Annotated in this window: 207 protein-coding genes, 4 tRNA genes, 6 pseudogenes and 2 riboswitches (2 of these 219 only partly in view); of the genes and pseudogenes, 129 read left to right on the plus strand and 88 right to left on the minus strand. The window is 58.2% G+C overall.

Going from position 1 to position 228,257, the window contains the following annotated elements:
- Nucleotides 1–558: the 5' portion of a LysR family transcriptional regulator gene (locus JFU37_RS24410; RefSeq protein ID WP_201119618.1), read on the minus strand. It extends 366 nt beyond the left edge of the window; 558 of the gene's 924 nt are visible here — the first part of the coding sequence; it begins with the start codon at nt 556–558; its stop codon lies off the left edge, out of view.
- A 127-nt stretch (nt 559–685) separates the two neighbouring features.
- Here JFU37_RS24410 and JFU37_RS24415 point away from each other — a divergent pair, with 127 nt between their 5' ends.
- From JFU37_RS24415 to JFU37_RS24455, 9 genes are all read left to right on the plus strand, one after another.
- Nucleotides 686–1,834, plus strand: a complete 1,149-nt coding sequence (locus JFU37_RS24415; RefSeq protein ID WP_201119619.1) for a muconate cycloisomerase family protein — start codon at nt 686–688, stop codon at nt 1,832–1,834.
- A gap of 10 nt (nt 1,835–1,844) precedes the next feature.
- Nucleotides 1,845–2,135, plus strand: a complete 291-nt coding sequence (catC, locus tag JFU37_RS24420; RefSeq protein WP_157713037.1) for a muconolactone Delta-isomerase — start codon at nt 1,845–1,847, stop codon at nt 2,133–2,135.
- A 51-nt stretch (nt 2,136–2,186) separates the two neighbouring features.
- Nucleotides 2,187–3,116: a catechol 1,2-dioxygenase gene (gene catA, locus JFU37_RS24425; protein WP_201119620.1), complete on the plus strand. Its 930-nt coding sequence runs from the start codon at nt 2,187–2,189 to the stop codon at nt 3,114–3,116.
- A 448-nt stretch (nt 3,117–3,564) separates the two neighbouring features.
- The gene (locus JFU37_RS24430; protein ID WP_274609959.1) at nt 3,565–4,524 is read left to right on the plus strand and encodes an AraC family transcriptional regulator; all 960 of its coding nucleotides are present in this window, start codon (nt 3,565–3,567) and stop codon (nt 4,522–4,524) included.
- Nucleotides 4,525–4,759: 235 nt separating this feature from the next.
- On the plus strand, nt 4,760–6,124 hold the full coding sequence (gene benA / locus JFU37_RS24435; RefSeq protein WP_201119621.1) for a benzoate 1,2-dioxygenase large subunit: 1,365 nt from the start codon (nt 4,760–4,762) through the stop codon (nt 6,122–6,124).
- Nucleotides 6,121–6,609, plus strand: coding sequence for a benzoate 1,2-dioxygenase small subunit (benB, locus tag JFU37_RS24440; RefSeq protein ID WP_201119622.1), 489 nt, complete (start codon nt 6,121–6,123; stop codon nt 6,607–6,609). The genes benA and benB overlap by 4 nt, the downstream gene beginning before the upstream one ends.
- Before the next feature lie 10 nt (nt 6,610–6,619).
- A complete protein-coding gene (gene benC / locus JFU37_RS24445; protein ID WP_201119623.1) occupies nt 6,620–7,633 on the plus strand; it encodes a benzoate 1,2-dioxygenase electron transfer component BenC in 1,014 nt (337 codons plus the stop codon).
- A 156-nt stretch (nt 7,634–7,789) separates the two neighbouring features.
- Nucleotides 7,790–8,563: a 1,6-dihydroxycyclohexa-2,4-diene-1-carboxylate dehydrogenase gene (locus JFU37_RS24450; RefSeq protein ID WP_201119624.1), complete on the plus strand. Its 774-nt coding sequence runs from the start codon at nt 7,790–7,792 to the stop codon at nt 8,561–8,563.
- A gap of 29 nt (nt 8,564–8,592) precedes the next feature.
- Nucleotides 8,593–9,291, plus strand: a complete 699-nt coding sequence (locus JFU37_RS24455) for an alpha/beta hydrolase (RefSeq protein ID WP_201119625.1) — start codon at nt 8,593–8,595, stop codon at nt 9,289–9,291.
- 6 nt (nt 9,292–9,297) lie between these two features.
- Here the strand turns inward: JFU37_RS24455 and JFU37_RS24460 are convergent, their stop codons facing one another.
- Nucleotides 9,298–9,660 carry an NUDIX hydrolase gene (locus tag JFU37_RS24460; RefSeq protein ID WP_201119626.1) on the minus strand — a complete coding sequence of 121 codons (363 nt, stop codon included), beginning with the start codon at nt 9,658–9,660 and terminating at the stop codon, nt 9,298–9,300.
- 209 nt (nt 9,661–9,869) lie between these two features.
- Between JFU37_RS24460 and JFU37_RS24465 the strand changes: the two genes are divergently transcribed.
- Nucleotides 9,870–10,067: an SPOR domain-containing protein gene (locus tag JFU37_RS24465; RefSeq protein ID WP_201119627.1), complete on the plus strand. Its 198-nt coding sequence runs from the start codon at nt 9,870–9,872 to the stop codon at nt 10,065–10,067.
- A gap of 100 nt (nt 10,068–10,167) precedes the next feature.
- Here JFU37_RS24465 and osmE read toward each other — a convergent pair whose 3' ends face one another.
- Nucleotides 10,168–10,521 carry an osmotically-inducible lipoprotein OsmE gene (osmE, locus tag JFU37_RS24470; RefSeq protein ID WP_201119628.1) on the minus strand — a complete coding sequence of 118 codons (354 nt, stop codon included), beginning with the start codon at nt 10,519–10,521 and terminating at the stop codon, nt 10,168–10,170.
- A gap of 13 nt (nt 10,522–10,534) precedes the next feature.
- Nucleotides 10,535–10,774 (minus strand): hypothetical protein, encoded by a 240-nt coding sequence (locus JFU37_RS24475; protein WP_201119629.1) that lies wholly within the window; start codon nt 10,772–10,774, stop codon nt 10,535–10,537.
- Between the two features lie 169 nt (nt 10,775–10,943).
- Between JFU37_RS24475 and JFU37_RS24480 the strand changes: the two genes are divergently transcribed.
- The 3 genes from JFU37_RS24480 (at nt 10,944) to JFU37_RS30815 (ending at nt 12,601) form a co-directional block, all read left to right on the plus strand.
- Nucleotides 10,944–11,162: a hypothetical protein gene (locus tag JFU37_RS24480; protein WP_201119630.1), complete on the plus strand. Its 219-nt coding sequence runs from the start codon at nt 10,944–10,946 to the stop codon at nt 11,160–11,162.
- Between the two features lie 70 nt (nt 11,163–11,232).
- The gene (locus JFU37_RS24485; RefSeq protein ID WP_201119631.1) at nt 11,233–11,568 is read left to right on the plus strand and encodes a hypothetical protein; all 336 of its coding nucleotides are present in this window, start codon (nt 11,233–11,235) and stop codon (nt 11,566–11,568) included.
- Nucleotides 11,569–12,091: 523 nt separating this feature from the next.
- Complete coding sequence (locus JFU37_RS30815; RefSeq protein ID WP_242485815.1) at nt 12,092–12,601, plus strand: hypothetical protein; 510 nt, start codon at nt 12,092–12,094, stop codon at nt 12,599–12,601.
- Between the two features lie 167 nt (nt 12,602–12,768).
- On the opposite strand, the gene JFU37_RS24495 is transcribed toward JFU37_RS30815, so the two are convergent.
- The gene (locus tag JFU37_RS24495) at nt 12,769–13,416 is read right to left on the minus strand and encodes a helix-turn-helix domain-containing protein (protein ID WP_342214978.1); all 648 of its coding nucleotides are present in this window, start codon (nt 13,414–13,416) and stop codon (nt 12,769–12,771) included.
- A complete protein-coding gene (locus tag JFU37_RS24500) occupies nt 13,413–13,571 on the minus strand; it encodes a hypothetical protein (protein WP_201119633.1) in 159 nt (52 codons plus the stop codon). Before JFU37_RS24500 ends, JFU37_RS24495 begins: the two co-directional genes overlap by 4 nt.
- A 112-nt stretch (nt 13,572–13,683) precedes the next feature.
- Between JFU37_RS24500 and JFU37_RS24505 the strand changes: the two are divergent.
- Nucleotides 13,684–13,860 (plus strand): annotated as a pseudogene (locus JFU37_RS24505) (ABC transporter substrate-binding protein); the annotation flags it as partial.
- Between the two features lie 10 nt (nt 13,861–13,870).
- Here JFU37_RS24505 and JFU37_RS24510 read toward each other — a convergent pair.
- Nucleotides 13,871–14,731, minus strand: a complete 861-nt coding sequence (locus tag JFU37_RS24510) for a LysR substrate-binding domain-containing protein (RefSeq protein WP_201119634.1) — start codon at nt 14,729–14,731, stop codon at nt 13,871–13,873.
- A 251-nt stretch (nt 14,732–14,982) separates the two neighbouring features.
- On the opposite strand from JFU37_RS24510, the gene JFU37_RS24515 reads away from it, so the two are divergent.
- The 10 genes from JFU37_RS24515 to metC all read left to right on the plus strand — a co-directional run bounded on the left by JFU37_RS24515 (nt 14,983) and on the right by metC (nt 25,773).
- The gene (locus JFU37_RS24515; protein WP_201119635.1) at nt 14,983–15,825 is read left to right on the plus strand and encodes a transporter substrate-binding domain-containing protein; all 843 of its coding nucleotides are present in this window, start codon (nt 14,983–14,985) and stop codon (nt 15,823–15,825) included.
- Between the two features lie 71 nt (nt 15,826–15,896).
- Nucleotides 15,897–16,739: a transporter substrate-binding domain-containing protein gene (locus JFU37_RS24520; protein WP_201119636.1), complete on the plus strand. Its 843-nt coding sequence runs from the start codon at nt 15,897–15,899 to the stop codon at nt 16,737–16,739.
- Complete coding sequence (locus tag JFU37_RS24525) at nt 16,736–18,160, plus strand: FAD-binding oxidoreductase (RefSeq protein WP_201119637.1); 1,425 nt, start codon at nt 16,736–16,738, stop codon at nt 18,158–18,160. The genes JFU37_RS24520 and JFU37_RS24525 overlap by 4 nt, the downstream gene beginning before the upstream one ends.
- Nucleotides 18,157–19,368 (plus strand): aminotransferase class I/II-fold pyridoxal phosphate-dependent enzyme, encoded by a 1,212-nt coding sequence (locus JFU37_RS24530; protein WP_201119638.1) that lies wholly within the window; start codon nt 18,157–18,159, stop codon nt 19,366–19,368. Before JFU37_RS24525 ends, JFU37_RS24530 begins: the two co-directional genes overlap by 4 nt.
- Nucleotides 19,365–20,099, plus strand: coding sequence for an amino acid ABC transporter permease (locus tag JFU37_RS24535; RefSeq protein ID WP_201119639.1), 735 nt, complete (start codon nt 19,365–19,367; stop codon nt 20,097–20,099). Before JFU37_RS24530 ends, JFU37_RS24535 begins: the two co-directional genes overlap by 4 nt.
- Nucleotides 20,089–20,877 (plus strand): amino acid ABC transporter permease, encoded by a 789-nt coding sequence (locus tag JFU37_RS24540; RefSeq protein ID WP_201119640.1) that lies wholly within the window; start codon nt 20,089–20,091, stop codon nt 20,875–20,877. The genes JFU37_RS24535 and JFU37_RS24540 overlap by 11 nt, the downstream gene beginning before the upstream one ends.
- Nucleotides 20,864–21,700, plus strand: a complete 837-nt coding sequence (locus JFU37_RS24545; protein WP_201119641.1) for an amino acid ABC transporter ATP-binding protein — start codon at nt 20,864–20,866, stop codon at nt 21,698–21,700. Before JFU37_RS24540 ends, JFU37_RS24545 begins: the two co-directional genes overlap by 14 nt.
- Nucleotides 21,701–21,717: 17 nt before the next feature.
- Nucleotides 21,718–22,314 carry a cysteine dioxygenase family protein gene (locus tag JFU37_RS24550; protein ID WP_201119642.1) on the plus strand — a complete coding sequence of 199 codons (597 nt, stop codon included), beginning with the start codon at nt 21,718–21,720 and terminating at the stop codon, nt 22,312–22,314.
- The gene (locus JFU37_RS24555) at nt 22,311–22,967 is read left to right on the plus strand and encodes a glutathione S-transferase family protein (protein WP_201119643.1); all 657 of its coding nucleotides are present in this window, start codon (nt 22,311–22,313) and stop codon (nt 22,965–22,967) included. Before JFU37_RS24550 ends, JFU37_RS24555 begins: the two co-directional genes overlap by 4 nt.
- A 31-nt stretch (nt 22,968–22,998) precedes the next feature.
- Nucleotides 22,999–25,773, plus strand: coding sequence for a cystathionine beta-lyase (metC, locus tag JFU37_RS24560; RefSeq protein WP_201119644.1), 2,775 nt, complete (start codon nt 22,999–23,001; stop codon nt 25,771–25,773).
- 73 nt (nt 25,774–25,846) lie between these two features.
- Here metC and JFU37_RS24565 read toward each other — a convergent pair whose 3' ends face one another.
- Both JFU37_RS24565 and JFU37_RS24570 read right to left on the minus strand, forming a co-directional pair.
- Nucleotides 25,847–26,479 (minus strand): response regulator, encoded by a 633-nt coding sequence (locus tag JFU37_RS24565; RefSeq protein WP_201119645.1) that lies wholly within the window; start codon nt 26,477–26,479, stop codon nt 25,847–25,849.
- 32 nt (nt 26,480–26,511) lie between these two features.
- Nucleotides 26,512–27,879, minus strand: coding sequence for a cache domain-containing protein (locus tag JFU37_RS24570; protein WP_201119646.1), 1,368 nt, complete (start codon nt 27,877–27,879; stop codon nt 26,512–26,514).
- Between the two features lie 409 nt (nt 27,880–28,288).
- Here JFU37_RS24570 and JFU37_RS24575 point away from each other — a divergent pair, with 409 nt between their 5' ends.
- From JFU37_RS24575 to JFU37_RS24585, 3 genes are all read left to right on the plus strand, one after another.
- On the plus strand, nt 28,289–30,346 hold the full coding sequence (locus JFU37_RS24575; RefSeq protein WP_201119647.1) for a carbon starvation CstA family protein: 2,058 nt from the start codon (nt 28,289–28,291) through the stop codon (nt 30,344–30,346).
- A gap of 15 nt (nt 30,347–30,361) precedes the next feature.
- Nucleotides 30,362–30,559, plus strand: coding sequence for a YbdD/YjiX family protein (locus tag JFU37_RS24580; RefSeq protein WP_201119648.1), 198 nt, complete (start codon nt 30,362–30,364; stop codon nt 30,557–30,559).
- 238 nt (nt 30,560–30,797) lie between these two features.
- A complete protein-coding gene (locus tag JFU37_RS24585) occupies nt 30,798–31,835 on the plus strand; it encodes a GGDEF domain-containing protein (RefSeq protein WP_201119649.1) in 1,038 nt (345 codons plus the stop codon).
- Between the two features lie 119 nt (nt 31,836–31,954).
- On the opposite strand, the gene dsdC is transcribed toward JFU37_RS24585, so the two are convergent.
- The 3 genes from dsdC to JFU37_RS24600 all read right to left on the minus strand — a co-directional run bounded on the left by dsdC (nt 31,955) and on the right by JFU37_RS24600 (nt 35,824).
- Nucleotides 31,955–32,926 carry a DNA-binding transcriptional regulator DsdC gene (dsdC, locus tag JFU37_RS24590; protein WP_201119650.1) on the minus strand — a complete coding sequence of 324 codons (972 nt, stop codon included), beginning with the start codon at nt 32,924–32,926 and terminating at the stop codon, nt 31,955–31,957.
- A gap of 160 nt (nt 32,927–33,086) precedes the next feature.
- Nucleotides 33,087–34,439 carry a D-serine ammonia-lyase gene (gene dsdA / locus JFU37_RS24595; RefSeq protein ID WP_201119651.1) on the minus strand — a complete coding sequence of 451 codons (1,353 nt, stop codon included), beginning with the start codon at nt 34,437–34,439 and terminating at the stop codon, nt 33,087–33,089.
- A gap of 44 nt (nt 34,440–34,483) precedes the next feature.
- On the minus strand, nt 34,484–35,824 hold the full coding sequence (locus JFU37_RS24600) for a GntT/GntP/DsdX family permease (protein ID WP_201119652.1): 1,341 nt from the start codon (nt 35,822–35,824) through the stop codon (nt 34,484–34,486).
- Between the two features lie 141 nt (nt 35,825–35,965).
- Here JFU37_RS24600 and JFU37_RS24605 point away from each other — a divergent pair, with 141 nt between their 5' ends.
- Nucleotides 35,966–36,256, plus strand: a complete 291-nt coding sequence (locus JFU37_RS24605) for an oxidoreductase (RefSeq protein ID WP_201119653.1) — start codon at nt 35,966–35,968, stop codon at nt 36,254–36,256.
- Here the strand turns inward: JFU37_RS24605 and JFU37_RS24610 are convergent.
- On the minus strand, nt 36,227–36,451 hold the full coding sequence (locus tag JFU37_RS24610) for a winged helix-turn-helix transcriptional regulator (RefSeq protein ID WP_201119654.1): 225 nt from the start codon (nt 36,449–36,451) through the stop codon (nt 36,227–36,229). The two genes, JFU37_RS24605 and JFU37_RS24610, sit on opposite strands and share 30 nt — an antisense overlap.
- A 78-nt stretch (nt 36,452–36,529) precedes the next feature.
- Between JFU37_RS24610 and JFU37_RS24615 the strand changes: the two genes are divergently transcribed.
- Nucleotides 36,530–36,856 carry a nuclear transport factor 2 family protein gene (locus JFU37_RS24615; protein WP_201119655.1) on the plus strand — a complete coding sequence of 109 codons (327 nt, stop codon included), beginning with the start codon at nt 36,530–36,532 and terminating at the stop codon, nt 36,854–36,856.
- Nucleotides 36,857–36,974: 118 nt separating this feature from the next.
- Here JFU37_RS24615 and JFU37_RS24620 read toward each other — a convergent pair whose 3' ends face one another.
- From JFU37_RS24620 to JFU37_RS24630, 3 genes are all read right to left on the minus strand, one after another.
- A complete protein-coding gene (locus JFU37_RS24620; RefSeq protein ID WP_201119656.1) occupies nt 36,975–37,907 on the minus strand; it encodes a transporter in 933 nt (310 codons plus the stop codon).
- A gap of 92 nt (nt 37,908–37,999) precedes the next feature.
- Nucleotides 38,000–38,860 carry a serine aminopeptidase domain-containing protein gene (locus JFU37_RS24625; RefSeq protein ID WP_201119657.1) on the minus strand — a complete coding sequence of 287 codons (861 nt, stop codon included), beginning with the start codon at nt 38,858–38,860 and terminating at the stop codon, nt 38,000–38,002.
- Nucleotides 38,861–39,190: 330 nt separating this feature from the next.
- A complete protein-coding gene (locus JFU37_RS24630; RefSeq protein WP_201119658.1) occupies nt 39,191–39,502 on the minus strand; it encodes a hypothetical protein in 312 nt (103 codons plus the stop codon).
- Nucleotides 39,503–39,815: 313 nt separating this feature from the next.
- Between JFU37_RS24630 and JFU37_RS30820 the strand changes: the two are divergent.
- The 4 genes and pseudogenes from JFU37_RS30820 to JFU37_RS24645 form a co-directional block, all read left to right on the plus strand.
- Nucleotides 39,816–39,914: pseudogene (locus JFU37_RS30820) on the plus strand (lysis protein); the annotation flags it as partial.
- Nucleotides 39,915–40,078: 164 nt separating this feature from the next.
- Nucleotides 40,079–41,509 (plus strand): hypothetical protein, encoded by a 1,431-nt coding sequence (locus JFU37_RS24635; RefSeq protein WP_201119659.1) that lies wholly within the window; start codon nt 40,079–40,081, stop codon nt 41,507–41,509.
- Between the two features lie 173 nt (nt 41,510–41,682).
- A complete protein-coding gene (locus JFU37_RS24640; RefSeq protein ID WP_201119660.1) occupies nt 41,683–42,447 on the plus strand; it encodes a nucleotidyltransferase domain-containing protein in 765 nt (254 codons plus the stop codon).
- Nucleotides 42,444–43,172 carry a DUF6602 domain-containing protein gene (locus JFU37_RS24645; RefSeq protein WP_201119661.1) on the plus strand — a complete coding sequence of 243 codons (729 nt, stop codon included), beginning with the start codon at nt 42,444–42,446 and terminating at the stop codon, nt 43,170–43,172. Before JFU37_RS24640 ends, JFU37_RS24645 begins: the two co-directional genes overlap by 4 nt.
- A 303-nt stretch (nt 43,173–43,475) precedes the next feature.
- On the opposite strand, the gene JFU37_RS24650 is transcribed toward JFU37_RS24645, so the two are convergent.
- Nucleotides 43,476–43,685 (minus strand): hypothetical protein, encoded by a 210-nt coding sequence (locus JFU37_RS24650; RefSeq protein ID WP_201119662.1) that lies wholly within the window; start codon nt 43,683–43,685, stop codon nt 43,476–43,478.
- 199 nt (nt 43,686–43,884) lie between these two features.
- Between JFU37_RS24650 and JFU37_RS24655 the strand changes: the two genes are divergently transcribed.
- Nucleotides 43,885–44,706: a MinD/ParA family protein gene (locus JFU37_RS24655; protein WP_201119663.1), complete on the plus strand. Its 822-nt coding sequence runs from the start codon at nt 43,885–43,887 to the stop codon at nt 44,704–44,706.
- A 517-nt stretch (nt 44,707–45,223) separates the two neighbouring features.
- Here JFU37_RS24655 and JFU37_RS24665 read toward each other — a convergent pair.
- Nucleotides 45,224–45,311, minus strand: a tRNA-Ser gene (locus JFU37_RS24665).
- Between the two features lie 123 nt (nt 45,312–45,434).
- Between JFU37_RS24665 and JFU37_RS24670 the strand changes: the two genes are divergently transcribed.
- On the plus strand, nt 45,435–46,106 hold the full coding sequence (locus JFU37_RS24670) for a Bax inhibitor-1/YccA family protein (protein WP_201119664.1): 672 nt from the start codon (nt 45,435–45,437) through the stop codon (nt 46,104–46,106).
- Nucleotides 46,107–46,171: 65 nt separating this feature from the next.
- On the opposite strand, the gene JFU37_RS24675 is transcribed toward JFU37_RS24670, so the two are convergent.
- Nucleotides 46,172–46,609, minus strand: a complete 438-nt coding sequence (locus tag JFU37_RS24675) for an Lrp/AsnC family transcriptional regulator (RefSeq protein ID WP_201119665.1) — start codon at nt 46,607–46,609, stop codon at nt 46,172–46,174.
- A 135-nt stretch (nt 46,610–46,744) separates the two neighbouring features.
- On the opposite strand from JFU37_RS24675, the gene JFU37_RS24680 reads away from it, so the two are divergent.
- Nucleotides 46,745–47,638, plus strand: a complete 894-nt coding sequence (locus JFU37_RS24680) for a DMT family transporter (RefSeq protein WP_201119666.1) — start codon at nt 46,745–46,747, stop codon at nt 47,636–47,638.
- A gap of 89 nt (nt 47,639–47,727) precedes the next feature.
- Here the strand turns inward: JFU37_RS24680 and JFU37_RS24685 are convergent, their stop codons facing one another.
- Both JFU37_RS24685 and JFU37_RS24690 read right to left on the minus strand, forming a co-directional pair.
- A complete protein-coding gene (locus tag JFU37_RS24685) occupies nt 47,728–48,768 on the minus strand; it encodes an FUSC family protein (RefSeq protein ID WP_201119667.1) in 1,041 nt (346 codons plus the stop codon).
- A 47-nt stretch (nt 48,769–48,815) separates the two neighbouring features.
- Nucleotides 48,816–50,441 (minus strand): NADP-dependent glyceraldehyde-3-phosphate dehydrogenase, encoded by a 1,626-nt coding sequence (locus tag JFU37_RS24690; RefSeq protein ID WP_201119668.1) that lies wholly within the window; start codon nt 50,439–50,441, stop codon nt 48,816–48,818.
- Between the two features lie 187 nt (nt 50,442–50,628).
- Between JFU37_RS24690 and JFU37_RS24695 the strand changes: the two genes are divergently transcribed.
- The 13 genes from JFU37_RS24695 (at nt 50,629) to JFU37_RS24755 (ending at nt 65,057) form a co-directional block, all read left to right on the plus strand.
- Nucleotides 50,629–51,522, plus strand: a complete 894-nt coding sequence (locus tag JFU37_RS24695) for a Dyp-type peroxidase (RefSeq protein WP_201119669.1) — start codon at nt 50,629–50,631, stop codon at nt 51,520–51,522.
- A gap of 219 nt (nt 51,523–51,741) precedes the next feature.
- Nucleotides 51,742–52,494, plus strand: coding sequence for a GntR family transcriptional regulator (locus JFU37_RS24700; protein ID WP_201119670.1), 753 nt, complete (start codon nt 51,742–51,744; stop codon nt 52,492–52,494).
- 26 nt (nt 52,495–52,520) lie between these two features.
- On the plus strand, nt 52,521–54,251 hold the full coding sequence (locus tag JFU37_RS24705; RefSeq protein WP_201119671.1) for a fumarate reductase/succinate dehydrogenase flavoprotein subunit: 1,731 nt from the start codon (nt 52,521–52,523) through the stop codon (nt 54,249–54,251).
- A 26-nt stretch (nt 54,252–54,277) separates the two neighbouring features.
- Nucleotides 54,278–54,523 (plus strand): 4Fe-4S dicluster domain-containing protein, encoded by a 246-nt coding sequence (locus JFU37_RS24710; RefSeq protein ID WP_003180418.1) that lies wholly within the window; start codon nt 54,278–54,280, stop codon nt 54,521–54,523.
- 239 nt (nt 54,524–54,762) lie between these two features.
- The gene (locus tag JFU37_RS24715; RefSeq protein ID WP_201119672.1) at nt 54,763–56,169 is read left to right on the plus strand and encodes an ABC transporter substrate-binding protein; all 1,407 of its coding nucleotides are present in this window, start codon (nt 54,763–54,765) and stop codon (nt 56,167–56,169) included.
- Between the two features lie 130 nt (nt 56,170–56,299).
- Nucleotides 56,300–57,082: an ABC transporter permease subunit gene (locus JFU37_RS24720; RefSeq protein ID WP_201119673.1), complete on the plus strand. Its 783-nt coding sequence runs from the start codon at nt 56,300–56,302 to the stop codon at nt 57,080–57,082.
- Nucleotides 57,082–57,930: an ABC transporter ATP-binding protein gene (locus JFU37_RS24725; RefSeq protein ID WP_201119674.1), complete on the plus strand. Its 849-nt coding sequence runs from the start codon at nt 57,082–57,084 to the stop codon at nt 57,928–57,930. The genes JFU37_RS24720 and JFU37_RS24725 overlap by 1 nt, the downstream gene beginning before the upstream one ends.
- Complete coding sequence (locus JFU37_RS24730) at nt 57,927–58,889, plus strand: HEAT repeat domain-containing protein (RefSeq protein WP_201119675.1); 963 nt, start codon at nt 57,927–57,929, stop codon at nt 58,887–58,889. Before JFU37_RS24725 ends, JFU37_RS24730 begins: the two co-directional genes overlap by 4 nt.
- On the plus strand, nt 58,886–59,161 hold the full coding sequence (locus tag JFU37_RS24735) for a DUF971 domain-containing protein (RefSeq protein WP_201119676.1): 276 nt from the start codon (nt 58,886–58,888) through the stop codon (nt 59,159–59,161). Before JFU37_RS24730 ends, JFU37_RS24735 begins: the two co-directional genes overlap by 4 nt.
- Before the next feature lie 164 nt (nt 59,162–59,325).
- Nucleotides 59,326–59,943 carry a transcriptional repressor LexA gene (gene lexA / locus JFU37_RS24740; protein ID WP_201119677.1) on the plus strand — a complete coding sequence of 206 codons (618 nt, stop codon included), beginning with the start codon at nt 59,326–59,328 and terminating at the stop codon, nt 59,941–59,943.
- A complete protein-coding gene (gene imuA, locus JFU37_RS24745) occupies nt 59,943–60,560 on the plus strand; it encodes a translesion DNA synthesis-associated protein ImuA (protein WP_201119678.1) in 618 nt (205 codons plus the stop codon). The genes lexA and imuA overlap by 1 nt, the downstream gene beginning before the upstream one ends.
- 7 nt (nt 60,561–60,567) lie before the next feature.
- The gene (locus JFU37_RS24750) at nt 60,568–61,983 is read left to right on the plus strand and encodes a Y-family DNA polymerase (protein ID WP_201119679.1); all 1,416 of its coding nucleotides are present in this window, start codon (nt 60,568–60,570) and stop codon (nt 61,981–61,983) included.
- Entirely contained in the window at nt 61,959–65,057 is a 3,099-nt protein-coding gene (locus tag JFU37_RS24755; RefSeq protein WP_201119680.1) for an error-prone DNA polymerase, read from the plus strand. Before JFU37_RS24750 ends, JFU37_RS24755 begins: the two co-directional genes overlap by 25 nt.
- A 124-nt stretch (nt 65,058–65,181) precedes the next feature.
- Here the strand turns inward: JFU37_RS24755 and JFU37_RS30825 are convergent.
- The 7 genes and pseudogenes from JFU37_RS30825 to JFU37_RS24785 all read right to left on the minus strand — a co-directional run.
- Nucleotides 65,182–65,280 (minus strand): annotated as a pseudogene (locus JFU37_RS30825) (flavin reductase family protein); the annotation flags it as partial.
- Nucleotides 65,281–65,290: 10 nt separating this feature from the next.
- On the minus strand, nt 65,291–66,778 hold the full coding sequence (locus JFU37_RS24760; RefSeq protein ID WP_201119681.1) for a chlorohydrolase family protein: 1,488 nt from the start codon (nt 66,776–66,778) through the stop codon (nt 65,291–65,293).
- Nucleotides 66,775–67,971: an amidohydrolase family protein gene (locus JFU37_RS24765; protein WP_201119682.1), complete on the minus strand. Its 1,197-nt coding sequence runs from the start codon at nt 67,969–67,971 to the stop codon at nt 66,775–66,777. Before JFU37_RS24765 ends, JFU37_RS24760 begins: the two co-directional genes overlap by 4 nt.
- A 157-nt stretch (nt 67,972–68,128) precedes the next feature.
- Nucleotides 68,129–69,181: an extracellular solute-binding protein gene (locus tag JFU37_RS24770; protein WP_201120075.1), complete on the minus strand. Its 1,053-nt coding sequence runs from the start codon at nt 69,179–69,181 to the stop codon at nt 68,129–68,131.
- 26 nt (nt 69,182–69,207) lie between these two features.
- Entirely contained in the window at nt 69,208–69,996 is a 789-nt protein-coding gene (locus JFU37_RS24775; RefSeq protein ID WP_201119683.1) for an ABC transporter permease, read from the minus strand.
- Nucleotides 69,993–70,910: an ABC transporter permease gene (locus tag JFU37_RS24780; protein WP_201119684.1), complete on the minus strand. Its 918-nt coding sequence runs from the start codon at nt 70,908–70,910 to the stop codon at nt 69,993–69,995. The genes JFU37_RS24775 and JFU37_RS24780 overlap by 4 nt, the downstream gene beginning before the upstream one ends.
- Before the next feature lies 1 nt (nt 70,911).
- A complete protein-coding gene (locus tag JFU37_RS24785; RefSeq protein WP_201119685.1) occupies nt 70,912–71,997 on the minus strand; it encodes an ABC transporter ATP-binding protein in 1,086 nt (361 codons plus the stop codon).
- 141 nt (nt 71,998–72,138) lie between these two features.
- Between JFU37_RS24785 and JFU37_RS24790 the strand changes: the two genes are divergently transcribed.
- From JFU37_RS24790 to JFU37_RS24800, 3 genes are all read left to right on the plus strand, one after another.
- Nucleotides 72,139–72,828 carry a GntR family transcriptional regulator gene (locus tag JFU37_RS24790; protein WP_201119686.1) on the plus strand — a complete coding sequence of 230 codons (690 nt, stop codon included), beginning with the start codon at nt 72,139–72,141 and terminating at the stop codon, nt 72,826–72,828.
- Between the two features lie 216 nt (nt 72,829–73,044).
- The gene (locus JFU37_RS24795; RefSeq protein ID WP_201119687.1) at nt 73,045–75,156 is read left to right on the plus strand and encodes a hybrid sensor histidine kinase/response regulator; all 2,112 of its coding nucleotides are present in this window, start codon (nt 73,045–73,047) and stop codon (nt 75,154–75,156) included.
- A 235-nt stretch (nt 75,157–75,391) separates the two neighbouring features.
- Nucleotides 75,392–78,028: an excinuclease ABC subunit UvrA gene (locus JFU37_RS24800; protein WP_201119688.1), complete on the plus strand. Its 2,637-nt coding sequence runs from the start codon at nt 75,392–75,394 to the stop codon at nt 78,026–78,028.
- Between the two features lie 132 nt (nt 78,029–78,160).
- On the opposite strand, the gene JFU37_RS24805 is transcribed toward JFU37_RS24800, so the two are convergent.
- Nucleotides 78,161–78,682, minus strand: a complete 522-nt coding sequence (locus tag JFU37_RS24805) for a DUF4142 domain-containing protein (RefSeq protein WP_201119689.1) — start codon at nt 78,680–78,682, stop codon at nt 78,161–78,163.
- A 215-nt stretch (nt 78,683–78,897) separates the two neighbouring features.
- Between JFU37_RS24805 and JFU37_RS24810 the strand changes: the two genes are divergently transcribed.
- Both JFU37_RS24810 and JFU37_RS24815 read left to right on the plus strand, forming a co-directional pair.
- The gene (locus JFU37_RS24810) at nt 78,898–79,140 is read left to right on the plus strand and encodes a DUF465 domain-containing protein (protein WP_201119690.1); all 243 of its coding nucleotides are present in this window, start codon (nt 78,898–78,900) and stop codon (nt 79,138–79,140) included.
- 97 nt (nt 79,141–79,237) lie between these two features.
- Entirely contained in the window at nt 79,238–79,453 is a 216-nt protein-coding gene (locus JFU37_RS24815; protein WP_201119691.1) for a hypothetical protein, read from the plus strand.
- Nucleotides 79,454–79,537: 84 nt separating this feature from the next.
- On the opposite strand, the gene JFU37_RS24820 is transcribed toward JFU37_RS24815, so the two are convergent.
- Together JFU37_RS24820 and JFU37_RS24825 are read right to left on the minus strand one after the other, a co-directional pair.
- Complete coding sequence (locus tag JFU37_RS24820) at nt 79,538–80,626, minus strand: SMP-30/gluconolactonase/LRE family protein (RefSeq protein WP_201119692.1); 1,089 nt, start codon at nt 80,624–80,626, stop codon at nt 79,538–79,540.
- The gene (locus tag JFU37_RS24825) at nt 80,623–81,768 is read right to left on the minus strand and encodes an SRPBCC family protein (protein ID WP_201119693.1); all 1,146 of its coding nucleotides are present in this window, start codon (nt 81,766–81,768) and stop codon (nt 80,623–80,625) included. The genes JFU37_RS24820 and JFU37_RS24825 overlap by 4 nt, the downstream gene beginning before the upstream one ends.
- A gap of 215 nt (nt 81,769–81,983) precedes the next feature.
- Between JFU37_RS24825 and JFU37_RS24830 the strand changes: the two genes are divergently transcribed.
- Complete coding sequence (locus JFU37_RS24830) at nt 81,984–84,614, plus strand: MGH1-like glycoside hydrolase domain-containing protein (protein ID WP_201119694.1); 2,631 nt, start codon at nt 81,984–81,986, stop codon at nt 84,612–84,614.
- 159 nt (nt 84,615–84,773) lie between these two features.
- Here JFU37_RS24830 and JFU37_RS24835 read toward each other — a convergent pair whose 3' ends face one another.
- The 3 genes from JFU37_RS24835 to JFU37_RS24845 all read right to left on the minus strand — a co-directional run bounded on the left by JFU37_RS24835 (nt 84,774) and on the right by JFU37_RS24845 (nt 88,006).
- Nucleotides 84,774–86,621 (minus strand): amidohydrolase, encoded by a 1,848-nt coding sequence (locus JFU37_RS24835; protein ID WP_201120076.1) that lies wholly within the window; start codon nt 86,619–86,621, stop codon nt 84,774–84,776.
- Between the two features lie 295 nt (nt 86,622–86,916).
- On the minus strand, nt 86,917–87,231 hold the full coding sequence (locus JFU37_RS24840; protein ID WP_007976511.1) for an SCP2 sterol-binding domain-containing protein: 315 nt from the start codon (nt 87,229–87,231) through the stop codon (nt 86,917–86,919).
- Between the two features lie 64 nt (nt 87,232–87,295).
- On the minus strand, nt 87,296–88,006 hold the full coding sequence (locus tag JFU37_RS24845; protein WP_201119695.1) for a histidine phosphatase family protein: 711 nt from the start codon (nt 88,004–88,006) through the stop codon (nt 87,296–87,298).
- A 201-nt stretch (nt 88,007–88,207) separates the two neighbouring features.
- Between JFU37_RS24845 and sohB the strand changes: the two genes are divergently transcribed.
- A complete protein-coding gene (sohB, locus tag JFU37_RS24850) occupies nt 88,208–89,230 on the plus strand; it encodes a protease SohB (protein WP_201119696.1) in 1,023 nt (340 codons plus the stop codon).
- 196 nt (nt 89,231–89,426) lie between these two features.
- The gene (locus tag JFU37_RS24855) at nt 89,427–93,203 is read left to right on the plus strand and encodes a dermonecrotic toxin domain-containing protein (protein ID WP_201119697.1); all 3,777 of its coding nucleotides are present in this window, start codon (nt 89,427–89,429) and stop codon (nt 93,201–93,203) included.
- Between the two features lie 47 nt (nt 93,204–93,250).
- Here the strand turns inward: JFU37_RS24855 and JFU37_RS24860 are convergent, their stop codons facing one another.
- Nucleotides 93,251–93,745 (minus strand): DUF934 domain-containing protein, encoded by a 495-nt coding sequence (locus JFU37_RS24860; RefSeq protein WP_201119698.1) that lies wholly within the window; start codon nt 93,743–93,745, stop codon nt 93,251–93,253.
- The gene (locus tag JFU37_RS24865) at nt 93,729–95,387 is read right to left on the minus strand and encodes a nitrite/sulfite reductase (protein ID WP_201119699.1); all 1,659 of its coding nucleotides are present in this window, start codon (nt 95,385–95,387) and stop codon (nt 93,729–93,731) included. The genes JFU37_RS24860 and JFU37_RS24865 overlap by 17 nt, the downstream gene beginning before the upstream one ends.
- Nucleotides 95,388–95,911: 524 nt before the next feature.
- On the opposite strand from JFU37_RS24865, the gene JFU37_RS24870 reads away from it, so the two are divergent.
- Nucleotides 95,912–96,997: an ABC transporter substrate-binding protein gene (locus tag JFU37_RS24870; protein ID WP_201119700.1), complete on the plus strand. Its 1,086-nt coding sequence runs from the start codon at nt 95,912–95,914 to the stop codon at nt 96,995–96,997.
- Nucleotides 96,998–97,004: 7 nt separating this feature from the next.
- Here the strand turns inward: JFU37_RS24870 and JFU37_RS24875 are convergent, their stop codons facing one another.
- Both JFU37_RS24875 and metH read right to left on the minus strand, forming a co-directional pair.
- Complete coding sequence (locus JFU37_RS24875) at nt 97,005–97,223, minus strand: DUF2970 domain-containing protein (protein ID WP_201119701.1); 219 nt, start codon at nt 97,221–97,223, stop codon at nt 97,005–97,007.
- Between the two features lie 143 nt (nt 97,224–97,366).
- Nucleotides 97,367–101,077 (minus strand): methionine synthase, encoded by a 3,711-nt coding sequence (metH, locus tag JFU37_RS24880; protein ID WP_201119702.1) that lies wholly within the window; start codon nt 101,075–101,077, stop codon nt 97,367–97,369.
- A 156-nt stretch (nt 101,078–101,233) separates the two neighbouring features.
- Between metH and JFU37_RS24885 the strand changes: the two genes are divergently transcribed.
- Both JFU37_RS24885 and nfuA read left to right on the plus strand, forming a co-directional pair.
- Nucleotides 101,234–103,531 (plus strand): fatty acid cis/trans isomerase, encoded by a 2,298-nt coding sequence (locus JFU37_RS24885; protein WP_201119703.1) that lies wholly within the window; start codon nt 101,234–101,236, stop codon nt 103,529–103,531.
- 232 nt (nt 103,532–103,763) lie between these two features.
- A complete protein-coding gene (nfuA, locus tag JFU37_RS24890) occupies nt 103,764–104,348 on the plus strand; it encodes a Fe-S biogenesis protein NfuA (protein ID WP_007898222.1) in 585 nt (194 codons plus the stop codon).
- 144 nt (nt 104,349–104,492) lie between these two features.
- Here the strand turns inward: nfuA and cobM are convergent, their stop codons facing one another.
- The 4 genes from cobM to JFU37_RS24910 all read right to left on the minus strand — a co-directional run bounded on the left by cobM (nt 104,493) and on the right by JFU37_RS24910 (nt 106,640).
- Complete coding sequence (cobM, locus tag JFU37_RS24895) at nt 104,493–105,239, minus strand: precorrin-4 C(11)-methyltransferase (RefSeq protein ID WP_201119704.1); 747 nt, start codon at nt 105,237–105,239, stop codon at nt 104,493–104,495.
- 83 nt (nt 105,240–105,322) lie between these two features.
- Nucleotides 105,323–105,736 carry a cobalamin biosynthesis protein gene (locus tag JFU37_RS24900; RefSeq protein WP_201119705.1) on the minus strand — a complete coding sequence of 138 codons (414 nt, stop codon included), beginning with the start codon at nt 105,734–105,736 and terminating at the stop codon, nt 105,323–105,325.
- Nucleotides 105,733–106,437, minus strand: a complete 705-nt coding sequence (locus tag JFU37_RS24905) for a CbtA family protein (protein ID WP_201119706.1) — start codon at nt 106,435–106,437, stop codon at nt 105,733–105,735. The genes JFU37_RS24900 and JFU37_RS24905 overlap by 4 nt, the downstream gene beginning before the upstream one ends.
- 11 nt (nt 106,438–106,448) lie before the next feature.
- On the minus strand, nt 106,449–106,640 hold the full coding sequence (locus JFU37_RS24910; protein ID WP_201119707.1) for a CbtB domain-containing protein: 192 nt from the start codon (nt 106,638–106,640) through the stop codon (nt 106,449–106,451).
- 121 nt (nt 106,641–106,761) lie between these two features.
- A riboswitch (cobalamin riboswitch) is annotated at nt 106,762–106,990 on the minus strand.
- A gap of 205 nt (nt 106,991–107,195) precedes the next feature.
- A riboswitch (cobalamin riboswitch) is annotated at nt 107,196–107,410 on the plus strand.
- Nucleotides 107,411–107,511: 101 nt separating this feature from the next.
- On the opposite strand from JFU37_RS24910, the gene cobW reads away from it, so the two are divergent.
- The 4 genes and pseudogenes from cobW (at nt 107,512) to JFU37_RS24930 (ending at nt 114,261) form a co-directional block, all read left to right on the plus strand.
- Nucleotides 107,512–108,582 (plus strand): cobalamin biosynthesis protein CobW, encoded by a 1,071-nt coding sequence (gene cobW, locus JFU37_RS24915; protein WP_201119708.1) that lies wholly within the window; start codon nt 107,512–107,514, stop codon nt 108,580–108,582.
- Nucleotides 108,583–108,585: 3 nt separating this feature from the next.
- The gene (gene cobN, locus JFU37_RS24920; protein WP_201119709.1) at nt 108,586–112,446 is read left to right on the plus strand and encodes a cobaltochelatase subunit CobN; all 3,861 of its coding nucleotides are present in this window, start codon (nt 108,586–108,588) and stop codon (nt 112,444–112,446) included.
- Between the two features lie 162 nt (nt 112,447–112,608).
- Nucleotides 112,609–113,607 carry an ATP-binding protein gene (locus JFU37_RS24925; protein ID WP_201119710.1) on the plus strand — a complete coding sequence of 333 codons (999 nt, stop codon included), beginning with the start codon at nt 112,609–112,611 and terminating at the stop codon, nt 113,605–113,607.
- Between the two features lie 119 nt (nt 113,608–113,726).
- Nucleotides 113,727–114,261: pseudogene (locus JFU37_RS24930) on the plus strand (vWA domain-containing protein).
- Between the two features lie 87 nt (nt 114,262–114,348).
- Here JFU37_RS24930 and JFU37_RS24935 read toward each other — a convergent pair.
- On the minus strand, nt 114,349–115,572 hold the full coding sequence (locus JFU37_RS24935) for an NADH:flavin oxidoreductase/NADH oxidase family protein (RefSeq protein WP_201119711.1): 1,224 nt from the start codon (nt 115,570–115,572) through the stop codon (nt 114,349–114,351).
- A gap of 77 nt (nt 115,573–115,649) precedes the next feature.
- Here JFU37_RS24935 and JFU37_RS24940 point away from each other — a divergent pair, with 77 nt between their 5' ends.
- The 3 genes from JFU37_RS24940 (at nt 115,650) to JFU37_RS24950 (ending at nt 117,378) form a co-directional block, all read left to right on the plus strand.
- Nucleotides 115,650–116,054: a MerR family transcriptional regulator gene (locus JFU37_RS24940; protein WP_201119712.1), complete on the plus strand. Its 405-nt coding sequence runs from the start codon at nt 115,650–115,652 to the stop codon at nt 116,052–116,054.
- Nucleotides 116,055–116,282: 228 nt separating this feature from the next.
- Entirely contained in the window at nt 116,283–116,573 is a 291-nt protein-coding gene (locus JFU37_RS24945; protein ID WP_201119713.1) for a hypothetical protein, read from the plus strand.
- 244 nt (nt 116,574–116,817) lie between these two features.
- A complete protein-coding gene (locus JFU37_RS24950) occupies nt 116,818–117,378 on the plus strand; it encodes a magnesium transporter (protein WP_201119714.1) in 561 nt (186 codons plus the stop codon).
- Between the two features lie 32 nt (nt 117,379–117,410).
- Here JFU37_RS24950 and JFU37_RS24955 read toward each other — a convergent pair whose 3' ends face one another.
- The 5 genes from JFU37_RS24955 to JFU37_RS24975 are packed head-to-tail and all read right to left on the minus strand — an operon-like array spanning nt 117,411 to nt 122,456.
- A complete protein-coding gene (locus JFU37_RS24955) occupies nt 117,411–117,728 on the minus strand; it encodes a cytochrome C oxidase subunit IV family protein (protein ID WP_201119715.1) in 318 nt (105 codons plus the stop codon).
- Between the two features lie 18 nt (nt 117,729–117,746).
- A complete protein-coding gene (locus JFU37_RS24960) occupies nt 117,747–118,460 on the minus strand; it encodes a heme-copper oxidase subunit III family protein (RefSeq protein ID WP_201119716.1) in 714 nt (237 codons plus the stop codon).
- A 6-nt stretch (nt 118,461–118,466) separates the two neighbouring features.
- Nucleotides 118,467–119,159: a cytochrome c oxidase subunit 3 gene (locus JFU37_RS24965; RefSeq protein WP_201119717.1), complete on the minus strand. Its 693-nt coding sequence runs from the start codon at nt 119,157–119,159 to the stop codon at nt 118,467–118,469.
- Complete coding sequence (ctaD, locus tag JFU37_RS24970; protein ID WP_201120077.1) at nt 119,156–120,931, minus strand: cytochrome c oxidase subunit I; 1,776 nt, start codon at nt 120,929–120,931, stop codon at nt 119,156–119,158. The genes JFU37_RS24965 and ctaD overlap by 4 nt, the downstream gene beginning before the upstream one ends.
- Before the next feature lie 49 nt (nt 120,932–120,980).
- A complete protein-coding gene (locus JFU37_RS24975) occupies nt 120,981–122,456 on the minus strand; it encodes a cytochrome c oxidase subunit II (protein ID WP_201119718.1) in 1,476 nt (491 codons plus the stop codon).
- 489 nt (nt 122,457–122,945) lie between these two features.
- Here JFU37_RS24975 and JFU37_RS24980 point away from each other — a divergent pair, with 489 nt between their 5' ends.
- Entirely contained in the window at nt 122,946–123,281 is a 336-nt protein-coding gene (locus JFU37_RS24980) for a hypothetical protein (protein WP_201119719.1), read from the plus strand.
- A gap of 22 nt (nt 123,282–123,303) precedes the next feature.
- Here the strand turns inward: JFU37_RS24980 and JFU37_RS24985 are convergent, their stop codons facing one another.
- The 4 genes from JFU37_RS24985 to wecB are packed head-to-tail and all read right to left on the minus strand — an operon-like array spanning nt 123,304 to nt 130,680.
- A complete protein-coding gene (locus JFU37_RS24985) occupies nt 123,304–124,182 on the minus strand; it encodes a DUF4434 family protein (RefSeq protein ID WP_201119720.1) in 879 nt (292 codons plus the stop codon).
- Nucleotides 124,182–127,358 carry an NfrA family protein gene (locus JFU37_RS24990; RefSeq protein WP_201119721.1) on the minus strand — a complete coding sequence of 1,059 codons (3,177 nt, stop codon included), beginning with the start codon at nt 127,356–127,358 and terminating at the stop codon, nt 124,182–124,184. Before JFU37_RS24990 ends, JFU37_RS24985 begins: the two co-directional genes overlap by 1 nt.
- Nucleotides 127,355–129,529 carry a cyclic di-3',5'-guanylate-activated glycosyltransferase NfrB gene (gene nfrB / locus JFU37_RS24995; protein ID WP_201119722.1) on the minus strand — a complete coding sequence of 725 codons (2,175 nt, stop codon included), beginning with the start codon at nt 129,527–129,529 and terminating at the stop codon, nt 127,355–127,357. The genes JFU37_RS24990 and nfrB overlap by 4 nt, the downstream gene beginning before the upstream one ends.
- The gene (wecB, locus tag JFU37_RS25000) at nt 129,526–130,680 is read right to left on the minus strand and encodes a non-hydrolyzing UDP-N-acetylglucosamine 2-epimerase (protein ID WP_201119723.1); all 1,155 of its coding nucleotides are present in this window, start codon (nt 130,678–130,680) and stop codon (nt 129,526–129,528) included. The genes nfrB and wecB overlap by 4 nt, the downstream gene beginning before the upstream one ends.
- A 380-nt stretch (nt 130,681–131,060) precedes the next feature.
- On the opposite strand from wecB, the gene JFU37_RS25005 reads away from it, so the two are divergent.
- The 10 genes from JFU37_RS25005 to JFU37_RS25045 all read left to right on the plus strand — a co-directional run bounded on the left by JFU37_RS25005 (nt 131,061) and on the right by JFU37_RS25045 (nt 138,339).
- Complete coding sequence (locus JFU37_RS25005; RefSeq protein WP_201119724.1) at nt 131,061–131,309, plus strand: type II toxin-antitoxin system Phd/YefM family antitoxin; 249 nt, start codon at nt 131,061–131,063, stop codon at nt 131,307–131,309.
- Nucleotides 131,299–131,442 (plus strand): type II toxin-antitoxin system RelE family toxin, encoded by a 144-nt coding sequence (locus JFU37_RS30830; RefSeq protein WP_342214981.1) that lies wholly within the window; start codon nt 131,299–131,301, stop codon nt 131,440–131,442. Before JFU37_RS25005 ends, JFU37_RS30830 begins: the two co-directional genes overlap by 11 nt.
- A gap of 215 nt (nt 131,443–131,657) precedes the next feature.
- Nucleotides 131,658–132,506 carry a transporter substrate-binding domain-containing protein gene (locus JFU37_RS25010; protein ID WP_201119725.1) on the plus strand — a complete coding sequence of 283 codons (849 nt, stop codon included), beginning with the start codon at nt 131,658–131,660 and terminating at the stop codon, nt 132,504–132,506.
- Nucleotides 132,507–132,557: 51 nt separating this feature from the next.
- The gene (locus JFU37_RS25015) at nt 132,558–133,220 is read left to right on the plus strand and encodes an amino acid ABC transporter permease (RefSeq protein ID WP_109784714.1); all 663 of its coding nucleotides are present in this window, start codon (nt 132,558–132,560) and stop codon (nt 133,218–133,220) included.
- A gap of 8 nt (nt 133,221–133,228) precedes the next feature.
- A complete protein-coding gene (locus JFU37_RS25020; protein ID WP_201119726.1) occupies nt 133,229–133,891 on the plus strand; it encodes an amino acid ABC transporter permease in 663 nt (220 codons plus the stop codon).
- The gene (locus tag JFU37_RS25025) at nt 133,888–134,700 is read left to right on the plus strand and encodes an amino acid ABC transporter ATP-binding protein (protein ID WP_201119727.1); all 813 of its coding nucleotides are present in this window, start codon (nt 133,888–133,890) and stop codon (nt 134,698–134,700) included. The genes JFU37_RS25020 and JFU37_RS25025 overlap by 4 nt, the downstream gene beginning before the upstream one ends.
- A 29-nt stretch (nt 134,701–134,729) precedes the next feature.
- Nucleotides 134,730–135,119, plus strand: coding sequence for a RidA family protein (locus JFU37_RS25030; RefSeq protein WP_201119728.1), 390 nt, complete (start codon nt 134,730–134,732; stop codon nt 135,117–135,119).
- 132 nt (nt 135,120–135,251) lie between these two features.
- Nucleotides 135,252–136,016, plus strand: a complete 765-nt coding sequence (locus tag JFU37_RS25035) for an IclR family transcriptional regulator (RefSeq protein WP_201119729.1) — start codon at nt 135,252–135,254, stop codon at nt 136,014–136,016.
- A 41-nt stretch (nt 136,017–136,057) separates the two neighbouring features.
- Nucleotides 136,058–137,275 (plus strand): amino acid deaminase, encoded by a 1,218-nt coding sequence (locus JFU37_RS25040; protein ID WP_201119730.1) that lies wholly within the window; start codon nt 136,058–136,060, stop codon nt 137,273–137,275.
- A gap of 128 nt (nt 137,276–137,403) precedes the next feature.
- Nucleotides 137,404–138,339, plus strand: a complete 936-nt coding sequence (locus tag JFU37_RS25045; protein WP_201119731.1) for a sugar kinase — start codon at nt 137,404–137,406, stop codon at nt 138,337–138,339.
- 128 nt (nt 138,340–138,467) lie between these two features.
- Here the strand turns inward: JFU37_RS25045 and JFU37_RS25050 are convergent, their stop codons facing one another.
- Nucleotides 138,468–138,743: a peptidylprolyl isomerase gene (locus tag JFU37_RS25050; protein ID WP_007898282.1), complete on the minus strand. Its 276-nt coding sequence runs from the start codon at nt 138,741–138,743 to the stop codon at nt 138,468–138,470.
- A gap of 55 nt (nt 138,744–138,798) precedes the next feature.
- Nucleotides 138,799–141,336 carry a PAS domain-containing hybrid sensor histidine kinase/response regulator gene (locus JFU37_RS25055; protein WP_201119732.1) on the minus strand — a complete coding sequence of 846 codons (2,538 nt, stop codon included), beginning with the start codon at nt 141,334–141,336 and terminating at the stop codon, nt 138,799–138,801.
- Between the two features lie 224 nt (nt 141,337–141,560).
- Here JFU37_RS25055 and JFU37_RS25060 point away from each other — a divergent pair, with 224 nt between their 5' ends.
- On the plus strand, nt 141,561–142,670 hold the full coding sequence (locus tag JFU37_RS25060; RefSeq protein ID WP_201119733.1) for a PilT/PilU family type 4a pilus ATPase: 1,110 nt from the start codon (nt 141,561–141,563) through the stop codon (nt 142,668–142,670).
- A 149-nt stretch (nt 142,671–142,819) separates the two neighbouring features.
- Here the strand turns inward: JFU37_RS25060 and JFU37_RS25065 are convergent, their stop codons facing one another.
- The 11 genes from JFU37_RS25065 to JFU37_RS25115 all read right to left on the minus strand — a co-directional run bounded on the left by JFU37_RS25065 (nt 142,820) and on the right by JFU37_RS25115 (nt 157,196).
- Entirely contained in the window at nt 142,820–144,775 is a 1,956-nt protein-coding gene (locus JFU37_RS25065) for an acetoacetate--CoA ligase (RefSeq protein WP_201119734.1), read from the minus strand.
- Nucleotides 144,776–144,922: 147 nt separating this feature from the next.
- Nucleotides 144,923–145,696, minus strand: a complete 774-nt coding sequence (gene hbdH, locus JFU37_RS25070) for a 3-hydroxybutyrate dehydrogenase (protein ID WP_201119735.1) — start codon at nt 145,694–145,696, stop codon at nt 144,923–144,925.
- 7 nt (nt 145,697–145,703) lie between these two features.
- Entirely contained in the window at nt 145,704–147,095 is a 1,392-nt protein-coding gene (locus tag JFU37_RS25075; RefSeq protein WP_201119736.1) for a GntP family permease, read from the minus strand.
- 282 nt (nt 147,096–147,377) lie between these two features.
- Entirely contained in the window at nt 147,378–148,793 is a 1,416-nt protein-coding gene (locus JFU37_RS25080) for a sigma-54 interaction domain-containing protein (RefSeq protein WP_201119737.1), read from the minus strand.
- 157 nt (nt 148,794–148,950) lie between these two features.
- Entirely contained in the window at nt 148,951–150,522 is a 1,572-nt protein-coding gene (locus tag JFU37_RS25085) for an ABC transporter ATP-binding protein (RefSeq protein ID WP_242485818.1), read from the minus strand.
- 14 nt (nt 150,523–150,536) lie between these two features.
- A complete protein-coding gene (locus tag JFU37_RS25090; protein ID WP_201119739.1) occupies nt 150,537–151,559 on the minus strand; it encodes an ABC transporter permease in 1,023 nt (340 codons plus the stop codon).
- Nucleotides 151,559–152,620: a microcin C ABC transporter permease YejB gene (locus JFU37_RS25095; protein WP_201119740.1), complete on the minus strand. Its 1,062-nt coding sequence runs from the start codon at nt 152,618–152,620 to the stop codon at nt 151,559–151,561. The genes JFU37_RS25090 and JFU37_RS25095 overlap by 1 nt, the downstream gene beginning before the upstream one ends.
- Nucleotides 152,620–154,488 carry an extracellular solute-binding protein gene (locus tag JFU37_RS25100; protein ID WP_201119741.1) on the minus strand — a complete coding sequence of 623 codons (1,869 nt, stop codon included), beginning with the start codon at nt 154,486–154,488 and terminating at the stop codon, nt 152,620–152,622. The genes JFU37_RS25095 and JFU37_RS25100 overlap by 1 nt, the downstream gene beginning before the upstream one ends.
- Before the next feature lie 135 nt (nt 154,489–154,623).
- The gene (locus JFU37_RS25105) at nt 154,624–154,905 is read right to left on the minus strand and encodes a peptidylprolyl isomerase (protein WP_008150918.1); all 282 of its coding nucleotides are present in this window, start codon (nt 154,903–154,905) and stop codon (nt 154,624–154,626) included.
- A gap of 107 nt (nt 154,906–155,012) precedes the next feature.
- The gene (locus JFU37_RS25110; RefSeq protein WP_201119742.1) at nt 155,013–155,894 is read right to left on the minus strand and encodes a lipase family alpha/beta hydrolase; all 882 of its coding nucleotides are present in this window, start codon (nt 155,892–155,894) and stop codon (nt 155,013–155,015) included.
- Between the two features lie 228 nt (nt 155,895–156,122).
- Nucleotides 156,123–157,196 (minus strand): 3-deoxy-7-phosphoheptulonate synthase, encoded by a 1,074-nt coding sequence (locus JFU37_RS25115; RefSeq protein ID WP_201119743.1) that lies wholly within the window; start codon nt 157,194–157,196, stop codon nt 156,123–156,125.
- A 626-nt stretch (nt 157,197–157,822) separates the two neighbouring features.
- Between JFU37_RS25115 and JFU37_RS25120 the strand changes: the two genes are divergently transcribed.
- The 11 genes from JFU37_RS25120 (at nt 157,823) to JFU37_RS25170 (ending at nt 167,078) form a co-directional block, all read left to right on the plus strand.
- Nucleotides 157,823–158,581 (plus strand): carbon-nitrogen hydrolase family protein, encoded by a 759-nt coding sequence (locus JFU37_RS25120; protein ID WP_201119744.1) that lies wholly within the window; start codon nt 157,823–157,825, stop codon nt 158,579–158,581.
- On the plus strand, nt 158,581–159,024 hold the full coding sequence (locus tag JFU37_RS25125; protein WP_201120078.1) for a GNAT family N-acetyltransferase: 444 nt from the start codon (nt 158,581–158,583) through the stop codon (nt 159,022–159,024). Before JFU37_RS25120 ends, JFU37_RS25125 begins: the two co-directional genes overlap by 1 nt.
- A 126-nt stretch (nt 159,025–159,150) precedes the next feature.
- Complete coding sequence (gacA, locus tag JFU37_RS25130; RefSeq protein ID WP_008015884.1) at nt 159,151–159,792, plus strand: response regulator transcription factor GacA; 642 nt, start codon at nt 159,151–159,153, stop codon at nt 159,790–159,792.
- Nucleotides 159,793–159,794: 2 nt separating this feature from the next.
- Nucleotides 159,795–161,618, plus strand: a complete 1,824-nt coding sequence (gene uvrC, locus JFU37_RS25135) for an excinuclease ABC subunit UvrC (protein WP_201119745.1) — start codon at nt 159,795–159,797, stop codon at nt 161,616–161,618.
- Between the two features lie 32 nt (nt 161,619–161,650).
- Nucleotides 161,651–162,211: a CDP-diacylglycerol--glycerol-3-phosphate 3-phosphatidyltransferase gene (gene pgsA / locus JFU37_RS25140; RefSeq protein ID WP_123425996.1), complete on the plus strand. Its 561-nt coding sequence runs from the start codon at nt 161,651–161,653 to the stop codon at nt 162,209–162,211.
- 63 nt (nt 162,212–162,274) lie between these two features.
- Nucleotides 162,275–162,350: transfer RNA gene (locus tag JFU37_RS25145), tRNA-Gly, on the plus strand.
- A 46-nt stretch (nt 162,351–162,396) separates the two neighbouring features.
- Nucleotides 162,397–162,470 (plus strand) — tRNA-Cys (locus tag JFU37_RS25150).
- A 195-nt stretch (nt 162,471–162,665) separates the two neighbouring features.
- A tRNA-Leu gene (locus JFU37_RS25155) sits at nt 162,666–162,752 on the plus strand.
- Nucleotides 162,753–162,924: 172 nt separating this feature from the next.
- The gene (locus JFU37_RS25160) at nt 162,925–164,247 is read left to right on the plus strand and encodes a tyrosine-type recombinase/integrase (RefSeq protein ID WP_201119746.1); all 1,323 of its coding nucleotides are present in this window, start codon (nt 162,925–162,927) and stop codon (nt 164,245–164,247) included.
- Nucleotides 164,248–164,389: 142 nt separating this feature from the next.
- Nucleotides 164,390–165,927, plus strand: a protein-coding gene (locus tag JFU37_RS25165) for an IS3 family transposase (RefSeq protein ID WP_201119747.1) whose coding sequence is annotated in 2 segments (ribosomal slippage) — nt 164,390–165,026 and nt 165,026–165,927 — 1,539 coding nt in all. Because the reading frame shifts where the segments join, the coding sequence is not laid out codon by codon here.
- 242 nt (nt 165,928–166,169) lie between these two features.
- Nucleotides 166,170–167,078, plus strand: a complete 909-nt coding sequence (locus tag JFU37_RS25170; protein ID WP_201119748.1) for a LysR family transcriptional regulator — start codon at nt 166,170–166,172, stop codon at nt 167,076–167,078.
- 7 nt (nt 167,079–167,085) lie between these two features.
- On the opposite strand, the gene JFU37_RS25175 is transcribed toward JFU37_RS25170, so the two are convergent.
- The 3 genes from JFU37_RS25175 to JFU37_RS25185 are packed head-to-tail and all read right to left on the minus strand — an operon-like array spanning nt 167,086 to nt 169,579.
- Nucleotides 167,086–168,285, minus strand: coding sequence for an NAD(P)-dependent alcohol dehydrogenase (locus JFU37_RS25175; RefSeq protein WP_242485819.1), 1,200 nt, complete (start codon nt 168,283–168,285; stop codon nt 167,086–167,088).
- A 14-nt stretch (nt 168,286–168,299) separates the two neighbouring features.
- Nucleotides 168,300–169,091 (minus strand): carboxymuconolactone decarboxylase family protein, encoded by a 792-nt coding sequence (locus JFU37_RS25180; RefSeq protein WP_201119749.1) that lies wholly within the window; start codon nt 169,089–169,091, stop codon nt 168,300–168,302.
- Nucleotides 169,088–169,579, minus strand: a complete 492-nt coding sequence (locus JFU37_RS25185; RefSeq protein WP_201119750.1) for a (R)-mandelonitrile lyase — start codon at nt 169,577–169,579, stop codon at nt 169,088–169,090. The genes JFU37_RS25180 and JFU37_RS25185 overlap by 4 nt, the downstream gene beginning before the upstream one ends.
- Before the next feature lie 380 nt (nt 169,580–169,959).
- Here JFU37_RS25185 and JFU37_RS25190 point away from each other — a divergent pair, with 380 nt between their 5' ends.
- From JFU37_RS25190 to JFU37_RS25210, 5 genes are all read left to right on the plus strand, one after another.
- Nucleotides 169,960–171,201, plus strand: coding sequence for a Bcr/CflA family multidrug efflux MFS transporter (locus JFU37_RS25190; RefSeq protein ID WP_446739607.1), 1,242 nt, complete (start codon nt 169,960–169,962; stop codon nt 171,199–171,201).
- 34 nt (nt 171,202–171,235) lie between these two features.
- Nucleotides 171,236–172,000 (plus strand): SDR family NAD(P)-dependent oxidoreductase, encoded by a 765-nt coding sequence (locus JFU37_RS25195; RefSeq protein ID WP_201119751.1) that lies wholly within the window; start codon nt 171,236–171,238, stop codon nt 171,998–172,000.
- Between the two features lie 140 nt (nt 172,001–172,140).
- Nucleotides 172,141–174,546: a membrane-bound PQQ-dependent dehydrogenase, glucose/quinate/shikimate family gene (locus JFU37_RS25200; RefSeq protein ID WP_201119752.1), complete on the plus strand. Its 2,406-nt coding sequence runs from the start codon at nt 172,141–172,143 to the stop codon at nt 174,544–174,546.
- Between the two features lie 57 nt (nt 174,547–174,603).
- Nucleotides 174,604–175,035 (plus strand): (R)-mandelonitrile lyase, encoded by a 432-nt coding sequence (locus tag JFU37_RS25205; RefSeq protein WP_201119753.1) that lies wholly within the window; start codon nt 174,604–174,606, stop codon nt 175,033–175,035.
- Nucleotides 175,036–175,074: 39 nt separating this feature from the next.
- Nucleotides 175,075–175,836 carry a glucose 1-dehydrogenase gene (locus tag JFU37_RS25210; protein ID WP_201119754.1) on the plus strand — a complete coding sequence of 254 codons (762 nt, stop codon included), beginning with the start codon at nt 175,075–175,077 and terminating at the stop codon, nt 175,834–175,836.
- Nucleotides 175,837–175,976: 140 nt separating this feature from the next.
- Here JFU37_RS25210 and JFU37_RS25215 read toward each other — a convergent pair.
- Nucleotides 175,977–176,142, minus strand: a pseudogene (locus tag JFU37_RS25215) (IS66 family transposase); the annotation flags it as partial.
- Nucleotides 176,143–176,509: 367 nt separating this feature from the next.
- On the opposite strand from JFU37_RS25215, the gene JFU37_RS25220 reads away from it, so the two are divergent.
- Both JFU37_RS25220 and JFU37_RS25225 read left to right on the plus strand, forming a co-directional pair.
- Nucleotides 176,510–177,091, plus strand: a complete 582-nt coding sequence (locus tag JFU37_RS25220) for a TetR/AcrR family transcriptional regulator (protein ID WP_201119755.1) — start codon at nt 176,510–176,512, stop codon at nt 177,089–177,091.
- Between the two features lie 73 nt (nt 177,092–177,164).
- The gene (locus tag JFU37_RS25225; RefSeq protein WP_201119756.1) at nt 177,165–178,256 is read left to right on the plus strand and encodes an alkene reductase; all 1,092 of its coding nucleotides are present in this window, start codon (nt 177,165–177,167) and stop codon (nt 178,254–178,256) included.
- Between the two features lie 310 nt (nt 178,257–178,566).
- Here JFU37_RS25225 and JFU37_RS25230 read toward each other — a convergent pair whose 3' ends face one another.
- Entirely contained in the window at nt 178,567–179,142 is a 576-nt protein-coding gene (locus JFU37_RS25230) for a MarR family winged helix-turn-helix transcriptional regulator (RefSeq protein WP_201119757.1), read from the minus strand.
- 998 nt (nt 179,143–180,140) lie between these two features.
- On the opposite strand from JFU37_RS25230, the gene JFU37_RS25235 reads away from it, so the two are divergent.
- From JFU37_RS25235 to JFU37_RS25275, 10 genes are all read left to right on the plus strand, one after another.
- On the plus strand, nt 180,141–181,184 hold the full coding sequence (locus JFU37_RS25235; protein WP_201119758.1) for a hypothetical protein: 1,044 nt from the start codon (nt 180,141–180,143) through the stop codon (nt 181,182–181,184).
- Nucleotides 181,185–181,562: 378 nt separating this feature from the next.
- A complete protein-coding gene (locus tag JFU37_RS25240) occupies nt 181,563–183,266 on the plus strand; it encodes a DUF1302 domain-containing protein (RefSeq protein WP_242485821.1) in 1,704 nt (567 codons plus the stop codon).
- A 14-nt stretch (nt 183,267–183,280) separates the two neighbouring features.
- The gene (locus JFU37_RS25245; protein WP_201119759.1) at nt 183,281–184,642 is read left to right on the plus strand and encodes a DUF1329 domain-containing protein; all 1,362 of its coding nucleotides are present in this window, start codon (nt 183,281–183,283) and stop codon (nt 184,640–184,642) included.
- On the plus strand, nt 184,639–185,829 hold the full coding sequence (locus JFU37_RS25250; protein WP_201119760.1) for a WD40/YVTN/BNR-like repeat-containing protein: 1,191 nt from the start codon (nt 184,639–184,641) through the stop codon (nt 185,827–185,829). The genes JFU37_RS25245 and JFU37_RS25250 overlap by 4 nt, the downstream gene beginning before the upstream one ends.
- Nucleotides 185,826–188,219, plus strand: a complete 2,394-nt coding sequence (locus tag JFU37_RS25255; RefSeq protein WP_201119761.1) for an efflux RND transporter permease subunit — start codon at nt 185,826–185,828, stop codon at nt 188,217–188,219. The genes JFU37_RS25250 and JFU37_RS25255 overlap by 4 nt, the downstream gene beginning before the upstream one ends.
- A 77-nt stretch (nt 188,220–188,296) precedes the next feature.
- Nucleotides 188,297–188,419, plus strand: coding sequence for a hypothetical protein (locus JFU37_RS31060; RefSeq protein WP_274609960.1), 123 nt, complete (start codon nt 188,297–188,299; stop codon nt 188,417–188,419).
- 97 nt (nt 188,420–188,516) lie between these two features.
- Entirely contained in the window at nt 188,517–188,879 is a 363-nt protein-coding gene (locus JFU37_RS25260; RefSeq protein WP_201119762.1) for a nuclear transport factor 2 family protein, read from the plus strand.
- Nucleotides 188,880–189,023: 144 nt separating this feature from the next.
- Entirely contained in the window at nt 189,024–189,827 is an 804-nt protein-coding gene (locus JFU37_RS25265; RefSeq protein ID WP_201119763.1) for an SDR family NAD(P)-dependent oxidoreductase, read from the plus strand.
- 86 nt (nt 189,828–189,913) lie between these two features.
- Complete coding sequence (locus JFU37_RS25270; protein WP_201119764.1) at nt 189,914–190,672, plus strand: SDR family NAD(P)-dependent oxidoreductase; 759 nt, start codon at nt 189,914–189,916, stop codon at nt 190,670–190,672.
- Nucleotides 190,673–190,730: 58 nt separating this feature from the next.
- Nucleotides 190,731–191,444, plus strand: a complete 714-nt coding sequence (locus JFU37_RS25275; RefSeq protein WP_201119765.1) for an EthD domain-containing protein — start codon at nt 190,731–190,733, stop codon at nt 191,442–191,444.
- 350 nt (nt 191,445–191,794) lie between these two features.
- On the opposite strand, the gene JFU37_RS25280 is transcribed toward JFU37_RS25275, so the two are convergent.
- The 3 genes from JFU37_RS25280 to JFU37_RS25290 form a co-directional block, all read right to left on the minus strand.
- Nucleotides 191,795–193,369: a phytoene desaturase family protein gene (locus JFU37_RS25280; RefSeq protein WP_201119766.1), complete on the minus strand. Its 1,575-nt coding sequence runs from the start codon at nt 193,367–193,369 to the stop codon at nt 191,795–191,797.
- 893 nt (nt 193,370–194,262) lie between these two features.
- A complete protein-coding gene (locus JFU37_RS25285) occupies nt 194,263–195,228 on the minus strand; it encodes a 3-keto-5-aminohexanoate cleavage protein (protein WP_201119767.1) in 966 nt (321 codons plus the stop codon).
- Between the two features lie 684 nt (nt 195,229–195,912).
- Nucleotides 195,913–196,401, minus strand: a complete 489-nt coding sequence (locus tag JFU37_RS25290) for a MarR family winged helix-turn-helix transcriptional regulator (protein WP_201119768.1) — start codon at nt 196,399–196,401, stop codon at nt 195,913–195,915.
- Between the two features lie 823 nt (nt 196,402–197,224).
- Between JFU37_RS25290 and JFU37_RS25295 the strand changes: the two genes are divergently transcribed.
- From JFU37_RS25295 to JFU37_RS31360, 16 genes are all read left to right on the plus strand, one after another.
- A complete protein-coding gene (locus JFU37_RS25295) occupies nt 197,225–198,046 on the plus strand; it encodes an aldehyde dehydrogenase family protein (RefSeq protein WP_201119769.1) in 822 nt (273 codons plus the stop codon).
- A gap of 56 nt (nt 198,047–198,102) precedes the next feature.
- Complete coding sequence (gene dmpE, locus JFU37_RS25300; protein WP_201119770.1) at nt 198,103–198,888, plus strand: 2-oxopent-4-enoate hydratase; 786 nt, start codon at nt 198,103–198,105, stop codon at nt 198,886–198,888.
- A 14-nt stretch (nt 198,889–198,902) separates the two neighbouring features.
- Nucleotides 198,903–199,841 (plus strand): acetaldehyde dehydrogenase (acetylating), encoded by a 939-nt coding sequence (locus JFU37_RS25305; RefSeq protein ID WP_201119771.1) that lies wholly within the window; start codon nt 198,903–198,905, stop codon nt 199,839–199,841.
- A gap of 10 nt (nt 199,842–199,851) precedes the next feature.
- Nucleotides 199,852–200,889: a 4-hydroxy-2-oxovalerate aldolase gene (dmpG, locus tag JFU37_RS25310; protein ID WP_201119772.1), complete on the plus strand. Its 1,038-nt coding sequence runs from the start codon at nt 199,852–199,854 to the stop codon at nt 200,887–200,889.
- Nucleotides 200,886–201,746 (plus strand): 2-oxo-3-hexenedioate decarboxylase, encoded by an 861-nt coding sequence (dmpH, locus tag JFU37_RS25315; protein ID WP_201119773.1) that lies wholly within the window; start codon nt 200,886–200,888, stop codon nt 201,744–201,746. The genes dmpG and dmpH overlap by 4 nt, the downstream gene beginning before the upstream one ends.
- Nucleotides 201,747–201,891: 145 nt before the next feature.
- Nucleotides 201,892–202,722 (plus strand): alpha/beta fold hydrolase, encoded by an 831-nt coding sequence (locus tag JFU37_RS25320; RefSeq protein WP_201119774.1) that lies wholly within the window; start codon nt 201,892–201,894, stop codon nt 202,720–202,722.
- 75 nt (nt 202,723–202,797) lie between these two features.
- Nucleotides 202,798–204,099, plus strand: coding sequence for an aromatic ring-hydroxylating oxygenase subunit alpha (locus JFU37_RS25325; RefSeq protein WP_201119775.1), 1,302 nt, complete (start codon nt 202,798–202,800; stop codon nt 204,097–204,099).
- 34 nt (nt 204,100–204,133) lie between these two features.
- The gene (locus JFU37_RS25330) at nt 204,134–204,664 is read left to right on the plus strand and encodes an aromatic-ring-hydroxylating dioxygenase subunit beta (protein WP_201119776.1); all 531 of its coding nucleotides are present in this window, start codon (nt 204,134–204,136) and stop codon (nt 204,662–204,664) included.
- A gap of 423 nt (nt 204,665–205,087) precedes the next feature.
- The gene (locus tag JFU37_RS25335; protein ID WP_201119777.1) at nt 205,088–205,945 is read left to right on the plus strand and encodes a VOC family protein; all 858 of its coding nucleotides are present in this window, start codon (nt 205,088–205,090) and stop codon (nt 205,943–205,945) included.
- Between the two features lie 54 nt (nt 205,946–205,999).
- Nucleotides 206,000–206,809 carry a 1,6-dihydroxycyclohexa-2,4-diene-1-carboxylate dehydrogenase gene (locus tag JFU37_RS25340; protein ID WP_201119778.1) on the plus strand — a complete coding sequence of 270 codons (810 nt, stop codon included), beginning with the start codon at nt 206,000–206,002 and terminating at the stop codon, nt 206,807–206,809.
- A gap of 187 nt (nt 206,810–206,996) precedes the next feature.
- Entirely contained in the window at nt 206,997–207,899 is a 903-nt protein-coding gene (locus JFU37_RS25345) for a DMT family transporter (RefSeq protein ID WP_201119779.1), read from the plus strand.
- Nucleotides 207,900–207,921: 22 nt separating this feature from the next.
- The gene (locus JFU37_RS25350) at nt 207,922–208,272 is read left to right on the plus strand and encodes a non-heme iron oxygenase ferredoxin subunit (protein WP_201119780.1); all 351 of its coding nucleotides are present in this window, start codon (nt 207,922–207,924) and stop codon (nt 208,270–208,272) included.
- Nucleotides 208,273–208,299: 27 nt separating this feature from the next.
- A complete protein-coding gene (locus tag JFU37_RS25355; protein WP_242485822.1) occupies nt 208,300–209,274 on the plus strand; it encodes an amidohydrolase family protein in 975 nt (324 codons plus the stop codon).
- Between the two features lie 36 nt (nt 209,275–209,310).
- The gene (locus JFU37_RS25360; protein WP_201119782.1) at nt 209,311–210,324 is read left to right on the plus strand and encodes a 2Fe-2S iron-sulfur cluster-binding protein; all 1,014 of its coding nucleotides are present in this window, start codon (nt 209,311–209,313) and stop codon (nt 210,322–210,324) included.
- Between the two features lie 547 nt (nt 210,325–210,871).
- Nucleotides 210,872–211,738, plus strand: a complete 867-nt coding sequence (locus JFU37_RS31355) for a cache domain-containing protein (RefSeq protein ID WP_446739608.1) — start codon at nt 210,872–210,874, stop codon at nt 211,736–211,738.
- A 564-nt stretch (nt 211,739–212,302) separates the two neighbouring features.
- The gene (locus tag JFU37_RS31360) at nt 212,303–212,953 is read left to right on the plus strand and encodes a methyl-accepting chemotaxis protein (protein WP_446739611.1); all 651 of its coding nucleotides are present in this window, start codon (nt 212,303–212,305) and stop codon (nt 212,951–212,953) included.
- 321 nt (nt 212,954–213,274) lie between these two features.
- On the opposite strand, the pseudogene JFU37_RS31365 reads toward JFU37_RS31360, so the two are convergent.
- Nucleotides 213,275–213,409, minus strand: a pseudogene (locus JFU37_RS31365) (integrase); the annotation flags it as partial.
- 290 nt (nt 213,410–213,699) lie between these two features.
- Here JFU37_RS31365 and JFU37_RS25370 point away from each other — a divergent pair.
- Nucleotides 213,700–215,658 carry a methyl-accepting chemotaxis protein gene (locus JFU37_RS25370; RefSeq protein ID WP_201119783.1) on the plus strand — a complete coding sequence of 653 codons (1,959 nt, stop codon included), beginning with the start codon at nt 213,700–213,702 and terminating at the stop codon, nt 215,656–215,658.
- A gap of 326 nt (nt 215,659–215,984) precedes the next feature.
- On the opposite strand, the gene JFU37_RS25375 is transcribed toward JFU37_RS25370, so the two are convergent.
- Nucleotides 215,985–216,173 carry a hypothetical protein gene (locus JFU37_RS25375; protein WP_201119784.1) on the minus strand — a complete coding sequence of 63 codons (189 nt, stop codon included), beginning with the start codon at nt 216,171–216,173 and terminating at the stop codon, nt 215,985–215,987.
- 87 nt (nt 216,174–216,260) lie between these two features.
- Entirely contained in the window at nt 216,261–216,974 is a 714-nt protein-coding gene (locus JFU37_RS25380; protein ID WP_201119785.1) for an SOS response-associated peptidase family protein, read from the minus strand.
- A 402-nt stretch (nt 216,975–217,376) separates the two neighbouring features.
- Here JFU37_RS25380 and JFU37_RS25385 point away from each other — a divergent pair, with 402 nt between their 5' ends.
- Entirely contained in the window at nt 217,377–218,105 is a 729-nt protein-coding gene (locus tag JFU37_RS25385; protein WP_201119786.1) for a metallophosphoesterase family protein, read from the plus strand.
- 202 nt (nt 218,106–218,307) lie between these two features.
- Complete coding sequence (locus tag JFU37_RS25390; protein WP_201119787.1) at nt 218,308–218,526, plus strand: hypothetical protein; 219 nt, start codon at nt 218,308–218,310, stop codon at nt 218,524–218,526.
- 564 nt (nt 218,527–219,090) lie between these two features.
- Here the strand turns inward: JFU37_RS25390 and JFU37_RS25395 are convergent.
- Nucleotides 219,091–219,303 carry a hypothetical protein gene (locus JFU37_RS25395; protein ID WP_201119788.1) on the minus strand — a complete coding sequence of 71 codons (213 nt, stop codon included), beginning with the start codon at nt 219,301–219,303 and terminating at the stop codon, nt 219,091–219,093.
- Nucleotides 219,304–219,767: 464 nt separating this feature from the next.
- Between JFU37_RS25395 and JFU37_RS25400 the strand changes: the two genes are divergently transcribed.
- A complete protein-coding gene (locus JFU37_RS25400) occupies nt 219,768–219,971 on the plus strand; it encodes a hypothetical protein (RefSeq protein ID WP_201119789.1) in 204 nt (67 codons plus the stop codon).
- A gap of 134 nt (nt 219,972–220,105) precedes the next feature.
- On the opposite strand, the gene JFU37_RS25405 is transcribed toward JFU37_RS25400, so the two are convergent.
- Nucleotides 220,106–220,300, minus strand: a complete 195-nt coding sequence (locus JFU37_RS25405; RefSeq protein ID WP_201119790.1) for a hypothetical protein — start codon at nt 220,298–220,300, stop codon at nt 220,106–220,108.
- Between the two features lie 68 nt (nt 220,301–220,368).
- On the opposite strand from JFU37_RS25405, the gene JFU37_RS25410 reads away from it, so the two are divergent.
- Nucleotides 220,369–220,524 (plus strand): hypothetical protein, encoded by a 156-nt coding sequence (locus JFU37_RS25410; protein WP_201119791.1) that lies wholly within the window; start codon nt 220,369–220,371, stop codon nt 220,522–220,524.
- On the opposite strand, the gene JFU37_RS25415 is transcribed toward JFU37_RS25410, so the two are convergent.
- The 9 genes from JFU37_RS25415 to JFU37_RS25450 form a co-directional block, all read right to left on the minus strand.
- Nucleotides 220,521–220,805, minus strand: a complete 285-nt coding sequence (locus JFU37_RS25415) for a hypothetical protein (protein WP_201119792.1) — start codon at nt 220,803–220,805, stop codon at nt 220,521–220,523. The two genes, JFU37_RS25410 and JFU37_RS25415, sit on opposite strands and share 4 nt — an antisense overlap.
- Before the next feature lie 204 nt (nt 220,806–221,009).
- Complete coding sequence (locus tag JFU37_RS25420; RefSeq protein WP_010460746.1) at nt 221,010–221,240, minus strand: hypothetical protein; 231 nt, start codon at nt 221,238–221,240, stop codon at nt 221,010–221,012.
- Nucleotides 221,241–221,369: 129 nt separating this feature from the next.
- On the minus strand, nt 221,370–221,591 hold the full coding sequence (locus JFU37_RS30840) for a hypothetical protein (RefSeq protein WP_242485824.1): 222 nt from the start codon (nt 221,589–221,591) through the stop codon (nt 221,370–221,372).
- Nucleotides 221,592–221,660: 69 nt separating this feature from the next.
- On the minus strand, nt 221,661–222,701 hold the full coding sequence (locus JFU37_RS25425; RefSeq protein WP_201119793.1) for a DNA topoisomerase IB: 1,041 nt from the start codon (nt 222,699–222,701) through the stop codon (nt 221,661–221,663).
- 75 nt (nt 222,702–222,776) lie between these two features.
- The gene (modC, locus tag JFU37_RS25430; protein WP_201119794.1) at nt 222,777–223,856 is read right to left on the minus strand and encodes a molybdenum ABC transporter ATP-binding protein; all 1,080 of its coding nucleotides are present in this window, start codon (nt 223,854–223,856) and stop codon (nt 222,777–222,779) included.
- 3 nt (nt 223,857–223,859) lie between these two features.
- Nucleotides 223,860–224,540 carry a molybdate ABC transporter permease subunit gene (gene modB, locus JFU37_RS25435; RefSeq protein WP_201119795.1) on the minus strand — a complete coding sequence of 227 codons (681 nt, stop codon included), beginning with the start codon at nt 224,538–224,540 and terminating at the stop codon, nt 223,860–223,862.
- Entirely contained in the window at nt 224,541–225,308 is a 768-nt protein-coding gene (modA, locus tag JFU37_RS25440; RefSeq protein ID WP_201119796.1) for a molybdate ABC transporter substrate-binding protein, read from the minus strand. It lies immediately after the preceding gene.
- A gap of 239 nt (nt 225,309–225,547) precedes the next feature.
- A complete protein-coding gene (locus JFU37_RS25445; protein ID WP_201119797.1) occupies nt 225,548–226,612 on the minus strand; it encodes an NAD(P)H-dependent flavin oxidoreductase in 1,065 nt (354 codons plus the stop codon).
- Between the two features lie 104 nt (nt 226,613–226,716).
- The gene (locus tag JFU37_RS25450; protein WP_201120092.1) at nt 226,717–227,010 is read right to left on the minus strand and encodes a hypothetical protein; all 294 of its coding nucleotides are present in this window, start codon (nt 227,008–227,010) and stop codon (nt 226,717–226,719) included.
- A 60-nt stretch (nt 227,011–227,070) separates the two neighbouring features.
- On the opposite strand from JFU37_RS25450, the gene JFU37_RS25455 reads away from it, so the two are divergent.
- Complete coding sequence (locus JFU37_RS25455) at nt 227,071–227,529, plus strand: GyrI-like domain-containing protein (protein WP_201119798.1); 459 nt, start codon at nt 227,071–227,073, stop codon at nt 227,527–227,529.
- Here the strand turns inward: JFU37_RS25455 and ada are convergent.
- Nucleotides 227,526–228,257 carry the 3' portion of a bifunctional DNA-binding transcriptional regulator/O6-methylguanine-DNA methyltransferase Ada gene (ada, locus tag JFU37_RS25460; protein ID WP_201119799.1) on the minus strand. The gene runs 336 nt beyond the window's last position, so 732 of the gene's 1,068 nt are visible here — the last part of the coding sequence; the start codon falls outside the window, past its right edge; it ends in the stop codon at nt 227,526–227,528. The genes JFU37_RS25455 and ada overlap by 4 nt on opposite strands.

Genomic DNA, 228,257 nt, shown 5'->3' on the forward strand with positions numbered 1-228,257 from the left:
TGCCAGGTCACGCAGGCTGATCGGGCCGGCAAGCAAGGGGTGGCCGGCGGGCAGGGCGGCGACCAGCCGATCTTCGGTCAGGACGGTCTGGATGATCGCCGGATCTTCGATGCGGATGCGGCCGAAGCCAATGTCGATGCGTCCGGCCTTCAGCGCCTGCACCTGTTGCAGGGTGGTCATTTCCGAAAGTCCCAGCTCCAGCTCCAGCGGCTCACCGCTGCGCAAGCGGCGAATCAGTTCCGGCAGCACGCCGTAAAGCGTCGACGGTGCAAAACCGATGCCCAGCCATGTCTTTTCGCCCAGGCCGATCCGTCGCGTGTTGTCGCACACCTTGCCCAGCTGTTCGAGCAGGGCGGTGGAGTGCTCATGGAAAAACCGCCCGGCGTCGGTCAACTTTAACGGCCGCCCACGCTCCAGCAGCAGCACGCCCAGTTCGTCTTCCAGCTGCTGGATCTGCCGGCTCAAGGGCGGTTGGGCGATGTGCAGCAGTTCGGCGGCGCGGGTGAAGTTGAGGGTTTGAGCCAGCACCTGAAAATACCGCAGGTGACGCAATTCCATGGGGCCTCCAAACGTCAATTGGTTGCATACCTTTAAGGTATCAAGCCAGACCAATTCTATATTGGCTTCGGCAAAAAAGCCGTACCAGAATCGGTGCCAGAACTTTAAGAACCTGATGGGTATCGACATGCTTGCAACAGCCATTGAATCGATCGAGACGATCATCGTCGATCTGCCTACCATCCGCCCGCACAAGCTGGCGATGCACACCATGCAGAACCAGACGCTGGTCATCATTCGCGTGCGCTGCGCCGATGGCATCGAAGGGATCGGTGAGTCCACCACGATTGGTGGTCTGGCCTATGGCAACGAAAGCCCGGACAGCATCAAGACCAACATCGATAAACACTTCGCGCCGCTGTTGATCGGTGAGGACAGCGGCAATGTGAATGCCGCGATGTTGCGCCTGGAGCGCAGCATTCGCGGCAATACATTTGCCAAATCAGGTATTGAAACCGCATTGCTCGACGCCCAGGGCAAACGCCTTGGCCTGCCGGTCAGCGAACTGCTGGGCGGCCGTGTTCGCGATGCGCTGCCGGTGGCGTGGACCCTGGCCAGTGGCGACACCGCCAAGGACATTGCCGAAGCGGAAAAAATGCTCGACCTGCGCCGCCACCGGATCTTCAAGCTGAAAATCGGTGCCGGCGAAGTCAACCGCGACCTGGCCCACGTCATTGCAATCAAGAAAGCCCTGGGCGATCGCGCCAGCGTGCGGGTCGATGTCAATCAGGCCTGGGACGAAGCGGTCGCGTTGCGCGCCTGCCGGATCCTCGGCAGCAACGGCATCGATCTGATCGAACAACCGATCTCGCGCAATAACCGCTCGGGCATGGTGCGCCTGAATGCCATGAGCCCGGCGCCGATCATGGCCGACGAATCCATCGAATGTGTGGAAGATGCGTTCAATCTGGCCCGCGAAGGCGCGGCGTCGGTATTCGCCCTGAAGATCGCCAAGAATGGCGGCCCGCGAGCAGTGCTGCGAACCGCCGCCATTGCCGAAGCGGCCGGTATCGGCCTGTATGGCGGCACCATGCTGGAAGGCGGTATCGGCACACTGGCCTCGGCCCATGCCTTTGTCACCCTGAATAAACTGGCCTGGGACACCGAGTTGTTCGGCCCGTTGTTGCTGACCGAAGACATCCTCAGCGAGCCGCTGGTCTATCGCGATTTCGAGCTGCACGTTCCCAAGGCACCGGGCCTGGGCCTGAGCGTGGACGAAGAGCGTCTGGCGTTTTTCCGTCGTGACAAGACATCCACTGCCATTCATCAAGCCTGAGGAGAGCATTATGCTGTTCCACGTAAAAATGACCGTGAACCTGCCGGTCGACATGAATCCAGAAGCGGCCGCCAAGCTGAAGGCTGACGAGAAAGCGCTGGCCCAGCGCCTGCAAGAGCAGGGCAAGTGGCGTCACCTGTGGCGCATCGCCGGGCTCTATGCCAATTACAGCGTGTTCGATGTCGACAGCGTTCAAGAGCTGCACGACCTGCTGATGCAATTGCCGCTGTACCCCTACATGGCGATCGAAGTCACCGCGATGTGCCGGCATCCTTCTTCCATCCGCGAGGATGACCGCTGAACCCAGCCAGTTCAGTTCGCCACGCTAATAATTACAAGATGAGGAACCACCATGAACGTCAAGATTTCCCACACTGCCAGTGCCCAGAAATTTCTCGAAGAGGCCAGCGGCCTGCACAACGACGCCGGCAACCCACGCACCAAAGCCTTGATCTACCGCATTCTGCGTGACTCGGTGAATATCATCGAAGACCTGGCCGTGACGCCGGAAGAGTTCTGGAAAGCAGTCAACTACCTCAACGTACTGGGCGCGCGCCAGGAAGCTGGTTTGCTGGTGGCCGGGATCGGTCTGGAGCATTACCTCGACCTGCTGATGGACGCCGAAGACGAGCAGGCCGGCAAGTCCGGTGGCACACCGCGGACCATCGAAGGGCCGCTGTACGTGGCGGGCGCACCGCTGTCGAACTTCGAAGCGCGCCTCGATGACGGCGTCGATCCGGGCGTGGTGCTGTTCATGCAGGGCCAGGTCAAGAACACCGCCGGCGAACCGTTGGCCGGCGCCGTGGTGGATGTCTGGCACGCCAACACCGGGGGCACCTATTCTTACTTCGATACCACTCAATCGGAGTTCAACCTGCGTCGCCGCATCGTCACTGATGCCGACGGCCGTTACCGTTTCCGCAGCATCGTGCCGTCGGGCTATGGTTGCCCGCCGGATGGTCCGACCCAACAACTGCTCGATCAACTGGGCCGTCATGGTCAGCGACCAGCGCACGTGCACTTCTTCATTTCCGCGCCGGACCATCGCCACCTGACCACCCAGATCAACCTCGATGGCGACCAGTACCTGCACGACGATTTCGCCTACGCCACCCGTGATGAGCTGATTGCCAAAATCACCTTCAGCGATGATCAGGAACGCGCAGCGGCCCACGGCGTCAGCGGCCGTTTTGCCGAAATCGAATTCGACTTCACCTTGCAGTCGTCTGCGCAACCTGATGAACAACAGCGCCATGAGCGGGTTCGCGCACTCGAGGACTGATCCCCCTCCACAATAAACCGCACTCTCCTGTAGGAGCTGTCGAGTGCAACGAGGCTGCGATCTTTCTAAAGCCAGATCAAAAGATCGCAGCCTTCGGCAGCTCCTACAGATTCCATGTGGGAGCTGTAGGAGTTGTAGGAGCTGTCGAGTGCAACGAGGCTGCGATCTTTCTAAAGCCAGATCAAAAGATCGCAGCCTTCGGCAGCTCCTACAGATTCCATGTGGGAGCTGTAGGAGTTGTAGGAGCTGTCGAGTGCAACGAGGCTGCGATCTTTCTAAAGCCAGATCAAAAGATCGCAGCCTGCGGCAGCTCCTACAGATTCCATGTGGGAGCGGGCTTGCTCGCGAAGAGGCCAGAATGCTCCACAGGTCAGTCCACTGACACACCGCTGCAAGTACTGTCTTAGAATGGCCCGATGTAATCGCTAACTACAATGAGAGTGACCCGATGATGCACACGCAACTGTTGAGTCAGCGCAGTAGGGTGTTCGACCACGCCGACCCCTATGCGGTGTCGGGGTACGTCAATCAGCACGTCGGGAACCATTGCATTCTGATGCCCAGGACCGGTCGGCCGCTGGCCAGCCTTGATCACCGCAAGTTCGCCAGTCTTGACCTTTGCCGCATCAGTTACGGCGCCAGCGTGCGAGTGACCTCAGGCGCGCTGGAGAGCATTTATCACCTGCAGGTGTTGCTGCGCGGCAACTGCCTGTGGCGTGGCCGCGGTGAGGAACATTACTTCGCGCCGGGCGAGCTGCTGCTGATCAACCCCGACGATCCCGTGGACCTGACCTACTCCGACGATTGCGAAAAATTCATCCTCAAAGTCCCGACTCGCCTATTGGAGTCGGTGTGCGACGAGCAGCGTTGGCGGTATCCGGGGCAGGGCGTGCGGTTCCTGGAGAACCGTTATCAACTTGGTGAGCTGGAGGGCTTCGTCAATTTGCTGGCGATGATTTGCCAGGAAGCCGAGGCCACCGAGCAGATCCCCAGGGTTCAGGAGCATTACTCGCAGATCATCGTCAGCAAGATGCTCAGCCTGATGAAGACCAATGTCAGCCGGGTCTGCCTCGGTTCACCGGCGGCCACGTTCGAGTTGATCGCCGATTACATCGCACGCAATCTCAAGCAGGACATCGACAGCGAAGAATTGGCGCGTCAGGCGCGGATGAGCCTGCGCTCGCTGTACGGATTGTTCGAGCGCAACGCCGGCGCCACACCGAAAGACTACATCCGGCAGAAGCGTCTGGAGCGCATTAACGCCTGCCTGAGCGACCCGACCTGCAATGTGCGCAATGTCACAGAGGTGGCGATGGATTACGGCTTCCTGCATTTGGGAAGGTTCTCCGACAGCTACCGCAAACAGTTCGGCGAATTACCCTCCGACACCCTCAAGCGCCGGCACTGACACAGCGGATGCACCTCATCCCTGTAGGAGCGAGCTCGCTCGCGATGGACTTGAAAGCGCCGCGTTGATTCAGAATGCACGCGTTATCGTTCACGTCCATCGCGAGCAAGCTCGCTCCTACATGGGTTTGGGTGTTCTGCACAAAACGGATACAGGTCTGCACCCATCGGATAGTCCGCTCCATCCCCCCGTCCTAGCATGGCCTTGCCTGATAAAAACAATGGAGGCGGCGGCCATGTCCCTGCGACCCGAATACCTTCACTCCCTGCTTGAAGACAATCCAGAGCAGGGCATCTATCGCTGCAAACGCGAGATGTTCACCGACCCACGGTTGTTCGATCTGGAGATGGAACACATCTTCGAAGGCAACTGGCTGTACCTGGCCCACGAAAGCCAGATCCCCAATATCAATGATTTCTACACCACCACCATGGGGCGCCAGTCGGTCTTCATCGCGCGCAACAAGGACGGTGTGCTCAATGCGTTTATCAACGCCTGCAGTCACCGTGGCGCGACGCTGTGCCGGCACAAATCCGGCAACAAGAGCTCCTACACTTGCCCATTCCACGGCTGGACCTTCAACAACTCCGGCAAGCTGCTCAAGGTCAAGGACCCGGCAGCGGCCGGCTACCCGGCGAGCTTCAACTGCGAAGGCTCCCATGACCTGACCAAAGTCGCGCGCTTCGAGTCCTATCGCGGCTTCCTGTTCGGCAGCCTCAAGGCTGACGTAGTGCCGCTGGTGGAACACCTGGGCGAGTCGGCGAAGATCATCGACATGATCGTCGACCAGTCCGCCGATGGCCTGGAAGTGCTGCGCGGTTCCTCCAGCTACATCTACGAGGGTAACTGGAAACTCACCGCCGAAAACGGCGCAGACGGCTACCACGTCAGCTCGGTGCACTGGAACTACGCCGCCACCCAGAACCAGCGTAAACAACGCGAGGCCGGCGACACCAACCCGACCATGAGCGCCGGCAGCTGGGCCAAGCAGGGCGGTGGTTTTTACTCGTTCGACAAGGGCCACATGTTGCTGTGGACCCGTTGGGCCAACCCCGAGGACCGTCCGCTGTACGAACGTCGCGATGAATTGGCCCAGGACTTCGGCCAGGCTCGCGCCGACTGGATGATCGAGAACTCGCGCAACCTGTGCCTGTACCCGAACGTATACCTGATGGATCAGTTCAGCTCGCAGATTCGCATTGCGCGGCCGATCTCGGTCAACCGCACCGAAATCACCATTTATTGCATCGCCCCCAAAGGCGAAAGCGACACCGCACGGTCGAGCCGGATTCGTCAGTACGAGGACTTCTTCAACGTCAGTGGCATGGCCACCCCGGACGATCTGGAAGAGTTTCGCTCCTGCCAGACCAGCTATCAGGGCAGTGTCACGACGTGGAACGACATGTCCCGTGGTGCCGAACACTGGATCGAAGGCGCCGATGACGCGGCCAAGGAAATCGACCTGCATCCGCTGCTCAGCGGTGTACGCACCGAAGACGAAGGCCTGTTTGTGCTGCAACACAAGTATTGGCAGCAGACGATGCTCAAGGCGCTGGCCGCTGAACAGTCCGAATTGATTGCAGTGGAGGCCGTGCAATGACCATCACCTACGACAGCGTGCGCGATTTCCTCTACCGCGAAGCGCGCTACCTCGATGACCGGCAATGGGACGACTGGCTGGAGTTGTACGCCCCGGACGCGACGTTCTGGATGCCCTCCTGGGACGACAACGACGAACTGACCGAAGACCCGCAGCGCGAAATCTCGCTGATCTGGTACGGCAACCGCACCGGTCTTGAGGACCGCATCTTCCGCATCAAGACCGAACGCTCCAGCGCGAGCATTCCAGACACCCGCACCTCCCACAACATCAGCAACATCGAGCTAATTGAACAGGCCGACGGGCTGTGCAAGGTGCGCTTCAACTGGCACACCTTGAGTTTTCGCTACAAGACCGTCGACAGCTATTTCGGCAGCAGTTTCTACACCCTCGATGTGCGCGGCGAAAACCCGCTGATCAAGGCCAAGAAAGTGATCCTGAAGAACGACTATGTTCGTCAGGTTATCGATGTTTACCACCTCTGAGGCGGCCGTCATGACTCATTCCATTGCGTTCAATTTCGAAGACGGCGTCACCCGTTTCATCGACGCCAACGTGGGCGAAACCGTGGCCGATGCCGCCTATCGCCAGGGCATCAATATTCCGCTGGATTGCCGCGACGGTGCTTGCGGCACGTGCAAGTGCTTCGCCGAGGCCGGTCGTTACGATCTGGGCGAGGAGTACATCGAAGACGCTCTGACGGCCGACGAGGCCGAGCAAGGTTTTGTCCTGACCTGCCAGATGCGCGCCCAGAGCGATTGCGTGGTGCGGGTGCCGGCCTCTTCCCAGGTCTGTCGCACGCAACAGGCCAGCTATGACGCGACCATCAGTGCCGTGCGCCAGTTGTCCGACAGCACCATCGCGCTGTCAATCAAGGGTGAGGCGCTGAGCAAACTGGCGTTCCTGCCGGGGCAATACGTGAACCTGGGGATTCCCGGCAGCGAACAGACGCGCGCTTACTCGTTCAGTTCGTTGCAGCGTGATGGCGAGGTCAGCTTCCTGATTCGTAACGTGCCCGGTGGCTTGATGAGCAGTTTCCTCACCGGAATGGCCAAGGCCGGCGACAGCATGAGCCTGGCCGGGCCATTGGGCAGCTTCTATCTGCGCGACATTCGGCGACCGTTGTTGCTGCTGGCCGGTGGTACAGGGCTGGCGCCGTTTACCGCGATGCTGGAAAAAATCGCCGAACACGGCAGTGAGCACCCACTGCATTTGATCTACGGCGTGACTCACGATTTCGACCTGGTGGAGCTCGACCGACTGGAAGCGCTCGCCGCACGAATTCCGAACTTCAGCTTCAGTGCCTGCGTGGCCAGCCCCGACAGTCAGCACCCGCTCAAGGGCTACGTGACCCAGCACATCGAGCCAAAGCATTTGAACGATGGCGACGTCGACGTCTACCTGTGCGGCCCGCCGCCGATGGTCGAGGCGGTCAGCCAGTTCATTCGCGAACAAGGCATTGCACCGGCGAATTTCTACTACGAAAAGTTTGCCGCCAGCGCGGCCTAAACATCTTTTGCGTCGCTGCACGTTCCCTGTAGGAGCTGCCGCAGGCTGCGATCTTTTGATTTTTCTTTTCAACAACCAGGATCAAAAGATCGCAGCCTGCGGCAGCTCCTACAGGAGGGCGTCGCCGTGGATACGATCTTTTTGCATGAGGTATGTATGAACAGATTTCACGATAAAGTCGCGCTGATCACCGGTGCAGCGCAAGGCATCGGTCGGCGTGTGGCCGAACGCATGGCGGCTGAAGGTGCGCGACTGATCCTGGTCGACCGCTCCGATCTGGTGTTCGAGGTGCAGAAGGATTTGGGGCAGGGCAGCCAGGTGCTGGCCCTGACCGCCGACCTTGAGCAATACAGCGAATGCAACCGCGTGATGCAAACCGCTGTCGAGCGTTTCGGTCGTCTGGATGTGCTGGTCAACAACGTCGGCGGGACGATCTGGACCAAACCGTTCGAGCATTACGAGGCGCAGCAGATCGAAGCCGAAGTCCGCCGCTCGCTGTTCCCGACATTATGGTGCTGCCATGCGGCGCTGCCGTTCATGCTGGCGCAGGGCAGCGGGGCGATCGTCAACGTTTCGTCGATTGCCACGCGCAGTGTCAACCGCGTGCCATACGGCGCGGCGAAGGGCGGAGTGAATGCGCTGACGGCTTGCCTGGCGTTCGAAACTGCCGGGCGTGGGGTTCGGGTCAACGCCACCGCGCCGGGCGGTACTGAAGCGCCGCCACGGGTGATTCCTCGCAACAGCGCCGAACAAAGTGCAGAGGAAAAGGTGTGGTATCAGCAGATTGTCGACCAGACCCTCGACAGCAGTTTGATGAAACGCTACGGCACGCTGGATGAGCAGGCAGGCGCTATTCTGTTTCTGGCCAGCGACGACGCGTCTTACATCACCGGCATGGTCATGCCGGTGGGCGGCGGCGATCAGGGCTGACACCCACATCCACTGACGGAGTCCTCGTGATGAGTGACAAACCCACGATTGTGCTGGTTCATGGTTTTTGGGGCGGTGCTGCCCACTGGACCAAGGTCATCGTCGAGCTTCTGAGTAAGGGCTACACGAACATTCGCGCGGTCGAGATGCCGCTCACTTCATTGGCCGACGATGCCGAACGCACGCGCAAGATGGTCGCCCAGGTATCGGGGCCGGTGTTGTTGGTGGGGCATTCCTATGGCGGCGCGGTGATCACCGAGGCTGGCGATCAACCCAATGTCGTAGGGTTGGTGTACATCGCGGCGTTCGCTCCGGATGCGGGTGAAAGTCCAGGTGGCATCACTCAACGGCATCCACCCGTTGCAGCAGCAAACCTGGTACCCGACAGTGACGGCTATTTGTGGGTCAAACCGGCGCTTTATCACCAAAGTTTTTGCCAGGACCTACCTGCGACCGAAGGGTTAGTGATGGGGATTATCCAGAAAGCACCGCTGGCCAGCACCTTTGGCGACACCCTCAATACGGTGGCGTGGAAGAAAAAGCCGTCGTGGTATCAGGTCTCGACCGACGACCGCATGATCGCGCCGCAAAATCAGCAATGGATGGCGGGGCGGTTGAACGCCAGAGAGATCCTGACCCTGCACGCCAACCATGCATCCCTGGCGTCGATGCCGGTCGAGGTGGCGGCCTTCATCGACAAGGCCGCAACGGCGCTGGCCACGGCGTAGAAAACCTTACAGGCGACGCTGGAACGCCTTGACGATTCTGAGCGTGGCCTCGCTGGTGCTCAGGTTTTGAACGGCGTCCAGCGGATGCCAGATGCAATCGAAGATTTCATTTTGTGGCCGAAGCGCATCAAAGTTCACCACTGAAGCTTCGTAAACATGGTGTCGGGTGCCGCCGATTTCCAACTCCATCAGGTACAGCATGCTGTCAGCGCCGAGACCGGTTTCTTCCTGAAGCTCACGCATGGCGGCGCCCAGCGTGGTTTCACCGCGCTCGACTTTTCCGCCGGGCAACATCCAACGACACCGTAGCTTGCGCACCAGCAGAATATGGCGGTCCTGCTCACAAATGACGGTTGCGCGTACTTTCATGTGTTACCTGAGTGCTCGTTGTCATGAAATAGTCACAAAATGCAATATTCAGGCCGAGGTGGCTGTTTCAAGGGTTGGAGCGGGGGTGACGGCAAAAAGTGCAATTGAATGCTGGAATACTGGCGCGACATCTGGTTGGCACCTGGGTAAAGGTCGGGTGTAAGGTAGGCACGTCAATAGCGGATATCACTGCCGAAAAGGAGGTGACTATGAGCGTTCCGGTTCTGAACAAAATGCACATGAACGGTTATGACGTACTCAGCGTCAACAACGGCCCCTGGCGGGTTTGCACCAAAGGTGATCGGCTTGGCGCTTTTGCTAGCCGGGAGGAAGCGCTGGCGTATGCGGCGTCACTTCCGGCTTATCGAGCAAGGGCGCGATCGCCGGTCAACCAGAAGTCAGAATGACAGTGGGTTTGAAGGCCTGGGATGTTGGTAATGTTGTTTACTTGAGATAGTTTTGGGATGGGGGGGCACCCGAGAAAAGCTCCAGGTGAATCCCCCTCCATTAATACCCACCACCGCCAGTACTGTGGGAGGGCTCCCTTGCCTTTTGTTGTACAGCACTCCACTCCGCGCAGGTCATGAAGCTTTTATGGTCGACCTTGCCCCGGCCATCGAAACTGACATTGAAGGTCTGCTGATGTCCGGTCTGCATCAGTTTGTAGTCAAAGCACGTACCCGGCTCAACCGTGCGATCGGTTACCGACAAAGGCTGGCCGCCGATCTGCTGGACTTGCTCCTTGCTCATGCCGTTCTCGACCTTGGCGACCAGCGGCTGATCTCGATAGAGACTTGATTCACTGCTGCAACCACCCAATGCCGTCAGTACGACGACCAGCGCGCAAAGGGGCTTATTCATAGCCATACTCCCGCTAATGAGTTTTCGTTCGAGTAATGGTTTTGGCTTTGATTTCTTCGGCGTAGCCCGCCAATCGTTCTTCATCGCCCTGAAACAGCTCGCATAGCCGGGTCGCGGCCTGGGCATCAATATCATTTCCGGCCTGGCGCAACTGCTCTGCTATGCGCAAAAGCTCCACCGCCGACCACCGCAGATCCGACGCTACACCTTGCAGATCGCGTCGAAGTTCTTGTTCAGATTCGTTAAGCCACATAATGACCTCCTGCCAGTCTCTGCTACAAAATAGTAGTCCCATTTCGACGGCGGGGCGTTGTGTTCGTCTGATCCACCGAGGTTTGCCTTTGGTCGGGAATATGAAAGCGAATGAACAGACGTGCTGTCGTAGTGGGTAGTGATTCTTCGCTAGGGTGAGGCAGGCTCAAATGACGACTACCGATGATTTTAGATTTCACGCGCATGAGCTGATCGTCGATTTGGACGAAGCCACCACTGAAATGATGAAACTGATTTCCGCTCATCAGCTGAGCGGCCCGGAATGGGAGCGGGTCACTCAATGGCAGCATGAGGCGTATGAACGATGGATGACCTATCTGAACGCGCGGTCCTATCCGGATCCCGGCGACAACAACGCCGTCCCCTGAAATGTACGCAGTGGATGGATGTCTGGACGGCGACGCGCTACATTTCCATTTTTCAGGATAAGGAAGCGTCATGCGGATGTTCATGGGGGGAGTTGTGCTGGCGCTGCTGGCGGGTTGTTCATTGCCCGCGTCCCTGGTGCCAGGTGAGCCGAATGTCAGCAAGTACAGTAAAAAGTCACCCAAAGACTATGCGGCGTGCGTTCTGCCCGCCTGGCAGCAGGAAATCCCGAAAACGGCTCAAACCTCCATTTCCAACGGCTACAGAATCACCGCGCCCAGCATCATTACGGCTGATGAAATTGTCGACGTAGTGAAGTACAAGGATGGTAGCCATGTATCGCTGTATCAGGGACCGCCCTGGGCGAAATCAGCAGCGATGCGCAAGGCTGTGCGAGACTGTTTGTAGGCGCTGGTTTCAGTAGCTAACCTTAAAAATAGTGCGGATATTTAAGGGGTTAGAAAATTTAGTAACCGGATGGTGAATAAAAACATCTTGTTACAAGGCGAAATATTACGTAATATTCGCCCCGCGTTCACCACCACGGTTTATGCATTTTTAAATCCCGGGCGTCCATCAGCTGCCTGGGATTTTTTTTGCCTCTGATTTGACCATTGTCGAACCGGGTTACGTTCAGCGCGTCAGCTCTGCTGCAAAAGAACCTACGTTGTTAGAACGTTTATTTCTTCAGGTTATTTATATAGGTCTGAAGTGCATATCTATAACCGCTAAAACCGCGCTGTGGTTTTTGGCGTATCTGCGATAAAAGCCAACTCTTTGTTGCAACAGAAATCTGCGTTCTGGCCGCCTCATTAAAGCTGCCCCAACATCCACTCTCGCTGTTTGATGGGCATCTTGTCGTGCCTGTCCCTTTCCTTAGAATCCGCCCCATCAGCTTCGTCCAACTCTTCAATCCTCAGGGAGCAACACCATGATGAACGCCATGCAGATGCAAATGCCGATGAACGCCAACATGCCAATGATGCCAATGATGGGCATGCCAATGATGATGGCGACCATGAGCTGCGAAATGATGGACGACGGCATGATGTGCAAAATGATGCCGGCGGCGGGCATGGACATGGCCATGTTCAAGAACAGCGCCGAAATGATGCAGATGATGATGAACTGCGGCATGCCGATGATGATGCACTGCGGCAACATGAGCATGATGTGCGTGTCCCCGGCGAGCATGGCGATGCCGATGATGAACATGATGATGCCAATGCCGATGATGGGCATGCCGATGCCATCGATGAAGTGCGTGATGGAATGCACCATGATGGCTGACTGCATGATGTGCAAAATCATGCCAATGGCCGGCATGAACATGGACATGATGAAAAACTGCTGCGCCCTGATGATGAAAATGATGAACGACTGCAGCATGCCAATGATGATGAGCTGCAACAGCATGCCGCTGATGTGCTGCACCTGCTGATTTGTAGCCGTCGCACAAAAGCCCGGCAGGGGTTATCCCTGCCGGGCTTTTTTATATTGTAGGAGCGAGCTCGCTCGCGATGGACGTTAACGATTACGCGTGTTTTCTGAATAAACGCGCCGCCCTTGAGTTCATCGCGAGCAAGCTCGCTCCTACAGTAGTTAGTTTCAGTCCAGGCGTTCCGGGTAAGTCACCACCAGATACGCCACCGCTTCACTGTCGGCGGGGTTGCGATAGCGGTGGGGCTGGTCAGCGTAGAACAGGATCGAGTCACCCGTGGACAGTAAATAGCGCTCATCGTTGACGCTGATTTCCAGTACGCCCTGGGACACCACCAGGTTCTCCTGCACACCGGGGCCATGTCCTTCGGAGTGGTCTTCACCCAGCGGGCTCAACCGCAGTTCGTAAAATTCCGATTGGCGCGTCACGTCGTACGGGAACAACGCGCGGCTGACAAAAGCGCCGTTGGCACTGACCAGGCGTTTGCTCTGGCTGGCCGACAACACGGCCACGCCTTCGAAGGCCCGATGCTCAAGAAAGGCGGCCACCGATACCTTCAAGCCTTTGGCGATTTTGCACAGTACTTTGATGGACGGCACGCTGCGTCCGGACTCGATCTGGGCCAGCATTGCCCGGCTCACTCCGCACAACCGCGCCAGGGCGTCGAGCGAAAGATGACGCTTGCCGCGTAGACGTTGCAGGTTCTGCGCGACCCGGTCACAGGTAGAGTCTTCCTCCAGTTGTTCCAGATTATTCAAATCCAGCCCGGGTTCGTCGACGCTTGCCAGAAAGCGCGAGGGCGCTTGACCATTCACGCTTGACGCGTCTCGGTCGAATGGGACGGTACCCATTGGAATGCCTGTAAACCTGCGTGGTATGCGTACATTTCCCACATGGCCCGTGCCCGTTGCTGAGCCTGTTTGCGTTTGCGGTAGCTGGCGAAGTCGATGAGGTTATCGGTCGGATTCATGGGGCACTTCACTGTGGTGGTGAATGACGGGATGAGCTGAGACTACGCGGATTTTTTTATAACTATAAATATCAAATTTGTATTTATTAATTCGTTTTAGTTATTTTGATGGCTGGCCTTGCCGCTGGTTGAGAAAATCGTCGCTGACCCGGAAATCGACTTCACCGTCGTGCCACAACGCACCTTCATCTACGCTGAGAAGCTTCATGAGTTGGGCGTACTGCAAAATCAGGCGGCGAGTTGGAAGGACTACTTCTTCGAAGAAGCCCACAGCGGTGCGGGCAGTTGACGCTGGGCAATCAATGTCCCTGACTGCTTTTGATCAACTCATAAGCCCGACGCACCAGCGGGTTCACGGTGTTAGGGCGAATCCACAAGTGATAGGTCACGTCCGGCAGTCGTGGCAGGCCGTCGTTTTCACCGAGCACGCGCATGTCCGGGCCGAGCATTTCCATGCTTCTGGGCGTGACGCCCAGGCCTGCCCGCGTCGCGGCTTTGATACCGATCAGGTTCGAGGCCAGATAGGCCTGGCGCCAGGGAATATTGGCGCGTTCCAGGGCTTCCAGCGCATAGCGGCGATAGATGCTGGGTTCGTCCACCAGGATCAGCGGCAGCGGCTCGCCCGGGGTATGAATGTATTGCGCCGAGCAAATCCACCACACCGGGGAAGTGCGTAAGGCGAAGCCTTCAAGGATCGGGTCGGCGCGGGTGGAAATCACCATGTCGACCTTTCCCCGGTGCAGATCGTCCATCAGAAACGGACTGCGGCCGACATCGATCTCCAAGCGCAGACGCGGGGCCGAGCGAGCGATGTGGCTGAGCATTGGCGGCAGGATGGTGTCGGCGATGTCATGGGGCGAGCCGATGCGCAGCACGCCGCTCAAGTGGCTTTCACGCAGGGAATTCAAGGCATCGTCGTTGAGAGAGAGCATCTGCCGCGCATGACGCAGTAGCTGCAAGCCCGCCTCGGTGAGCTGTTTTTGCCGCCCGCGTTTTTCGAACAGGTTCACACCGACCAGATGTTCAAGGCGTTGCATGTGTTGGGTGACTGACGATTGCGTGCGGGCCAGTTGCGCGCCGGCTTCGGCGAAGCTGTGGTGATCGACCACGGCAATGAAAGTGCGCAGCAGTTCGAGATCGAGCGTGGGTGAAGTCGACATGGCGGTTCCGGTGACTGTTTTTATATCAATGTCGCAAACATAAACATTACATAACTTTATGGATTTTTGGTGAGATTTTAATGCGGATGTCATAAAAGTCAGTAAATACAGGGTTTGTTAAAAATATGCTCAATCTAAAATACACCAAGTTATAACGATATTAGATATTTGAATTTCCGTTGCTTCCACTCTGTACCTAGGATGACCACACACCAGGTCGGAGGACGCCGATCGTCCATTAGGGGAAATCCATGTTGCTTGAGCGCTCGCCCGTTAAACGATTGTTGCCTGTGATGCTGGGCGCCTTGATCTCTCTGGCTGCCAGTGCCGGTGCCCAGGCCGACGCTACCCTGGACAAGATCCAGCAGCGTCACGTGTTGGTGGTCGGCGTATTGCTGTCCGGCGGCCCATTTGGCGGGATTGACCCCGCCACCCAGAAGCCCCGCGGGTTGAACGTCGACCTCGCCGAGGAACTGGGGCGGCAACTGGGCGCCGAGGTGCAACTGGTGCCGGTATTGCCCGCCAACCGCGTGCAGTTTCTGCAGCAGGGCAAAGTCGATTTGCTGATTGCCAACATGGAATGGACCGCCGAACGCGGCGAGATCCTCGGTTTCGTGCCGACGCCGTTCTACCGCGTCGGCGGTACTGCAGCGGTGCTCAAGGACAGCAAGATCACCCGCTGGGAAGACCTGAAGAGTCAACCGGTCTGCACCTCTCAGGGCAGCAGCTACATCAAACCGCTCACAGAGCTGGGCGTCGAGATCAAGGCCTTCAAGAGTTCGTCGGAATCCTTGCTGGCGCTGCGCGGCAACAACTGCGTCGCGGCAGTGCATGACGCCACGCTGATCAACCCATTGATCGCCGACACCGCCGAATGGCAGGGCTATCGCGCGCTCACCCCGGAACTCAACCCGGCGCCTTCGGTGATCTGGACCCGACGTGGCGAGAGCGATACCCAGGCCAGGCTCGACCCGATCATCAAGGCGCTGCACCGCAGCGGCTGGCTGATCGAGGCGCAGACCCGCAACCGCATTACGCCCGCGTCGCCGGCCCTGGTGGAATTGCAAAAGCAGTTCCAGGCCAGCGGCGCCTGAGTCCGGTTCACCACCCCCATCGTTTTCAATAGACCGTCGTGTTGCGCGATGGTCGTTCAAGGTAGTCCAGCATGAACCGTTATTTTTCCGCCAAAGCCCTGTGCCTCGCCGGGTGCGCCGCATTGGTCGCAAGCCTGGCGCTGGCCGATGCCACGCTGGACAAGATCGAACAACGCCACGCCATCAGCGTAGGGGTGATCCTCAGTGGTCCGCCTTTCGGCACGATCGATCCGAAGACCGGCGAACACCTTGGTTACAACGTCGAACTGGCCAAAGGCGTCGCCAAGGCGTTGGGGGTGCAAGTCCAGACCGTCTCGGTGCTGGCGCCCAACCGTGTGCAATTCCTGCAACAGGGCAAGGTCGACATCCTGATCGCCAACATGCAGTTCACCGAAGAGCGCGGCGAGATTCTCGACTATGTGCCCACGCCTTATGAAGAAGTCGGCGGCGCCGCATTGATTCGCAAGGGCGCGGGTATCACCCAGTGGGCCGACCTCAAGGGCAAGCCGGTATGCGTATCCCAGGGCAGCAACTTCATCAAGCCGCTGCAGGAAACCTACGGCGCACAGATCAAGGCGTTCCGCAGTCAATCCGAATCGTTGTTGTCGCTGCGCGGCAACGGTTGTGTGGCGGCCGTGCATGTCAGCCCGACCATGCATGCGTTGTTGAGCGAGGCCGAGTGGTCCGGGTATGAGATCCCGCTGCCGGGGGATCTGATTCCCTCGAATTCGGTCATTTGGCTGCGCAAAGGTGAGCGCGACACCCAGGCGAAACTGGATGCCATCGTGCGTGACTGGCACCGCAGCGGCTGGTTGATCGAATTGGGCGAACGCACCGGCATGGCGCCGTCGCAGGCCCTGCGTGACCTGCACGAGCAATACCGCGATGCGCCACCGTTGGCGTCGCAACCATGAGTCGGTCTTTGTTTGAAGCGTTGCAGCAAATGCTGGGCGCCCGCCATGTGCAAAACAGCGAAGAGGCCGCGCGCTACCTGACCGACAAACAGGGCCGTTACGTGGGCCAAGTGATTGCGGCGGTGCACCCGGCCAACACCGAGGAAGTCGCGGCGGTGGTACGTGCCTGTGTGGCCTGCGACACACCCGTGGTGGTGCAGGGCGGCAACACGGGTTTGATGGGGGGCGCGACCCCCGATGCCAGCGGTCGTGCTGTTTTGCTGTTACTGGATCGCCTGAATCGGGTGCGTGCGGTGGACACCGACAACGACACCCTGACCGTCGAGGCCGGCTGCATTCTGCAAACGGTCCAAGACGTCGCCCGTGAGGCCGGTCGCCTGTTTCCCCTGAGCCTCGGCGCCGAAGGCAGTTGCACCATTGGCGGCAATCTCGGCACCAACGCGGGTGGCACTGCGGTGTTGCGCTACGGCAATACTCGCGAGCTGACCCTGGGCCTGGAAGTGGTCACCGCCCAGGGCGAAATCTGGAATGGCCTGCGCGGTTTGCGCAAGGACAACACCGGTTACGACCTGCGCGACCTTTACATCGGCAGCGAAGGAACCCTCGGGATCATCACCGCCGCGACCCTGAAACTGTTCCCGTTGCCCAAGGCTCGGGCCACGGCGCTGTTGGCCTTCGATTCGTTGTCCCAGTCGGTCGGGTTCCTGTCCCATGCCCGCGCTGGTTTCGGGGCCAGTCTGACCGCGTTCGAATTGCTCGGCGCCGATTGCCTGGCCCTCTTGCGCGAACAATTTCCCGAAGGTCCGCAACCCTTCCTCGGTGCCGCCCAGCCTTGGTTCGCGCTGCTGGAATTGTCCGATAACCACAGCGAAAGTCATGCTCGCCAGGCCTTTGAAGACGTGCTCGGCGAGGCGTTCGAAAACGGTTTGGTGGCCGATGCGCTGATCGCCGAAAGCCTCGCGCAGAGCGACGGGCTGTGGCTGTTGCGGGAAAACATGAGCGATGCGCAGAAGCGTGCCGGTCACAACATGAAGCACGACATCTCGGTGCCGATTTCCCGGATCGTCGATTTTGTCACCCACACCGACGGGTTGTTGCAGGCGCATTTTCCCGGTGTCCGTCATTTCACCTTCGGCCATTTAGGCGACGGTAACCTGCACTACAACGTCGCCCATCCGCTTGATTCAACGGTTGAGGCGCATATGGCCCATTACGCGGCGTTGAGCCTGCTGGTGCATGACAGCGCCCATGCCCATGGCGGCTCCATCAGCGCTGAACACGGTATCGGCCAGCGCAAACCGGGCCTGCTCGGACGCTATAAAAGCCCGGTGGAGCTCGACCTGATGCGCCGGATCAAACAGGCGCTGGACCCGCAGAATCTGCTGAACCCCGGCAAAGTGCTGGAGGTCATTCAATCATGACGGTTCGCCTTTCCCAGCGTGTGCAGCGCGTCTCGCTGTCGGCCAACGCCGCCGCGAAATCCCGGGCCACCGAGTTGCGTGAGAGCGGTCGCGATATCCTCGACCTGACCACCGGCGAACCGGATTTCGACACCCCCGAACACATCAAGCAGGCTGCCTGCGCTGCCATCGCTGCCGGTGCCACCAAGTACACCCCGACATCGGGTGTGAAGGCGTTGCGGGTCGCCGTGCAACGCAAGCTCCGTCAGGAAAACCGTCTGGACTACCCGCTGGAATCCATTGTGATTGCCAATGGTGCCAAACAGATCATCTTCAATGCCTTCGCTGCGACCCTCGATGATGGCGATGAAGTGGTGGTGCCGACGCCGTACTGGCCGTCTTTTCCGGACAGCGTGCGCTTCAATGGCGGTAAGCCGGTGTTTATCGAGTGCGCACTGGCTGAGGGTTGCAAGCTGTCGCCGGGCCGACTGGAGCAGCACATTGGCGAGCGCACACGCTGGTTGATTCTCAACGGTCCCGGCAACCCCAGCGGCGCGGTGTACAACGCGGCCGAGTTGCAGGTACTGGCCGAGGTGCTGCGGCGCCATCCTCGGGTTCTGATCCTGCTGGATGAGCTCTACGAACACATTCGCTTCGACGGCCAATCGGCGCAGAGCCTGCTCAATGTCGCGCCGGATTTGCAGCCGCGCTGCCTGTTGGTCGGCGGTGTGTCCAAGACGTACGCGATGACCGGCTGGCGCATCGGTTTCGGGGCCGGGCCACAGGTGCTGACCACGGCCATGACGGTGGTGCAATCGCAATCCACCTCGGGGGCTTCCTCGGTAGGACAAGCTGCCGCGCTGGCCGCTTTCGAGGGCGGGCTGGATTTCTTGCCGGCACAGGTCGCGGCGTATCAGCAACGGCGGGATCTGCTGGTGACCACGTTGAGCGACGTGGAAGGTCTCGAAGTGCTTGAACCTCAGGGCGGCTTCTTCGTGTTTGTCCGCTGCGCCGGTTTGTTGGGGCGCTTTCGCCCGGACGGTCAGCGCCTGACCTGCGATGCCGATGTCGTGGCGTATCTGCTGGAGGAGGGCGTGGCCGGTGTAGCGGGCAGCGCTTATGGCTTATCGCCGTGGTTTCGCCTGTCCATCGCGACGTCAACCGACAATGTGGCCGAAGCGGGACGGCGCATCGCGGTCGCCTGCGGGCAATTGCGGGGCGAACCATGAGCCATTGGCTGGAGCTTTTCGTGCACTGGACCGCCGGGTTCGGTCTGAATTACGGCTTTCTGCTGGACGCCTATCAACTCGGAACCCTGGAGCAGGGGGCACTGACCACCGTGTTGCTGTGCCTGTTGACCATCGTCGGCAGCCTGCTGGCCGGCGTCGGGTTGGCGGCAATGCTGACGTCGGGCAAGCCATGGCTGGCAAAACCTGCGCGAGTATTTATTGAGGTCACCCGCAACACGCCGACCCTGGTGCAGCTGTATTGCGCCTTCCTGGTCCTGAACATGTTGCTGACCCAGGCTGTCGGCGCGGCCAACCCGCTGACGCCGTTCGCCTGGGTGGTGATTGTGATCTCGCTGCACAAGGGGGCGTTCCATGCCGAAGCCTTGCGCGCTGGCATCGAGGCGGTGCCGAGCGTGACGCTGGAGGCGGCCAGCTCGCTGGCGTTCAGTAGCCGGCAGTTGTTGTGGAATGTGCAGTTGCCTCTGGCTTTGCGTTTTGCCTTGCCGTCGCTGATCAACAACCTGATCGACCTGGTGAAGATGACCGCCGTGGCCTCCGCCATTGCCGTGGGGGACATCACTTATGCGGCCATCATGATCTGGACCCAGAGCGACAACGTGCTGGAGCTGATGATTCTGATCCTGAGCTTTTTCGGCCTGCTGAGTTTTATCGTCAATTGCGTGGGGCGCTACCTTGAAGCGCGCCTGAGGATGCCCGGCTATGGCCATTGAATCGACAGTCAACGCGCCGCTGGCCTGGCCTCGGCGGCATGTCGGCAAGTTACTGGCACTGGCCTGCGTCGTACTTTGGCTAGTGTATTACGCCCCGCAAAGCCCGGTGCTCCAGGCCTTGTTGCAATGGTCGCCAGCGCTGGCCGTGGGGTTTGGCCAGAATATTCTGATCAGCCTGGTCGCCATCGCGCTGGGCTCGGTGCTGGGCTTGCTGGTAGGCGCGTTGGCCTTGTCACCTCTGCGTCTGCTGCGCTTGCCGGCGCGGCTCTGGGTGCAGGTTTTTCGTAACGCGCCCTGGCTGGTGCTGATCTATTTCACCACCTATGTGTTCCCGTTCGAGATCCACATCGGCAGTGCCTATGTCTCGTTCCCGGACTGGGTCAAGGTCACCATCGGCCTGGCGTTGCCGGCGAGTGCGAATGTCGCGGAAATCTTCCGTGGCGCCATTGCCTCGATCCCCAGCACCCAGTGGGAAGCGGCGCGTTCCCTGGCGTTCACTCGCGGGCAGATTTTCCGTTCGATCATCCTGCCGCAGTGTTTCAAACGCATGTTGCCGCCGTGGATGAACCTTTACGCGGTGATCACCATGGGCACCGCGCTGGCCTCCCTGGTGGGCGTGCATGACGTGATCGACACCGCACAGATCGCCAGCAACACCGTGAACATAACGGGTTTTACCGTGGTGATTTACCTCAGTTTGCTGGTGCTGTTTTTCGCCTATTGCTACCCGATTTCCCGACTCACCCAACGCCTGGAGCGACGTTATGCCTTCTACTGAAACCGTCGCCGAACCCTTGGTCAGCCTGCGCGATTTGCACTTGTCGTTCGGCAGCAACCCGGTCCTCAAAGGCATCGACCTCGACGTCCATCGCGGCCAGGCCGTGTCGATCATCGGCCCGTCCGGCTCCGGCAAGTCGACCATCCTGCGCTGCATCACCGGCCTGTTGCAGCCTCAGCGCGGCAACATCCGCGTCGGCACCACCGAGGTTCACACCCTGACCCAGGAAGCCCAGCGCATCGAGTTGCGCAAGCGCGTGGGGTTTGTGTTCCAGCAGTACAACCTGTTCCCGCATTTGTCGGTGCTGGAAAACCTGGTGATTGCCCCGCGCAAGGTGCTGGGGCGCAACCGGGTTGACGCCGAGAAAGACGCCCGTGCGTTGCTGGCCAAGGTACGCATGGAACACAAGGCCGATGCCTATCCAGGACAACTGTCCGGCGGTCAGCAACAGCGGGTGGCGATTGCCCGCGCTTTGGCGATGCGCCCGGAACTGATTCTGTTCGACGAGGTGACCTCGGCCCTCGACCCGGAAACCGTTGGCGAGGTGCTGACGGTGATTCGCGAGTTGACCGAAGAGGGCATGACCTGCGTGCTGGTCACCCACGAGATGCGCTTCGCCGAAGAGATCAGCGACATCGTCTACTTCACCGAGAACGGCGTGATCGTCGAGCACGGCAGCGCCGCACAGATCTTTCAGCACCCCACCAGCGATCGTACCCAGGAATTTCTGCGCCACGCGCTGGGGGATCCGGGACGTCGACCGCCCATTGCCAATGACCCGTATCTGCTGAGCAACCTGAGTCGCTACAGCCTGTCCGTCTAATACCGAGGAGCCTGTTCATGAGTACCGTTAACCGTGCCGATGTCATCGAGGATTTCCTGAAGAAAATCCGCGTCATCCATCAGCGGGGCGTAGACCGTGCCGCGCTGGAGGAAATCGTTGCCTTGCTCGAAGCCCTGGCCGAGCGCCGCGACCTATTCAATTTCAACGAGTTTCCGGCACCGGTGCCGGGGCAGGGCAGCACCGCGTTCCGCTACCGTCTCAATGACGATGGCGACACGCCGACGCTGTACCTGAATTCGCTGTTGCCGGGCAAAAGCACGATTCCCCACAACCATGAAACCTGGGCAATTATCAGCGCGGTAGAAGGCCAGGAAATCAACTATGTCTACGCCCGTGATGATCAAGGCCGCGAGCCCGGTTTCACTACCTTGCACCTGAAAAAGGAAGTAATCGTGCAGCCCGGCACCTCCATCTCGTTTCTCGGCGAAGACTTGCATGGCATCCGGGTCGAAGGCGAGCAGGCGACCCTGCATTTCCACCTTTACGGTTTGCCGCTGGAGTCGCTCAACGGCCGTTACGGTGTCGAGGCCGACGGGCGCATTCTCAACTACAACGCCTCGCAAATGGCGCCATCGATCAAGGCCTACGCATGATCGATCTGTACTACTGGCCCACGGGCAACGGATTGAAGATCGGCATCCTGCTCGAAGAGCTGGGGCTGCCGTATCGCGTCATACCGATCAACATCCGTGAAGGCGAGCAGAAGCAGGCGGCATTCCAGCGCATCAGCGCCAATGGGCGGATTCCGGCGATTGTCGACCTTGCGCCACAGGGCCTGGAGGCACCGTTGAGCCTGTTCGAGTCCGGCGCGATTCTCAATTACCTGGCCGACAAGGCCGGGCAATTCCTGCCAGCCTCCGGCAGCGCCGAACGGCAAAACGTCCAGGCGTGGCTGTTCTGGCAGGTGGGCCATATCACGCCGTACCTGAGCCAGTTGCAGCTGTTCAAGGAGAAAGCGCCGGAACCGATTCCGTTCGCCCTCGACCTGCTCAACGCGGAAGCGACGCGCTTGTACCGGGTGCTGGAAACGCGTTTGGCCGAAGTGCCCTATGTCGCGGGCGAATATTCCATCGCCGACATGGCGATTTTTCCGTGGATCCAGCCGTTGCGACAGGGGCAGGACCTGGCGGACTACCCGCATGTCCGCGCCTGGCGCGAGCGTCTCAAGGCGCGTCCGGCTGTGCAGCGTGCGTATGCGAAGGGCCGGGAAATCGCGGCCAATGAGCGCTCGCTGGCCCTTCAATAATATTGATTCTTTACCTTCAAACGGGAATCTCATGAGCCAGACCGTAACCCCAGGGCAACTGCAGCAATGGCTGTTCGACGGGCAGGAAATTGCCCTGTTTGATGTGCGCGAGCACGGCCAATATGGCGAAGCACACCTGTTTTTCGGGGTGAATCTGCCCTACAGCCGCCTGGAGTTGGAGGTTCGGCGTCTGGCGCCGAATCCGCGGGTGCGGCTGGTGATCCATGACCAGGACGGTGGGGCGGTCGCGGCGCGTTCCGCTGCGCGCCTGCATGCGTTGGGGTATACCCGCGTGCACATTCTGGAGGGCGGTGCCGACGGTTGGAAGGCCGCCGGTTTTCAGCTGTTTGCCGGGGTGCATGTACCGTCCAAGGCCTTTGGCGAGCGGGTGGAGGAGGCCAGCCATACGCCCCATGTCACCGCGCAGCAACTGGCGCAATGGCAAGCCCGGGGCGAACCGCTAGTGGTGCTCGACGGGCGGCCATTCGAGGAATACCGCAAGATGACCATCCCCGGTTCCATCTGCTGTCCGAACGGCGAACTGGGCTATCGCGTCCACGATCTGGTGCCGGACGAGCACATACCGATTGTGGTCAATTGTGCCGGCCGTACCCGTAGCATCATCGGCGCCCAGACCCTGATCGATCTGGGCCTGAAAAACCCGATTTACGCCCTGGAAAACGGCACTCAGGGCTGGTATCTGGCCGATTTGCAACTGGAGCACGGCAGCACTCGACGCTATGCCGATGAGGTGTCATCGAGTGACTTGACGACGCAACGTCTTGCCGCTGCGCGCCTGGCGGAACGGGCCGGGGTGGAAACGGTTGAGGCGGTTCGGGTCGAGCAGTGGGCCGGGGATGCCGGGCGGAGCCTGTTCTTGTGTGATGTGCGTACCTCCGAGGAGTTTTCCGCGGGCAGTCTGCCGGGGGCTCAACACACGCCGGGCGGGCAGTTGATTCAATCCACCGATCTGTACGTGGGCGTGCGTCAGGCACGGTTGGTGCTGATCGACAGCGATGGTGTGCGGGCCCCCATCGTTGCCAGTTGGCTCCGGCAGTTGGGGCATGAAGCCTATGTGCTGGCGGGCGGAGTGCACAGTCATCTGGCGCTGCCGGCACTTGAAGCCAGCGCTCACCCGGCGCTGCCATCGATCACGACACAGGCATTGGCCGATGCGCTGAAGGATGAGGCGGTCGCCCTGATTGATCTGCGTCCGAGTATGGCCTATCGCAAAGGGCATATTGCCGGGGCGCGCTGGTCGATCCGTTCGTTGTTGGCGGACGAGGTGTCGGGTGAGCAGCGGCCGCTGGTGTTGCTGGCCGATGACCCACGGCTGGCCACGCTTGCGGCACTGGAGTTGCCCGACGTTCAGCGTGCGCATGTCCGATTGCTGGACGGCGATCAGGATGCCTGGCGCGCAGCCGGTCTGGCCGTACAGGAAGGGGCCAATGCGTTGTCCGATGAACAATGCATCGATTTTCTGTTCTTTACCCATGATCGGCATACCGGCAACAAGGACGCGGCGCGGCAGTACCTGGCGTGGGAAATCGGTTTGCTGGCGCAGATGAGCGAAGACGAGATCGCCAGTCTCAAGCCGTTGCACGCACAACCTCAAACAACCCAGCCTGAGCGGGTTCGCACCCGTCTGGTCCATTCGGCGCGTACCGAAAAGGGGGGTGGCGGTCGGGCCGTCAATGTGCCCGTCACCCGCTTAAGCACCGTGCTGTTCGACAACCTCGCGCAAATGCGTGACGCCCGCTCCCGGCGTGACAGCGAAAGGGTCCTGAGCTACGGCGCCCGAGGCAATCCAACGGCGTTCGCCCTGGAAGACCTGGTTACGGAACTGGAAGGCGGTTATCGCACCCGTTTGTTCGGCACCGGGCTGGCGGCAGTCGCGCAGACGTTCCTGGCTTACCTGCGCCCCGGCGATCATGTGCTGATCACGGACGCCGTGTACTCGCCCGTGCGGCGCCTGGCCCGGGACTTTCTCGAACCTTTCGGCATTCAGGTCAGCTACTTTGCGCCGGACGGCAGTGGCCTGCGCGCGCAACTGCAAGCCAATACCAAAATGGTCTACACCGAAGTCCCGGGTTCGCTGCTGTATGAACTCTGCGATTTGCCGGCGATCTCCGCGCTCTGCAAGCCGCGCGGTATCCTGCTGGCGGTGGACAACACCTGGGGCTCGGGCTACCTGTACCGGCCACTAACCCTGGGCGCGGACATCTCGATCATGGCGTTGACCAAATACCTGTGCGGCCACAGCGATGTCGTCATGGGCAGCGTCTGTACCCGGCAAGACATCTGGCAGCCGCTGGCGTCCATGGGCGACACCTTCGGCAACACCGTCAGCCCGGACGATGCCTACCTGGTACTGCGCGGCGCACGAACCCTGGCGCCCCGCCTGGAAGTGCACGAGCGACAGGCCCTGGAAATTGCCCATTGGCTGCAGGCACGGCCTGAGGTGAAAAGGGTGTTTCATGTGGCCTTGCCCGAACATCCCGGCCACGCCCTGTGGCAACGGGACTTCACTGGCAGCAACGGCTTGGTGTCTTTCGAGCTGCGCGAGGCAGGCAGCGCGTATGTCGAGTCATTCATTGATGCGCTCCAGCTATTTGGCCTGGGCGCGTCCTGGGGGGGCTATGAAAGTCTGATCACGGTCGCCGACACCAAGGATCGCAACAGCGCCGCGGATCGCCTGTTGAATCCGGTATTGCGACTACACATCGGGCTTGAGGATGTCGGGGCACTGATTGAGGATCTGCAGCGGGGATTCTCCAACGCGGGCATTGTGTGCAGGCCAATTTAGGTCAAGGGTGGCACTGAACCTGTGGCGATGGAGCAAGCTGCCTCGCCGCAGGTGTTTGTGGGTCGCTCTGTTTCTATCGCGAAATGATCCCGTGATCGATCGCGTACTTGACCAGAGCGGCGGGTTTGTCGATGTTGAGTTTGCGGCGGATGCTCAGTCGATGGGTTTCTACCGTGCGCACGCTGATGTCCAGTTCGCGGGCCATTTCCTTGTTGTTCAACCCTTGCGCCATTTTGTACAACACCTGGCTTTCTCGAGGTGTCAGCTCGTTGTCGGCGCTTTTATCGGCAATGAGCCGCTGGGCGATTTCGGCGCTGTAGAAGGTTCCGCCGCTGGCAATGGCTTCGATCGCGGCAATGATTTCCCGCGATGGAGAGTTCTTCAATACATAGCCGCTGGCGCCCGCGCGAACGGACTCACTCACGTATTCGTTGTTGTCGTACATGCTCAGCACCAGCACCTTGAGCGACGGGTACTGGCTGCGCAACACGCGGGTCAGCTCGAGCCCGTTCATGTCCCGCAGGCTAATGTCGACCAGCAACAGATCGGGTTGGCAACGCCCGACCATCTCAATCGCATCGGCGCCATTTTCGGCTTCGCCCACCACTTCCAGAGGGGCCATGACCGCGAGCAGGGCTTTGATCCCGTCACGAACCAGGGCGTGATCGTCGACCAGGGCGACGCGGATCGGGTAGGGCAGGTTCATCGAAGGCATTCACTCTTGTTGTTGGGGGCGAATCAGCGTTTTATGCCGGGCATTTTCATCGGCAGCCAAACGTCCAGCTCACTTCTTCCCGGCGTCGAGATCAGGTCGAATCGTCCGCCAAAATGCTCGACGCGTTCACGAATATTACGCAGGCCAATGCCCGCGTGACGACGTTCGACCTGGGCGACATTAAAACCGATGCCGTCATCGACCACCGTCAGCCGTACCGATTCTTCACAGCCGTGCAAGGTAATGGCGACATTTTTCGCCTGTGCGTGCCGTTCGATGTTGGTCAGTCCTTCCTGCACGATGCGAAACAGCGAGACCGCCGCGCCATCGACCAGAAGACAGTCGAATTCATTGTCGTTGTAGGTCACGGTGAGCCCGCTGCGCTGCTCGAATTCTGCGGCGAGTTGACCGATGGCCGCCGGCAGGCCGAGGGTGTCGAGCAGTGATGATCGCAAGTCATGAGACAGGCTGCGAACCTCTCCAATCGCGTCCCCCAGACGCTCCGTGGCCTCTTTTAAAATGCCCAGGCCCTTGTCTTGTCCTTGTGCATTCTCCAGCACATGACTGGCGAGTTCGAACTGAAATTTGATCGAAACCAACACTTGGCTGATGCCGTCGTGCAACTCACGAGACACTCGCGACCGTTCTTCTTCCTGCAAGCTGACGATACGCTGGGTCAGGCGCTGCAGTTTTTTGTCGGCCAGGCGGTGTTCGCTGACGTTAAGCGTCATGCCGCTGGCGAAGACAAACAGCACGGCGACGAGGGCTACCACGGCAATCGCCATCATGGTTGTGTGGATGCCCTGAGCCACCTCGGCACGCGCCTGCTGCGTGGCACGCTCAACGTCCTCAAGGTAAATGCCGGTGCCGAGCATCCAGCCCCAACGATCCAGCATCACCACGTAGGCGAGCTTGTCGGTGACCTGGCCGGAGGAGGGTTTGTTCCAGGCGTAGCGTTGAAAGCCTTCGCCGGATTCGGCAGTTTTCAATAAGGCCTGGATCACCGGCAGGCCGTGCGGGTCCTTCATGTCCCACAGGTATTGGCCTACCAGCTCCGATTGCCGCGCGTGCATCAGGCTGCGGCCTTCGCGGTCGTAGACGAAGAAGTAGCCATTGATGCCGAAGCTGAGTTTGCGCAGCTCTTCCAGCACTTGTTGCTGGGCGTGTGCGTCACCGTGGCCGTCGTCGTACAGCGGCGCGATCAGGCTTTGCGCCATTTCCACGTAGTTTTTAAGTTCGGCGCGCTTGCTGGCCAGAATGCTGTCTTCGATCAGTTGCGCCTGTTGATCACCGAGTTGACGGTTCAGGGAGATCACCAGCGCACAAATGACCGCAATTGCCAGCACCAGCGGCAGAATTCCGAGCGCGACGATTTTGTGTTTGAGTTGCATCTGTGCTCCTGACCGGACCGAGGGAAGGCGAAGGCCCTAATGCCAGTTACTGTAGGAGCGAGCTTGCTCGCGATGGACTCAAGCGCGGCGCGTTTATTCAGAAAACACGCGTTATCGTTAACGTCCATCGCGAGCAAGCTCGCTCCTGCAAGTTCCTGGTATTAGGCGAAGGCCCGGCATCATAGGCCAAAGATACGCGCGTCCAGTAGTGGTGCCTGACGCAATGACCGGCGGAGTGAAATCCAAACCCTGTGGGAGCGTCATCTACGTAGAACTACGTAGGCGTCGCGTACGTAGTAACGCGGATTTATTTGTAGACGCCATGCGGGGATATTGGGCCAGTTCCGCACAGCGGACACAATTATAAAAATTACCGCCGCAGCCACTGGCTGTCGGCAGGAGACACGCTATGCCCCGTCTGGCTAAACACCTCGCCTGGTTTGCCGTGGCTGTCCTCGGAGCGTTTGCGCTAAGTGTCGTGGCCCTGCGCCGCGGCGAAGCGATCAACGCCCTCTGGATCGTAGTCGCAGCAGTCGCTATCTATCTGGTTGCCTACCGCTACTACAGCCTGTTCATCGCCACCAAGGTGATGCAACTGGACCCCAATCGTGCCACGCCCGCGGTCATCAATAACGATGGCCTGGACTATGTGCCGACCAACAAACATGTGCTCTTCGGTCACCACTTCGCGGCCATCGCCGGCGCGGGGCCATTGGTGGGTCCGGTATTGGCGGCGCAGATGGGTTACTTGCCCGGCACGCTGTGGCTGATTGCCGGTGTTGTTCTGGCCGGTGCGGTTCAGGACTTCATGGTCCTGTTCATGTCCACCCGCCGCAACGGCCGTTCCCTGGGCGACATGGTCCGTGAAGAAATGGGCCGCATCCCCGGCACCATTGCGCTGTTCGGCTGCTTCCTGATCATGATCATCATCCTCGCGGTGCTGGCGCTGATCGTGGTCAAGGCGTTGGCCGAAAGCCCATGGGGCATTTTCACGGTGATGGCGACCATCCCGATTGCGATGTTCATGGGCATTTACATGCGCTACATCCGCCCGGGCCGCATCGGTGAAATCTCCGTGGTCGGCGTGCTGTTGCTGCTGGGTTCGATCTGGCTGGGTGGGCAGATTGCCGCTGATCCGGTCTGGGCCAAAGCCTTTACCTTCACCGGGATTCAGATTACCTGGATGTTGATCGGCTACGGTTTCGTGGCGGCCGTGCTGCCGGTGTGGCTGATTCTGGCACCGCGCGACTACCTGTCAACCTTCCTCAAAATCGGCACCATCGTGGCGTTGGCCATCGGCATCCTGATCACCATGCCCGACCTGAAAATGCCGGCATTGACCCAGTTCATCGACGGCACCGGGCCGGTGTGGAAGGGCGGGTTGTTTCCGTTCCTGTTTATTACCATTGCCTGCGGCGCGGTATCGGGTTTCCACGCGCTGATCGCCTCCGGCACCACGCCGAAGCTGCTGGCAAGCGAAGGGCATGCCCGTTACATCGGTTACGGCGGCATGCTGATGGAGTCCTTCGTGGCCATCATGGCGATGGTTGCGGCTTCGGTGATTGAGCCAGGCGTTTACTTCGCCATGAACAGCCCGGCGGCGATCGTCGGCGCGGATGTCGTTTCGGTGGCTCAGACTGTCAGCAGTTGGGGTTTTGCAATTACCCCTGATGCGTTGCAAGCGGTGGCCAAGGACATCGGTGAAACCACGATCCTGGCCCGTGCTGGCGGCGCGCCGACCCTGGCGGTGGGTATCGCACAGATCCTGCACCACGTTCTGCCGGGTGAAAACACCATGGCCTTCTGGTACCACTTCGCGATCCTGTTCGAAGCGTTGTTCATCCTGACCGCCGTGGATGCCGGCACCCGTGCCGGGCGGTTCATGCTGCAGGACCTGCTCGGCTCTTTTGTGCCAGCGCTGCGCCGCACGGATTCCTGGACCGCCAACCTGATCGCAACCGCCGGTTGCGTGGCGATGTGGGGTTACCTGCTGTATCAAGGCGTGATCGACCCCTTGGGCGGGATCAACACCTTGTGGCCGCTGTTCGGGATTTCCAACCAGATGCTGGCCGGTATCGCGCTGATGCTGGCGACCGTCGTGCTGATCAAAATGAAACGCCAGCGCTACGTCTGGGTCACCATGCTGCCCGCCGTGTGGCTGCTGATCTGCACCGTCACGGCCGGCTTCATCAAGCTGTTCGACGCCAACCCGGCGATTGGTTTCCTGTCGCTGGCGAAGAAATACAGCGATGCGCTGGCCAACGGTCAGATCCTCGCCCCGGCCAAGGACATCACGCAGATGCAACACGTGATCTACAACGCCTACACCAACGCCACGCTGACGGCGCTGTTCCTGTTCGTGGTCTTCAGCATTCTGTTCTTTGCGCTCAAGGTCGGCATCGCTGCCTGGGGTACCAAGGAACGTACGGATAAAGAAGCGCCATTCCACGCCGTGCCAGACGCGTAATCGAGGATTGCAAGCATGTTCAATGACCTGAGTCGCCTCGGTAAATACCTCGGTCAGGCCGCGCGCCTGATGGTCGGCATGCCCGACTACGACAATTACGTCGAGCATATGCAAACCAAACACCCGGACAAACCGGTGATGAGCTACGAAATGTTCTTTCGCGAACGCCAGGAAGCTCGTTACGGGAGTAAGGCAGGGCCTAAGTGCTGTTGATCTTGTAGGAGCGAGCTTGCTCGCGATAAACACAAGGACAACGCGTGCTTTCAGAAAGCACGCGTTATTGTTGACGTCCATCGCGAGCAAGCTCGCTCCTACAGTCGACTTCGTTGCAGCGCTGGGAGGCGGTTAAGGTTTGGGATGAACAATCGCAAGTAAATGGCTGTTTGTATTGGGTAAGACTATGCTCTACTTATGTTCGTTTACCCCCTGATCAAATAACCATAGTGATCGCATGAACCCATCAGTGAAGCGTGCAACGGCCTTAGCGTTATATCCCGAGGATTCCCGTGAAGCGGCTGCGTTACTCAAGCAGGCTGTGCCGCTGATGGTTCGTCACAATATTCCGCCGAATCCGGTGCACTACGCCCTCTGGTACACCTACAGCAAAGGCGCGGACCCCGAACTTAATCGTCACCTTGATCGAGTGGTGAGGGACTTTGACAGTTTCCCGCCTGAGTCGGCCACCAAGCTGTTTCGCGAGTACATCATTCGCGACGAGCTGGAAGATGCCCGGGTAGGGCAACAGCAAGCGATCAATCTGGTCGACGGCATGGAGCGGGATGTCTCGCGTAGCGTAAATGGCAGTCTCAACTACCAGAACAGCCTGGGGCATTGCCTCGAAATGCTGGATGCTCCGGTTGAGAAGAGCCTTCCAAATATCCTCAATGAGCTGCAACAAAGCACGCAACTGATGCAGGATCAGCAAGCGCTGTTTCTGTTCCAGCTGCGTGCCGCTCAAAATGAGATTAAAACCCTGCGCGAAAAACTGGAGCAGACCAGCCTGGCAGCAACGCTGGACGGCCTGACCCAACTGCTGAACAGAAATACCTTCAACCGCGTGTTGGAGCAGGCAATAAGCAAAGCGCCGAAAAAAGTGGCGCTGGTCATGCTGGATATTGACCACTTCAAGCAATTCAATGACGAGTACGGCCACCCGTTGGGCGATCGTGTCCTCGAGCATGTCGGGCAGGTGCTGCGCAATTCACTGCCGCCTGAAGCCGTAGCGGCACGCTATGGGGGTGAGGAGTTCTGTGTGATCTTGCAAGAGTGCGCCGATCTCGACAGTGCACGTACATTTGCCGAACAGCTGCGCCTGAAAATTCAGTCTCTGCGGATCAAGGCGCGAGGAACCGACACGGTGCTCGACACGATATCGGCGTCCTTCGGCGTGGCCGTTTCCAAATCCGGTGACACACTGGAAAGTCTCCTGACCCGTGCCGATGATGCGCTCTACCTGGCCAAGCGCAATGGGCGCAATCGAGTGCAGTGACCTTTCAAAGCGGTTCTTGCCTGAAACGACAAAGCCCTGAATATCAGGGCTTTGTTGTATAAAAATGACGGACATCAATGGTCGAGTCGGTATCGGTGTGCCGCAGGTCATTGCGGCACTCATCCGAGCAGGTCTTCTTTCTCACCCAAGGGTGATGATTGACTGGCGCATTCGCGTAGCCAGTTCATAAAGGCCAGTAATCGTTTGGGGATAGTCGGGAGCGGCGGGTGAACCAAATAGTAATCGTAGTGACCTGATCGGCTGAATCCGGCGAGGGGCAGAACGAGTTCGCCGCAATCAACCCGCTTCTGCACCAGCTGTTGACGGCCTATCGCAATACCGGCGTGGTTCATGGCCGCCGTCACACTCAAATCCGAGCGATCGAAGGTCAAGGTTCGTTTGGGAAGTGACGCGAGCAGGTTGTGCTGCTCTGCCCAGAGCGTCCACTCGGCATCATAGGCCGCATGATCCCAGGCCAGGGAGTCGTGCAACGTGGTGCAGTGTCTTAAGTTCTCCGGGTTTTCCTGCAGACGATGGCGTCGCGCATAGTCAGGACTGCACACGGGGGCCAGTTGCTCTCGCATCAAGCGATGGCTGGTCAGCCCGGGAAATTCGCCATTGGCGTAGTACAAGGCCAAATCAATTTTGCGGGTTCTAAAGTCGACGTTGTCATTACCCACCCGCAGATCCAGTGAGACCAATGGGTAACGATCAACAAAGTCCGCCAGCCGGGGAACCAGCCAGCATTGGGCTATTGAGGGCCTGACGTAAAGCGCGATGGAACCGGCAATTTCCGCCTGTGACGATTGCTCAAGGGCCTCGGACAGTTCTCCCATCGCATACTGGAGTATTTCGAAGATGCGTTCGCCATCGTCCGTCAGGCTGACCTGGCGGGTCAGGCGCTGGAACAACTTCATGGCCAACGCGGTTTCCAGCCGGCTGATGCGGTGGCTGACGGCGCTGGCGGTTAAACACAATTCCTCCGCCGCACGAGCGAAGCTCAGGTGACGAGCCGCCACCAAAAAGGTGTGAAGGTTGGCGAACTGGCTGCTGTTGAGCCGGGAACTGATACGAGGAGGAAGGTTAAGCACGACAGTTTTTCCTCAAGCCCAAAAGCCACCCTGCGTTGACGCAGGGTTAGCAATCAAACGTACCGGATGTGGCAAGGCGTTCATCTTGCCACATCCCGTTTTGCGCTGACATCGGCGAGTCTGCGCTGGTCTCAAGCTGCTCGGGTGCCGGTTGGCTTGATCAACCCTTGGCCAGCAATTCACGACCCTTGGCCAGATAAGCGTCCATCTCGTCGCCAGGCACCATGTTGCCGCCTGTAGCCCAAACTAAATGGGTGGCTTGCGCCATGGCTTGGTTGTCCAGGCCCGTGCGAGCCAGGTAGCCTTGCTGGTCGGCATGGACCCTGGCAATGCCAGGCACACCGGCGAGCGCGGAGGGTTCAAGGCGCACACCTTCGCTACGCTCCATCAGTGCCAGCAAGCTGTACATTTCGTCGTCGCTGACGGTGTAGAAACCATCAAGCAAGCGCTGCATGGCCTTGCCGACAAAACCTGAAGCGCGCCCGACGGCCAGGCCATCAGCAGCTGTCACGTTGTCGATGCCGAAGTCTTGCACGCTCACTTCGTCGTGCAGCCCGGTATAGACCCCCAGCATCATGCAGGGCGAGTGAGTGGGCTCGGCGAAGATGCAGTGGACCGCGTCACCGAAGGCCAGCTTCAGGCCGAACGCTACGCCGCCAGGCGCGCCACCCACGCCGCAGGGCAGATAAACAAACAATGGATGTTGCGCGTCCACGGTGATATTGGCCGCCGCCAATTGCTTTTTCAGGCGTTCGGCGGCCACCGAGTAGCCCAGGAACAGGTTGACCGAGTTTTCATCGTCCACAAAATGGCAGGCTGGATCGGACTCCGCTTGTTTGCGACCTTGCGCAACGGCCACGCTGTAATCGGAGGCGTACTCAACCACCGTAACGCCGTGTGAGCGCAATTTGTCTTTTTTCCATTGTCGCGCATCCGCCGACATGTGCACGGTCACCTGGAAGCCCAATGCGGCCCCCATGATGCCGATGGACATACCGAGGTTACCGGTCGAGCCGACGGCTATTTTGTATTGGCCAAAAAACGCCCGCGCTTTTTCGCTGTCCAGCACTGCGTAGTCGTCGTCGAGGGTCAACAGATTTCCGGCCAACGCCAGGTCTTCGGCATGCTTGAGCACTTCATAGATACCGCCGCGCGCCTTGATGGAGCCCGAAATGGGTAGATGGCTGTCCCGCTTGAGCCACAGCGCACCTTGCAATACCTGACCGTAACGCTCGCTGAGCAATTGTTGCAGTTTTGGCACAGGCAGAATGTCCGACTCGATAATGCCGCCACTGCATTGCGTTTCCGGAAACGCACGTCTGAGGTAAGAAGCAAAACGTGTCAGTCGAGCGCTGGCGTCGGCTACGTCTGCGGCCGTCAACCCCACATCGCTCATCGATTCCGCGACCGGCGCCACGGCAGGATTAAACCAAGTGGTTTCTTGCAGCGCGACCAGATCGCGAGTCAAGGGGTAGCTGGCGTACCAGCTTTCAAGGGTTCTTCCCAAAATCATAACGTGGTCTCTTTAAACAATCAGGCTGAAAAATACGGGTGGATTCAAACAAAACACGACAGCAACAGGGTCAGTCCCAGCGCGACCAGCGAAGCCAATACGGTGGCCAAGGTGAACTTTTTCAGGGCTTCGGCGAGCGAGACACCCAAGTATTCCTTGACCACCCAGAAGGCGGAGTCCGTCACATGGGTCCAGCCAATGGCGCCGGCGCCGATGGCAATGCAGATGATTTCCTTACTCACGGTTGGATGAGCGCTCAGCATTGGCATCACCATGCCCGCGGCGCTGATCATTGCTACCGTCGCCGAGCCGACGGCGAAGTGCATCAACCCGGCCACCAACCACGCCAGGACGATGGGGTTCATATGCAACTGCGTCAACGTATCGGCCAGCACGTTACCCACGCCGCTGTCGACCAGGATGCCGTTGAATGCCCCACCCGCACCGATGATCAGCAGAATGCTGGCCAGTGGCGGAAAACTCTTCTGAGTGTGCGCGAGCAAGTCAGGCATGGATAAGCCGCGGCGCAAGCCCAGCGCCCAGTAAGCGAATACCACGGCAATGGACAGGGCGATCAGCGGCGTTCCCAGGAACGAAATAACACTGAATATCCCCGAGTCATGGGGTTGGCCGGCCGCGAGGCTTTTCCCTACCATCAGCAGAAGTGGCAGCAGAATGGTCAGCAGCGTCAAGCCAAGGCTTGGCAAATCCCGGGTCATGCTGTCGTCGCAATGCTCGTCCAGAAAAGCTTCTTGAGTGGCAGGCGCTTCAGTCTTGCAGACCAGCTTGACCCACAGCGGCCCGGCAATAATGGCCGTCGGCAGCGCGACAATGAGGCCGTACACAATCACCTTGCCGACATCGGCGCCCAGCATCCCAGTGATCGCCATAGCGGCAGGGTGCGGGGGCAACATGCAATGAACGGCCATCAGCGACACGGCCAGGGGCACGCCCAGGTACAGAAGGTTGATCCTGGTCTCTTTCGCGACCACATAGATCAACGGAATCAGCAGAACGAATCCAACTTCGAAGAACACGGGGATGCCCGCAATAAACCCGACGAGCATCATGGCCCATGACGCACGCTCTTTACCCAGGGCGCTCAATAGCGTCTGGGCGATGCGCTCCGCGCCACCGGATTCTTCCAGCATTTTGCCGAGTATGCCGCCAAGGCCAATGATCGTTGCGAGGAACCCAAGTGTTCCACCGACACCTTTTTCATAAGAAGTGACCAGTTGCGCCAGTGGCATGCCTGAACCGATACCCACCACAAAACTCGCCGCGGTCAACGCCAGGAAGGCGTGGACGCGAACTTTGACGATTAGAAAAACGATCAGAAGGATGGCGCAAAACAACACCAGCAATAGAGTGGGACCGCTGTGCATGGTATCTCCTGGAAGAGCTTTTATTGTTGAAATTAGTGACCGTGATCACTCTGCTTTCCGGCATTAGAGGGCAGTGCACAGGGCCTGACAAAGGATGGATTATCAAGGCATAGATGACACAGGATCATCTATGAGGGGGGCATGGGACACATCGTTGCCGGCAAGTACGATCTGGAACGCGCCAATTGGGTGATTGGCAAAGGCTATGCCGACCTGGTCGCGTTTGGACGACCTTTCGTTGCCAACCCGGATCTACTAAGGCGTTTGGCGGAAGAGCTTCCACTGGCCGAGTTTGCCGGCGTCGCGTGGCATGGGGCTTCATTGAGTAGACCGTTCAAAATTACGATTCCATGGCCTTCAATTTCGACAGGGACTCGATCTCTACTTGCCCGTACCGTAATTTCAAAACACCTGAAGCTGCCATTGCCTTGAGTTCCAGGGCAAGCGTTTGCCCTGAGATATGCCGCTGACAACATGTTCAAGATCTGAGAAGCGCTGAATCTTGCCATCGAACAGGTGAAACAGGATTAGCAATTTCCATCTGCCACGAAGTAGTGCAAGTACGGCATTGACATCTGCCGCGGCGGAATCAGGCGTGTAGAGCTTGCTGTGACTCGTTGTTGTCACTTACTTTTTCGTGCGTTCTTGTCGAGTTCGGCTGTACCGCTGATCATGAGAGCCTGCTGATCAACCAGGAGAAACTCGATGAGTATCACTCAGCACCCAGCCATTGAAGCCTATTTCGCAAGCGAGGCTGATACAGGTATAGGCGCCCTCGATGTAGTATTCACACATGATGCGACCGTTTTAGATGAGGGAAAAACGATCGTTGGTATCGATGCGATCACTGCGTGGAGACAGGCCGCGAAAGCGAAGTACCAATACACTGCCGAACCTCTGGACAGTCAGGAAAGTGAATCGCGGGCGGTGATCAAGGTGCGACTCTCCGGCAACTTTCCGGGTAGCCCTGTGGTAGTGACTTACACCTTCAGTGTGCGCGATGGGAAGATAGATTCCCTGGAGATCCGTTAATGAGCACTGGTAATGGTCTGGAAGGCTGCCGCGCGCTCGTGGCCAGTGTCGAGTAGGTGACAGATGTCTCACGAACGCATGAATGGAATGGACTGGAAAGTAGCGTAAGCCCTAAGTTTCAAAGCCCTCCGCCGAAGCGATACTGCCAAGCAATGCCAATGACATCGTATTCGCTGCCCGTGCGGGTATGCCCGCCGTTACTCGCATTCAGCTTTAGCGAATGGTTGCGGCTCAACGGCAGCGTGAGGGTGCATCCGTAACGTGTGTTTTCCTGAAAGTCGTGGTTACCGACCCCATCGACTGAGCTACTCCCGCCAGCGAAATAGGTCGTATCCAGCGAAGCCCAAACACCGTTGCTAAAGGCATAGATAAGATGCCCCTGTACCTGGTAAATCGGGTTCTGGGACAGTGTGTGGTCGCCGAGGAACTCGTTATTGTCGGTGTAAAAGGTTCCCGCGCCGGATAATTCCAGAGTCACTGACCCCAGGCGCTTGGAAATCCCAAGTTCGGGCTTGAATGACCAGCGGTTGTTGCCGAGGTTTACCAGCCTACTAGCGTCGTACTGACCGAGTGGCGCTGTGATCGCCAGGCTGGTGCCGATAATCACATCCTGTTGATAGCTGGGGAATTCAGCCAGGGACATCGCCGGGGCGCCATATAAGTTGACCGAGAAGCGGAATCTTGGATCGATCAACCCAGTCACATTACGCTCCTTGGGTTCACCGGCGAACAGAGCAGAGCCCGTCAATTTTGCTTCAGGCACGACGATATCGAACTTCCCTGAGCGGCCCCAGACGTCCAGGGATCTGGCAAAGGCAAACACCACAGTCTTGATGTTGAGCTTGGCATCCTGGAGCGGGACTGAGGGGTTGGCCGTCACGTTGCCATGGAGATCGCTGTAGCCCAAGAGCAGGAAATTGATACCGACCGGCGTATTGGCGTAGGACCTGGGTTCGAGATCCTCTGCGACTGCACCGGGCGCGACTATGATGAGCGAAGCGGATGCGAACCGAACCAGCCTGACGACGCAGAGATTGCGTTTCATCCACATTCGCTCGCTTCCTGTCAGGCGCCCAGAGTTATATGTAGTGTTGTAGCCAGTGCCGGGCCAACGCTGCCAGCAGAGCCAGGCATTCGATATTGTCAGCTGTCTGTGCTTATGGTCGGCGCCACCTTGCGATGGGTAATCCACTCGTTAATGGCGGACATCACCGCCTTCTCGCGCCCGACAAAACCATGGGGGCTGAAGGCTTCGCAGGCATCACCTCGCGGATTCTTGCTGCCCTCGACCGTGATCAGTGGAATGTTTTTCTTGCGCTCGACAATACTGGAGTAGCGAGTGACATGGCACGGGTCGTCCTTGTTGTGCACGAACAGCTGAGGCACCTTCGCTTGTGCCCAGTCGAAGGAAGCCATAACGGCGCCGTGAGTATTTGACCCGGTTGGGTCGGTGAAGGTTGAGGTGTGAATAGCCCCATCGATCTGTCCACTGAGATTGCGTGCCAGGAATGAGCTTGAGACTGTGCCGTAACTGGTCCCCAGAATATAAACCTTCTGTGCACCAAACTCTTTTCGTACCGCCGCGATAACGTCGCTGACATCCGCTGCCTGTTCGGCGGAAGAGCGGTAGCGGTCATCGCAAGAAGACAACTTATCCATCGGGCAATCGACCATCACCGTGAAGTTACTGTCGTTGTTCAAAAAGCGCCGGGCCCGAATCACAAAATTCCCGCTCAGGTCATAGGTGATATTCCCGCCTACGTTCTTCAAATTGAGCACCCCGGGGTAACCGGGAAACAACAAGATCGCTGTAGTGGGCATCTCGCCCTTGCGCTTATCCACCAAAATATTCAGTACGCTGCCGCGCTTGAGGGGGACTGCATGGAACGTCTCGATCAGGCCTTCAGTGGCCTTGGCTTCATCTGCCCGAGCGGCTGGGTTCAAGAGCAATAGCAGGCAGCTGAGTAATAGGACGTATCGGCAGCGCATGATGAACTCCAGCATTGATCCAGGCAGGGGGAGCGCTTTTTTACTGCTCGCCTGTGGAGGGCAGTGGTTTGAACTTACAGGAGGTATAGCAGAGCGAGAGATTCATGATGAAGTCGTGGTGCAAGTCTTTGTGATGGGTTTCGTGTTGGCAGGCTTGGGGCTAGAAGGGCTCACCGAAAAGGGGGCGCTCACAGCAACCAAGGGCTGATCGCGCTGACGTCGTACCCGGCTTACGTGCTGGAAGTCCTGACGATGAAGTGTAAGTGACGTGCTGTTGTGCTTTGAATGCAACTGGCAAACCCTGCTTGCACAGGCTTTGCCAGCCTTCGGCACTGTATCCAAAAGTTAGGCTTTAGTGTTTATGATCTCGCCGGTTATCTGCCCATTGCCATTTACAACGCCAGAGGTTGGCGCTGCCGTGCTTGCGTGGTGCTGCTTTTGCATCAATCGCTGAGCCTGACGATCACCGTGCTGTGCCTCTTGAGTGGTTTGCGCGGCAGTCTCGGTCGCTTCTTTCAGTGCAACTTTAACGTTACTGGCAGCGGTGGCGGTGGTAGGTGCAGTTGCCTGATTTCCTTTCACCGAGGAATCGCGTTGGGCAGGACTTTGCCCGTTGATAGTCACTGAATTTGAAGCTGATACTGTTCCGATGGACATGGAAAACTCCTAACTGAGTGGATTGCGCAGGTGTTTTTTGTCATTGCGATTACGTCAAGTTACCCGTCAAGTCCCTGCCCCCGGGACTGTTTTGCTTGGCCCTCCTCGATATCAACCCATGGCAGCGCCCACAGTAGGCGTACAGTTGTGGGCCATCCGTTAGATGAAGGTGAAAGCTTTGTGGTTTTCCGCGACGAGGCTGCTGTTTTACCTGGAGATATTCTGAAGAAGGCTTCCCGTTTCTGGTGATGTGCGCCGCTCCCGTCGCGTGCATTTCCCGATTTAGTAGGAGGCGCGCGTCTGACTTGCCCTGGCGCATGCTCAACGAATTATCGGAATCACCGACGCCGGCGATCGCGGACTGATCGCGCTCAAGGCGTGCCAAGGCTATGTACGGGGCGTTTCGTGCTGAAGTTGAAGGGCTACAATCGACCCATTGCAGCCGGTCGATTCAACGCGACATATCAGGCCACTTTTAAGATGGAGCGGACGTTCGTTTTGTCGCATGCTCAGCGGCAGCCGTGTCCAGAAATCGTGGTAAATTGCTGAACAAAATTAACTACGAGTGCACTTTGGATGGGCTCAATATTTTTCTCTGATCTCGAGATAAAATTCAGTGGAATTTGGCGCCGCGCGCTTAATGAGTCTTCGCTGAGCGCTTTGACACCGGAACTCATTGAAAAATGGGCTAGCGACAAGAGGCTAATTAATCCGGTCGCGAAGCTTGCAGATGTCGGCGTCTTCCATCCGACGCCGTGTATTGTCCTAACCGTCGACGGTGGCAGAGCATGCTTCCCGACTATTCCAGTGTCCGGCGACGAGAACTGGCAAATAAGGCGAAAGCAACACGACGATCAAGCCGCTCTTTGGGACAAGGTCGAGTGGTTTATGCCGCTATGGCTACCGATGGGTGAAATATCTAAGCTACTTTCTTCTGTCAGGAATGTAGCGAGAGAGCGGGCGCTTGATCTTTTCGACTATCACACGTCAACGCTTTACACATTGGCTTTCCAAGCGGTTTGCATCGAACAGATCTTGCCTCTTGCTCGCAGCCTTAAAGAGATCGTGCCGTTGGCGCGGGAGGCTTACTTAGGTGCATATAGCGGTTATTGGGCTACCAGCGTCGGAACTTTGATACCGGCGATCGAAGGCAGTCTGACAAGAATTGTTTCTGATCTCGGGACTAAAGCTACTGCCCCGGATAAAATTGATCATGCAATAAACCGCGCGATCGAAACTGCTGCACAACTCCATTTTGACCGCATGTGGGTGCCGTCTGAATATAGGACTTGTGACTATTTATTCGGGCAGGATGAGCGTGTTTTCGCCTTTGAGACGTTTCGGAGATGGCTCAAGAATCATTTTTTCTGTAATACCAGCGAATACCGGGGTGTGACTTGGCTTAATCGGCACATGTTTGCGCACGGCACCGCAGCGTCATGGCAGAAACCGGCGAATTTTGCTCGGATGGTGGTCGCGCTTGCGACACTTGCAGCTATCGAATCCTGGTACGACGCCTCTCATAGCGTCTCGTTTTTGCTCCCTGACATGAATGACGATAGTACCTTGCTATGGCAACAGGCTCTGCTTCGGGGGGATGTTCAGATGAAACTGAAGCTCGCTGAACAGGATCATTTTCGAAAACATGGACGCCTTGTTCCAGCGTTGCCAGCAGACAATGGCGTTCTGCTCCGTAAGGGTCTACTTTCTCAGCAATGCATGACTGATTTGGTTCGGCCTTTACGCGATGCTGGCTGGAATTTGAAAGTCAACGAGCCTGACGATAAGGCGCTCTATATGACCGTCGATGCTACCCACGGCGAGCAACTTTTCAGTGTTGCGTTGCTATATAGTTGCGGAACTGAAAATGGTATTTACAAAATGCTCGCTAAAGAATGCGTGGCCATCCTCTATTGCGGGGCTCCTTATAAACAGGAGTCATTTGCCTACGGCATTTCGGTTCATGTCGGACCTGTTTTGGGATGGCAGCCGCCAAAGGCTGGTTGACCAAAGGGATAGTCACCGGGCGACCGCAGCGCTGCGCTGCCGTGCAGGCTCAAGCGGATAGAGTCCGGTCCGCTGCGAAATAGATACTCCCGAATCCTCGAAAAATTGAAAGTGGAGCGGTTTCTCCATACGATCTCTATAGCTTAAACATCGCGAGCAACCCGTGCGAGCCTATGAACATCGACGCAGACGCCTATCTAACGACTATCCTCGACCGGGAAGCCGTTGATACGAGTATATTTTCGCCTTTGTGGAATGTCCTAACGACGATCCAACCGCTCCTCAATGAGTGGGCAAACCGATATCTCCTCAACGTCCGGCCGAGCGGCTCGTTTTCCAAGGGCACGGCCAATTCATCGGGAACCGACATCGATCTTTTCATATCGTTATCGGATCAGACACCTGAGACCCTGAAGGAAGTCTACGAAAAGCTTTTTGCGCGTCTCACTGAACAGGGATACGCGCCGCAGCGGCAAAACGTGTCCATCAATATCAGGGTCAATGGCTTCGACGTTGATCTGGTGCCCGCGAAACGACAAAACTACCTGACGAGCGATCACAGCCTCTATGTCCGTCGCAAAGACACATGGAAGAAGACGAACATCGATACGCACATTGCGCATGTCACTGCGGCGGGGAGGCAACAGGAAATCCGTATCATCAAACTGTGGCGCAATCAGAAAGGTCTGGATTTTCCCTCATTTTATGTCGAGCTCGCCGTCATCAAGGCGTTGCAGTTTGAATTCTTGGCGCCCCTGTCTCTCCGCGTTGTGAAGTGCTTGGAGTATTTTCGAGACTCGCTGCCAACGGCGCAGATTGTCGATCCAGCCAACACAAACAACAGTATTTCAGACGATCTAACCGCCGCTGAAAAGCAGGCGATCAGCAAGGCAGCCGCTACATCCCTGCAGGGATCCTGGGAGGATTTGGTTCGATGAGTGAATGGTCCCTTCAAACGCTGCTGTCAGGTCTGCACGATAAGGTGCAGCAAAGCCTTGCCGTGTCGCGGCAGTCATTCGGCCACCCCGGAACCAAGGGTGACGCGAGCGAAAAAGCATGGCTGGAGCTGCTCGAAACGTATCTGCCGCACCGGTATCAAGCGGCAACGGCGCATGTCGTCGATAGCAGGGACGGGTTCAGCCAGCAAATGGACATCGTCATTTTTGACCGGCAGTACACGCCGTTGATCTTCGAGCACAATGACCAACTGGTCATCCCGGCCGAAAGCGTATATGCCGTTTTCGAAGCAAAGCAGTCGATTAACGCCGGGCAGGTGAAATATGCTCGGGAGAAAATAGAGAGCGTCCGGCGCTTGGAGCGCACGAGCATGCCCATTCCCTGGCTCAAAGGCGTCTCGGCCGCCAAACCGCTCCACAACATTATCGGCGGTCTACTGACGTTTGAAAGCGATTGGAAGCCGCCCTTGGGTCAACCGCTGGTCGAGGCACTTCAGGTTCAGCCGGAGAACGTGAACAACCGGTTGGATATCGGTTGTGTGGCGTCTCACGGCCTGTTCGACTGCGACGATCAAGGGGCAGTGACAATTTCACCGCAGAGCAAGCCTGCAACAGCCTTTCTGCTAACGCTCATCGCGAAGTTGCAAGAGATCGGCACGGTACCGATGATTGACATCCGGGCTTACGCCCATTGGCTTGCGGACTAGCATCAGGGCCCGACTGCCACGCCGCTAATCGAACCGATTATGGATAAATTGGCATGCCTACCGGCTGCTGCCGTGAGCAACTCAACCGTCGCTACTACCAAAGTTGTCGGCAACCGACTTCCCCGTTCGTTGTTGTTGCAAATGCGCTGCGTCAACGCGCAGGCTTGCCGCTTTAAATGAAACGATTAGGCAGTTTTTGCGGAGCGCGTGGGCGTCCGCTTTTGGAGGCGGAGCAGCCAACCCGCTGTCGAAAAGTTGGTGTCAGCGAGCGAGAGTTCATGGCCGATTTCTGCCTGTGAGCGATCACTCTGGTGTCAACAGTACCGCTAGCATCATCTTGATGAACTCTTCATTCTTGTCGATCGTTTCCAAGGCGCCACGCACATTTCCACCGACCTCGGTTGCTCCGCGTTGCTCGACCCAAAGCGTAAGCTCCATGATGGCAGCCTCCAGGGCGAGCTGGTTTTCGTTGATCTTGAACAGCAGGGAAGGGAGCAGGTCTGAATTCGGCATAGGCGATTACTCGGCGGATGAGGGCATCGCAGCAGTGGCAGTTCTGGTTCGCGTGATTGCCATGTAGTGGGTTACAGCGTTTCTAGTGATCCTGTGATACAGCTAGGGGCTATGTGTCTGCACTTTTCAGTTACCATTGCGTATCTAGGAATAGTTAGCGACTACTCGCAAGCGTTGCACATGGAAGGGAATCAATAACATGGATGGTGTGCGTTCTGTACAAGTAATCGCCGTGTCCGGCGGAAAGGGCGGCGTCGGCAAGACGACTGTGGCGGTGAATCTTTCATTGGCGCTAGCGAAGCTTGGAAGGCGAGTCGTATTGCTTGATGGCGATCTTGGCTTGGCGAATATCGATGTCCTGTTGGGGCTTTCCCCGCAGTACACGCTTGCCGATTTAATCGAAGGTCGCTGTGAGCTATCCGATGTACTTTTGCGCGGTCCGGGCGGGATACGAATCGTCCCCGCGGCTTCAGGCATCCAGAGCATGGTGCATTTGTCTGCGGCTCAGCACGCAGGCGTTATCCAGGCCTTCAGTGAAATCGGTGACAGTCTCGATGTGCTGGTGATTGACACAGCTGCGGGCATCGGCTCGTCGGTGGTCAGTCTCATCCGGGCGGCCCACGAAGTCTTGCTGGTGGTCTGCGACGAACTGACCTCGATCACCGATGCCTACGCACTGATCAAACTGCTTAATCGTGATTACGGAATGGACCGTTTCCGGGTGCTGGTCAATATGGCGCAGAGCCCGAAGGAAGGTCGCGCGCTGTTCGCTAAATTGGCCAAAGTCACCGATCGCTTCCTCGACGTAACCCTGCGGTATGTGGGAGCGGTTCCGTACGATGAATGTGCGCGTAGGGCAGTGCAGAAGCAGCGAGCAGTCTACGAACAGTTTCCGCGCTCCAAGTGCGCCCAAGCCTTTCAGGAAATCGCTTTAAAGGTCGACGCTTGGCCTTTGCTGGCTACCCCCAGAGGGCATATGGAGTTCTTCGTTGACCGACTCGTCCATAGTTCGAGAAGGTGACATTTCTCTCCCGGCCGTATGGGTGGTGCGATTGTGGTGTCCGCTTATGCCTAGTAAGCCTGGAGGCGCTTTTGTTGGGTCGGCTTGCGCAAAACCTCCTCTGGAGGCCGCGTGTTAGCCACTTATAAGGGGGCCGCCATCATGGAGCTACCGAGGTCGGCGGCAATGTCCTCGGTTCCCTGGACGAGCAGGTTTGGCATCGCGATTCCTCCATGAAAGAGGGCCAGCGTAGCATCGGAAATGTGGTGACACATATGGGGGAAGGCAGCGGTCGGCAGGACGCTTGGCTGAAGTTGCTGACCAAGCCCGAGCCAGGGGCGTGACCTGTGAACAGGCGTATGACGGTATTTCAAAATAGGGATTTTGTTCGTTCGGCAGAACGCCGGAGAGGGTAAAGACGTGTCGAGTTATGGAACACTTCCAGAATAGTTATGGAACACATTCCCGGTGGAGAAATTTTCACCAAACCCCAGAAACGACAAAGCCCTGAAAAATCAGGGCTTTGTCGGTACAAATATGGCGGAGGCGATGGGATTCGAACTCATGGACCTGTTACAGTCGACGGTTTTCAAGACCGTTGCCTTAAACCACTCGGCCACACCTCCGTTTGCGTTGCGGGCGCCATAATACCTGAATGAAACACACTGTCAAACTCTCTCCATCGCTTGTTACAGAGCGTCTGTTATGATCTTTGCGACTGAACGTTTCAAACCAACAGGAGTGTCGCCATGCGCGAACAGGATTACGCAGTTAATAACAGCGTGCAGGCTGAGCAGCTAGAGGTTAGCCGCGTCCTGCGCAACACTTACGGCTTACTCGCACTCACCCTCGCATTCAGCGGCGTGATGGCGTACGTCGCCCAGCAGATGCGTGTCGGTTACCCGAACGTTTTCGTGGTGCTGATCGGCTTCTACGGGCTGTTCTTTCTCACCAACAAACTTCGTGATTCGGCCTGGGGCCTGGTGTCGGCATTTGCCCTGACCGGTTTCATGGGTTTCCTGCTCGGCCCGATCCTCAACCGCTACCTGGGCATGCAGGGCGGCGCTGAAGTGGTCAGTTCGGCCTTCGCAATGACCGCGCTGGTATTCGGCGGCCTGTCGGCCTATGTGCTGATTACCCGCAAAGACATGAGCTTCCTCGGTGGCTTCATCACCGCAGGGTTCTTCGTGCTGCTGGGGGCGACGCTGGCCAGCTTCTTCTTCAAGATCAGCGGTCTGCAACTGGCGATCAGCGCAGGTTTCGTGCTGTTCTCCTCGGTCTGCATTTTGTTCCAGACCAGCGCCATCATTCAGGGCGGTGAGCGCAACTACATCATGGCGACCATCAGCCTGTATGTATCGATCTACAACCTGTTCATCAGCTTGTTGCAGATCTTCGGCATCATGAGCCGCGATGATTAATCGCCAGCCATGAGTAAAAAACCCGCTACGGCGGGTTTTTTATTGTCTGCGATTTGGATCAAGGGCTATGCCATAGGGGGCAGCCGGCGCTTGACCGGAGTCTTCTTGACGATCGCCGTGTTGGTTTCGGCGTGGGTGTTGAGGCGATCGAGCAGGGTGTCCAGTTGTTCCATCGAGCGCACATGCAGGCGCGCGATGAAGCAGTCGTCGCCGGTCACTTTGTCGCACTCGGTGAATTCCGGGATGGCCTGGATTTGCCGTTCAACTTCCTGCAACTGTCCCGGCAGTGGGCGGATGCGGACAATGGCCTGGAGTTGATAGCCGAAACATTTGGGGTCTATGTCAACGGTGTAGCCCTTGAGCACGCCTCGTTCTTCAAGGCGGCGCAGACGTTCTGCAACGCTCGGTGAGGACAGGCCGCTGATTTGCGCCAGCGCCTTGAGCGATCGCCGTGAGTCCTCCATCAATGCGCTGATCAGCACTTGGTCGATGTCGTCGGTCATGGTGAAGCCCCAATTAGGCGATTAATAAAAACTGCCTTTATAAAAAAGGCAGATGCCAAGTTTAGCCTGCTTTTTGCGCTGGAGAAGACCCTCGGTGGGTTGGCATACTTTGGCCTCAAACACAGGAGTCTGATGATGGACAAAACAATTCGTCACGGGTCATTCGAAATGACCGCCGCCATGCTGATTTCCGGGACTATCGGCTGGTTCGTGCTGGTTTCCGGGCAACCGGTGCTCGATGTGGTGTTCTGGCGTTGCGTTTTCGGTGCCGGCACCTTGTTGCTGATTTGCACGGCATTCGGCTTCCTGCGTCCCGGTATCTTGACCCGTACCACGTTCTTGCTGGCCGTTGTCAGTGGGGTGGCGATTGTCGGTAACTGGGTGCTGTTGTTTGCGTCCTACTCCCGTGCCTCGATTGCCATCGGCACCGCTGTCTATAACGTTCAGCCGTTCATGCTGGTGGGGTTGGCCGCCTTGTTCCTCAACGAGAAGATCACCCTGCAGAAACTGTTTTGGTTGGGCATCTCGTTTCTCGGGATGCTGGCGATTGTCAGTGCTCACGGAACGGCGGTTGAGGGCGGTAGTGACTACCTGATTGGGATCGGGCTGGCGCTGGGAGCCGCCTTCCTTTACGCGATTGCCGCGCTGATTATCAAACGCCTGACCGGCACGCCTCCCCATCTGATCGCGTTGATCCAGGTATCCACCGGCGTATTGTTGCTGGCGCCATTGGCGCACCTTTCGGCGCTGCCGCAAGCGCCCAGTGCATGGGCCAGCCTGGTAACACTGGGCATCGTTCACACCGGTGTGATGTACGTTCTGCTATACGGCGCGATACAAAAATTGCCGACAGCACTGACCGGCGCACTGTCGTTCATTTATCCGATCGCCGCGATTTTTGTCGATTGGTTTGCCTTTGGCCATCGTCTGGAGCCGTTGCAATGGATCGGTGTCGCCGCGATTCTGCTGGCGGCTGCCGGTATGCAGCAGGGCTGGAGTTTGAGATTTCGTCGGGCAGCTGCGCAATAATCAGTAGTGGGCTGTCAGACCTGAAAAATACGTTTAATGGCATCCACGTTTTCAGGTGATGCGAATGTTGGTAGGCGGACCGGGAAACGTCAGATATTCCAGCGAGGCGCAGCTTTGGCTAAACGCTGGCGCATCTCGCCGATGTTGGCCGCAAACTGCAGGATCAGTAACCGGTAACCATCCAGAGGACTGTAAACAGGTGCGTCCAGGCTTGAATCTGACGGCAGTTCAATGGGTCGGTTGAGTCGTTGGGAGGCGCCGGATTTCAACGCCCGCGCCATCCCCACGAGCTGCACCCGAATCAGCCGGTGTTCCGCTTTCAGCGACGATTGCAGATGGGCCATCGCGTCGGGATCATTCGCATCCGGCCGGGTATTGCCGAGGATTTCCAGGGTGCTCACGCACATCCGCAAATGACGCTGAATCGCGTCGAGTTCGGTCATGGAGATCTTCACTTCCTTGGACACCGACGGCATCAGCGAACGCAGTTGCACCATCACTGTGTTCAAGCGCCCCATGAGCCGGTGATGTTCGTCGTCGGCGACCGATTGGCCATTGATGATGCGTCCGTAAATCGTCGCGCAATCGCGCAAGGCATCGGCCAGGTTGTAACGCCAGGAGAAAACCGCATAGAGCGGCAGGGCGAAGGAAAACGCCAGGGCCAGGGCGATGCCGATCAGGATGTCCACGCCACGCCACAAACCGTCGGAAACCGGATTGTCGCCATGCCCGGCGACGATAAGCACGGTAATCGCCGCCAGTAGCGCGGTGTAGCCGCCCTTGCCGATGGCGTGGTAGGAAAAAAATCCGCACACCACCGACATCACGAAATAGGTCAGCCATGGCATCCCGAGCCACGCCTGCTGCGCCACCAGCAATAAACCGACGGCAGCTCCGATCAAGGTGCCGGTGGCACGCTCGGCGGCTTTCTTGCCAATGTTGCCGTGGTGCTGCAAACCACCGATCACCACCAGCATCGTCACCGACGCCCATTCGCCATGTGGCAGGTTGATGCCGGTGGTCAGCAGGATGGATGCCATTAACCCCAGCGAAACGCGCACCGCGTGGATGACTCTGGCGTGGCGATAGCGCCGATACGGATCCAGCAACGGACGCAGTAGTCGGCGCATCAGCGGTGGCAGGCGATTGGCTCCGAATGTGCTCAGACTCGGTATCCTCAGAAGATGTAATCAGTGGTCAGGAAACTCGAACTCCGTCCGCTGATGATCTCGCTGATCAGCTCTTTATTGGTCTCCTGAAACTTGGTCGCGACCAATGTCCTGATCGAAAACACCCGCAACGCATCATGCACCGACAGTGTGCCCTCGGCGGAGTTCTTGCGGCCGTTGAACGGGAAGGTGTCCGGGCCGCGCTGGCATTGGGCGTTGAGGTTGATGCGCCCGACCTGATTGGCAAAGGTGTCCACCAGTCGGCCGACTGCCACCGGGTTGGTGCCAAAAATACTCAGCTGCTGGCCGAAGTCCGACTCCAGGACGTAATCAATCACGGTGTCCAGATGCCGGTAAGGCACGATAGGCACGACCGGGCCAAATTGCTCCTCCTGATAGACGCGCATCAGCGGCGTTACCGGGTACAACACGGCGGGGTAGAAAAACGAGGCGCGGGCCTCACCGCCGTTAGGGTTCACCACGCTGGCGCCTTTGCCGACGGCATCCGCCACCAGCGAGTGCAGGTAATCGACCTTGCCCGACTCCGGCAAGGGGGTCAGCGCCACGCCGCTTTCCCAAGGCATGCCGGGTTTGAGGCTGGCGAGTTTGATGTTGAATTTCTCGATGAAGGCCTCGACCACGTCTTCGTGGACGAAGAGGATTTTCAGCGCGGTGCAGCGCTGGCCATTGAATGACAAGGCGCCGGTGAGTGCTTCGCTGACCGCGTTGTCGAGATCCACCTCGGGCAACACGATGCCGGGGTTTTTCGCATCCAGGCCCAGCGCCGCGCGCAAACGGTGAGGTCTCGGATGGAGTTTTTTCAGGTCGCTGGCGGCCTTGTTGGTGCCAATGAACGCGAAGATATCGATCTTGCCGCTGGCCATCAGCGCGCTGACGGTCTCGCGTCCGCTGCCGTAGATCACGTTGATGACCCCGGCCGGGAAGCTGTCGCGGAAGGCTTCGAGCAGCGGGCGGATCAGCAGCACCCCAAGCTTGGCCGGCTTGAACACCACGGTGTTACCCATGATCAGCGCTGGAATCAGCGTGGTGAAGGTTTCGTTAAGCGGGTAGTTGTAAGGCCCCATGCACAACGCCACGCCCAGCGGGACGCGGCGGATCTGGCCGAGGGTGTCCTGTTCCAGTTCGAAGCGACTGGAGCGGCGGTCGAGTTCCTTGAGGGCGTTGACGGTGTCGACGATGTAGTCGCAGGTGCGGTCGAACTCTTTTTCCGAGTCCTTGAGGTTTTTGCCGATTTCCCACATCAGCAACTTGACCACGGCGTCGCGTTGTTCGCGCATGCGCGACAGGAAAGCTTCGACGTGCTGGATACGTTCGGCCACGCGCATCGTCGGCCATAGGCCCTGACCACGGTCATAGGCACGGACGGCGGCGTCGAGGGCGGTCAGCGCGGTGTCGGCGTCGAGCAGCGGCGTGCTGCCGAGGATGACTTGTTCATCGCCATGCTCGCCGGCCAAATACACTGGGCTGCGGACTTGGGCGAGGGGACCCGACCAGGTTTTCAACTCGCCATCGACCAGGTATTCACGTTGCTCGGTCTGGCCGTCGAGGCGGTACTTTTCCGGGATGCTGCTGGCGTCAGGAAACAGGTTGCCAAGGATAGGTGCTGGGGTCATGTCGCTACTCCATGTGATGTCAGCCATGCGCTGGCGGCTCGCCGTTGGGAATTCACTTCAAAGGTTATACGCCTTAATGGGTCGGTTTTTTAAGTGTGCGTTGACGCAACAGGCGATCTTTTGACCTGGGAACACACAACGGCCGATGCTGCGGTTAAACTTCGAGCTCTTTCTAAAAGGAGTTCATATGAGTTATTACCAGCCGGGCATTCTCGCCACCCCAGTTCCGCCTCAAGCCCGTCATATGTTCTTCGCCCTCGAATCTGCCGCTGCGCTGCCCGCGGCCCTCGAAAAGCTGAAGGCACTGGTGGACGGTAAGTCTGCAGTGGTTGGTTTCGGTGAATCCCTGGTTAAAGCCCTGCGGGGTCAAATCGAAGGCCTGCGGACCTTTCCTGCGCTGACCGGTGTTGGGGTCGATAACCCGTCGACCCAGCACGCCCTTTGGTGCTGGCTGCACGGTGTCGACCGTGGCGAATTGCTCAATCGCAGCAACGCCATCGCAGCGGCATTGGCACCGGCCTTGCGCCTGGTGCAGATGAACGAAACGTTCCGCCATATGACTGGCCACGACCTCACGGGCTACGAAGACGGCACCGAAAATCCTCACGACGAAGCCGCCGTGGCTGCTGCGCTGGTGGGTGAAGGCGCTGACGGCATGGTGGGTGGCAGCTTCGCCGCGATTCAGCAGTGGCAGCATGACCTGAAGGGCTTCCAGGCGATGCCATCCCATGAGAAGGACAACATCATGGGCCGCCGCTTGAGCGACAACGAAGAACTCGACGACGCGCCAATCTCGGCCCACGTTAAACGCACCGCCCAGGAAAGCTTTGCCCCTGAAGCATTCGTGGTTCGTCGCTCGATGCCGTGGATCGAAGGCGACCGCGCCGGTCTGATGTTCCTGGCCTTCGGTTTTTCCCTCGACGCCTTTGAAGCTCAACTGCGCCGGATGAGCGGCCTGGAAGACGGCATCACCGACGGTTTGTACCGCATCAGCCGCCCAATCACCGGCGGCTACTACTGGTGCCCGCCGCTCAAGGACGGTCTTCTGGATCTGCGCGCACTGCATATCGAACGCCGCTGACAATAAGCCTGCCCTGTAGGAGCGAGCTTGCTCGCGAAAAACGTCAATGATAACGCCGGCTTCCTGACGAACCGCGGCGCTTTGACGTCCATCGCGAGCAAGCTCGCTCCTACAGGGCGGTGGCCCGGCGAATCTAACCTTATGCTCAAACAGTATTTCTCAACCCCCACATCGCCTCTCTAAGATCACGTCATAACTCGTTATAACAAGTGATCTGCCATGACCGATAACGTTCTATCCCTGAGTAGCGTCCCGCTGCACACCCAACTGCGGGATGTGCTGCGTGCCCGGATCCTCGACGGCGAATACCCGCAAGACAGCCAGATGCCCTCCGAAAGCGAACTCGGCGCCTTGTTCAAAGTCAGCCGCATCACCGTGCGCCAGGCCTTGGGTGACCTGCAGAAAGAAGGGCTGATTTTTAAAATCCACGGCAAAGGCACATTCGTCGCCAAGCCGAAAACCTTCCAGAACGTCAGCACCCTGCAAGGTCTGGCCGAGTCCATGACCGGTCGCGGCTATGAAGTGATCAACCGCCTGCGCAGTTTCAAATTCATTCCTGCCGACAAACTCGTCGCCGAGCGTTTGCAGGTCGCCGAAGGCGAAATCGTGGCCCAGATCAAGCGAGTCAGGCTGATCAACCGCGAGCCCATTTCGCTGGAAATTACTTACCTGCCCAAAGCCATTGGCGAGCGCCTGGAGAAGGCTGATCTGGTCACCCGCGACATCTTCCTGATTCTTGAAAACGACTGCGCACTGGCCCTCGGCCACGCCGACCTGGCCATTGACGCCGTGCTGGCCGACAGCGACCTGACCCAGGCGCTGAACGTCGAGCCCGGTTCGCCGATCATGCGCATCGAGCGCTTGACTCACGATGCCAGCGGCCAGCCCGTGGACTTCGAACACCTTTACTACCGCGGCGATGCCTTCCAGTACCGCTTGCGGATCGACCGGCAAAAAGGGGCGCAGGCATGACCCACAGCTCGATGACTAGCAGCTCCATGATTAGAAAGACGCTCGAACAGGAATACGACATCGTCGTGATCGGCGGCGGCACCGCAGGCCCGATGGCGGCGATCAAGGCCAAGGAGCGCAACCGCGATCTGCGCGTGTTGCTGATCGACAAGGCCAACGTCAAACGCAGCGGTGCGATCAGCATGGGCATGGACGGCCTGAACAACGCGATCATCCCCGGCCACTCGACGCCGGAGCAGTACACCAAGGAAATCACCATCGCCAACGACGGCATCGTCAATCAGGCCGCGGTGTATGCCTATGCAACCCATAGCTTTGAAACGATCGAGCAACTGGATCGCTGGGGCGTGAAATTCGAGAAAGACGAAACCGGCGATTACGCGGTGAAAAAGGTTCACCACATGGGTGCTTACGTGCTGCCGATGCCGGAAGGACACGACATCAAAAAAGTCCTGTACCGCCAGTTGAAGCGGGCACGGGTGAGCATCACCAATCGCCTGGTTTGCACGCGGTTGCTGACAGACGCAGAGGGCGCGGTCAACGGTGTGATGGGCTTCGATTGCCGTAGCGCGGACTTCCATGTGATCAAGGCCAAAGCGGTCATTCTGTGCTGCGGCGCGGCCGGACGCCTGGGTTTGCCATCCTCGGGTTACCTGATGGGCACCTATGAAAACCCGACCAATGCCGGCGACGGTTACGCCATGGCTTATCACGCCGGGGCGGAGCTGGCGAACCTCGAATGCTTCCAGATCAACCCGTTGATCAAGGATTACAACGGGCCGGCCTGCGCCTATGTCACTGGCCCGTTGGGTGGTTACACGGCGAATAACAAGGGCGAGCGCTTTATCGAGTGCGACTACTGGAGCGGGCAAATGATGTGGGAGTTCCACCAGGAACTCGAAAGCGGCAACGGCCCGGTGTTTCTCAAGCTCGACCATCTGGCCGAAGAAACCATCCAGAACATCGAAGACATCCTGCACAGCAACGAACGCCCGAGTCGCGGCCAGTTCCACGCCAATCGCGGCACCGATTACCGTACGCAGATGGTCGAGATGCACATCTCCGAGATCGGCTTTTGCAGCGGGCACTCCGCATCGGGTGTGTGGGTCAACGAGCGGGCAGAGACTTCGGTGAAGGGGCTGTATTCAGCGGGAGACATGGCCGCAGTTCCGCACAACTACATGCTCGGCGCGTTTACCTATGGCTGGTTTGCCGGCACCAATGCGGCGGAGTTTGTGGCTGAGCGCGAGTTTTCGGCGCTGGATCTCGAACAGATCGAAGCGGAAAAGGCCCGGGTCTACGCACCACTGGACCGCGAACACGGACTGCCACCGGCTCAGGTCGAGTACAAGCTGCGGCGCTTCGTCAACGACTACCTGCAACCGCCGAAAGTGACCAAGAAGATGCAAATCGGCCTGCAACGCTTCAGCGATATCCAGCGCGACCTCGATCAGATCAAGGCCCATAACGCCCACGAGCTGATGCGCGCCATGGAAGTCAGCATGATCCGCGACTGCGCCGAAATGGCCGCCCGTGCGTCGCTGTTCCGCGCCGAGAGTCGCTGGGGGCTCTATCACTATCGGGTCGATCACCCGCAACGCAACGACAGTGACTGGTTCTGTCATTGCCACCTGAAAAAGGATGAAAACGGTGTGATGACCAGTTTCAAGAAAGCCGTCGAGCCTTACATCATCCCGCTGGACGCCGAAGAAATGCAGGCCTACGACCGGCTGCGGGTCGGTGCCGACGCGGCGTGAGTATTACAAAAGAGAGAGACCGCGCTATGGCCTATCAGCCCCAGGAAATCTTCTTCCGTTCCAACGCTCCCGTCACAGTCGACGAGGACAAATGCATCGCCCACAAAGGCTGCACGGTGTGCGTCGATGTCTGTCCGATGGACCTGTTGGCAATCAACCCTGCCACGCAAAAGGCCTACATGGCCTTCGATGAATGCTGGTACTGCATGCCGTGTGAAAAGGACTGTCCGACCGGGGCGGTGAAAGTGGAGATCCCGTACCTCTTACGCTGAAATGCGATCAAGGTGGGAGCGGGCTTGCTCGCGAAGGCGTCTGATCAGCCAATGAAGATGCCTGCCGTGCCGGCCTCTTCGCGAGCAAGCCCGCTCCCACACTGGATCGAGGCCGGTTCAAACAACCTTTAACGCCATCCGGCAACACCGGACGCTTGATTCAAAACACCCCTCGTTTCCCACCGCGCCCAGATCGTGGCGGAGACGAATATCCAATAAATGATTCGAGGGGAAACACTATGTTATTGCGTGCAGCATTAGCCGGTCTGGTACTGGCTTCATTCACCTTGTCGGCATCGGCCGAAACCATCCGCATTGCCATCGGCACCCAGGACACCACCATCAATTGCGCCGCTGGCGGTCTGTTGATTCGCGAGTTGGGCCTGCTGGACAAATACCTGCCCCACGACGGCCAATACAAAGACGCCAAATACGAGGTCGAGTGGAAGAACTTCACCAGCGGCGCACCGCTGACCAACGAGATGGTCGCCGGCAAACTCGACTTCGGCGCCATGGCCGATTTCCCCGGTGCGTTCAACGGCGTGGCGTTCGAAACGGCGGGCAAGCACAGCCTGTTCATCAGCGTACTGTCGGGTAGCACCAAAGGCAGTGGCAACGGCATCGTGGTGCCGAGCGCGTCGGGTGTTCAGTCCCTGGCCGAGCTCAAGGGCAAGACCATTTCCGTGCCGTTCGCTTCGACGGCCCATGGCATGTTGTTGCGAGCAATAGCGGCGCAGGGCTGGGACCCGCTTAAAGACGTGAACATCATCGCGCAGCCGCCGGAGGTCGCAGGTTCGGCATTGCAGGCCGGGAAGATCGATGCTCACGCCGATTTCGTGCCGTTTGCCGAACTGTTCCCGAGCCGTGGCTTCGCTCGCAAGATCTATGACGGTTCCCAGGCCGGCGCACCGACTTTCCATGGGGCATTGGTCGATCAGAGCTACGCGAAAAAATACCCGGAAATCGTCGTCGCCTATCTACGGGCGAGCATCGAAGCCAATCAATTACTCGCCGCTGAACCGGAGAAATACAGCGAGTTGATCGCCAAGGTCACCGGTGTCGATGCCGAGGTGAATTATCTGTTCCATGGTCCGCTGGGTGTGCAGACCCGCGACCTGAGCTGGAAGCCGGAGTACCGTCAGGCGGTCGGCACCGCCATCGACACCCTCAAGCTGTTGAAGAAGGCTGATCGCGGACTCGATCTGAATGCCTTCATCGATGACCAATACATTCGCGCAGCGTTCAAAGCCTCGAATCTGGACTACACCGCGCAACTGGCCAACTACGGGCAGACGCCGCTCAAGGCCGTTGATGCATCGACTGGCAACGCCATAACCGACTTCAGTCATGTTGCCGAGATCTGGGTGCGTGGCGAATCGAAAGTCCGTCAATACGCCTCGGCGGAAACGGCGTTCAGCGCATTGGCGAGCCTGAAGTCGGAAGGCAAAAACATCCGTGCGGTGTATGCCCAGGCGAGTGACAGCGGGATCAAGTTGCTGGCGGATCAGGCGTGGTTTGCCAGTGATGCCAAGGGGCGCTTAAGCGCCTTCTTGCTCAAAGGCCAAGCCCAGCAATACGCCACGGCCCAAGGCGGAAAAGTCTTCGACTTCACCGATGCCACGACCCAGGCCGTCGCCGTCCGCTAAACCCAAAACACCGCAGATCCCCTGTAGGAGCGAGCTTGCTCGCGACGGTGTGTCAGTCGACAACCATTTAGCTGACACACCTTCGCGAGCAAGCTCGCTCCCACAGTGATCTCGGTTGAGAGGAAGTATTGTGTCCCGATCATTTTTACGCTGGATCCCCAGAGCCGCTTCCTTGCTGCTCTGCCTTCTATTCTGGCAACTCGCCGCGAGCCAACACTGGAACCTTGGCCTGGTCACCTTCGCCAACGTCCCGACCCCGCTGGCGGTTATCGACGCAGCCATCGGTCTCGGCGACTCCGGCAAGCTCGCCCAGCACCTGAGCAGCAGCCTCAGCCGGGTCTTCGCCGGTTACCTCGCGGCGCTGATCATCGGCATCGCACTCGGCCTGGCCATCGGTCGCTCGAAATGGGCCGAAGACTTATTGCTGACACCGCTGGAAGTCCTGCGCCCGATCCCGGCAGTCGCCTGGATTCCTTTGGCCATCCTGATGTTCCCGTCGTCAGAACTGTCGATGGTCTTCATCACCTTCACCGGGGCGCTGTTTCCGATCCTGCTCAACACCGTGCACGGCGTCGAAGGCGTCGACCCACGGCTGATCGCCTCGGCCAAAAGCCTCGGGGCAGGGCGACGGGCGATTCTGCGGGAGGTGATCCTGCCGGGCGCCGCGCCGAGCATCATCACGGGCCTCGCCATCGGCATGGGCACTTCGTGGTTCTGTCTGGTGACCGCGGAAATGATCTCCGGCCAGTACGGCATCGGCTATTACACCTGGGCGTCCTACACCATTCAGAACTACGCCGACATCGTCGTTGGCATGTTGCTGATCGGTGTTCTCGGGATGGGCAGCAGCCTGTTGATCAAACGGCTCGGCGGGTTGTTCACGCCTTGGCACCGACCACGAGGAAAAACCTGATGAGCGTTTTTCAGCACCCTGAAGGGCGAATCGATATTCGCCAATTGTCCATCAGCCTGGGGGAGGGCAGCGCAGCTTTCGAAGCCGTGCAGGGTCTGGATTGCCAGATCGAGCCCGGTCAGTTTGTCTGCATCCTGGGGCCTTCCGGTTGCGGCAAATCCACCTTGCTCGGCGCGCTGGCCGGACACTTGCAACCGCGCGCCGGTACGCTCAAAGTCGATGGCGCGCGGGTCTTTGGCCCATCACCGCAACGCGGCATGGTGTTCCAGCACCACACGTTGTTCCCCTGGCGAACCGTGCGTGACAACGTCGCCTTCGGCCTGAAAATGCGCGGCATCGGCAAACCCGAACGCCATAAATCCGCCGACGAAATCCTCGCGCTGGTGGGGTTGGAAGGCTTCGCCGATCGCTGGCCGGATCAGCTCTCCGGCGGCATGCAGCAACGGGTGGAAATCGCCCGGGTGCTGATCAATCGCCCACGGCTGTTGCTGATGGACGAACCCTTCGGCGCCCTCGATGCCCTGACCCGGCTGAACATGCAGGCGCTGCTGCTGGACATCTGGACGCGGATTCGCACCACCGTAGTGTTTGTCACCCATGACATCGACGAAGCGCTGTTCCTCGCCGACCGCCTGCTGGTCATGAGTTCGCGCCCCGGCCGGATCATCGAAGACCTGCGCCTCGATTTCCCGCGGCCACGCACCACCGACCTGGTGACAAGCCATGAGTTCTCCCGCTTGAAACGCCATTGCCTCGAATTACTGCGTCACGAAGACGGTCGGCAGTTGCCACGCCTGAACCCTCTCGGACTTCCCCCTGAACACAAACTGCCGCGATTTGCCCTATGACCTCTCTATTCGAAGTAACCGATAACGACGACATTCTTGCCCTGCAACCACGCCTGACCGATGACGATCCCGGCGTGCGCCGGATTGCCCTGATCGAACTGGCTGATCTTGAGGAGCCGGACGGCTTGCTTTGGCTGGTCAATCGGCTGGCGCAAGACCCGACCGAAGAGGTCCGTGCCGAAGCCGCACGATTGCTCGAAGCCTGGGAGGACGCGTCAGTTGTCGAAGCGCTGTGCCGGGCGCTGACCGATCCATCGTTGGCTGTGCAATCCGCCGCCGCGCAAAGCCTCAGTCTGCTGAAAAGCGAAGCAGCGGGCCGGGTGATTCTGCCGTGGACCGGGCATGCCGAGATCTCGGTGCGCATCGCCGCGTTCAGAGCCTTGCGCGAGTTGCGCTTCCCCGATGCCGCGGCGGCGGCCCTTGTTGCACTGAATGACGTAGACGCCAGTGTGCGCCGCGAAGCTGTCGGCGTACTCGGCTGGCTCAAACAACTCGACGCGTTACCGGCCTTGGCTCGATTGGCCAGCCAAGACCCGGACACCGAAGTCCGCCGCGCCGCCACCGGTGCTTTGGGTCTGGCCTGCGACGTTCACGTGCTGCCGGCACTGCGCCAGGCGTTGCAGGACGACGCCTGGCAAGTCCGCGAAGAAGCCGCCACCACGCTGGGCAAGGTCGGGCATGCCGACGCCGGCCCCGCCTTGGTCGAAGCCTTGAGCGACGATTACTGGCAAGTTCGCCTGCGCGCCACCCGCAGCCTCGGCCGCTTGCGGTACGCCCCGGCCCTGGAAGCGTTGATCGAAACCCTCGGCCACCGCATCAGCAACCTGCGCAAGGAAGCCGCCCTGGCCCTCGGAGAACTGGACGATAAAGGCGCCATCGCAGCCTTGGAAGCCGCGCAAGACGACGGCGACCCGGAAGTGCGCAAAGCCGTGCGCATCGCGCTGAGTCAGCTGCAATGAACCCGCTGGCGATTGGGAATTCCCAGGGCAAACAGCAGCTGCGCTTGAACTGGCCGGACGGGCGCGAGCAGTTGCTTGATCATGCTGAATTACGCCGTCAGTGCCCGTGTTCGCAATGTCGGGCGTTTCGATTGAAAGGCCTGATGCCGATGGTCGACGCTCGCGTGCGAGTGACTGAACTGAACGCCCAGGGCTACGGCCTGCAACTGATCTTCAGCGACGGCCACGAACGCGGCATCTACCCCTGGCCCTACCTTTCAGGACTCACCTGAAACCTGTGTAGGAGCGAGCTTGCTCGCGATGGACGTGAACAATAACGCGTACTGTCTGGAAAAATGCGTCGCCTTCGAATTCCTCGCGAGCAAGCTCGCTCCTACAGGAGGAAGTGGCTGAGCTGACTGGCGGCGCTTGCCAGCAAAAAGCCGAAAGAGTACAAATGTACTCCATGACGACTCTCACTCCCCGCCGTACCGCCATCCTGACCTTTATCCGCGATCGAATCGCCGAACATGGCCAGTCCCCGAGCCTCGCTGAAATCAGCGAGGCGTTCGGCTTTGCCTCGCGCAGCGTGGCGCGCAAGCATGTGCTGGCGCTGACCGAGGCCGGTTTCATCGAGGTCAACCCGCATCAGGCCCGGGGCATTCGTTTGCTCGGGCAACCGGGGCGTCCCGAACTGCTGGACATTCCGGTGCTGGGCCGGGTGGCGGCGGGGGCGCCGATCGGGGCCGACGCCGAGGTCCATAGCCGGTTGATGCTCGACCCGTCGATTTTCTCGCGGGTGCCGGACTACATGCTGCGGGTCCAGGGCGATTCGATGATCGAGGACGGCATTCTCGATGGCGATCTGGTGGGCGTGCACCGCAATCCCGAGGCGATCAACGGCCAGATTGTTGTGGCCCGACTGGACGGGGAAGTCACTATCAAGCGGTTTGAGCGGGTCGGCGACGTGGTCCGGTTGCTGCCACGCAACCCGGCCTATCAGCCGATCATCGTCGAAGCCGATCAGGACCTGGCCATCGAAGGGGTGTTCTGCGGTCTGGTGAGGCAAGGGTGATGGGTGCCGTCGTTGCGCTGGATACGCTGTTCAATGGCGGACAGGTCTGGAAGGGCCGGCCTGCGCCACCGACCGCCAGCCCGCAACCCACCGGGCATGCCGTGCTGGATGCGGCGTTGCCCACCGGTGGCTGGCCGGAAGCGGCGCTGACCGAAATCCTTTTGGCCGGGCAGGGCGTGGGCGAGTTGCAACTGGTGTGGCCGGCGCTGGCGCGGTTGTCGGCGGCGGGCGAGCGCATCGTGCTGGTGGCGCCGCCTTACGTGCCGTATCCCCTGGCGTGGCAGAACGCCGGGGTCGATCTTCGGCAGTTGTCGATCATCCAGGCCAGCGAGCGCGATGCGCTGTGGGCGGTGGAACAATGCCTGCGTTCGGGCAGTTGCGGCGCGGTGTTGTGCTGGCCGCACAAAGCGGATGATCGGGCCTTGCGTCGCTTGCAGGTGGCGGCGGAAACCGGCTCGACCCTGGCGTTCGCCTACCGTTCGATCAGTGAAGCGATCAACCCTTCGCCCGCGGCCCTGCGCATTGCCATCGATGCCCAACCTGCGCAATTGCGCGTGCTCAAGTGCCGCGGCGGGTTGGCGCGCTCGGCGCCGATTGCCTTCCCTGTGGGGCATTGAGGTTGCCATGCGCTGGGTTTGCATACTTTTCCCGCAATTGGCGCTGGACGCGGTGCTGCGTCAGCGCACCGACCCCGATGAGCCGCTGGCGCTGCTGACCGGGCCGGCCCAGCGTCGGGTGTTGCAAGCGGTCAATGCCTCGGCACGGGCGCTGGGCTTGCGTCCGGGTCAATCGATGACCGCCGCGCAGGCCTTGAGCAAAGGTTTTGTCACGGCCGAATACGACGTCGCCGAGATCGAACACTGGCAGCAGTTTCTGGCCGCTTGGGCTTACCGGTTCAGTTCACAGGTCAGCGTGCATTACCCGCGTGCCGTGGTGTTTGAAATCGAATCCAGCCTGGGGTTGTTCGGGCCCTGGCCGCAGTTCGAGGCGCGGTTGCGCACCGAACTCGGCGAGCTGGGTTTTCGCCATCGGATTGTCGCCGCACCGAACCCGGTGGCTGCGCGGGTATTGGCCAATGCGTATGACGGTCTGGTGGTGCCCGACGATCAAGCCCTGCAGCACCATCTCGGGCAGTTGCCCGTCGACCGGATCGCTCTGGAACCGGCGGTGGCCACGGCGTTGTCGCGGATGGGGTTGCGCACCTTGAGACAGGTGCAGGCGTTGCCTCGTCATAGTCTGGCCCGGCGTTTCGAGGCGCAGGTGCTCAAGCATCTGGACGCCTTGTTCGGCGCGCGGCAACTGGCGCTGGCGTTCTACTTGCCGCCGGACCGCTTCGATGTACGCATCGAGCTCAATTTCGATGTGCAGTCCCATCAGGCGTTGTTGTTTCCTTTAAGACGCCTGACTAGTGATTTGTCGGCATTCCTCTGCGGCCGGGACAGTGGCGTCCAGCGTTTCGACCTGCACCTGGAACACGCCGGGTTGCCGGATAGCGTGATCAAGGTCGGCCTGCTCAGTGCCGAGCGCGATCCGGCGATGCTCTTCGAACTGGCCCGGGGACGGCTGGAGCAGGTCCAGGTCGAGGCGCCCGTCCGGGGTTTCCGTCTGCGAGCCGAAGATCTGCCGAGCTTTGTCCCGCAATGCCAGGCGCTATTCGACGACCGCCCGCAGCAGTCATTGCCTTGGGAGCAACTGCGCGAACGCTTGCGCGCGCGGCTCGGGGATGACGCGGTGCAGGGCTTGCGGTTCCAGGCGGATCACCGACCGGAGTGTGCGTGGCAGGCGCGTGCCGATAGCCAGCCCTGTGCGGGGTTGTCGGGTGTGCAGCGTCCGGGATGGTTATTGACGGAACCGCAGGCGATCCACGAAGGCTCGACGCGCATCCTCATGGGGCCGGAGCGTATTGAGTCCGGTTGGTGGGACGGCGCCGACGTTCGTCGCGATTATTACCTGATCCAGACCCGTACCGGCCAACAGGGTTGGGCCTACCGCGCGGTGGGCGAGGGCGGTCCCTTGTGGCTGCAAGGCTGGTTCGCATGAGCGTCGAGTATGCCGAGCTGCACTGCCTGTCGAATTTCAGTTTCCAGCGCGGTGCTTCCAGTGCCCTTGAGCTCTTTCAACGGGCGAAACAGCAGGGCTATCAGGCCCTGGCAATCACCGATGAATGCACGCTGGCCGGCATCGTTCGCGCCTGGCAAGCAGCCAGGTCCGTTGAGCTGCCGCTGATCATTGGCAGCGAAATCCGTATCGAGAACGGCCCGAAACTGGTGCTGCTGGTGGAAAATCTCGAGGGTTACCAAAGCCTGTGCCGACTGATTACCGCAGCAAGACGCCGCACGCAGAAAGGCCAGTATCAAATAGTGCGCGAAGACTTCAGCGAACCCTTGTTGGGTGTATTGGCGTTGTGGGTACCGGACGCTGTCGATGATGTTGCAAACGGTCACTGGCTGAAACAGACCTTCGCTGAGCGCCTGTGGCTGGCGGTGCAGCTGCATTGTGGCCAGGACGATACCCGACGGCTGGCCGCACTGCTGACCCTGGCCGGCGACCTGCGAATTCCGGCAGTGGCCAGTGGCGATGTACACATGCACGCTCGTGGGCGGCGTGCCTTGCAGGACACCATGACCGCGATCCGTCATCACCTGCCGGTGGCCGAGGCCGGGTTACGCTTGCACCCCAATGGCGAGCGTCATTTGCGCAGCCTTGATGTGCTGCAGTTGATCTACCCGCAAGCACTGCTGGCTGAAACGTTGACCATCGCCCGACGCTGCACCTTTGACCTCGGTCAACTGCGTTATCAGTATCCCCGGGAGTTGGTGCCGCAAGGTCACAGCGCCGATACCTGGCTGCGCGAACTGACCGAGCGTGGCCTCCGCGAGCGCTGGCCCGAAGGCGCGAGCGAGAAGGTGCGCGGGTTGATCGACAAGGAGCTGGGGCTGATCGCCGAGCTGGGTTACGAAAGTTATTTTCTCACCGTGCAGGACATCGTCGCCTTCGCCCGGCGCCAGAAAATTCTCTGTCAGGGGCGGGGCTCTGCGGCCAACTCGGCGGTGTGTTTCGCCTTGGGCATCACCGAGATCGACCCCGACCGGATGAACATGCTGTTCGAGCGCTTTCTGTCCAGGGAGCGCAACGAACCGCCGGACATCGACGTCGATTTCGAGCACGAGCGCCGCGAAGAAGTCCTCCAATACGTGTTCCAGCGTTACGGCCGCACCCGTGCGGCGCTGACCGCCGTGGTCAGCACTTATCACGCCGCCGGGGCGGTGCGCGACGTGGCTAAAGCGTTGGGTTTGCCGCCGGATCAAATCAATGCCCTGGCCGATTGCTGCGGTCACTGGAGCGACCAGACACCGCCCGTCGAGCGCCTGCTGGAAGGCGGGTTCGACCCCGAGAGCCCGGTGTTGCGTCGGGTACTCAGCCTGACTCAACAGTTGATTGGATTTCCCCGGCACCTGTCCCAGCACCCCGGCGGCTTCGTGATTTCCGAGCAACCTTTGGACAGTCTGGTACCGGTGGAAAACGCCGCCATGGCCGATCGCACCATCATCCAGTGGGACAAGGACGATCTCGACGCGGTGGGGCTGCTCAAAGTGGATATTCTGGCCTTGGGCATGCTCAGCGCGATTCGTCGCTGTTTCGATTTGCTGCGCCGTCATCGCCATCTGGACTTGAGCCTGGCGACGGTACCCGCCGAAGATTCACTGACCTACGACATGATCGGGCGTGCCGACACCATCGGCGTATTCCAGATCGAGTCCCGGGCACAAATGTCGATGCTGCCCAGGCTCAAGCCCCGTAAATTCTATGACCTGGTGATTGAGGTGGCGATCGTTCGGCCCGGACCTATTCAGGGCGGCATGGTGCACCCGTACCTGCGGCGGCGAAACAAGGAGGAGCCCGAGACCTATCCGTCCCCGGCACTGGAAGCCGTGCTCAAGCGCACCCTGGGCGTGCCGTTGTTTCAAGAACAGGTGATGCAGATCGCCATTGTCGCCGCCGACTACAGCCCCGGGGAGGCCGATCAATTGCGGCGCTCGATGGCCGCCTGGAAACGCCACGGCGGTCTCGAACCACACAAGGAACGTCTAGCCGCCGGGATGAAAAAAAACGGCTACACCGCCGAGTTCGCCGCGCAAATCTTCGAGCAGATCAAAGGCTTCGGCAGCTATGGTTTCCCCGAGTCCCACGCGGCCAGTTTTGCGTTGCTGACCTACGCCAGCTGCTGGTTGAAATGCCACGAACCTGCGGCTTTCGCCTGTGCGCTGATCAACAGTTGGCCGATGGGTTTTTACAGCCCGGACCAGATTCTGCAGGACGCACGGCGGCATCATTTGCAGATTCGCCCGGTTGACGTGCGGGCCAGCGACTGGGATTGCAGCCTCGAACCGGTCACGGGTGCACAGCCGGCGATACGCATGGGGATGCGGATGATCAAGGGCTTTCGCGAGGACGATGCCCGACGCATCGAGGCGGCGCGGTCCAGGGGAGCATTTGTCGACATCGCCGACCTTGGCGAACGGGCGCGGCTCGATGCACGCGCGCAAGAACAATTAGCCGATGCCGGAGCGTTGCGCGGGCTGGCGGGTGACCGGCATCGGGCGCGCTGGGACGTGGCGGGTGTGCAGAAGCAACTGGGCTTGTTCGCCGGTTTGCCGAGTCAGGAAGAAGACGCGGTGTCGTTGCCCAAACCCACGGTGGGCGAAGACCTGCTGGCGGATTACAACAGTGTCGGCACCACCCTCGGGCCGCATCCGCTGGCGTTGCTGCGGGCTGAATTGAAAGCCCGGCGCTGTCGCAGTTCGAAAGAACTGATGGCGGTCGAACATGGCCGTCCAGTCAGCGTCGCCGGGCTGGTGACCGGTCGACAACGTCCGGGCACCGCCAGTGGCGTAACGTTCGTCACCCTTGAGGACGAGTTCGGCAACGTCAACGTCATCGTCTGGCGCGACCTGGCCGAACGACAGCGGCAGGTGTTGGTCGGCTCGCAGCTGCTCAAGGTCGACGGTCGCTGGGAAAAGGAAGGGGAGGTGCGGCATTTGATTGCCGGACGTCTGAGTGACCTGAGCCCGTTGCTCGACGGCATCAGCGTGCGCAGCCGGGATTTCCACTGAAATAAGCATTCCCCTGTAGGAGCTGCCGAAGGCTGCGATCTTTTGATCTTGATCTTCGGCGATCTTCAGGCCGCCAAAAGATCGCAGCCTTCGGCAGCTCCTACATCGACCGTGTACATCCACCCTATTTGGTGACAGGCCAAAACAGTTCCCCGTCCCTCGGCGCATCCGTCCACGCCTGCAACGACCGCGTCGGCAAATCAAAATAATCCCGCGTGCGCGCACAGACATCTCTAAAGAAGGGGATCAATCGCGCTCAAAGGCACGTGTGCGCTGTAGTCGTCAGCGAACGGGATGGCCGGTTTGAAAAGCGTCTTCCAGTTCGGTCTGCCAACGGCTCGGTCGCTGTGACTGCGCATCAGTTTTTCGAATTGTTGTTGGGCCTGGCGTTGCAGGGCGGCGTAGTCAACGCCTTGGACCTGGCCGCCCTGCATCACGCAGCGGCCGTTGATGTAGCTGGCGATGCAGTCGTCGCCGCGCCCGGCGAGCACCAGGTTTTTCAGCGGGTCAAACAGCGGCCCGAGGTGCAAACCGCGGAGATTGAACACCGTGATGTCGGCCTTCGCTCCCGGCGCCAGACGGCCGAGATCGTCACGGCCCAAGGCCTTGGCGCCGCCGAGTGTGGCGGCGTTGTACAGGTCGAGGGTGCGGGTCAACGCGGCGCTGCCCTCCATCAAACGAGCGATGTTCAACCCCTGGCGCATGTTCTCCAACAAGTCCGCCGGCCAGGTGTCAGTGCCCAGTGCGAAGTTGATGCCCTTGGCCCGATAGCGCCCGAAGGAGTTCAGCGCCTCGCCGTCCCGGGCAAACACCACAGGGCAATGCACCAGACTTGCGCCGCCATCCACCACGCGTTGCAGGTCGTCATCGCCCTTGGTGTAAATGCCGTGAGGCAATAGGCTGCGAGGGGTCAACAGGTCCAGTCGCTGCAACCAGCCCAGTGGCGAGGTGCCGCGCAGTTGCTCAACCATCGCCACCTCACCGAACCCCTGGCAGCAATGTAAACGCATCGGCGCGTTCAGTTCCCGGCTCAGCGCGGCGGTGCGTTTTAGCAGCGCCGGGGTGCAGGTCTGGATGCGATCCGGCAGCAATGCGCCGCGAATCAAACCGTCGTGCGCGCCGTCGAAATCTTTGAAAAAGCGACAGGCCGCATCGAGTCCGGCCATTCCTCGGGGTTCATCCCAGTGATGCCCCAAGGTACCGTCGGCCCGCCAGTAACTCATGCCGCTCATGTAGCAGGGGCCGAGGTAAGTCCGCAGCCCCAACTTGGCAGCGACGCCGGCCACCGCAGCAAATTCGTCGTAAGTCTCGGCCCACTCACGGTAGTACATTGAGGTGATCGGCATGGCCGTGGTGATGCCATTGCGAATCAGCTGAGTGAACGCGTAACGGTATTTGAAGACTTCTTCATCCGCGGTGTAACTCTCCCGTGGACCCGCCGCCAGGTAGTCCTCTGACCACATCCGGCCCATGTCGCGTTCATCGCCGTTGTCCAGCGTCAGCACCGTGGAATCAAGATCCCCCAGCGCATCCAGATCGATAAAGCCGGGGCCGATCAACGCATTGCCGTAGTCGATCCATTGATCTACCAGCCCCGGATAATCACGCCCCACAAACACAATGCGCGAGCCTTCGAACACCACTTCGCCGTCGCGCCACAGCACGTGTTGCGCGCCATCGAAACCCACCACGCATGTGGCTTTAAGGCCGATGCGCTTCACAAGCGGCTTTCCAGCAGTCGGCCACCGGAGGCAATCAATTCGCCGCCGCGATAGACCTGCCGCACGGGGCGCGAAACCACCGCTTCACCCAAGGTCTGCACCGGCATCAGCAAAAAGTCCGCAGGCCGGCCAATCTCCAGCCCATAACCCTCACAGCCCAAGGCCCGGGCACCGTTCATCGTTGCCGCCGCAAACGCCGCCGCCAGTTCCTCGTCCTTGTTCAAGTCAAAACGGAACGCCAGCAGCATTGCACGCTCCAGCATGTCGCCATTGCCCATGGGTGACCAGGCATCGCGAATGCCGTCCGAGCCCAGGCACACATTCACCCCGGCCTCACGCAGTGCGAGGAACGGCGGCACCGCGCAATCGGCCGGTGCCGAACTCATCAGCGAAATCCCCAGGGTCGACAATCGCTCGGCCACCGATTTGACCTGACTCCACGGCAACATCCCAAGGCAATACGCGTGACTGATCATGACCCGGCCCTGACGGCCGAAGCGCTCGGTGTAGTCGGCGATCAGCGCGATCTGCCACAGGCCCAGTTCACCTTTGTCATGCAGGTGAATGTCGACGCCACGACCGAATTCGCTGGCCAGTTTGAACACGAAGTCGAGCTGGGCGATGGGGTCGTTGTCGATGCCGCACGGGTCGAGGCCACCCACATTCTCCACGCCCAGGGCCATGGCTTCGCGCATCAGTCCGGCGGTACCGGGCCGGCTGATCAGGCCGGTTTGCGGGAACACCACCAGTTGCAGGTCGATCAGGTCGCGGTAGCGTTCGCGCAATTGCTGCATGGCCTCGACATGGCGCAGGCCGAAATCAGGGTCGATGTCGACGTGGCAGCGCAGGGTCAGCGAGCCGCGGGCGATGCAGTTTTCCAGCAGGGCGCCGGCACGTTGGGCAATCGGTGCGTCGACTTCACGCAGGACGCGGCGCTCGTTGCTGATGTAGTCCTTCAAGGTCGGGCCGGCGCTGTTCGGGCGCCAGGGTTGGCCCCAGAGGGTTTTGTCGAGGTGGACGTGGCTTTCCACCAGGGCGGGGGTGAGTAGCTGGTTTTGGCCGTCGATGTCGGTGGGGGCCAAGGCCGCAGTCGATGCCGGACGGCGCTGTTTGAACAGGCCGTTTTCTAGAAGCAGGTCTTCGGCGGAGGAGTCGTAGGGCCGCACATTGCGCAGCCAGCGGGGTTGGGTCATGGCATACCTCAAATTTTTTGGTGTTTGGGCGGGCCTCATCGCGGGCAAGCCCGCTCCCACAGGGTCATGGGTTGTTCACATATTCCATGATCAACACAAAACCCTGTGGGAGCCGGGCTTGCCCGCGATGGCCGCGACTCGGTCTCAAGCCAGGCAATCAGCCCTTGAGCTTCGCCCAGATCCGGTCCTGCAGTTCCCGCGCCTTGTTACTGCACTCTTTCTCAGGCCGCAGGCGCGAGGCGAATTCTTCGGGCATGTTGATGGCGTCCATAACCCGCCATTTGGCGTCGATCAGCTTGTCGCTCTGGATCCCGTTGTCATAGGCGATGGCATTGGACACGGCGGCGGCGTTTTCCGGTTTCATCATCCAGTCGATGAAAATTTTAGCGTTGCCGGGGTGCGGTGCGCTTTTCGGTACGGCGAAGTTGTCCTGGAACATCGCCAGGCCTTCACGTGGATAGACGTACTTGATCGTGCTCTTCTGCAACGTGGCCCGGGCGGTAGAACCGTTCCAGTTCTGCATCATGATCACTTCACCGGACGCCATGCGGTCGACGGTGTTGTCCGAGCTGTACATCTTCAGGAACGGTTTCTGTTTTTGCAGCAGTTCCAGAATGCGCTTGGCGTCCTGCGGGTTTTCGCTGCATTCGTCGACGTTCAGGTAATGGCTGGCAGCGTTGATCACACTGCTGGAGGTGTCGAGGGCGGCGAGTTGTCCTTGCAGTTCCTTGCGCGGTTCGAAGAACTCTTTCCACGAGTCGTCCAGTTTGCCGCCGGGCACGCGCGCGCTGTCATAGGAGAATCCGGTGGTGCCCCACAAATACGGTGCCGAGAACTTGCGGCCGGGGTCGAAACTCGGGTCGCGAAAGGCGGGTTTGACGTACTGGAAGTTGGGCAGGGTCGAGGTGTCGATTTCCAGCAACAGGTCCTGATTGATCAATGTGCGCATGATCGATTGGGAGGGCACGATCACGTCATACGCCGCGCCGCCGGCCTGCAACTTGGCCAACAGGGTTTCGTTGCTGTCGTAGCCGTCCATGGTGACCTTGATGCCGGTTTCCTTTTCGAACTTGGCCAGCAAATCGACCGGGTAGTAATCGGTCCAGTTATAGAAGAACAGCTCCTTGGGCTCGGCGGCCTGTGCGGTAAAGACAGTGAAGCAACTGAGGGCCAGACCGGCGACGCCATAACGCATGGTTTTCAAGATCATCGCTTTACGCTCCAGAAGGGAAGGACTCATTGGTTTTTACCGCGCTGTCCCAGCCAGAAGGCCAGCACCACCAGCACGATGGAAATCACCAGCATCAAGGTCGAGATCGCGTTGATCTCCGGCGTCACGCCAGCCTTGATCGCCGAGAAGATGTACACCGGCAACGTGGTGGAACCCGGGCCGGCGACAAAGAACGTCATGATGAAGTCGTCGAGGCTGACCACGAAGGCCAGCACCGAACCGGACAGCACCGCCGGCCACAGCAGCGGCAACGTCACCCGGCGAAACACCTGCCAGGGGTTGGCGTACAGATCGTTCGCCGCCTCCAGCAGACTTTTGTCCAGGTCATTGAGCCGCGCACGAATCGGCAGGTAAGCGAAGGGAATGCAGAAGCCGATGTGCGCAACGATCACCGTCAGCAAACCGAGCTTGATCCCCAGTGCCATGAACAGCAGCAAGGTGGCCACGGCCGTGACGATCTCCGGCAGGATCAGCGGTAAGTTGATCCCGCCTTCGACCATCTTCTGCCCGTAGAACGGCCGGTAAGTCGCCAACGCCGCGAGCAACGCAATGGCCGTGGCGCAGACCGTGGCGATGCTGGCGACAATGATCGAGTTCAGCGCCGCCGTCTGGATCGACGGGTTAGCCAGAATTCGTCCGTACCAGGCGAACGAAAACTCGGTCCACACCGTCGCCGAGCGATTGGCGTTGAAGCTGTAGGCAATCAGCACCAGGATCGGCAAGTACAAATAGGCCAGGATCAGCAGGCTGACTTCGCGGGTCAGCGGCAGTTTTTTCAGGTGCAGGGCTATCATGCGGTGGCTCCCCGACGAAGCGTTTTTGCCGCGCTGCGGCTATAGAGGGCGTAAAGCACCAGGGACAGCAGCAGAATCCCCAGCAGCAGGAACGACAGCGAACTGCCCAGCGGCCAGTTGCGCGCGGTGCCGAACTGTTGCTGGATCAGGTTGCCGATCATCAGCGTCTTGCCACCGCCGAGAATCGCTGGAGTGATGAAAGCGCCGAGGCTCGGCACGAACACCAGCAGCGCACCGGCAATCACCCCCGGCATCGACAGCGGCAGGATGATCCGCTTCAACGCGTGCCAGCGATTGGCGCCGAGGTCGTAAGCAGCTTCGACCAGACGCCAGTCGAGTTTTTCCAGGGTCGAGTAGATCGGCAAAATCATGAACGGCAGGAAGCTGTAGACCAGCCCGACGCTGACCGCGAAGTCGTTGTAGAGCAGGGTGATACCGCCGGCCTGGGGGAACAGCGCGTTGAGGCTTTGGGCGACCCAGCCCTGCTCGCGCAGGATGATCAGCCACGCATAGTTGCGGATCAGCAGGTTGGTCCAGAACGGAATGGTGATCAGCAAGACCATGAGGTTGCGTCGGCGCGGTGTCAGGCTCGACATCCACAAGGCCACCGGGAAGCCGAACAGGAAACACAGCAGCGTGGTGCCACCGGCCTGGAACACCGAGCGCAACAGCGCTTGGGCGTAAACCCAGTTCAACTCAAGTTCACCGTCGAAACCTTCCTGGAAAAACAGCTGCACGTAACTTTGCAATTGCCAGTTGGCCTGCCAGTCGACACCGCCATACACGTTGCGCGGCAGCAGGCTGATGTAGCCCATGATGCCCAGTGGAATCGCGATCAGGGCCAGCAAGGTCAGAACCACCGGGCTGAGTAACAGCACGCGGTTGAGGGCGGGAGAAGTGCTGCTGACGCTCATCTCAGGCCTCCATCAACAGGCAGGCGTGGGGCGGCAGGTTGACCGCCACGCGGTCGCCGACCACCCGGCCGCGGTCCAGGCCTTCGTTGTTCTCGCGCAGCATGACCTTGATGTCGTTGTTCAACCGACACTGGTAAAGGGTGGCGGTGCCGACATACAACACCGCTTCGATCACTCCGCGCAGATGATGCGGTTGTGCGGGGTCGACCAGTTGCGAACGTTCCGGGCGGAACGCCAGTTGCACTTTTGCGCCGTCGAAGCCTTGAGCCGGGCAGGGGATTTCCACCGGCATGCCGCTGGGCACGAAGAGTTTTTCGTTCTGCTGGCCGCGCTTGAGGTGGCCGGGAAGGAAGTTGATGTCGCCGATGAACTGGGCGACGAACTGATGCTTGGGCCGTTCGTAGATTTCGTTGGGGCTGCCGATCTGCAGGATCTTGCCGGCGGACATCACCGCGATGCGATCGGACAGCGTCAGGGCTTCTTCCTGATCATGGGTGACGAAAATAAAGGTGATCCCGGCTTCCTTCTGCACGCGCTTGAGTTCGACCTGCATTTCCTTGCGCAGCTTGAGGTCGAGGGCCGACAGCGGTTCGTCGAGCAACAACACTTTGGGTTTCGGCGCCAGGGCCCGGGCCAGAGCCCCCCGTTGCTGCTGACCACCGGACAACTCGGCGGGTTTGCGCTGGGCCAGGTGCTGCATTTGCACCAGTGCCAGCATCTCATCAACGCGCTGCGCAATTTGCTTGTGATCAAGACCCTGCATCTCGAGGCCGAAGGCGATATTCTGCGCAACACTCATGTGCGGAAACAGCGCGTAGCTCTGGAACACCGTGTTGACCCGGCGCTTGAACGGCGGCAGGTCATTGACCGGTTCGCCCGCGAGACGGATCTCGCCCTCGCTGACCTGTTCGAAGCCGGCGATGGTGCGCAGCAAGGTGGTTTTGCCGCAGCCGGAGGGGCCGAGCAGGGTGAAGAATTCATTGTCGGCAATGTCGACTGAAACGTTGTCGAGGGCTGGAGCCAGCCCCGGATCGTCGGAATACCGCTTGGAGACGTTACGCACTTCGATTGCGATTGGTTGACCCATAATGGTGCAATCCTCTAATTATTGTATGCAATATCTGGATGCAATTTAGAAATACCCGGATTAATCTGCTCGTGCAACCCCCTTTTGCAATGGCTGTTCATCCGCCAGGGGTGGGTTGTTTAGCGCTAAAGGAGTGTTCGAATGGCGGAGAAGAAACTGGAAACGACGGTCGACCGCGTCTACCAAGGGGTTTACGAGGCGATCAGCAAACGTTCGTTACGCCCGGGCATGAAGCTCGGCGAGTCGTCGTTGGCTGAACTTTTTAATGTCAGCCGGACGTCGGTGCGTGCCGCGCTCAAGCAATTGGAAGCCGATGGCCTGGTCACCACCGAACCCAACAAAGGTGCGTCGGTGTCGTTACCGAGTGACGAAGAGATTCGTTCGCTGTTCGAAACCCGGCGCCTGATCGAGATCGGCATCGTCAGCGAACTGTGCCGCCGACGTGATACAGCCGTGACCCAGGACCTGCGCGATCACCTGTTGCTGGAAGATGAAGCGCACCGCAGTGGCGACCATGAGCGGCTGATTCATCTGCTCGGCGAGTTCCACATCAAACTCGCGCGCAGCCTGAATAACCCGGTGTTGCTGGACTGGTTCCAGAAGCTGATTTCCCGCGCCTCGCTGTACGCGGCTGCGCTGGATGACGACAGCCACGAAGCCTGTCGCGATGACGAACACTTGCGGCTGATCGAGTACATCGAAGCCGGCAACCAAAGCGCCGCCATCGAACTGACCTGCATGCATTTGAACGGCATCGAGAAGGCCATCCTCGACGTCGCCGCCACGCTGAAAACCGGGTACCACCCGCTCAAGCACCTGATCGAGGTGTAATGGCTTGCCCCGATTTCCCCTGTAGGAGCTGCCGCAGGCTGCGATCTTTTGATCTTAGAAAAGCAAAGTCAAAAGATCGCAGCCTGCGGCAGCTCCTACAGAGCTCGACGGGTAAGTTCCCGGCACAGGATGATTCAGCTATACCTCTATGAAACCATTGGCGCGCACGATGCTCGAAACAAACGGGCGCCAATGACAGGGACACAGAATCAGGCGATGCAGTTTCTAGACGATAGCCACGGGTGTGCGGGTTGGAACGGTGAAATGGCCGGGCGAATTCGCGCGTTCGACTGGAGCACGACCGAGCTTGGCCCTATCGACACTTGGCCCCGGAGTCTGAGCGCTGCGGTGCAGTTGATGCTCGCTTCGCCACTGCCGATGGTGATGCTGTGGGGGCGGCCCGGTTACATGATCTATAACGACGCTTACTCGATCTTTGCCGGTGGCCGTCATCCTTACCTGTTGGGTTCCCCGGTGGAACTGGGCTGGCCGGAGGTCGCCGAGTTCAATCGGAATGTGGTCGATACGTGCCTGGCGGGCGGGACCTTGTCCTATACCAACAAAGTCCTGGTGCTGTTGCGCGATGGCGTCCCCGAAGACGTCTGGATGGACCTCCATTACAGCCCGGTCGCCAATGACGACGGGGCACCGGCCGGGGTCATGGCGATAGTGGTCGAAACCACTGACCATATGATTTCCGAACGCCGGCGACTGGCCGCCGAAGTTGCCTATCGTGCCGACAACGAACGGGTGCGTCTGGCGCTGAATGCCGGGGCGTTGCTCGGCTCGTTCGTCTGGGACATCAAGGCCAATGTGCTGTCCGGTGACGAGCGCTTCGCCCGCACGTTTTCCTACTCGCCCGATCAGGACCTGACCGACCTGCCCATCGACATCGCCGAAGCGCGGATCCATCCGGACGACCGCAGCTGGGTCCAGGAGCAGGTCAATCAATCGGTGGCAACCGGTGAACCGTATAACGCCGAATACCGCGTGTTGCGTCCTGATGGCAGTTACTCATGGGTGCTGGCGAGTGGCTGTTGCGAGTTCAATGCGCAGGGCGAGCCGTTTCGATTTCCCGGCGTTTTGATCGACATCCATGAGCGCAAAATCGCCGAAGAATCCTTGCTCAAATTCACCCGCAACCTGGAGCAACGCGTCGCCGACGAAGTTGAAGCGCGGCTGGCGGCTGAAGAGCAATTGCGGCAATCACAGAAGCTTGAAGCCATTGGCGGTCTCACTGGCGGGGTGGCCCATGATTTCAATAACCTGTTGCAAGTGATCGCCGGCAACCTGCATTTGCTGGCGCGACACGAGCCAGACAATGTCAACGTGCAGCGCCGGGTCAGCGCTTCGATTGCCGCCGTCGAACGCGGTGCGAAACTGTCTTCGCAATTGCTTGCGTTCGCGCGTCGCCAGCCATTGTCGCCGGCCGTGTTCATTCCACGGCAGATCTTCGAAGGCCTGGCGGAACTGATGCAGCGGGCGCTGGGGGAAACCATTCAGATCAATGTGACCACCCCTGAAGTGCCCTGGCACCTGTATGTGGATCGCAATCAACTGGAGAACGCCATCCTCAATCTGGCAATCAATGCCCGTGACGCGATGAAAGGTGAGGGGACCATCGGCCTGAGCGCCGAGAACATCCACCTCGATCACCGTTTTTGTGCGGGCAAGGGCATCACCGCCGGCGACTACGTCTGTGTAATGGTGACGGATACCGGTGTCGGCATGTCGCCGCAGGTGCTTGCACAGGCGTTCGAACCGTTCTTCACCACCAAGGCCGACGGCCACGGCACCGGCCTGGGGCTGAGCATGGTGTTTGGTTTCGTCAAACAGAGCGGCGGGCATATCGAGATGTCCAGCATCGAGGGGCAGGGCACTCGGGTGCAGCTGTATTTTCCCCGCAGCCTGCGTCCGTTGCAGAGTGAAACGGCTAGCCATGATGCGCAGCACCGAGGTGGGCACGAAACCATTCTGGTGGTCGAGGACAATGAAGCGGTGCGGGTTTCGGCCGTGGAATTATTGCGTGAAGAGGGTTATCAGGTACTGACCGCCACCAACGGCGACGCCGCCATGCAGATGTTGCTGGAAGGCGTGGCGGTGGACCTGATTTTCACCGACGTGGTCATGCCCGGGCTGATCAAGAGTTCCGACCTGGCCGCCTGGGCCAAGATGCAGACGCCACCGCTGGCGGTGCTGTTCACCTCCGGCCACACTCGTGACATTATTTCGCGCAATCACCAACTCAGCCCCGATACGTATTTGCTGAGCAAACCCTATGGGCCAGAAGCACTCACCCGAATGGTACGCACAGTCCTCAATGGCTGAACCCTGAACCCTGAACCCTGAACCCCGAACCCTGAATGCCGAACCCCGAACCCCGAACCCCGAACCCCGAACCCCGAACCCCGAACCCCGAACCCCTGTAGGAGCTGCCGAAGGCTGCGATCTTTTGATCTTGATTTTGATTGTTCGGGATACCGCTGAAAATCAAGATCAAAAGATCGCAGCCTTCGGCAGCTCCTACAGTTGGATCTCGTTCAATCATCGTTTAAGGCCGCCCATGACGTCCAAGCACACCTCCAACCCTCCCTCCGGCATGGTCAGGGTGCGCGGCGCCCGGGAACACAATCTCAAAAATGTCGATGTCGACATCCCTCGGGACGCCTTGGTGGTGTTCACCGGTGTCTCCGGTTCCGGGAAATCGTCGCTGGCGTTCTCGACCCTCTACGCTGAAGCACAGCGCCGCTATTTCGAATCCGTGGCGCCGTATGCACGCCGGTTGATCGATCAGGTCGGGGTGCCGGACGTGGACTCAATCGAAGGCTTGCCCCCCGCCGTCGCCTTGCAGCAACAGCGCGGCACGCCGAGCACACGGTCTTCGGTGGGCAGCGTAACCACGTTGTCGAGCCTGATCCGCATGCTCTACTCCCGGGCCGGCAGTTACCCGCCGGGGCAACCGATGCTGTATGCCGAAGACTTTTCGCCGAACACGCCCCAGGGCGCGTGTTCCGAGTGCCATGGCCTGGGCCGGGTGTATGAAGTCACCGAAGCGCTGATGGTGCCTGATCCGAGCCTGACCATTCGCCAGCGTGCCGTCGCTTCCTGGCCCACGGCCTGGCAGGGACAGAACCTGCGCGACATTCTGGTCACCCTGGGTTACGACGTCGACAAACCCTGGCGCGATCTGCCGAAAAAGCTGCGCGACTGGATTCTCTTCACCGAAGAAACACCGACGGTCCCGGTGTACGCCGGGCTCACACCGGCTGAAACCAAAGTCGCCCTCCAGCGCAACATGGAACCGAGTTACCAGGGCACGTTCACCGGAGCCCGGCGCTACATCCTGCATACCTTCAGCCATTCCCAAAGCGCGCTGATGAAGAAGCGCGTCTCGCAATTCATGCTCGGCAGTCCTTGCCCTTTATGTGACGGAAAACGCCTCAAGCGCGAAGCGTTGTCGGTGACCTTCGCCGGATACGACATTGGCGAGCTGTCGCGGATGCCGTTGCTGCAAGTGGCGCACGTGCTGAAACCGGTGGCGGCTCACAGCTACCTCGATCAGGCGGATGAGGCGGGCGAGGTGCTGACCCACACACAAACCCGTGAGGCTCGTGAGCAACGCGTGGCCCACGGCGCCAGTGGGCACGCCAATGCCCCCGATGTGCGCCACACGCCCAACCTGTCGATGGAGAAGCGCCTGGCCGCGCAACGCATTGCCCAGGACTTGCTGGAACGGGTCAGCACACTCACCGATCTGGGGCTCGGTTACCTGGCGCTGGAGCGCAGCACGCCGACGTTATCGTCCGGCGAGTTGCAACGACTGCGCCTGGCGACGCAGTTGGGCTCACAGCTGTTCGGTGTGATCTACGTGCTGGACGAACCGTCGGCCGGCCTGCACCCGGCGGATGGCGAGGCGCTGTTCGAAGCGCTGCAACGCTTGAAAGCCGCTGGCAACACGTTGTTTGTGGTCGAGCACGACCTGGAAACGATGCGCCGTGCGGACTGGCTGATCGACGTCGGCCCGGCGGCGGGTGAACATGGGGGGCAGATTCTCTACAGCGGGCCGCCGCCAGGACTGGCGGTTGTGACGAACTCGCAGACCCGCGCCTACCTGTTCGCCGAGCACGTAACCGAGCCCCGAATCAGCCGTAAGGCGACCGATTGGTTACGACTGGAGGGCATCACGCGCAATAACCTGAACAACCTCAGCGCGGAATTTCCATTGGGCTGTTTCACGTCGGTGACGGGTGTCTCCGGTTCCGGAAAATCGAGCCTGGTCAGCCAGGCGCTACTGGAATTGGTCGGTGCACATCTCGGGCGTGCGGCCAGTGATAGCGACGCCGAAGCACTGAGCCTTGAGGACGATGCTCTGCAAGTCAGTGGCGGTCAGGTCACGGCGGGGCTGGACTCGATCAAGCGCCTGGTGCAAGTCGATCAGAAGCCCATCGGTCGCACGCCACGCTCGAACCTCGCGACCTACACCGGCCTGTTCGACAACGTGCGCAAGCTGTACGCGGCGACTCCCCAGGCACAGTCCGAGGGTTACGACGCGGGCCAGTTCTCCTTCAACGTCGCCAAGGGCCGTTGCCCGACCTGCGAAGGTGAAGGCTTTGTCAGCGTCGAATTGCTGTTCATGCCCAGCGTTTACGCGCCATGCCCGACGTGCCACGGCGCTCGCTACAACCCCGAGACACTGGCGATTATCTGGCAGGGTTTGAACATCGCCCAGGTGTTGCAGCTGACGGTGGATGAAGCGGTCGAGGTGTTCGCCGAGCAACCGGGCATTCGCCGCTCGCTAGAAGTGCTGCGGGACATCGGGCTGGGTTACCTGCGCCTGGGGCAGCCCGCGACCGAGTTGTCGGGCGGTGAAGCCCAGCGCATCAAACTGGCTACCGAGCTGCAACGCAATCAGCGTGGGGCGACGCTTTACGTACTCGACGAGCCCACCACCGGTTTGCATCCGCGAGATGTCGATCGTTTGCTCGAACAGTTGAATACGCTGGTGACAGCGGGGCACTCGGTGATCGTTGTCGAGCACGAAATGCGCGTCGTGGCGCAGAGTGACTGGGTGATCGATATCGGACCGGGGGCCGGGGATCAGGGTGGGAAGATTGTGGTGGCGGGAACGCCGGAAAAAGTCGCCAAAAGCAAAAAGAGCCGGACGGCGCCGTTTTTGGCCAAAGTGCTTGGCATTGCTTGATTGGAGGGTGTTTTCGCTGGCCCCATCGCGAGCAGGCTCGCTCCCACATGGGATTGCGATCAAATGTGGGAGCGAGCCGGCTCCGGGCGGCGTTCCGACGAAGGGGCCAGTCAGGCCCCCTCAAAACCTGGGCTACTTGCTTGGGTGTGCAGCCTGCAGTTTTTTCGCCATATCCAGATGCTTCTCCAGCGCCGGTAACATTTGTTGGGCGAAACCTTTCAGCGCCGTGGCCCCTGCGACTCTGTCGTCGGTCACCGTATTGGCTTCTTTCTTGAACAGCTCGATGGCTTCTTCGTGAGCCTTGACCTGGTTGGTGGCGTAGGCCGCATCGAACGATTCACCGCGCATGTCGAGTATTTTTTCCTTGGCCTGTTTCACCAGCGTGGTGTCGTCCGGCACTTTAATATCATTCTTTTTCGCCAGCGCCGCGAGTTCATCGTTGGCCTTGGAATGGTCGGTGATCATCATGTTGGCGAACGCCTTGACGTCGGCCGATGCGCTTTTTTCCAAGGCGAGTTTGCTGGTTTCGATCTCCGCGATGCCGCCGGCGGCAGCGTTATCGACGAAGTTATTCGAAGTGGCAGCACAGGCCAGGCCCATGTTTGTGCTCAAAGCGACAGCCAGCGTGAGGTGGCGCAGGGTAGATCCGTCCATAGGTTATTCTCCACACAGTTTTTATGTTGATCGAACGATCGTTATTCAATGGAGGTGGACGCTGCGACAAAGGTTTTATCGCAAATGCGACACGACGACGAACGGACGCCGCTGGTCCGATAGGCGGTCGACAGAACCGCCTAACCGAGGCCATTCTGATAGTTGGTGAACGCAATCGATCGCGTTTGCTACCGATCAACAAACGGAGGTGTTCCATGCCGGTGCCACACGACCTTTATCAGGACTTGAAACTTTCAAAGGAAGACATCCAGCAAAAACGCACCAAGGATCCGTTATTGGATTCACTGATCAACAAGTATTCGCAAGCGGACGCTGAGGTGGTAAAGGCTGAAACCGCCAAATCGGATGCACCCAGTGACGACGCGCTGAAAAAACTCAAGGAGAAGCGCTTGCAGGTCAAGGACAAGATCGTCAAACAACTCCAGGCGCCGTCCTGAACCACCGACGACCGGTGACTGAATAATTGGAACGGCAATAGATACCGGCACCTCGAATGATCAGAGCCCGAATTTACGGCTCCATGCGAGGTGCCTCATGAGCGGTCCGAAATTTCCCAGCGAAGAACAGGGCGGGTATGACCCGATCCCGACTCATCCCGAGCCTCTAAGCCCAGGACGCACTGCCGTTCACCCCAAAGATGAACCGGGAATCGATGAATTGCCGGCCGACGAAGGTGCCGACCCGCTAGATGAGGACGACACCACCGCCATGGACCCCGAGCGGGTACTCGAAGAAGCTGATAAACCATGATCAAAAGATCGCAGCCTTCGGCAGCTCCTACAGGTGTACGCCGAATCACTGTAGGAGCTGCCGAAGGCTGCGATCTTTTGATCTTTATTGCAGCGCCTTGCTCAGCGGCAATCGCGCCATGTGCCTGGCCTTCAATGACCCGAAATACAACCAATCTCCATATTCGCGCACGGTGGTGATCGGCGAGTAGTTGTCGCTGCTCCCGTCTTGCAAGTTGGCGATCACTTTACCGTCCAGGTCCAACCCCAACGCAAACGCACGCTTCTCCACGGGTTTGGGCAGGAAGGCCATCGCCCGCACGATCATCTTGCGCACGAACGGGTGTGGCGCCATGGAATCGAGTAGTGCATTGCGCGGTGCATACAGCGCCACCCAGAAGCGATCCCGGCCATTGAACGCGAGGTTGTCCGGCAGCCCCGGCAAGTTATCGATGAACAGGTCATGGGTTCTGATCTTCGGCCCGCTTAACCAGTAGCGACTGATGCGATAGGCGCCGGTTTCGTTCACCAGCACGTAGGCCTCGTCCGGCCCCAAGGTCACGCCGTTGGCAAACTCCAGTTTGTCCAGCAGGACCTCGGTCTTGCCGGTCTGGAAGTCATACCGCAACAAGCGACCGTCGCCGCCGTGCTCGATGATGGCCTCGCCGTCCTGGCCATAGCCAAAGCGACTGGAAGCATCACTGAAATAGGCGTAATGCCCGGACTTGTCGATGGCCACATCGTCTGTGAAACCGAAGGGCACACCGTTGGCGGCGGTGGTCAATGCGATCAAGCGGCCCTGGGCATCCAGCGATAGCAAACCCTTGACCCCATCGGCGATCACCAGCAATCCATTGGGGTGGCGGGCTAGCCCCAACGGCCGGCCGCCGGTATCGGCCAGGACCTTGGTGACGGTGCCGTCGAGGCTGGTACGAATCAATCGACCGTCATGCAGACCGGTGATGAGGAAATTGTCTTCCAGCAGCAACGCTTCCGGCCCGTCGATGTTGGGCGCGCCGACACGTTTCATGCCTTTGAGGCGCTGGTTGTCGGCGTAGATTCCACTGGTCAGGGAAGGCGCCGGTGGCGGCGTCCAGGCCACCGGTTGCACCTTGGTCGGCATCAGCAGCAGGAACGCGCCGATGGCAACGATCACCAGCAACACGACGTGGCGAAACTTCACGGTACGATTCACGCAGGGACTCCTGTCGAAGCGAGGTGTTTTTGCGCCATTTCGCTCAAGGCCAGCATCGACGCTGTCGACTCACGATCGATACGCCGCTTGAGCAGCAGTCGGTTGGCAATGCTCATCAGCAGGCCGCTGAACTGATACTCCAGCGTGCGGACAAACCGTGTGCCGGTGCCCTCACACTCGCACTCGTAAGTCAGCATCAATGACAGGCCATGGTCACCTTGAGCGCGCGCACTCCAGCGGCGTCCCGGCAGATACTCGTCAACCACCCAACTCAAATGTCCCTCACGCCCGCCGGCCCGAATGTCTTCTTCGAACCGTGCCCCGGCATGCAGCGGGCCTCGCGGTCCCTCGACCTTGAGGGACGACGGATGCCATTGCGGCCAGAGGGTCGCGGTGCTGGCGTAGGCGAGCACGTCAATCGGATTTCCGGCAATGTCGATCTGATGCTGCAGGCGGGTCATGGCGGTTCTCGTCGGGTACGGGTAAATCTGCTCCGGTTCCCAGTAGAGGGTGCCGAACAAGTAGTCCATCAGCGGAAAGACGATGTTGAAATTGCGTGTCTGCATCAGCTCGCGGCGGTGATGCAGTTCATGCAGGCGGCGCATCTGGCAGATCCACGGCAGACGGGTGAGAGGATTCTCGGGTGGCAAGTGCTCGCAGGCATGGAACACTTCGTAGGCCAGGTAACCGAGAATCAGACAGCCGCCGAACAACCCGGCGACGTTGGCATCGAACTGCTCGAGCAGCCACCACAAGGGCAGGGTGATCACAGCGGTGTGCAGCACGATCAGCCAGGCCGGAAACAGAATGACCCGCCAGTCACGGGCGCTGTCATAGGTCATGTGACCCGGGGCGAAAAAGCTGTGATGGTCGCCCGCATGTCGGGCATAGAACATCCGCGCGAAGCTTTTTTTATGATGCCCCAGGTGCCGATGCACGCTGTACACGGCGAAGTTGAAAAACAGCAGGCTCAGCGGCAGTGCCGCCCACTCCAGCGGCCTGACCTTGTGCACCGTGCTCCAGAATCCGGCGATGGCCAACAACCCGAACACCAGCACAAATGTGCCGTGCAGCCATGGGTTGTATAACGGATGAATGTCGGCGCGGTAACGGGTGCGGAATCCTTCGGTGGTCTGCCTCACTGCAATCACCCTGTCTGTATTGTTATCTCCAGCAGATTAGTCGATCCCGGCGTTTTGTCTGGCTGAACCGTTACGATACAAACGCCGTGATCCGGTGTAAGCCGAACTCAGGTCAGAGCATTTCAGCGTCTTCGGCGGCCGCGACAGGCAGAGTTCAGCTCCGCCGCTACCTGACGCACTACACTGCAACCGTCTCTCACCCAACGGATTCACTCATGACGGCAAAACCCGCTGCGAACATCCTGGGCACTGTCGAAGGCCAGCGTCTGGCCGGGGACGAGGCCGGGGCCTGGCGCGAATGGGGGCCTTACCTGAGCGAGCGCCAGTGGGGCACGGTGCGCGAGGACTACAGCGCCGATGGCGACGCCTGGCGGTATTTTCCTCACGATCATGCCCGCAGCCGGGCTTACCGCTGGGGCGAGGACGGGCTCGCGGGGTTTTCCGACAAGGCCCAGCATTGGTGCCTGGGGTTGGGTTTATGGAACGAGCGCGACCCGATTCTCAAGGAACGCTTGTTCGGCCTGAACAATGCCGAGGGTAATCACGGCGAAGACGTCAAAGAGTTGTATTTCTATGTCGATGGAGTACCGAGCCATGCCTACATGCGCCTGCTCTACAAATACCCTCAAGCTGAATTTCCCTACGCTGACCTGATCGCTGAAAATGCACGCCGGAACCTGGCGGATACCGAGTACGAAATCCTCGACACCGGTGTCTTCGAAGACGACCGTTATTTCGATGTCATGGTGGAATACGCCAAGCACACGGCGGACGATATCTTCATGCGTGTCACGGTGCACAACCGCTCCGATCAACCTGCGCGGTTGCACGTATTGCCGCAATTATGGGCGCGCAACACCTGGAGCTGGGTGCTCGACGGGCAGAAGCCGAGCTTGATCCTGGACGGCGATCAGGTTCTGGCCCGGCACCCGCAAGTGGCTGATCGGCAGGCCAGCGCCTGGGGTGAGGAAGACTGCGAATGGCTGTTTTGCGAAAACCAGAGCAATTTCCCCAAGCTTGATGGCGTGGCGGCGGACGGACCGTTCAAAGACGGGATCAACGACTTTGTGGTCGATGGTATCAACGACGCGATCCGCCGTGACGCGGGAACACGGGTGGCGGCGCATTTCGTACTGACCTTCGAGGGCGGTCAAAGTCGCAGCGTCAACCTGCGGTTCGCCCCGACAGGCGCTGCCCGGGTGAATGCCAAGGCCCTGTTTGAACGTCGCCGTGGTGAAGCCGACGCTTTTTACGCGGCGTTGCAAAGCGCGATCAGCAATCCAGATGCGCGCAACGTTCAGCGCCAGGCCCTGGCCGGCTTACTCTGGTCGAAGCAGCTGTATTACTTCGACGTCAATCAGTGGCTCGACGGCGATCCGGCACAACCTGCGCCACCGCCCGGGCGCTTGCACATCCGCAATACCCATTGGCGACACCTGTCGAATATCGACATCGTGTCCATGCCCGACACGTGGGAATATCCGTGGTATGCCTCATGGGATCTGGGCTTCCAGGCCGTGGCATTCGCGCTGATCGACCCGGAGTTTGCCAAGCATCAATTGTTGCTGCTGGTCAAAGACCGCTTCATGCACCCCAACGGCCAGTTGCCGGCCTATGAATGGCGCTTCGACGACGCCAACCCGCCGGTTCACGCGTGGGCCTGCTGGCGGGTGTATCAACAGGACAAGGCGCTGACCGGTGTAGGGGACATGGACTTCCTCGAGCGAATTTTCCATAAGCTGCTGCTGAATTTTTCCTGGTGGGTCAACCGCAAGGATGCTGAAGGTCGCAATGTGTTTCAGGGTGGTTTTCTCGGGCTGGATAACATCGCACTGTTCGACCGCTCGGCAATCTTGCCGCCCGGCTTCCAACTCGATCAGGCCGATGGCACGGCATGGGTGGCCGCCTATGCGCTGGACTTGATGCGTATCGCCCTGGAACTGGCCAAACGCAACAACGTGTACGTCGACATCGCAGTGAAGTTTTTCGAGCACTTCCTCTACATCGCCGGGGCGATCAATCGGGTCGACTCCGAGGCCGAAGGTTTATGGGACGAACAAGACCGGTTTTTCTACGACGTGCTGCACCGTCCCGATGGCGTTAACGAACCGCTGCGCCTGCGCTCGATCGTCGGTCTGATGCCGCTGTTTGCCGTGCAAGTGCTGGAGCAGCACGAACACGAGGGCCTGCCGGGTTTGCGCGAACGGCTGTTGGGATTTATGCGCCATCGCCCGGACCTCGCCAGCCTGGTGTCGCGCTGGACCGAACCGGGCGAAGGCAACCGGATGCTTCTGGCGCTGTTGCGCGGTGAACGCACCAAAGACCTGCTCAAACGCATGCTCGACGAAAGCGAGTTCCTCAGCGAATTCGGTATTCGTTCACTGTCCAAGTCCTTCGCTGGACTGCCCTTTGGCCTGCAAATCAACGGTGACAAGCTCTGCGCGCACTACGAGCCGGCGGAATCGGAATCGCGACTGTATGGCGGTAACTCCAACTGGCGGGGGCCTGTGTGGATGCCGATCAATTACATGCTGATCGAATCCTTGCGCGAATTTCACCGCTATTACGATCAGAATTTCTCGGTGGAGTACCCCACGGGATCAGGATTTTTTTCATCGCTGGAAGAGGTTGCCGACGGCCTGAGCCAGCGCCTGACCCGTCTGTTTTTGCGCGATGAAGAGGGTAACCGGCCTTCGATGGTGGCGTATCCGCAGTTGCAGGCTGATCCCGCCAGCCGTGATCTGGTGTTGTTCCATGAGTATTTCCATGGCGAGACCGGGCGCGGTATGGGCGCCAGTCATCAAACGGGGTGGACAGCCCTGGTGGCGCTGTTATTACAGCCTTGATCGCGTCGTTGCGGAAATTTGCTGCTCAACACAGATTTAATGTGGACCGGGAGTGTAGGAGCGAGCTTGCTCGCGATGGACTTGAGAGCAACGCGTTTATTCAGGAAGAACGCGTTACCGTTAACGTCCTTCGCGAGCAAGCTCGCTCCTACATGGGCTTTAAAACGCAAAACACGAACAACCAAAGGCTCCCCAGAAACCGGCGAAATCGCTGACCGGTGCCGAGGATAATCTCGCTCTCTCATGACTATGGGCATGCACCGCACAAGCCCCGACACACTGGTGAACCTGCGCCGTCAACGGCGCCAGCGGTTTCCAGTGGCCGGGTACTTTGGCCACGGGTGACCATTCAGGCACCACAGGAATGGGCGGCGGGCCCAGTTTCTCAAACTCGACGCTGCCGTAGACGACCTTTCCGTCGACAATCGTCAGCACCGATTCGATCGATTTGATCGCTTCATCCTGGATGTGGAAATAGTCCGCCGACAGCGCGATCAAGTCCGCCAGTTGCCCGACCTTGATCTGGCCTTTCTTGCCTTGCTCGGATGAAAACCAGGCGCTGCCGTGGGTGTAGAGTTCCAGCGCGGTGTCGCGGCTCAAGCCTTGCGGATAGAGCTCCAGGCCGCCGACCGTGCGGCCGCTGACCAGCCAGTACAACGAGGTCCAGGGGTTGTAGCTGGAAACTCGCGTGGCATCGGTGCCGGCTCCGACCGGAATGCCTTCGGCCAGCATCCGAGCGATGGGCGGTGTGTGTTCGGCCGCCTTGGCACCGTACCGGTCGACGAAATACTCACCCTGGAAGGCCATGCGATCCTGGATCGCAATGCCGCCGCCCAAGGCTTTCACCCGTTCAATGTTCTGTGGCGTGATGGTTTCGGCGTGATCGAAGAACCACGGCAAACCATTGAACGGGATGTCGCGATTGACCTTCTCGAACACGTCGAGCATGCGACTGATGGATTCGTTGTAGGTGGCGTGCAGACGGAAGGGCCAGCGTTGCTCAACGAGGTGGCGGACCACCGGTTCGAGTTCCTGCTCCATGGTTTGCGGCAAGTCGGGACGTGGTTCGAGGAAGTCTTCGAAATCCGCCGCCGAGAACACCAGCATTTCCCCGGCGCCGTTGTGCCGCAAGAAATCGTCGCCCTGACCGTAGTCGGAAGTGTTGGTCCAGTTTTTGAAATCGGTCAGTTCTTCTTTGGGTTTTTGAGTGAACAGGTTGTAGGCGATACGCACCGTGAGCTGTTGGTCTTTAGCCAGTTGCTGAATGACTTGATAGTCGTCCGGGTAGTTCTGAAAACCGCCACCGGCATCGATAGCGCTGGTCAGGCCGAGGCGATTGAGTTCACGCATGAACTGGCGGGTCGAGTTGACCTGGTATTCCAGCGGCAGTTTCGGCCCCTTGGCCAGGGTCGAGTAGAGAATCATCGCGTTAGGGCGGGCGATCAGCATGCCGGTTGGATCGCCATTGGCATCACGCTGGATTTCTCCGCCCGGCGGGTTCGGTGTGTCGCGGGTATAACCGACCACCTTCAACGCGGCGCGGTTAAGCAGGGCACGGTCGTAGAGGTGCAGGACGAACACCGGCGTATCGGGTGCGGCCTTGTTCAGTTCTTCGAGGGTCGGCAGGCGTTTTTCGGCGAACTGGAATTCGGTCCAGCCCCCGACCACCCGCACCCACTGCGGTGTGGGGGTGCGGTCGGCCTGGTCCTTGAGCAGGCGCAACGCGTCGGCCAGTGACGGTACGCCTTCCCAGCGCAGTTCGAGGTTGTAATTGAGGCCGCCGCGAATCAGGTGCAGGTGCGAGTCGTTGAGGCCGGGAATCACCGTGCGGCCGTGCAGGTCGATGATTTGACTGCCGGGGCCTTGCAGGGCCATGGCCTGAGCATCGCTGCCAACCACCACGAAGCGGCCGTCCTTGATCGCGACGGCACTGGCCTGGGGTTTCTTGCGATCGACGGTGTGCAGGCGTCCGTTGTACAGAATGAGGTCGGCCGGGGCATCGGGCATGGTTTTACTCCCTGCGGTTAGCGGACTGATCCAGGCACCGATGGCGCCTGCCGAAAGGCCTTGCAGTACACGGCGGTGGTTGTATCCGTCGTGGTCGTCAGGTGGGCTCATGGCCGCGCACTCCGTCAATTAATCGCGGGGTAAACAGCCGACGTCTGACGCATGCGGCCAGAAGGAATATAGACGGCAAATCCACAGGTAGCCGGTTCTTGAGGGGGAAAAACGACAAATCCCGCCACGAGGGGCGGGATTCGTTTGCAGCCAGGCGCGCTCCCTGTGGTTGGGAGCGGCGCGCTTAGCTCGGGAACAGCTCGGACAGTTTCATGGCCAGCATCATGTCGCCTTCAGCGCGCAGTTTGCCGCCCATGAACGCTTGCATGCCGTCGGTCGAACCATCAACGATGCCTTCCAGGGTTTCGCCGTCCATCACCAGTGTCACCTGGGCGTCCGGGTTTTCGCCTTCTTGCAGCTCGCAGGTGCTGTTCTTGACGATCAGCGAGAAGTTTTTGGTGTCGTCGATGCGGAAACCGAAAACCAGGTCCAGACCGGCAGCAGCGGCTGGGTTGAACTTGGCTTTCATTGCTTGTACGGCATCAGCTACGGAGGTCATGGTTCGATCCTTTCTTGGGTAATAAGAGCTGGGTGGTTACAGCCAGGGTCACAATAATCCGGACTCAGCGAAACGTGATGAGTTCCGGGGCCTTCAACAGTTGCAGATGTGCATGATTGTTGAAGGAAGCCAGCGTCACCTCGCGACCACGAAACTTCAGGTGGTTGAGCGAAGTGTTGACGATTTGCCAGTTCAGTTCAAAGGCCTGCCTGGCAGGCATTTGCGTAATGAGGTGGAGCAGGGCAGTGATGGTGCCGCCGGAGGTGAACACGGCGATTTTCTGGGTGTTGTCGGCGCTTTCGAGAATTCGCTGCAGACCGGCTTGCACCCGCTCGACGAAGCCCAGCCAGCTTTCCAGGCCTGGTGTGTCGTAAGTGCCGGCGAGCCAGCGCTCGATGATCAGGGCAAAGATCCGCTGGAATTCGCCACGGTTTTGCGCGGCGTTGCGCAGGATGTGCAGCGCTTGCGGTTCGTCCGGTAACATGGCCGGCAGCAGCGCGCGGATCACCGCGTCGGCGTCGAATTCGTTGAAGGCGCAATCGGTTTCCAGCGTCGGCACTGGCAGACCCACGGCAGCGTACTGTTCCAGCGCGCTGTTGGCCGTGTGTTGCTGGCGGCGCAGATCACCCGAGAGGCAGCGATCGAAGCTGATACCCAGTTCAGCCAGGTGCTGGCCAAGGATTTCTGCCTGGCGAATACCGGTCGGCGACAGGACGTCATAGTCGTCTGCACCAAAGGAGGCCTGGCCATGTCGAATCAAATAGATACTGCCCACGTCCGCTTCATCCCGGTACGTTGAAGGTTTGGCGAGGTTATGAGGATGGCGCTGAGCTGTCAATGAAAAAACATACGCTTGTTTGAAATGCCCGTTACAGGCCTGTACCCATAGGTTTCACGGCTGGCCGCCGAGCCGGCGCATGGGTATGCTGGAGGTATCCCGCGCGCTTCTATGCAGCGCATCGTTTAAGGAGTCTCTGTGGAGTTTTTGTCCGAGTACGCCAGTTTCCTGGCTAAAACCGTGACACTGGTGATCGCCATTCTGGTGGTCCTGGCCAGTTTCGCGTCGTTGCGCAGCAAAGGTCGACGCAAGTCGGCCGGCCAGTTGCAAGTCAGCAAACTCAATGATTTCTACAAAGGGCTGCGCGAACGCCTGGAGCAAACCTTGCTCGACAAGGACCAGCTCAAGGCCTTGCGCAAGGTCGAAGCTAAAACCGAGAAAAAGCAAAAGAAAAAAACCGAAGCCAAACCCCGGGTGTTCGTGCTGGATTTTGATGGCGACATCAAGGCCTCGGCCACTGAAAGTCTGCGCCATGAAATCACTGCGCTGCTGACCTTGGCGACGCCGAAGGATGAAGTGGTGCTGCGTCTGGAAAGCGGCGGCGGCATGGTTCACAGCTACGGCCTGGCGTCGTCGCAATTGGCGCGCATTCGTGACGCTGGCGTGCCATTGACCGTGTGCATCGACAAGGTCGCAGCCAGCGGCGGCTATATGATGGCGTGCATCGGCGAGAAGATCATCAGCGCGCCGTTCGCGATCCTCGGCTCGATCGGCGTGGTGGCGCAGTTGCCCAACGTCAATCGCCTGCTGAAAAAACACGACATCGATTTCGAAGTCCTGACCGCCGGTGAATACAAACGCACCTTGACGGTGTTTGGCGAAAACACCGAGAAGGGCCGGGAGAAGTTTCAGGAAGACCTGGACATCACCCATCAGTTGTTCAAGAACTTTGTCTCGCGCTACCGGCCGCAACTGGCCATCGACGAAGTGGCCACGGGTGAGATCTGGCTCGGCGTCGCGGCGCTGGACAAACAGTTGGTGGACGAGCTCAAGACCAGCGATGAATACCTCGCCGAGCGGGCCAAGAAGTCCGAGCTCTATCACCTGCATTACGCCGAACGTAAAAGTCTGCAGGAACGCATCGGAATGGCGGCCAGTGGCTCGGTTGATCGCGTATTGCTGACTTGGTGGAGCCGGTTGACCCAGCAACGCTTCTGGTAAGTCTCAAGGCCATATCGTTATAAAAAATGAAACCGCGGTTAACCCCCCCGGTTTCATTTTTTTTGCCCTTCAGAACGGTCCGCGTTCCCTCCGAAAGTGGCGAACTTTCCTAAGGTCGCTGTCAATTGCTCCCACTTTGGAAGGGGCCAAAGCCGGGTATGGTGATGCTCTTGAAATGACTGCAATGGAATGCACCATGAATGAGATACCTAGCGACAATATTGCCGGCCCTGATCCCGCCCCGACTATGCGAACACGCGATGAACTGAAAGCCGCCGTAGCTATTGCGCTCCCGCAATCCCCTGGCCAATTTGGCGAACGCTTGATCAAGGAAAAATGGGGGCAGGACATTGATCCGGCGACAGCGCAGTTGGTCACGCTTGATTACGACTACAAGGGGCGCCCTGCACAAAATGGCATCCACCAGGGGCGGGTGGCGACTTCGATGTCCCTGGCGCAGGCGCTGCTGTCCAACTATCAGACCGTGGGTGACGGGCGCTTCGGTGAAACGGCGTTTGGCTTGTACACGCCACCTGACGTCGGGCCGGCCATTCGTGTTGTGGAACATGTCGATGATTTGACCGAGCCCGGCAACGACTATCACAACGCCTACGAAGGCATTTATCGCCGAACCGTTCCTCAACGTTACGGGCCGGCCACCCAGATCGCCGTGAGACCCGCCGATTTCAAGCAATGGATCTGGGAACTGGACCTTCAGGGCCGGTATCAAGCCTATCTTGATCAAGCCTGGCCAGCCGATGAGGTGATCGTCGCAGCCAGTCCCCACGCACTGAAAACGTCGGCCAAGGGAGCCTTTGTCATGGCGGCTTTCTTACAGCGACATGAAAGCAGCCTGCAATCAAAAGGCCTAGAGCTCGCATTGCAAGCAGCAGGACTGGCACCGGACCAGACATGGCCAGCGCTGAAGATCAAACAATTGCAGGCACCGCTCAGGCTGCCAACGAAGCTGAAGACGGGACGTCTGAAGCTTTATCGTTACACCTCGAAGGATATCTGGGGCTGGCGTGATTCTGATGGCGCGATTGTGTTGTACATCCCCGGCAATTCTTCGCCACTGCACGCCTTCAGCGATGGCGGTCAATTACACCAATGGGTTGTGGAGCAGGGCAGAAGTGAGGCGACGAAACAGGCCTTGGCCACCCATTTTGCCGAGGACGATCGCAAGGATGGCACCTTCCATGCCGGTGTGCTGACAGCGTTGGATGGCATGTCGGTTTACCCGAAAGAGCACTGGTTGACTCCAGAGGCGGGATTTTTCAACAACGACGGTTTTTGGGACCCCGCCCAATACATCGATTTCGATGACTCGGCGTTGGACATTGATCCATTTGCCCAATTGGTACTGACCATGAAGGAGGCTTCGCTGGCCAGTGTCAAAACCATTCGTGACGATGCCCAGGTCAACCGCGATAACTTGAGTGCAGTCGTCGAACCGGTCGTGCAGTGGATCAACCGTTTTGGTCCATTGGCGTTGTTCGTGCCCGGTGGCGAAGGTTTGCTGGCGCTGGCAGGCATCATCGACGCTGGTTATGGGGTTGATCAGGCCATCAACGGCGAAACCTCGAACGATCGTTCTGCGGGTGTGACGCGTACGGTGTTTGGCTTACTCAATGCGCTGCCATTGGTCGGCGCGGGAGCGGTGGTCAGGGGGGATTCTGTCGAGGTCGGCGCCGTTGCAGAGCGCGTCCGCGAGCCCGACGCCATTCCCGAGGAGGAAGTTGTCAGGCCCGCGCCGAATCAGGGCGTTGCCCCGTTAGCGCCATTGAGCCGCCTGGAACTTATGCGCGGAATCGGTCCGTCGGTGGCATCGTTTAGCGATGACCTATTGGCGCAGATCGGCAAAGTCAGCGCGATTGATGACGATATGCTGCGCCTGATGCAAACCGGACGCCCACCAACGCCGTTGCTGGCCGACACGATCAGTCGCTTCAAGCTCGATCAGGAACTCGGGCAGGCCAGGCAACCTGAATTGTTCAGCAGCCGTTACGCAGCGTTACAGGCGTCCGAACACGAATGGGTCCGGCTGTTCCAGCACCAGTATCCGGGACTTCCCAAAAGCGCCATTGAGCAAATGCTCGACCGCTCGGGCGTGGACATCCGCACGACGCCTGACGCTGCCGAAGTGAGGCAAGTGTTCAAACATCTGGACAGCAAGGCTCGTCAGTACCAACAGCATGTGCGGCTCAATCGTGCCTACGAAGGTTTTTACCTTCGGTCGATCGACAATGTCGAGACGGACACGCTGGCACTGCACTCCCTCAAGAATCTGCCTGGGTGGCCCAAAGACCTTCGAATAGATGTTCTTGACCATTCGCCTGCCGGGCGGGTTCTGGACCGTTGCGGCCCGCTTGATGCCGCTCACTCTCGAAGCATTATCAGGGTGGGCAGCCGCTATCAGCAGCAAGGCTTGCAAACGGATCTCTATGAAGCTGTCCTCGGCATCCTGTCAGAGGACGAAAGGTCGGCATTACACTTGATGTCTCCTGATCCCGCCAATGAGTTGCGACTCAAGATCGGCGATCTGGCACTGCCTCGTTCGCAAACCATGCTGGGGTTGCAGAGAATGGATAGCGAGCTGACTTTTGAGCCTCAGGGACTACGTGGCGGAGGCTATCCGGCGACGCCTCAGGGCGAAGCAATGACCCACGAAATGATGAGGTTGCAGCTCAAGGATATTTATCCCGACTTCACCAGTGCGCAGGCCGATGAAGCACTGCAGCGTGTGGGCGATAACGCGCAGACCTATATCGATGGGTTGAACCAGCAGATGCAGCAACTCAACACCGATTTGAGCAGCTGGCTGGATCAGGTCGCCGAAGACGTCAGTAACATGGATCTTCCTTTTCTGGCTGTTGGAGATGCAGAGGCGGTGGGTTTGACCTCTGCACAAATCGCGGCTCATAACGTCCAGCTGCTGATGGACGAGATGCAGGACGAGCGAGCGCTGCGGACTGAGCTCGCCGAAGAACTGGTCGCCATTTGGCAAAAGCGCGGAGGGCTGCCACGTGCGACGCTGGATATGAACTTCGAGAACTATCACCGATTACCTGCATTAAACGTCAGGTTCGACGATGTGACAGAGTTATTGATGCGAGGTTTTCACCTGACCGAGCAGGACAGTCTGGACGGGTTTCTCGAGAGCTTTCCAAACCTCGAGATCCTGAATCTGGAAAGTGTGGATTTGCGTCATTTCTTCGTCGGCGGCGATGCGGGGCGCTCCTTGCCGCCAGCCATCGGTCAATTGACACACCTTCGCTCACTCAACCTGCGAGACACACAGCTGGTATTCACGGGTAGCGCCGCTTCACAACTGCGCGACCTGGCCCACCTGCAAATTCTGGACTTGAGTGACAACCCGTTGGGTTTACCACCGATGGTGCTGGGCATGAACGACCTGCGTCAGCTCAACCTGAGGGATACACACATCAGCTGGTGCCCGATCGGTATCAAGGATGAGCCCTATCTGACCACTCTGGATTTACGCGATAACCAGATAACGCGGGTTCCGCCAGCGGTCATCAATCAGGCTGTCGCAGATGATCGCGTGCTGCTATTGGGGAATCCCCTGACGGATGAAGACACGTTGCGCCGGCTGGTCACGCATCGAGAACAAACGGGAATCAATTTATGGCTGGCCGCGCCCGGCGCGGACTATGGTTCGCCGATGGTCTGGCTAAGAGAGAGCGACGCAGCGTTGCAACAATCCCGGCAAGCCCTCTGGCAGCGACTGGCAGACAAACCTTCCGGTACGCGGTTTTTAGCCGTAATCAGCAGGCTGAGTCTGACGGCCGATTTTCAGGTCAGTTATCTGTCGCTACAGGCGCGAGTCTGGCGATTGTTGCACGAGGCCGATGCTTCGGAGGAAATGTGGGGCCGATTGACTCGCAGCAGCGGGCGGTTTGATCATCCGGTGGCTGCTTTCGGGGCGCTGGAGGATCGAGCCAATCTTTGACTCAAGGGGGGAGCCTTGAACCCCGAAAGGGGTTCAAGGTTTGACCATCAGCGGCGACGGAACAGCGGCAGCGGTTCGTCGGTGGCGGCCTGATAGGTCACGGAGAAGTCCTTGAGACCTTCCAGTGCTTCGTATGGATCTTTATCGGCGCGAATGGCAAATGCGTCGAAACCGCAACGATGCAAGTAGAACAGTTGGTCGCGCAATACATCGCCGATCGCCCGCAGTTCGCCTTTAAAACCATAACGGTCACGCAGCAGGCGGGCGTTGGAGTAGTTGCGACCGTCGGTGAAGGCCGGGAAGTTCAAGGCGATCACCTTGAACTGCTCGACGTCATCACCGATTTCTTCCGCTTCTTCATCGGCGTCCAGCCACACGCCCAAGCCGCCATCGCGGGCCTTGAGCATACGGCTGTGTTCGCGCCACAACTGCAGCGGGACGATCAGATCGTCGCAGTTGCTGATCTCGTCGATATTGAAATCCTTGGGCAGCAAGTGCCAGGTTTCGTCGACGACCTCGTTGTTCTTAATTATTCGCTGCATAGACGCGCTCCTTGAAGAGGTCGATGCCAATACGCTGATAGGTGTCGATGAAGCGCTCGTCTTCGGTACGTTGTTCGATGTACACGTCGATCAGCTTTTCGATCACGTCAGGCATGGCGTCCTGGGCGAAGGACGGGCCGAGGATTTTGCCCAGGCTGGCGTCGCGACTGGCGCTGCCACCCAGGGAAACCTGGTAGAACTCTTCGCCTTTTTTGTCCACCCCGAGGATGCCGATGTGGCCGACGTGGTGGTGACCACAGGCGTTCATGCAGCCGGAGATGTTCAGGTCCAGTTCGCCGATGTCGAACAGATAGTCCAGGTCGTCGAAACGGCGCTGGATCGATTCGGCGATCGGGATCGACTTGGCGTTGGCCAGGGAGCAGAAATCGCCGCCCGGGCAGCAGATGATGTCGGTCAACAAGCCGACGTTCGGCGTGGCGAAGCCTTGCTCGCGCAATTCGCCCCACATCGCGAACAACTGACTCTGTTCAACGTCAGCCAGAATGATGTTCTGCTCGTGAGAGGTGCGCAGCTGACCGAAGCTGTAACGATCGGCCAGGTCGGCAACGGCATCGAGCTGCTTGTCGGTGATGTCGCCCGGTGCAACACCGGTCGGCTTCAGGGACAGGGTCACGGCTACATAACCCGGCTTCTTGTGGGCCAGGGTATTGCGGCTGCGCCAGCGCGCGAAACCCGGGTGTTCTTTATCGAGTTCGGCCAGCGCCAAGGCCTGGTTGTCCAGGGACTTGTAGTCCGGGTCGACGAAGTGTTTGGCGACACGATGCACTTCGGCGTCGGTCAGCGTGGTCTGGCCACCGCGAAGGTGTTCCATTTCCGCGTCGACTTTTTGGGCGAAGACTTCAGGCGTCAGGGCTTTGACCAGAATCTTGATCCGCGCCTTGTACTTGTTGTCACGACGGCCATAGCGGTTGTAAACGCGCAGGATGGCGTCGAGGTAGCTCAACAAGTCTTGCCACGGCAGGAATTCATTGATGAACGCGCCCACCACCGGCGTACGGCCCAGGCCGCCACCCACCAGCACACGGAAACCCAGTTCGCCGGCGGCGTTGTGCACTGGCTCAAGGCCAATGTCATGGACTTCGATGGCGGCACGGTCGGAGGTCGAACCGTTGATGGCAATCTTGAACTTGCGCGGCAGGTAGGCGAATTCCGGGTGGAACGTCGTCCACTGGCGGACAATTTCGCACCATGGGCGCGGATCGATCAGCTCGTCGGCGGCGACGCCGGCGAACTGGTCGGTGGTGACGTTGCGCAGGCAGTTGCCACTGGTCTGGATCGCGTGCATTTGCACGGTGGCCAGTTCAGCGAGAATGTCCGGGATGTCTTCCAGCGCCGGCCAGTTGAACTGGACGTTCTGCCGGGTGCTGATGTGGGCATAGCCTTTGTCATAGTCGCGGGCAATCTTGGCCATCATTCGCGTCTGGCGCGAAGTCAGTTGGCCGTAAGGCACCGCCACCCGCAACATCGGCGCGAAGCGTTGGATGTAAAGCCCGTTTTGCAGGCGCAGCGGGCGGAATTCTTCTTCGCTCAGCTCGCCTGCCAGATAGCGTCGGGTTTGATCACGGAACTGCTTGACGCGGTCCTCGATGATCCGCTGATCGTACTCGTCGTATACGTACATATAAGTCCTGTTCTCAGGCTTGGGCCGGTCGGATCCAGCTGCGTTTTTGACTTGCTGAAGTCTCGATACTGCCTCGGCAATTCTGCGCGCACGGCCGCGCACTCCCAACGGAGCCGGGGCAAGATACCAGTTTGGAGTTATGCGCAAAAGTGATGTTTGAGTATATGCAAAGAACCAAAACGACTATCGACAACTATTAGTGCTAAACCCGTATTTGTGGTGCGGGCAATCATCGTCTTAACTGTGGTCGAGTCTTTATGCAATCACCGATAAAACCGACAAGAGGCGATGCAATGAGCAACCCATCCAAAGCAACAAAACCCGATAGCACAGTCGATGCTTGGGCGATTCTGTTTCTGATCATTCTGGTCGTGGGGACAGCGGTATTCTGGGTCAGCCATCAATAACCGACCCGCGCCCGGGCCCGGTGCCGACGATTGTCGGACAAAAACCGGAATAAACGCCGATTTTCCACACTTCGCTGGCTATAATGCGCGGCGAATTTGCGGGGGCTCGGGCGATCAATGTTGAAGTTTTTCTATGGTGTATTACTGGCGCTGGGTATGGTCGTGGGACCTTGTGCCCAAGCAGCGTCGGTGTTGTTCCTGAATCCGGGAAACACCAAGGAAGCGTTCTGGGTCAGCTACTCCCAGTTCATGCACGCTGCCGCGAAGGACCTGGGCATGGAGCTGAGCATTCAGTATTCCGACCGGGTCACTGAAACGACCGTCAAGCAGGCCCGCGCAGCCCTGCAAGGGCCAAACCGGCCCGATTATCTGGTGTTCGTCAACGAGCAATATATTGCCCCCGAAATTCTGCGCCTGGCCAAAGGCAGCGGTGTGAAGCTGTTCATCGTCAACAACGCCCTGACCCCGGACCAGATGAAGCTGCTGGGTGCACGGCCTGACAAATATCCCGATTGGGTGGGTAGCCTGGTGCCCAATGACGAGGAGGGCGGCTATTTGATGCTCAAGGAGCTGATCCGCCAGCACGGACCGGTGCCCTCGGGTCAGACAATGGAACTGCTGGCCTTTTCCGGTTTGAAGATCACACCGTCCGCGCAATTGCGTGAGAAGGGCTTGAGGCGGGCCTTGGCCGAGCACCCCGAAGTGCACCTGCGCCAGTTGGTATACGGCGGCTGGAACCGCCAGCGGGCCTATGAGCAGGCCAAGCTGTTGTTCAAGCGTTACCCGCAGACCTCGCTGATCTGGACGGCCAATGATGAAATGGGCTTTGGAGTCATGCAGGCCTTTGTCGAAACAGGCGGCGTACCCGGTAAGGACGCACTGTTTGGCACGATCAATACCTCGCCGGCAGCATTGCAGGCGTTGCTGGACCATCGGCTGAGCGTGCTGCTGGGCGGGCATTTCAGTCTGGGTGGTTGGGCGCTGGTGCAGTTGCATGACTACGATCAGGGCGTGGATATCAGCCAGTACGGCGGCCGAGACCGGCAGGTCCCGTTATTGCAGTTGATTGATCGCGAGCAAGCGAAGCGGTTGCTGGCGATGGGGGCGGCGCAGGATTTTGGCGTGGACTTCCAAAAGCTATCGGCCAAGGGCAAGCCGGCGTCGTATCGCTACCCGTTCAGCCTGCAAACGTTGATGCACTGAGTCGCCGTCAAACCCCGGCCAGGTGCAGCACCAGTTTCACGATGCCAAACAGCATCAGGGCGAACACCGCCGTAAACAGAATCCCCAAAATCACGAAATGACTAGGCTTGCCGTGTGTGAAGTCCCGGGCCCGATTCTTTCCGCTTTGCACGCCGAACGCCGCCGCCATGACACTGTGCAGCATCTGCCAGAAGCTGGGTGGCTTGTTGTCGACCGGGTCGTCCATAAATCCCTCGTCACCAATGTGTGAACCGTAAGCATAGACAATCCACAACAAAAGATCGCAGCCTGCGGCAGCTCCTACAGGGTTAGGTGTACACCCGTGTAGGAGCTGCCGCAGGCTGCGATCTTTTGATCTTGCTTGTGATTTTAGTTGTCGTAACCCAGATTCGGGGCCAGCCACCGCTCGGTCACACTCAACTCCTGCCCTTTACGCGACGTATAGCTCTGCACTTGATCCTTATCGATCTTGCCCACGGCAAAGTACTGCGCCTGTGGGTGAGCGAAGTACCAGCCGCTGACCGCTGCCGCCGGGAACATCGCGTAGTGCTCGGTAAGGAACACACCGCTGCGCCCGGCATGCATTTCGCTCGCTTCAGGGTCGAGCAAGGCAAACAGCGTGCCTTTCTCGGTGTGGTCCGGGCACGCCGGGTAGCCCGGGGCAGGGCGGATGCCGGTGTATTGCTCTTTGATCAGCGCTTCGTTGTCGAGCGTCTCGTCCTTGGCGTAACCCCAGTAGTTTTTACGCACCTGCTGGTGCAGCCACTCGGCGCAGGCCTCGGCCAGACGGTCGGCGAGCGCCTTGACCATGATCGAGTTGTAATCGTCGCCGGCGTCCTGATAGGCCTTGGCCACTTCTTCGGCGCCGATCCCGGCGGTGGTGATGAAACCACCCACGTAGTCGGTCACTTCGCTGTCCTTCGGTGCAACGAAGTCGGCGAGGGAAAAATTCGGTTTGCCGTCGGTCTTGATGATTTGCTGGCGCAGGTGATGCAGCTTGGCCAAGGGCTTGCCGTCATCGCCGTAGACTTCAATGTCATCGTCGCGCACCTGATTGGCCGGCCAGAAGCCGAATACGGCACGGGCGCTGATCAGCTTCTCGTCGATCAGCTTGGCGAGCATTTCCTGAGCGTCGGCGTACAACGCGGTCGCGGCTTCACCGACCACTTCATCCTCGAGGATGCGCGGGAACTTGCCGGCAAGGTCCCAGGAGATGAAGAACGGCGTCCAGTCGATGTACTCGGCCAGAACTTTCAGGTCAATGTTGTCCAGCACTTTGGAGCCGGTGAACGTCGGCTTGACCGGCTCATAGGTGCTCCAGTCGAACTGCGGCTTCTTGGCGATCGCAGCCGGGTAGCTCAGGCGTTCAGTACGGGCGCTGCGATTGGCAGTGCGCTCGCGGACTTCGATGTACTCCAGGCGGGTCTTCTCGACGAACGCCGGTTTCAATTCCTTGGACAGCAACTGGGTCGCCACGCCGACGGCACGGGAGGCGTCAGTCACGTAGATCACCGCATCGTTGCTGTACTTCGGCTCGATCTTCACCGCCGTGTGCGCCTTGGACGTGGTCGCGCCACCGATCATCAACGGCAGGTGGAAATCCTGGCGCTGCATCTCGCGGGCCACGTGGACCATTTCATCCAGCGACGGCGTGATCAAACCGGACAGGCCGATAATGTCGCACTTCTGCTCTTTGGCCACTTGCAGGATTTTTTCGGCCGGCACCATCACACCGAGGTCAACGATGTCGTAGCCGTTACAGCCGAGCACCACGCCGACGATGTTTTTGCCGATGTCGTGCACGTCGCCTTTTACCGTCGCCATGAGGATCTTGCCCTTGGCTTCCGGTTTGTCGCCTTTTTCCAGTTCGATGAACGGGATCAAATGGGCCACGGCCTGCTTCATGACGCGGGCGGATTTCACCACTTGCGGCAGGAACATTTTGCCGGCGCCGAACAGGTCGCCCACGATGTTCATGCCGGACATCAGCGGGCCTTCGATGACTTCGATCGGGCGCGCGAACGACTGACGGGATTCTTCAGTGTCTTCCACGATGTGGGTGGTGATGCCTTTGACCAGCGCATGCTCCAGACGCTTGTTGACGTCCCAGTTACGCCACTCTTCGGTCTCGGCTTCCTTGACGCTGCCGTCGCCCTTGTACTTGTCGGCAATGGCGAGGAGGGCATCGGTGCCGTGCGGAGTTCGGTTGAGTACCACGTCTTCGACCGCGTCGCGCAGTTCAGCCGGGATCTGGTCGTAGATCTCCAGTTGGCCGGCGTTGACGATACCCATGGTCAGGCCGTTACGGATCGCATACAGCAGGAACACCGAGTGAATCGCTTCGCGCACCGGGTTATTGCCACGGAACGAGAACGAGACGTTGGACACGCCGCCCGAGGTCAGGGCGTACGGCAGCTCGTCGCGGATATAGGCGCAGGCGTTGATGAAGTCCACGGCGTAATTGTTGTGTTCTTCGATGCCGGTGGCCACGGCGAAGATGTTCGGGTCAAAGATGATGTCTTCCGGCGGGAAGCCGACTTCGTTGACCAGAATGTCGTAGGAGCGTTTGCAGATTTCTTTCTTGCGCGCTTCGGTGTCGGCCTGGCCGGCTTCGTCGAAGGCCATTACCACGACAGCGGCGCCGTAGCGCTTGCACAGTTTGGCGTGATGAATGAACTGCTCGACACCTTCCTTCATGCTGATCGAGTTGACGATGCCCTTGCCCTGAATGCATTTCAGGCCGGCTTCGATCACTTCCCACTTGGAGGAGTCGATCATGATCGGCACGCGGGAGATGTCCGGTTCACCGGCAATCAGATTGAGGAAGGTCACCATGGCCTTCTTCGAATCGAGCATCCCTTCGTCCATGTTGATGTCGATCACCTGGGCGCCGGCTTCGACCTGCTGCAGGGCGACTTCCAGGGCTTCGGTGTAGTTGTCTTCACGGATCAGGCGGGCGAATTTGGCGGAACCGGTGATGTTGGTCCGCTCGCCGACGTTGACGAACAGCGAGCTGCGGTCGATGGTGAACGGCTCCAGGCCCGACAGGCGGCAAGCCTTCGGGATCTCCGGAATTTCACGCGGCGCGTAACCGGCGACGGCTTTGGCGATGGCTTCGATGTGCCCCGGCGTGGTGCCACAGCATCCGCCGACAATGTTCAGGAAGCCGCTTTGAGCAAACTCTTCGATGACCTTGGCGGTTTCCGCCGGCAGTTCGTCGTACTCGCCAAATTCGTTCGGCAGGCCGGCGTTCGGGTGCGCGGAGACGTGGGTGCCGGCCTTGTTCGACAGCTCTTCCAGGTACGGACGCAACTCGCGGGCGCCGAGGGCGCAGTTCAGGCCGACCGAAATCGGTTTGGCGTGAGCCACGGAGTTCCAGAAGGCTTCGGTGGTCTGGCCGGAGAGGGTGCGGCCGGAGGCGTCGGTGATGGTGCCGGAAATCATGATCGGCAGTTCGATGCCCAACTCTTCGAACACGCCTTGCACGGCGAAGATCGCGGCTTTGGCGTTCAGGGTGTCGAAAATGGTTTCGATCAGGATCAGGTCGGCGCCGCCTTCGATCAGGCCTTTGGCGGCCTCGGTGTAGTTTTCCACCAGTTCATCGAAAGTTACGTTGCGATAGCCGGGGTTGTTCACGTCCGGCGACAGCGAACAGGTGCGGCTGGTCGGGCCGATCACGCCCGCGACGAAACGCGGCTTGTCCGGGGTTTCCAGGGTCTTGGCGTCGGCCACCTTGCGCGCCAGCCGTGCGCCTTCTACGTTTAACTCATACGCCAGGCCCTGCATGCCGTAGTCAGCCAGGGAAACCTGGGTAGCGTTGAAGGTGTTGGTCTCCAGAATGTCGGCGCCGGCGTCCAGGTAAGCTTTTTCGATGGAGCCGATCACGTCCGGGCGCGTCAGCACCAACAGGTCGTTGTTACCTTTGACGTCGCTTGGCCAGTCGGCAAAGCGTTTGCCTCGATAATCCTGCTCTTCGAGCTTGTAGCTCTGGATCATCGTGCCCATGCCGCCATCGAGAATCAGGATGCGCTCTTTGAGGGCGTGCTTGAGAGCTTGAAGGCGAACACTGCGATCGGACATTTGGACTACTCGGAAAGACCATGACGAAGGGCCGGGATGATAGCAAACCTGTGCGGTTTTAGAGCATGTCCCGGTTTTGCATGAATATCGCTCATGTTGGTGGGCGGGTCAGATGGGTAGAATCGCGGCGTTTTTTCAGGAATCAGGACCAGGGACATGTCGTATCGCGTCATCACCGGCATTTTTATGCTGCTTTTAAGCTGGGGTGCCACTGCGCAAGGTCCGGCCATTTCCTCTGCAATTTCCTACAGCCGCGACATCCAGCCGATCTTTACCGAAAAGTGCGTGGCCTGCCATGCCTGCAATGACGCCGCCTGTCAGCTCAATCTGGGCAGTGGCGAAGGTGTGGCGCGCGGCGCGACGAAAATCCCGGTCTACGACGGCCAGCGCAGCACCGCCGCGGCGCCGACCCGGCTGTTTTATGACGCCTTCGGCAAGCACGCCTGGCAGCAAAAGGGTTTCTATCCCGTGCTCGACGCCCAGGGCAGTCAGGCCGCGTTGATGGCGCGGATGCTGGAGCTGGGCCACAAAACCCCGTTGCAACCCAATGCCAAGTTGCCGGAAGACATCGTCCTGGGTCTGAATCGGGAAAATATGTGCGCCATGCCCGCGGAGTTCGACGGCTACGCCAGCGCCCACCCGAAAGAAGGTATGCCGCTGGCGGTCACAGGACTGACCGATCAGCAGTACCAGACACTGCAACGCTGGCTGGCGTCCGGTGCGCCGATTGATGAGCAAGGTCTGGTGCCTTCCGCGAGAGAAGCGTTGCAAGTGGTGCAATGGGAAAACCTGCTCAATTCCCCGGGTGCCCGGCAAAGTCTGGTGGGGCGCTGGTTGTTCGAGCATTGGTTCCTCGCCCATATTTACTTCAAGGAGGGCGAGCCGGGGCACTTCTTCCAGTGGGTCCGTTCGCGCACGCCGACCGGGCAGCCGATCGACCTGATCAACACCCGTCGCCCGAACGACGATCCGGGCATTCAGGTTTATTACCGTTTGTGGCCGGTGCAAGGCGTGATCGTGCAGAAAACCCACATCACGTACCCGCTGAGTGCGCCGAAGATGGCGCGGATCAAAAGCCTTTTCTACAACGGCAATTGGCAGGTCAACGCCTTGCCGGGTTACGGGCCGGAACGTCGGGCCAATCCGTTCGCTACATTCGAGGCAATCCCGGCCCAGGCGCGTTACCAGTTCATGCTCGATAACGCCGAATACTTCGTGCGCACGTTCATTCGTGGCCCGGTGTGCCGGGGGCAGGTCGCCACAGACGTGATCCGCGACAACTTCTGGGCACTGTTCCAGGCGCCGGAGCACGACCTTTACATCACTGACCCGAACTACCGTGGCAAGGCCACGCCGCTGCTGGCAATGCCGGGGCAGAACGACGACGTCGGCAGCGTCCTGAGCCTGTGGCACGACTACCGCGACAAACGTAACGAGTACGAAGCACTGCGCCGCGACAGCTACGCCGATGCACCGGCGCCGAGTTGGTCGACGTTGTGGGCGGGCAACGATAACGCTTTGCTAAGCATTTTCCGGCATTTCGACAGCGCCTCGGTGAACAAGGGCCTGATCGGTGACGTGCCGCAAACCCTGTGGCTGTTCGACTTTCCGCTGTTGGAGCGCACGTATTATCAGTTGGTGGTCAACTTCGACGTGTTCGGCAACGTCTCCCATCAGGCGCAGACACGCCTGTACTTCGACTTGATTCGCAATGGCGCCGAGCAGAACTTCCTGCGCCTGATGCCAGCCGATTCCCGGGACGGTTACCTCGACGATTGGTACCAGAGCAGCGGCAAATTCAAGATGTGGCTCGATTACGAGGCCATCGATGACGACAAACCGACGGCGCTGAAACTTGACGAGAAAGACCCGAAACGCGACTTCGCCCTGCAGTTGCTGGTCCGTTACGGCGAACTCAATGCCAAACCTGATCCGATCAATCGCTGCGACGGCGCGTATTGCTCGCGACCGAACATCGACCCGGATTTGCAACGTGCCGAACAGGCCCTGAGTCGTCTGACGTCGCGCCCGGCTGCGGGCCTTAGCGTCATCGATCAACTGCCTGAAGCGACGATGTTGCGAATCGAAACCGCGGGTGGCAAGCGCGGGGTCTACAGCCTGTTGCGCAACCGCGCGCACAGCAACGTCGCGTTCCTGCTGGGTGAATCGCTGCGTTATCAGCCGGGGCTCGACACACTGACCATTTTCCCGGGCGTGCTCAGCAGCTATCCGAACTTTATGTTCAACATCCCGGCCGATCAGGTGCCGGCATTCGTGGATGCGATGGAAAACGCGAAGGACGCCAATCGCTTCGAGAAAATCGTTGAGCGCTGGGGCATTCGCCGCAGTCATCCACAATTCTGGTTTTACTTTCATGACCTGAGCAAATACGTCCACGAGACGGACCCGGTGGAAGAGGGCGTGCTGGACATGAATCGCTACGAGAATCTTTGATCGCGGGCTGGTGTCGCCGCCGAACCCTTGTAGGAGCGAGCTTGCTCCGGGCGGCGTTCCGACGATGGTGTATCAGCAGCATTGATGGCGACTGACACACCATCGCGAGCAAGCTCGCTCCTACAGTGGGTTTTCGGTGATTTTCCATCTGGCTCTTTCCCGACAAAAATACTAGGACTTTGTGCGCGGCGATGATTGGCGTAAACTGCGCCCAAGCCTGCGAGGAGTTTCCATGACCGCTATTACCATCACTGACGCCGCCCACGATTATCTGGCTGATCTGCTCTCCAAGCAGAACACCCCAGGCATTGGCATCCGCGTCTTTATCACCCAGCCTGGCACCCAGTACGCCGAAACCTGCATTGCTTATTGCAAGCCGGGCGAAGAAAAACCTGAAGACACGGCGCTGGGGCTGAAAAGCTTCACTGCTTACATCGACTCGTTCAGCGAAGCGTTCCTGGACGATGCGGTAGTCGACTACGCCACCGACCGTATGGGCGGCCAGCTGACCATCAAGGCGCCAAACGCCAAAGTACCGATGGTCAACGCCGACAGCCCGGTCAACGAGCGCATCAACTATTACCTGCAAACCGAGATCAACCCGGGGCTCGCCAGTCACGGCGGTCAGGTCAGCCTGATCGATGTGGTCGAAGACGGCATTGCCGTGCTGAAGTTCGGCGGCGGTTGCCAGGGCTGCGGCCAGGCCGATGTCACCCTGCGTGAAGGTATCGAACGCACGTTGCTTGAGCGTATTCCCGAGCTCAAGGGTGTACGTGATGTGACTGACCACACGCAGAAAGAAAACGCCTATTACTAAGGTGTTCGCTGCGAAATGAAAAAACGGCACCCGTGAGTGCCGTTTTTTTATGGGTGAAGATTTAAAAGATCGCAGCCTTCGGCAGCTCCTACAGGGGAATGCATACCCCCTGTAGGAGCTGCCGAAGGCTGCGATCTTTTGATTTTAAGGTCTGTAAAGATGCGCATGCCCCGCGCGGTACAGCGACGACTCGCTAAAATGATCACTGCCCAGCACCCGACCCACCAATATCAACGCCGTGCGCCGAAACCCCTTGGCTTCAACCTTCCCGGCAATGTCCTCAATCGTCCCCACCACCCAATCCTGATCCGGCCACGTCGCCCGATGAATCACCGCAATCGGACAGTCGGCGCCGTAATGCGGCAGCAATTCGGCGAGGATCTTCTCCAGATGATTCACCCCCAAATGAATCGCCATGGTCGCTCCGTGTTGCGCCAGACTGCCCAGTTCTTCACCGGCCGGCATCGCGGTTTTGTCGGCGTAGCGGGTCAGGATTACGCTTTGCGAGATGTCCGGCAGTGTCAGTTCTGCGCCCAATAGCGCCGCGCAGGCGGCCGTTGCCGTCACGCCGGGAATGATTTCAAACGGAATATCGAGTTCACGCAGGTAACGAATCTGCTCGCCAATCGCGCCATACAGGCTCGGGTCGCCGGAATGGACGCGGGCCACGTCCTGGCCGTTGGCATGGGCGGTCTTGATCAGTTCGATGATCTGTTGCAAATGCAACTCAGCGCTGTTGACCACGCGTTCGGCACGGTGGCCTTCCAGCACGGCGGCGGGCACCAGGGAGCCTGCGTAGATGATCACCGGGCAACTGCGAATCAGCCGTTGGCCTTTGACGGTGATCAGCTCCGGGTCGCCGGGACCTGCGCCAATGAAGTAGACGGTCATCGTCGGTTCCTGTGAGAAAAAGGGGCTGGGCAAGGCTTCAGATGAAGATTGCTCATGATCGAAGGCGAGGATTATCGAGGATTTTACGCAGGCCCGGCTAATGCCAAGGTTGCCTGGGCATATTTTTGTCGCGCAATCAGCAGCTTTGCCGGCGCCTGAGCCAGTTGTTCGGCCAGGGCCAGGGCGGCACTTTCTGCTACGCCGTAGCAGCCGGTGCGCTCGAACGCGATCTGTGACTGGTGGCTGAGTTGCGGTTGATAACCCGCCAATTGTTCGCTGCTGAAAAACATCACCTGTAACCCAAGTTGCGTGGCCAGTTCGGCCAGGCCAGGTTCATCGCGCTTCAGATCGATACTGGCCAGGGCCTTGATCTCGTGAAGTTGGATTTGATGAGCCTGTAACGCCTGATCGAGTAGCGCCCGCAGCGTGCTGACAGGGCAGCCGCGCTGGCAGCCCAGGCCGACCACTAAAGTCGGCGCTGTGCGGGTATCAGTCATGCGTGGTAGTGGCCATCGCTTTTGCGGCGGAACAACCAGGCGCTGATCAGGCCCAAGGCCAGCCAGAATCCCATGTTGGTCAGCTGCGAAGCGATTTTGAACTGAGCTTCCAGGGCTTCCGGCGCGAGCATAGAGTGCACTTCCGGTTGCGGCGCGCCAATCACGTGCGGAACGGCCAGGATCGCCACACCCAGGGCTTTCATCAGCCAATGACGACTGAATACGATCAGCGCGATACCGACAGCGGTGGAGGCGGCGGTGCCAATCCACCAGATCTGCCGTTGCGCCAGATCGGCAGCGACCGTGCCTGGCAGTTCAGGCGGCAGACCCAGTGTGGGCGCCAGTACGAATGTCGCATAACCGGCCAGACCCCAGAGCAAGCCCTGAGAGGTTTTGGTCGGAGCGCGCAAGGTGTAGAGACCGGCGAGCATCAGGGCAAAACCGACGGCAACCACCAGGTTGCCGCCCGTGGTCGACAGCACACGCTGCCAGCCGTCTTCCGGCTCCCAGGCCTCTGCATCATGGGTGTGGCCGGCCATGGCGGCACCGGCGTGTTCGTGAACTTCAACGGCTGGCGCGGCTTTCTCATAGGTTTCCGCCTGAAGAATCAGCGGAGCCACCCAAAAGCTTTGCAGCAAGGTCAGCAGCAGGGCGGCCAGTAGCCCGGTAAAACCTGCGGTTTGCGCAATACGCTTGATCATGTCAGCAGGTCTCAATGGCACGGGAAGGCGGAACTGTGACGGGTATCGTGCGCGGCGTTGTGCACCGCTTCGATGTGCGAGAAACCGGCGAAGTACACCAGGCACGCGCCAAGAATCGACGCACACACGGCGGCGGTCAGGCGTTGGCTCAGGGTCGTGGTGCTGCTGGCGGTGCTGTGGTCGGTGCTGCTGATAATCGACATGGCGCTTCCCTCTGGTCTGTCAGCGGGTGGATAGAGCGCATGGAAAACCCCTGCGAGACGGGCACGCAGACGTTCAAACAGCGCCCGCCCACCGCGGGTTTGTTATGTCAGTGAACGTAATCGTCACTTTGTGTTGCGGGCCGGTCTCCGGGCTCACGAGGGGCTTTGGCGTCAGCCGAAGCCTGCAAGAATCACCTTCCCATGCCTAACTGCTGGCACAGTGGATTTGATTCTTCACTCGCTTACCGTTGCGGGGGCAGCACCGGACTGACATGGCTTTAGAGTAAAGCACATGATTCACCGGTTTCCCGTTTCACCCTGTGAAGGGCACCCGTAACAAGGTGCGTAGGAGAGCATGGGTGGGCGTCAATTGGCAAGGTTTCTCACTTGGCTCGTTGATTCTTTGTAGGAGCTGCCGAAGGCTGCGATCTTTTGACTTTGCTTCTTAAAATCAAGATCAAAAGATCGCAGCCTTCGGCAGCTCCTACAGAGGTAGTGAGCAGGTCACGATAGGGGCAGTGAACAGGTCACGATTGACCCGCCCCCACACCATGCGTAGCCTTGCGCTTTCGAGGTTCTTCGGCGATTGCCGAAGCTAAGAAGGGAACGCGGTCAATGCCGCGGCTGCCCCCGCAACTGTGAACGGTGATGTTCGCTGCCACGCCACTGCAAACCCTGTCCCACGGGTTCGCGGGAAGGCGCAGCGAATGCCAGGCCAATCGGCCCGGCGCACCGTCAGCCAGGAGACCTGCCTCGACACAGATTCTCACTACAACCGGGCGGGGTGATCCGGTGGCGAACTCTTCAGGCACGCGCGTTCGCGTTGCCGGTCGTCGTCCCGTTTGCCCGCCACCTTGCCAAAGGGCATCCGATGAAAACACTGGCCAAACTCCCCGTCACCATCGTTACCGGCTTCCTCGGCTCGGGCAAAACCACCTTGTTGCGGCACATGCTCGACAACGCTCAGGGCCGCCGTATCGCGGTGATCGTCAATGAGTTTGGCGAGTTGGGCATCGACGGCGAAATCCTCAAGCAATGCACGATCGGTTGCACTGAAGAAGAGGCTAACGGCCGCGTTTACGAATTGGCCAACGGCTGCTTGTGCTGCACCGTCCAGGAGGAGTTCTTCCCGGTGATGCGCGAACTGGTTGCCCGTCGCGGCGACCTCGACCACATCCTCATCGAAACCTCGGGCCTGGCCCTGCCAAAGCCGCTGGTTCAAGCCTTCCAGTGGCCGGAAATCCGCAGCGCCTGCACCGTTGACGCGGTCATCACCGTCGTCGATAGCCCGGCCGTGGCGGCTGGCACTTTCGCTGCATTCCCGGACCAGGTCGACGCCCAGCGCAAACTCGACCCGAACCTGGACCACGAATCGCCACTGCACGAACTGTTTGCCGACCAACTGGCCAGCGCCGACCTGGTGATCCTCAACAAAGCCGACCTGATCAGCCCTGCAGACCTGGCCCGCGTGCGCCTGGAAGTCGCCGAAGAACTGCCGCCCGCGGTGAAAATCATCGAAGCCAGCAGCGGTCGTCTGCCACTGGACGTGTTGATCGGCCTCGGTGCCGGTTCCGAAGAACATATCGACAGCCGTCACAGCCACCATGACCATCACCACGACGGCGACGACGATCATGATGACCACGATCATGACGCCTTCGATTCGATTTCCATTGAACTGCCGCAAGCCGACGAAAGCCTGCTGATGGACGCGCTGACCCAATTGGTGGTCAAGCACGGCATCCTGCGGGTCAAAGGCTTCGCCGCCATCCCGAACAAACCGATGCGCCTGCTGATCCAGGGCGTGGGCACGCGTTTCGACAAGCATTTCGACCGTCAGTGGGGTGCCGAAGAAGCACGCACCACGCGTCTGGTGCTGATCGGCCAAGAGCTGGACGCCGCTCAACTCGAAGCGCAATTGCGCGCCGCGCTCAGCGTTTAAGCCATGCACCTGCTCAGGACCCAGCCCGGCGGTTTCGTGTCAGATGACAACATCGCCGATCTTGGACAAACCCCCGCCGAGTTGGTGATCCTGTGCAGTGGCGATTCCAGCCTCGCGCTGCTCGCCGAAGCCGCGCAGCAATTGCCCGACGATTACCCCAGCGTGCGCTTGGCAAATCCGATGCAAGTGCAAAATCACGCGTCGGTCGACCTGTATGTCGACGAAGTGCTGCGCCACGCCAAAGTGATTCTGATCTCGCTGCATGGCGGCATCGCCTATTGGCGTTACGGCATCGAGCGGCTGGTGGAGTTGTCCCAGCGTGGCGTGCAGTTGATTCTGGTGCCGGGGGATGATCGCCCGGACCCGGAACTCAGTGACCTGAGCACCGTGGCTGCCGGCGACCGGGACCGGCTCTGGCAGTTTTTGCGTCAGGGCGGCATGAACAATGCCCTGGATTTTTTCCGCTGCCTGGCCAATCGTTGGCTGGGTCGCGACTATTCCTGGGCCGAGCCACAAACCCTGCCGCGCACCGCGATCTACCACCCGCACAAAAGCCCCGCTGAACTGAGCGATTGGCAAGCCGACTGGCAGGCCAGACAGCCGGTGGCGGCGGTGCTGTTTTACCGCTCGCACTTGCAGGCGGCGAACACCGGTTTCATCGATATTTTCTGCCAGCGCTTGCAGGCGGCGGGGTTAAACCCGTTGCCCATTGCGGTGGCCAGTTTGAAAGAGGCCGGCTGCCTGACGGTGGTCGAGGACCTGTTGGATGAAGTCGAAGCCTCGGTGATTCTCAATACCACCGGTTTCGCCCAGTCCAGCCCCGAAGCGCCGCATTTACGGCCGTTTCGCCGCAACATTCCAGTGATACAGGCGATCTGTGCCCAGGACAACGAGCCCGGTTGGCGCGCCAGCGAACAAGGCCTCGGTCCGCGAGATCTGGCGATGCACATTGCGCTGCCGGAACTGGATGGGCGGATCATCAGCCGGCCGATCAGTTTCAAGGACCTGGCCTGGCGCAGCGAGCGCAGCCAGTCGGACGTGGTGTGCTACCGAGCGCAACCGGAACGCATGGATTTTGTCGCTGAACTGGCGCGGCGCTGGATCGACCTGGCGCGTGTACCGAACGGCGAAAAGCGTATTGCGCTTATCCTCGCCAATTACCCGACGCGTGACGGGCGTATCGGCAATGGCGTTGGCCTCGACACACCCGCCGCGGCGCTGAATATCTTGCGGGCGCTTCATCAAGCAGGTTATCCGCTACCGATCGAGTTGCCCGCCAGCGGCACCGCGCTGATCCAACAATTGCTCGGTGGGGTCAGCAATGACCTCGATACCCTTGATCAGCGTCCCTGCCAGCAAAGCCTCGCGCTCGACGATTACAACCTGATGTTCAACGCCTTGCCCGAGGCCAACCGCCAGGCGGTGCTTGAACGCTGGGGCACGCCGCAAAGCGATCCGATGTTCCGTGACGGGCGCATGATGATCGCCGGTCTGCGCTTTGGCCTGACGTTCGTCGGCATTCAACCGGCGCGCGGTTATCAGGTGGATCCGAGTGCGGTCTATCACGACCCGGACCTGGTGCCGCCCCACGGTTATCTGGCGTTTTACTTCTGGCTGCGCAACACCTACGGCGCCCACGGCGTGATACACGTCGGCAAGCATGGCAACCTCGAATGGTTGCCGGGCAAGGGTGTCGGGCTGTCGGAACACTGCTGGCCGGACGCGCTGCTCGGGCCGCTGCCGAACATCTATCCGTTTATCGTCAACGACCCGGGCGAGGGCGCCCAAGCCAAGCGTCGCACTCAGGCGGTGATCATCGATCACCTGATGCCGCCACTGACCCGTGCCGAAACCTACGGGCCGCTGCGCAACCTCGAACTGCTGGCCGACGAATATTACGAAGCGCAATTGCTCGATCCGCGCCGTGCCCGGGAGTTGCAGCGCGACATCCTGCAGCTGGTGCGCGACACGCACATCGACCGCGAATTGCAGCTGGACGAGAAGCTCGACAGCGATGCCGATGCAGCAATCTGGTTGCCGCGTCTGGACACCTACTTATGTGACTTGAAAGAGTCGCAGATCCGCGATGGCCTGCACATCTTCGGCGAATCGCCGACCGGGCGCTTGCGTATTGATACGTTGCTGGCCTTGCTGCGTATTCCCCGTGGTGATGGCCGAGGTGCGCAATCCAGTTTGTTGCGGGCGTTGGCCAAGGCGTTCGAATTGGGATTTGATCCGCTGGATTGTGCGTTGGCCGAGCCATGGAGCGGGCTGCGCCCAATGGAACTGCAAACCCTCAGCAATGAAGTCTGGCGCACGGCAGGCGATACCCGCGAACGTCTTGAGCTGTTCGCCGCGCAACTGATTTCCCAGACGGTGAATGAACCCTGTAGGAGCGAGCTTGCTCGCGATGGTGTGTCAGCCAGATTAATGTCGACTGACACTCCGCTTTCGCGAGCAAGTCGAATCGTCGCACCGCCGCTCCCACAGGATTTTGTGTGGACTGATGTTAGCGACATCCTCGACCACCTGCGCGAAGTGGTCGCCCCACGCCTCGACGCCTGCGGGCCGGCAGAAATGCGCGGCTTGCTTGACGCCCTGAGCGGGCGTTTCGTCCCGGCCGGCCCGAGCGGTGCGCCGAGTCGCGGTCGACTGGATGTGCTCCCCACCGGGCGCAATTTCTACTCGGTGGATGTGCGCAACCTGCCGACCACCACTGCGTGGCGCATCGGTTTCCAGTCAGCGAACCTGATTCTTGAGCGGCACTTGCAGGACCATGGCGATCACTTGCGTCAGCTCGGCCTGTCGGTCTGGGGCACAGCGACCATGCGCACGGGCGGCGATGACATCGCGCAAGCCATGGCGTTGATGGGCGTGCGCCCTGTCTGGGCCACCGGCAGTCAGCGGGTCGACGATTTCGAAATCTTGCCGTTGAGTTTGCTGGACCGTCCGCGCGTGGACGTGACCCTGCGCGTCTCCGGGTTCTTCCGTGATGCCTTTGCCAATCTGATCCGTCTGTTCGATGCCGCCGTGCAAGCGGTTGCCGCATTGGATGAGCCGGATGATTTGAATCCGCTGGCCGCCAAGGTGCGTACGGAGCGGGAGGCGTTGATGCTGTCGGGCCTGGATGAAGACGCGGCGAGGCGTCAGGCCGGTTGGCGTATTTTCGGGGCCAAACCCGGTGCTTATGGCGCGGGTGTGCAGGGCGCCATCGACGGTCGCCTGTGGCAAAGCCGCGAAGATCTGGCCGAGGTTTATCTGACCTGGGGCGGCTACGCTTATGGCGGTTCCGATGAAGGCACCGACGCCCGCGAGCAGTTCGCCCAGCGCCTGAGCCACGTGCAAGCCGTGCTGCAAAACCAGGACAACCGCGAGCATGACTTGCTCGACTCCAATGACTATTACCAGTTCCAGGGCGGCATGCTCGCGGCCGTGGAAAGCCTCAGCGGCAAAATCGCAGCCAGTTACCATGGCGATCACAGTCAGCCGGATTTGCCGAAGATTCGTACCTTGAAGGAAGAGCTGAACCGGGTGATCCGTTCCCGGGCGGCCAATCCGAAGTGGATCGACGGCGTGAAGCGACATGGCTATAAAGGCGCGTTTGAACTGGCGGCGACGGTCGACAATTTATTTGCGTTCGACGCCACCACGCAGCTGATCGACGATCATCAATACGCGTTGCTGGCGGATGCGTATTTACTGGATCCGGCGACCCGGGATTTTGTTCGTGAGCATAATCCGCATGCCTTGCGCGACATGACCGAGCGGATGCTCGAAGCGCAGCAACGGGGGATGTGGCAGGCGCCGGGCGAGTATCGTGAGGCGCTGGAGAATTTGTTGCTCGATATAGAAGAAGAGACCTGACCCGCCGCAGACCCTGTGGGAGCGGGCTTGCTCGCGAAGAGTCCCTTGCATTCAACATTGATGTCGACTGACCCGACGCCTTCGCGGGCAAGCCCGCTCCCACAGGGATGAAGGTGCCTGTGAAGTTGTTGATAGACCACCGACCATGACTGAGTATTGAAGATGACCGACACCCCCCATTTCCCGCTCTCCGCCGTGGTCGGCGCCGATGATCTGAAACTCGCCCTCTGCCTCACCGCCATCGATCCGAAAATCGGCGGCGTGCTGATCGAGGGGCCGCGCGGCATGGCAAAGTCCACGTTGGCCCGCGGCCTGGCGGACCTGCTGGCCAGCGGCCAATTCGTCACCTTGCCGCTCGGTGCTACGGAAGAACGCCTGGTTGGCACCCTCGACCTCGACGCCGCCCTGAGCGAAGGCCGGGCACAATTTTCGCCCGGCGTCCTGGCCAAGGCCGACGGCGGTGTGCTCTATGTCGATGAAGTCAATCTGCTGCCCGATCACCTCGTGGACCTGCTGCTCGACGTGGCCGCCAGCGGCACTAACCTGGTCGAGCGCGACGGCATTTCCCATCGGCATTCGGCGAAGTTCGTACTGATCGGCACCATGAATCCGGAAGAGGGCGAGTTGCGTCCGCAGTTGCTTGACCGCTTCGGCCTCAACGTCGCCCTCAGTGGCCATACTGCGCCGGCCGAGCGTGGCCAGATCATCCGCCGTCGTCTGGATTTCGACAGCGATCCTCAAGGTTTCTGCGCCGTTTGGGAGCGCCAGCAGCAGTCGTTGCGCGAACGTTGCGAGACAGCGCGCCGCGCACTGGCGCAGATTCCCCTCGACGATGAAGCGCTGGCGCACATCACCGAGCGTTGTTTTGCTGCCGGTGTCGATGGCTTGCGCGCTGACCTGGTCTGGTTGCGCGCCGCCCGTGCCCATGCCGCGTGGCGAGGTGCAGAGGTGATCAGCGATGAAGATATCGACGCGGTGGCCGAGTTCGCCTTGCGTCATCGTCGTCGCGAACAGACGCCACCGGCACCGCAACAAAACCAGGCGCCATCCGGCCAAAACGCCAGCCCGGGCGAAGGCCAGGGCCAATGGGGCGAGATGCCGGCCCAAGCGCTGCCGGTCGGTGCACGACGTGAAGTGCCGAGCTGGCCAAAAAAGCCCTAGGCATTCGCCCTCGATCTGATGCAGGGGCGAATGCCAGACCCCGTGCCGGAAGGCTGGATAACGGTAAGCAGGGCAAGCGTCATGCTGCGCGTAGCGGATCGGTCAATTGGCCCCGCACCTTGCTTAACGGTCGCCCGCGTCAACGCGATGAGGTGTTGTTCCACCTGCGCACCCGTTCGCCCCATGAACTGTGGCTGGTGATCGTCGATGCCTCGGCTTCGACTCTCCGCCATCAGGCGTTGAGCGATGCCAAGGGCTTGCTGGCGCAACTGTTTGACGACGCCTATCGCCAGCGCGCCCGCCTGGCCTTGCTGACCGCCAGCGGCCATGCGCCAACGTGGCAGGTGCAAGGATTGAAAGCGTCCGCCGGGTTGCGCGACTGGCTCTATGGGCTGGGCGCGGGTGGCGGTACGCCGTTGCTGGCAGCGCTGGGTGAGGCGGGGGTGGCTGGCGAAACGACAGAAGCGTTTTCCTGCGGAAAAGCAGCGGCTGTTGTTGATCACCGATGGGCGTTTGAAGGCGTGGTCGATGTTGCCGGCGCTCGAATGCCCGGGGCTGCTGATCGACATCGAGCGCGGGCCGATCCGGCTTGGACGCGCGAAACAGTTGGCGAGCGAATTGCGTGCAGATTATCGACATATCGATGATGTGTAGCGGAGCGAAAAGATCGCAGCCTGCGGCAGCTCCTACAGGAGTATGCATTCCCATGTAGGAGCTGCCGCAGGCTGCGATCTTTTGATCTTACTGCGTCATCGCCCGTCGGTACTGCCGAGTACGCCGGGCGATGTACAACTGATCAAGAATCAACGCCAGCAAAGCTGAAACCCCGGGCCGGGTCTTGCGCCCACGGCTCAGGCGATGGATCTGGAATTTCACCACCGCCATGCTCGCCAGTGCCGCCAGCGGTTTGCGCTTCCAGCGGATCGGCGGCAGCTGCGGATGACTGTTCTGGCCCGCGCGCCAGTGCTTGACCAGGTCCGGTTCGAGCGCCAGGGCGGTGCCGATCCCGGCCATGGCGACGCCACTGTCTAGTACCTGTTCAACGATTGCCAGGCGCCGAATCCCGCCGGTCACCATCACCGGCATGCGCGCCACACTGGCCAGTTCACCGGCCATCTCCAGAAAATACGCCTCTCGCGCCAGCGTCCGGCCGTCCCGTGCCTCACCTTGCATGGCCGGTGCTTCGTAGCTGCCGCCGGAGAGTTCCAGCAGATCAATCTGTTGATCGTTGAGCCACTGGATCACTTGCCGCGCATCGTCGGCATCGAAGCCGCCGCGCTGGAAGTCTGCGGAGTTGAGCTTCACCGCTACGCAAAACTGCGGCGACACCGATTTGCGCACGGCGCTGACCACCGCCAGCAGCAGACGCGCACGATTTTCCAGCGAACCGCCCCATTGATCAGCACGGCGATTGGTCAGCGGCGACAGGAACTGACTGATCAGGTAGCCGTGCGCGGCATGAATCTGTACGCCAGAGAAACCGGCTTTTTCCGCCAACGCTGCACTGGTGGCGAAGCGTTGAATGACTTCTTCGATATCGCGCTCGCTCATGGGTTTGGGCTCGGCAAACATCTTCGAGAACCCGCCCAGATCCAGCGCCACCGCCGAAGGTGCCCACGCTTGTTGGCCGAGGTTGGCCATGGTTTGGCGGCCGGGATGGTTAAGTTGCATCCAGAACTGCGCACCCCGGGCCCGACCAATCGTTGCCCACTGGCGGAAGCGCTCAAGGTGCCGCTCGTCTTCCAGCACCACGCCAGCGGGACCGGTCATGGCGCGGCGGTCGATCATCACATTACCGGTCAGTAACAGGCCGGCTCCGCCTTCGGCCCACGCCTGATACAGCTGGAACAAGGCATCGGCCGGTGCCTGCCCGGTGTCAGCGAGGTTCTCTTCCATCGCGGCTTTGGCGATACGATTGCCGATGGTCTGGCCGTTGGGCAAATTCAACGTTTGGAAGGGCGACATGCTTGACTCCTCATCAGGGATGAGCAGAGGCTAAGCTTAAAGTTAACTTTAATGTCAAGCAGGTAAATGAGGCCATGATGAAGATTGGTGAATTGGCGCAGCTGAGTGGATTGAGCGCATCGCGCATTCGGTTTTACGAGGCACAAGGGCTGATCCGTCAGGTGGAGCGCCAGGCCAACGGTTATCGACGTTATCCGCTGCAAGCATTGCAAACCCTGGAAATCATCCAGTGTGCCCAGCAGGCCGGTTTCAGTCTGGAAGAGCTGAAGCGGCTCTTGCCGGACGTCACGACGGGCGCGTTCAAGCGCGACGAACTGATGGCGGGCCTTGAGCGTAAAGTCGAGCAGATTGAAGTGATGCAACAGCACCTTGCTCAGAGCAAGGCGAAGTTGCTAAGAGTGATCGAGGACATCCAGGCCCGGCCGGAAGGCATCGCCTGCGAGGCGAATGCCGAACGGGTGCTGGCGTCACTCAAGCATTAGGCATGGCTGCAATGTTCACCGAAGGGCCGATCGCGCCGGGAATCGGATGGCGCATCAACGTGCCTGCCGCCCAACACGCGGGACCAAATGTGGCCGGTGGTCGTTGCATTTAACTTGTCACCGGCGTTTGGCTAAGCTTAATAAATCAGGGCGAACTGAAACCTGAGTGATAGCGGCCATTAGCGGATCTGGATTGGCATCAAGACGGTACTCCCAAAGGAGACGGCTATGTATGCGGTTATAAGAACCTACTTGGGTACTGGAGCAAAGCAGCTTTTCGAGCGTTTGGAAGAGCGCCACGCCGACGTCGAAGCTGCCCTGCGGACAGTGCCTGGCCTCGTAAGCTACACACTGCTGAATACGGGTGATGGCGGTACGGCGGTAACTGTTTGTACTGACAAGGCCGGCAGTGATGCGAGCTTGAAAGTCGCGCGTGACTGGATTCAGAAAAATGCCTCGAATATCCACGCGGACCCGCCGATCGTAACGGAAGGTCCGGTCATTGTGCAGATCAAATAGCGCGCTCTTCCGATTGATCTCACGACACTATCGCTGTCGCAAGTCTTGTGTGTTTGCTGCGCAACCCCTCAGGCGCAAGCTGGCTCTTGACGTCGCCTGATCTGCATGCTAGCGGGTGCTATACTTCTTGCAGATTGCATGAAGTGTGCAACGTTCCACCAAGGTACAGATACCGACTGCAAATCTCAGTTGACGGCTGCCGGACAGAGGAGGTCTGCAGCAAACACGAGATGGGAGGTGTGGCATGAATCGACACTATTACATTAGTGACAATCTCAACGATCTTGAAACCGTTGAGTATGAATTGGAAGCCAGCGGCATTAACTCCGAACAAATTCACGTGCTCAGTGAAAAAGTTGCTGATGTAGTAGAACATCACCTCCACGAGGTTAACTCGTTAATGAAACAAGATGCTGTTCACTCTGGTGAGATTGGTGCGGTGGTCGGTGCGCCACTCGCGGCGCTGGTCCTGGGTGGCGCCTATTGGATGGGCTGGACCGAATCCGCTGCCGGCTGGGTGCCTTTTATCTTCCTTGCCATTGTTATATTTGGCTTCTGCATCTGGGAAGGTGGATTGTTTGGTATCCAGGTGCCAAACGCTCACTTCCGCAACTTTAAACAGATAGTAGAAGAGGGCAAACATATCTTCTTCGTGGATGTTGAACCAAATCAGGAATCGGTTTTGGACCGGGTAATCGAACATCATCCAGCGCTGACGGTCGCCGGCACGGGAACGGCAGCCCCTCACTGGACAGTGGCCTGGCAGCACAAATGGCATCAGTTCAAGCGAGTGATATCGGGCTAGCGCCTGGAGGCTCAAGGCCATCCGAAAGCTGCTTATTGGCCAAAGAAAATGACCCGGCTGAGGTAGACATAGTCTGCCTCGGTGGCCATCAATCCGACGAGCACCAGTAAACACAGGGGTGGCACCAATATGGCGTAGACCATGGCCAACCGTTCCCAGGCCATATGCATGAAGATGGAGACAATTAAACCTGCCTTCAACAACATGAGCGTGATAATCAGGGACCACCTGAGGTAGCCCTGGAAGTGAAAATAGTCGACAAGGTACGACAGCGTACTGAGGACGAATAACAGCCCCCAAATTTTAAGGTACAAACTGATTGGATGTTGCTGACCCTGAGCATGTGCCATCACCCGTGCTCCTCTGATCTACCATAAATAGAAGAAAGCAAAAATAAACACCCACACCAAGTCCACGAAGTGCCAGTAAAGCCCGGCTATCTCGACGATCTGATAGTTTCCGGAGCGCTCATAATTTCCCCGCAATACTTTCAGCGCCACAATGCTGAGGTAGATGACACCGATTGACACATGCAGTCCGTGGAAACCGGTAATCATGAAAAAACTGGCACCAAATTGCGCCGCCCCCATGGGGTTCCCCCAAGGGCGCACCCCCTCTGCGATGAGTTTGCTCCATTCAAATGCCTGCATGCTGACGAAGGTCAGACCCAAGGCTGCGGTCGCCAGCATCAGGGCCGTGGTTTTCGCCCGATCACGGCGATAGGCGAAATTAACGGCCATGGCCATGGTGCCGCTGCTACTGATCAGCACGAAGGTCATGATGGCGATCAGAATAAGCGGGATTTCTCTACCGCCGATCGTCAATGCGAACACTTCACTGGGGTTCGGCCAGGCGGTGGTGATGGTCATGCGTACCGACATGTAGCCGGTTAAAAAACAGGTGAATACAAAAGTATCGCTGAGCAGGAATATCCACATCATCGCCTTGCCCCAAGGGACCTGCCTGAAAGCCTCCCTATCCGAGGACCAGTCGCTGGCGATGCCCTGCCATCCCGGTGCAGGCGGCGAGCCTGGCGGATTGGATGAACTGGACTCGACTGGGGCTGGTGGGTGCGATGCCATGGCTTTTCACCTCAAGCCGCAGAATCTGGCGATGGCTTCATAGGTTGCCGGCGTGCTGGTCAGTAGAGCGAATAGCACGAACCAAAGACCCAGTAAGTAATGCCAATAGAGGGTACAGAGCTCTATGCTGGCGTTGAGTTGCGGCAACGGCACGTGATGCAGGAATTTAACGACGGTTCTGCTCCAGGCTACCAGCCCGCCTAGCAGGTGAAGCCCATGCAGGCCGGTCAACAGGTAGAAGAAACTGTTGGCCGGATTGCTGGCGACAAAGTAGCCCCAGGTGACAAACTGCTGCCAGACCCAGAGTTGCCCCGCCAGAAAGGCAATTGCAAATACGCCCCCCAATGCAAAGCCAATGACAGTTGCGTCCAGTCGAGCCTGTCGGGCGGCAATAAGCGACCACTGCAGAGCGATGCAACTGAGTACCAGAAAAGCCGAATTCAGCCATAGCTGCCGTAGATTGGCTAACGGCGCCAAGGGCTCTGTCAGGGGGAGCCAGTCGGCCATTTGTGAGCGCTCGATAAAGGCGATCACGAAGAGAAAGAATAACGAGCTCACCACGGCCAGAAACAAGCGCAGGCCTATTCTTGCGGTTTGCGTTCTATCGGCACCCTCGGCGGCCTGAATACCCTCAGGATCGTGATTCCAGCTGCCGCCAGGGTCAGCGCCGTCGGCGTTTCTCAATAGCAGTCTGTTCATGTTTTAACGTCCGCTATCTTGGTTCCGGCACTGAGTTGCCGCATCTGCTCCAGTTCCTCGTCGGAGACCGTTTGAGGAACGAAATCCTGTTCTATCCCCGGCACACTGTAGTCATAGGCCCAGCGATGCACGACCGGCAACTTCTCTCCCCAGTTACCGTGTATCGGTGGGGTGTTCGGCGTTTGCCATTCCAGGCTGGCCGCGCCCCAGGGATTACTGCCTGCGGGCTTGCCTTTAAATACACTCCAGGCCAGGTTGAACAGGAACAGCAGTTGGGAAACGCCGACGGTTAATGCGACCACCGTAATGAAGGCATTCAAATCGTGCGCCGACTGCGGGATGAACGCGTAGTTGTCATAGGCGTAGTAGCGACGTGGCATGCCCTGGAAACCCAGGTAGTGCATGGGGAAGAAGATGGCGTAGGTGCCCAGAAAGGTAATCCAGAAATGCAGCTTGCCCAGGGTGTCGTTCGTCATGCGCCCGGTTACTTTCGGGAACCAGTGATAAATGCCACCGAACACCACCAGCACCGGTGCGACACCCATGACCATATGAAAATGGGCTACGACGAAATAGGTGTCCGAGAGCGGAATATCCACGATCACATTGCCGAGAAACAACCCGGTCAGGCCGCCGACCAGGAAGGTGACGATAAAGGCCAAGGCAAACAGCATCGGCACGGTCAGATGGATGTTGCCCCGCCACAGGGTCAGCACCCAGTTGTAGACTTTCAGTGCGGTCGGCACCGCGATGATCAAGGTGGTGGTGGCGAAGAAAAAGCCAAAGGAGGGGTTCATTCCGCTGACATACATATGGTGCGCCCAGACCACAAAGCTGAGTACGCCAATCACAATAATGGCCCACACCATCATTCGGTAGCCGAAGATATTTTTACGCGCATGGGTGCTGATCAGGTCGGAGACCAGACCAAACGCGGGGAGGGCAACGATGTAGACTTCCGGGTGGCCGAAGAACCAGAATAGATGCTGGAATAATATTGGGCTGCCGCCTTGGTGATCGAGTTGCTGCCCCAGCGAGATGATCGCCGGTATAAAGAAGCTGGTGCCCAACAGTTTGTCGAGCAGCATCATGACCGCACTGACAAACAACGCCGGGAAGGCCAGCAAGGCCATAATCGAGGCCACGAAGATTCCCCATACGGAGAGCGGCATGCGAAACAATGTCATGCCGTGCGTGCGTGCCTGCAACACCGTAGTTACGTAGTTCAACCCGCCCATGGTGGTTGCGACAATAAAAATCGCCAGTGAGACGAGCATCAGTACGATGCCCAGCTCGGTCCCCGGTGTCCCCTTGGTAATGGACTGTGGCGGATAGAGCGTCCAACCCGCACCAGTAGGGCCGCCAGGGACAAAGAAACTGGCGAGCAACACCAGTACCGCTAGCAGGTAGGTCCAGTAACTCAGCATGTTGACATAGGGGAAGACCATGTCGCGGGCGCCCACCATCAGAGGGATCAGATAGTTGCCGAAGCCACCCAGAAACAAGGCCGTTAGCAAATAAATGACCATGATCATGCCGTGCATGGTCATGGCCTGATAGTAAGTACTGGCATCCATGAACGCCAAACTACCGGGGAAGCCTATCTGCATGCGCATCAAGTCGGACAACACCACGGCAATAAGACCCACGAATATAGCCGTCAAGGAGTATTGAATGGCTATGACCTTGTGGTCCTGACTCCAGATGTATTTGGTCAGGAAGCTTTTGGGTTCATGCAGTGCTTCTGTTTCGGCTTGCTCCGCATAGGCCATCACGTCATCCTCCTGCAGAAGTTTCGGTGTGTTTCTGGCTGCTTTACGGCTACTTTCCTGGATCCACCTTGCTCGCCGTATCAGCGTCGGCATTCGCTTTGGATTTGATAAAAGCGATCAGTGCGTTCAAGTCCTTATCGCTCGGAGCAAAAACCGGCATGACGGCTGCATAGCCCTTGACGATTTTGGCACTGGGATTCAGAACCGATTCTTTTATGTAGCCCTCATCGACCTTTATCGTCGTATCGTCGGCAAGGGTTTCTGTCTTGTCATACAGGCCCTGCCAGCTGGGGCCGATGCCCTTACTGCCATCGACGCTGTGGCAGGCCAGACAGCCGAGCGACTGGGCCAGCCGCTGTCCCTGCGCCGCCAAGTCGTCACCTGGGCCCGACGCTTCGTTGGCAGAAGATTCATCGCCTTGCCGCTCGGCACCCAGTGATTTGATCAGGGCGACGAGAGCGCCCAGTTCATCTTCATTGAGAGTATAGGTCACCATGACCGGCGGGTAGCCCTGTACCAGTTTGGCCTTCGGATCGAGGATCGACTCTTTCACGTAGGCCTCATCGACCAGCACGCTGGTGCCATCGGCAAGCTGTTCGGTGCGGCCGTACAGACCCTTCCATCCCGGGCCGAGGCTGGAGCTGCCATCCTGGCTATGGCAGGCACTGCAGCCAAGTTTTTCGACCAACAGGCGGCCCTTTTCCAGAACGCTGTCGCGACTGGGCTTGGCAGCTGTCCTTAATGTCTGCGCAAAAGTCGGTTGGCTGTTCAGCCATTGATCGAAGGCGTCCTGTTCTTCCACGATCATATGGCCGCGCATGTTGTAATGACCTACGCCACAATATTCAGCGCACAGGATTTCATAGTTCCCGGTTTTAGTCGGCGTAAACCAAAAGTACGACACCATCCCTGGCACCATGTCCATCTTGCTGCGCATTTGCGGTACATAGAAATCGTGCAATACATCTTTAGAACGCAGTAAAACTTTTACCGGCTGATTGATCGGAAGGCGAACTTCATTGTTTATTACAAGTACATCGTCCTGCCCGGCAGGATCCTTGGGATCAAGGCCGAAGGGATTGGCGGAATCAACAAACTTAATATCCGATCTGCCCAGCTTCCCGTCTTTTCCGGGAAAGCGAAAGGCCCACTGCCACTGCTGGGAGATCACTTCAAGTTCGGAAGCATTTTTCGGCACCCGGACGAAATCATTGTAAACAACCAGACCTGGCGCCAGCATCGCGGCAATGCCTACTGAAGTTACGATAATTAACCATAATTCCAATTTTTTATTTTCTGGCTGGTAGGCCGCCCTGGCACCCTCCTTGTGACGATACCGCATCACCGCTACCGCCATAAATAACGCGATGGCGATGAAAAATATTCCGCTAATGATCAGGGTGATGAACAAGGTGGTGTCTATTGATCCCCAGTTGGAAGCTGCCGGTGTCGCATGCCAAGGCGCTAGTATGTTGAACAGCACTGATGCAACAACGATTAGAATTAAGATGATTGCCATCGCCATTTTTTCTTCATCCTATTCCTGTTACTTGTTGGTTATGCAACAAAGACAACAAGAAGTATAGTGCATGGGCGGAATAAGCGCTTTTTCTAAAGAGACCGATACCCGGATAGGCAAATTCAAACATTAAGTTAATAACTTAGATTCCATTCGCTATATATAGCTATAGATATTCTGTATCACGTCTCCCAAGACTAGATGGGGTGTGATGACTTATTTCCGATCAGTAAAAAAGATTAAGAGAACACAGGGGGAAATTCGCCAAGCCTGGTGAATACGTTTATCCCGTTACACGAGCTTTTCCGATGAAACAGACGACCTGCGCTGACGCCGAGTATGCCAGCTATACTCAATTTCTGATTAAGGACGGCTTCTGATTACGGACGGCAGTGATCCGCCAGAAGCAGCCCTAAAAGACGAACCCTGCCCTTGTGCAGCGGTCAAACTGAGGTATAGCTACAGAGTCCAGCAATCCACATTGGAGGCTTCGTCATGAGTGCCCTGACGCTCGAGGGCTGGTGCAAAACCAGCGATGCCCAAAAGTCCACCCCGGTGGGGGAAATCCATTTGTACGTCGATGGCCCTCTGCATTTGCGTCTGGAGGCAGCCGAAGAACGCCTGCAGAAGACCCACGAGCCCGAAGCCATGGTCGACGTCGATATGGATACAATGGATTTGATCATGCCAGAGGGATACGGCCCCTTGTCTGACTGCCAGATGCGTGTCTATTTGCACTACGAACGTGGTCAGTTCCATCTGGTCGGGCACCGAGCGAGCGATGGCAGTTTGATCTATAGCAACGCGGTTTTGATTGATCAACTGCTTTAGTAGTGGCTACGCACTTCAAGCTTCAATGGTTTTGCACATCGTCGACCTTGCGCTTGTGCTGGTTGTCGAGAATCACCTGGCCCCACGGCCGGTAGCGCAGTGAAAAAACCGCCGTGGGATGGCAGCCCGCCGAAGACGCGTCCGGAGTGGCCGGTTCAGCGCGGAACGGCTGCCCCTCGACACTGACCTGGCGGAATGCTTCGTGCACGATGCCCACCGAACAGGGCAGTGCGCTGGCGTAGCCGGTCCGTATCAGCGGTGGCAAGCGCCCGGTGCCCGCACCGTCCTGCCACCAGACGTGAAGCCCATTCGCCGCCAATTCGCCCAGCCACTGTGCATTCACTTGAGGTGCGAGCTTGCCGGCACTGAAGGCGCTGACATGCAGCGGCGCGTCGAGTTTGCCAGCGAAGTCCTTGAGCTGGCGCTGCAGGGTTGCCCGGCGATCGACCGCCAGGAAATGAACGTCGTCCAGCTCCATCGGCAGATACCAGCCGCTGACCGGAAGCTTCCAGTCCTTGCGCAGAATCTGCTGCTGAGCCAGCGACTGTCCCAGTTGTGCCTGCCAGTAAGTCGCCAGCCCGGGCTTGTCCAGTTCATTGATACGCTGGTAATAGGCCGGGTCCATGGCCAGGCCCACCACCAGGTTCAGGCCTTGCTCATGAGCCAGTTTCAGACTGTCGGCGAGCCAGCCCGAGGGGCCGCCGAAGTTCGAGTCGCCGTAAGCGGTCCATTGCACGATCAATGTGTGCGCGCCATGTCTGGCGGTGTCTTGCCAGATCTGCCGCCATTGCGTTTGGCTGAGACTGGCATCGACGCTCAACGGCTGATAGAAAATCCGCTCATCCGCGCGGGCCACTGTGCTGGCGAGTAACAGGCACACCACCCATAGAAGTCGCTTCATCAGAAATTCAACTCCACACCCAACAGCACGCCATTGCCACCTTCATACAGATTGCCGCTCAGGGACTGCTGATACTCGGAGCGAACCGTCAGGTGTGCACGGTAGGCATTGTAGATATCGTCGTCGAACCACCATTGCCAGCGCAGGCCGATGCCCGTGCGCAGGTCCTGGCGCGAGTCGTTGCTCGGGTCCTGCGCGGCGAACTCGAGAAATCCGTACGGCATGAGCGTTTGCGCGCCGTTGAACGGCAGCTTCCAGGTGTGCCCCTGCTGGAAACGCGACAGCCATTGGTGATCGCCAGCCTGGGTCCACCAGGCCGCATCGAGGTACAGAAAACGTTCTTCCCAGTCGCTCTCGTCGACGCGCCAGTCGTTGCGAAACCGCCCTTGATCGAGGAACGAAGCGGTGGCCCGCAGCAGGTAATCGGTGGTGGAGTGCCCATCCTGCCGGTGGTCGTCGGCCTGATCGGCCAACTTCTCGGGGATCAGCAGTTGGCCGAGGCTCAGGCTGTGATTGTCCTGGTCATCGAACTGGCTCTGTTTGTAGAACTCGCCGTAGAAGTTGATATTGGCCGTGCCCCAAGGCTTGTAGCGCAGACCGACACCGGTGCCGATGGATTCGGCGTAGCTCGACCGGCCCTGTCCGCCGAGCAACACCCGGCCATAGACCGACAGCGTGCTGCCGGCGCGGCTCGGTTCCTCGCCCAGCGCGTGGTCCCACATGGCCAGTTGCACGTTCTGCGACGTCGAGCGACGTTGGGCCCCCGTGCTCTGGTCGGGGCGCAGAAAATCGTTGGTCGACACCCCGGCTGGCGACCAGGTGCTGGCCACGGTACGGCTGTCACGACGGGACAGGGTTTCGTGCGCGCGGCGCTGGCGATAACGTCGCGCCTCCAGGCTGCCGTCTTCGTCATCGCCGGCCACCGGGTTTTGCTCCAGATCGATGACCCGGCGCAGTTCCTCGCGTGCTTGAGCGCTGTGCCCAACTTCGTCATAACGCACGGCCAGGGTTTCGCCGAGGCGATAGTCTTCCGGGAAAGCCTGGGTGGCGCTTTGCAGATAGGGGATGGCCCGTGCGCGCTCTTCCTGGGTCGCGGCGCCGGCCAGACGCACGCCGTAATCGGCGCGATAACGCGGGTTGTCTGGCTCCAGGCGCACGGCTTCGGCGAGCCACGCCGTGCTTTGTTCCAGCTCCCCGGCCTTTTGCGCAGTGACTGACGCGGCATAGAAATGCCCGGCATCCGGCGCCTGTTGCAAGGCGAAGCGCTGACGCTGCAAGGCGAGAGTGTGATCACCCCGAGCGTCGGCAATCGCCGCACCCAAGGCCCATTCATTGGCACCACGGGCGCGGCTTTGTTGCCAGTAACGTTCGGCGACCTGAGTGTCGCCCGATGTCAGGGCGCTACGGCTCGCGGTGAGTCGGGCGTTATCGCTCAGCTCGGCATCTGGAATGCTGCGCCAGATCGCCAGGGCGCCGGAAGAATCACCGGCCGCTTCCAGGGCATAGGCCAACGGCAGGCGATTGTCGCGGTCACCGAGTTTTTCCGCCGCCTGGTAATACACGACCGCTTCACCGGGCCGCTCCGGCATGGCGCAACGACCGAGGGCGCGATAATCGCCGGCGACTTGAGGGTGCGCGCCAATGGCTTGCTGCACGGCTTCACACTGACCGTTCTCGGCCAGTTGTGCCAGTAACTGGCCGCGGGTGGCGGGATCGACGCGGGTCAGCAGCGACACGATGCGCTGCTGCTGCTGCTGCTGCTGCGCCGGGGTCGGCGTCGATGAGGCATACAACCCTGCGAGCCGTTGCAGCAGGACGGCGGGCAGTTTGCCGCCGTGGCGGTCGTAGGCGTTTTCCAGCAGTTGTTGCACGTGTTGGCGCTGGCCGGCAGTCAACGCCAGGTACGTCGCCTGATTGAGCGAAGCGAGGTCAGCGGTTTGCTGGTAATGCTGTTCCCACAGCGTCGCTGCCTCGGTAGTGCGCCCCAAGGCTTGATCCAGTTCGGCCCGACGCTTGACCACATCGGCGGTCTGCGGCTGACTGGCGAGCCAGGCCATGACTTTGTCGCTCTGGCCCTCTGCCTGCCAGATGTCCAGCAGACGCGCCTGACGACGGCTATCCCAGGGCTCCGGGAGGCGCGTGGTTTGCAGCAGATCGGTGGCATGCAGGCGTTGGACCAGGATCAGCCAGGCCTGTGGATCGTCATCAGCCCGGCAGCCACGCAATTGCCTGAGCGCCGCTTCCGGATCGCGCCGCGACAGCCATTCGGCGGTCTCAAGACACGGCCGCTGCAACTCATCACTCAAGCGTTGAACCGCTGGAGTGTCGCCGGTTTGCCGCGCCAGTTCCCACAGCCGTTGCCGTTGCGCGGGATCGGCGAGGTCGCTGGCCGGGAGTGATTGAATCCAGCGTTCGGCCTGCTCGGTATTGCCCATGGCAATCGCCCGATCGATCATCGCCAGGCGGGTCTTGCGCGCCGCTTCGGGGCTCGGCGCTTGTTGCAGCAATTGCTGCAAAGGTTTTTCGTCAAGGCGTTTTACATAAGCATTGGCCAGCCGCTGCCAGCCTTCGGCGTCCAATTGCTGGCTGGCGGCCAGGGGCGCCAGTTGCTCGATGGTGCCGTTCCAGTCATGCAATTGCTCGGACCAATTGGAGAGGGCCAGGTGCAGGATTTTGTCGTCACCTTTAGGCTCCAATTGCGCCAGCCAGGCGTGCGCTCTGCCGGCACCGCCGAACTTGGCCAGGCTCAGGCTGTAGGCCTGCCACAAACGCACGCGCTGGGTGAAGTTGCTGGTGGCCATCCACTGTTCCACCTGTCCGCTGCCGGGCGGGTCCTGTTCGATCCAGGTCAAGCGCAGGTTGAGCAGGGCCTCGCTGTTTTGCGGGTTATCCGGCAGCGCTTGCACGGCGTCCTTGTAACGCCGTTGCTTGGCCAGCGCTTCGACCAGCAGCGCCCGTGCTTCATCGTTTTTCGGCACCAGGGTCAGCAGGTGGCGCATCAGCCGTTCGACTTCGGCCCAGTTGCCTTTTTTCGCTTCGCGATAGCTGCGGTCCATGTAAGGGAAACTGCGAAATTGTTCAAAGTCGGTCAGCGGTTCAGCCTGTACCCAAGTGGCAGCACTCAGGCTCAGCAGCAGGCTGCCGACCAGCAGAGCATGACGATGGGCCGGCTTCATTCGACCTCCCGGGCAATGCGGTAGGCGGCTTGCTGTTCGCTGGCCTGTTCAACCAGCGCCTGTTCGAGTACCTCCTGGGTGATCATGCCTCGGGAGATCAGGTGTTGACCCAATGACATGTGTTCGACATCGAAGTCGATCAAGGCCTGATTGAACAGACTGGGAGGGACCATGCCGCGCACTTGCAGAAGATTGCCCAGCAGCACCTGATGATGACCGACACGTTCGAGCAAGGCTTCATCGTCCTGATGACGCTCAAGCACTTCAAGCATGTGATGCACGTCCTCATTTTGACGGGGGCTGGCGTACCAGTAGCGAATACCCAGCGTGACCCGCCCCTGCGGTGCCAGACGACAGCGCACCGGGCGCTTCAATTGACGGCTGATGGCGCCCAGCGACACCTGGCTGACCGGCCCTTCGGAGGCCAGCACCAGCGTGTCGCCTTCTTCGGCCACTGGTAGCACGCCATAGTGTGACGCGACCTTGCGCGGCACGAGGCCGATCAGGTGTCTGTCGAGTTTGAACGGGTTGAGCGGCGCCCATTCCATGTCCAGTTGCTCGGCCAGGGTTTCCACCAGTTGCGTGCTGTTGATGTGTGCGCGCAGCAGCAATTCGTGGCCCAGTCGACGTCGCACGGGGTTAGTGATTGCTGCTTCCAGTTGTTCTTCGGTGAGCAGGCCTTTCTCTACCAGTCGATGACCCAGCGGGGTGCGATAGGCCTTGGTCAGGGCCGGGAACTCGTGGGTGGTTTTGTCCCAGGCCACGCGGCGCGAGTCGCCCATTTCCATGACCTGGCGCAGCGCCCGCAGGTTGGCGAGGAAATTGACGAAGTTGCTCCAGATCATCCGCGGTGCCGACAGCAGGCCTTCCCCCAAGCCGTAATAGCGGGTGACGAACCAGCCGCGCTGGAACAGTCGATTGAGCAGCATCAAGCCATTGAGCCAAAGCAGGATCGAGAGCAGCGCGCTGTCGGAGAGGATCGACGGATAGCTCCAGGCATTCGGCGCAACCACCGTCACCAGCCACATTGCCAGCAGCACCAGGAACAGTAGGTTGACCAGGAAACTCAACAGATAAGTGATCAAGCCACGACGGTCACGCCACAGGAAGTAGTTGAGCAGGCCATGGGGGCTCCAGCCGAGGTTCTTGGTGCCCTGAAAGACGATGCCGACTATCCAGCGCGATTTCTGGCGGATGGCGTGCAGCAAGTCCCGGGGGAAATGTTCGCGAACGCAGATTACTTGGGAAAATGCGCGGTTCATGCCGAACACCCAAGGCTGTTCGAGCGCCAGTTTCGGGTCGGTCACCGAGTAGCGGGCGAAGATGCACTTCATGCCTTTTTGCTTGAGACGGAAACCGATGTCGTAGTCCTCGGTCAGGCTCTGTACGTCGAAGGCAATGCCGTCGCCGTCTTCGAGCAAGGCGCTGATGGCCTTGCGGCTGAAGCAGGTGCCGACGCCAGCGCTGGGCACCTGACCGGTCAGGGCTTCGCGCACGATAACGTCCTTGCCGTGGTTCTCGGCGAACTCGTCGACGTAGTGACCGGCGGTGAAACCTTTCCATTCCGGCGCGTAGGGGTAGACCGGAATCTGGATCAGGTCCTTGCTTGGCAGCAGGTAGTTATAGAGCCGCAGCTCCATCGGCGAAATCACGTCTTCGGCGTCGTGCAGGATGAACCCGGCAAACTGGATTTTCGCTTCGCTTTCAAAACGCAGGATCGCGTCAATGATGTTGTTCAGGCAGTCGGCCTTGCTCGTCGGGCCAGGGCGGGCGCACACCACTTTGTGCACGTTGGGGTAGTGCCGACAGACCGCATCGACGTCGGCCTGGGTCTCGGCGTCGTTGGGGTAGGTGCCAACGAAAATCTGATAGTTCTCGTAATCGATGGTCGAGGCGGCCAGGCGCGCCATTTCACCGACCACACCGACTTCATTCCAGGCCGGAACCATGATCGCCAGCGGCTTTTCGGCGATGGCGTAGAGCCGTTCCTCATCGGCGCGCTTGAATTTTTCGTAGATCCGCCAGCGTCGGATCAGCTTGCGGCTCCAGTAGATGACGTCGATGAACAGATCATCGAGTCCGAGCACAAACATCAACAGCGCCAAGGTGATCGCGAGGTATTTGAGACCGAACAGCACATAGGCAAAAAAATCGACAAAATCCAGGCTCATACTGCTCTGCCCGCTGCCGAACGTTTGCTTAACCAGGCGCAGAGGCGGGTGGCAATGCGTTCGCTGGCGTGGCCGTCGCCGTAGGGGCTATGGACGCGGCTCATGTGTTTGAAGTGCGCCGGATCATCGAGCAACTGACTGGACTCCTTGACGATGCGCTCGGTGTCGGTGCCCACCAGCAGCACAGTTCCGGCCTCAAGCACGGAAGGCCGCTCCGTAACGTTGCGCAACACCAGAACCGGTTTACCAATGGCAGGGGCTTCCTCCTGGACGCCACCGGAATCGGTGAGGATGAAATGCGCGCGGCCCATCAACCAGACGAAATGCTGATAATCCTGCGGCGCTACCAGGTAAATGTTCGGCTTGTCCGACAGCACGCCATACACCGCTGTCTGGACGTGCGGATTCAGGTGCACCGGGTAGACAAATTGCACATCGGGGTAGCGCAGGGCAAGGTCGGCGAGGGCCAGGCAGATATTGCGGAAGCCGCCGCCAAAACTTTCCCGTCGATGACCGGTAATCAGCACCATCCGCCGATTGTCATCAAGCACGGCCAGCGGTGAGTCGGGTGCCGGGTGCCAGTGAATGTCCTGCTGATGCGTGCGCATCCATAGCAGCGCGTCGATCACGGTGTTGCCGGTGATTTCGATACTGGCCTTGGGCACGCCTTCGCGCAGCAGGTTGGCTTCACCTTTGGTGGTCGGTGTGAAATGCAAGTCGGCGATGACGCCGGTCAAGCGCCGATTGGCTTCCTCCGGCCAGGGCGAGCGCAGGTTGCCGGTGCGCAGACCGGCTTCGACATGGCCAATGGGCAAATGGCGATTAAAGGCCGCGAGGGCTGCGATGAAGCTGGTGGTGGTATCACCGTGGACCAGCACGATGTCGGGTTTTATCTGTTCGTAGGCTTTGTCGAGATGAATCAGCAGTTGTTCGGAAAGGCCGTTGAGCGTCTGGCCCCGAGTCATCACTTTCAGGTCCTGGTCAACCGACAGCTCGAAGGAATCCAGCACTTGCTTGAGCATTTCCCGGTGCTGGCCGGTGGAGCAGATATTCAACTCAATACCCGGCCAATGACGCAGAACCCGAGCCAGTGGCGCCATCTTGATAGCCTCCGGTCGCGTACCGAAAACCATCATGACCTGGTAAGACATGAGCCCTCCTGGAACAGCATACGCGTTGGGCGCATGGCAATTGATACTGCTTATCACCTGTTTATTGAATAAAGCAGTCGATGGCGGGGTTGTCCAATGCCTGTTCGGGCTTCATTGGTGTCGATCAATGGCGCAGTTTCATTGCTACTTCTTCCTACGTTGAAGCGGACATGCCTCACCCTATTGCAGGACCAACCCGACAGGGATCAGGGAAATGGGGAAGCGAATGGCGTGATAATTTCTACGCATCCGTCACTGAATGCCATGAATCGGGTTGAGGAATAGGGTCAGCGCCGTTTTTAAGGCCAAACGGATAGAGGTCAGATGCGCTTTGGAGTGCTATTTTTAGCACTTCTAAAAGCACTCTAAGGAGCATCTTCATGACACATATCGTGCTTTCGCATGTTGTAGCGAGTATCTCTGAATTGAAAAAAAACCCGATGGGTACGGTTGCCGCCGGTGGTGGTCAATCAGTTGCGATCCTTAACCGTAACGAACCAGCCTTCTATTGCGTCCCCGCCAAAGAATATGAGTCGATGATGAATCGCCTGGAGGACCTGGAGTTAATTGCCCTTTGTAAAGAACGAGAAAACGACCCGACCATAAAGGTCTCAATTGATGACCTATGAGCTGCGGTTTTCTGAAAAGGCGTGGAAAGAGTGGAAGAAGCTGGGGGCGAATCTGAGGGAGCAGTTCAAAAAAAAGCTACAGGAGAGGCTTGTGAACCCACATCATTTCAGGTGCACAGCGCACCCATTGTGAACCTGGTACCCGTCCTTCGTAGCCAACGGTAGCGCTTCCAGTCTGTACGTTTCGTAACACCCTTTGCGCGGTTTCGCGCATCCCTCTGATTCAAAACACTTTTCAATCTCCCCTACATTCCCCCCACATCCTGTGGCACACTTTCTGCTGTCTATTCCGTTGTTACATACTAGGTTCCGGTATAACGGAATAAACATCATCCTGGAGTGCTTGCCATGCATCACCGACCTTCCTTGTTCAAAGCGTGTGTTTTTCTTTTCGCAGCGTCGGCCGCTGCCGCGGGTATGGCCCAGGCGGCGGACAGTAAGCTCGATAGCGTGCTGGCCCGTGGGAAATTGATTGTGGGCACGGGCAGTACCAATGCGCCGTGGCACTTCCAGGGGGCGGATGGCAAGTTGCAGGGGTTTGATATCGATATCGGGCGGATGATCGCCAAGGGTTTGTTCAATGATCCGGGCAAAGTCGAATTCGTGGTGCAGTCGTCCGATGCGCGGATTCCCAACCTGATGACCGACAAGGTCGACATCAGTTGCCAGTTCATTACCGTGACCGCCAGCCGTGCGCAGCAAGTGGCGTTCACGCTGCCTTACTACCGCGAAGGTGTCGGCCTGCTGCTGCCGGCGAACAGCAAGTACAAGGAAATCGAAGACATGAAGGCCGCCAACGACAGTGTCACCGTGGCGGTGCTGCAGAACGTGTACGCCGAAGAACTGGTGCATCAAGCCTTGCCCAAGGCCAAGGTCGATCAGTACGACAGCGTTGACCTGATGTACCAGGCCGTGAACTCCGGCCGTGCCGACGCCGCCGCCACCGATCAGTCCTCGGTGAAATACCTGATGGTGCAGAACCCTGGCCGTTACCGCAGCCCGGTCTACGCCTGGAGCCCGCAGACCTACGCGTGCGCGGTCAAACGTGGCGATCAGGACTGGCTGAACTTCGTTAACACCGCCCTGCATGAAGCCATGACCGGCGTTGAGTTCCCGACTTACGCGGCCTCGTTCAAGCAGTGGTTCGGTGTCGATCTGCCAACCCCGGCCATCGGCTTCCCCGTCGAATTCAAATGATCCCGTGAGAGCGGGGCGGTTCCGATCGCCCCGTTCAAGGTACTGCTGACCATGAACTATCAGTTGAACTTTGCCGCCGTGTGGCGCGATTTCGACACATTGCTGGCGGGGCTCGGTCTGGGCCTTGAGCTGGCGCTGGTGTCGATCGCCATCGGTTGCGTGATCGGCCTGATGATGGCGTTTGCTTTGCTGTCAAAACACCGCGCATTACGGGTACTGGCGTCGGTGTATGTGACGGTGATCCGCAATACGCCGATTCTGGTGTTGATTCTGTTGATCTACTTTGCGTTACCGAGCCTGGGGATTCGCCTGGACAAGATCCCGTCGTTCATCATCACCCTGTCGCTGTATGCCGGGGCTTACCTGACCGAAGTCTTCCGTGGCGGGCTGTTGAGCATTCCCAAGGGACTGCGAGAGGCTGGCTTGGCCATCGGCCTGGGCGAGTGGCAGGTCAAGGCCTACGTCACCGTGCCGGTGATGCTGCGCAATGTACTGCCGGCCTTGTCGAACAACTTCATTTCGCTGTTCAAGGACACCTCGCTGGCGGCCGCGATTGCCGTGCCGGAGCTGACCTATTACGCGCGCAAGATCAATGTCGAGAGCTACCGGGTGATTGAAACCTGGCTGGTGACCACAGCGCTCTATGTTGCGGCCTGTTACCTCATTGCCATGATGCTGCGTTACCTCGAACAGCGTCTGGCGATCCGCCGATAGGAGGCCCCATGTACGAATCCCCCAGTTGGTTACATGAGTTATGGGTGGCGCGGGAAGTCTTGTGGCAAGGCTTTCTGACCAGCGTGCAGGTCTCGGCCCTGGCGATTTTGCTGGGCACGATGGTCGGCATTGTCGCCGGCCTGGTGCTGACCTACGGCAATGTCTGGATGCGCGCGCCGTTTCGCTTTTACGTCGACCTGATTCGCGGTACGCCGGTGTTTGTATTGGTACTCGCCTGCTTCTATATGGCGCCTGCATTGGGCTGGCAGATCAGCGCGTTTCAGGCCGGTGCCTTGGGGCTGACGCTGTTTTGCGGTTCCCACGTCGCCGAGATCGTGCGTGGCGCGTTGCAAGCGTTGCCCAGCGGGCAGATGGAAGCGAGCAAGGCGATTGGCCTGACGTTCTATCAGTCCCTCGGTTACGTGTTGCTGCCCCAGGCGCTGCGGCAGATTTTGCCGACCTGGGTCAACTCGTCCACCGAGATCGTCAAGGCGTCGACACTGTTGTCGGTGATCGGGGTGGCGGAATTGCTGCTCAGCACCCAGCAGATCATCGCCCGGACGTTCATGACCCTGGAGTTTTACCTGTTCGCCGGATTTCTGTTTTTCGTCATCAACTACGGCATCGAGTTACTCGGCCGGCACATTGAAAAGCGGGTGGCCTTGCCATGACTCAACCTCAACTCTCTACTGCAAAAGACGCCAACGCTCAAAGCGGTCAGGCCCTGCTGGACATTCGCGGCCTGCACAAGCAATACGGCAAGCTCGAAGTACTCAAGGGCGTCGACCTGACCATGCAGCGCGGCAACGTGGTCACGCTGATCGGCTCCAGCGGTTCGGGCAAGACCACGCTCCTGCGCTGCGTGAACATGCTCGAAGAATTCCAGGGCGGGCAGATCATGCTCGATGGCGAGTCCATCGGTTATGACGAGGTCAACGGCAAGCGTGTGCGCCATGCGGAAAAGGTCATCGCCCGCCATCGCGCGATGACTGGGATGGCGTTCCAGCAGTTCAACCTGTTCCCGCACCTCACCGCGTTACAGAACGTCACGCTGGGTCTGTTGAAGGTCAAGAAACTGCACAAGGACGAGGCGGTTGCGCTCGCTGAAAAATGGCTGGAGCGGGTCGGCTTGCTGGAGCGACGCGATCACTACCCCGGTCAGTTGTCTGGTGGTCAGCAGCAGCGCGTGGCGATTGCCCGGGCGATTGCGATGAACCCGAGCCTGATGCTGTTTGACGAAGTCACCTCGGCCCTCGATCCGGAGCTGGTCGGTGAAGTGCTGAACGTGATCAAGGGGCTGGCCGAAGACGGCATGACCATGCTGCTGGTGACCCACGAAATGCGATTTGCGTTCGAGGTCTCGGACAAGATCGTTTTCATGAATCAAGGGCGGATCGAAGAACAGGGGCCACCCAAGGACCTGTTCGAGCGCCCGCAATCGCCACGACTGGCGGAATTTCTCAAGAACACGCGTTTTTAATTATTCACTTTCAATCAGGAGAAACACTCATGAGCATTACTCGTTACGGCACCGGTAGCACCGCCGGTGGCGGCCAGCCGCGTCCTTTCGCCCGAGCCGTTGAAGCCGACGGCTGGCTGCACGTATCCGGCCAGGTGCCGGCGGTGGATGGCGAGATCATTGCGGGCGGCATCGTCGAGCAGACTCACCAGACCATGAAGAACCTGATCGCCATTCTTGAAGAGGCCGGTTATGGCCTGGAAGACGTGGTGCGCGCCGGTGTGTGGCTGGAAGACCCACGGGATTTCTGGAGTTTCAACAAGGTGTTTTCAGAGTATTTCAAAAGCGAACACGCACCGGCCCGGGCCTGTGTGCAGGCGAACATGATGGTCGACTGCAAGGTTGAGATCGACTGCATCGCGTACAAGAAAAAGGCTTGAACCGAGGTCGCTCTTGTAGGAGCTGCCGAAGGCTGCGATCTTTTGGCGATTTTGAGAGTGCCACAAGGGCAAGATCAAAAGATCGCAGCCTGCGGCAGCTCCTACGGGGCATCATTGAATGAGCATATTGACATGACCGAAGACACCATCAAGCGCCGGGCCCGCGGTCTGGACCGGGCGTTCGATATCCTCGATTTCCTCAAGGAGATCGGCCAGCCACTGCGCCCGAATGAAATCGCCAGCGGTATCGGCAGCCCGAAATCCACGGTTTACGAACTGGTGGCGTCCTTGCTGGAACGGCGGATTCTGGAGTCCGTGGGCAAGGACGGTCACGTCTACCTAGGCCGTCAGCTGTACTTCCTCGGGCAGGCGCACTTGAGACATTTCGACCTGACCCGCGAGGCCGATCTCGCCTTGCAGGACATCGTCAGCCAGACCCATGAAACCGCGCAGATGTGCCTGCTCAACGGGCGCAAATACACCGTGGCGTTGATGAAAGAGGGCGAACGGCATTTCCGCATTTCCTCGGACATCGGCGAGAACGCGCCCATCCCCTGGACCGCTTCCGGGCGCCTGCTGCTGGCGCACCTGAGCGACCAGGAAATCGTCGACCTGATCGACCATGACGACTTCATCCTGCCCGGCGGCCAACGCTTGCCCGTGGAACAGTTTCTCCAGGAGATTCGTCAGGCCGGTATCGATGGGTTCTTCTCTTTCGATAGCGTCGCCGACACCTTTACCCATTGCTTCGCCGCCCCGGTCAAAGACCCGAACGGCGTGGCCATTGCGACCCTGTGCATTGTCGCCCCACGGAACGATGCCAAGACCCATTACAACGACTATCGCCGGGTGCTGATCGACAACGCCAACAGCCTGGCCCGTCGCATCAACGAATAACAGCGGCCGCTCGCGACTGCGAAAATATAAGGAGTTCGACCATGTCTTCTGCCCCAAATACTGCCGCCGTGGAAAAGGGCTTTGCCCAGACCGGCGCCAACCTGGTGCGCGATGTCAGCCTGCCGGCGCTGGTGCTGCACCGCGAAGCACTGGAACACAACATTCGCTGGATGCAGGCCTTCGTCAGCAACAGCGGTGCCGAACTCGCGCCCCACGGCAAAACCAGCATGACGCCTGCGCTGTTTCGCCGTCAGCTCGACGCCGGGGCATGGGGCATCACCCTGGCCAGCGCCACGCAAACCCGTGCGGCGTATGCCCATGGTGTGCGTCGGGTGCTGATGGCCAACCAGTTGGTCGGTACGCCCAACATGGCGCTGATCGCCGATCTGCTGGCAGACCCGACGTTCGACTTCCATTGCATGGTCGATCACCCGGACAACGTCGCTGACCTGGGGGCGTATTTCGCCTCTCGCGGCGTGCGGCTGAACGTGATGATCGAGTACGGCGTGGTCGGCGGTCGTTGCGGTTGCCGGTCTGAAGAAGAAGTGGTTGCACTGGCCAAAGCCATTACCGCCCAACCGGCGCTGGCGCTGACCGGCATCGAAGGCTATGAAGGCGTGATCCACGGTGATCATGCGGTCACGGGTATCCGCGAGTTCGCCGCGTCATTGGTGCGTCTGGCCGTGCAGTTGCAGGACAGCGGCGCGTTCGCCATTGCCAAGCCGATCATTACTGCCTCGGGTTCGGCCTGGTATGACCTGATCGCCGAATCCTTCGAAGCACAGAACGCTGGCGGGCGTTTCCTCAGCGTGCTGCGCCCCGGCAGTTATGTGGCGCACGACCATGGCATCTACAAAGAAGCGCAATGCTGCGTGCTCGACCGTCGCAGCGACCTGCACGAAGGTTTGCGCCCGGCGCTGGAGGTCTGGGCGCATGTGCAGTCGTTACCGGAGCCAGGATTTGCGGTGATCGCCCTGGGTAAACGCGACGTGGCCTACGACGCCGGCTTGCCGGTGCCGCTGTTGCGTTACAAGGCCGGTGTGGTGCCGGCAACGGGCGATGACGTCAGCGCCTGCAAAGTCACGGCGGTGATGGATCAGCATGCGTTCATGACGGTGGCGCCAGGGGTTGAGTTGCGAGTGGGCGATATCATTTCGTTCGGTACTTCGCACCCGTGCCTGACGTTCGACAAGTGGCGGACGGGGTGTCTGGTGGATGAGCAGCTGAATGTCATCGAAACCATGGAAACCTGTTTTTAAGGTTTGAGACCGAGGCGCCGCCTTCGCGAGCAAGCCCGCTCCCACATTGGAATGCATTCCCTGTGGGAGCGGGCTTGCTCGCGAAGGCGGCCCGTCAGACAACAAAGAAACACCAGAGACCCCACACCATGAACACCATCAGCACACTCGGCCCGAACACTCCGCGCATCGCCCTGATCGGCGAATGCATGATCGAGTTGCAGCAACGCGCCGACGGCAGTCTGCAACAGAGCTTCGGTGGCGATACCCTGAACACGGCGGTCTACCTGTCCCGGGAGCTGGGCGCGGGCGGCACGGTGGATTACGTCACCGCCCTGGGCGATGACAGTTTCAGCGATGCCATGTGCCAGAGCTGGGCCAGCGAAAACATCGGGCTGGGCATGGTTCAGCGTTTACCCGGCCGCTTGCCCGGTTTGTATTGCATCCAGACCGACGCCGCCGGCGAGCGGCGTTTTCTTTACTGGCGCAATGAAGCCGCCGTCCGTGATTGCTTCACCACCCCGGCTGCCGCACCGATCCTGCAAGCGCTGCCGGATTACGACGTGCTGTATTTCAGCGGCATCACCTTGGCCGTGCTCGGTGTGCACGGACGGGAAAAGTTGCTGGAAACCCTGATCGAAGCCCGGCAGCGGGATGCGCGGATCGTGTTCGACAACAACTATCGGCCGCGTTTGTGGGCATCGATCGAAGACGCTCAAGCGGCTTATCGCAGTGTTCTACCTTACGTCGACCTGGCGTTACTGACCGTCGATGACGAACAGGCGTTGTTTGATTTTTCCAATTGCGAGGCAGTGTTTGCCGCTTACGAGCAGATTGGCACGCCCGAAGTGGTGCTCAAGCGCGGCGCCGAGGCGTGTTTGATTCGCTGTGATGGCGAGTCGTTTGAGGTGCCGGCGCAGATAGTCGAACGGGTGGTAGACACCACGGCGGCGGGAGACTCGTTCAGTGCGGCGTATTTGGCCAGCCGCCTGAAAGGCGGCAGCCCGGTCGAGGCGGCAGAGGCCGGGCATCGGCTGGCGAGTCGAGTGATTCAGGTGCCTGGGGCACTGATCCCTCGCAGCTGAAACACAAACCAATGTCCCCGGTCCATACAAAACCCCTGTAGGAGCTGCCGCAGGCTGCGATCTTTTGATCTTGTTTTTAAGAGCAAAATCAAAAGATCGCAGCCTGCGGCAGCTCCTACAGGGACTGTTCAATCCCGGTAAAACACCTGCACCAGGTGATACCCGAACTTGCTCTTGATCGGCCCATGCACGACCCGTAGCGGCTTTTTGAAAATGACCGCGTCAATCACCCCCACCATCTGACCCGGCCGTACTTCACCCAGGTCGCCGCCGCGCTTGCCGGACGGGCAGGTCGAGTATTTCTTGGCCAGCACATCGAACGCTTCACCCTTGGCGATGCGTTGTTTGAGCTGCTCGGCTTCTTCCGAGGTTTTCACCAGAATATGGCGGGCTTGAGCTTTCATTGGGGCAGATACCTTGCAACGGTGGTGACAGCGGGGCGCGCGATTATGCCTTAACTCAGTCCGGTTGGCCGATCATCGTGCGAATCTTGTTGGCCAACAGGTCGATGGAAAAGGGTTTGGCCACCATATCCATGCCTTCCTCCAGGAAACCCTGGCGTTCGGTGGCTTTCTCCGCGTAACCGGTCATGAACAGCACTTTGAGTTCGGGGCGGTGCTGACGAGCGATTTCCGCCAGTTGTCGACCGTTCATCCCCGGTAGCCCGACATCGGTCACCAACAGATCGACCCGCAGATCAGACTCCAGCAGGGGCAGGGCGGACTTCGCGTCTTCGGCTTCATGGGCGTGATAACCCAGCTCATTGAGCAGGTCGAGCACCAGCATGCGCACTGCCGGATCGTCTTCCACCAACACCACCGTTTCACCGGCAATCGCCGCCGGCGTTTCGCCCGTCACCGGCATCAGGATATTTTCCGGCTCCACGGCGTACAGCCTTGGCAGGTACAAACGAACGCTGGTGCCCTGGCCGGGCAGGCTGAACAGGCTCACGTGGCCGCCCGATTGCTGGGCGAACCCGTAAATCATCGACAACCCGAGGCCGGTGCCCTGGCCAATGGGTTTGGTAGTGAAAAACGGCTCGAACGCCTTGGCCAACACCGATGGCGTCATGCCGGTGCCGTTGTCGCTGACGGCAATCATCAGGTAATCCCCGGCCTTGACCGGTTCCAGCGTGGAGATGTCACTGCTGTCGAGGTAGACATTGGCGGTTTCGATCAGCAACTCGCCGCCATCGGGCATGGCGTCTCGCGCGTTGATCACCAGGTTGAGCAGGGCGTTTTCCAGTTGGCTGACGTCGGTGCTGACCGGCCAGACTTCATCGGCCAGTTGCAGTTTGAGTTCGATATGGTCGCCCTTGGTGCGGCTGAGCAAATCTTCCAGTGAATGGATCAGTTCATTGGCGTTCAGCGGCTTGCGATCCAGCGACTGACGCCGGGAGAACGCCAGCAGGCGGTGGGTCAACGCAGCGGCGCGATTGGCCGAGGACACCGCGGCTTCGGTGAAACGGCCAATCTCGGCGGTGCGCCCGTCGGCGATGTAGCGCTGCATCAAATCGAGGCTGCCGATGATCCCGGTGAGCATGTTGTTGAAGTCATGGGCGATGCCGCCCGTGAGCTGTCCCACCGCTTCCATTTTCTGTGCATGCCGCAAGGCCTCTTCGGCGCGCTCGCGTTCGACCATCTCGTTTTGCAGTTTCTCGTTGGCTTCGGCCAACTGCCGGGTTCGGGCCGCGACCCGTTCCTCCAGGGTTTCGTTGAGATTGCGCAGGGCTTCTTCGGTCTGTTTGCGCTCGGTTTCATCGATCACAAAGATGTAGAAACCATTCACCGCCCCGTCCGGGCCGTGGCGCGGCAGAAAGTTCATCAGCGCCTGGCGAGTGCTGCCATCGCGGTGCGGGGTGCTGACGCTGAAACAGCACGCCTTGCCGGCCAGCGCCTCGGCGATGTGTTCGGCGCGCAAGGCATAGGCTTCTTCGCCCAGCACTTCAAGAATGGTGCGCCCATAAAGCTCCTGGGGCGTCAGGCCATACCAGTCCAGGTACGCGGAATTGTTCAGGCGGAAGCGTTCCTCGCTGTCCACGTAGCTGATCAGGATTGGCATGGCGTTGATGATCAGCTGCAGCTCGGTCTGGCTCTGGCGCAGGGCTTGCTCGGTGTTTTTGCGCTCGGTCAGGTCAAGCGCGGCGCCGAGAAACCGGATCGGCCGGCCATGGTGGTCCTTGTAGCAACGCCCCCGGGCAAACACCCAGCGCAGTTGGCCGCCGGGTTGCAACAGGCGATATTCTTCGGCGTACTCGCTGCCATGGGCGATCGAGTGCTTGATGCCGCGGGCGACCATCGCGCGGTCTTCCGGGTGTACGGCCTGGAGGTAGGCGCTGATGGGCAACTGGTTGGCGAGTAGCGGGTCGATCCCGTGCAACTGGGCGAAGTGGGTGTCGGCAATGAAGCGGTCTTCGCTAATGTCCCAGTCCCAGGTGCCGACGGCGTCGGTGGCGGCGAGGGCCAGTTGCAGGCGCTCTTCGGTTTCGTGTTGGGCCTTGAGGCTGGCCGCCGAGCGCTGTTCAAGTTCGAGGGCGATACGTCGGCGCTCGTTGGTTTCAATCGCCGTGACCAGAATCCCGGCGACCTCGGCGTTTTCATCGCGGATCGGGCTGTAGGTCAGGTCCAGCCAGAAGTCGGAATCGCGACCGTCGCGTTGCAAGGTAAAGCGCTGTTCGCTGTAAGTTCGCACCTGGCCTTGTAGGACTGCGCTGTAAATCGGGTCGGTAAAGTCTTTGAGTTCTGGCCAGATCTGGTGTGTCGGTTGTCCGAAAGCGTGTGGATGCTTGTTGCCGGCGAGCAGGGCGAAACCGTCGTTGTAGATTTGCGTGAGCGCTGGGCCCCACAGCAACAGCATCGGCATCGGCGAATGAATCACGATGTCCACGGCGGTTCGCAGGCTCTGCGGCCAGGTACTGGCAGCGCCCAGGGGAGTGCGCGTCCAGTCCAGTCTGGCAATCAAGGCCTGGGCATCGCTGCCGATCGGTGATGCGTTCATCTAAATGTCCTGCCTGAGTCGGTGTAGCGACATCTACTATCCTTGCCATGCGGTAGACGCTGGATGCCACTGTAGGAGCGAGCTTGCTCGCGATGGACGTTAACGATAAAGCGTCTTTTCTGAACAAACGCGCCGCTCCTGAGTCCATCGCGAGCAAGCTCGCTCCTACATTTGACCCGCGTTGGGTCTTTTATTCATTGAATGCTTCGCGAGTGCTTTTTGCCATGGAAATCGATGCACTGTTGAAGCTGTTGGCCAGCCAGAATGGCTCCGATCTCTACCTGTCCACCGGCGCGCCACCCAGCGCGCGGTTCGACGGTGTCCTCAAAACATTGGCGGACCAGCCGTTCAAACCGGGGGAAATTGCGGCCATTGCCGCGTCCATCATGGACGCCGAACAGCGCCTGGAGTTCGATCGGGAGCTGGAAATGAACCTGGCCATCTCGCTGCCCGGGATCGGACGCTTCCGGGTCAATATCTTCAAGCAACGTAACGATTTATCGATCGTGGCGCGCAACATCAAACTCGACATTCCGCGTTTCGAAGACCTCAAGTTGCCGCCGGTGCTGCTCGAAACCGTAATGCTCAAACAAGGCCTGATGCTGTTTGTCGGCGCCACCGATTCGGGCAAGTCTACCTCGCTGGCGGCATTGATCGATTACCGCAACCGCCACAGCAGTGGCCATATCATCACCATCGAGGACCCGGTCGAGTACATCCACCGGCACAAGAAGTCGATCATCAACCAGCGGGAAGTCGGCGTCGATACCCGCAGTTTTCATGCCGCCTTGAAAAACACCCTGCGCCAGGCACCGGACGTGGTACTGATCGGCGAAATCCGCGACCGCGAGACTATGGAGCATGCGCTGGCGTTTGCCGATACCGGTCATCTGGTGATTTCCACCCTGCATGCCCATAACGCCCATCAGGCGCTGGACCGGATTATCAATTTCTTCCCTGAAGACCGCCGGTCGCAACTGCTGCATGACTTGGGCAATAACCTCAAAGCATTCGTTTCCCAGCGATTGGTGCGCACCCAAGAGGGTCAGCGCCGGGCAGCGGTTGAGGTAATGCTGGGGACGCCGACCATCGGCGATCTGATCCGCCGCAACGAGTTCGACGAGCTCAAGGGGATCATGGAGAAGTCTGCGGAGCTAGGGATGCAGACGTTCGACGGTGCGCTGTATGCGCTAGTCGTGGAAGGTGCGATTACCGAGGAGGAAGCGTTGAAGCATGCGGACTCGGTGAACAATTTGAGGTTGCGGCTCAAATTGCACGCCGAAGCATCACCGGGCTTGCATTCCCCTCCCGGCGAATGGGGCCTGATGGACTGACACAAATCCCCTGTAGGAGCTGCCGAAGGCTGCGATCTTTTGATCTTGCCTTTAAAAGATCAACATCAAAAGATCGCAGCCTTCGGCAGCTCCTACAGGGGGTGTGTTTCAGTCATCAGGGTTGTGTTTCAGTCATCACGGGTTGTGTTTCAGTCATTGAGCTCTGGGCGATTGCGGAATTGCTCCAGCGCTTCGGGATTGGCCAGCGCATCGGTGTTTTTCACGGGTTGGCCATGCACCACGTTTCTCACCGCCAGCTCGACCACCTTGCCGCTGATCGTCCGGGGAATGTCGGTCACCGCAACAATCTTCGCCGGCACATGCCGGGGCGTGGTGTTGGCGCGAATGACCTGGCGAATCTGCTGCTCCAGCTCCGCGTCCAGCGCTACACCGTCACGCAAGCGAACGAACAACACCACCCGCACGTCATCCTGCCATTGCTGACCGATGGCCACGCTGTCGATGACCTGCGGGACTTTCTCGACCTGACGGTAGATTTCCGCCGTGCCGATCCGCACGCCGCCGGGGTTGAGCACGGCGTCCGAGCGCCCGTGGATCATCATCCCGCCATGAGGCAACTGTTCGGCGTAATCGCCCTGCGCCCAGACTCCGGGGAACTGCGTGAAATAGGAGGCGCGCAGTTTTTCTCCGGTGGGGTCATTCCACAGGCCGATGGGCATGGCCGGGAAATGCCGGGTGCAGACCAGCTCGCCTTTCTCGCCGATGACCGGTTGACCGTCGTCGTTCCAGACTTCGATGGCCATGCCCAGGCTCTTGCCCTGCATCTCGCCACGGCGTACCGGTTGCAACGGATTGCCGTTCACAAAGCAGGAAACGATATCGGTGCCGCCGGACATCGAGGCCAGGCACAGGTCGGTCTTGAAGTCGCGGTAGACGTAATCGTAGCTCTGCGGCGACAGCGCGGAGCCGGTGCAGAGCAGGGTTTTCAGGCTGCTCAGCGCATGGCTTTGCCGGGGTTTCACGCCGTTGCTTTCCAGGGTCGCCAGGTACTTGGGGCTGGTGCCGAATACGCTGATGCGCTCGTCGTCGATCAAATCGATCAGACGCTCCGGATCGGGGTGGAACGGCGAACCGTCGTACAGCACCACAGCGCTGTCCACGGCCAGCGCCGAGACCAGCCAGTTCCACATCATCCAGCCGCAAGTGGTGTAGTAGAACAAACGGTCCCCGGGGCCGAGATCGCAGTGCAGGCCATGTTCCTTGACGTGTTGCAGCAATACGCCACCGGTGCTGTGAATGATGCATTTCGGCACGCCAGTGGTGCCGCTGGAATAGAGAATGTACAGCGGATGCGCAAAAGGTACGGCAACGAAATCCGGCTCGCCGCCTATGTCGTAGAACGCGTCCCATAGCGCCACGTCGGCTTCGGTGTGGAAGTCTTGGATGCGCGCCTGAGGCCGCGCGTAAGGCACGACAATCAACTGCTGCAACGACGGCAATCGTTCGAGGATTTCATTGACCTTGGTGGTCTGGTCGATCGCTTTACCGGCGTAGCGGTAGCCGGCGCAGGTAATCAGCACCTTCGGTTCGATCTGGCCGAAGCGGTCGATTACGCCTTGAGTGCCGAAGTCCGGCGAAGAACAGGACCAGATCGCGCCCAGGCTGGTGGTGGCTAGCATGGCGACGAGTGTTTGCCAGGTGTTCGGCATGCACGCGGCCACGCGGTCGCCGACGACAACGCCAGCGGCGATCAAGCTGTTTTGAAAACCGGCGACATGCTCCGCCAGGTCGCCCCAGGTCAACTGTTCGCGTTGGCCGTTCTCGCCAATCGCTACCACCGCCACGGCATCGTCACGGCGTCGCAGCAGGTGTTCGGCGAAATTCAGGGTCGCACCGGGGAACCACTGGGCGCTGGGCATTTGCGGGCCTTCCAGCAGCACCGCGTCCGGTTGATCGTGGAAACGGATGTCGAAGAAATCGACAATGGCCTGCCAGAACGCGACCCGCTGATCGATGGACCATTGGTGCAGGGCCGGGTAGTCGTCGACGTGGAGGTGGTGCCGCTGATTGATGAAGCGCCGAAAGGCCTCCATGCGGGTCTTGCCGATGCGCTCGGCGCTGGGTTGCCAGAGAATGTCGGACATGGCTTTGCCTCTTTATCTCTCTTGAGATCCATTCGCGGGCAAGCCACGCTCCCACAGGTTTTGTGGTGGGCACCCAATTTGGTTCGACACAAAACCTGTGGGAGCGTGGCTTGCCCGCGATGAACGATAACGCGGTCTAGTGGCGGGTTACTGCGCCAACCACCCACCATCAATATTCCACGCCGCGCCACGCACCTGGCTACCGGCCTCACTGCACAAAAACAGCACCAGCTCGCCCAATTGGGGCGGCGTCACAAACTCCAGCGACGGCTGCTTCTCGGCCAGCAAATCATGCTGTGCCTGCTGCGGGTCGATTCCGCTCGCGGCGCGGTCATCGATCTGCTTTTGCACCAGCGGTGTCAGCACCCAGCCCGGGCAGATCGCGTTGCAGGTGACATGGGTGGTGGCCGTTTCCAGCCCCACAACCTTGGTCAAACCGATTACCCCATGCTTGGCCGCTACATAGGCAGCCTTACCCACCGACCCCACCTGGCCATGCACCGAGGCGATGTTGATGATCCGGCCCCAATTCTTCGCACGCATGCGCGGCAGGCACAGGCGGGTGCTGTGAAACACCGATGACAAGTTGATCGCGATGATCGAGTCCCAGCGCTCTACGGGAAAATCCTCCACCGACGCGACGTGCTGGATGCCGGCGTTGTTGACCAGAATGTCGATGCCGCCGAATTCACGCTCGGCGTAATCAATCATCTCGGCGATCTGCACCGGGTTGCTGACGTCGGCCGGGTGATGACCCACCTTGCCGCCAAACTGCTGGACCTGCGCGATGACTGCGGCGGCATCGCCAAAACCATTGAGGACCACGTTAGCGCCAGCCTTGGCCAGGCTGAGGGCGATGCCCAGGCCAATGCCGCTGGTGGAGCCGGTAACCAGTGCAGTCTTGCCCGAAAGAGTCGTCATGAATACCTCACACAATGCCAGTGGCGTAGAAAGTGCCGATCACTACGAAGACCGCCAGGGTCTTGATGATCGTAATACAGAAAATGTCTTTATAGGCCTCACGGTGGGTCAGACCGGTGACCGCCAGCAACGTGATCACCGCGCCGTTGTGCGGCAGGGTGTCCATGCCACCACTGGCCATCGCGGCGACCCGGTGCAGCACTTCCAGCGGAATATTGGCGGCGTGGGCAGCGCTGATAAAGCTCTCGGACATCGCCGCCAGCGCAATGCTCATGCCGCCCGACGCGGAACCGGTGATGCCGGCCAGCAAGGTGACGGTAATCGCTTCGTTGACCAGCGGGTTGGGGATGCTTTTGAGCCAGTCGGCCAGCACCAGGAAGCCCGGCAAGGAGGCGATCACCGCGCCGAAACCGTATTCCGAGGCGGTGTTCATCGCCGCGAGCAGCGCACCGCTGACCGCACTTTTACTGCCTTCGGCCAGTTTGCCGCGAATCGCCTGGAAGCCGAATACCAGCACCATGATGATGCCGACCAGCAAGGCGGCCTGAACCGCCCAGATCGCCGTCAGTTTGGCGATGTCGGTGGTGACCGGCGCGGCCATGCCCGGCAGTGCGAGGCTGTGGGTCTTGCCGTACCACTGTGGAATCCACTGGGTGAACAACAGGTTCATGATGCCGACCGCCAGTAGCGGCGACAGCGCGATCCAAGGGTTTGGCAGCTTGATATCGGCGGCGGTTTCCGGCTCGTTGCGCAACTCACTGCCGTAGCCTTCACCCGAGCGCTGGGCCTTGTTGCGCTGACGTTGCAGAAACAGCATGCCGGTGCAGAACACGAAAATCGCGCCGATCACACCCAGCCACGGTGCCGCCCAGGCGGTGGTGTTGAAGAAGGTGCTGGGGATGATGTTCTGAATCTGCGGAGTGCCGGGCAGGGCGTCCATGGTGAAAGAGAACGCGCCGAGGGCAATGGTCGCCGGGATCAGGCGTTTAGGAATGTTGCTCTGACGGAACATTTCAGCGGCAAACGGGTACACCGCAAACACCACCACAAACAACGACACGCCGCCGTAAGTCAGCAGCGCGCAGACCAGCACGATCACCAGCATGGCCTGGCGAGTGCCCAGCAGGCGAATTGCCGACGCGACGATGGAGCGTGAGAAACCCGACAGTTCGATCAGCTTGCCGAACACGGCACCGAGCAGGAACACCGGGAAATACAGTTTGATGAAGCCGACCATTTTCTCCATGAACACCCCGGTGAAGGCTGGGGCGACGGCAGACGGGTCGGTGAGCAGGACAGCGCCGAGGGCAGCAATCGGGGCGAAGAGGATAACGCTGTAGCCACGGTAGGCCGCGAGCATCAGCAGCGTGAGGGCTGCCAAGGCAATGATCACACTCATGGTGTGTCTCCTGGATTGTTATTTTTGTGTGGTGAAACTGTGTGGGAGAGGCCTATAGCGGGTTTCGTGCCATTCATTCAAGTTATTGAAATATAAAGGTTTTGTTTGGTTTTGTTGGGCGCTGACAAAATTAAGTCTCATTCCTGAGATTTTTTTTTGCCTGACAAGATCGCAGCCTTCGGCAGCTCCTACAGGGAAATGCGCAAACCCCTTGTAGGAGCTGCCGAAGGCTGCGATCTTTTGATCTTGGCGGACCATCTCCAAATAGAGATCAATGTCTCACTACAGAGACTCAACAATCCCCAACGCCACCATCTTCTTGTACAACGTCGACCGCCCCAACCCCAATCGCGCCGCCGCTTCGATAACCTTCCCCTTGCATTGCACAAGGGTAGTTTCAATCAACTGGCGGTCAAATCGATCCCGAGCCTCGCTAAAGGTCTCATGGGCAACCCCCTCGATGGCCACTGAGGCATCACGCTCCACCGGGGTGAGTGTCCCGATCGCCGCCCGGATGTCCGCTGCATTCAACATCAATTCATCACTGAGCAACGCCGCGCGCTCCAGCACATTGCGCAATTCTCGAATATTGCCCGGCCAGGCATGTTGACCCAGCAACGCCAGCGCTTCGCGGTTCAGCTCATGCTGGCTGCGCAGTTCCTCCAGAATCGCTTCACTCAGGGCCGGCAGGTCATCGAGGCGATCACGCAACGGCGGCACGTTGATCGGCAGCACATTCAGGCGGTAATACAAGTCGGCGCGAAATTCGCCGCGTTTGATCGCCGCTTCCAGGTCGGTGGACGTCGCCGCGATCACCCGCACATCACTCTGAATGACTTCGTTGGAGCCCACCGGCTCGAATTCCTTTTCCTGCAACACCCGCAGCAGCTTGCTTTGCAGCGGTAACGGCATGTCGCCGATTTCATCGAGAAACAGCGTGCCGCCCTGGGCGATCTGCAACTTGCCAACCCGGCCTTTGCGATCGGCGCCGGTAAAGGCCCCGGGGGCGGTGCCGAAGAACTCCGCTTCCAGCAGCGACTCGGGAATCGCCGCGCTGTTGATGCTGACAAAGGCTTTGTGCGCCCGCGGTGAAGCGCCGTGAATTGCCTGTGCCAGCAACTCTTTGCCGGTGCCGGTTTCACCGAGCAGCAGCACCGGCGACTCGGCGCTGGCACTGCGCCGGGCGCGACGTTTGACTTCCAGGCTGGCCGTGCTGGTGCCGATGAAATGGGCGAAGTTGTACTTGGTCTGCCGTGCCCGCAGCAGTGAGCGGGTGGAGGCGAGTTCTTCCTGCATGCTCATGTAGCGCTTGAGCATCGGCGACAGGCTGCGCAACTCGTCGAACAGCGCAAAACCGATGGCACCGATTACCACGCCAGCGTCGTCGTGAATTGGCAGGCGCATGACCACCAGCGGTTCTTTGGGGGTGTCCTGCATGTCGAGCAGAATCGGCCGACCGGTGCGCACCACTTCGCGCAGCAGGCTGCCGGGGATCACGCGCTCGCAGGGTTTGCCGATGGCCACTTCGGCCGACTCCAGACCAAAACGCCGGGCGTAGCGCTCGTTCATCCAGACGATGTTGGCATCGCGGTCGACAATCACCGTGCCTTCGCTGGACTGCTCGATGATTTCAAACAGCGAGCGGATCGCCAGCAGGCGCACGCGCTGGTAGTCCTTGAGGCTTTCGGTGGTGTTCATAGAAAAGGTCCTGATTGTGTATTGCTTGTGCTGGCCCCTTCGCGAGCAAGCCCGCTCCCACAGTTGACCAAGTTGTCCGGACGGGCGCGGTCAACTGTGGGAGCGGGCTTGCTCGCGAAGGCCGCGACGCGGTTTAACGGCATGCGCCGAATTATGTCTATCGCGGATGCGCCGCCGCCAACAGCTCTTTGGTGTACGGGTGCTGCGGCGAATCGAACACGTCATGGCTGGCGCCGCTTTCCACCACTTTGCCGTCCTTGATCACGATCATGTCGTGGGCCAGGGCGCGCACCACGGCCAGGTCATGGCTGATGAACAGGTACGTCAGGCCGTGTTTTTCCTGAAGCTGGCGGAGCAGGGCGACCACTTGTTTTTGCACGGTGCGATCCAGCGCCGAGGTCGGTTCGTCCAGCAGAATCAGCGCCGGTTTCAGCACCAGCGCCCGGGCAATGGCGATGCGTTGGCGTTGCCCGCCGGAGAATTCGTGCGGGTAGCGATGACGGCTTTGCGGGTCGAGACCCACTTCTTCCAGGGCTCGAATCACTTCGGCCTTGCATTCGTCAGCGGTCAACTGGCTATGAACTTCAAGGCCTTCGCTGATGATCTGCGCCACCGACATGCGCGGGCTGAGGCTGCCGAAGGGGTCCTGAAACACCACCTGCATTCTTTTGCGCCACGGCCGCAGCTGCTTTTGCGTCAGGCTGTCCAGCGCCGCACCCTCGAAGCGAATGCTGCCCTCGGAATCGAGCAGGCGCAGAATCGCCTGGCCCAGCGTCGATTTGCCAGAGCCGGATTCGCCGACGATGCCCAGCGTCTTGCCCCGCTGAACATTCAGGCTGATACCGTCCACGGCCCTGAGGTACGTCTTGCGCTGGAACAACCCGCCACTGAGGGCGAACTGCACCGTCAGGTTGTCCACTTCCAGCACTTTCTCGCGCTCATCCCGGGGCAGGGCTTCGCCTTCCGGCTCGGCGTTCAGCAGCACGCGGCTGTAAGGGTGTTTCGGCTCGGTGAACAGCGTCTCGCACGGCGCCTGTTCGACGATTTCCCCGGCCTTCATCACGCACACGCGTTGGGCAATGCTGCGCACCAGATTGAGGTCGTGGCTGATCAGCAGCAGGGACATGCCGAGCCGCTGTTGCAGGGATTTGAGCAGCAGCAGGATCTTGCGCTGCACCGTCACGTCGAGCGCGGTGGTGGGCTCATCGGCGATCAGTAACTCCGGCTCGCAGGCCAGGGCCATGGCGATCATCACCCGTTGCCGCTGGCCTCCGGACAGTTGGTGCGGGTAAGCCTTGAGCCGTTCTTCGGGTTTTTGAATGCCCACCAGGTGCAGCAACTCGAGAATCCGCGCTTGCGCGGCCTTGCCGGTCAGGCCTTTGTGCAACAGCAAGGTTTCGCCAATCTGTTTTTCGATGCTGTGCAGCGGATTAAGCGAAGTCATCGGCTCCTGAAAGATCATCGCAATCCGGTTGCCGCGCAGCTCTCGCAACACGTTGGACGACGCGCCTAGCAGTTCCTTGCCGCGATAACGGATGCTGCCGGTGGACACGGTGTCGGTTTCGGGCAACAGCTGCAGGATCGAATGCGCCGTTACGGATTTACCGGAGCCCGACTCGCCGACCAGCGCCAGGCATTCACCGGGCCGGATGTCCAGGCATAGGTTGCGCACCACGGTCTGGCCGCTGAAGGCCACACTGAGGTCACGGATTTCGATCAGGTTGTTCATATCATTTGCCCGCATCATGACCTCGGGTCAAAGGCGTCACGCAACGCCTCCCCGATAAACACCAGTAAAGAAAGAATCAGCGCCAGGGTGAAAAACGCTGTCAGCCCCAGCCACGGTGCTTGCAGGTTCTGCTTGCCCTGGCCGATCAGTTCGCCCAGCGAGGCACTGCCGGCCGGCATGCCGAAACCGAGGAAATCCAGCGCCGTGAGCGTGGAAATCGCCCCGGTCAGAATGAACGGCAGATAACTCAAGGTAGCGTTCATCGCGTTGGGCAGGATGTGCCGCACGATGACTTTTCGGTCGCTCAGGCCCAGCGCACGGGCGGCTTTGACGTATTCCAGGTTGCGCCCGCGCAGGAACTCGGCGCGCACCACGTCCACCAGGGCCAGCCAGGAAAACAGCGCCATGATCCCCAGTAACCACCAGAAATTCGGCTCGACGAAACCCGAGAGGATGATCAGCAGGTACAGCACCGGCAGACCGGACCACACCTCCAGCAGCCGTTGACCGATCAGGTCGACCCAGCCGCCGTAATAGCCTTGCAGCGCGCCGGCCGCAATGCCGATCAGGGCGCTGACAAAGGTCAGCATCAGGGCGAACAGAATCGACACACGCGCACCGAAAATCACCCTGGCCAACACGTCCCGAGCCTGATCGTCCGTCCCCAGCCAATTAACGTTGGAGGGTGGACTGGGTGCCGGTTGATTCAGGTCATAGTTCGGCGTGTCGTCGCTGAACGGGATCGGCGGGAACAGCATCCAGCCGCCATCCTTTTGAATCAGTTTCTGCACGTACTCGCTGCGGTAGTCGGCCTGGAAGGGCAGTTGCCCGCCAAACTCCTGCTCGGTGTGTCGCTTGAAGGCCGGGAAATACAGCGAGCCCTGATAACTGACAATCAGCGGATTGTCGTTGGCGATCAGTTCGCCCCCGAGGCTCAGCAGGAACAGCCCGACAAACAACCACAGTGACCACCAGCCGCGCCGGTTTTTCTTGAAGCGTTCGAAACGCCGACGGCCTAACGGCGAGAGCTTGAACATCAGGCGTTCCTCGCGGCGAAGTCGATGCGCGGGTCGACCAGGGTGTAGCAGAGATCGCCGACGATTTTTATCAAGAGGCCGAACAGCGTGAAGATGAACAGCGAACCAAACACCACCGGATAGTCCCGAGAAACTGCGGCTTCGTAACTCATGCGGCCCAGACCATCGAGGGAGAAAATCACTTCGATCAGCAAGGAACCGGCGAAGAACACGCTGATGAACGCTTGAGGAATCCCCGACACCACCAGCAACATTGCGTTGCGGAACACATGCCCGTACAGCACGCGACGCTCGCTCATGCCTTTGGCTCGCGCGGTCACCACGTACTGGCGGGTGATTTCATTGAGGAAGGAATTTTTGGTCAGGATGGTCAGGGTCGCAAAACCACCGATCACCAGCGAGGTGACGGGCAGCACCAGGTGCCAGAAGTAATCGGCGATCTTGCCCACGGTCGACAGCGATTCGAAGTTGTCCGACACCAGCCCCCGGACCGGGAACCAGTTCAGCGAGGTGCCACCGGCGAAGACCACGATCAGAAACATCGCGAACAGGAATGCCGGCATGGCGTAGCCGATGATGATTGCAGTGCTGCTCCAGATGTCGAAATGGCTGCCATGGTGCACAGCCTTGCGGATGCCCAGCGGAATCGAGACCAGATAGGTGATCAGCGTCGCCCAGAGCCCAAGGGAAATGGTGACCGGCATTTTTTCCAGGATCAGGTCGGTGACCGTGGCGCCACGGAAGAAGCTCTTGCCGAAGTCCAGGCGCGCGTAATTGCTGAGCATCAGCCACAGGCGTTCGTGCGCGGGTTTGTCGAAGCCGTATTGTTTTTCGATGTCTTTGATCATTTGCGGGTCGAGGCCGCGACTGGCCCGGGAGGTGCTGGACATGGTTTCGCCGGAACCGCCGCCGACACTGGCCCCGCCAATGCCTTGCAGGTGTGCGATGGCCTGTTCCACCGGGCCGCCCGGTGCCGCCTGAACGATGATGAAGTTGACCAGCAGAATGATCACCAGCGTGGGAATGATCAGCAGCAAGCGCCGCACTGTGTAAGCCCACATCAGTGTGGCCCTCCGGGTTTGCCACGACTGATTTTCTCGGCAGTCATCTGCTGGTTGGTCAGCGGCGTGGTGCTCATTTCCCACCAGCTTTCGATGGCTTCGTCATTGCTCGCCTGCTCGGTGGGCATGCCGAAGCGATTCCACCACACGGTGGAGGTGCCCGGCGGGTAATAGTTGGGAATCCAGTAGTAGTTCCATTGCAGCACCCGGTCCAGCGCGTGGGCATAGCGCAGCATTTCCGGCTGGGTGGTGGCGCGGATCAGGCCGGTGATCAAGGTGTCCACCGCCGGGTTTTTCAGCGCCATGTAGTTATTGGCGCCGGGGTCGGTGGCCGAGACCGAACCGAAGTAATTGATCAGCTCGCTGCCTGGCGAGGTGGTGACCGGGTAACCGGTGACGATCATGTCGTAGTCGCGGCTCATCAGGCGATTGACGTATTGGGAGGAATCGATGCGGCGGATGTTCAGGTCGATGCCGATCTGTTTCAACGTGCGCTTATAAGGAAGGAGCAATCGGTCCATGCCGTTCTGGCTGACCAGGAAGGTGAAACTCAGCGGTTCGCCTTTAGCGTTGACCAGTTGATCGCCATCGGGTTTCCAGCCGGCCTGTTCGAGCAAGTCCAGGGCTTGTAACTGCTTGTCGCGAATCAGGCCGCTGCCATCGGTCTTCGGCGCTTCGAAGACTTGAGTGAACACCTCGTCGGGGATCTGCCCGCGCAAAGGTTCAAGAATCGCCAGCTCGCCCGCGTCCGGCAAATGTCGGGCGGCGAGGTCGGTGTTGGAAAAGAAGCTCTGCTGGCGGATGTACATGTTTCGCATCATCTGCCGGTTGCTCCACTCGAAATCCCAGAGCATGGCCAGTGCCTCGCGCACTCGGCGGTCCTGGAAAATCGGATTCAACAGGTTGAACACAAAGCCCTGGCTCGGTTGTGGCGCTTGCGTGGCCAGATGCGCCTTTTGCAGGCGACCGTCGCTCAGGGCCGGGCTGTCGTAACCGATGGAGTACCCGGTGGCGGAGAATTCGCGGTTGTAGTCGTAGGCACCGCCACGCAGTACCTGGCGCGCCACATCGGTATCGCCGAAGTACTCGATGCTGAAGTGATCGAAATTATAGAGGCCACGGCTGACCGGTAAATCCTTGCCCCACCAGTCGGGATTGCGCTCGAAGGTGATGCTGCGCCCGGAGTCGACCTTGCTTATCGTGTACGGGCCACTCCCGAGTGGCGGCTCGTAACCGCCACCACCGGCGAAGTCGCGGGTTTTCCACCAGTGCTCGGGAAACACCGGCAGAGTTGCGACGTCCAGCGGCAGGGTGCGGTTTTCGTTGCTTTTGAAGTCGAATCGAACCGTTAGTGGTGATTCCACTTCGACGCCTTTGACATCGGCGAACTGGGTGCGATAACGCAGGCTGCCCTGGGTCATCAGGAGGTCGAAGGTATAGCGCACGTCGTCGGCGGTGATCGGTGTCCCGTCGGCGAAACGGGCTTTTGGGTTGAGGTAGAAGCGCAGGAACGAGCCATCGTCGGGGCGTTCCATTTTCTGCGCGACCAGACCATACACGGTGTAAGGCTCGTCCAGCGAGCGCTGGGCCAGGGGCGAGTAGATAAGACCGTCGACCTGTGTAACGCCAATGCCCTTGTCGATGTAAGGCAAGATGTGGTCGAAGTGACCGATTTCGACCGCCGAGCGACGCATCGTGCCGCCCTTGGGGGCTTGCGGGTTGGTGTAGGCAAAATGACTGAAGTCAGCAGGATACTTCGCCGGTTCGCCGTACACGGTCAGCGCATGTTGCGGTTCAGCATTCACACCGGCGGCGCCTAACAACAGGGCCACGGCAGTGAACAATAAAGTTGGGAAAACCAGTCGCATTGTCAGCCTTAGAGCCGGGTGGTCGATATTCGCAATTTGTACGCTACCGGCGCGTCCCTCGCCAGCCGTATCACGTATCCGAAACACAACGGCCCACCAAAAGGCGGGCCGTTATGCGCAAAACGCAGGCGTTGATCAGTCCTGGCGGCTGGTCACTTCCAGCAGGTGATAACCGAACTGGGTCTTGACCGGGCCTTGCACCACGTTGATCGGTGCGCTGAAGACCACGGTGTCGAATTCCTTGACCATCTGGCCTGGACCGAACGAACCCAGATCACCGCCCTGGCGGCTGGACGGGCAAGTGGAGTTGGCTTTGGCAACTTCGGCGAAATCAGCGCCGCCTTCGATCTGGGCTTTGAGTTCGTTGCACTTGGCTTCCGAGGCAACCAGGATGTGACGGGCAGTGGCTTTAGCCATGGAAAAATACTCCTCTTAATGTTCAGTAAAGTGCGGAGCCTACCGGATTCAGTGGTCTATTTCTTCTCAAAGTTCCGTCTGGGCCGTGCAGCCAGTATGGCATTCCTTTATAAACCGGCAATTCGCAAGCGCTCGGCATGTTGCACATATAAGTCAATCGGGTCGATGCCCTGGCGAACGCGACCGACCGCCTGGCCGATGCTGTCCAGATGGTCGAGCGGGTAGTCGGAACGGATTACTTTGCCCAGATGGGAGCTGAATCGACCGACCATGCCATCGTTCTGCTCCGCTTCGGTGGTGAAATACCGGGAAAAGGCCCGGGATATCCCATGCAGTGGATCGAACGCATTGAGCCCTTCATCAAGGGGGTTCGTCGCCAGGATGCCACTCCAGGAATAGTAGCCAACACCGTTAACCCATTCACGGCCCTTGCCGCCCCAGGTTTTCGGCAGCCCCTGGGGGTACTTGTCGTTGAACGCGCCCACGCCTTCGGTGGTGAGCGCGTTGAGCGCGGCGACAGCGTTCTGCGGCAGGTGGCGATGGCCACTGAGCAATGACAGAAAGTCGGCGAATAGAGTGGCAACCGTCTCGGCGATATGTTCCGGCAGGCGTCCGGGCGTCAGGGCCTTGCGCAGGAAATCGGCCAATTCCGAACCATGATTTGGCCCGCTGACGGATGTCACCGAGGCGACAGCGTGTGGCGCAACCGCCGCTGCATAACGTGCGGCGAGTGCGCCTTGACTGTGACCGATCAGGTTGACTTTTTTCGCGCCGGTTCCTTCCAGTACCCGTTCGATCTGCATCAGCAATTGGTCGCCGCGAGCTTCGTTGCTATGGGTCGCCGACAAGTGCGGGACAAACACCCTGGCGCCAGCGCCTCTGAGGGCATGTTTGACCTCATGGAACAGCTCGAATTTGCCAATGCGCTCGAAGCCGAAAAGCCCGTGGACCAGGAGGATCGGATGGTGAGTGGTTGCATTCCGTTGCATGTTCATACCTTTTTCGCAGGAGTTCATGGGTGTGCTTGCGGCTCACTCTAAAGCACTCCTGCGGGTGTGCGGTGTATGAAAAAGCCGCTGTAAGCTGATGAAAACGGTATAGAAAAGGTACGAAAGCTCGAATGAGGATGAAGTCCATATCGGAATATTCGGCCATCCTTTATAGGGGAGGCAGGGCACATTTGGGTAATGGCCTACCTCCAGAACGTCATTTGCCTGTTACCCGTGTTGCGCTCTCAGCCGCCCTGCTGCCTGACGCAACAAGTCTTCCGTCCCGTCCCAGCCAAGGCAGCCATCCGTTACCGACACGCCGTAGTGCAGCGACGGGCTCAACGGCTGACAACCTTCAAACAGATGACTCTCAATCATCATGCCGATCAGCGAGCGATCACCTTGCAGGCGCTGCTCAAGCACGTCGTTGAACACCGCCGGCTGACGCAACGGATCTTTGCCACTGTTGGCATGGCTGCAGTCGACCATGATTCGCGCCGGGATTTTCAGCTTGGTCAGGTCGCTGTGCACCTGGGCGATGCTGTCGCGGTCGTAGTTCGGTCCAAGATGGCCTCCGCGCAAAACCAGATGAGTGTCCGCATTGCCCGGGGTTTGAATGATCGCGGGGTGTCCCTGGCTGTCGACACCAAAATGACGATGCGGATGGGCGGCCGAGCGCATGGCGTCGCTGGCGACGCCGACACCGCCATCGGTGCCGTTCTTGAAGCCCACCGGCATGCTCAGGCCGCTGGCCATTTCCCGGTGAATTTGCGATTCGGTGGTGCGGGCACCAATGGCCACCCAGCTCAGCAGGTCGTCGAAATAACCAGCGGCCATCGGTTGCAGCAGCTCGGTGGCAATCGGCAACCCAAGACGGAGCATTTCGCGCATCAGCTCACGGGACAACGTCAGGCCACCGGCCATGTCATCACTGCCATCCAGGTGCGGATCGTAGGCCAGGCCTTTCCAGCCGATCGTGGTGCGGGGCTTTTCGACGTAGGCACGCATCACCAACAGCATTTCATCGCTGACGTCGGCGGCGAGTCGAGCGAGGTTGTTGGCGTATTCAAGGGCTGACTGTGGGTCGTGAATCGAGCAAGGGCCGACGATCACTAGCAGACGGGAGTCTTCACCGTTGAGGATCGCGCGGACCGCGTCGCGGTGGGCAGTGACTTGCTGGGTCAGGGCGTTGTTGAGTGGCAATTGCTGTTTGAGTTGCAACGAGCTGGGCAGACGCAGGGTCAGCGCTTCATTGGCAGGGCTCAAGGTGGACAGCGGCAGAGCAGAGACGGACGAGTTCATGTTCAGGCTTCCTGGGCTGGCGGCGGGTTCGCTCCCGCGCGCTCGGCCCTATTGGGGTGTTCGACAATTAGCCGGATTGGCTGCGTGTAGGTGCTTGCCACCAGTGGGTGACCGATCGGAGGCGGCAGGCTGTCCCGAGCGGAGGCTGCTAAATCGCCAGGCGGTAAAACTGTCGTAACGGTAATAAGTGGCGTAGTTCATTTTCTAAATCCTCTGAATGTCTGGTTGTTGCTGAAAAGTGTCTGGGGCTGAAAAAACAAAACCCCCGGTCGGGAGGCCGACCGGGGGTTGAGAATTCTCTGGTGGCGACCCGTTTAAAGTGGGCGCCGTGTGGGTATCAGGCGCGCCAGTGGCTAAACCAATACCCAAAATAAAAGCTGACCGAAGCACAAACGTCGCTCACCCGGGCAGCCGTAACTGAGCGCGGGGCGCTGGCGGTACGAAGCGTTGAGAGGGTGTTGAACATGGTCTGTCTCCGATGGATGCGCCGAGCTTACTAGAGGCCGGTACGTGGATTCAATCAGAAATTGCTATCGCTCACCGACGAGGTTTTCTATCGCTTGAGTGCGCCGAAGGTTGTGACACACTCGCAGCCTCGACCCCACACAACGCCACAAGGACGAAGCATGACACCACTGACCATCGCGGCCGCTCAATCGATCTCCGTCGCGGGCGACCTTGCCGCCAATATCGCCGGGCATCAACGTTTCATGCAGGTGGCCGCAGAGCAGGGTGTGCAATTGCTGGTGTTCCCGGAGTTATCGCTGACGGGTTACGAGCGTGGGCTGGCGGCTGAGCTGGCGATTGTACCGGGCGCCGAGGTTCTGCAATCCCTGCGAGATTTCGCGCATAAAGTCGGCGTGACAACGGTCGTCGGTATGCCGATTCGGCTGTCGGAAGATTCGCCGGTATTGATTGGCGCACTGGTGCTGGGTGCCGATGGTTCGCTGGGGATCTACACCAAGCAACATTTGCACGCAGGCGAGGAGGTGGCGTTTGCCCCGGGCACCGGTGGCTCGACCCTGACGATCGGTGCCGACATTGTCGCGCTGGCGGTGTGCGCGGATTTTTCCCACGCCAGCCATGCGGCAGCGGCGGCGGAGCAAGGCGCTGATGTTTATGCGGCCGGCGTGTTGATCACGGAAAACGGCTACGCCCCGGACACCGCCCTGTTGCAAGGCTATGCCCGCGCCCATTCGATGGTGGTCCTGATGGCCAATCATGGTGGCGCGACGGGGGGCTGGGAGTCGGCAGGACGCAGCGCGATCTGGGCGTCAGACGGTTCGCTGATCTCGGCCGCGCCGGGGACAGGCAATTTGATGGTTATTGCTCGGCGCAAAGCGAATGGATGGCAGGGGCAAATAGTCGCGGTTTCGGAGGATTGATGGGGTTTGAATTACGTGCGGCGACTTCTGGGGATCTCGGTTTTGCTCGCGATCTCACACGCCGCAACATGCTGCGCTATTACCTGCAGCACGATTTGCTGTGGCAGGACGAGGCGTTCGATGTGGGTTGGGCGGGGCGCGAAAACTGGTTGGTTGTGCGAGAGGATGTGTCGCTGGGTTTTGTGAGCCTGAGCAGAGACGCAAGGGCTTTATACATTCGCGAACTGCACATGCTGGAGGCGTTTCAGGGGCAGGGCGCCGGTTCCTGGGTGATCGATCAGGTGGTTGCCATGGCGTGCAAGGAGCGGCGCCCGGCCTTGCGCCTGACGGTTTTTGAAAATAATCCGGCGAAAGCGTTGTATGAGAGAAAGGGCCTCACGGTGGTCGGTGAAGAGGCGTGTTTCCTGAGAATGCAGCGCGATGTCGGTGACTTGCCTCGCTGAAACACGCTGGCGGCAAGCCTTTCCAGACGTATTGAAACTTTTTATATAACGCTTGCCGCTAGGTCTGCCAGTTGCTTTTTGCTAAGGTGTCGGCAACCCAATAGGACCATATCGCGAGGTGTCTGCTTGATTAGGGTGCTAGTAGTCGATGACCATGATCTCGTTCGTACAGGCATTACACGAATGCTGGCTGACATCGATGGCCTGCAAGTAGTCGGCCAGGCTGAGTCAGGCGAAGAATCCCTGCTCAAGGCGCGTGAGTTGAAACCCGATGTGGTGTTGATGGACGTCAAGATGCCCGGTATCGGCGGTCTTGAAGCCACGCGCAAATTGTTGCGCAGTCATCCGGACATCAAAGTCGTTGCGGTCACGGTGTGCGAAGAAGATCCGTTTCCTACACGTCTGTTGCAGGCGGGGGCTGCGGGTTATCTGACCAAGGGCGCCGGTTTGCCTGAAATGGTCCAGGCCATTCGCCTGGTGTTTGCCGGGCAACGCTACATCAGTCCACAGATTGCTCAACAACTGGCGATCAAATCCTTCCAGCCGACCAACGATTCGCCCTTCGACGCCTTGTCGGAGCGGGAAATCCAGATCGCACTGATGATTGTCGGCTGTCAGAAAGTCCAGATCATTTCCGACAAGCTGTGCCTGTCGCCAAAAACCGTGAACACCTACCGTTACCGTATTTTCGAGAAGCTCTCGATCAGCAGCGACGTCGAGTTGACGCTGTTGGCGGTTCGTCACGGCATGGTTGATGCCAGCCTCTGAAAATGACTGAAGCCTTCGATCCAAGCGCCTTTCTTTCAACGGTCAGTGGGCGCCCCGGTGTGTATCGCATGTTCGACAGCGAGGCACGCCTGCTCTACGTCGGCAAGGCCAAGAACCTCAAGAATCGCCTGTCGAGTTACTTTCGTAAATCCGGTCTGGCGCCCAAGACCGCTGCGCTGGTCGCGCGTATCGCCCAGGTCGAAACGACGATTACCGCCAATGAAACCGAAGCCTTGTTGCTCGAGCAGACGCTGATCAAGGAATGGCGCCCGCCTTACAACATTCTGCTGCGCGACGATAAATCCTATCCTTACGTCTTCCTCTCTGATGGCCCGTTTCCACGTTTGAGCATCCATCGCGGGGCGAAGAAGGCCAAGGGCAAATATTTCGGTCCTTATCCGAGTGCCGGTGCCATTCGCGAAAGCCTGAGCCTGCTGCAAAAGACCTTTTTTGTTCGTCAGTGCGAAGACAGCTATTACAAGAACCGCACACGGCCTTGCCTGCAATACCAGATCAAACGCTGCAAGGCGCCTTGTGTCGGCCTTGTGGAACCCGAGGTCTATGCCGAGGACGTTCGACACTCAGTGATGTTCCTTGAAGGCCGCAGCAATGCGCTGACCGACGAATTGTCGGCCGGTATGGAAGAGGCGGCGATCAATCTCGAATTCGAGCGTGCGGCGGAGCTGCGGGACCAGATCTCATTGCTGCGCCGGGTCCAGGATCAGCAAAGCATGGAAGGCGGGACGGGTGATGTCGATGTGATCGCCGCATTTATCAACCCGGGCGGCGCGTGTGTGCACTTGATCAGCGTGCGCGGCGGCCGGGTACTGGGGAGCAAGAACTTCTTTCCGCAGGTGGGCATTGAAGAGGACGTTTCCGAAGTCATGGCGGCGTTTCTCGGCCAGTACTTCATCAGCAGCCCTGAACGCGACTTGCCGAGTGAACTGATCGTCAACGTGGTTCACGAAGACTTCCCGACCCTGATCGCCGCCATCGAAGAGCTGCGCGGTCGCGAACTGACCATCAGCCATCGGGTCCGCGGTACACGAGCCCGCTGGCAGCAATTGGCAGTCACCAATGCCGAGCAGGCGCTGGGTGCACGGTTGGCCAATCGTCAACACGTTGCGGCTCGTTTCGACGCCTTGGCGGAAGTCCTGAATCTGGACGAGCCGCCACAGCGCCTCGAGTGCTACGACATCAGCCACTCCAGCGGCGAAGCGACGGTGGCCTCCTGCGTCGTGTTTGGCCCCGAAGGCCCGATCAAGTCTGACTACCGTCGTTACAACATTGAGGGCGTCACCCCGGGTGATGACTACGCAGCAATGCACCAGGCGCTGACCCGACGTTTCAGCAAGCTGAAGGACGGGGAGGGCAAGCTACCGGACATTCTGCTGGTGGACGGCGGCAAGGGGCAGTTGTCCATGGCCCGCGACGTGCTCAATGAGCTGGCGGTGCCCGACCTGATTCTGCTGGGCGTGGCCAAGGGCGCGACACGCAAGGCCGGTTTCGAAACCTTGTACCTGAACGATGCCGCCCATGAATTTACCTTGCGCGGTGATTCCCCCGCGTTGCATTTGATTCAGCAGATACGCGACGAAGCTCACCGTTTCGCGATCACCGGCCACCGCGCACGCCGTGGCAAAACTCGCCGCACCTCTACACTTGAGGGCGTCGCCGGAGTCGGACCGACACGTCGCCGCGATTTGTTGAAACATTTTGGTGGATTGCAGGAGCTGTCTCGTGCCAGCATCGAAGAGATCGCCAAAGCACCCGGGATCAGTAAAAAGCTCGCAGAGTTGATTTATGCAAATCTGCACAGCGAGTAGAATGCCACCTCACCTCGTAGCCAGTTGTGCCGATGAATATCCCTAATCTGATTACCGTTCTACGTGTCCTGCTCATCCCGATCTTCATTTTACTGTTCTACCTGCCCTACCAATGGAGCTACCTGGCTTCCGCCTCGGTCTTCGCATTTGCCGCTGCCACAGACTGGCTGGACGGGTATCTTGCCCGCCGTCTGGAGCAAAGCACGCCGTTCGGGGCATTTCTCGATCCGGTGGCTGACAAGCTGATGGTCGCCGTTGCGCTGGTATTGCTGGTGCAAGAACACGGCAACCTGTGGCTCACGCTGCCGGCCGCCGTGATCATCGGCCGCGAGATTGTCGTTTCCGCACTCCGGGAGTGGATGGCCGAACTCGGCGCTCGTGCGCACGTCGCCGTGTCCAACCTGGGCAAATGGAAAACCGCCGCGCAAATGCTGGCGCTGGTGATTCTGCTGGCCAATCCGTCGGACTTCAGCTTCTGGGTCCTGGTCGGTTACGCCTTGCTGATGATATCCGCTGGCCTGACTTTGTGGTCCATGGTCCAGTACTTGCGGGCTGCCTGGCCTCATCTGAAGACCGACGTAGAAAAGAAATAAAACTTTTTTGAATCAAAGGGTTGACGGGGCTTCTGGAATCTATAGAATGCGCCACACCAAGACGCGGGAATAGCTCAGTTGGTAGAGCACGACCTTGCCAAGGTCGGGGTCGCGAGTTCGAGTCTCGTTTCCCGCTCCAAGTTTGTACACATTTGTTGTTGCGCTACATGACATCAAATGTTTGAGGCCGAGTAGCAAAATGGTTATGCAGTGGATTGCAAATCCACCTACGCCGGTTCGATTCCGACCTCGGCCTCCACTAATAAACAAGCTCCGTAGATCTATGATTTACGGAGCTTTTTTATTTGCACCATCCTGCAAGATTTAGTCTTGAAAAGGATAGTTGCGAACTTGCTTCACCGGGACGGGATGTATATATTTCCCCCTCTGCTGCACAGGCGTCAAAACTGCCAGTTTTCGGTTGGCTGTTTTAAGACGACTTGACCGCGCTACCGCCCGAATGGCGAAACTGGTAGACGCATGGGACTTAAAATCCCCCGCTCGTAAGGGCGTGCCGGTTCGATTCCGGCTTCGGGCACCATCTTGCATTCCACAGAGCGCCTTTGAGTTCTTTGGAAGCCTTGAAAAACCTGCCTTCTGGCGGGTTTTTTCGTTTTAGCATTCCGTCGGAATCTTGCCCATTCTTCTGGAATCCAGTCATTTAGAGGGTAAAGTTAGGGGTAGTCTTTGGTTCGATTAAGGATAGTACCCTTATGTCGCGCACAACTGCTCCGCTTACCGACGCTGCTTGCCGTTTAGCCAAGCCAACAGACCGTCCCTACAAGCTTTTCGACGGCGACGGTCTCTATCTCCTAATCCAACCCAATGGCCGTAATGGCTGGCGTCTCAGGTACGTAAAGCCTGACGGCCGGGAGGGGTTGACCTCCCTCGGCAGCTATCCTGTGATTGGCCTTTCCGATGCGCGCCAGAAGCGTTTAGAGGCGAAGCGGATGCTCGCAGACGGCATTGATCCCGTTGAGAACAAGCGTAAAGCCAAAACGGAAAATGCTGTCAACGGCCGTACCTTTGAAAGCGTTGCGTTGGACTGGCACAAGAACATGTCGGCCAGATGGACACCCGACCATTCCAAGAATGTGTTGAACCGTCTGAATAACTATGTTTTCCCGTTTATCGGTGCTCGCGCGATTGCTGATCTCGATACTTATGATCTGATGCAACCTTTGGAAACGATCAGGAAACGAGGAACGATTGACGTCGCCTTAAGGGTACAAAGATACCTGCAAAGTATTATGCGTGAGGCAAAACGCCTTCGTCTTATTCCGATAAACCCTGCGTACGATCTTCAGGGCTTGATCAAAGCGCCGCGAGTCTCCCATCGGCCTGCATTGCCCCTGTCACGCCTGCCTGAATTGCTGGCACGAATCCATGCCTACAAGGGCCGAGAGCTGACCCGGCTAACGCTCATGCTGTCGCTGCAAGTGTTTGTTCGCTCGAGTGAATTACGTTTCGCTCGCTGGTGTGAGTTCGATCTCAAGCGTGGCGTATGGGAGATCCCGGATACTCGGCCGGAGCTAGAGGACGTACGCCATTCAACGCGAGGGACGAAAATGGCGGGCGATGTTCATCTTGTGCCTTTATCGCCGCAAGTTGTGGCCGTGCTTGAACAGATCCGCACCCTCACTGGCACATTCGATCTGGTATTTGCCGGTGATGCTAGGGCCTGGAAGCCGATGTCAGAAAACACCGTGAACAAAGCGTTGCGCACCATGGGGTACGACACGAAGACAGATATTTGTGGTCACGGATTCCGTTCAATGGCCTGTAGCGCACTGGTCGAGTCAGGTCTGTGGTCTGAAACGGCCATCGAAAGGCAAATGAGTCATAGAGAGCGCAACAGCGTTAGAGCCGCCTACATTCACAAGGCAGAGTTCATTGAAGAGCGTCGGTTGATCATGAACTGGTGGAGCCGGTACCTTACGGCGAATCTTCGGGAGCATGTCACGCCTCATGAGTTTGCGAATCTGGCCGGCGAGAATGTCACTCGATTGGCGACAAAAAGATCGTTCGCCAATTGATGCCCTTACTTCGGATAATTTCGACGTGACCAAGCGGATCGTGTGTAGTGCCCTGGGCTCAAACTGAGGCGTTTGTCGGCGCTGATTGAAAACTGACCCACCGGGGATGCGGCGGAAATCTTGGACTACCTGGAGGTAGTTCATGTATTCATACGAAGACCGTATCCGAGCGGTCAAGCTCTACATCAAACTGGGCAAGCGAATCGGGGCAACTATTCGTCAGTTGGGCTTCCCGACGAAGAACTCTTTGAAGAGCTGGCACGCAGAGTATGAGCGATGCCTCGACCTGCCGTGTGGCTACGAGAACTCGAAGTCGAAGTACTCACTGGCCCAAAGGGAAAAGGCTGTCGGGCACTATCTCGAATACGGTCGCAACATCGCCGCTACCATCAAGGCGTTGGGCTACCCCGCGCGGGATTCGTTGTGTGCCTGGATTTACGAAATGCACCCCGAGTTGCATACGCGTACTGTCGGTCGATCAGACGGGTTAGCCCGGCCGCCAGCGGTGAAGCAGGCAGCGGTCATCGCGCTGTGCACGCGAAAAGAAAGTGCGAAAGCCCTGGCTCAAAAGCTGGGCGTGTGCAGGCCGACCTTGTACAACTGGAAAAACCAGCTACTCGGCCCAGAGGTATCCCCATCCATGAAGTGTCGGCTTGAACCCTCATCGTCACCGGAACGAGAGGAGTTGCAGCGGCAACTCGAATCTCTCCAGCTCGATGTTGGCCGTTTGCAGCTTGAACATGACCTGTTGATGAGGGCGAATGAACTCATAAAAAAGAGACGGGCATCAACCGGCAAATCCTGACCAATCGGGAGAAGACATTGCTGGCTGATGCCCTAAGGCAGAGGTACTCCTTGCTAGAGCTGCTTGACGCGTTGGGCTTGGCCCGAAGCTCCTATTTCTATCATCGAGCCCGAATGCAGGTCGCGGAAAAGTACACCGAAGTGCGTCGTGCCATGGCGGACATATTCGAGCGCAATCATCGTTGCTATGGCTACCATCGGATGCGAGCTTCGTTGAGCAGGCAGCGTGTGCGCCTTTCAGAGAAGGTGGTGCAGCGCTTGATGAAGCAGGAGTGCCTAGTCGTCGCCAAGCCGAAACGGCGTCGATACGGTTCCTACCTCGGGGAGATCAGTCCGGCGCCGGAAAACCTCCTCAACCGCAACTTCACGGCCCTAGCTCCGAATGAGAAATGGCTGACCGACATCTCGGAGTTCCAGATCCCGGCCGGAAAGGTGTACCTGTCCCCCATGATCGACTGCTTCGATGGAAAGGTAATCAGTTGGTCGATCGGCACGCGTCCCGACGCCGAGCTTGTGAACACGATGCTGGATGCCGCTGTCGAAACGGTGGCCAGCAACGATAAACGGCCTGTTGTTCACTCCGATCGTGGCGCTCACTACCGCTGGCCCGGCTGGTTATCGCGCATCGCTGATGCGAAGCTGATTCGTTCGATGTCGCGCAAAGGCTGCTCACCTGACAACGCGGCTTGTGAAGGTTTCTTCGGCCGACTGAAAACGGAACTGTTCTATCCTCGCAACTGGCAGTCAACGAGCATCGAGCAGTTCATTCAGGCCTTGGATTCATACATTCGCTGGTACAACGAAAAACGCATAAAGATTTCCCTCGGCGCGCTCAGTCCCATTGAGTATCGTGAAAGCCTGGGCTTCGCGGCATAACCAGTCCAAGTTTTTGTCCGCATCCCCAGATCGCCTGATGCCCTGGATTTGGACGCCAAGCCATTGATGAGCATTTCTTAGTAGTGGCGCGAACCGATTCATCGGCGACAGCCTGGCTGATCAGTAGAATCAAATGGCTCGCCCACCCCATTTGGCAAGACTGCTAAAAAAATAATAAGGCTCCCTAATAGCCTGCACACTGGCGCACTGAAAAACTATCGCTAAATTTGCCGGAGATTCACATGCAACTCAGCCGCGCCAATCTGGCCGACTTCATCTACTTTCTGGCCATCGCCCGTCATAAGAGTTTCAACCGCGCAGGCCTGGAGGTGGGCATCAGTTCCTCGGCACTGAGCCATGCCATCAAAGGTCTGGAAAGTCGGCTTGGTGTCCGCCTGCTCAATCGCACCACCCGCAGCGTGACGCTGACCGCCGCTGGCGAGGAATTGCATGCGCTCATAAGTAAGCCCATCGATGAGATCGGCCAGGCTATGGAAGCGCTCAATCGGTTTCGCGACGAGCCGGCAGGGCGCATTAGGCTGAATATTTTGAGTGATGCGGCGGATTTGCTGTTAGGCCCGGTGCTTCCTGTTTTCAACGAGCGCTACCCGGAGATCGAGATCGACCTGACGGTTACTAACCGCATGATCGATGTCATTGCCGGAGGGCATGATGCAGGCATCCGCTACGGCGGTACGGTACCGGAAGATATGATCGCCCAGCGTCTTTCGCCGGACATTCGCTGGGTGGTTGCGGGCTCGCCTGATTACCTCGCTCGTTTTGGTGTGCCGCGCCACCCTAAGGACTTGCTACGCCATCGTTGCCTGCGCATTCGCCTGGGCAATGATCGCATGTACGACTGGGATTTTGAGAAAGGTGCGGAGCACCTGGCGATCGCCGTGCCTGGTGCAATCACCATCGATGAAACCCGTGTCGGATTGTCACTTCTGCGGCATGGAGCCGGCCTGATGTATGCGCCAGAACCTGTCATTTCACCGCTAGTGGAAAGCGGTGAGGTACAACGCGTACTGGACGACTGGGCCAGTCTCGCTCCTGGCTTTCACATGTATTACTCAAGCCATCGACAACTGCCGATGGGCTTGCGGTTGCTGATTGATCTGATTCGCGAACTGCAACCACTAGGCGAGTAGATGATGATCAGGGCTTTCGCGTCGATGCGAAATCAATGACGAAGCGGTAACGCACATCCTTGTTCATCACACGTTCGTAGGCTTGATCGAGCTGCTCTGGCTTAATGCGCTCAATGTCTGCAGTGATATTTCGCGCCGCGCAGTAGTCGACCACTTTTTGGGTTTCGGCGATTCCGCCAATCAACGATCCGGCAAAGGTCTTGCGCCCAACAGCTATGAGCATGCCGTTCAGACTACTTAGATCGTCGAGTACACCCACGTTCACGAAGGTTGCATCAAGCTTGAGCAGGTCCACAAACTGCTGCATTGGGTAAGCTTGCGGGACGGTAGATATGATCAGGTCAAAGTGATTCGCCAATCGTTCGAATGCTACCTTGTCGCTCCAAAGAAAGGCGTCGTGAGCCCCCATCTGTTTCGCGTCGGCCAGTTTACCCGGCGAGGTGGTAAAGACTGTGACCTCGGCCTGACGTGCCACACCGAGTTTGACGGCTAAGTGCCCTAAGCCTCCTAAACCGATGACCGCCACCCGCTGCCCTGGCTTGAGATTCCAGTGCTGCATTGGCGAAAAAGTGGTGACGCCTGCGCATAGCAGCGGTGTCATGGCCGCCAGGTCCGCCCCCGGTGGCATGCGGATCACAAAGTGTTCGGCCACCACGATGCGCTCGGAATAGCCACCATATGTCATTCCACCGGAAACTTTGTCTGGCGAGCTGTATATAAACGTCGTGCCCTTCAGGCAGTTCTGCTCACGGTCGGCCAGACAATTTTCACAGTCGCCGCAAGAGTCCACCATGCAACCGACACCCGCGTAATCTCCGACCTTGAATTTTTTGACCTCAGAGCCGACGGCCGCAACCTTGCCGACAATTTCATGACCTGGCACGCAAGGGTAGGGCGTTTCAGACCATTCACTGCGGGCGATGTGGATGTCTGAGTGGCAAACACCGGCATACTCGATATCGATCAATACATCCCTGGGGCCGACAGCGCGACGCTGAATCTGCATTGGGGCGAAACCGGCTTTCACCCCTTTCGTGCCGTAAGCACGAACGGTGAAAGGTCCTTTAAGCGGTGCCGGTTCAGCGGCCTCTGCGATTGAGGCCCCGGCAGCTCCAAGAAGTGGCGCAGCCGCCAGACTGGCGCCTGCGATAATTACCTTTCGACGGCTCATGGCAGTGGCGTCTGCACCCGATGTCTTCTCGCTCATAAACGTCATGCTCCTTAAGATTTCTTACGGCCAGCAAATACTTCGTTGACCACCGGAACCGCTGTAAACACGTTGGGCCATCCGGCATAGAACGCCAGTTGAGTCAGCATTTCCGAGGCTTCGCGCTGAGTCAGTCCGTTGTCCATAGCGCGGTTTAGGTGAGCGCCGAGTTGGGCCACCTGACCCGTAGCAATCAACGCACTCACCGTAATCAAACTGCGGTCGCGGGGGGCAAGGCCGGGGCGTAGCCACAGGTCGTGGAACAATGCGGTGCTGGTGTAATGCACCAAACCTGGTGATACGGGGCCGACCGTCCTGTCGACGAAAGCGGTGCGCACCTTTTCCGAGGCCTCATCAACGGGCGACAACTTTGGCGATACCGCAGGCAGCTGGTCTGCTGTGATGCCGCGCTGGGCAAATACGTCCTTGGCGCTAAGGATGCTGGCCGTCGCGTTGCCCCAGCCCGTATAGAAAGCGAGGTGGTTGATGACCTCAGAGATTTCTGCTGGCTTGACACCATTGTCCAGCGCGAGGTTGAAGTGATAGGCGATCTCGACCGTTTGCTGTTTGGAAATCAGCACTGCCAGGGTGACAAGGCTACGGTCACGCGACGACAAACCCGGACGTTTCCAGACTTCCCCGAGAAGAGTCGATTCTGTGTTGTGCGCCAAAACTGGGGACACTGCTCGCATGTCGTCTAGGCTCGGGGCCGCCGGGAGCCTTGACGCCATCGCAGTTTTATCTGTAGCGGTACATGCCGCGAGTAACAACGACAGCGAGGCTAAGCCTGCTTTCATGAGGTTCATCGCGAAGCCTCGTACTGCCCATCACTCACAGGTTCCATCCACTCGACGTTTTTGCCGTCTTGCGACTCCTGGATGGCGATGTGAGTCATGCCCGTCGTGGCAGTGGCGCCGTGCCAATGTTTGACACCCGGTGGTGTCCAAATCACATCGCCTGGCCTAATGACTGTCTTTGCTCCTCCCGCCTGCTGGATCCATCCGGTGCCGGCAGTCACCACGAGTGTCTGCCCCAGTGGGTGGGTATGCCACACCGAACGAGCACCAGGCTGGAAGGTGACTGCGCCTGCCGATACTTTGGATGGCGCGCGTACCGAAAACAACGGGTCAATTCTGGCGTTGCCGACAAAGTTGCCGGGCGCCCCCATGATCGAGGCCTGTTCGCCATTTCTGACGATATTCATAGTTTTATCGGCGGGAATGTCAGCAGCGTATGCCGAGAGAGATGACATCAATAATGTAGCCAGCGTGGACGCAGCAACGACTGTTCTCATGGGGAAGCTCCTGCTCAATGGGCCGGGAGCTGACACGCTAGTTCATGAGTCAGGTAGCGACTACCGGGCAAAACTCTTATGAAGCGATGAGTAGCGCTCATCAGTCATGAAGTTTTGCTGTTGCCGCCGCCAAAGCCCGTGTCCCACGGGCACTTGCTCAATTACTGAGCGAGGCTCATTAAAGCATCCTGCTTTTGCCCGGTATTCATCGTAGGCGGTGTTGATTAGCGTGTGTAAACCTAATCAACACTGGGCATCGCACAGATGACGTTGCGCAGCCCGGAGCGAGGCATAAAGATGATCCCCCGACTGCTGACACCGATGATCAGCGATCGCTCCCGTGCTGCGACGGTCCGCAGTTTGCCCAGAGATAGCGCTCAGTGAGCGAACTAGATTTGGCTTTTCGGCAGCACGGCGTCGCTGATACCGGCAGCTTGGCGAATGCAGATCATCACGGCCTGCGCGTCTTGCTGATCCTCAGCGCCTTGCTGGCCTTCGCTTCGATCTCAACGGATCTCTTTCTGCCAGCGATGCCGATCATGGCCGCGTCTCTGCATGCGGACAGCGGCACGATGGAACTGACGGTTAGCGGCTATCTCGCTGGCTTCAGTGTCGGTCAACTGTTTTGGGGGCCGTTCAGCGACCGCTTCGGGCGGCGACTTCCAGTGGCGATGGGGCTGGTGCTGTTCATCATTGGTTCGACGGGCTGCGCGTTTGCCAACAGTGGCACGGCAATGATTGCTTGGCGCGTGGTACAGGCGCTGGGCGCTTGTGCCAATGTCGTGCTCGCGCGGGCCATGGTGCGTGATCTTTACCAGGGACGGCAAGCTGCCCAAAAAATGTCGATGCTGATGACCATCATGGCCATCGCGCCGTTGGCCGGGCCGACAGTTGGAGGGCAGATTCTGCACCTGTTTTCCTGGCAAGCAATTTTCTGGACGTTGGTGCTGGTGGGCTTTGCGACCTTGGCCAGTCTGATGCTCTTACCCGAGACCTTGCCGTCAGAGCGTCGCAGTCCCACTTCGCCAAGAGCAATTATGACCCGGTATGGCTCCCTATTTCGGCAACGGAAATTTCTGGGCTACATCGCAACAGGTGGGTTCTTTTACGCCGGAACCTTTGCCTACATTGCCGGTTCGCCCTTTGCCTACATCGACTATTACCACGTAAGCCCACAGTGGTACGGCGTGCTTTTTGCTGCCGGTATTGTCGGGCTCATGCTGATGAACCAGGCCAACGCCAGACTGCTAAACCGCTTTCGCAGCGACACCTTGATGGCGGTCGGTGCGCTGATCGCCGGGGTCGCCGGCATGATTCTCGGCATTAGCACTTGGGTCGATTGGGGAGGGCTGTCGCTGCTGGTTTGCGGATGCTTTTTGTTCGTTTCTGCCACCGGGCTTGTGCTGGCCAATTCGATCACTGGCGCGCTGAATTGCCTGCCGGAATTCGCTGGGTCCGCTTCGGCGCTCGCCGGGGCGTTGCAATATGGCTCGGGTATTTTCGGATCAGCATTAGTGGCGATTTTCGCTGACGGAACACCCTGGCCAATGGGGCTAGTGGTGGCTATCTGCGGCGCGGGTTGTTTAGCCAGTGCGATCTGCGTGCTGCGGACACCCCAATAGATTTTTATCAACTTTAATACTGAGGAATATATCGATGAGCTTTTCATTCGAGAACAAAGTCGCGTTGATCACGGGTGCCGGCTCTGGCATTGGTTTGGCTACTGCAAAAGCCTTCGCGCAAGCCGGGGCATCTGTTGCCCTGGTCGACATGAACGAAGAAGCTGCGCGGGTCGCAGCAGAGGCTTTGGTTGCCGCGGGCCATCAGGCGATTGGCATTCGTTGTGATGTCGCCGATGAGGACCAGGTGCAAGCCATGGTGAGCAAGACCGTCGCTGCCTTCGGTCGTCTGGACGCAGCATTCAACAATGCCGGTATCCAGAATGTACTGGCAGAAGTAGCTGACTCGACGATGGAGGATTACGACAGGGTCATGTCGGTCAATCTTCGTGGCGTGTGGAGCTGCATGAAGTTTCAATTGCAGCACATGCGTCGCCAAGGCAGCGGGACAATCGTCAACTGCTCATCTTTGGGCGGTCTCGTTGGCGGTGCCGAGCGTGCCAGCTATCACGCGGCAAAACATGGGGTGATCGGGCTGACCAAAAGCGCGGCACTTGAATATGCGACGCGCAATATTCGTATCAATGCGGTGTGCCCCGGACTGATCTGGACCCCGATGGTTGATCAGATGGTCGCTGCCGGCCAGGGCGACGCAATGCAGGCCATGGTGAAGAGCGTACCAATGGGCCGTCATGGACTCCCTGAAGAAATCGCTGACGCGGTGCTTTGGCTAAGCAGTAATACCTCCAGCTACGTGACAGGTCAGTCCATTTCTGTGGATGGTGGATTCATCATGCGTTAAGCAAACGCTGACAGCGGACGTGTTAGAGAAAACAGCCTCCTTCGTCCAGCCGGTGCATAAACCTCATCTTGTTCGGGCTCGGCTCTGCCGCAGTCGACGGCAAGGTCGCATCTGAATTTCAGAAAAGGAATGGAAATCTCATGCCCCAATTGAACGCTTCCGCGACCGGCAAAGCATTGCTGATAGCATTGGGCGTGATCATCCTGTTAACGGGGTTGTTCATGCTCGCGGGTGGTGCTTACCTGATTACTCTCGCAGGGTCTTGGTATTTTGCACTCGCGGGCCTTGGGCTGACGATTGCGGGCCTTCTGCTTGTGCGCCTACGTTTGTTGGGTGCGATCCTTTACCTCGCGGTGTTTTTTGCCTCCATCGCCTGGTCTCTGTGGGATGTAGGGCTGGACTTCTGGCCGCTGTTTTCTCGTCTGTTTGCTTTGGGTGTTCTTGCTTTACTGGTGCTGGTGATGATGCCAAAACTGAGCAGCAGCGAGCGTCCTGTTTCGGCCAACACTGCCTACACGGGAGCTGTGGTTGTTGCTATCGGTTTGGCGGCAACGTTCTATACCGCGTTGCAGCCGCAGCCGATCCAGGCGGCGGACAGTGCACTGGCTCATGTACCCGGAAAGGCTGTGGGAACAGTAGAGCCAGCGACAGATTGGCGCTACTTCGGTCGTACACCCTCCGGGACACGGCATGCGCTGCTGGACAAGATTACACCGCAAAACGTGGCAGGGTTGAAAGTCGCCTGGACTTACCGGACAGGAGAAATCCCCAAGGGGAGCCAAGGGCACGTGGTAACGCCGCTGCACGTTAACGGCGTGCTATACGGCTGCACCCAGTCCAGCCAGCTGTTCGCTTTGGACGCAGACACTGGAAAGGAAATTTGGCATCACGACCCGAAAGTGCAGGCGAACAATGTGTATCCCAGATGCCGTGGTGTGGGCTATTACGATGCGACATCCGAGGCCTCCGCTGCATCAACTACACCCGCTACACCAACTACTGATGCCGATGCGAATCCAGCGGCCTGCGCGCGTCGGATTATCGCCACCACCGTTGATGCCCGACTTGTCGCTGTAGATGCGCAAACCGGTAAAGCCTGCACTGATTTCGGCGAGGGTGGCAGCGTGAGTCTGCGCATTGGAATGGGCAGTAACGACCAGGATCTTTACTTTCCGACGGCGGCACCTACCGTGGTACGTGATCTGGTGGTGGTCGGCGGGCTTGTCTGGGACAACCAGAAAACCGGCGAACCGTCTGGGGTAGTTCGCGCTTTCAATGCGCGTACAGGTGCACTGGTCTGGGCCTGGGACCTCGGGAACCCGGCCATCACGCGCGAGCCGCCTGAGGGGCAGAGCTATACCGCTGGTACACCGAATGTCTGGTCGACACCTGCTTTTGACGATGCGCTCGGTTTGATTTATTTACCCACGGGTAACGCGACGCCGGACTTTTGGGGGGGGCACCGTACCGAGGCGGATGATCGTTACTCATCTTCCATCGTTGCTTTGGATATCGGAACCGGGCGCGAGCGGTGGCGCTTTCAGACGGTGCACCACGACCTCTGGGATTACGATGTACCTTCGCAACCAGCACTATACGACGTACCTGATGGCCACGGCGGAACGTCTCCCGCGTTGATCCAAACCACTAAGCGCGGGCAGATCTTCATGCTCGATCGGCGCGATGGCAAGCCTATCGCCCAGGTGCAAGAGCAACCGGTCCCACAGGGCGGTGTTCCTGATGACCGGACCTCGCCGACGCAGCCCTACTCGGTTGGCATGCCCTCCATCGGCACAGAACCGCTCAGTGAAAAACGCATGTGGGGGTTGACGCCGCTTGACCAACTGATCTGCCGGATCGATTTCCGCAGGGCGCGCTATGAAGGTGAGTTCACTCCGCCAAGCGAGCACCTGACGATTCAGTACCCAAGCTGGTTGGGTGGCATGAACTGGGGTTCCGTCTCCATCGCCGAGAACCTGGGCTACATGATCGTCAACGACACCCGCGTTGCGATATGGAACCGAATGATCCCGCGCGCGGCTTACGATGAGAAAAGCCTCACCGGTGGCGGGCATGAAGGCAATGCTCCACAGGTAGGTACGCCGTGGGGCATTGAGCAGGGACGCTTCCTGTCGCCGCTGGGCATCCCTTGTCAGGAGCCTCCCTACGGAACGATCAGTGCTATTGATCTGGCAACCCGCAAGGTCGCCTGGTCTATTCCACTTGGCACGACCGAGCAAACTGGCCCGCTGGGTATTACCACCCACCTGCCTATTCCCATCGGCATGCCTACTCGCGGCGGCCCGGTGACGACGTCCAGTGGACTGGTGTTTATGGCCGGTACACAGGACTTCTATATCCGGGCACTTGATGTGCGCACCGGCAAAGAACTGTGGAAAGGACGTTTGCCGGTTGGGGCTGAGGCGACGCCGATGACCTATGTATCGCCGCGAACCGGCAGGCAGTTTCTGGTCATCAGTGCTGGCGGTAATTCTGCGACCACGCAAAAAGGTGATTACGTGATGGCGTATGCGCTGCCTGAGTAAGCGGCAAGAACCTGGCCAAGGCATGCCCTTGGCCCTTTATTTTTACTGAGGAGCATTATGGAACTCAAACGTGCAGGCTCTCAACCCTCCATCAAAGGCCCAGAAGAGTGGTTCACCGGAGCCGTTCGCATCGATCCGCTAAATTTCCCGCCTGAGCCGGCCAGGGTGTCGGTGGCAAGTGTGACCTTCGAAGCCGGCGCTCGTACCGCGTGGCATACCCATCCGCTCGGCCAGACCTTGATCGTCACCGCAGGGTGCGGTTGGACTCAATGCGAAGGTGAGCCCATCGTAGAAATACGTGCTGGCGATGTTATCTGGTGCCCACCAGGCCACAAACATTGGCACGGTGCATCGATGACAACGTCGATGACCCACATCGCTGTGCAAGAAGCTCTCAACGGCAAGAATGTTGAATGGCTGGAAAAAGTTACTGACGAGCAATATGAGGTTGGGCCAACCGAAACCGCCTCCCGCACGAACTGTCACTGATTGAGCATTGCTGCAGTAACCACAAAGGACACGATATCCATGACCAACCCGACCTATGATTTCAGTAACAAAGTAGCGCTCGTAACAGGCGCCAGCCAAGGCCTTGGCTTTGCAACCGCAAAGGCTTTTGCCGAAAGCGGCGCCTCAGTCGTTTTGTCGGACGTTAACGAGGCGTCCCTCGACATTGCTACCAAACAGCTACAGGGCGCGGGGTACAAAGCTATATCAATCGTGTGCGACGTCACGATTGAGGCCCAGGCCAAAGCGCTTGTTGAGCGCACGGTGGCAGAATTTGGTCGACTCGACATGGCCTTCAACAATGCGGGTGTCAGTGGCCCAACGGGCCCTATTACTGAAGAAACCGAAGGCCAGTTCGACAACGTGAATGACGTCAATCTTAAAGGCGTCTGGACGTGCATGAAGCACGAATTGATTCAGATGGAAAAGCAGGGTGAGGGCGCGATAGTTAACTGCTCGTCGTTGGGCGGTATCGTTGGCTTGCCAGGGCGCGCTGCCTACCACGGTACAAAGCATGGGGTGTTGGGGCTTACGAAGTGTGCCGCTCTTGACTACGCAACAAAGAACATTCGCGTCAACGCGGTCTGCCCCGGCACATTCGACACCCCGATGATTGCTGATATCAACCCTGACTCGATGCGGGAATTTATGCGAATGCAGCCAAACGGCCGGATGGGGCGCCCAGAGGAGCTGGCTGCGGCAGTTCTATGGCTCTGTAGCGCGGGTGCCAGTTTTGTTCTTGGCGCGGCGCTCTCAGTTGATGGCGGGTTTACTACACAATGATTTAGATCGTAGCGATCTATTCACTATCTGTGTCCGGGTTGCCTTAAGCGGCGGTCAACGAAGTCGGTGCGATGCAGGAAATCGGGTACGCCTGATCCTACGGCGCCGACGATTTGCTTCAAGTCTCCGGCCCGCTTAAGCGGCAACAACTCAGCAACCTCACTGGCGCGCATTGTGGGTCGGCGCATGTGGACATCATTCGATAGGCAATATGGGGCGTGCGATGTTGAGTCGTGGCGACTGAATCAAGCTCATGATTGCAGCCGCACGCTTGCCGGTGCGTAGCGAGCCAGCAAATGAGTAATTCTAGCGCCGAAGTGCCTATGGCTGAATCTGGATATTGGTCGAGCACTAGCAGCGGCGGCGACCTCCCTTCGGAGATGCGATCTAATATCCAAATCTCTTCTGGAAGTCTGAAATGAGCGCCTCTCTAAATTACACGTCGAACGCATCGTGATTTTTTGACGTACTGCTCGGATTCTGCCTGGCACCAGAACGCACTGGCTGTCTGCGGCTCGGTAGGGGACTACTATTCGCTTCTAGTATGAGCGGTCCCTTGAAACAGTGGTTAGGTCATCAGATCCACGCTCCTACAAATATTTCCTCTGGTTAAATATTGTGGACTGATTGATCCTAAATCATTACGATAGTCCTAAATCCTAGGATGAGTAGCATGGCAAGACCGCGCGAATTTGATGAAAGGGAGGCGTTAATCCAAGCCATGCACGTGTTTTGGAGCAAAGGCTATGAATCTACTTCGCTTCCCGATTTGTTGAAGGCTACTGGGCTAAGCAGGAGTAGTCTTTATGACACGTTTGGTAGCAAGCGAGAGTTGTTTCTAGCCGCTTTTGAGATTTATCGCCAAGAGCGCATGCGTGTGTTGCATGGATATCTCAATAGTGAGTCGACTGCTTATACTTCGATACAAGGTTTTTTTCTGATGGTGCTTGAACATGCGCGCATGCAGGAAAGGCCATTTGGATGCATGAGTTGTAATGAAGCTGTTGAATTTGGTCCTCATGACCCAGAAGTGCAGCAATTGGTTGAAAAGGATTTCTTGGGAATTGAAGATGCCTTTACTCTGGCAATTGAGGCCGGTAAGAAGGACGGATCAATTCCGTTGAATAAGAACGCTAGGAGACTTGCTAGGTTTCTTACGGTGACACTCCAAGGTTTGCAAATGATGTCTCGCTCTAGACTTGATATGGAGCGATTGGAGGATGCAACGTCGGTCATGCTGACCACATTGCAATAGTTGACCCGCCTTAGGGCGGGTTTTATTAAGTCTATTCTGGACTGATCGTTCTGTAACTGGAGGAATTGGTATTATGTCTGCAACCAATCTTGATCAACTGCTTGCTCCCGTTCGAGTGGGAGCTATGACATTGCAAAATCGGGCGGTTATGGCGCCGTTGACACGTAGTCGTGCGGGCGAAGGGGACTGTGCCACGGCTTTGATAGCTGAGTACTACCGTCAGCGCGCTACAGCCGGTCTCATCATCACAGAAGCCTCTCAGATTTCTGCACAGGGCAAAGGGTATCCTCGAACGCCTGGCATCTTTACCGAGAATCAAATCGCAGGTTGGAAGCTAGTCACTGATGCCGTTCATTCAGAAAACGGGCGTATTTTCTTGCAGATTTGGCATGTAGGTCGCCTGTCACACCGCGTCGTTCAGGTTGATGATCAGCTACCTGTCGCGCCCTCCGCGATTAAAGCGGAGGGTGATATCTTCACGGTTTCGGGCCTCAAAACTCTTGAAGCTCCTCGAGCGCTGCTTCTTGAGGAAATTCCAGGTGTCGTTGACGATTTCCGCCAAGCGGCAGAGAACGCCAAACTGGCAGGATTCGATGGCGTAGAAATCCACGCTGCTAATGGCTACTTGATTGACCAGTTCCTGCGAGATGGTAGTAATACGCGTACTGATGCTTATGGTGGTTCAGTAGAAAATCGAGCGCGCTTCCTCAAAGAGGTGGTTGAAGCCGTTATCCCTGTTTTTGGTGCCGACCGAGTAGGTGTGCGTCTCTCACCGATTTTCGATGGCTTTTCCATGAGTGATAGCAATCCAGTCGCGACGTTTGGCCACACGGCCAGCATGCTGGGGCAGTATGGACTTGCCTATCTGCATGTCATGCAACTGGGCCAGGGGGACTTTGATTTTCTCGAACTTAAACGCCTTTTCGGTGGTACTTACATTGCCAATGGAGGCTATGACGCGGATCGCGCTGCAGCAGCGATCGTAAGTGAAAAGGCGGACTTGGTATCGTTCGGAACGCTTTTCTTGGCCAACCCTGACTTACTTGAGAGGTTTTTGTTAAACGCACCGTTGAGTGAGGCCGACAAGGAGACGTTCTATCAAGGTGAGGAGCGCGGCTATACTGATTATCCGGTACTGCCTGGCGTTCACACTACGAGAGGGTAAAAGAAGTGTTGGCGCAGTGTCACTGCGCCATTTCCAAAGCAATTGGGGGGGCACTCGGAAAAACATTTAAATCTTTCCTTTCCCGTAGGGGGCGGTACTCAATGTGCTCTCGATCATGTGGGTATTAGCTCCCCCCCCCGATGAACTCGCAGCGATTTCAACGCCTGCAGTCGGGGGGGAGATGTTGTAATAGATGGTTTTAGTCGTGTGATGATTGAGTTGGAACGAATTAATGATATTTTCTAATGACCACTTAAGCGATTTCAGCCAAGGTCGAGATGGTACTTATATCCATTATTCATCAAAAATTTTACCACTCCCAGGCGTCACTACCCGCTGATTTTTCGTTGAGCAAATTACTCCAGATTTTCTCCAAAACACCGAAAAATATATCGAGTTCTTCGTCAGCGATCCCATTTACCGACCTGGCAAACAACGCTTTGAGAGCGGGTGTCATTTCATCACGGAGACTGCGACCTTTTTCTGTAAGGTGGATGCAGAATCTGCGACGATCTTTTGGGTCTCGGACTCGGGTAACTAGGCCGTTTTTTTCCATGTTGTCCATTGCAGGAACCGCTGTGTTTGGGTGAATACCTACGCGTTTGCTGAGCTCTTGCTGGCTCAAACCGTCATGTTCAGACAGTATACGAAGGTAATACCAATGCCCCATCGTTACCTCCCGACCAAGAAGAAGGTATTGACCTCGGGATTCGTACAATCGATGAGTGTCCTTCAAGCGCCAGGCAATGCTGCGACCCTTGTCATCATAAACTCGGGGGTCTACGGATATTTCTGCCTGTGGTTGCTCGTCGTGACTTGCGACAATGGAGCCTGTGTCAAGTTGGGGCGTCTCGACTTGCTCACTGGTTTGGCTATTGGGTTTCATTCAAATGCTTCTCAGATGGGTAGGTATGCGGATGCCGCCAATCACAATAGAACCATCTCGTACGATTGCTGTGCAAGTTTTTTCGCGATTGCAGAATTCGGTGGGATTGATGTTTCACTTTGCACTGAGGCTTGCGCCGGGCTGGGGGGCATACCTTTGCTCGACGGCGCAGTGCGGGAGATCGTCGAGTTTAATCGTTAGCAAGGTCTCAGTCCCGAACAGCTTTCGCACCAACCGCGGTCTCGGCACCTCCCTGGATTAGCTCGTGTTTTCCGCGGATATCCGGGCAAGCGCTGAACTATAGAATTCAGCATTATCTGGCACCGATGCATCGAGTACGACAGTGCGTCGCCGGTGAGCCTGGTGATGCTTTTTCAACGGTCATTTTCATCATGAAGCCTGAGCGCATCCCCAAAATTTTAGGTTGTCGAGTGCCGAATGGCAGTCCTCCAGGCAATTCAGCGCATTTGCTGAGTTCGGTGCCCCTCACTCATCCAGCCCCTGAAGAAACCCCCTTCAGCGAATGCGACTGACTTTCGACTGAGACCCCCTCCCGCTGTGGCAAAGAATAGCCTGTGAGCTATCCGAATTAGCCGCGCGACGTCTCTGCTGCTTTCATGAAAACCTGCCACCTTCTTCAAGCAAAGGAAGGCTCTCCGTTGAGACGTGGTCGTCCGAATTGCGTGTTCGTGGCGATATTTTATAGATGAGCGGCTCCCACGTTTTCCCCGAAACGGCCTCCAGCCAAGCGGGTCAGCAATCCGAACATTTTTCGCCAAAAGCGCCCTTGACAATTTTAGAACGTAATCGGATTATACGATCACGTACGAATATTGTGAGGTTTTGGGTCGAGAGGTGTTTTGGGCAAGTGTTTTCGTTCAGGTGAACTCTGGCTGTGTGGTGGGCGGTGGCGATGCCTTTAGTGGGCGGCAGGACAGCCGCAGTGGCACGACACACTGACTCGCTTAAGGCGTTACCAAACTGGTAGGAATTGAAAAATGAGTGATAACAAGAATAACAATGCACCAATCATGCAATTGTGGACTCGAGAAGGGTTTGCTGGTCCGCTTTCACTGGTTAGTCGTTCAACTTACGGTCCGGATTTCCTATCGGTTCAAGGCCCTCATGCGCCGCGCCGTTGTGTGATTGAGGGGCTGGTGCCACAAGATCAGTCTGATGCAGACGCGCTTCCTTCGGTCGTAGCGACTTCCAAGCTCGGTGTGCGCCTACTGACCTCGGCGCGAACCCAGCCCATGCCTTTTACTGTCAGAAACGTAGAGGCTGACGAGTTGCACTTCATACAGGCTGGCCAGGTTAAGTTTGATACTGACGCGGGTAGCCTGATCGCTGATGAAGGCGACTTTGTATGCATTCCGCGTTCGGTGGCTTATCGTTTCGGCCCCACAGGGGGGGCGATGCGCAGTCTCATCATGGAAACGCCAAGCGCGCTGAATCTGACCCCGCCAGGCCCAGTTGGAATGATCAATTTCTCTCGCGACGTAAAATTGGCAGCGATTGATCTAGACATAGTGTCAACCGGTCCGATGTCGTTACTGTTGAAGACGGCAGACGGTGAGATCACTCGATACATGTTGGCCCACGACCCACTATCCCTTGGTGGCCAAATGACTTCCAGTGTCCCTGTGTGGAAGTTGAATCTCAGTAATATCCAACTTCATGCCTATGAGCCCCATGGCGGTCCGCCCTCCATGTTCCTGTCATCCCGCGACGGCGAAGCGCTGGTTTTCAACCTGAGTGCACGCTCTGGCGGGCGTCCCCCGGTGCACGTTAATGCTGATTTTGACGAGTTGGTCTTCTACGTTCGTGGGCCAGGAGCATGGGGAGGGTGTGACGAGCCAGGCACCCTGACCTGGGTTCCCAAGGGTGTTCCGCATCACGGCCCCTCGGAAGCGGTGCCAGAGGGGTATCAAGCGTGGCTTCTTGAAACGCGAGCGACGATGCGATTCACCCCCGAGGCATTGGCAGCTTCCGAGTTGATGGAGACGGGGAATTACTTTCGCCACCCAAGCGTTTCCGGTTAATTGATAAAGCACCAAGCCCCTAACGTATTGCAAAATGCAGCTGTTAGGGGTTGTTTATCTGAAAATAAAAATAATGAAAGAGTATCTCCCGTGAACATTAAAATCTTCCTCGCTAGGCCCAGTCCACTGATCAGCATATGTTTGTTACCGCACATATCAGTTTTTTTTCGATCCTATCGGCTAAAGCTATAGCAAAAGTTTGGCGTGCAACGCCATTCAAGATGCATGGTGATAGGTTATGTTGGAGTCTATTCAGATTCTGAATGCATCTAAGGATGCATTGAAGGTCGGATTTAAATAAGACTTTACGTTTGCCTTTGCCGTTTTCGCAACAGAAGTTTCCTTGCTAATAACAATAGATACATGGAGACCGCACTCATGTCCTGCAAGCACTCTGTCATGCTCGCAATTTCTCATCATCCCCGTTTTAAGAATGGGCGGCAATTAGCGCACCTAGTAATGGCATGCACAGCTGCAATGGCATGGACTGGCGCTTCTGCGTTCGAGATTCCGACTGACAATCCTGACTGGAAGGTTCGATGGGATTCCAGTTTAAAATATAGTACTTCTATGCGTCTAAAGGATTCCGATTCCAAGTTGACGGGGCCCGCACAGGCCAACTTCGATGATGGCGACAGAAATTTTAGAAATAAGGGTTTAGTTTCCAATCGTTTGGATATTTTCACTGAGGCGGACGCTGTATACAAAGGGCGCTTTGGTGCGCGTGTCAGTGGTGCAGCCTGGTATGACGACGCTTACAATCGCTCCAACGATAACAACTCTCCCTCTACGTTGAATAGCACTTCCGCTCGGTCCGGCGAGTTCACGAGTGATACTCGTAATCTTATGGGGCGTAAGGCGGAGTTGCTTGATGCGTTTGTTTTCGGGGGGGCAGATTTTGATGATATGACGGGAACGTTTCGCCTAGGCAAGCACGCCCAGGTTTGGGGTGAAACGTTGTTCTTCGGTTCTAACGGTATTGCAGGGGGGATGGGTCCAATTGACTATGTTAAATTATTCAACGTGCCCGGCTCGCAATTTAAGGAGGTCGTGAGGCCGGTTAATCAAATCTCCGGTCAATTGCAGATTCGACCCGGTTTAACCGTGAGTGGTTATTACCAGTTGGAGTGGGAGGCGAATCGTATCCCCGCGTCAGGCTCCTTTAGTTCGTTTTCGGATATCTTCGGTGATGGTGCAGAGAGCCTGCTTTGGTCTTCAGGATCGCACTTCACAAATGGTGGCAAGATCAAACCAAGCGACATGGGGCAATTTGGTTTCCAGGTTCGAATTAGGCCTGAAAGCATAGATGCTGAGTTTGGTCTCTATGCGATTCGTTACCACCAAAAGGACGGGAACATCTATATCCGTCCAACTGCAGGGGCTGGATTCTTCTCGAATCCAGGGGCGCCGGGAGAGTCAGTAGGGGTATTTCAGACGGCTTATCACGAAGGCATCCGCGCCTACGGTGCCAGCGCCAGTACTACCATCGGTGATGCTAACGTCGGCCTCGAAGCGTCCTTTCGTGATAACGCCCCATTGGTTAATGCCGGCACCTTCGTCTTCGATCCAAGTGCTGACAACGACTCACACCCCGCTTATCCGGTTGGTCGTACGGCGCACGTGAACCTGTCATCAGTTGTCCTGCTTTCGCCAGGTAACCTATGGGAAGGAGGAACCCTGCTTGCCGAGATGGGGTGGAACCGGACGGTGTCCGTGACGGAAAACCGGCAGGCGCTCGATCCGAACAGCACACGTGATGCGCTTGGTTTCAGAATGCTCTTCTCTCCTACCTATTACCAAGTTATGGACGGGCTGGATGTCTCCGTGCCAATCGGTCTTGGATACAACCCTAAGGGGAGGTCATCGGCAGTAAGCCTTTTCAACGGCGGTGTTGATAAAGGTGGCGACTACAGCATTGGGATTAAAGGGGAGTACCACAAGAACCTAACACTCGGACTGACCTACACCTCTTACTTTGGCGATACCGGTGCCGTGCTCGCGCCCAGCAACGATCGACTGTCGTTTAACCAGTACTACAAAGATCGCAGCAACATCTCTGCCACTGCGCAGATGTCGTTCTGACACAGGAGATCATCATGACTCAACATCTATTTAAATTGCTTGGTGTCGTTGCGGCAATGGCGACCATTAGCCTTGCACATGCGGCGGTAACCCCTGAAGAGGCGCAGTTGCTCAAGAGTACCCTGACACCCATTGGGGCGGAACGTGCAGCTAATGCTTCTGGGAGTATTCCCGCGTGGAATGATGCGGGAATTAAACCACCAGCTGGTTATAAGTCAGGGGATCCGCGGCCAGACCCTTTCGCCAATGAAAAACCGATCCTGACCATCACCGCTAAAGATGTCGCAGCCAATGCCTCAAAACTGTCAAATGGCGCAAAGGCGTTATTAGAAAAGTATCCAGACACTTTTCGAATAAACGTTTATCCAACTCATCGTACGGCGACGCTGCCCCAATGGGTCTACGACAACACCTTCCGCAATGCAACCAGCGCGAAGACGACCAATGGCGGTAATTCAATTCAGGGCGCTTACGGAGGTATTCCATTTCCCATTCCGAAATCCGGTGCAGAGGCGATGTGGAACCACCGGTTGTCATATGCCGGATCATCCACGACCACGACTTATATGAATTACACGGGGACTGCGGGCGGGGACATGGTGGTTTCGTCCAGAGGATATAACAAGGTCCAGTGGCCTTACTACGATCCGAAGACGCCATGGCATGCCGATTTTAGTGGCCCGTTTATGATGTTGCGCAATATGCAAACAGAGCCTGCATTCAAGTCGGGCGAGGCATTGTTGGTTTATGAGACCCTGGACCGCGGTCGTTCTGCCTGGCAGTACTTCCCCGGCCAGCGACGCGTTCGCAAGGCTCCCACGGTGGGCTATGACACGCCCAGCGATATTAACTCTGGACAAGAGTATTACGACGAAAGTTTTTTGTACTGGAGCGAACTTGATAGATACGACTGGAAGCTAGTCGGTAAGCAGGAAATGTATGTCCCCTACAACACCAATGGCTGGCATGCACTTCCGGCCGATAAGCAGTATTCCAAACATCACATCAACCCCGACTCGTTCCGTTGGGAGCTACACCGTGTTTGGGTGGTCGAGGCTACGCTCGCCCCAGGTAAACGCCATGTCGTGCCGAAACGCCGCTTCTACTTAGACGAGGACACTTGGAGCGTAGTAATGCACGAAGGTTGGGATGCCGAAGGAAAACTTTGGCGTGTTGGCATGGGCATGCCCCACATTGTGTGGGAGGGGCCTTACGTACTGACTAACCAACCTTGGATGACCTACAACATTCAGTCTGGATCATGGGTTGTTGGAGCACCTGCTGACTTTGCCAACGGACCCTACTACCGACAGCTAGACAAGATACCGGCGACGTATTTCACTCCAGAGTCTCTCGCGGGGGAGGGGGTGAGATGATCGCTCGAAACCTGAGCCTTGTCTCGTTCCCTCTGATCGTCATACTGATGACATGGAGCGCAGTCGGTGCCGGTGTGCATGCCGCGGAGGCTCCCCAGACGGTGGAGCCAAAGTCGGAGAGTGCGCTACAAATGAAGACGGCGCTGGATACCCGGCGCTTGAATCAAGCCGCGGCTGCCGTCAGTAGTCCTACGCATGCCGCCATGCAGGCGGTAAGCACGGCCGCTAGCCGGATAGTTGTTGCCGGTGAGCGCGGTTTGATTGCTTACTCCGACGATTGCGGTGTCACTTGGCAGCAGGCCAGTGTACCGGTGAGTGTCACGCTGACGGCTCTGAGTTTCGTCGATGCGAATCACGGTTGGGCAGTAGGGCACGACGGCGTCATTCTTGCCACCCAGGACGCCGGTTCCACTTGGCAGAAGCAACTCGACGGCAGAGTTATAGCGGAGCTTGCGCTAGGCGCTGCAAAAAAAGCCGTGGCTATCGCCCCCTCTAGTGATGACGCTCAACGTCAATTAAGCGACGCCGAACGCTTAGTTTCCGACGGCCCAGATAAACCCCTTTTTGCCGTTCGTTTCTGGACTCCCGAGCGTGGTTTGGTCATTGGCGCATACGGTCTTGCACTTATCACGGAAGATGCTGGGCGTACCTGGCAGTGGATTGGTGACCGAATCCCCAATCCCATGGGCCTTCACCTATACGGTTTGTGGGTGCATGAGAGTCAGGTCTATGTCGTCGGAGAGCAAGGCTTGGTAGTGCGATCGGAGGATGGCGCGAGTCATTTTCAGTCTGTCGACAGCCCTTACGAGGGCAGTTACTTCGGTATTACGAGCTTAGGTGCTACAGAGTCCAGACATTTGATTGTTTACGGATTACGCGGTCACGCGTTCGAACTATCACCTCAATCCTCGAACCTAAAACCGCTTCCACTCGGATTGGAGGCGTCACTACTCAGCGCTTCGCCGGGCCCAAACGGCAGTGCTTTGTTGTTTGATGCAGACGGCCAGGTCGTCGAAGTCAGCGGCACTGATGGTTCGGTAAGGCCGATTGGCAGCTCTCCCGTAGGTCCGGTGCTTGGTGGCGCAGCCTCATGTGGGAACAGCATGGTGATAGCGGGTTTACGCGGCGTAGCCGTAGTCGATGCAACAACAATGGTCGCTGGTAGCAGTACAGGAACCACAAAATGACAGCCATGATTAAGCAGACTGACGACTGGCCGGTGATTTCAAATCTGGCGGACTTTAACGTCCATTCCGGCTCCTTTGGGGAGCGCATGTTGTTCAATAATCGCATCTGGATCATTGTCCTATGCGCGCTGATGACGGTATTTTTGGGAGCGAGCGCCCGTCACCTGCAATTGAACGCCAGCTTTGAGCGGATGATTCCGACCGGGCATGAGTTTGTCCGGAACTATTTTGAGCACCGTGAGGAACTCGTAGGCGTTGGCAATACCCTGCGCATCGCTGTACACACCAGCAAGGGAACAATTTACGACGCTGAGTACCAGGATACGTTGCGCAGGCTGAACGACGAGTTCTTCTTGATTCCAGGCGTCGACCGGCCACTCATGAAGTCGTTGTGGACGGCGAATACTCGTTGGCTTGGTGTTACAGAAGAGGGTCTGAGCGGTGGTCCGGTTATACCGGACAATTTCAACGGCTCGGTACAGAGCCTTGCAGAGTTGCGGGTAAACGTCGAGCGTTCTGGCGAGATCGGTCGACTGGTCGCTCCGGACTTCCGTTCGAGTCTGATTTTGCTGCCACTGATGGCGACTACGCCAAACGGCAAACCGCTTGACTATCAGCAACTCTCTCATCGGCTAGAGGAGCTTCGAGCAAAATACTCCAAAGATGGGATCAGTATTCACATTACCGGTTTCGCAAAAGTCGCAGGAGATCTTATCGATGGTGTAGGCGCTATCGCCGGCTATTTTGTACTCGCTTTTTTTATGTGCATGTTGGCGCTGTATGTATATAGCCGCTGCGTACGTAGCACTGTCGTTGTATTAACCTGCTCATTGATCGCAGTGCTTTGGACACTTGGCGCTCTTCAATGGCTGGGCTATGTATTGGACCCCTATACCGTCCTTGTGCCTTTCTTGGTTTTCGCGATCGGTGCCAGCCACGGCTCACAAAAGATGAACGGTATCGCTAACGATGTAATGAGCGGTACGCACAAGGTTGTCGCTGCACGTTACACGTTCAGACGCCTGTTTATTGCAGGGCTGACCGCATTGCTGGCTGCAGCACTGGGGTTCGCCGTGCTCACAGTTATCGACATCGACATCATTCGAGACTTAGCACTGACTGCCGGTGTCGGGATGGGCGCGTTAATTCTGACGAATCTGGTGCTACTACCCATCCTTTTGTCTTACACCGGAGTCAAAGTACGCAATCGGGAAGATGGGCCTCTGATCCAGGGGGTGTGGCGTGTGCTTGTTCGCTTTACCTACCCCAAACAGGCGCGGATAACCGTTACGCTGGCGGTCATATTAGCGATCGTAGGCATCGTGGGTAGTACGCGACTGACCGTGGGGGATGTTGACCCTGGAGCGCCAGAGCTTAGGACTGACTCACGTTACAACCGCGATAACGCTTTCATGGTTGGTAGCTTTCCGTCCAGTAGTGATCTTTTTGTCGTGATGGTGAAGACCCCCAAATTTTTGTGCACCAAACACGACACTATAGTGGCGATAGATGAGTTGGAACGTCGTTTACAGCAGTTGCCAGGTGTCGAGTCAACAAGTTCGATTGCAAGCCTGTCTAAGTTCGCAGCGGTGGGCATCAGTGAAGGTAACCCCCGTTGGTACGACATCCCAAACCAGGCAACGCTTAATTCCGTTGCCACCAGAGCACCTCGCGAGTTGTTCAACCAAGGCTGCGATCTTCTAGCGGTGTATGTATACCTGAGTGACCACAAAGCGCAGACATTGGATCGGGTGGTGAAGGAAACGCAATCATTCGCGTCGGAGGTTGGAGCAGGTATTGATACCCGCGTATTGCTCGCGGGGGGTAATGCTGGTATCGAGGCTGCTACCAATATTGTGGTGAAGCGATCGAACTGGATCATGACTGTTCTGGTGTACCTCAGTGTCATGGCTTTGGCACTGCTTACCTTCCGGTCGTGGCGCGCGACGTTGGCTGCGATGTTACCGCTAATGTTGACCACGGTACTGCTGGAAGCGTTGATGGCGTGGTTAGGGATTGGGCTGAAGGTTGCAACATTGCCAGTCGTCGCCCTAGGCGTGGGCATTGGGGTGGATTATTCACTGTACATTCTGAGTGTGACCCTCACTGCGATGCGTAGCGGGGCGAGCCTCTCTGAGGCCTATGCACAGGCACTACGCTTTACAGGGCGAGTGGTGATTTTGACAGGCCTGACATTGGCCGCTGCGGTTTTCACTTGGGTGCTGTCACCAATTCGGTTTCAGGCGGATATGGGGTTGCTCCTTGGATTCATGTTTCTTTGGAACATGCTGGGTGCGTTGATTTTGTTACCGGCTTTAGCACATTTCCTGCTGAAACCCTGCCAACTAGTATCTGTAAAGGAGCAAGTGTTACCGGCTCAGCCGACTTAAGTTTTATGGTGAGTTAAAGCGCGATCCCAAACAGAAAATTTATGCTGAGTAAGAATTTATAGAATAAGAAGGTGCTTATGAAGAAAGAATTCAATGACAATGTTGTGATGCCGCCAGGGGCTGCAGTGGTGCAATTTGCGATTCCGTTGGGCCAGTCGAAGGCATCTCGACTCAAGGCAGCAAGTGTTGCCAGCAGGTAAATGGTTACTGTGGGGTAAAGCAGATTTCCTTCTCCACACGCAGTCATAAAAAATAAAAATCGGATCTACGAATCTGAATTTGATTGGGAGTTATGTGATGAATGATACTGTTGAGTTTGTACAGGGTGTTTATGAAGATGTGGATAGCCTTGAAGTGCCACGGTTTATTTCTCGGCTGACAGAAGATTGCGTGTTTGTCTTCGGCAATGCCGATGCTGTTAGTGGACACAGTGCCATCGCTAGCTATTTTGGTGCTTTTTCAGAAATGATTGCCGGTATAGCTCATGTTGTCGATGAGGCTTGGACCTTCGAAGATGCTATTATTTCGACTGTGCGAGTAACGTACACTCGAAAAGATATGAGCACGCTAAGTTGTCCTGCAATGGTGCTTTGGCGAATGCAAGATGAGTTAATCAAAGAATATCGTATCTATGTGGATAACTCGGCACTGTTCGCGTGATGTAAGACACTCTCCATTCAAGCAATGACTTTTCGAAAAAGGCTATGAGGGTTGTAGCCTTTGGTAGAGCTACATTTGTTTTTCTGAGATTTATGATTTAGTCGAATCGTTTTTATCAATGATTAATTGAGAGGATTTTTGATTATGAAAGAAGCAGCGATCACTTCGCCGTCTTTATCAGCGGCTCAAGATCTTAAAGGGAAGACGATCATAGTCACAGGAGCGGGCAGTGGTATAGGCCGTGAATCAGCCATAATTTTTTCGCTAGCTGGCGCAAATGTGATTGTAAGTGACATTACTGCGGAGAGCGCCAAGGCAACTGTCGACTCAATCCATTCACGCGGTGGTATCGCCACATTCGTAAAGGCGGATTTGTCTGTGGAAGCCGAGGTTCAACTGTTGGTCAGCGCAGCGGTAGAAACGTACGGCCGTCTTGATGGCGCATTCAACAATGCGGGTATCGGGCAAGTTGGCAAGCCCCTTCATGAGTTGTCAACACAGGAGTGGCAACGTGCACTTTTGGTAGATCTTACATCGGTCTTCTGGTGTATGAAGTACCAAATTCTCGCCATGATGACTACCGGAGGCGGGGCAATTGTAAATACGGCTTCGGCGCTTGGGCAAGTTGCTATACCTCATGCTGGAGAATATGTTGCGGCCAAACACGGTGTCATCGGTATTACGCGTGCAGCCGCCGCCGATTACGGCGCAAAGGGTGTGCGGGTCAATTGCGTGCTCCCAGGCATTATTAAGACTCCGCTTATTGATGAACTGAGTACTGATCCGCGATTTGCATCATCGCTTGAAAAACTCCTGGAGAGACATCCGATTGGACGATTCGGTAACCCCAGCGAGATTGGTGAGGCGGCACGATGGCTTTTGTCGGATGCGGCGTCCTTTGTTAACGGTTCCGCGATTGCCGTAGACGGTGGTTATCTGGCGGTTTGATGGGATTGTGAGGGCTGCATCACGTGCTGTAGCCACTCGCAGATCACGTGTTCATTCAAATTAAACAATCTTTCAGAGGTAACGCAATGGGACGTTTAGACGGTAAAGTGTGTTTGATCACTGGCTCGGGCGGCAGTATGGGTCGAGCATCTGCGCTGGCCTTCGCCAAAGAAGGCGCGCTAATTGTTGGTTGTGACTTGTTCGCCGAACGTGCGGAAGAAACAGTGCGAATGGTCACAGAGGGCGGAGGCCGCATGGTCTCAATGCAGCCATGCGATTTGACGAAGTTAGACGATTGTGAAGCGTTAGTACGAACCGCTATTGACGCATTCGGTCGCATCGACGTGGTTTTTAACAATGCATCCATGGCTTATTTTGGCTTGGTCGACGAGTTCGCGATTGAAGACTGGCATAAGACGATGGATCAGGAGGTCAACCTCGTCTATTACATGACGCGCGCGGCTTGGGGTGAACTCGTTAAATCGAGCGGCTGTATCATAAACACAGCCTCGATTTCTGCGCATCAGGCCTATCGTCCATTGCCGGCACTCGCGCATACAGCTGCGAAAGGCGCAGTGCTTGCCATGACACGGCAACTTGCTATGGAAGGCGCGCCTCACGGCATTCGCGCAAATTCTATATCTCCAGGCTTAATCGATACCAACCAAACTAAAGGTATTCTTGCCGATCCGGATTTTTTTACTGTGATGACCGAACAAATTATGCTTAAGCGCCCGGGGACACCCGAAGAAGTTGCAATGGCTGCACTTTTTCTAGCCTCCGATGAGTCAAGTTTTATTACAGGTGCGGATTTGTGTGTCGACGGGGGTACGACCGCTTGGTAATCAGTGCAGAGTCAAAATAATAGAGCGCACGGCTCGATATCATCGGAGGGAGAACGAGGTGCTCAAATTTATCGTTGCATTTGAAAGTCTCACTACGATGACGCGCGTGGAGTGTCAGAACTATCTGTACGCTACTCATGGGCCGTTGGTTAGTCGGGTAAGTGAATTCAACCGCCATGTTCAAGGATATGTACAAAACTTCACATTTGATGGTGGCATTGCGAATAGCACAGACTTCGCTATCGATGGGGCATCGGAACTCTGGTTCGCTGATCTTGATGCTTTTTCGACTGCTTTTTCAGAATCACGCTATCTTGAACTCATCAGACCTGATGAGCTGCGTTTCGCAAATCCGGACCGATTGATTATGGCCTTCACCAAAGAGGAGACGGTCATAAGCAAGCAACGACCCACAGCTCTGAAGCTGTTTCGATTTCTGGCCACACCACCAGGTTGTGAGGCAACAATCATGCGTACCGCTTGGCAGGCGGGGTACGGCAAGCAATTGATACAAAATGAGGCGCTTGCGTCTCTAGTGGTTCGCTATGTTCAGAATTGGTCCTTACCTATCGATCGCAATCCCTTTCCACTCTCGCAGTCCTTCACTGGAGTCGACGAGCTCTGGTTTGAGAGCGATGAAGAGCTAATTCGCTTCGTCGCCCTTGAGCAAAATTTGCTCAATGAGCTTTCTAGTCGAGAACTCATCGATATGAGTGCTTCGGTAGCCTTTGTTGCAGTAGAGAAGATCGTTATACCTGTTGCTGCGAACTAATTCCGGTTCTTGACCGGTCTCGTGTTGCGATGCAGTCGTGTCGACCGCATCGCCTGTTCGTAAATGCTTGAGTAGTCAAGCTATCACTCCAATACCGGTGTTTCGATTAGCGCGCTAGGGTGAGCGTGCGCCACGAAAGAAATGACATCGCTTCCCCTTCCGGAATAGTTATTCTGAAAGGGGCGGAGCCAGGTGTGGTGATTGAACTGATCGAAAGTCCAGGACAGTGTGCGGACCAATAGCGGCGGTTACCGGTGCTAACGGCTATCTCGGTGCCATTTACTCATAGCCATTACAGTGACCTGGACGGGAGATACCCAGCGACGGGTACTCCGTCCTGGACATTTGGGTTAGATCGATTTTTTCAACCAGCGATCAACTCGCTCAGCAGCGATCTTGCCCGGCAGACCGGATACGCCGCCGCCTGGGTGAGTGCCGGCACCCCCCAGAAAGAAGCCTGGCACTACCGGCTTAGTGCCGCCCAAACCAAATGCGGGACGCTTTAGACCAGTACGCGCGGCGCCGAAATCGATATGGGTCACGCAACCGTTTGTGAGGTTGAGACGCTTTGCGCGATCCATTGGCGTTTCCAGGAAGTTGCCGATTTGCGCGTCAAAGCCGTCATAGAACTCGGACAACTGTGCGGTGATACCCTGGAGAGTCCGCGCTTTCAGTTCGTCGCTCCAGCCTTCGCGCGCTTCCACCGCAATCGACGGCAGATAGACGTGGGCAATCGACTGACCGGTTGGCGCTTGCGCAGGCTCCCAGTTGCTGAGCGGGGATACAGCGATCGCATGCGTTTTCGAAATATCGCCGCGCCGCGCAGTTGCGAAACTATTACGCACTTGGTCCGGCGTACCGATCAGGCCGCACGCCTTATTCAGATCAGCATCATCGTGGCGCATATCCTGGTGGCGCTTCAGCGATAGAGGTTTCGACATCGCGATATTGATGAGCATTGGCGCGCAATTGGAACGATTCGCCGGCGAATGCTCCAAGCGCGTGACCAGCCTTTTTTCGATACCCCCAGGTGTGGTGAGTTTGTACGCAGTGTGTGGATCGCAGGAGGCGATCACGCTGTTGGCGGTGATGATGCTGCCGTCCTCCAAGCGGACACCGCGAGTTTTACCGCCTTCGATGATGATCTCTGAGACTTGCGCATTCAGACGGATGTTGCCGCCACTGGCGATGAAGCTTTTGGCCAGCGCATTCGACAATGTCTGCAACGAACCTACTGGTTTACCGACGCCGAGGCGATGCATTAGGCTGAATAACATATACGCTGCAGCGTTTCCATCCTCATCGATCGGGCCTGTAATAGCAGCGACACCGGTCAACAAACCAATCGACGCGGGGTGCTCGAAGTATTCGCAGGCAATCTGGTCTGCGGTCCCTGCAGCTAAGTTTTGTAACTCCGCACGCAGACCTCGATGGCGGATCAATGCACCGATCATTTTCACTAACGCGCGCGGACTGGGGCGCCCAGCATCGGTATTCATGAGCGGGAAGGCGATGTCCATCAATGCGTCGGTGACTTCCATAAACTTCATGTAAGACTTGCCGTCGGCTTTCGACAGCCGCGACATATCCTCGGCGGTACGCTTGGGATCGCGAAAGAGCGCGATCGAATTGCCGTCCGGATGCAGATAGGCATACGAGGGGTCAGGATCGTAGGTTTTGAAGCCGTGCTTCACCAGTTCCAAATCCTCGATGATGCCTGTGCCGCGCATGAAAATAACATCGACCGCGCAGGGGGTGACCAAATGTTGGGGCGCTTCGGGAATCATGAAGCCGGAGGTTGTCATTCCACCCACTTTGCTACCTCGTTCAACAACAATGACGCGGCGGCCATTGCGGGCAAGGTAACAGCCCGCGGTTAACCCGTTGTGTCCGGCGCCGACAATAACCACGTCGAAATCTGCCATCGAAGTGCTCCTGTGTTAGTGCAGTATGGAGTTTGATTTTACGAAGGTTTACACGCTGGCCATCTCTTGGGGGAGTGTTTTTGGAGGCGCGCGTGTTAGTGAGTACGCAGGTGCATACGATCCCGGCCGGCTAACATGTTAAGTCGATGCCTTTGGATTCGCACGACGGCAATAGACCAATAAACAAATATCAGTTGTATATTAGACCTTCTCTATGTTTTTACTTGTGATTTTTTAATAATCGTCTTGTTGCAGGACTGTTAAACCGTAGCGTATTCGATCGTGCGACGCAGTCTACCTTCAAACTTTTTTTTGTGTCTCGTGCTGGCTAGTAGCCATGTGTTTCGACCGATCTTGGGGCACGATCTAATCAATCTCGATCATGAAGACTCACACCAAGCTTGCTTCAATTTACCCAAATGCTCGGCGTAAACAGAGGATATCTGCTTCCTCGACATCATTCGTTCGAACCACGTAAGACAGATAAACCAGATAAAATATCAGTAGATTTCCAGCGGAGAGGCCATTGCGAGTCAAAAAACTGAATATAAAGATCGGGCTTGCAGGGCTGATTGGCTGGAGTCTCAGACTCCAGCTTATTGGCGCTAACCTTATGTGTGATTACCTTACTCCTTGCTATCGAGAATTTCTGGCCACTACAAAGGCTAAAAGACGTCAAGCTACACATCACTTCGATAACTTATCCACTCAATTAGCGGTCGAGTGTTTCCGAATCAATTTGAGTGAGGATGTTAATAGGCTTTATAATTATAACCGAAGCAACGTATGTCACTATTGTTAATAATTACTTGTGCACGACTCTATTTGCTGTTTGAAGAGGCTGGTTCTCGACGGTTACAACACACTTCGGCCTGCAAGCCTTCTCTGGTTTATTAGCGAGCTGGTTTGCCAATCAAGGCGCGATACTCGTTTGCCGTCGCCGGGCGGCGGCCCAGTAGAGCGGCCATATCTTTAGCCATGTTGAACATTTGCAGGTTGTCAGACAGACGCTCGTCGCTGTTTGGATATTTCCACGGCGTATCTTCCGTACCTACTCGGATATGAAGACCCATCATGGTCGCCAAGGTCGTCATATAAAGCGTTGAACGACCGGAGGCACACACCGAAATAGTGCCAGTGGGATCAATTTTACGGATCTGGTTGACCATCAAAAACAGGTGCTGTGCCATGTCTTGCGCATCAGGAACCCAAGTGCCTGAAATTAATGTGCGACCTATATTGAAAGGAAGGCCATAAAGGATGAGCCAATTATACGGCCCCTTCAGGATCCCTGTGTCGATCAGGCGGCGCTTCGCTAACTCGATTTCACCAGAACTGTGTACTGCCAATTCGGGCTTTACGCCGTAGGTTTCTAACGTCTGTATCGCATGGGTTGCGAATGCCTCTGGGTGGCCTGGTGCGCAAGGCGCTACTTCAGCTAGACCGGAGGTGACTGGGCTCATGCACTTTTCAAAGGTATCACCATTCAATACGTTCAGATTCACCACAAAGTCGTTGCCAAACCGTGCACGCAAGGGTTCTAGAACCTGCGAGTAGGCCTCGACAGGGGGGAGGTCGCGATCAAGGCGGCGCCCTTTGTTGTCAGTTACCCACGTGAAGTCGACGTGAATACCGCAAGCACCGGCCTCGATTACTTGGGTTGCCGACTCGATGTAATCCTCAATCGAAGTCGGATTTCCGCTATCGCTGTTGGATTCGCCGAAACGACCCGAGACTGCGACGTTGATCGCTATTTCGGATGGTACGTCCCATTTCGGTTGTACTGACGCATCTGCTGCGAAGTGGTACTCCTCCATCTCGCGCTTTGCGGCTTCCCATAGGGGTAGTGGGCTACTCATGCTTTGTTCCTTTTATTGTGTTTGTGAATACATGACAAATAGGGGAGGGGTAGACCGGAAAGGGTAAAAGCCTCACCTGAATTCATACTGTATCGTATGAATTTTCAAAAATCCATACGATATCGATCTGTTTTTTGTGTGGATAGCTTTGCAGGTACATTGCGCGGCATCGCAACAACGGACCGCATGCATTTCCCGTTGGAAACGCTTTGCAGGAACGTGTTGAAGGCGAATGGGGAGGCCGAAAACGTGACTGCCGATACGGCGAGGTCAGCAAGGCATATGGTGCTCTCGGGTGCTTGCAGTGCACGTGAAGACGTACGGCTTGAGTCTGTTGTTGAGCATGCAGGTGCTTGGTTTGGTCGACCTGGCATGAGGTAGAACATTGTCGGCATTGATGGACCGACGGCACCAATAGCGATAAAGCCTGAGCTGACGTTGATAAGCTCAATGCCTTTAACCTCAAAGGCGGCCGGAGGGCATTAGGTATGAGCTTATTGAAATAAAGTCTTGGTAAGGCGCTGATGCAAATTGGTCTGTCTGGCGCCCGCTCATGATTTATCTATGTTCGTCTGGGCAATCGAACTCTTACATTGCCGGCCGCCTCGCCCAGTGCTGGTATTCAATCCGCGCAAAATGTTGATCCAATTAGCTCCCTACAGACGCTCCGTCTATGAGCGAAATTTACACAGCTTCCGCATCGACGAGATTCTCGATGATGCCCAGTAACGCTCTGTGCACTATCTTGATTTCGTTTTCGGAGAGCCCGCGTACAGCGACATCGTTTAGCTCTTCCGCGATGGGTATCAAAACGCCCTTCAGGTCGCGGCCTTTGGGGGTGAGGTAGATGTAGACCTTTTTTCGGTTGCCGTCTCGAAAGCGCCGCTCGATCAGTCCTTGGGAGTCCATGGCTTTCAGTGCAGTAAATGTCGTTGGCTCCATCAGCCCGACCTGATCGCTGAGTTCCCGTTGAGTAAGGCCTTCCGTCACCCATAGCACACGGAGAAAGGCCCAGTGTCCGAAACTGACATCGTGCTCGGCCAAGCGTAATTGCAGGCTTTTGGTCAATACCCGCGCAGCGTCCCGGACCAAATGAGCCAGTCGGTCATCGGGAACCTCCTCTCTCCAATGGCGTAGAACATCCTGTGCCGTATGGTCGTCTTTCTGTCTCATTGGTTATCCACTTCAAAATCGTGATGCTCGCCTGCTTTCGCAGTGGAGTAAAGCGGATGTCCAAAAGGCAATGGTGTCGCCGGCTGAAATGGGCAGTCGCTTCGATAGCTTGGTCGTGTCTGTAACTTTGATCATCTAGCCGAGAAGATGTGACGCCGCTTCAGTTATTTGCCGCAGTTTCTTCTAGTAACTCTCCCTGGCGGTGCAATTTGACCTTGTCAGCGAGGATCCAAACGGCGCGGTGCTCGCGCTCGGCAATGAGGCTAGCGAGCATGAAGCCTACAGCCAAGCCTAGGCATTCCCGCAAATCACTGCGTCCTTACGGCGCAATGACTCGCGCATGGTCCATGTGCGCGTCAGCAATCATCCGTGGTGATGTGGTCAGACTCGATATCCGCGGCCAGCGCTCCCGCACGTCTACTTCAATGGTTTCACTAGGCAGATAGAGATGGTGCCGTGCATCCCATTTCTTAAAAAATTGGGATGCAGGGTTACGCCGGGAGCGGATCTGAAAAATGCGGGTCCGCTGGCTTGGGCACTGAATCGGCTCCTTCGCGGGTAAAAATTTTCGTGATACCCCCCTCTTGACAGTCCTGCGATGCGTAGTATCTTAGGCATCTAACTTAGATATCTAAGTTCATCTGATAGCAGATTTGCGCTTACGTAGGGATGTGTTTCAAGCCTCTCCAAAATGGAGTTGCCGTCACGGCGATGAAGCGGAATTTGCTTGAGTGAGGGTGTGATTTGTAAAAATCAGTCTCAAAGATTGATTCTCTAAGAATAAGAAAAACCCAGCCAAAGACTGGACGTGATGGAGTTGTCGATGAGTGAGATCAAGCATTTTATCAGCGGCGAATTTGTGGCCTCGCATCGTGGTTGCTCCTTCGACGACATCAACACTGCCAACGGCTCGGTGATTGCCAAGGTGCATGAATGCTGCCAAGTCGGCACGCCGGCATGCACCGCCCATGCTTTCCCCCAGGGAGAGTGGGGCCTAATGCCAGTGGCTGAGCGCATTGCTCTGTTACGCAGCTTGGTCGACTGTATCGATGCTCGCTTCGATGGGTTCATCAACGCTGAGAGCCTAAAAACCAAAATACCAAAATTGCATGCCTCGCGAATAGACGAAGTCTCGCGTGGTGTGACGAGCGTGCAAGCCTTTGCCGGCCTAGTGAAGAGCGTGCCCTCCGAAGGCTTTCAAGTGGATATCCCGGATGCTAACGGCGCGCTCAATTATGAGCTGCGCCGGCCGCGCGAGCTGATTGCGGTCATCGCCTTGTTGAGTTTGCCGCTGATGCTGATGACCTGGGAAGTGCGCCCGGATCTGACCTGCGGTTCCACGGTGATGGCTAAGCGCTCCGCAGTAATGCGGCATACCACCACCCCGCTTGGTCAGGTGATTAGCACAACCAGGATTCCCAAGAGCGTCTGCAGCGAGGCGCATGGTTTCGGGTCTGATTGCGTGACCCGCCACCCCGGCATTAGCGCGTGCACCTTCACTAACTTGGCGCCCATGAAGTCACAGGCGTCGCGACCAGCAGTAGTTCCTGCGCGACTTGCGCACTCCGTTCGGCGGCAGCTAGCAATCGGGTACAGGCCGCGAAGTGGGTGTACTTGGCCTCGAGTTCTACGACGAGCTTTCTAATATCCGAACTAAGTATTAGCCGGCGCCGTAGCGCGAGCGGCCAAAGGGGAACTGGGATGGAAAAAAACAGGATTGACCAGTACGGCGACGAACTTTTCACTGCGATGCTCGAACGGAGCACGGTGGCGCCACTGACCGAGCGGGAGCCGAACATTACGCTCGACGATGCCTATCGCATTTCGCTGCGTATGCTCGCACGGCGCTTGGCGGTAGGTGAGAAGGTCATCGGTAAAAAGATCGGCGTCACCAGCAAGGCAGTGCAGAACATGCTCAACGTACATCAGCCGGATTTCGGTTACCTGACCGATGCCATGGTGTTCAACAGCGGCGAGGCGATGCCGATCAGTCAACTGCTGATCCAGCCCAAAGCCGAGGGTGAAATTGCCTTCATCCTCAAGAAGGATTTGCTTGGCCCAGGCGTAACTAACGCCGACGTGCTGGCCGCCACCGAATGCGTGATGCCGTGTTTCGAGATCGTTGATTCTCGCATTCGCGACTGGAAAATCAAGATCCAGGACACTGTGGCGGATAACGCCTCCTGCGGTCTGTTTGTGCTCGGCGACCAGGCGGTCTCACCGCGTCAAGTCGACCTGGCGACCTGCGGCATGGTGGTGGAGAAGAACGGCCACGTCATAAGCACCGGCGCCGGCGCTGCGGCGCTCGGTTCTCCAGTCAACTGCGTGGCTTGGCTAGCCAACACCCTGGGCCGCTTCGGCATCCCGCTGAAAGCTGGCGAGGTAATTCTTTCCGGTTCGCTGGTACCGCTGGAGCCGGTCAAAGCCGGCGACGTGATGCGTGTAGACATCGGCGGTATTGGCAGCGCCTCCGTGCGCTTTACTTGATCCGAGGAACTCTCATGAACAAGAAACTCAAAGTCGCCATTATTGGTTCCGGCAACATCGGCACCGACCTGATGATCAAGATTCTGCGTAACGCCATGCATCTGGACATGACTGTGATGGTCGGCATCGATCCAGCCTCCGACGGCTTGGCTCGCGCAAAACGAATGGGAGTGGCCACCACCCACGAAGGAGTAGCAGGCCTTACCCGCATGGACGTTTTCCAAGACATCGATTTTGTCTTCGATGCCACCTCGGCAGGTGCACACGTGAAAAACGACGCCTTCCTGCGCTCAATCAAACCCGATATCCGCCTGATCGACCTGACGCCCGCCGCCATCGGCCCGTATTGCGTCCCTGTGGTTAACCTGGAAAAAAACCTCGATCAAGTCAACGTCAACATGGTCACCTGCGGTGGCCAGGCGACCATCCCGATGGTCGCGGCTGTCTCCCGAGTTGCCAAGGTACATTACGCCGAAATCGTCGCCTCGATTTCCAGTAAATCCGCTGGCCCCGGTACCCGCGCCAACATCGATGAATTCACCGAAACCACCTCCAAGGCCATCGAAGTGATCGGTGGTGCAGCCAAGGGTAAAGCGATCATCGTGATGAACCCCGCTGAGCCGCCGCTGATGATGCGCGACACGGTGTTCGTGCTGTCCGAAGCGGCTAATCAGGCGGAAATAGAGGCGTCTATCGTCGAGATGGCTGCCGCTGTACAGGCCTATGTGCCGGGCTATCGTTTGAAACAAAAAGTGCAGTTTGACGTCATCCCCGAAGACGCGCCCTTGAACATTCCTGGCCTGGGAAAATTCTCGGGGCTTAAGACCTCAATCTTCCTCGAAGTCGAAGGCGCCGCCCACTACCTGCCAGCCTACGCCGGCAACCTCGACATCATGACCTCCGCTGCCTTGGCCACTGCCGAGCGCATGGCGCTGTCGATGCTGAACGCCTGAGGAATTCGACATGACTTTTAATCCCGGCAAAAAACTCTACATCTCCGACGTCACCCTGCGCGATGGCAGCCACGCGATTCGTCACCAGTACTCGATCCAGAATGTGCAGGACATTGCCCGCGCATTGGACAAGGCTAAGGTCGACTCGATTGAAGTGGCTCACGGTGATGGTCTGCAAGGTTCGAGCTTCAACTACGGCTTCGCGGCGCACACCGATCTGGAGTGGATCGAAGCGGCCGCAGATGTCATCAGCCACGCGAAAATCACCACCCTGTTGTTGCCCGGCATCGGCTCGGTGCATGACCTGAAAGCGGCCTACAACGCCGGTGCCCGGGTGGTGCGCATCGCCACTCACTGCACCGAAGCCGATGTCTCGAAACAGCACATCGAATACGCCCGCGAGTTGGGCATGGACACCGTTGGTTTCCTCATGATGAGCCACATGATCCCGGCCGAGCAGTTGGCCGCGCAGGCCAAGCTGATGGAAAGCTACGGCGCGACGTGCGTTTACATGGCCGACTCGGGCGGGGCGATGAACATGCAGGATATTCGCGACCGCTTCCGTGCGTTCAAGGCCGTGCTCAATCCGGAAACCGAAACCGGCATGCACGCTCACCATAACCTGAGCCTGGGGGTGGCCAACTCGATCACCGCCGTCGAAGAAGGTTGCGACCGCATTGACGCCAGCCTCGCCGGCATGGGAGCCGGGGCCGGTAACGCGCCGCTGGAAGTGTTTATCGCCGCCGCCGAACGCCTGGGCTGGAACCACGGCACTGATCTTTACACGCTGATGGACGCCGCCGACGACATCGTTCGCCCGTTACAGGACCGACCGGTTCGGGTCGATCGCGAGACTCTGGCCCTGGGTTACGCCGGCGTCTATTCGAGCTTCCTGCGTCATGCCGAAGTGGCGGCGGCGAAGTACGGCCTCAAGACTCTCGACATCCTCGTTGAGCTAGGTAAACGCCGGATGATCGGCGGCCAGGAAGACATGATTGTTGACGTTGCCTTAGACCTGCTGGATGCCCGTAAGGAGCACGGCGTATGAAGTCCACCCTAAGTCGCGAACAGGTGCTGGCGCTGGCCGAGCACATCGAAAACGCCGAGCTGAATGCCCGTGATGTTTCTAAGGTGACTGACGATTACCCAGAAATGAACCTCGCCGATGCTTACGACGTGCAGTGGGCAATTCGCCAAAGCAAGGAGGCCCGGGGCAGCAAGATCGTCGGCCTGAAGATGGGCATGACTTCTTGGACGAAGTTGGCGCAGATGGGACTGAAAGCGCCAGTCTACGGCTTCCTTGCCGACCACTTCAGCGTCGCTGATGGAGGCGTGGTGGATTGTTCGAAATTGAACCACTCAAAGATTGACGCGCAAATCGGCTTTGTCACCAAGTCACCGATTCACGGTCCTGGTTGCCATATCGGTCAAGTGCTGGCGGCCACCGACTTCGTAATCCCGGTGTTGGGAGTAAACAGCTCGCGCTACGAGAACCTCAAGTTCGACCTGATCAGCGAGGTCGCCGAGAACGCGTCGACGACACACTTCATCATCGGCGGGCAGATGGCCGGTTTCGCCGAACTCGACCTGCGCACCCTTGGCGTGGTGATGGAGAAGAATGGCGAAGTGGTGGCGCTCGGCGCCGGCGCTGCGGTACTCGGTCACCCGGCCGTCAGCGTGGTGATGCTGGCTAACCTGCTGGCTGAACGCGGCGAACACATTCCTGCGGGCAGTTTCATCATGACCGGCGGTATCACCGCGGCGGTGCCGGTGATGCCTGGCGACAACATCACCGTGCGCTACCAGGGCCTCGGCTCAGTCAGCGTGCGTTTTGCCAGGTTAAAAGAGCAGACCGGCCATGCCGCTGTTGCAGGTAACGACTTAGTGGCCGTTCTACCGACCTGAATGAACGACGGCACCACAATCTCACGGCGACTGTCGTTGAGATGTGGCGGTGAAGCCCGGAGCGCCGGGTACTGATACATGAACTGTCCAAGCCCCATTAGGGCACGGCAGGGCAATCAATGGCACAACGCGATAAGGATAAAAAATGAGCGTGGAGAATCCTGAAATCGGCCTGCGTATAAACGCGGGCGGCATCGACACCAACTACCATGACGCTGGCCAGGGCAATGCTACGCCGTTGCTGTTGCTGCACGGTTCCGGCCCCGGCGTTACCGCCTGGGCCAACTGGCGCTTAAATATTCCGTTGCTGGCTGAGGGCCGCCGCGTGGTGGCGCCGGATATGGTTGGCTTTGGTTATACCGAGCGCAAAGAGGGTATCCAGTACAACCTGGACACCTGGGTCAAGCACGCTATCGACTTTCTCGACGCCCTCGAAATCGAGCAGGCCGATGTTGTCGGAAATTCCTACGGAGGCGCCCTCGCGCTGGCCATGGCGATTCGTTATCCGCAGCGCGTGCGGCGCCTAGTGCTGATGGGCGCCGCCGGTGTTGACTTCGAGCTGACCCAAGGGCTGGACGATGTTTGGGGCTATGTGCCGTCGGTCAAAGGCATGCGCCACCTCATGGACGGCTTCGCTTACAACAAGGCGCTGATCAGCGACGAGTTGGCTGAGTTGCGCTATCGCGCCAGCATCCGCCCCGGCTACCAGGAGGCGTTCGCACAGATGTTCCCGGCCCCGCGTCAGCGCTGGGTAGATGCACTGGCGAGTCCAGAAGCCGACATCCGCGCGCTGGATAAGGCGACCCTGATCATCCATGGTCGCGAAGACAGAATTGTGCCGCCGGTGACTTCGAAGAAGCTGTTCGAGCTGATCGATCAGGCGCAACTACACATGTTCGGTCGCTGTGGGCACTGGACGCAGATAGAACACGCTGCGCGCTTCAATAAGCTGGTGACGGATTTCCTAAACGAATAGCGCCAGGCGGTACCGCCGCTGGAAAACCACGCCGCAGCGACGGCGGCTAAGACCTGTAGTGATGAGGCCATAACAATGACAACGTTGATTGCATCCAGCCGTGACTATGGTGCGTTGGTCAAAGAAGACCGCGTTCATAGTTCCATTTTCACCGATGAACAGATTTTTCAGGACGAGATGGAACGTATATTCCACCGTACCTGGCTGTTCGCCCTGCATGAGAGTGAAATACCCAAATTCGGCGATTTTAAGCGTATCCAACTGGGCCGTTTTCCGGTCATCGCCACGCGTGACGAGACTGGCAAGGTTCAATTGCTTATCAATCGCTGCCGCCACCGTGGCGCTCAGGTCTGCGAGGCTCCACGCGGCAATGCTAAGCGCTTCCAGTGCTGGTATCACGGCTGGACCTATGACACCAAGGGCGACCTTGTCGGGGTCACCGGTGCGGAAGCTTACGACAAGAACTTTTCAAGCACCGAGCACGCACTGCCCAAGGTGCCGCGTGTCGGCAGCTACCGCGGTTTTGTCTTTGCCAGCCTGGCTGAAGAGGGCGTGACACTCGACGAGTACCTGGGATCGACCAAGAAATTCTTCGACATCATGATCGACTCTTCTCCGATCGGCGAAATCGAGGTAAAGCCGGGCGTGCTCAACAAGACCATGTACCGCGGCAACTGGAAACAGGTCGGCATGGACGGCTACCACCCGCACTACGTGCACATGTCGGTTTTCAAGATCTTTAGCAAGCGCGAAAGCACCATCGGTTCAGCCGTGGGGGCGTTGCATATAGAAGACCCGTTTGCCGATGTCTCGCAGAGCCGCACCCGGGGCTTTGCCAATGGGCACGCCTGCCTGGACTTTCGCGAGCAGCGTCGTTCCCATGCGGCAATGGCTATCGATGATCTGCAGCGCAGTGAAGACGGCCGTCAGTACGTGGCCGACATGATTGCCAGTTACGGCCAGGAGCACGCTGAGGAATTGCTGGCGTGGCACGGTGACCCGCATCTTGGATTATTTCCCAACCTGCAATTGATTCATGACCATGTGCGCGTGGTGATTCCAATCGGCCCAGGAGAAACCCAAGTCTTGATGTACCCAGTTTTTCTCAAGGGGGTGGGGCAGAGCATCAACGAGAAGCGTTTGCGCGCCCACGAGGCCTTTTATGGCCCGGCCGCCGCGGGTTCGCCGGACGACGCCGAAATCTTCGAGCGTACTCAGCGCGGTTTACTCGCCGATGCCGAGCCTTGGGTGCTACTCGCACGCGGCCTGAATCGCGAGCAAGTCGATGAGGACGGAAGCATTACGTCCTGTATCAGCGACGAGATCACCCAACGGGTGCAAATGCAGGAATGGAAGCGGCTGATGACCGCCCGCTAAGGCGGCCGGTTATATCCGAATCGGAGAGAATTTCATGTCGAAGCAAATTGTAAACGCGGCCCCTGAAGCCTTGGCAGGCGGCATCCTTGACGTCGAGACGCAACTGCGACTCGAGCGGTTTCTGGCTTACGAAGCAGCCTTGATGGACGAGCACGAGTACGACCGCTGGATGGGCCTGTGGGCCGGTGGAGACATCCTCTATTGGTTGCCGTGCAACGATAACGATCAGGACCCTAGCACTGGAATCGCGATCATTTACGACAACCGAGCGAGCCTGAGCGAACGCATGATGCGCCTGAAGGACAAGACCGCCCATGCCTATCGGCCGCAAGCCAAACTGGTCCGTACCATTTCCTCGGTGATACCACTCAAGAGCGAGGGCGATGAGTTGGAAGTCGCCTGCAGTTTCGTGCTCGGTGAGATTCGCGTCGGTGTGCAGAACATCTGGTTCGGCAAGTGTGTGTATCGGCTGCAGAGCACCCCCGAGGGATTTCGCATCCGCAGAAAGAAAGTGATGTTGCTGAACAACGATGAGGCAATGCCGAACCTCACCTTCCTGGTCTGACAGGCGATTTGGCGGCGCTGGGGTGGATGTGTGGGCGTACATCGCAAGTCCCACCGCCGACGAGCACCCCATAGTGATTTCCGTGACCGTAGTGAAAATCAGCTTGGTCGCTTTCCTGCTGCCCTTCGTCTACAGCTCTGGTCTGCTGCTGATCGGGGGCTGGGAGACAGCGCTGTTCGATTAAAAAGTTGCCGTAGGCGTGCTGATTTTCGCCGCTGTGGCATACGGCATTCTGAGTCACTGGGCTCGCATCTCCAAGATCACGGCTGGGCTGCTGTCGATGTTGGCCTGGGACATGGTCGGTGTGTCGGGACTGCTTATCGGCGGCGGTTATCTTTTGTCCAGACGCTTCTTGCCGCAGTTACACCAACGCATGGCGGGCTGGCCAAGATACCGATGAATTTTACGAAAGGAGACTAAACCATGATCAATCTGCACGATATCTGCTACCTACGCCTTGGGTGCCATGACCTCGATGAAATGGTGCGCTTCGCCACCGGCATACTTGGCCTAGAATTGCGCGAAAAAACCGCGACCCACGCCTACCTGCGTGGCGATAGCAGCGCCTTCAACCTCTGCTATATCCAGGGCGATGCGTCGTATGACGTTTCGGCATTCGAATTGCGCCACATAGAAGAGCTGAAGACGGCCGAGAGCGAGCTGGTCGCTCAAGGTATCGAGGTAAACCGGGGCACTCTGGCCGAATGCGAAGAGCGTCGTGTCGAAGCATTCGTTGCCTTTACCGATCCCAACGATAACCGCATCGAGCTCGTTTATCGGCCACATCAGACCGGAGTGCGGTACTTCCCAGCGCGCGACGCAGGGATTACCGAATTCGGTCATTTTGGTCTGCACAGTCGGAACATTGAGCGGGACCTGCTTTTCTGGACCTCGGTGCTCAGCGCCCGTGTTAGCGACAGGATCGGCGATGGCGCGCTGCTGCGCATCGATGAGGTACATCACAAGATCGCATTGTTCCCCTCGGACAAGGTGGGCGTGCAACACGTCAACTTCCAGGTCGCGAGCATCGATGACGTAATGCGCTCTTGGTACTTCCTGCAGGATCGTGGTGTGCCCATCGCCTTCGGGCCAGGTCGGCACCCAACCTCTACGGCGATGTTCATCTACTTCCTCGGTCCGGACGGGCGTGTCTACGAATATTCCTCGGGCGTAAAGCGAATCACCGATGAGGCTTCGTACACGCCGCGCCAGTTCGAGATGAAGCCATCTTCGTTTTGCATGTGGGGCGCCAAGCCCAATGTCGAGGAATTCAGCGAATAAACAGCTCAGTCGCGTAGCGGGCTGATCACGATCAAATTGCAAACGGATGGGATTATGAGCGAACAAGGCTGCAGAAGATTTGTAGGAAAGGTTGCGCTGGTGACGGGCGCAGGACAGGGCATTGGGTTGGCGACGGCTTGGCGTCTGGCCCGCGAAGGCGCGCAGGTGGTGCTGGCGGACAAGTCCGCCGCGCCGACCCATGAAGCCGCAGAGGCAATGCGTGCGGAGGGCCTGGAGGTGGCGGTGGCGATCGCGGATCTGGCGACCTACGCCGGGGCGCAAAGCGTGATGGTCGACACCGAGTTGGCTTTCGGGCGCATCGACGTGTTGGTCAACAACGTCGGCGGGACCATTTGGAAGAAGCCGTTCTGGCACTACAGCGAAGATGAAATCAAGGCTGAGGTCGAGCGATCCTTTTGGCCGCCTTTGTGGTGTTGCCGTGCGGTAGTGCCATATATGCAGGCGCGGGGCGGCGCCATCGTCAACGTCGGTTCCAACGCGACCATGGGGATTTTCCGCATTCCCTATTCCGCGTCGAAAGGCGGCGTTGTCGGGCTGACCACGGCGCTGGCGGTTGAGTTGGCGGACTTTAAAATCCGCGTCAACTGCGTCGCCCCGGGCAACACCGCAGTCAAGGAACGGCCTACGCCACGCCTGGAACGTGAGTTGAGTGACCAGGAGAAACAGTGGAACCAGCAGTTTTACGATTACGTCAGCAAGGAGGGTTTGTTCGATCGACCCGCTTCAATTGAGGAGCAGGCCGCCGTGATCGTTTTCCTGGCCTCCGACGACGCTTCTTACATGACTGGAGAAATCTTGGATACCGGTAAGCGGGGCATGCGTATTTCGTCGGTGGTTCGCTGACAGCCTTTGTTTCGATTGAGGGTACGGCGTTTTTACGTCGTGCCTGGGCCTGGTCGTGTCCTGAGTGGGCCTTATTGCCAAGGCTGCTCCGTTAAGTCGGCGGCCTGACCAGCAAGTTAGCGCTGGCCATAAAGCAGATCTCTATCGGATACACGAGTACCACGGCATGTGCAGGAGTGAATGAAGTATGACCCAGGTGTCTGGAGCGATGTCTATTGGCATGGCTTTGCTTTCCGCTTTTATGTTTGCGCTCACCTTCGTTTTCGTGCGGATCGGAGTAAAGAGCGCGTCGACGACAACTGCGTGGTGGCTGACGTTAACCATCAACGTGGTATTTCTCTGGGGCTGGAGTCTGCTGGTCTATGGATGGCAATTCGAGCAATGGTGGGAGTGGCGCTACTTTTTCCTCTCCGGGATATTCGCACCTTTGCTAGGTCGGCTCTTTCAGTTCCAGGGAATGGCCAAACTCGGAGCGAATATCACCACGCCGCTGACACTGACTCATCCGGTGATATCCGTTGCGTTGGCGATCCTGTTCCTGGGCGAAGAGGTCACTAAATTAGGCTTGTTGGGCGCCTTGATGGTGGTGCTGGGCAGCGTTGTAGTTGGTGCGCAGGGCGGGCAGCGCTCGAGCGGCAGCCTACAAAACGTGTCACGTAATTATCTACTGCTGCCATTGGTTGCATCGTTGTCGTATGGCATATCCATCGTATTTCGGAAGATTGGTATCGATATCGGTTCGGATGCAGTGACCGCCGCGGCAGTCACCTGTACCTCTGCCTGGTTCTTCTCCACGTTGTACGTGTTGATCACCGGTTCAACTGACGAAATCCGCTGCAACCGACGCGAGTTCGGCGTCTTCCTGCTCGCTGGTTTTTTTTCAAGTCTCGGTCCGGTACTGCTTTATACGGCGCTGCAGTTCGGAGAGCTTGTGGTCATCGCACCGCTGGCCGCCACCACTCCATTATTTGTCCTGCTGGTGTCGTATGTGTACATCCGGGCGGACGAAATTTTTACGCCTCAAGTCATCGCCGGAACCCTCGCTACCGTTGCGGGAGTGGTTCTGGTGACGACCTATGGGTTGGCATAAGTTTTGTGAAAGGAGAGCCATTATGGATCTTGTAGTCAATATGTCCCACTTCTACGTCTGCGAGGCAGATGCGTTGGGCAGTTGTGAAATTCGTCAGGTTACTCCGCCGGGTCTCGGTTCGGTGGCGGTGTACCGGGTCGCCGATGAGTACTACGCCACTGATGACATCTGCTCCCACGGCCAGGCACTGCTTTCTGAAGGCGATGTCGATGAGGACTGCGTTGTTGAGTGCCCTTGGCATGGAGGCACCTTTGATGTGCGCACCGGCGAAGCACTGTCGTTTCCCTGTGTGCTCCCCATCAAGGTCTATCCGGTAAAGGTAGAAAGCGGCAAGGTCTATCTCGACCTCGGTGCCGGTGCAATCAAGGCATAGGCCGAGAGGGAAAAAGATATGATCGACATGCACACACATATTGTCCCGGCCGACTTTCCTGCTTATCCGGGGCGGCAAAAAAACCACGGTTGGCCCTGCATGCACTGCGGCGAGGGCCATCACCGCACGGTTATGATTGGCGACAAGCCGTTCCGCGAAGTGTCCTCCAACGCTTGGGACACCAGCCGAAGATTGGAGGAAATGGCCGCCGAGGGCGTCGATCGTCAAGTGCTTTCACCGATGCCGGAGCTGCTTTCTTACTGGTTCAGCCTCGACGACGCCTTGGCCTTCGGCCGCTACATCAACGGTACCATCGCCGAGATGGTCGCTGCCGCACCGCAACACTTTTACGGCCTGGGCATGGTGCCGCTGCAGGATCCTGAGCGTGCGGCCCGAGAGGTGCGCAGCCTCAAGCACGAATACGGTCTAGTCGGGGTTGAGGTGGGCTCAAATATCAACGGCATCGCTATTAGCGACCGGCGTTTCGATCCGTTCTTCGCCGCCTTGCAGGAAGAGGACATGTGCCTATTCGTACATGCCCTGCACCCGACCAAGGAACGACTCTACGGACCGCCGTTGATCGAAGCGCTGGTCGGCTTCCCCAACGAAACCGGCCTATGCATCGCCGGCTTCATCGCCAACGGAGTGCTCGATCGCTTCCCGCGCCTGCGTATCGCCTTTAGTCATGGAGGGGGTTCTTTCCCGATGATCCTGCCGCGTCTGCAGCATGGATGGGAAACCAGCAAGCCACTTCGCGAGGCGATCCTACGTTCGCCGCAAGAAGTAGCGCGGCAGTTCTGGTATGACACCCTGGTTTACAGCGAGCCGGCGCTGGCCTACCTGATGCAAATCTACGGCAAGAGCCAGTTGATGATTGGCACCGACTACCCCTTCGTCATTCGCGAAAGTCATCCCGCCCGCCGGTTGCAGGGGCTAGGACTCAGCGTGGCCGACCACGAAGCCTTGCAGGTGGGTAACTGCTTACGCTTCCTGGGCCAGTAAAGCGTTGTTCACCCCATAAATCCAAGAGAGGTCGTTATGCCTATCGTACATATCAACAACAGCGACGCATCTTTTGAACAGACCGAGGCGCATGACTCCATTTTGCGTGCCGGGCTTGCGGCTGGACTAGGTCTTTCCTACGAGTGCAACTCGGGTGGCTGCGGCAGTTGTAAATTCGAACTTATCGAGGGCGAGGTCGAGGAACTCTGGCCGGAAGCGCCAGGGCTGACCGCCCGGGATCTTAAGAAGGGTCGTAAGCTGGCCTGCCAGTGCCGTGCGAAAAGCGATCTGGTGATCAGCATGCGTACCGACGAGAGTTTTCGCCCGACCATACTGCCACAGAGCTTTCAGGCCACTCTCGTGAGCCGCCGTGAACTGACTCCGGATATCACCGAGTTCCGCTTCCTCGGGCCTGTTCCAGCGCATTTTTTGCCGGGACAGTACGCCATGCTCAGTCTCGACGACGCCCCAGGTCCACGGGCTTACTCAATGAGTAATCTCGCCAATGCCGAAGGCATATGGGAATTTTGGATCCGCAAGAAGCCTGGTGGGCGGGTAACTGAGTTATTGTTCGCCAAGCTTGAGCCGGGCGACAAGGTCACATTGCAAGGGCCTTACGGTTTGGCTTTCCTGAAAACTTCGGTGCCTAGGGATGTGCTCTGTATCGCTGGTGGCTCGGGTATCTCGCCGGTGTTGTCGATCGCCCGCGGAATGCTCAGTGATCCAGTCATGGCCGGACGCAAACTGCATTTCTTCTTCGGTGGCCGAACGCCTGCCGACATCTGCGGCCTGGCCGAACTGCAAGCGCTACCCGACTTTGACGAGCGGGTTCGCTTCCATGCTGCCATTTCCGAGCCCAAGCCGGGCGATGGCTGGGAGGGGGCGGTAGGCTTTATCCACGAAGCATTGGAACAGGCCTTGGCTGGCACGTTGGCGGATTACGAATGCTATCTGGCGGGTCCGCCGCCCATGGTACAGGCGACAACCAAAATGCTGCTGCTCGACCAGGGCGTGCCGGTCGAGCAGGTGCATTTCGACCGCTTCTTCTAGGGTTTTTCGTCAATGTTGAGCTGTAGGTAGTCGAATTTATGGTGGGCAACACGGTGCGGAGGAATCGGTTTCGACAAGCATGTGCATCCTGTACTCCGCGACAGCCACCACTTACGTGCATCGTCAGCAATTTCTGAAGCGTGAGCTGGCAGGTTTTTCCAAAAATCTAGAAACGACAAAGTTCTTACAAATCAAGGCTTTGTCGTATAAATATGGCGGAGGCGATGTTCAACCCTGTCGGGAGGCACTCTTATGGAGCCTATCGCGCTTGATGCACTGAGTTGTAGCGCGAATGTTTCATGCCCATTCGATCCGAACAGATTCCGCGAGCAGAGGATCTTCAATTCAATACCGATAGAAGTTTGCGTTGATCTCTCGATATACGAAATTGTTAGCAAGCTTGTGAATTGGCTTGGTATTTGCCTTTAGTTTCGGTACATGAATGTCGCAGTTGGGGAAGTAAATGTCGCTCTCAAGTAATTCCATGCAGTTATCTTTTAGCGAAACGCACTGGTTACCCTGGTTCGGCAGAACTGGAAAAATTGCGATGAGCTGGTCTTGCAGGCTCAATCAGTCGGCTTACCCAGTGATCGAACAAACGTTCGAAGCCATCGCTGCAAAGCGCACGCAATTCCTGCACAACTGGACGCGCGAGCAGTGGGAACACCTGGCTGAATTGGCGGAAAATCTCAGTCGTGATTTCGCCCATCTCGACAGCACTTCGCTGATGGATAAACTCAGTCAGGCTGAAGATTTTTCGGAGCTGTTTGTCGTTGATGCCAGCGGCACCGTCATCACCTCGACCTGGAACGGGCGCGGTAAAAGTCAGTCCCAGAACACTCGTGCATTGGCAGAAGGATTGAAAGCGCCGTTTCTCCATGGCCCTTACAGCGATCCACTGACCTTGCAAATCGGCCCATCGTCTTCGCGCTTCCACGATGAAGTTACATTGATGTTCTATCACCCCCTGAAGGCAGATAACAAAGTCCTTGGCTGCCTCTGCGGTCGCGTACCAAACGATGTGCTGGGTGATCTTATTCAGCGTGAGGCCGGACATATTTTTGCCGAGTCGGGCGACAATTATCTATTCATGGCGCAGTCACGCTTTGATCCTGCTATCCAACCGGGAACTGCTTTGTCGCGCTCACGCTTCGAGGACGGTACGTTCACCCACGGCGAAAATCTGAAAAGCGGCGTACACACGCCCTGGAAGACGGTGCAGATCCAACGACATACCGAACTGGAACTGCGCTTTACCGACCCAGCGACCCAGCAACTGCACCCAGGTGTGCGCGAAACCATCCGCAAGGGCTCCAACCTATTCGTGACTTATCCCGGTTACGCGGACTACCGGCACATTCCGGTGGTCGGTAAGGGCGTTACTTTCCAATTGCCAGGATCACCTGACCGTTAGGGCATGATGTGTGAGGCCGATCTGGAGGAGGTATACCGCCGGCGCTCACTCAGCTACGGTTTGATGAAGCCTTATCTCGCGACCATGACGGGACTCTTTGCCTGCAACTTCATGGTCCAACATTACAGCGGTGTGGCGCAGAACCTGATCGATACCTTCGAAGTCTTGAGTATGGTGGCAGCCGCTGTCCTGTTCAGCCTGCTGGGGCCCAAACGTCTTGCGGCAAGGTTGAACGAGATGACGGGGGTGATCAGAACCATCGCAGAAGGCGAGGGCAATCTGCGTCAGCGCCTGGATACGTCGCGCATGGCTAATGATGAGACGGGTGACATGGGCCGCTGGATCAACAGCTTTATCGATCATCTGGACTCAGTCGTAGGGCAGGTGGTCAATGCCAGCAGCAACGTCGGCACCACCAATCAAATGATGCTGGGGCGCAGCCAGGAAGCCAGTCTCACTTCAGATGAGGTCGCCGAAGCGGTGCACCGCATGATGATCATCGTGGAAGATCAATTGGGAGAGATTCAGCAGGCCTCAGTCAGTGCTGAACAGATGAAGCAGGCGATGGACGAAGTGGTCACCCGTGCCCGCGAGCAGTTTCTCGCCGTGCAGGAAGGAACGCAGTCGATTCGCGACGTGGTCGAACGCTCGTCGTCGAGCGTACAACTGCTCGACAGTCGGATGGCCCAGATCGGCAACATCACCGGCCTGATCAGCGACATCACCAACCAGACCAATCTGCTGGCACTCAATGCGGCTATTGAGGCCGCGCGTGCGGGTGAGCACGGTCGCGGTTTTGCGGTGGTCGCCGATGAAGTTCGCAGTCTTGCCGCACGCACCTCACGAGCTGCCGATGACATTCGGCAGATGGTTGAAGGCTTGCAGAACGAAACGCAAAAAGCCGTCACCTTCATGGAGGAGGGCGTCAAGGACGTCGATAATAGTCTGCGCCTAGCGGAAGACGCATCCTCGGAAAACGTGCAGTTGCATCAAGCAGTGGAAAGTATGTTTGCGATCATTCAGCAACTCAACAGGCGCAGCCTCGACTACGGCAAGACGATCAAGCAGGTCGACCAGTCCTCCACCGAGATGCGCCAGACGGTAGTAGTGCTGCAAAGCAGTGCCGAAACCGTAAGGCTCAATGCCAACAAACTGCAGAAGTTGGTGGGGCAGTTTGAGGTGAGTATTAACAAGCGACGAGGAGCAGCGGCTTGAGTCCGCTCAGCATCGGTTTGTCGCCAATTCAGATGTAATAGTCGAATGACCGCTTTAGCCGATCTCTGCCCGTCGCCACCGTTAGCTTTGGGTCGGACAGCGACGGTCTGTCGTACCATTGGAAAAGCTCAATGAGGGTACACATAGAGATAGAGAAATTTTCGAACTTAAAATTTTCCTTTATTTTCAGCGACAAAGAGGAAGGTTCGATTCGGGCTTCGGCACCATGAATATCAAGGGCTTGCGTGATATACCTCATGCAAGCCCTTATTTCTTTGCTCCGCAAAAACCAATCTCTGCTCCGCAATTCAACGCCTCAGGTCATTTCGTAGGCGTTACTTTCAAGCCTTCCCGCATTCGAATGTAATGCTCGGTCATGCCCACAGTGGTGTGTCTCAGTTGATCCCGTGCTGCGCGAATGTTGCCTGTCGATTCTTCCTTATCTGTCGCCGCTTTCACCATCGCTTGCATGCAACTTGAGCAGCACACGCCGCAGTGCCGACCGGTTGAATCCACAGCTCATTGCGGGCGTTGACGACTGTAAAAGCCAGCCCAAAAAAGCCCTTCAGATGTGTCTACAAAACCAGCGGCGATTTTCCTCCCTCACCGTCCAGCCTGCTCTACAAGCCAGAACAGCGACTCAGAAGCTCAAGCCAATTCATTGCGTTCAGTAATTTGCACAGTTCTTGCAGAATAATTTACAAGCACCTTAATCTGTAACCCTTCTACCCGCGGAGTCGTTGAACATGCCGTTACGCTTGAAGTTAGCCCTAAGCTACCTGTTGATCGGTTTGATCCCGGTTCTGGGCATGGCCTTTACGGTCTATCAACAAGCCAGTACGGCCCTGCGCGAGCAGACGCTGAACGCCCTCGAGGCGGTTGCCCATATCAAACAGCAGCAGTTGCTGGATAACTGGCAGGAGCGGCGCAACCAGATCAGCACCCTGGCCAGTAACCTGAGCAACAGCTACCAGGGACTGGACGGCAACGCACTGATCAGCACCGCCCACTACGACCATCCGATGTTTGAAAACTTCATCAGTACCTTTGGTTACCGCGATCTGAAACTGATCATGCCCGATGGCACGGTCATGCTCAGTTTGAAGGACAGCCGTGACGAAAAGCACAATCTCAGCGAAGCCAGCCTCCGTGACACCTCGCTGGCGCGTCTGGTCAAGCAAAGCCGCGATAGCGGCAAACCGTTGATCAGCGACCTGCAGTACAACCCGCTGAGCAAGGAGCCGACCCAGTATCTGGCGACCCCTGTCTTGTCGCACGATGAGCTGCAAATGACCGTGGTTCTGGAGTTGCCCATCGCTCCGCTCAATAACGTGATGCAAACCCGCCAGGGCCTGGGTGAAAAAGGTGAAACCTACCTGGTCGGCAGCGATGCCGGCCTGCGTTCGGACTCGGCGCGTTTTCCTGAACGCCAGGTCAACCGCAGCCTCAATGCACAAGTCGGCCTTACTGGCAGTGCCGTCAGCAATGCCCTGGCGGGCCAACAGGGTCGTATCGCCGAACCGGGGCTGGACGGCAATAGTGCGCTGAAAGTGTTTGTCCCCGTCGTCTTCGATGACAACCACTGGGCCTTGATTGCCGAAATGGATCAGGCCCAGGCGTTTGCCCCGGTGCGTCAGCTGATGTGGCAAGTCTTGCTGCTCGGCCTGCTGACCGTTGCTGCCGTTGCCATCGCCACTTGGCTGGTCAGCCGCAGTGTGATGCGCCCGCTGGGCGGCGAACCGAGCAATATGACGGTACTGGCCCGCCGCTTGGCCGCAGGCGAGCTGAACCTGCCGACCGAACAACGACAACAGGCTGGACTGATGCTGGCCCTGCATGAAATGGCCCAGGCCTGGCGCGATGTGATTGAGCGTCTGCGCCAATCCAGCCAGGACGTCGGTCAGGCCAGCAGCGAAATTCTAAGCGCAGCCGGGCAAACCAGCGAACGCCTCGACCTGCAGCAAGAGTCGCTGGAAATGGTCGTCAGCGCCGTCGAGCAAATGTCCTGCACCGTGCAGGAGATCGCCCGCAACGCCGCCGACAGTGCACATGGCAGCACCGCCGCACGGAGTGCCTTCGGCGAGATGCAAGGTACCTTGCAACAGATGATCGGCCAGCAGGGACGCTTGCTGAACGACATCGGCCGGGCCGGCAGCGTGGTCGACACCCTGACCAGCGATGCCCTGCAAATCGGCACCGTGCTCGCGGTGATCCGTGGCATTGCCGAACAAACCAATCTGCTGGCACTCAACGCCGCTATCGAGGCCGCGCGCGCCGGGGAACAAGGCCGTGGATTTGCTGTGGTCGCTGACGAGGTGCGCAATCTTGCTCAACGCACCAGCAGCGCCACCGAAGAAATCGTTGCCATCACCAACACCTTGCAAAGTTCTTCCACTGAAGCCCGGCAGGCGATGCAGGCTTCGGCCGAACAAGCACATACGCTGGAACGTGAAACCCAGGTGGTGCTGACCTCGCTCAGTCAGTTGGACAATTCCCTGCAAGGCGTGCACGCCCTCGCCGTGCAGATCGCCGTCGCCGCGGACGAACAGGCCGGAACCACGCAGGAAGTGAATCAGCATATGCACCGCTTGCACGACATGACCCGCGACAACCGGAGGAATGCGGCGCATACCCGCAGTAGCGGCGAGCACCTGCAGCAAGTGGCCAACAACCAGCAAGCCCTGGTGCTGCGCTTCCGCCTATAGCCGCCGGGGCTAGCTCTCAGCCGGACGGCCGCCTGGAGTTCGACAGGTGGCACGAGACAGCAGGCAACAAAAAGCCCGCGCACGGCGGGCTCTCTGCATGGGGTCAAATCCTGTCTGCTCAATCTGCGCAGCATTTTATGAGCGCTTTGTGAAAAGCACATCGGAACGAAAAAAGCCCGGCATGCGCCGGGCTCTTTATACACGTGGCCAAATCCCTTTGGCTGACCGTATTGTGCTTGGTTGGTGTGACGAAGGCGTGACAGCAGATGCCAAAAAAGCCCGGAGCTGGGCCATCCTTCCCGCCTTCACCTCATCAGCGCAAGCATTCAGCCTGCCATAGCCATTCTCAGCGCTACCGCAGCCTCAAGCAGCTTATTCGCCTGGTTCGAGACAGCCGTCGCCAATACATCATTTCCAGCGTCCTTCAGCATTGCTGCCAAATCGAGCAGCTTCCCAACCTCGATCTCAACGATGCGAACGGATTCGGTGATCTGGTATTGAAGTGAGTGCGCCATGCCATCAACCCTCGATTAAGATCGCCTACTGGCGGACCTTGCCGTTTCCCTGAATATTCACGTGCGGGAGGTGACGCGCTGAACCGCTCAGCCGTTGCCTTTATAGTCCCCGCTCATGATCTTGCTGGTGGGCTGGATCAACTGGGCGCCATGGTTGTGAGCGTTGCCGATGGCTTGGTCGACCGTGAACCATTCGAATGCCGTCCCTGGCTCGCCCTGATGCAGCGCCATCTGTTCGGCGCGCTCTTTGGGTGTAGCCGGATCCAGCCATTCCCGGGCCAGTTCCGGTGACAACGCCACCGGGCGACGGTCGTGGATGTCGACCATGCCGCCGGCACTGTCGGCAGTGATGATGACGAAGCCATCATGCTCGTCCGGCCCATGTTCGTACCTTGGATATTGGCCAATCGCGGCGCACAGGATTGGCGCGCGATCCTTGTGGCGAATGAGGTAGGGTTGCTTCTTCGGTCCACCCTCATAAACCCACTCAAACCAGTTGTCGATCGCAATGATTGCGCGGTGTGGCCAGATTGCACGGAAGTACGGACCGTGCGCGACGTTCTCCACCCGGGCGTTGATTGGCGCTGCGTGGTCCTTGGACCAATGCGGCCGCCACCCCCAACGCACCAGGTCGGCGTGCAGTACGTCACCTTCCTGGTGGAAGAGGGCGAGCTGAGTGGTGGGGGTGGCGTTGTAATTCCCGAACGGCTGCTCGCCGGCAGTGTTGACCAGCGCATTCGGCATGCTTAGCGCTGCTACAAAGTCGTGAATGCCTCGGTACTGGGAGAGTCGTCCGCACATGATCAGGTTCTCCGGCTGTGCTTTCAGCGTAGACCAGCGGCCAACGGCTTCGTCACGAACACTTGGTCAAGACACATCTCGCAGGGTAGGAGGCAGAGGCATTCACTGTCAGTGTAGAAAAAAAGCACCAAAGGTTCGCGGCTTCAAGGCTTCTATTTTCGCCTCCATCCCTTAATGTCTGGCGAACAGGGTGGCGAGATCACCAACGATGCGTTAGTGATTCACTACTGCGATAAACGTCGATTGATGTTGTTATTCTGGACGACGAGGGCTTGGAGCTGTTTACAGCGGTGCTCAAGATAGCCTCGACGCCGATTCACTAATTGATACTCGAGCAATCTACGAGGATGCGCGGAAACCAATTCAGGAATGCGCGGAGCACGATGCAACACGGTGACTCTCATGAAGCTTCAAATCTACTCAGATTTGCATAATGAATTCTCTCTGTTCGAGCCAGTCCCAATCGATGCGGACGTGGTGATCCTCGCGGGTGACATCGATCTGAACTCGCGAGGAGTGAAATGGGCGAACGAGGTGTTCCAGTGTCTTGTGATCTATGTGTGCGGCAATCACGAGTTTTACGGTGGTCACCTTGATCGCACGCTTCAAAAGATGAAGGACGTGGCAATGCCGCACGTTCACGTGCTCGAAAACGAAGTGCTGATCCTGGATCAAACACGTTTTTTGGTCACAACTGCGTGGACAGATTACTCGTCAACCGGAGATGTCGTTGCGGCAAAACGCGTTGCTTGGGAGTGGATGAACGATTTCACCGTGATCAGAACCGATGCAAATTTTCGACGCCTGCGTCCGGATGACTTGATTGCCAAGTCAAAGGCAGCCTATGCCTGGCTATCCCACGAACTGGAAAAGCCCTTCAGCGGCAAAACCGTCGTAGTCACACATCACGCACCAGCGTTGGATCATGTGGGTGATGATCATCCCGCACTCCTGATTGCAGCCTATGCAAACGACTGGCCGGAACTGTTGGGTAAGGCCAATCTTTGGGTCTACGGACATACCCACGTCGCAGCGGATTTCTTCAAAAATGGGTGCCGGGTTATTTCCAATCCACGCGGATATCCGAATCAAAATACAGGTTTCGATCCGGGTTTTTTGATCGAGATTTGATGAGCAGCGATTTCAACTTTGTACGCTCATGAACCTCTCGGCATTCGTCGCACCGTTACAACTCCTTGATTTCAAGTTTCAAGGTTGGCACTCCAGTCAGGCGCAGCCCTGCGTGACCGGATGTGAAAGGGTAATGGCATTTTGGCTATAGGTGAGCTATTTATCTTGTTGCCCGGCATGAAGTCGGATATAGGAGACGCGGATGATTACTGATCGCGAAGTTGCGCTTGAACAGGCGCTGGTAGCCATCATTGGAGCGGCTGTCGCCAGCGGGCTGGATGTAAAAACCCTGATGAACAAGGCAGCAACAGGCTTGTTGGATAACGCCTCTTACCGCTGGGTTGGGCATCCTCATGTGTCAAACGCCATTCAATTGATGAGTGATGCTCATGCACAAGTAGTAGACACCGTGCCGGTGTAAAAGCTGAGGCAGTCTGATTCGTCGCGGCAGATGCGCAGCCACTCGCGCTGGGAGGCCAGCTCTGATTTGCGCGACACGTTCTCGATGATCGTGATTTTGTGTCGCGGAGTCGAGTGCACGCGGGGGGTGTCGGTGGGGAAGGGGCACGTTGTCAATTCAGGCTTTGGATTTGGCTTTTTGGCTTGCTGCATTTCGCCAATGAATCATTGATCTAGCTCGCTGTCATAGGCCTGACCTTTTCTATCAGGACCTTCAAATGAAGCGCGCAGTATTAATGCTTTTGGCCATTTCCAGTCCTCTCCTGCTGGGAGGCTGCGTGCCTATCTGGGACGACGGAGGAGGGTACGGTCGAGACCGTGGCCATGATCACGGTCGTAGATACGACCGAGGGTATGACGATGATCAAGGGCATGACCGCGGATATGATCGTCGTGACAATGATCAGCGATATGATCGTAACCACGGTCGCGATCGTGACGATAGGGACGACTGACCCTTTCTTGCATGTCCTTCAGGGCGGGTTAATGCCCGCACTGGATGACGCAATCTCCTTTTGCTCCCTCACTACCCATCATTCAACAGTTCGGCGACCCCGCGCGTAATGAACTCCAGATTCTCATCGAGCTTGGTTAGAGAGTTGCGGATTCTAATTGCGTCCTCGGCGGGGCCGTGCAGTTGCTCAATCCAGAATGAGAGACCCTCAACGGCTTCAGCGATTGCTAATTGGTTTTCGTTGAGTTTGAAAATCAGGGAAGGGATGAGGTCGGGAGTCGGCATGGCTTATTCCTCCTGTGCACGGGGAAAGCGTAGCAGCGACCAAAAAAATGGCCCGCATGCGGGCGGGCCTAGTGGAGATTCTTTAAAGGAGCAGGGGTAATCTGCGCTTTGTCCTGTGAGTGATTGGTGAAAAGGATGTCGCAGATACGGAAAAAGCCCGGCGCAACGCCTGGGTTCGGCTACTGAAGCGACGTCAAGATCAAAAGATCGCAGCCTTCGGCAGCTCCTACAGGGGGAATGCATACGCTCTGTAGGAGCTGCCGAAGGCTGCGATCTTTTGATCTTGACGCACCGCCATTCGTCGCCTATCAATGGGTAACGCCAAATATACGACTATGCATGGCTTAAGGATTGCAGAGCACGCCGTTGCCGGCGAAGGATCGACGTAATTCTGACGCGGCAACAATCACATTTAGGCTTAAGAACGCCAGCGATGCGCTGGGGCAGTCACCAGGGGATGTAACGTGTCAACTCTCAATGAAATCGCAGCGAACCACGCGAAAATGGCTAAAGCATCGGCAGGAGAGTCGACCGAATTATCTGAGCGACAAACTCAAAGAGTGGGCGGTTTTGAAGTCCCATCCATAGAGCCGCAACAACATGTTCCCCTGCATTTCATCGTTGGTGCTCATGACAACCACGTAGGGCAGGCAGTCGGCTACTTGTGATAACTGCGCGCGATCGAGTGTTCCCGGTAACAACGATCAAAGTGAAATGGAAGCTCTGGCGAATAAGGGTTGGCGAGCGCAGGCTGATGCCAACCCTTGATTTTCTCAGTCCACTATTTTTCGCGGGGTAGCGGCTATTGATCTGGATCAGCCCCGCGCCGATCTTTTCCGGAAGGGTTGCCGGTATCGACAAGCCTTCTTTCTACCAGGACATTTTGAAGTGCCTGCCGGGCTTCAGGGTCCAGTTGATGCTCTCTCTCTTTGAGCTCAAGCAAGATTGGGCTGGACCAAGCGCGATAGGTCTGTTCGGCAGTACGAATGGATGTCATCGATCTCCTCCTGATTAGACGCCAGCCAACAAAGGCGCTGCAGTTCTACGCGCTAGAAACCCTAGTTGATGAAGCTGTTTGCCGCCATCAAACGACAGGGCTTCTACGCACCCGAGGAGGGGCGGGAGTTGGTCGATGCGTTCAAGCGCATGCCGTTGCGAGAAAACAAGCAGTCAGGGGCTGAGCCGAGCGCACCCGATTCAGCCACCGGAGCTGTCCGCTAAACGAATGGTTGACCGGTAAATCCACGAGGCAATCTTTGCAGTCCGGGCATCGCCGTTAGCCGCTGCACCCAGGCTGCGCGCCAATCGTTGGCGGTGTGGGTGACTTTGGCTTTGCGTGCGGCTCGGCGTGCCGCGTTGCGTTCGTTGCGGCGTGCCTCTTTGAATGCGTCGGTGTTTCGGCAGCTTCTGCATTTGACGCGAGTCAGTTCGGTGCTTGAGGTGAGTTTGCTGCCTTTGTGACCGCAGGCCAGGTGGCCGCCAACTTTGTAATGAGTGACCATCAGATGTCTCCTTCATGACATGTGATCGTTTGACCTCCGGGCGGCGACGTTCGTTGCGTGCGCAACAGGCAAAAAAAAGCCCAGCGCGGAGCCGGGTTGGGGTATTTCAGAAGGCGATCAGGCAGGGACGCACTCGGTGACGTGACGTCGCCGTTCATGCGTCCTGAATCAGACCGTGTACTCGCGTCGAGTGTCCGGATCGAATCATCTGAACCTTGGCAGAGGCGGGTCTACAGGTTTGAGTGAAGACAGCGTGTTCCGAATCAGTGGTGCATCCTTCTCGATGTCGTTCAGGCGATCACGAATTCTCAGGGCAGTCGGGTGTCCGCCTTGATGATCAACCCAGTCGGCGATCTCTTTGCACGCCGCTGCCAAGCGAGCCTGGCGAGAGTCGAGCAGGGTGAGCAGGGTGGTGATGGACTCTTTTTCGGACATGGCAAACACCTCCGTTGAAGAAACCTGACAAATAGCAACAAAAAGCCCGCGGGGAGCGAGCTTTCTACCGATGGGGTCGCCGATCCTTCAGCTGTTTTCAGTATAGACCCGGAAAAGAAAGGTGATTTATCAGCCTAGCCGGGCTGTCACTTGTGACCTCGCGTTCAGCTGTCGACATTCTCTTTGGGCGTCTTCTTCAAGATCGAAACCGTCACCGATAAAGCCACGAGTGCGCGTATCGGCGATGCGGTACCAGACGGCGGCGTCAGGGGGTAGATGACTGGCGTCTCCGGCTCGGCGGCCGTGAATGATGATCTTGTTGCAACGCTTCACGACAAAAATGTCTTCCATGGCTCACCGCAGTAGATTCATTCAGATCAACTATAGAAGCCATTTGCAATCGTGCAAAAAATACACAGGTCAGTTCGTCGGTTCAGTGCTTTCGATCATCTTCTCCAGGTACATCGCCAGCCCGACTTCCTCCGCTCTAAGTCCTTTGCGCGTTCTCGGCCGAGGCAGTTCAGCCAGAGCGCCCAGCATGAATCCCTCGAGCACCGCCGGATGGATGTAGCACTTGCGGCAAACCGCCGGCGTGTTGCCCAACTGCTTGGCGACGTTCTTGACCATCTCCACGACATGCCGCTTGGCATCCGACTCCGGTTCCCATTGCAGTTTGCGCAACACCGCTAACGCCAGCACACTGCCGGCCCAGGTGCGATAGTCCTTAGCCGTGAAGTCGGCACCCGTGAGGGTTTGCAAGTAGGCGTTGACGTCAGATGAGCTGACAGTATGTCGCTCACCGTTTTCATCGAAATACTGAAACAGGTTTTGCCCGGGAATCTCCAGGCAGCGCTTGATGATCCGCGCCAGACGCCGGTCTTTCACGGTGATCTGATGCTCGACGCCGCTCTTGCCACGAAACTGGAACAGGATCGCGCTGCCGTTGACCTCGACGTGACGGTTGCGCAGGGTGGTCAGCCCATAAGAGCGGTTGTCCCGCGCGTATTGCGTGTTGCCGACACGGATCAGCGTTGCGTCGAGCAGGGTAATGACCGTGGCCATGACCTTGTCGCGACTGAAACCGGGAGCGGCCAACAGCGTTTCAAGCTGTTTGCGCAGTTTCGGCAAGGCCAGGCCGAAATCCCGCAGGCGCGAGTATTTGTCGGCATCGCGCACCTCACGCCAGCGTGGGTGATAGCGGTATTGCTTGCGACCTCGGGCATCACGGCCGGTGGCTTGCAGGTGGCCGCGCGGATCGGCACAGATCCACACATGGGTGTAGGCCGGCGGCACGGCGAGGGCATTGATGCGTTTGATCTCGTCTTGATCGGTGATGCGTTGACCCGCCGGGTCAACGTAGCAGAACTTACCGCGCTGTTTTTTGCGGGTAATGCCGGGTTGAGTGTCGTCGACGTAGCGCAAGTCGGAAGGCAGCACATCGGGCAGCGCGGTATCGGGCATGGCAGTAGTCCCTGGCCAGCAATCAGTGACCGTTACAGCCATTGACCGCAGTCTTTTACAGACGTGCCAGCGGATTTACGCCAGCACCGCCACTGCCTTGATTTGCGCCCAGAGTTGCTGGCCAGGGTGCACGCCCATTTGGTCCCGGGAGTAGCGGGTGATTCGCGCCAGCAGCGGTGTGCCGGCAGCGTCCAGGCGGATCAACACGTGGGCTGCGTTGTCCGCCCCCATTTCACTGATCACGGTGACGGGCAGGCGATTGAGGATGCTGCTTTGCTCGACGCTTTGCAGGCTCAAGCTGACATCCCGCGCTTGAACCTTGCAGCGCAGCGCCTGGCCCGGGGTCATCGGTGAGTGAGTGACGCGAATGTTCAGGTGCGTGTCGGGCAGTTGCAGGGTCAGCAATTGGTAGTCGCTGTCGTAAGCGCTGACGCGTCCCTCGATCACCACGCCGGCGTCGTCACCCAGCGCCAAGGGCAGATCAAGACGCGCCAGGGTTTCGCCAATCGGGCCGCTGGCCAGCGCCTTGCCATTGCTGAGCAGGACGAGGTGGTCAGCCAGTCGCGCGACTTCATCCTGTGAGTGGCTGACGTACAGCACCGGGATGTCCAGCTCATCATGCAGTCGTTGCAGGTACGGCAGGATTTCGCTTTTGCGTTGGGCATCCAACGCCGCCAGCGGTTCGTCCAGCAGCAGCAATTTCGGGCTGGTGAGCAGGGCGCGGGCGATGCCGACTCGTTGACGCTCACCACCCGAAAGGTGTTGCGGATGGCGATCCAGCAAGTGGCCGATCCCGAGCAATTCAGTCGCGTGAGCCATATCGACGCGGCGCTGTTGTTTCGGGATTCGCTTAAGACCGAACTCCAGGTTGGCCAACACCGACAAATGAGGGAACAGGCTGGCTTCCTGGAAAACGTAACCCAGTGCGCGTTTGTGCGGCGGTACGAAAATCTTTTTGTCGCTGTCCTGCCAGACTTCATCGTTGATCTGGATGAAGCCCTGATCAGCCCTTTCCAGGCCGGCAATACAGCGCAGACAGGTGGTCTTGCCCGAACCCGAATGGCCGTAAAGTGCGGTGACGCCACGGCCAGGCAATTGCAGATCCACCTCCAGGGCGAATCCCGAATAACTCAATTTCAGACGCGTTTGAATCATCAATCAGCTCCAGCCCGCTTTGGTTTTACGGCTGGAGTAAAGCGCCAGCAATACCGCAAAGGAGAACACCAGCATTGCCCCGGCCAGCCAATGGGCCTGAGCGTATTCCATGGCTTCGACGTGATCGTAGATCTGCACCGACACCACGCGGGTCTTGTCGGGAATATTGCCCCCGATCATCAGCACCACGCCGAATTCGCCGACGGTATGGGCGAAGCCGAGAATGGCCGCCGTGAAAAAGCCCGGTCGGGCCAGCGGCAAGATCACGCTGAAAAACGTATCCCAAGGATTTGCACGCAAGGTTGCGGCCACTTCCAGAGGGCGCGTGCCGATGGCGGAAAAGGCGTTTTGCAGCGGCTGGACTACGAACGGCATCGAGTAGAGCACCGAGCCGATCACCAGACCTGCAAAACTGAACGTCAGGGTGCCAAGCCCCAGTGACTGGGTGAAGTGGCCGACAAACCCGTTAGGGCCGAGCGCCAGCAACAGATAAAAGCCGATCACTGTCGGTGGCAGCACCAGGGGCAGGGCGACGATCGCCCCGACCGGGCCGCGCAGCCAGGATTGGGTGCGCGAGAGCCATAACGCAATCGGTGTGCCGATAACCAACAGGATGCCGGTCGTCAGGGACGCCAGTTTCAGGGTCAGCCAAATGGCGGAAAAATCGGCACTCGAGAGCGTCATTTAGAGTTGGTAGCCGTAGGATTTGATGACCGCGGCAGCTTTTGGACCTTTGAGGTATTCAACCAGCGCCGTGGCGGCCGGATTGTCCTTGCCTTTGTTGAGGATCACCGCGTCTTGCTTGATTGGGTCGTGCATGTCAGCCGGAACAATCCATGCCGAACCGCCAGTGACTTTGCCGTCTTTGTAGATTTGCGACAAGGCTACAAAGCCGATTTCGGCGTTGCCGGTGGACACGAACTGGTAGGCCTGGGTGATGTTCTGGCCTTCAACAATCTTGTCCTTGACCTTGTCGGTCAGGCCCAGTTTGGCCAACACCTGAGTCGCGGCCAGACCATAAGGCGCGGCTTTCGGGTTGGCGATGGACAGGTGCTGATACTGATTGTCGCTCAGTACTTTGCCCTTGGCATCGACGTAACCTTCCTTGGCCGACCACAGTGCCAGGGTGCCGATGGCGTAGGTGAAGCGCGAACCCTTGACCGTGTCGCCTTCGCTTTCAAGTTTTTGCGGGGTGGTGTCGTCGGCCGAGAGGAACACTTCGAACGGCGCGCCATTCTTGATCTGGGTGTAGAACTGTCCGGTTGCGCCGAAGGAAGTGACCAATTTGTGCCCGGTGTCTTTCTCGAAGTCAGCAGCGATGGCCTGAATCGGCGCGGTGAAGTTGGCGGCGACTGCGACTTGAACTTCAGCTGCCTGGGCGGACCCGAAGGCGAATACGGCGATCAGGCTCGCAAGGCAAGTGGGGGCAAAACGAGAGGCACGAAGGGTCATGAAACGGCTCCATGGTTAGGCAAGTGCTACAAGGGGTGAAAACGTTATATAGAGGAATATATAGCGAATTGCCTGCAAACGGAACGTGTTGGATACGCATTGCTCGGATCACGCTTGCGTTCGATGTAGGAGCGAGCTTGCTCGCGAAGGACTTGAGAGCAACGCGTTTATTCAGGAAGAACGCGTTATCGTTAACGTCCTTCGCGAGCAAGCTCGCTCCTACATCGAACGCAGTCTGATCAGGCATGGGTCAACTTCGCCAACCCTTCCTCCGCCAGGCGCCGAGTCAGCTCGGCGGTGGTCATTTCGACGCCCAGGGTGAACGCCTGCCCGGCCCAAAGATTGCTGAAATCGGCTTCCCCCTTGGCCCGCAGGGGCATTAGTGCGCCACCGGCCAGTGGAAAGGCCGGGGCTTTGTCAGACATCGGGCCGAGTTCACGCATCACTCGATTGAGAATCCCCCGCGCCGGGCGTCCGGTGAAAATATTGGTCACCGCTGTCTCGCTTTCCTTGGCCGTACGCAGCGCCTTGTGATGAGACGCGCTGACCTTGGCCTCTGGCGTGAACAAATACGCGGTACCGACTTGCACCGCCGAAGCACCCAGCAGAAAAGCCGCCGCGACACCTCGTGCATCAGCAATGCCGCCTGCCGCAATCACCGGCACTTTCACCGCGTCGACAATCTGCGGCACCAGGGCAAAGAGACCCACCTGGCTGCTCAAGTCGTCGCTCAGGAACATCCCGCGATGACCGCCCGCTTCGTAGCCCATCGCGATGATCGCGTCACAGCCATGTTGCTCAAGCCAGATGGCTTCTTCCACGGTGGTGGCGGAGGACAGTACTTTTGCCCCGGCCGCTTTGACACGATCCAGCAAGGATTTTTCCGGCAGGCCGAAGTGAAAACTCACGACTTCGGGACGAAACTCCTCGATCACTTCGCAGGTCGCGTTATCGAATGGTGCGCGATTGGATACCGGCGTCGGTGCGTCGAAGTCGACACCCAATTCCCGGTAGTACGGTTCCAGCAGGTTTTTCCAGTCCCGGGCGCGTTGCTCATCGGCGGAGGGAGGCTGGTGGCAAAAGAAGTTGACGTTGAACGGGCGTTGGCAGTGTTGGCGAATCGTCCTCAACTCTTCTCGCAACTGTTCGGTGCTCAACATGGCAGCGGGCATGGAACCCAGCCCGCCCGCGTTGCTCGCGGCAATCACCATGGCCGAACCGGTGGCGCCGGCCATGGGCGCCTGGATGATTGGCAGTTCGATTCCGAGCAGGTCAAGAATACGGGTGTCTGGCCATCGGCTCATTTGAAAGGTTCTCCGGCATGAAAACAGGGCAGGGACGGTAGAACCCGTTTTGTATCAGCATGACTGGCGCAAGGCCAGTCGAGTTTTCGCAAGACAAGTGGCCTTCAGCGCCGATGCAATCCGCCACCTCCCTGCACGATGCCGTAGGTTGATTTACTATCCGTTCCCGTGGCCTCGACCGCTGCTCGCCCTTGCAGGGTGTAACCGTCCCAACTGTCGAGCTGTGGCTGATAGATCGTCAGTTTGGTATGGCCGCTGGTCAGTACCTGCGGCCAGCTCGGGCTCGGCGAAAGCTGTTTCGTGGGTGCCGTTGGGTGGGTGCCGGCGCGGCCTGAACGCTGGTGAAAACAAGCAGGGATGACTCGACAACCTGAGGCGTACAGCACCTTGAATTTCAAGGATGGCGCCGTTTTGGCGCGTCGGGGCCGCAAATCTCAATAAAAAGGAGTGGCGTCGCAATGGAAATCAAACAGGTCTACGTGACACCGTTCAGCGTTTCGGGGCTGAGGGTACGAACCCTCAACAGCGCGGAGCAAACGGCTGCAACAGCAAAGATTGGCCCGATGTGGGGACGCTTCTTCAGTGAAGGGTTGATTGAGCGGATTGCGCCGCAACCACCCGCCTCACCGGTCTACGGCGTGTACTCCGGGTACGAATCCGATGCCTCGGGGCCGTTTGATGTAACGGCCGGGATTGCTGTTCAGGCTCCGGCGCAGGGTTACGAGACGATCCACATCGAAAGCGGCCAGTACCTGGTGTTCGACGGCAAGGGGCCGATGCCGGATGCCGTCATCGATGCCTGGCAACGCATCTGGGGCTATTTCGAAGCAAACCCACAGATCAAGCGCCGGTTCGCTACCGACTTTGAGGCTTATGTCGGCCCGGAGTCCGTGGCGGTGTACATCGGCATCGTCTAAGGCTGCGCCTCACGCGCCAACAACTGGCGTTTGCGTTCCACGCCCCAGCGATAGCCTGAAAGATCGCCATCGCTGCGCACCACGCGGTGGCACGGAATCGCCACGGCCAGGCTGTTCGCGCCGCAGGCCTGGGCCACGGCGCGGAAGGCTTTTGGCGCACCGATGCGCTGGGCGATTTCGGCGTAGCTGGCCGTGCTGCCGACAGGGATCTCTCGCAGCGCTTGCCACACCCGTTCCTGAAACGCAGTACCGCGCACGTCCAGCGGCAAGTCCAGGCCAATGGCCGGTGCTTCGATAAAACCGACAACCTTGGCGATCAGTTGCTCGAATGAGTGATCGGCACCGATCAGAGTGGCCTGTCGAAACTTGTCCTGCAGATCGCAGACCAATTGGTGTGGATCATCCCCGAGCAGGATCGCACAAACCCCGCGTTCACTTTGCGCGACCAGAATGGCGCCAAGGGAACACTGGCCAACGGCAAAGCGAATGTCGTTGTTCTGACCGGCTGCGCGGTAGTCGCCGGGTTTCATGCCCAGTAACTGATCCGCGGCTTCATAGAAGCGGCTGTTGGAGTTGAAGCCGGCGTCATACAGCGCGTCGGTCACGGAGCCTCCGTTCGCCAATCGTTCCCGTACTCTGCGCGAGCGATGGGCCGTGGCGTAACCCTTGGGGGTCAGGCCGGTGACGGCTTTAAACACCCGATGGAAGTGAAAGCTGCTGAGGCCCGC

It is taken from the genome of Pseudomonas sp. TH41, from assembly GCF_016650695.1.
Taxonomy (GTDB): Bacteria; Pseudomonadota; Gammaproteobacteria; order Pseudomonadales; family Pseudomonadaceae; genus Aquipseudomonas.

Excerpts from the sequence above, each read along its gene's own strand:
- JFU37_RS25080 (WP_201119737.1), bottom strand. The coding sequence starts at position 148,793 with ATGAACACCACCGAAAGCCTCAAGGACTACCAGCGCGTGCGCCTGCTG.
- JFU37_RS25330 (WP_201119776.1), top strand. The coding sequence starts at position 204,134 with ATGTCGAAGCAAATTGTAAACGCGGCCCCTGAAGCCTTGGCAGGCGGC.
- JFU37_RS24695 (WP_201119669.1), top strand. The coding sequence starts at position 50,629 with ATGAGTTATTACCAGCCGGGCATTCTCGCCACCCCAGTTCCGCCTCAA.
- JFU37_RS25095 (WP_201119740.1), bottom strand. The coding sequence starts at position 152,620 with ATGTGGGCTTACACAGTGCGGCGCTTGCTGCTGATCATTCCCACGCTG.
- JFU37_RS24645 (WP_201119661.1), top strand. The coding sequence starts at position 42,444 with ATGAGTGAATGGTCCCTTCAAACGCTGCTGTCAGGTCTGCACGATAAG.
- pgsA (WP_123425996.1), top strand. The coding sequence starts at position 161,651 with ATGAATATCCCTAATCTGATTACCGTTCTACGTGTCCTGCTCATCCCG.
- dmpE (WP_201119770.1), top strand. The coding sequence starts at position 198,103 with ATGGAAAAAAACAGGATTGACCAGTACGGCGACGAACTTTTCACTGCG.
- JFU37_RS24905 (WP_201119706.1), bottom strand. The coding sequence starts at position 106,437 with ATGATCAAGCGTATTGCGCAAACCGCAGGTTTTACCGGGCTACTGGCC.
- JFU37_RS24460 (WP_201119626.1), bottom strand. The coding sequence starts at position 9,660 with ATGAAAGTACGCGCAACCGTCATTTGTGAGCAGGACCGCCATATTCTG.
- JFU37_RS30840 (WP_242485824.1), bottom strand. The coding sequence starts at position 221,591 with ATGGAAGACATTTTTGTCGTGAAGCGTTGCAACAAGATCATCATTCAC.
- catC (WP_157713037.1), top strand. The coding sequence starts at position 1,845 with ATGCTGTTCCACGTAAAAATGACCGTGAACCTGCCGGTCGACATGAAT.
- JFU37_RS25050 (WP_007898282.1), bottom strand. The coding sequence starts at position 138,743 with ATGAAAGCTCAAGCCCGCCATATTCTGGTGAAAACCTCGGAAGAAGCC.
- JFU37_RS25360 (WP_201119782.1), top strand. The coding sequence starts at position 209,311 with ATGCCTATCGTACATATCAACAACAGCGACGCATCTTTTGAACAGACC.
- JFU37_RS24535 (WP_201119639.1), top strand. The coding sequence starts at position 19,365 with ATGAGCCATTGGCTGGAGCTTTTCGTGCACTGGACCGCCGGGTTCGGT.
- JFU37_RS24550 (WP_201119642.1), top strand. The coding sequence starts at position 21,718 with ATGAGTACCGTTAACCGTGCCGATGTCATCGAGGATTTCCTGAAGAAA.
- modA (WP_201119796.1), bottom strand. The coding sequence starts at position 225,308 with ATGACCCTTCGTGCCTCTCGTTTTGCCCCCACTTGCCTTGCGAGCCTG.
- JFU37_RS24630 (WP_201119658.1), bottom strand. The coding sequence starts at position 39,502 with ATGTCCATCGGAACAGTATCAGCTTCAAATTCAGTGACTATCAACGGG.
- metH (WP_201119702.1), bottom strand. The coding sequence starts at position 101,077 with ATGTCCGATCGCAGTGTTCGCCTTCAAGCTCTCAAGCACGCCCTCAAA.
- lexA (WP_201119677.1), top strand. The coding sequence starts at position 59,326 with ATGTACTCCATGACGACTCTCACTCCCCGCCGTACCGCCATCCTGACC.
- JFU37_RS24805 (WP_201119689.1), bottom strand. The coding sequence starts at position 78,682 with ATGGACGGATCTACCCTGCGCCACCTCACGCTGGCTGTCGCTTTGAGC.
- JFU37_RS25355 (WP_242485822.1), top strand. The coding sequence starts at position 208,300 with ATGCACACACATATTGTCCCGGCCGACTTTCCTGCTTATCCGGGGCGG.
- modC (WP_201119794.1), bottom strand. The coding sequence starts at position 223,856 with ATGATTCAAACGCGTCTGAAATTGAGTTATTCGGGATTCGCCCTGGAG.
- JFU37_RS24575 (WP_201119647.1), top strand. The coding sequence starts at position 28,289 with ATGCCCCGTCTGGCTAAACACCTCGCCTGGTTTGCCGTGGCTGTCCTC.
- JFU37_RS24525 (WP_201119637.1), top strand. The coding sequence starts at position 16,736 with ATGAGTCGGTCTTTGTTTGAAGCGTTGCAGCAAATGCTGGGCGCCCGC.
- JFU37_RS25015 (WP_109784714.1), top strand. The coding sequence starts at position 132,558 with ATGAACTATCAGTTGAACTTTGCCGCCGTGTGGCGCGATTTCGACACA.
- JFU37_RS25205 (WP_201119753.1), top strand. The coding sequence starts at position 174,604 with ATGGAACTCAAACGTGCAGGCTCTCAACCCTCCATCAAAGGCCCAGAA.
- JFU37_RS25120 (WP_201119744.1), top strand. The coding sequence starts at position 157,823 with ATGACACCACTGACCATCGCGGCCGCTCAATCGATCTCCGTCGCGGGC.
- JFU37_RS24500 (WP_201119633.1), bottom strand. The coding sequence starts at position 13,571 with ATGAATCCGACCGATAACCTCATCGACTTCGCCAGCTACCGCAAACGC.
- JFU37_RS25040 (WP_201119730.1), top strand. The coding sequence starts at position 136,058 with ATGTCTTCTGCCCCAAATACTGCCGCCGTGGAAAAGGGCTTTGCCCAG.
- JFU37_RS24795 (WP_201119687.1), top strand. The coding sequence starts at position 73,045 with ATGCAGTTTCTAGACGATAGCCACGGGTGTGCGGGTTGGAACGGTGAA.
- JFU37_RS25395 (WP_201119788.1), bottom strand. The coding sequence starts at position 219,303 with ATGCCGACTCCCGACCTCATCCCTTCCCTGATTTTCAAACTCAACGAA.
- JFU37_RS25280 (WP_201119766.1), bottom strand. The coding sequence starts at position 193,369 with ATGGCAGATTTCGACGTGGTTATTGTCGGCGCCGGACACAACGGGTTA.
- JFU37_RS24765 (WP_201119682.1), bottom strand. The coding sequence starts at position 67,971 with ATGACCCAACCCCGCTGGCTGCGCAATGTGCGGCCCTACGACTCCTCC.
- benB (WP_201119622.1), top strand. The coding sequence starts at position 6,121 with ATGACCATCACCTACGACAGCGTGCGCGATTTCCTCTACCGCGAAGCG.
- imuA (WP_201119678.1), top strand. The coding sequence starts at position 59,943 with ATGGGTGCCGTCGTTGCGCTGGATACGCTGTTCAATGGCGGACAGGTC.
- JFU37_RS24510 (WP_201119634.1), bottom strand. The coding sequence starts at position 14,731 with ATGTCGACTTCACCCACGCTCGATCTCGAACTGCTGCGCACTTTCATT.
- JFU37_RS24455 (WP_201119625.1), top strand. The coding sequence starts at position 8,593 with ATGAGTGACAAACCCACGATTGTGCTGGTTCATGGTTTTTGGGGCGGT.
- JFU37_RS25100 (WP_201119741.1), bottom strand. The coding sequence starts at position 154,488 with ATGCGACTGGTTTTCCCAACTTTATTGTTCACTGCCGTGGCCCTGTTG.
- JFU37_RS25175 (WP_242485819.1), bottom strand. The coding sequence starts at position 168,285 with ATGAGCGAGAAGACATCGGGTGCAGACGCCACTGCCATGAGCCGTCGA.
- JFU37_RS25370 (WP_201119783.1), top strand. The coding sequence starts at position 213,700 with ATGCCGTTACGCTTGAAGTTAGCCCTAAGCTACCTGTTGATCGGTTTG.
- JFU37_RS25115 (WP_201119743.1), bottom strand. The coding sequence starts at position 157,196 with ATGAACTCGTCCGTCTCTGCTCTGCCGCTGTCCACCTTGAGCCCTGCC.
- JFU37_RS25055 (WP_201119732.1), bottom strand. The coding sequence starts at position 141,336 with ATGAACGCATCACCGATCGGCAGCGATGCCCAGGCCTTGATTGCCAGA.
- JFU37_RS25255 (WP_201119761.1), top strand. The coding sequence starts at position 185,826 with ATGACAGCCATGATTAAGCAGACTGACGACTGGCCGGTGATTTCAAAT.
- cobW (WP_201119708.1), top strand. The coding sequence starts at position 107,512 with ATGAAAACACTGGCCAAACTCCCCGTCACCATCGTTACCGGCTTCCTC.
- JFU37_RS24605 (WP_201119653.1), top strand. The coding sequence starts at position 35,966 with ATGGGACACATCGTTGCCGGCAAGTACGATCTGGAACGCGCCAATTGG.
- JFU37_RS24735 (WP_201119676.1), top strand. The coding sequence starts at position 58,886 with ATGAACCCGCTGGCGATTGGGAATTCCCAGGGCAAACAGCAGCTGCGC.
- JFU37_RS24625 (WP_201119657.1), bottom strand. The coding sequence starts at position 38,860 with ATGCTGGAGTTCATCATGCGCTGCCGATACGTCCTATTACTCAGCTGC.
- JFU37_RS24675 (WP_201119665.1), bottom strand. The coding sequence starts at position 46,609 with ATGACCGACGACATCGACCAAGTGCTGATCAGCGCATTGATGGAGGAC.
- JFU37_RS25390 (WP_201119787.1), top strand. The coding sequence starts at position 218,308 with ATGATTACTGATCGCGAAGTTGCGCTTGAACAGGCGCTGGTAGCCATC.
- JFU37_RS24965 (WP_201119717.1), bottom strand. The coding sequence starts at position 119,159 with ATGAACAGACTGCTATTGAGAAACGCCGACGGCGCTGACCCTGGCGGC.
- JFU37_RS24865 (WP_201119699.1), bottom strand. The coding sequence starts at position 95,387 with ATGTACGTATACGACGAGTACGATCAGCGGATCATCGAGGACCGCGTC.
- JFU37_RS25200 (WP_201119752.1), top strand. The coding sequence starts at position 172,141 with ATGCCCCAATTGAACGCTTCCGCGACCGGCAAAGCATTGCTGATAGCA.
- JFU37_RS31060 (WP_274609960.1), top strand. The coding sequence starts at position 188,297 with ATGAAGAAAGAATTCAATGACAATGTTGTGATGCCGCCAGGGGCTGCA.
- JFU37_RS25295 (WP_201119769.1), top strand. The coding sequence starts at position 197,225 with ATGAGTGAGATCAAGCATTTTATCAGCGGCGAATTTGTGGCCTCGCAT.
- JFU37_RS25345 (WP_201119779.1), top strand. The coding sequence starts at position 206,997 with ATGACCCAGGTGTCTGGAGCGATGTCTATTGGCATGGCTTTGCTTTCC.
- JFU37_RS25380 (WP_201119785.1), bottom strand. The coding sequence starts at position 216,974 with ATGTGCGGACGACTCTCCCAGTACCGAGGCATTCACGACTTTGTAGCA.
- JFU37_RS24980 (WP_201119719.1), top strand. The coding sequence starts at position 122,946 with ATGAGTGCCCTGACGCTCGAGGGCTGGTGCAAAACCAGCGATGCCCAA.
- JFU37_RS25305 (WP_201119771.1), top strand. The coding sequence starts at position 198,903 with ATGAACAAGAAACTCAAAGTCGCCATTATTGGTTCCGGCAACATCGGC.
- dmpG (WP_201119772.1), top strand. The coding sequence starts at position 199,852 with ATGACTTTTAATCCCGGCAAAAAACTCTACATCTCCGACGTCACCCTG.
- JFU37_RS25410 (WP_201119791.1), top strand. The coding sequence starts at position 220,369 with ATGAAGCTGTTTGCCGCCATCAAACGACAGGGCTTCTACGCACCCGAG.
- JFU37_RS24530 (WP_201119638.1), top strand. The coding sequence starts at position 18,157 with ATGACGGTTCGCCTTTCCCAGCGTGTGCAGCGCGTCTCGCTGTCGGCC.
- JFU37_RS25350 (WP_201119780.1), top strand. The coding sequence starts at position 207,922 with ATGGATCTTGTAGTCAATATGTCCCACTTCTACGTCTGCGAGGCAGAT.
- JFU37_RS24730 (WP_201119675.1), top strand. The coding sequence starts at position 57,927 with ATGACCTCTCTATTCGAAGTAACCGATAACGACGACATTCTTGCCCTG.
- JFU37_RS25160 (WP_201119746.1), top strand. The coding sequence starts at position 162,925 with ATGTCGCGCACAACTGCTCCGCTTACCGACGCTGCTTGCCGTTTAGCC.
- JFU37_RS24855 (WP_201119697.1), top strand. The coding sequence starts at position 89,427 with ATGAATGAGATACCTAGCGACAATATTGCCGGCCCTGATCCCGCCCCG.
- JFU37_RS24935 (WP_201119711.1), bottom strand. The coding sequence starts at position 115,572 with ATGTCGCCCTTCCAAACGTTGAATTTGCCCAACGGCCAGACCATCGGC.
- dmpH (WP_201119773.1), top strand. The coding sequence starts at position 200,886 with ATGAAGTCCACCCTAAGTCGCGAACAGGTGCTGGCGCTGGCCGAGCAC.
- JFU37_RS30830 (WP_342214981.1), top strand. The coding sequence starts at position 131,299 with ATGACCTATGAGCTGCGGTTTTCTGAAAAGGCGTGGAAAGAGTGGAAG.
- JFU37_RS24585 (WP_201119649.1), top strand. The coding sequence starts at position 30,798 with ATGAACCCATCAGTGAAGCGTGCAACGGCCTTAGCGTTATATCCCGAG.
- JFU37_RS25035 (WP_201119729.1), top strand. The coding sequence starts at position 135,252 with ATGACCGAAGACACCATCAAGCGCCGGGCCCGCGGTCTGGACCGGGCG.
- JFU37_RS25385 (WP_201119786.1), top strand. The coding sequence starts at position 217,377 with ATGAAGCTTCAAATCTACTCAGATTTGCATAATGAATTCTCTCTGTTC.
- JFU37_RS25235 (WP_201119758.1), top strand. The coding sequence starts at position 180,141 with ATGAGTGATAACAAGAATAACAATGCACCAATCATGCAATTGTGGACT.
- JFU37_RS24415 (WP_201119619.1), top strand. The coding sequence starts at position 686 with ATGCTTGCAACAGCCATTGAATCGATCGAGACGATCATCGTCGATCTG.
- JFU37_RS25325 (WP_201119775.1), top strand. The coding sequence starts at position 202,798 with ATGACAACGTTGATTGCATCCAGCCGTGACTATGGTGCGTTGGTCAAA.
- JFU37_RS30815 (WP_242485815.1), top strand. The coding sequence starts at position 12,092 with ATGATGAACGCCATGCAGATGCAAATGCCGATGAACGCCAACATGCCA.
- JFU37_RS24870 (WP_201119700.1), top strand. The coding sequence starts at position 95,912 with ATGTTGAAGTTTTTCTATGGTGTATTACTGGCGCTGGGTATGGTCGTG.
- JFU37_RS25030 (WP_201119728.1), top strand. The coding sequence starts at position 134,730 with ATGAGCATTACTCGTTACGGCACCGGTAGCACCGCCGGTGGCGGCCAG.
- JFU37_RS25335 (WP_201119777.1), top strand. The coding sequence starts at position 205,088 with ATGATCAATCTGCACGATATCTGCTACCTACGCCTTGGGTGCCATGAC.
- JFU37_RS25245 (WP_201119759.1), top strand. The coding sequence starts at position 183,281 with ATGACTCAACATCTATTTAAATTGCTTGGTGTCGTTGCGGCAATGGCG.
- JFU37_RS25415 (WP_201119792.1), bottom strand. The coding sequence starts at position 220,805 with ATGGTCACTCATTACAAAGTTGGCGGCCACCTGGCCTGCGGTCACAAA.
- uvrC (WP_201119745.1), top strand. The coding sequence starts at position 159,795 with ATGACTGAAGCCTTCGATCCAAGCGCCTTTCTTTCAACGGTCAGTGGG.
- benA (WP_201119621.1), top strand. The coding sequence starts at position 4,760 with ATGTCCCTGCGACCCGAATACCTTCACTCCCTGCTTGAAGACAATCCA.
- JFU37_RS25320 (WP_201119774.1), top strand. The coding sequence starts at position 201,892 with ATGAGCGTGGAGAATCCTGAAATCGGCCTGCGTATAAACGCGGGCGGC.
- nfrB (WP_201119722.1), bottom strand. The coding sequence starts at position 129,529 with ATGAGCCTGGATTTTGTCGATTTTTTTGCCTATGTGCTGTTCGGTCTC.
- JFU37_RS24840 (WP_007976511.1), bottom strand. The coding sequence starts at position 87,231 with ATGACCTCCGTAGCTGATGCCGTACAAGCAATGAAAGCCAAGTTCAAC.
- JFU37_RS25285 (WP_201119767.1), bottom strand. The coding sequence starts at position 195,228 with ATGAGTAGCCCACTACCCCTATGGGAAGCCGCAAAGCGCGAGATGGAG.
- JFU37_RS24885 (WP_201119703.1), top strand. The coding sequence starts at position 101,234 with ATGTCGTATCGCGTCATCACCGGCATTTTTATGCTGCTTTTAAGCTGG.
- JFU37_RS25230 (WP_201119757.1), bottom strand. The coding sequence starts at position 179,142 with ATGAAACCCAATAGCCAAACCAGTGAGCAAGTCGAGACGCCCCAACTT.
- JFU37_RS25180 (WP_201119749.1), bottom strand. The coding sequence starts at position 169,091 with ATGAACCTCATGAAAGCAGGCTTAGCCTCGCTGTCGTTGTTACTCGCG.
- JFU37_RS25340 (WP_201119778.1), top strand. The coding sequence starts at position 206,000 with ATGAGCGAACAAGGCTGCAGAAGATTTGTAGGAAAGGTTGCGCTGGTG.
- JFU37_RS24520 (WP_201119636.1), top strand. The coding sequence starts at position 15,897 with ATGAACCGTTATTTTTCCGCCAAAGCCCTGTGCCTCGCCGGGTGCGCC.
- JFU37_RS25075 (WP_201119736.1), bottom strand. The coding sequence starts at position 147,095 with ATGAGTGTGATCATTGCCTTGGCAGCCCTCACGCTGCTGATGCTCGCG.
- JFU37_RS24950 (WP_201119714.1), top strand. The coding sequence starts at position 116,818 with ATGAATCGACACTATTACATTAGTGACAATCTCAACGATCTTGAAACC.
- JFU37_RS24705 (WP_201119671.1), top strand. The coding sequence starts at position 52,521 with ATGATTAGAAAGACGCTCGAACAGGAATACGACATCGTCGTGATCGGC.
- JFU37_RS24430 (WP_274609959.1), top strand. The coding sequence starts at position 3,565 with ATGATGCACACGCAACTGTTGAGTCAGCGCAGTAGGGTGTTCGACCAC.
- hbdH (WP_201119735.1), bottom strand. The coding sequence starts at position 145,696 with ATGACGACTCTTTCGGGCAAGACTGCACTGGTTACCGGCTCCACCAGC.
- cobM (WP_201119704.1), bottom strand. The coding sequence starts at position 105,239 with ATGACCGTCTACTTCATTGGCGCAGGTCCCGGCGACCCGGAGCTGATC.
- JFU37_RS24465 (WP_201119627.1), top strand. The coding sequence starts at position 9,870 with ATGAGCGTTCCGGTTCTGAACAAAATGCACATGAACGGTTATGACGTA.
- JFU37_RS25265 (WP_201119763.1), top strand. The coding sequence starts at position 189,024 with ATGAAAGAAGCAGCGATCACTTCGCCGTCTTTATCAGCGGCTCAAGAT.
- JFU37_RS25005 (WP_201119724.1), top strand. The coding sequence starts at position 131,061 with ATGACACATATCGTGCTTTCGCATGTTGTAGCGAGTATCTCTGAATTG.
- JFU37_RS25240 (WP_242485821.1), top strand. The coding sequence starts at position 181,563 with ATGTCCTGCAAGCACTCTGTCATGCTCGCAATTTCTCATCATCCCCGT.
- JFU37_RS24800 (WP_201119688.1), top strand. The coding sequence starts at position 75,392 with ATGACGTCCAAGCACACCTCCAACCCTCCCTCCGGCATGGTCAGGGTG.
- JFU37_RS31360 (WP_446739611.1), top strand. The coding sequence starts at position 212,303 with ATGGACGAAGTGGTCACCCGTGCCCGCGAGCAGTTTCTCGCCGTGCAG.
- catA (WP_201119620.1), top strand. The coding sequence starts at position 2,187 with ATGAACGTCAAGATTTCCCACACTGCCAGTGCCCAGAAATTTCTCGAA.
- JFU37_RS25425 (WP_201119793.1), bottom strand. The coding sequence starts at position 222,701 with ATGCCCGATACCGCGCTGCCCGATGTGCTGCCTTCCGACTTGCGCTAC.
- JFU37_RS25270 (WP_201119764.1), top strand. The coding sequence starts at position 189,914 with ATGGGACGTTTAGACGGTAAAGTGTGTTTGATCACTGGCTCGGGCGGC.
- JFU37_RS25250 (WP_201119760.1), top strand. The coding sequence starts at position 184,639 with ATGATCGCTCGAAACCTGAGCCTTGTCTCGTTCCCTCTGATCGTCATA.
- JFU37_RS24875 (WP_201119701.1), bottom strand. The coding sequence starts at position 97,223 with ATGGACGACCCGGTCGACAACAAGCCACCCAGCTTCTGGCAGATGCTG.
- JFU37_RS24990 (WP_201119721.1), bottom strand. The coding sequence starts at position 127,358 with ATGAAGCCGGCCCATCGTCATGCTCTGCTGGTCGGCAGCCTGCTGCTG.
- JFU37_RS24750 (WP_201119679.1), top strand. The coding sequence starts at position 60,568 with ATGCGCTGGGTTTGCATACTTTTCCCGCAATTGGCGCTGGACGCGGTG.
- JFU37_RS24940 (WP_201119712.1), top strand. The coding sequence starts at position 115,650 with ATGAAGATTGGTGAATTGGCGCAGCTGAGTGGATTGAGCGCATCGCGC.
- JFU37_RS24685 (WP_201119667.1), bottom strand. The coding sequence starts at position 48,768 with ATGCGCCGACTACTGCGTCCGTTGCTGGATCCGTATCGGCGCTATCGC.
- JFU37_RS24725 (WP_201119674.1), top strand. The coding sequence starts at position 57,082 with ATGAGCGTTTTTCAGCACCCTGAAGGGCGAATCGATATTCGCCAATTG.
- JFU37_RS24570 (WP_201119646.1), bottom strand. The coding sequence starts at position 27,879 with ATGCAACTCAAACACAAAATCGTCGCGCTCGGAATTCTGCCGCTGGTG.
- JFU37_RS24815 (WP_201119691.1), top strand. The coding sequence starts at position 79,238 with ATGAGCGGTCCGAAATTTCCCAGCGAAGAACAGGGCGGGTATGACCCG.
- JFU37_RS24925 (WP_201119710.1), top strand. The coding sequence starts at position 112,609 with ATGACCGACACCCCCCATTTCCCGCTCTCCGCCGTGGTCGGCGCCGAT.
- JFU37_RS24830 (WP_201119694.1), top strand. The coding sequence starts at position 81,984 with ATGACGGCAAAACCCGCTGCGAACATCCTGGGCACTGTCGAAGGCCAG.
- JFU37_RS31355 (WP_446739608.1), top strand. The coding sequence starts at position 210,872 with ATGAGCTGGTCTTGCAGGCTCAATCAGTCGGCTTACCCAGTGATCGAA.
- JFU37_RS25290 (WP_201119768.1), bottom strand. The coding sequence starts at position 196,401 with ATGAGACAGAAAGACGACCATACGGCACAGGATGTTCTACGCCATTGG.
- JFU37_RS25225 (WP_201119756.1), top strand. The coding sequence starts at position 177,165 with ATGTCTGCAACCAATCTTGATCAACTGCTTGCTCCCGTTCGAGTGGGA.
- cobN (WP_201119709.1), top strand. The coding sequence starts at position 108,586 with ATGCACCTGCTCAGGACCCAGCCCGGCGGTTTCGTGTCAGATGACAAC.
- JFU37_RS25045 (WP_201119731.1), top strand. The coding sequence starts at position 137,404 with ATGAACACCATCAGCACACTCGGCCCGAACACTCCGCGCATCGCCCTG.
- JFU37_RS24480 (WP_201119630.1), top strand. The coding sequence starts at position 10,944 with ATGACGACTACCGATGATTTTAGATTTCACGCGCATGAGCTGATCGTC.
- JFU37_RS24960 (WP_201119716.1), bottom strand. The coding sequence starts at position 118,460 with ATGGCATCGCACCCACCAGCCCCAGTCGAGTCCAGTTCATCCAATCCG.
- JFU37_RS24860 (WP_201119698.1), bottom strand. The coding sequence starts at position 93,745 with ATGCAGCGAATAATTAAGAACAACGAGGTCGTCGACGAAACCTGGCAC.
- JFU37_RS24640 (WP_201119660.1), top strand. The coding sequence starts at position 41,683 with ATGAACATCGACGCAGACGCCTATCTAACGACTATCCTCGACCGGGAA.
- JFU37_RS24670 (WP_201119664.1), top strand. The coding sequence starts at position 45,435 with ATGCGCGAACAGGATTACGCAGTTAATAACAGCGTGCAGGCTGAGCAG.
- JFU37_RS25060 (WP_201119733.1), top strand. The coding sequence starts at position 141,561 with ATGGAAATCGATGCACTGTTGAAGCTGTTGGCCAGCCAGAATGGCTCC.
- JFU37_RS24650 (WP_201119662.1), bottom strand. The coding sequence starts at position 43,685 with ATGCCGAATTCAGACCTGCTCCCTTCCCTGCTGTTCAAGATCAACGAA.
- JFU37_RS24485 (WP_201119631.1), top strand. The coding sequence starts at position 11,233 with ATGCGGATGTTCATGGGGGGAGTTGTGCTGGCGCTGCTGGCGGGTTGT.
- JFU37_RS25025 (WP_201119727.1), top strand. The coding sequence starts at position 133,888 with ATGACTCAACCTCAACTCTCTACTGCAAAAGACGCCAACGCTCAAAGC.
- JFU37_RS24555 (WP_201119643.1), top strand. The coding sequence starts at position 22,311 with ATGATCGATCTGTACTACTGGCCCACGGGCAACGGATTGAAGATCGGC.
- JFU37_RS24680 (WP_201119666.1), top strand. The coding sequence starts at position 46,745 with ATGGACAAAACAATTCGTCACGGGTCATTCGAAATGACCGCCGCCATG.
- JFU37_RS24910 (WP_201119707.1), bottom strand. The coding sequence starts at position 106,640 with ATGTCGATTATCAGCAGCACCGACCACAGCACCGCCAGCAGCACCACG.
- JFU37_RS25010 (WP_201119725.1), top strand. The coding sequence starts at position 131,658 with ATGCATCACCGACCTTCCTTGTTCAAAGCGTGTGTTTTTCTTTTCGCA.
- JFU37_RS25405 (WP_201119790.1), bottom strand. The coding sequence starts at position 220,300 with ATGACATCCATTCGTACTGCCGAACAGACCTATCGCGCTTGGTCCAGC.
- JFU37_RS25110 (WP_201119742.1), bottom strand. The coding sequence starts at position 155,894 with ATGCAACGGAATGCAACCACTCACCATCCGATCCTCCTGGTCCACGGG.
- JFU37_RS24775 (WP_201119683.1), bottom strand. The coding sequence starts at position 69,996 with ATGATAGCCCTGCACCTGAAAAAACTGCCGCTGACCCGCGAAGTCAGC.
- JFU37_RS24600 (WP_201119652.1), bottom strand. The coding sequence starts at position 35,824 with ATGCACAGCGGTCCCACTCTATTGCTGGTGTTGTTTTGCGCCATCCTT.
- JFU37_RS24620 (WP_201119656.1), bottom strand. The coding sequence starts at position 37,907 with ATGTGGATGAAACGCAATCTCTGCGTCGTCAGGCTGGTTCGGTTCGCA.
- JFU37_RS25185 (WP_201119750.1), bottom strand. The coding sequence starts at position 169,579 with ATGAGAACAGTCGTTGCTGCGTCCACGCTGGCTACATTATTGATGTCA.
- JFU37_RS24515 (WP_201119635.1), top strand. The coding sequence starts at position 14,983 with ATGTTGCTTGAGCGCTCGCCCGTTAAACGATTGTTGCCTGTGATGCTG.
- JFU37_RS24710 (WP_003180418.1), top strand. The coding sequence starts at position 54,278 with ATGGCCTATCAGCCCCAGGAAATCTTCTTCCGTTCCAACGCTCCCGTC.
- JFU37_RS24945 (WP_201119713.1), top strand. The coding sequence starts at position 116,283 with ATGTATGCGGTTATAAGAACCTACTTGGGTACTGGAGCAAAGCAGCTT.
- JFU37_RS25210 (WP_201119754.1), top strand. The coding sequence starts at position 175,075 with ATGACCAACCCGACCTATGATTTCAGTAACAAAGTAGCGCTCGTAACA.
- JFU37_RS24655 (WP_201119663.1), top strand. The coding sequence starts at position 43,885 with ATGGATGGTGTGCGTTCTGTACAAGTAATCGCCGTGTCCGGCGGAAAG.
- JFU37_RS25220 (WP_201119755.1), top strand. The coding sequence starts at position 176,510 with ATGGCAAGACCGCGCGAATTTGATGAAAGGGAGGCGTTAATCCAAGCC.
- JFU37_RS24975 (WP_201119718.1), bottom strand. The coding sequence starts at position 122,456 with ATGGCGATGGCAATCATCTTAATTCTAATCGTTGTTGCATCAGTGCTG.
- JFU37_RS24580 (WP_201119648.1), top strand. The coding sequence starts at position 30,362 with ATGTTCAATGACCTGAGTCGCCTCGGTAAATACCTCGGTCAGGCCGCG.
- JFU37_RS25195 (WP_201119751.1), top strand. The coding sequence starts at position 171,236 with ATGAGCTTTTCATTCGAGAACAAAGTCGCGTTGATCACGGGTGCCGGC.
- modB (WP_201119795.1), bottom strand. The coding sequence starts at position 224,540 with ATGACGCTCTCGAGTGCCGATTTTTCCGCCATTTGGCTGACCCTGAAA.
- JFU37_RS24785 (WP_201119685.1), bottom strand. The coding sequence starts at position 71,997 with ATGGGTCAACCAATCGCAATCGAAGTGCGTAACGTCTCCAAGCGGTAT.
- JFU37_RS25020 (WP_201119726.1), top strand. The coding sequence starts at position 133,229 with ATGTACGAATCCCCCAGTTGGTTACATGAGTTATGGGTGGCGCGGGAA.
- JFU37_RS25125 (WP_201120078.1), top strand. The coding sequence starts at position 158,581 with ATGGGGTTTGAATTACGTGCGGCGACTTCTGGGGATCTCGGTTTTGCT.
- JFU37_RS25085 (WP_242485818.1), bottom strand. The coding sequence starts at position 150,522 with ATGAACAACCTGATCGAAATCCGTGACCTCAGTGTGGCCTTCAGCGGC.
- JFU37_RS25090 (WP_201119739.1), bottom strand. The coding sequence starts at position 151,559 with ATGTTCAAGCTCTCGCCGTTAGGCCGTCGGCGTTTCGAACGCTTCAAG.
- JFU37_RS24700 (WP_201119670.1), top strand. The coding sequence starts at position 51,742 with ATGACCGATAACGTTCTATCCCTGAGTAGCGTCCCGCTGCACACCCAA.
- JFU37_RS24790 (WP_201119686.1), top strand. The coding sequence starts at position 72,139 with ATGGCGGAGAAGAAACTGGAAACGACGGTCGACCGCGTCTACCAAGGG.
- JFU37_RS24985 (WP_201119720.1), bottom strand. The coding sequence starts at position 124,182 with ATGAAGCGACTTCTATGGGTGGTGTGCCTGTTACTCGCCAGCACAGTG.
- JFU37_RS24450 (WP_201119624.1), top strand. The coding sequence starts at position 7,790 with ATGAACAGATTTCACGATAAAGTCGCGCTGATCACCGGTGCAGCGCAA.
- JFU37_RS24475 (WP_201119629.1), bottom strand. The coding sequence starts at position 10,774 with ATGTGGCTTAACGAATCTGAACAAGAACTTCGACGCGATCTGCAAGGT.
- ctaD (WP_201120077.1), bottom strand. The coding sequence starts at position 120,931 with ATGGCCTATGCGGAGCAAGCCGAAACAGAAGCACTGCATGAACCCAAA.
- JFU37_RS25065 (WP_201119734.1), bottom strand. The coding sequence starts at position 144,775 with ATGTCCGACATTCTCTGGCAACCCAGCGCCGAGCGCATCGGCAAGACC.
- metC (WP_201119644.1), top strand. The coding sequence starts at position 22,999 with ATGAGCCAGACCGTAACCCCAGGGCAACTGCAGCAATGGCTGTTCGAC.
- nfuA (WP_007898222.1), top strand. The coding sequence starts at position 103,764 with ATGACCGCTATTACCATCACTGACGCCGCCCACGATTATCTGGCTGAT.
- JFU37_RS24540 (WP_201119640.1), top strand. The coding sequence starts at position 20,089 with ATGGCCATTGAATCGACAGTCAACGCGCCGCTGGCCTGGCCTCGGCGG.
- wecB (WP_201119723.1), bottom strand. The coding sequence starts at position 130,680 with ATGTCTTACCAGGTCATGATGGTTTTCGGTACGCGACCGGAGGCTATC.
- JFU37_RS24715 (WP_201119672.1), top strand. The coding sequence starts at position 54,763 with ATGTTATTGCGTGCAGCATTAGCCGGTCTGGTACTGGCTTCATTCACC.
- JFU37_RS24770 (WP_201120075.1), bottom strand. The coding sequence starts at position 69,181 with ATGATCTTGAAAACCATGCGTTATGGCGTCGCCGGTCTGGCCCTCAGT.
- JFU37_RS24615 (WP_201119655.1), top strand. The coding sequence starts at position 36,530 with ATGAGTATCACTCAGCACCCAGCCATTGAAGCCTATTTCGCAAGCGAG.
- osmE (WP_201119628.1), bottom strand. The coding sequence starts at position 10,521 with ATGAATAAGCCCCTTTGCGCGCTGGTCGTCGTACTGACGGCATTGGGT.
- JFU37_RS24690 (WP_201119668.1), bottom strand. The coding sequence starts at position 50,441 with ATGACCCCAGCACCTATCCTTGGCAACCTGTTTCCTGACGCCAGCAGC.
- JFU37_RS24810 (WP_201119690.1), top strand. The coding sequence starts at position 78,898 with ATGCCGGTGCCACACGACCTTTATCAGGACTTGAAACTTTCAAAGGAA.
- dsdA (WP_201119651.1), bottom strand. The coding sequence starts at position 34,439 with ATGATTTTGGGAAGAACCCTTGAAAGCTGGTACGCCAGCTACCCCTTG.
- JFU37_RS24545 (WP_201119641.1), top strand. The coding sequence starts at position 20,864 with ATGCCTTCTACTGAAACCGTCGCCGAACCCTTGGTCAGCCTGCGCGAT.
- JFU37_RS25445 (WP_201119797.1), bottom strand. The coding sequence starts at position 226,612 with ATGAGCCGATGGCCAGACACCCGTATTCTTGACCTGCTCGGAATCGAA.
- JFU37_RS25375 (WP_201119784.1), bottom strand. The coding sequence starts at position 216,173 with ATGGCGCACTCACTTCAATACCAGATCACCGAATCCGTTCGCATCGTT.
- JFU37_RS24565 (WP_201119645.1), bottom strand. The coding sequence starts at position 26,479 with ATGAACCTGCCCTACCCGATCCGCGTCGCCCTGGTCGACGATCACGCC.
- JFU37_RS24635 (WP_201119659.1), top strand. The coding sequence starts at position 40,079 with ATGGGCTCAATATTTTTCTCTGATCTCGAGATAAAATTCAGTGGAATT.
- JFU37_RS25455 (WP_201119798.1), top strand. The coding sequence starts at position 227,071 with ATGGAAATCAAACAGGTCTACGTGACACCGTTCAGCGTTTCGGGGCTG.
- JFU37_RS24780 (WP_201119684.1), bottom strand. The coding sequence starts at position 70,910 with ATGAGCGTCAGCAGCACTTCTCCCGCCCTCAACCGCGTGCTGTTACTC.
- JFU37_RS25260 (WP_201119762.1), top strand. The coding sequence starts at position 188,517 with ATGAATGATACTGTTGAGTTTGTACAGGGTGTTTATGAAGATGTGGAT.
- JFU37_RS24900 (WP_201119705.1), bottom strand. The coding sequence starts at position 105,736 with ATGACTGATACCCGCACAGCGCCGACTTTAGTGGTCGGCCTGGGCTGC.
- JFU37_RS24955 (WP_201119715.1), bottom strand. The coding sequence starts at position 117,728 with ATGGCACATGCTCAGGGTCAGCAACATCCAATCAGTTTGTACCTTAAA.
- JFU37_RS25170 (WP_201119748.1), top strand. The coding sequence starts at position 166,170 with ATGCAACTCAGCCGCGCCAATCTGGCCGACTTCATCTACTTTCTGGCC.
- JFU37_RS25105 (WP_008150918.1), bottom strand. The coding sequence starts at position 154,905 with ATGGCTAAAGCCACTGCCCGTCACATCCTGGTTGCCTCGGAAGCCAAG.
- benC (WP_201119623.1), top strand. The coding sequence starts at position 6,620 with ATGACTCATTCCATTGCGTTCAATTTCGAAGACGGCGTCACCCGTTTC.
- JFU37_RS25420 (WP_010460746.1), bottom strand. The coding sequence starts at position 221,240 with ATGTCCGAAAAAGAGTCCATCACCACCCTGCTCACCCTGCTCGACTCT.
- JFU37_RS24835 (WP_201120076.1), bottom strand. The coding sequence starts at position 86,621 with ATGCCCGATGCCCCGGCCGACCTCATTCTGTACAACGGACGCCTGCAC.